The organism is Brevibacillus sp. FIR094 (assembly GCF_050477165.1).
In the GTDB taxonomy this organism is placed as follows: Bacteria; Bacillota; Bacilli; order Brevibacillales; family Brevibacillaceae; genus Brevibacillus.
On record NZ_JBEAES010000006.1, the window covers coordinates 57,672 to 240,902 of the forward strand.

Annotated in this window: 165 protein-coding genes, 4 pseudogenes and 3 riboswitches (1 of these 172 cut by a window edge); of the genes and pseudogenes, 34 read left to right on the plus strand and 135 right to left on the minus strand. The window is 48.2% G+C overall.

From position 1 onward, the window contains the following. The 26 genes and pseudogenes from atpD to ACQ5DJ_RS06515 all read right to left on the minus strand — a co-directional run. On the minus strand, window positions 1-44 hold the start of the coding sequence (atpD, locus tag ACQ5DJ_RS06390) for a F0F1 ATP synthase subunit beta (RefSeq protein ID WP_064200405.1). 1,366 nt of this gene lie to the left of the window's left edge; 44 of the gene's 1,410 nt are visible here — the first part of the coding sequence; it begins with the start codon at window positions 42-44; the stop codon falls past the left edge of the window. Between the two features lie 48 nt (window positions 45-92). Then, window positions 93-956, minus strand: a complete 864-nt coding sequence (gene atpG, locus ACQ5DJ_RS06395) for an ATP synthase F1 subunit gamma (protein ID WP_429841708.1) — start codon at window positions 954-956, stop codon at window positions 93-95. 74 nt (window positions 957-1,030) lie between these two features. After that, window positions 1,031-2,542, minus strand: coding sequence for a F0F1 ATP synthase subunit alpha (atpA, locus tag ACQ5DJ_RS06400; protein WP_429841709.1), 1,512 nt, complete (start codon window positions 2,540-2,542; stop codon window positions 1,031-1,033). Between the two features lie 43 nt (window positions 2,543-2,585). Next, window positions 2,586-3,113, minus strand: a complete 528-nt coding sequence (locus ACQ5DJ_RS06405; RefSeq protein WP_144618773.1) for a F0F1 ATP synthase subunit delta — start codon at window positions 3,111-3,113, stop codon at window positions 2,586-2,588. Further along, a complete protein-coding gene (gene atpF, locus ACQ5DJ_RS06410; RefSeq protein ID WP_429841710.1) occupies window positions 3,110-3,613 on the minus strand; it encodes a F0F1 ATP synthase subunit B in 504 nt (167 codons plus the stop codon). The genes ACQ5DJ_RS06405 and atpF overlap by 4 nt, the downstream gene beginning before the upstream one ends. Window positions 3,614-3,787: 174 nt before the next feature. Next, entirely contained in the window at window positions 3,788-4,018 is a 231-nt protein-coding gene (gene atpE / locus ACQ5DJ_RS06415) for a F0F1 ATP synthase subunit C (RefSeq protein WP_017252354.1), read from the minus strand. 43 nt (window positions 4,019-4,061) lie between these two features. Continuing rightward, the gene (gene atpB / locus ACQ5DJ_RS06420; RefSeq protein WP_017252355.1) at window positions 4,062-4,856 is read right to left on the minus strand and encodes a F0F1 ATP synthase subunit A; all 795 of its coding nucleotides are present in this window, start codon (window positions 4,854-4,856) and stop codon (window positions 4,062-4,064) included. A 113-nt stretch (window positions 4,857-4,969) separates the two neighbouring features. Then, entirely contained in the window at window positions 4,970-5,338 is a 369-nt protein-coding gene (locus ACQ5DJ_RS06425; RefSeq protein WP_429841711.1) for an ATP synthase subunit I, read from the minus strand. Window positions 5,339-5,351: 13 nt separating this feature from the next. Continuing rightward, the gene (locus ACQ5DJ_RS06430) at window positions 5,352-5,525 is read right to left on the minus strand and encodes an AtpZ/AtpI family protein (RefSeq protein ID WP_017252357.1); all 174 of its coding nucleotides are present in this window, start codon (window positions 5,523-5,525) and stop codon (window positions 5,352-5,354) included. 165 nt (window positions 5,526-5,690) lie between these two features. Then, window positions 5,691-6,881, minus strand: a complete 1,191-nt coding sequence (locus ACQ5DJ_RS06435; protein WP_429841712.1) for an acetyl-CoA C-acetyltransferase — start codon at window positions 6,879-6,881, stop codon at window positions 5,691-5,693. A gap of 147 nt (window positions 6,882-7,028) precedes the next feature. Then, the gene (locus ACQ5DJ_RS06440; protein ID WP_429841713.1) at window positions 7,029-9,011 is read right to left on the minus strand and encodes an ABC transporter substrate-binding protein; all 1,983 of its coding nucleotides are present in this window, start codon (window positions 9,009-9,011) and stop codon (window positions 7,029-7,031) included. 101 nt (window positions 9,012-9,112) lie between these two features. Beyond that, window positions 9,113-9,931 carry a malonyl-ACP O-methyltransferase BioC gene (gene bioC / locus ACQ5DJ_RS06445; protein ID WP_429841714.1) on the minus strand — a complete coding sequence of 273 codons (819 nt, stop codon included), beginning with the start codon at window positions 9,929-9,931 and terminating at the stop codon, window positions 9,113-9,115. Then, window positions 9,900-10,637, minus strand: coding sequence for an alpha/beta fold hydrolase (locus ACQ5DJ_RS06450; protein ID WP_429841715.1), 738 nt, complete (start codon window positions 10,635-10,637; stop codon window positions 9,900-9,902). The genes bioC and ACQ5DJ_RS06450 overlap by 32 nt, the downstream gene beginning before the upstream one ends. Window position 10,638: 1 nt before the next feature. Further along, window positions 10,639-11,832, minus strand: coding sequence for an 8-amino-7-oxononanoate synthase (bioF, locus tag ACQ5DJ_RS06455; RefSeq protein WP_429841716.1), 1,194 nt, complete (start codon window positions 11,830-11,832; stop codon window positions 10,639-10,641). Window positions 11,833-11,847: 15 nt separating this feature from the next. Then, window positions 11,848-12,842, minus strand: a pseudogene (gene bioB, locus ACQ5DJ_RS06460) (biotin synthase BioB). Between the two features lie 21 nt (window positions 12,843-12,863). Beyond that, window positions 12,864-13,586 (minus strand): dethiobiotin synthase, encoded by a 723-nt coding sequence (gene bioD, locus ACQ5DJ_RS06465; RefSeq protein WP_429841717.1) that lies wholly within the window; start codon window positions 13,584-13,586, stop codon window positions 12,864-12,866. Window positions 13,587-13,591: 5 nt separating this feature from the next. Further along, window positions 13,592-14,974, minus strand: a complete 1,383-nt coding sequence (gene bioA, locus ACQ5DJ_RS06470; RefSeq protein ID WP_429841846.1) for an adenosylmethionine--8-amino-7-oxononanoate transaminase — start codon at window positions 14,972-14,974, stop codon at window positions 13,592-13,594. A 431-nt stretch (window positions 14,975-15,405) separates the two neighbouring features. Continuing rightward, entirely contained in the window at window positions 15,406-18,570 is a 3,165-nt protein-coding gene (locus ACQ5DJ_RS06475; protein ID WP_429841718.1) for a phosphodiester glycosidase family protein, read from the minus strand. 225 nt (window positions 18,571-18,795) lie between these two features. Then, window positions 18,796-19,944 (minus strand): non-hydrolyzing UDP-N-acetylglucosamine 2-epimerase, encoded by a 1,149-nt coding sequence (wecB, locus tag ACQ5DJ_RS06480; RefSeq protein WP_429841719.1) that lies wholly within the window; start codon window positions 19,942-19,944, stop codon window positions 18,796-18,798. A gap of 18 nt (window positions 19,945-19,962) precedes the next feature. Next, window positions 19,963-20,592 (minus strand): uracil phosphoribosyltransferase, encoded by a 630-nt coding sequence (upp, locus tag ACQ5DJ_RS06485; protein WP_007725492.1) that lies wholly within the window; start codon window positions 20,590-20,592, stop codon window positions 19,963-19,965. A gap of 180 nt (window positions 20,593-20,772) precedes the next feature. After that, entirely contained in the window at window positions 20,773-22,023 is a 1,251-nt protein-coding gene (gene glyA, locus ACQ5DJ_RS06490; protein WP_429841720.1) for a serine hydroxymethyltransferase, read from the minus strand. Window positions 22,024-22,122: 99 nt separating this feature from the next. Continuing rightward, window positions 22,123-22,692: a TIGR01440 family protein gene (locus ACQ5DJ_RS06495; protein ID WP_429841721.1), complete on the minus strand. Its 570-nt coding sequence runs from the start codon at window positions 22,690-22,692 to the stop codon at window positions 22,123-22,125. Then, window positions 22,693-23,148: a ribose 5-phosphate isomerase B gene (gene rpiB / locus ACQ5DJ_RS06500; protein WP_007725502.1), complete on the minus strand. Its 456-nt coding sequence runs from the start codon at window positions 23,146-23,148 to the stop codon at window positions 22,693-22,695. It lies immediately after the preceding gene. A 141-nt stretch (window positions 23,149-23,289) separates the two neighbouring features. Further along, a complete protein-coding gene (locus ACQ5DJ_RS06505; RefSeq protein WP_429841722.1) occupies window positions 23,290-23,760 on the minus strand; it encodes a low molecular weight protein arginine phosphatase in 471 nt (156 codons plus the stop codon). A 32-nt stretch (window positions 23,761-23,792) separates the two neighbouring features. Then, window positions 23,793-24,353 (minus strand): manganese efflux pump MntP family protein, encoded by a 561-nt coding sequence (locus ACQ5DJ_RS06510; protein ID WP_429841723.1) that lies wholly within the window; start codon window positions 24,351-24,353, stop codon window positions 23,793-23,795. A 56-nt stretch (window positions 24,354-24,409) separates the two neighbouring features. Further along, entirely contained in the window at window positions 24,410-25,489 is a 1,080-nt protein-coding gene (locus ACQ5DJ_RS06515) for an L-threonylcarbamoyladenylate synthase (protein ID WP_429841724.1), read from the minus strand. 230 nt (window positions 25,490-25,719) lie between these two features. Between ACQ5DJ_RS06515 and ACQ5DJ_RS06520 the strand changes: the two genes are divergently transcribed. Beyond that, complete coding sequence (locus ACQ5DJ_RS06520; protein WP_429841725.1) at window positions 25,720-26,517, plus strand: DUF3298 and DUF4163 domain-containing protein; 798 nt, start codon at window positions 25,720-25,722, stop codon at window positions 26,515-26,517. A gap of 58 nt (window positions 26,518-26,575) precedes the next feature. Here ACQ5DJ_RS06520 and spoIIR read toward each other — a convergent pair whose 3' ends face one another. The 15 genes from spoIIR to ACQ5DJ_RS06595 form a co-directional block, all read right to left on the minus strand. Then, entirely contained in the window at window positions 26,576-27,343 is a 768-nt protein-coding gene (gene spoIIR, locus ACQ5DJ_RS06525) for a stage II sporulation protein R (protein WP_429841726.1), read from the minus strand. A 111-nt stretch (window positions 27,344-27,454) separates the two neighbouring features. After that, the gene (gene prmC / locus ACQ5DJ_RS06530; RefSeq protein WP_429841727.1) at window positions 27,455-28,345 is read right to left on the minus strand and encodes a peptide chain release factor N(5)-glutamine methyltransferase; all 891 of its coding nucleotides are present in this window, start codon (window positions 28,343-28,345) and stop codon (window positions 27,455-27,457) included. Continuing rightward, window positions 28,329-29,405 carry a peptide chain release factor 1 gene (gene prfA, locus ACQ5DJ_RS06535; RefSeq protein ID WP_017252377.1) on the minus strand — a complete coding sequence of 359 codons (1,077 nt, stop codon included), beginning with the start codon at window positions 29,403-29,405 and terminating at the stop codon, window positions 28,329-28,331. Before prfA ends, prmC begins: the two co-directional genes overlap by 17 nt. 235 nt (window positions 29,406-29,640) lie before the next feature. Continuing rightward, window positions 29,641-30,138, minus strand: coding sequence for a sporulation protein (locus ACQ5DJ_RS06540; protein ID WP_429841728.1), 498 nt, complete (start codon window positions 30,136-30,138; stop codon window positions 29,641-29,643). An 86-nt stretch (window positions 30,139-30,224) separates the two neighbouring features. Then, window positions 30,225-30,800 carry a thymidine kinase gene (locus ACQ5DJ_RS06545; protein WP_429841729.1) on the minus strand — a complete coding sequence of 192 codons (576 nt, stop codon included), beginning with the start codon at window positions 30,798-30,800 and terminating at the stop codon, window positions 30,225-30,227. A 28-nt stretch (window positions 30,801-30,828) separates the two neighbouring features. Further along, the gene (locus ACQ5DJ_RS06550; RefSeq protein WP_429841730.1) at window positions 30,829-32,283 is read right to left on the minus strand and encodes a cryptochrome/photolyase family protein; all 1,455 of its coding nucleotides are present in this window, start codon (window positions 32,281-32,283) and stop codon (window positions 30,829-30,831) included. A gap of 86 nt (window positions 32,284-32,369) precedes the next feature. Continuing rightward, window positions 32,370-32,567, minus strand: a complete 198-nt coding sequence (gene rpmE / locus ACQ5DJ_RS06555; RefSeq protein WP_017252381.1) for a 50S ribosomal protein L31 — start codon at window positions 32,565-32,567, stop codon at window positions 32,370-32,372. Window positions 32,568-32,673: 106 nt separating this feature from the next. Beyond that, window positions 32,674-33,939 (minus strand): radical SAM protein, encoded by a 1,266-nt coding sequence (locus tag ACQ5DJ_RS06560; protein WP_429841731.1) that lies wholly within the window; start codon window positions 33,937-33,939, stop codon window positions 32,674-32,676. A 70-nt stretch (window positions 33,940-34,009) separates the two neighbouring features. After that, window positions 34,010-34,912, minus strand: a complete 903-nt coding sequence (locus ACQ5DJ_RS06565) for a peptidoglycan DD-metalloendopeptidase family protein (RefSeq protein ID WP_429841732.1) — start codon at window positions 34,910-34,912, stop codon at window positions 34,010-34,012. 74 nt (window positions 34,913-34,986) lie between these two features. Then, window positions 34,987-36,267 (minus strand): transcription termination factor Rho, encoded by a 1,281-nt coding sequence (rho, locus tag ACQ5DJ_RS06570; RefSeq protein WP_017252384.1) that lies wholly within the window; start codon window positions 36,265-36,267, stop codon window positions 34,987-34,989. A 66-nt stretch (window positions 36,268-36,333) separates the two neighbouring features. Continuing rightward, window positions 36,334-37,296: a class II fructose-bisphosphatase gene (glpX, locus tag ACQ5DJ_RS06575; protein ID WP_429841733.1), complete on the minus strand. Its 963-nt coding sequence runs from the start codon at window positions 37,294-37,296 to the stop codon at window positions 36,334-36,336. A gap of 28 nt (window positions 37,297-37,324) precedes the next feature. After that, window positions 37,325-38,608, minus strand: a complete 1,284-nt coding sequence (locus ACQ5DJ_RS06580; protein WP_429841734.1) for a UDP-N-acetylglucosamine 1-carboxyvinyltransferase — start codon at window positions 38,606-38,608, stop codon at window positions 37,325-37,327. Window positions 38,609-38,687: 79 nt separating this feature from the next. Then, window positions 38,688-39,332, minus strand: a complete 645-nt coding sequence (gene fsa, locus ACQ5DJ_RS06585) for a fructose-6-phosphate aldolase (RefSeq protein WP_017252387.1) — start codon at window positions 39,330-39,332, stop codon at window positions 38,688-38,690. A gap of 14 nt (window positions 39,333-39,346) precedes the next feature. Next, complete coding sequence (fba, locus tag ACQ5DJ_RS06590) at window positions 39,347-40,201, minus strand: class II fructose-1,6-bisphosphate aldolase (protein WP_429841735.1); 855 nt, start codon at window positions 40,199-40,201, stop codon at window positions 39,347-39,349. A gap of 103 nt (window positions 40,202-40,304) precedes the next feature. Beyond that, the gene (locus tag ACQ5DJ_RS06595) at window positions 40,305-40,679 is read right to left on the minus strand and encodes a response regulator (protein ID WP_007725537.1); all 375 of its coding nucleotides are present in this window, start codon (window positions 40,677-40,679) and stop codon (window positions 40,305-40,307) included. 171 nt (window positions 40,680-40,850) lie between these two features. On the opposite strand from ACQ5DJ_RS06595, the gene ACQ5DJ_RS06600 reads away from it, so the two are divergent. Continuing rightward, window positions 40,851-41,645 (plus strand): lipid II flippase Amj family protein, encoded by a 795-nt coding sequence (locus ACQ5DJ_RS06600; RefSeq protein ID WP_144618743.1) that lies wholly within the window; start codon window positions 40,851-40,853, stop codon window positions 41,643-41,645. 72 nt (window positions 41,646-41,717) lie between these two features. Here the strand turns inward: ACQ5DJ_RS06600 and ACQ5DJ_RS06605 are convergent, their stop codons facing one another. The 18 genes from ACQ5DJ_RS06605 to speE all read right to left on the minus strand — a co-directional run bounded on the left by ACQ5DJ_RS06605 (window position 41,718) and on the right by speE (window position 64,296). Further along, window positions 41,718-43,319, minus strand: coding sequence for a CTP synthase (locus tag ACQ5DJ_RS06605; RefSeq protein WP_429841736.1), 1,602 nt, complete (start codon window positions 43,317-43,319; stop codon window positions 41,718-41,720). Between the two features lie 205 nt (window positions 43,320-43,524). After that, window positions 43,525-44,085: a DNA-directed RNA polymerase subunit delta gene (gene rpoE / locus ACQ5DJ_RS06610; protein ID WP_429841737.1), complete on the minus strand. Its 561-nt coding sequence runs from the start codon at window positions 44,083-44,085 to the stop codon at window positions 43,525-43,527. Window positions 44,086-44,342: 257 nt separating this feature from the next. Next, window positions 44,343-47,594 carry a fused isobutyryl-CoA mutase/GTPase IcmF gene (gene icmF, locus ACQ5DJ_RS06615; protein ID WP_429841738.1) on the minus strand — a complete coding sequence of 1,084 codons (3,252 nt, stop codon included), beginning with the start codon at window positions 47,592-47,594 and terminating at the stop codon, window positions 44,343-44,345. Between the two features lie 123 nt (window positions 47,595-47,717). Beyond that, window positions 47,718-48,350, minus strand: coding sequence for a TetR/AcrR family transcriptional regulator (locus ACQ5DJ_RS06620; protein ID WP_144618736.1), 633 nt, complete (start codon window positions 48,348-48,350; stop codon window positions 47,718-47,720). Between the two features lie 171 nt (window positions 48,351-48,521). Next, complete coding sequence (locus ACQ5DJ_RS06625) at window positions 48,522-49,664, minus strand: acyl-CoA dehydrogenase (RefSeq protein WP_429841739.1); 1,143 nt, start codon at window positions 49,662-49,664, stop codon at window positions 48,522-48,524. 36 nt (window positions 49,665-49,700) lie between these two features. After that, the gene (locus ACQ5DJ_RS06630) at window positions 49,701-50,843 is read right to left on the minus strand and encodes an acyl-CoA dehydrogenase (RefSeq protein ID WP_429841740.1); all 1,143 of its coding nucleotides are present in this window, start codon (window positions 50,841-50,843) and stop codon (window positions 49,701-49,703) included. A 31-nt stretch (window positions 50,844-50,874) separates the two neighbouring features. Then, window positions 50,875-51,726 (minus strand): 3-hydroxybutyryl-CoA dehydrogenase, encoded by an 852-nt coding sequence (locus ACQ5DJ_RS06635; protein WP_429841741.1) that lies wholly within the window; start codon window positions 51,724-51,726, stop codon window positions 50,875-50,877. Window positions 51,727-51,741: 15 nt separating this feature from the next. Continuing rightward, the gene (locus tag ACQ5DJ_RS06640; RefSeq protein ID WP_429841742.1) at window positions 51,742-52,920 is read right to left on the minus strand and encodes an acetyl-CoA C-acetyltransferase; all 1,179 of its coding nucleotides are present in this window, start codon (window positions 52,918-52,920) and stop codon (window positions 51,742-51,744) included. 160 nt (window positions 52,921-53,080) lie between these two features. Then, window positions 53,081-54,196, minus strand: coding sequence for a hypothetical protein (locus ACQ5DJ_RS06645; protein ID WP_429841743.1), 1,116 nt, complete (start codon window positions 54,194-54,196; stop codon window positions 53,081-53,083). Further along, window positions 54,193-54,732 carry a sigma-70 family RNA polymerase sigma factor gene (locus ACQ5DJ_RS06650; protein ID WP_429841744.1) on the minus strand — a complete coding sequence of 180 codons (540 nt, stop codon included), beginning with the start codon at window positions 54,730-54,732 and terminating at the stop codon, window positions 54,193-54,195. The genes ACQ5DJ_RS06645 and ACQ5DJ_RS06650 overlap by 4 nt, the downstream gene beginning before the upstream one ends. A 114-nt stretch (window positions 54,733-54,846) precedes the next feature. Next, on the minus strand, window positions 54,847-56,922 hold the full coding sequence (locus tag ACQ5DJ_RS06655) for a heterodisulfide reductase-related iron-sulfur binding cluster (protein ID WP_429841745.1): 2,076 nt from the start codon (window positions 56,920-56,922) through the stop codon (window positions 54,847-54,849). A gap of 265 nt (window positions 56,923-57,187) precedes the next feature. Next, a complete protein-coding gene (ablA, locus tag ACQ5DJ_RS06660; protein WP_429841746.1) occupies window positions 57,188-58,552 on the minus strand; it encodes a lysine 2,3-aminomutase in 1,365 nt (454 codons plus the stop codon). Window positions 58,553-58,716: 164 nt separating this feature from the next. Then, window positions 58,717-60,135: a sigma-54 interaction domain-containing protein gene (locus ACQ5DJ_RS06665; RefSeq protein ID WP_429841747.1), complete on the minus strand. Its 1,419-nt coding sequence runs from the start codon at window positions 60,133-60,135 to the stop codon at window positions 58,717-58,719. Between the two features lie 77 nt (window positions 60,136-60,212). Continuing rightward, window positions 60,213-60,605, minus strand: coding sequence for a hypothetical protein (locus ACQ5DJ_RS06670; RefSeq protein WP_429841748.1), 393 nt, complete (start codon window positions 60,603-60,605; stop codon window positions 60,213-60,215). Window positions 60,606-60,679: 74 nt separating this feature from the next. Continuing rightward, window positions 60,680-61,093, minus strand: coding sequence for a DUF1934 domain-containing protein (locus tag ACQ5DJ_RS06675; RefSeq protein WP_429841749.1), 414 nt, complete (start codon window positions 61,091-61,093; stop codon window positions 60,680-60,682). Window positions 61,094-61,148: 55 nt separating this feature from the next. Next, window positions 61,149-62,393 (minus strand): MFS transporter, encoded by a 1,245-nt coding sequence (locus tag ACQ5DJ_RS06680; protein WP_429841750.1) that lies wholly within the window; start codon window positions 62,391-62,393, stop codon window positions 61,149-61,151. Window positions 62,394-62,573: 180 nt separating this feature from the next. Further along, the gene (gene speB / locus ACQ5DJ_RS06685) at window positions 62,574-63,443 is read right to left on the minus strand and encodes an agmatinase (protein ID WP_017252411.1); all 870 of its coding nucleotides are present in this window, start codon (window positions 63,441-63,443) and stop codon (window positions 62,574-62,576) included. Window positions 63,444-63,462: 19 nt separating this feature from the next. Beyond that, complete coding sequence (gene speE, locus ACQ5DJ_RS06690) at window positions 63,463-64,296, minus strand: polyamine aminopropyltransferase (protein ID WP_429841847.1); 834 nt, start codon at window positions 64,294-64,296, stop codon at window positions 63,463-63,465. Window positions 64,297-64,492: 196 nt separating this feature from the next. Between speE and ACQ5DJ_RS06695 the strand changes: the two genes are divergently transcribed. Next, on the plus strand, window positions 64,493-66,544 hold the full coding sequence (locus ACQ5DJ_RS06695; RefSeq protein WP_429841751.1) for a transglycosylase domain-containing protein: 2,052 nt from the start codon (window positions 64,493-64,495) through the stop codon (window positions 66,542-66,544). Window positions 66,545-66,594: 50 nt separating this feature from the next. On the opposite strand, the gene ACQ5DJ_RS06700 is transcribed toward ACQ5DJ_RS06695, so the two are convergent. From ACQ5DJ_RS06700 to ACQ5DJ_RS06740, 9 genes are all read right to left on the minus strand, one after another. Further along, entirely contained in the window at window positions 66,595-66,852 is a 258-nt protein-coding gene (locus ACQ5DJ_RS06700) for a hypothetical protein (RefSeq protein WP_017252414.1), read from the minus strand. A gap of 238 nt (window positions 66,853-67,090) precedes the next feature. Beyond that, a complete protein-coding gene (locus ACQ5DJ_RS06705; RefSeq protein ID WP_429841752.1) occupies window positions 67,091-67,588 on the minus strand; it encodes a YwhD family protein in 498 nt (165 codons plus the stop codon). An 83-nt stretch (window positions 67,589-67,671) separates the two neighbouring features. Then, complete coding sequence (locus ACQ5DJ_RS06710) at window positions 67,672-68,004, minus strand: hypothetical protein (protein WP_429841753.1); 333 nt, start codon at window positions 68,002-68,004, stop codon at window positions 67,672-67,674. Window positions 68,005-68,008: 4 nt separating this feature from the next. Next, window positions 68,009-70,783: a lipase/acyltransferase domain-containing protein gene (locus tag ACQ5DJ_RS06715; RefSeq protein WP_429841754.1), complete on the minus strand. Its 2,775-nt coding sequence runs from the start codon at window positions 70,781-70,783 to the stop codon at window positions 68,009-68,011. 66 nt (window positions 70,784-70,849) lie between these two features. Further along, window positions 70,850-74,761 (minus strand): ABC transporter permease, encoded by a 3,912-nt coding sequence (locus tag ACQ5DJ_RS06720; RefSeq protein WP_429841755.1) that lies wholly within the window; start codon window positions 74,759-74,761, stop codon window positions 70,850-70,852. Window positions 74,762-74,853: 92 nt separating this feature from the next. Next, the gene (locus ACQ5DJ_RS06725) at window positions 74,854-75,738 is read right to left on the minus strand and encodes an S-layer homology domain-containing protein (RefSeq protein WP_429841756.1); all 885 of its coding nucleotides are present in this window, start codon (window positions 75,736-75,738) and stop codon (window positions 74,854-74,856) included. 36 nt (window positions 75,739-75,774) lie between these two features. Next, on the minus strand, window positions 75,775-76,164 hold the full coding sequence (locus ACQ5DJ_RS06730) for a thioredoxin family protein (RefSeq protein ID WP_429841757.1): 390 nt from the start codon (window positions 76,162-76,164) through the stop codon (window positions 75,775-75,777). Between the two features lie 187 nt (window positions 76,165-76,351). Next, a complete protein-coding gene (locus ACQ5DJ_RS06735) occupies window positions 76,352-76,879 on the minus strand; it encodes a YwgA family protein (protein ID WP_056486801.1) in 528 nt (175 codons plus the stop codon). Beyond that, entirely contained in the window at window positions 76,872-78,167 is a 1,296-nt protein-coding gene (locus tag ACQ5DJ_RS06740) for an HD domain-containing protein (RefSeq protein WP_015893687.1), read from the minus strand. Before ACQ5DJ_RS06740 ends, ACQ5DJ_RS06735 begins: the two co-directional genes overlap by 8 nt. A 198-nt stretch (window positions 78,168-78,365) precedes the next feature. Between ACQ5DJ_RS06740 and ACQ5DJ_RS06745 the strand changes: the two genes are divergently transcribed. Further along, entirely contained in the window at window positions 78,366-79,217 is an 852-nt protein-coding gene (locus ACQ5DJ_RS06745) for a CPBP family intramembrane glutamic endopeptidase (protein WP_429841758.1), read from the plus strand. 59 nt (window positions 79,218-79,276) lie between these two features. Here ACQ5DJ_RS06745 and ACQ5DJ_RS06750 read toward each other — a convergent pair whose 3' ends face one another. From ACQ5DJ_RS06750 to ACQ5DJ_RS06770, 5 genes are all read right to left on the minus strand, one after another. Further along, window positions 79,277-82,387 (minus strand): efflux RND transporter permease subunit, encoded by a 3,111-nt coding sequence (locus ACQ5DJ_RS06750; protein ID WP_429841759.1) that lies wholly within the window; start codon window positions 82,385-82,387, stop codon window positions 79,277-79,279. Next, entirely contained in the window at window positions 82,384-83,616 is a 1,233-nt protein-coding gene (locus tag ACQ5DJ_RS06755; RefSeq protein ID WP_429841760.1) for an efflux RND transporter periplasmic adaptor subunit, read from the minus strand. The genes ACQ5DJ_RS06750 and ACQ5DJ_RS06755 overlap by 4 nt, the downstream gene beginning before the upstream one ends. A 39-nt stretch (window positions 83,617-83,655) precedes the next feature. Then, the gene (locus ACQ5DJ_RS06760; RefSeq protein WP_429841761.1) at window positions 83,656-84,273 is read right to left on the minus strand and encodes a TetR/AcrR family transcriptional regulator; all 618 of its coding nucleotides are present in this window, start codon (window positions 84,271-84,273) and stop codon (window positions 83,656-83,658) included. Window positions 84,274-84,400: 127 nt separating this feature from the next. Beyond that, window positions 84,401-85,129 carry a cell shape determination protein CcmA gene (locus ACQ5DJ_RS06765; RefSeq protein ID WP_429841762.1) on the minus strand — a complete coding sequence of 243 codons (729 nt, stop codon included), beginning with the start codon at window positions 85,127-85,129 and terminating at the stop codon, window positions 84,401-84,403. A 14-nt stretch (window positions 85,130-85,143) separates the two neighbouring features. Beyond that, window positions 85,144-85,767 carry a YhbD family protein gene (locus ACQ5DJ_RS06770; protein ID WP_429841763.1) on the minus strand — a complete coding sequence of 208 codons (624 nt, stop codon included), beginning with the start codon at window positions 85,765-85,767 and terminating at the stop codon, window positions 85,144-85,146. A 139-nt stretch (window positions 85,768-85,906) separates the two neighbouring features. Here ACQ5DJ_RS06770 and ACQ5DJ_RS06775 point away from each other — a divergent pair, with 139 nt between their 5' ends. Next, window positions 85,907-86,920 carry a hypothetical protein gene (locus tag ACQ5DJ_RS06775; RefSeq protein ID WP_429841764.1) on the plus strand — a complete coding sequence of 338 codons (1,014 nt, stop codon included), beginning with the start codon at window positions 85,907-85,909 and terminating at the stop codon, window positions 86,918-86,920. 93 nt (window positions 86,921-87,013) lie between these two features. Here ACQ5DJ_RS06775 and ACQ5DJ_RS06780 read toward each other — a convergent pair whose 3' ends face one another. Both ACQ5DJ_RS06780 and ACQ5DJ_RS06785 read right to left on the minus strand, forming a co-directional pair. Continuing rightward, a complete protein-coding gene (locus ACQ5DJ_RS06780) occupies window positions 87,014-87,934 on the minus strand; it encodes an RluA family pseudouridine synthase (protein ID WP_429841765.1) in 921 nt (306 codons plus the stop codon). Window positions 87,935-88,463: 529 nt separating this feature from the next. Then, a complete protein-coding gene (locus tag ACQ5DJ_RS06785) occupies window positions 88,464-89,576 on the minus strand; it encodes an aminopeptidase (RefSeq protein WP_429841766.1) in 1,113 nt (370 codons plus the stop codon). 569 nt (window positions 89,577-90,145) lie between these two features. Between ACQ5DJ_RS06785 and ACQ5DJ_RS06790 the strand changes: the two genes are divergently transcribed. After that, window positions 90,146-91,393 carry an MDR family MFS transporter gene (locus ACQ5DJ_RS06790; protein ID WP_429841767.1) on the plus strand — a complete coding sequence of 416 codons (1,248 nt, stop codon included), beginning with the start codon at window positions 90,146-90,148 and terminating at the stop codon, window positions 91,391-91,393. Between the two features lie 78 nt (window positions 91,394-91,471). Beyond that, a complete protein-coding gene (locus tag ACQ5DJ_RS06795; protein WP_429841768.1) occupies window positions 91,472-92,119 on the plus strand; it encodes a hypothetical protein in 648 nt (215 codons plus the stop codon). 54 nt (window positions 92,120-92,173) lie between these two features. Here the strand turns inward: ACQ5DJ_RS06795 and ACQ5DJ_RS06800 are convergent, their stop codons facing one another. Then, the gene (locus ACQ5DJ_RS06800; RefSeq protein WP_429841769.1) at window positions 92,174-94,909 is read right to left on the minus strand and encodes a DUF4855 domain-containing protein; all 2,736 of its coding nucleotides are present in this window, start codon (window positions 94,907-94,909) and stop codon (window positions 92,174-92,176) included. Between the two features lie 36 nt (window positions 94,910-94,945). Further along, the gene (locus ACQ5DJ_RS06805) at window positions 94,946-96,139 is read right to left on the minus strand and encodes a THUMP domain-containing class I SAM-dependent RNA methyltransferase (RefSeq protein WP_429841770.1); all 1,194 of its coding nucleotides are present in this window, start codon (window positions 96,137-96,139) and stop codon (window positions 94,946-94,948) included. 167 nt (window positions 96,140-96,306) lie between these two features. On the opposite strand from ACQ5DJ_RS06805, the gene ACQ5DJ_RS06810 reads away from it, so the two are divergent. Then, window positions 96,307-97,113 (plus strand): Fpg/Nei family DNA glycosylase, encoded by an 807-nt coding sequence (locus ACQ5DJ_RS06810; protein WP_429841771.1) that lies wholly within the window; start codon window positions 96,307-96,309, stop codon window positions 97,111-97,113. 17 nt (window positions 97,114-97,130) lie between these two features. Here ACQ5DJ_RS06810 and ACQ5DJ_RS06815 read toward each other — a convergent pair whose 3' ends face one another. Next, window positions 97,131-98,039, minus strand: a complete 909-nt coding sequence (locus ACQ5DJ_RS06815; RefSeq protein ID WP_429841772.1) for a GNAT family N-acetyltransferase — start codon at window positions 98,037-98,039, stop codon at window positions 97,131-97,133. A 143-nt stretch (window positions 98,040-98,182) separates the two neighbouring features. Between ACQ5DJ_RS06815 and ACQ5DJ_RS06820 the strand changes: the two genes are divergently transcribed. Then, window positions 98,183-98,593 carry a 2Fe-2S iron-sulfur cluster-binding protein gene (locus ACQ5DJ_RS06820; RefSeq protein ID WP_429841773.1) on the plus strand — a complete coding sequence of 137 codons (411 nt, stop codon included), beginning with the start codon at window positions 98,183-98,185 and terminating at the stop codon, window positions 98,591-98,593. 33 nt (window positions 98,594-98,626) lie between these two features. Then, complete coding sequence (locus ACQ5DJ_RS06825) at window positions 98,627-99,268, plus strand: thiamine diphosphokinase (RefSeq protein WP_429841774.1); 642 nt, start codon at window positions 98,627-98,629, stop codon at window positions 99,266-99,268. A gap of 79 nt (window positions 99,269-99,347) precedes the next feature. On the opposite strand, the gene ACQ5DJ_RS06830 is transcribed toward ACQ5DJ_RS06825, so the two are convergent. After that, window positions 99,348-100,037: a uracil-DNA glycosylase gene (locus ACQ5DJ_RS06830; RefSeq protein ID WP_429841775.1), complete on the minus strand. Its 690-nt coding sequence runs from the start codon at window positions 100,035-100,037 to the stop codon at window positions 99,348-99,350. Between the two features lie 223 nt (window positions 100,038-100,260). On the opposite strand from ACQ5DJ_RS06830, the gene ACQ5DJ_RS06835 reads away from it, so the two are divergent. The 4 genes and pseudogenes from ACQ5DJ_RS06835 to ACQ5DJ_RS06850 all read left to right on the plus strand — a co-directional run bounded on the left by ACQ5DJ_RS06835 (window position 100,261) and on the right by ACQ5DJ_RS06850 (window position 102,271). Beyond that, the gene (locus ACQ5DJ_RS06835; protein ID WP_144618696.1) at window positions 100,261-100,776 is read left to right on the plus strand and encodes a stalk domain-containing protein; all 516 of its coding nucleotides are present in this window, start codon (window positions 100,261-100,263) and stop codon (window positions 100,774-100,776) included. A gap of 231 nt (window positions 100,777-101,007) precedes the next feature. After that, a pseudogene (locus tag ACQ5DJ_RS06840) lies at window positions 101,008-101,190 on the plus strand (hypothetical protein); the annotation flags it as partial. 102 nt (window positions 101,191-101,292) lie between these two features. After that, window positions 101,293-101,844 (plus strand): hypothetical protein, encoded by a 552-nt coding sequence (locus ACQ5DJ_RS06845; protein WP_429841776.1) that lies wholly within the window; start codon window positions 101,293-101,295, stop codon window positions 101,842-101,844. A gap of 103 nt (window positions 101,845-101,947) precedes the next feature. After that, on the plus strand, window positions 101,948-102,271 hold the full coding sequence (locus ACQ5DJ_RS06850) for an antibiotic biosynthesis monooxygenase family protein (protein ID WP_017252444.1): 324 nt from the start codon (window positions 101,948-101,950) through the stop codon (window positions 102,269-102,271). Window positions 102,272-102,327: 56 nt separating this feature from the next. Here the strand turns inward: ACQ5DJ_RS06850 and ACQ5DJ_RS06855 are convergent, their stop codons facing one another. The 4 genes from ACQ5DJ_RS06855 to ACQ5DJ_RS06870 all read right to left on the minus strand — a co-directional run bounded on the left by ACQ5DJ_RS06855 (window position 102,328) and on the right by ACQ5DJ_RS06870 (window position 107,735). After that, on the minus strand, window positions 102,328-103,791 hold the full coding sequence (locus tag ACQ5DJ_RS06855) for a sigma-54 interaction domain-containing protein (protein ID WP_429841777.1): 1,464 nt from the start codon (window positions 103,789-103,791) through the stop codon (window positions 102,328-102,330). 26 nt (window positions 103,792-103,817) lie between these two features. Continuing rightward, complete coding sequence (locus ACQ5DJ_RS06860) at window positions 103,818-105,026, minus strand: trans-sulfuration enzyme family protein (RefSeq protein WP_429841778.1); 1,209 nt, start codon at window positions 105,024-105,026, stop codon at window positions 103,818-103,820. 220 nt (window positions 105,027-105,246) lie between these two features. Then, on the minus strand, window positions 105,247-106,968 hold the full coding sequence (locus ACQ5DJ_RS06865; protein ID WP_429841779.1) for a GMC family oxidoreductase: 1,722 nt from the start codon (window positions 106,966-106,968) through the stop codon (window positions 105,247-105,249). Between the two features lie 14 nt (window positions 106,969-106,982). After that, the gene (locus ACQ5DJ_RS06870; protein WP_429841780.1) at window positions 106,983-107,735 is read right to left on the minus strand and encodes a gluconate 2-dehydrogenase subunit 3 family protein; all 753 of its coding nucleotides are present in this window, start codon (window positions 107,733-107,735) and stop codon (window positions 106,983-106,985) included. 147 nt (window positions 107,736-107,882) lie between these two features. Here ACQ5DJ_RS06870 and ACQ5DJ_RS06875 point away from each other — a divergent pair, with 147 nt between their 5' ends. Next, entirely contained in the window at window positions 107,883-108,578 is a 696-nt protein-coding gene (locus ACQ5DJ_RS06875; RefSeq protein WP_429841781.1) for a hypothetical protein, read from the plus strand. A gap of 37 nt (window positions 108,579-108,615) precedes the next feature. Here the strand turns inward: ACQ5DJ_RS06875 and ACQ5DJ_RS06880 are convergent, their stop codons facing one another. The 3 genes from ACQ5DJ_RS06880 to ACQ5DJ_RS06890 all read right to left on the minus strand — a co-directional run bounded on the left by ACQ5DJ_RS06880 (window position 108,616) and on the right by ACQ5DJ_RS06890 (window position 110,353). Next, window positions 108,616-109,464: an alpha/beta fold hydrolase gene (locus ACQ5DJ_RS06880; RefSeq protein WP_429841782.1), complete on the minus strand. Its 849-nt coding sequence runs from the start codon at window positions 109,462-109,464 to the stop codon at window positions 108,616-108,618. A 130-nt stretch (window positions 109,465-109,594) separates the two neighbouring features. After that, complete coding sequence (locus tag ACQ5DJ_RS06885; protein ID WP_429841783.1) at window positions 109,595-109,756, minus strand: hypothetical protein; 162 nt, start codon at window positions 109,754-109,756, stop codon at window positions 109,595-109,597. Window positions 109,757-109,879: 123 nt separating this feature from the next. Continuing rightward, window positions 109,880-110,353 (minus strand): DUF6896 domain-containing protein, encoded by a 474-nt coding sequence (locus tag ACQ5DJ_RS06890; protein WP_429841784.1) that lies wholly within the window; start codon window positions 110,351-110,353, stop codon window positions 109,880-109,882. Between the two features lie 378 nt (window positions 110,354-110,731). On the opposite strand from ACQ5DJ_RS06890, the gene ACQ5DJ_RS06895 reads away from it, so the two are divergent. Continuing rightward, the gene (locus ACQ5DJ_RS06895) at window positions 110,732-111,160 is read left to right on the plus strand and encodes a GNAT family N-acetyltransferase (RefSeq protein WP_429841785.1); all 429 of its coding nucleotides are present in this window, start codon (window positions 110,732-110,734) and stop codon (window positions 111,158-111,160) included. Window positions 111,161-111,229: 69 nt separating this feature from the next. Here ACQ5DJ_RS06895 and ACQ5DJ_RS06900 read toward each other — a convergent pair whose 3' ends face one another. The 3 genes from ACQ5DJ_RS06900 to ACQ5DJ_RS06910 form a co-directional block, all read right to left on the minus strand. Further along, the gene (locus ACQ5DJ_RS06900; protein WP_429841786.1) at window positions 111,230-112,564 is read right to left on the minus strand and encodes an APC family permease; all 1,335 of its coding nucleotides are present in this window, start codon (window positions 112,562-112,564) and stop codon (window positions 111,230-111,232) included. Window positions 112,565-112,685: 121 nt separating this feature from the next. After that, window positions 112,686-114,353 carry a glutamine--tRNA ligase/YqeY domain fusion protein gene (locus tag ACQ5DJ_RS06905; protein ID WP_429841787.1) on the minus strand — a complete coding sequence of 556 codons (1,668 nt, stop codon included), beginning with the start codon at window positions 114,351-114,353 and terminating at the stop codon, window positions 112,686-112,688. Between the two features lie 79 nt (window positions 114,354-114,432). Continuing rightward, complete coding sequence (locus ACQ5DJ_RS06910; RefSeq protein WP_429841788.1) at window positions 114,433-115,050, minus strand: SET domain-containing protein; 618 nt, start codon at window positions 115,048-115,050, stop codon at window positions 114,433-114,435. 247 nt (window positions 115,051-115,297) lie between these two features. Continuing rightward, a riboswitch (cyclic di-GMP riboswitch) is annotated at window positions 115,298-115,386 on the plus strand. A 181-nt stretch (window positions 115,387-115,567) separates the two neighbouring features. Between ACQ5DJ_RS06910 and ggt the strand changes: the two genes are divergently transcribed. Both ggt and ACQ5DJ_RS06920 read left to right on the plus strand, forming a co-directional pair. Continuing rightward, window positions 115,568-117,286 carry a gamma-glutamyltransferase gene (ggt, locus tag ACQ5DJ_RS06915; RefSeq protein WP_429841789.1) on the plus strand — a complete coding sequence of 573 codons (1,719 nt, stop codon included), beginning with the start codon at window positions 115,568-115,570 and terminating at the stop codon, window positions 117,284-117,286. A 119-nt stretch (window positions 117,287-117,405) separates the two neighbouring features. Next, on the plus strand, window positions 117,406-119,394 hold the full coding sequence (locus ACQ5DJ_RS06920; protein ID WP_429841790.1) for a methyl-accepting chemotaxis protein: 1,989 nt from the start codon (window positions 117,406-117,408) through the stop codon (window positions 119,392-119,394). Between the two features lie 58 nt (window positions 119,395-119,452). Here ACQ5DJ_RS06920 and ACQ5DJ_RS06925 read toward each other — a convergent pair whose 3' ends face one another. From ACQ5DJ_RS06925 to ACQ5DJ_RS06955, 7 genes are read right to left on the minus strand one after another with little or no spacing between them, the layout of a single operon-like run. Beyond that, window positions 119,453-120,172, minus strand: coding sequence for a glycerophosphodiester phosphodiesterase (locus ACQ5DJ_RS06925; protein WP_429841791.1), 720 nt, complete (start codon window positions 120,170-120,172; stop codon window positions 119,453-119,455). Between the two features lie 30 nt (window positions 120,173-120,202). Beyond that, window positions 120,203-121,531: an ABC transporter substrate-binding protein gene (locus ACQ5DJ_RS06930; protein ID WP_429841792.1), complete on the minus strand. Its 1,329-nt coding sequence runs from the start codon at window positions 121,529-121,531 to the stop codon at window positions 120,203-120,205. A 46-nt stretch (window positions 121,532-121,577) separates the two neighbouring features. Next, window positions 121,578-122,405, minus strand: a complete 828-nt coding sequence (locus ACQ5DJ_RS06935) for a carbohydrate ABC transporter permease (protein WP_429841793.1) — start codon at window positions 122,403-122,405, stop codon at window positions 121,578-121,580. A gap of 26 nt (window positions 122,406-122,431) precedes the next feature. Then, window positions 122,432-123,388, minus strand: coding sequence for a carbohydrate ABC transporter permease (locus ACQ5DJ_RS06940; RefSeq protein WP_429841794.1), 957 nt, complete (start codon window positions 123,386-123,388; stop codon window positions 122,432-122,434). After that, window positions 123,388-124,455, minus strand: a complete 1,068-nt coding sequence (locus ACQ5DJ_RS06945; protein WP_429841795.1) for an ABC transporter ATP-binding protein — start codon at window positions 124,453-124,455, stop codon at window positions 123,388-123,390. Before ACQ5DJ_RS06945 ends, ACQ5DJ_RS06940 begins: the two co-directional genes overlap by 1 nt. 6 nt (window positions 124,456-124,461) lie before the next feature. Continuing rightward, on the minus strand, window positions 124,462-125,124 hold the full coding sequence (locus tag ACQ5DJ_RS06950; protein ID WP_429841796.1) for an HAD family hydrolase: 663 nt from the start codon (window positions 125,122-125,124) through the stop codon (window positions 124,462-124,464). 7 nt (window positions 125,125-125,131) lie between these two features. Further along, a complete protein-coding gene (locus ACQ5DJ_RS06955) occupies window positions 125,132-125,701 on the minus strand; it encodes a glycerol-3-phosphate responsive antiterminator (RefSeq protein WP_429841797.1) in 570 nt (189 codons plus the stop codon). A 296-nt stretch (window positions 125,702-125,997) separates the two neighbouring features. Here ACQ5DJ_RS06955 and ACQ5DJ_RS06960 point away from each other — a divergent pair, with 296 nt between their 5' ends. Continuing rightward, entirely contained in the window at window positions 125,998-127,722 is a 1,725-nt protein-coding gene (locus ACQ5DJ_RS06960) for a SulP family inorganic anion transporter (RefSeq protein ID WP_429841798.1), read from the plus strand. A 24-nt stretch (window positions 127,723-127,746) separates the two neighbouring features. Next, entirely contained in the window at window positions 127,747-128,091 is a 345-nt protein-coding gene (locus ACQ5DJ_RS06965; protein ID WP_429841799.1) for an ArsR/SmtB family transcription factor, read from the plus strand. Window positions 128,092-128,385: 294 nt separating this feature from the next. Here ACQ5DJ_RS06965 and ACQ5DJ_RS06970 read toward each other — a convergent pair whose 3' ends face one another. From ACQ5DJ_RS06970 to ACQ5DJ_RS07000, 7 genes are all read right to left on the minus strand, one after another. Next, window positions 128,386-129,111, minus strand: a complete 726-nt coding sequence (locus ACQ5DJ_RS06970) for a nucleoside phosphorylase (RefSeq protein WP_429841800.1) — start codon at window positions 129,109-129,111, stop codon at window positions 128,386-128,388. Between the two features lies 1 nt (window position 129,112). After that, window positions 129,113-129,778 (minus strand): sulfite oxidase-like oxidoreductase, encoded by a 666-nt coding sequence (locus ACQ5DJ_RS06975; protein WP_429841801.1) that lies wholly within the window; start codon window positions 129,776-129,778, stop codon window positions 129,113-129,115. A gap of 41 nt (window positions 129,779-129,819) precedes the next feature. Further along, a complete protein-coding gene (locus tag ACQ5DJ_RS06980) occupies window positions 129,820-130,734 on the minus strand; it encodes an ABC transporter permease (RefSeq protein ID WP_429841802.1) in 915 nt (304 codons plus the stop codon). Continuing rightward, window positions 130,721-131,791: an ABC transporter permease gene (locus ACQ5DJ_RS06985; protein WP_144618666.1), complete on the minus strand. Its 1,071-nt coding sequence runs from the start codon at window positions 131,789-131,791 to the stop codon at window positions 130,721-130,723. The genes ACQ5DJ_RS06980 and ACQ5DJ_RS06985 overlap by 14 nt, the downstream gene beginning before the upstream one ends. Further along, window positions 131,766-133,295, minus strand: coding sequence for an ABC transporter ATP-binding protein (locus tag ACQ5DJ_RS06990; RefSeq protein WP_429841803.1), 1,530 nt, complete (start codon window positions 133,293-133,295; stop codon window positions 131,766-131,768). The genes ACQ5DJ_RS06985 and ACQ5DJ_RS06990 overlap by 26 nt, the downstream gene beginning before the upstream one ends. 106 nt (window positions 133,296-133,401) lie before the next feature. Continuing rightward, window positions 133,402-134,430 (minus strand): BMP family lipoprotein, encoded by a 1,029-nt coding sequence (locus tag ACQ5DJ_RS06995; protein ID WP_429841804.1) that lies wholly within the window; start codon window positions 134,428-134,430, stop codon window positions 133,402-133,404. Between the two features lie 200 nt (window positions 134,431-134,630). Then, window positions 134,631-134,760: riboswitch (SAM riboswitch) on the minus strand. 271 nt (window positions 134,761-135,031) lie between these two features. Next, window positions 135,032-136,507, minus strand: coding sequence for a methyl-accepting chemotaxis protein (locus ACQ5DJ_RS07000; RefSeq protein ID WP_429841805.1), 1,476 nt, complete (start codon window positions 136,505-136,507; stop codon window positions 135,032-135,034). A gap of 156 nt (window positions 136,508-136,663) precedes the next feature. On the opposite strand from ACQ5DJ_RS07000, the gene ACQ5DJ_RS07005 reads away from it, so the two are divergent. Continuing rightward, window positions 136,664-137,281, plus strand: a complete 618-nt coding sequence (locus ACQ5DJ_RS07005) for a DUF3298 domain-containing protein (protein ID WP_429841806.1) — start codon at window positions 136,664-136,666, stop codon at window positions 137,279-137,281. A gap of 200 nt (window positions 137,282-137,481) precedes the next feature. Continuing rightward, window positions 137,482-137,895 carry a MarR family winged helix-turn-helix transcriptional regulator gene (locus tag ACQ5DJ_RS07010; protein WP_429841807.1) on the plus strand — a complete coding sequence of 138 codons (414 nt, stop codon included), beginning with the start codon at window positions 137,482-137,484 and terminating at the stop codon, window positions 137,893-137,895. A gap of 63 nt (window positions 137,896-137,958) precedes the next feature. Here ACQ5DJ_RS07010 and ACQ5DJ_RS07015 read toward each other — a convergent pair. Further along, window positions 137,959-139,391: pseudogene (locus tag ACQ5DJ_RS07015) on the minus strand (NAD(P)/FAD-dependent oxidoreductase). Window positions 139,392-139,442: 51 nt separating this feature from the next. Then, window positions 139,443-139,542, minus strand: a riboswitch (purine riboswitch). 273 nt (window positions 139,543-139,815) lie between these two features. Between ACQ5DJ_RS07015 and ACQ5DJ_RS07020 the strand changes: the two are divergent. Together ACQ5DJ_RS07020 and ACQ5DJ_RS07025 are read left to right on the plus strand one after the other, a co-directional pair. Next, window positions 139,816-141,003 (plus strand): amino acid deaminase/aldolase, encoded by a 1,188-nt coding sequence (locus tag ACQ5DJ_RS07020; protein WP_429841808.1) that lies wholly within the window; start codon window positions 139,816-139,818, stop codon window positions 141,001-141,003. Next, window positions 140,991-142,307 (plus strand): D-arabinono-1,4-lactone oxidase, encoded by a 1,317-nt coding sequence (locus tag ACQ5DJ_RS07025; protein ID WP_429841809.1) that lies wholly within the window; start codon window positions 140,991-140,993, stop codon window positions 142,305-142,307. The genes ACQ5DJ_RS07020 and ACQ5DJ_RS07025 overlap by 13 nt, the downstream gene beginning before the upstream one ends. A gap of 75 nt (window positions 142,308-142,382) precedes the next feature. Here the strand turns inward: ACQ5DJ_RS07025 and ACQ5DJ_RS07030 are convergent, their stop codons facing one another. Further along, window positions 142,383-143,792, minus strand: coding sequence for an amino acid permease (locus ACQ5DJ_RS07030; protein WP_429841810.1), 1,410 nt, complete (start codon window positions 143,790-143,792; stop codon window positions 142,383-142,385). 72 nt (window positions 143,793-143,864) lie between these two features. Further along, on the minus strand, window positions 143,865-144,629 hold the full coding sequence (locus ACQ5DJ_RS07035; RefSeq protein WP_429841811.1) for a dimethylarginine dimethylaminohydrolase family protein: 765 nt from the start codon (window positions 144,627-144,629) through the stop codon (window positions 143,865-143,867). A 352-nt stretch (window positions 144,630-144,981) separates the two neighbouring features. Here ACQ5DJ_RS07035 and ACQ5DJ_RS07040 point away from each other — a divergent pair, with 352 nt between their 5' ends. The 6 genes from ACQ5DJ_RS07040 to ACQ5DJ_RS07065 all read left to right on the plus strand — a co-directional run bounded on the left by ACQ5DJ_RS07040 (window position 144,982) and on the right by ACQ5DJ_RS07065 (window position 150,581). Next, entirely contained in the window at window positions 144,982-145,722 is a 741-nt protein-coding gene (locus ACQ5DJ_RS07040) for an IclR family transcriptional regulator (protein WP_429841812.1), read from the plus strand. Window positions 145,723-145,780: 58 nt separating this feature from the next. Next, a complete protein-coding gene (locus ACQ5DJ_RS07045; protein ID WP_429841813.1) occupies window positions 145,781-147,418 on the plus strand; it encodes a M20/M25/M40 family metallo-hydrolase in 1,638 nt (545 codons plus the stop codon). 94 nt (window positions 147,419-147,512) lie between these two features. Then, complete coding sequence (locus tag ACQ5DJ_RS07050; RefSeq protein ID WP_007720051.1) at window positions 147,513-147,896, plus strand: OsmC family protein; 384 nt, start codon at window positions 147,513-147,515, stop codon at window positions 147,894-147,896. A 62-nt stretch (window positions 147,897-147,958) separates the two neighbouring features. Next, a complete protein-coding gene (locus ACQ5DJ_RS07055; protein WP_429841814.1) occupies window positions 147,959-149,539 on the plus strand; it encodes a helix-turn-helix domain-containing protein in 1,581 nt (526 codons plus the stop codon). A gap of 67 nt (window positions 149,540-149,606) precedes the next feature. Continuing rightward, window positions 149,607-149,885 carry a hypothetical protein gene (locus ACQ5DJ_RS07060; protein WP_429841815.1) on the plus strand — a complete coding sequence of 93 codons (279 nt, stop codon included), beginning with the start codon at window positions 149,607-149,609 and terminating at the stop codon, window positions 149,883-149,885. Window positions 149,886-149,909: 24 nt separating this feature from the next. Beyond that, on the plus strand, window positions 149,910-150,581 hold the full coding sequence (locus tag ACQ5DJ_RS07065; protein WP_429841816.1) for an ABC transporter substrate-binding protein: 672 nt from the start codon (window positions 149,910-149,912) through the stop codon (window positions 150,579-150,581). Between the two features lie 331 nt (window positions 150,582-150,912). On the opposite strand, the gene ACQ5DJ_RS07070 is transcribed toward ACQ5DJ_RS07065, so the two are convergent. Further along, on the minus strand, window positions 150,913-152,262 hold the full coding sequence (locus ACQ5DJ_RS07070) for a uracil-xanthine permease family protein (protein WP_429841817.1): 1,350 nt from the start codon (window positions 152,260-152,262) through the stop codon (window positions 150,913-150,915). Window positions 152,263-152,468: 206 nt separating this feature from the next. Here ACQ5DJ_RS07070 and ACQ5DJ_RS07075 point away from each other — a divergent pair, with 206 nt between their 5' ends. Continuing rightward, entirely contained in the window at window positions 152,469-153,449 is a 981-nt protein-coding gene (locus ACQ5DJ_RS07075; protein WP_429841818.1) for a Rieske 2Fe-2S domain-containing protein, read from the plus strand. A gap of 86 nt (window positions 153,450-153,535) precedes the next feature. Here the strand turns inward: ACQ5DJ_RS07075 and cls are convergent, their stop codons facing one another. Continuing rightward, window positions 153,536-154,984, minus strand: coding sequence for a cardiolipin synthase (cls, locus tag ACQ5DJ_RS07080; protein ID WP_429841819.1), 1,449 nt, complete (start codon window positions 154,982-154,984; stop codon window positions 153,536-153,538). 82 nt (window positions 154,985-155,066) lie between these two features. Next, complete coding sequence (locus tag ACQ5DJ_RS07085) at window positions 155,067-156,011, minus strand: aminopeptidase (RefSeq protein ID WP_429841820.1); 945 nt, start codon at window positions 156,009-156,011, stop codon at window positions 155,067-155,069. 292 nt (window positions 156,012-156,303) lie between these two features. Here ACQ5DJ_RS07085 and ACQ5DJ_RS07090 point away from each other — a divergent pair, with 292 nt between their 5' ends. Then, window positions 156,304-157,587 (plus strand): haloacid dehalogenase-like hydrolase, encoded by a 1,284-nt coding sequence (locus tag ACQ5DJ_RS07090; protein ID WP_429841821.1) that lies wholly within the window; start codon window positions 156,304-156,306, stop codon window positions 157,585-157,587. Window positions 157,588-157,626: 39 nt separating this feature from the next. On the opposite strand, the gene ACQ5DJ_RS07095 is transcribed toward ACQ5DJ_RS07090, so the two are convergent. From ACQ5DJ_RS07095 to ACQ5DJ_RS07105, 3 genes are all read right to left on the minus strand, one after another. After that, on the minus strand, window positions 157,627-159,090 hold the full coding sequence (locus ACQ5DJ_RS07095) for a DUF4179 domain-containing protein (RefSeq protein WP_429841822.1): 1,464 nt from the start codon (window positions 159,088-159,090) through the stop codon (window positions 157,627-157,629). After that, on the minus strand, window positions 159,083-159,655 hold the full coding sequence (locus ACQ5DJ_RS07100; RefSeq protein ID WP_429841823.1) for an RNA polymerase sigma factor: 573 nt from the start codon (window positions 159,653-159,655) through the stop codon (window positions 159,083-159,085). The genes ACQ5DJ_RS07095 and ACQ5DJ_RS07100 overlap by 8 nt, the downstream gene beginning before the upstream one ends. Before the next feature lie 466 nt (window positions 159,656-160,121). After that, window positions 160,122-160,853, minus strand: coding sequence for a hypothetical protein (locus tag ACQ5DJ_RS07105; RefSeq protein WP_429841824.1), 732 nt, complete (start codon window positions 160,851-160,853; stop codon window positions 160,122-160,124). Window positions 160,854-161,011: 158 nt separating this feature from the next. On the opposite strand from ACQ5DJ_RS07105, the pseudogene ACQ5DJ_RS07110 reads away from it, so the two are divergent. Beyond that, window positions 161,012-161,964, plus strand: a pseudogene (locus ACQ5DJ_RS07110) (hypothetical protein). A 361-nt stretch (window positions 161,965-162,325) separates the two neighbouring features. On the opposite strand, the gene ACQ5DJ_RS07115 reads toward ACQ5DJ_RS07110, so the two are convergent. The 23 genes from ACQ5DJ_RS07115 to eutL all read right to left on the minus strand — a co-directional run bounded on the left by ACQ5DJ_RS07115 (window position 162,326) and on the right by eutL (window position 181,868). Further along, entirely contained in the window at window positions 162,326-162,829 is a 504-nt protein-coding gene (locus ACQ5DJ_RS07115) for an SMI1/KNR4 family protein (protein ID WP_429841825.1), read from the minus strand. A gap of 98 nt (window positions 162,830-162,927) precedes the next feature. Further along, window positions 162,928-163,479 (minus strand): DUF4309 domain-containing protein, encoded by a 552-nt coding sequence (locus ACQ5DJ_RS07120; protein WP_429841826.1) that lies wholly within the window; start codon window positions 163,477-163,479, stop codon window positions 162,928-162,930. A 189-nt stretch (window positions 163,480-163,668) separates the two neighbouring features. Beyond that, window positions 163,669-164,136, minus strand: a complete 468-nt coding sequence (locus tag ACQ5DJ_RS07125) for a hypothetical protein (RefSeq protein WP_429841827.1) — start codon at window positions 164,134-164,136, stop codon at window positions 163,669-163,671. Between the two features lie 23 nt (window positions 164,137-164,159). Beyond that, window positions 164,160-164,648 carry a hypothetical protein gene (locus ACQ5DJ_RS07130; protein ID WP_429841828.1) on the minus strand — a complete coding sequence of 163 codons (489 nt, stop codon included), beginning with the start codon at window positions 164,646-164,648 and terminating at the stop codon, window positions 164,160-164,162. Between the two features lies 1 nt (window position 164,649). Beyond that, entirely contained in the window at window positions 164,650-164,961 is a 312-nt protein-coding gene (locus ACQ5DJ_RS07135) for a Spo0E family sporulation regulatory protein-aspartic acid phosphatase (protein WP_429841829.1), read from the minus strand. Between the two features lie 260 nt (window positions 164,962-165,221). After that, entirely contained in the window at window positions 165,222-166,562 is a 1,341-nt protein-coding gene (locus ACQ5DJ_RS07140) for a helix-turn-helix domain-containing protein (protein WP_429841830.1), read from the minus strand. A gap of 189 nt (window positions 166,563-166,751) precedes the next feature. Then, window positions 166,752-166,928: a Spo0E family sporulation regulatory protein-aspartic acid phosphatase gene (locus ACQ5DJ_RS07145; RefSeq protein ID WP_429841831.1), complete on the minus strand. Its 177-nt coding sequence runs from the start codon at window positions 166,926-166,928 to the stop codon at window positions 166,752-166,754. A 368-nt stretch (window positions 166,929-167,296) separates the two neighbouring features. Next, window positions 167,297-168,667: a helix-turn-helix domain-containing protein gene (locus tag ACQ5DJ_RS07150; protein ID WP_429841832.1), complete on the minus strand. Its 1,371-nt coding sequence runs from the start codon at window positions 168,665-168,667 to the stop codon at window positions 167,297-167,299. A 469-nt stretch (window positions 168,668-169,136) separates the two neighbouring features. Next, window positions 169,137-170,078, minus strand: a complete 942-nt coding sequence (gene mdh / locus ACQ5DJ_RS07155; RefSeq protein WP_429841833.1) for a malate dehydrogenase — start codon at window positions 170,076-170,078, stop codon at window positions 169,137-169,139. 20 nt (window positions 170,079-170,098) lie between these two features. Beyond that, complete coding sequence (gene eutC / locus ACQ5DJ_RS07160) at window positions 170,099-171,043, minus strand: ethanolamine ammonia-lyase subunit EutC (RefSeq protein WP_429841834.1); 945 nt, start codon at window positions 171,041-171,043, stop codon at window positions 170,099-170,101. 20 nt (window positions 171,044-171,063) lie between these two features. Beyond that, on the minus strand, window positions 171,064-172,425 hold the full coding sequence (locus tag ACQ5DJ_RS07165) for an ethanolamine ammonia-lyase subunit EutB (RefSeq protein ID WP_429841835.1): 1,362 nt from the start codon (window positions 172,423-172,425) through the stop codon (window positions 171,064-171,066). A gap of 20 nt (window positions 172,426-172,445) precedes the next feature. After that, entirely contained in the window at window positions 172,446-173,906 is a 1,461-nt protein-coding gene (locus tag ACQ5DJ_RS07170) for an ethanolamine ammonia-lyase reactivating factor EutA (RefSeq protein WP_429841836.1), read from the minus strand. Between the two features lie 142 nt (window positions 173,907-174,048). Continuing rightward, entirely contained in the window at window positions 174,049-174,645 is a 597-nt protein-coding gene (locus ACQ5DJ_RS07175) for an ANTAR domain-containing response regulator (RefSeq protein ID WP_429841837.1), read from the minus strand. Continuing rightward, window positions 174,611-176,071 (minus strand): sensor histidine kinase, encoded by a 1,461-nt coding sequence (locus ACQ5DJ_RS07180; RefSeq protein ID WP_429841838.1) that lies wholly within the window; start codon window positions 176,069-176,071, stop codon window positions 174,611-174,613. Before ACQ5DJ_RS07180 ends, ACQ5DJ_RS07175 begins: the two co-directional genes overlap by 35 nt. A gap of 93 nt (window positions 176,072-176,164) precedes the next feature. After that, window positions 176,165-176,608 (minus strand): EutP/PduV family microcompartment system protein, encoded by a 444-nt coding sequence (locus ACQ5DJ_RS07185; protein WP_429841839.1) that lies wholly within the window; start codon window positions 176,606-176,608, stop codon window positions 176,165-176,167. Then, on the minus strand, window positions 176,605-176,946 hold the full coding sequence (eutS, locus tag ACQ5DJ_RS07190; RefSeq protein ID WP_007720097.1) for an ethanolamine utilization microcompartment protein EutS: 342 nt from the start codon (window positions 176,944-176,946) through the stop codon (window positions 176,605-176,607). Before eutS ends, ACQ5DJ_RS07185 begins: the two co-directional genes overlap by 4 nt. Before the next feature lie 2 nt (window positions 176,947-176,948). Further along, window positions 176,949-177,236: a EutN/CcmL family microcompartment protein gene (locus ACQ5DJ_RS07195; protein ID WP_007720099.1), complete on the minus strand. Its 288-nt coding sequence runs from the start codon at window positions 177,234-177,236 to the stop codon at window positions 176,949-176,951. Between the two features lie 4 nt (window positions 177,237-177,240). Next, window positions 177,241-178,065, minus strand: coding sequence for a hypothetical protein (locus ACQ5DJ_RS07200; protein WP_144618628.1), 825 nt, complete (start codon window positions 178,063-178,065; stop codon window positions 177,241-177,243). Between the two features lie 15 nt (window positions 178,066-178,080). Further along, entirely contained in the window at window positions 178,081-178,857 is a 777-nt protein-coding gene (pduL, locus tag ACQ5DJ_RS07205; RefSeq protein WP_429841840.1) for a phosphate propanoyltransferase, read from the minus strand. Window positions 178,858-178,866: 9 nt separating this feature from the next. Next, window positions 178,867-179,154, minus strand: coding sequence for an ethanolamine utilization microcompartment protein EutM (gene eutM, locus ACQ5DJ_RS07210; protein WP_007720104.1), 288 nt, complete (start codon window positions 179,152-179,154; stop codon window positions 178,867-178,869). Between the two features lie 49 nt (window positions 179,155-179,203). Further along, window positions 179,204-180,697, minus strand: a complete 1,494-nt coding sequence (locus tag ACQ5DJ_RS07215) for an acetaldehyde dehydrogenase (acetylating) (protein WP_429841841.1) — start codon at window positions 180,695-180,697, stop codon at window positions 179,204-179,206. After that, window positions 180,697-181,182, minus strand: a complete 486-nt coding sequence (locus ACQ5DJ_RS07220; RefSeq protein ID WP_429841842.1) for a BMC domain-containing protein — start codon at window positions 181,180-181,182, stop codon at window positions 180,697-180,699. Before ACQ5DJ_RS07220 ends, ACQ5DJ_RS07215 begins: the two co-directional genes overlap by 1 nt. A gap of 35 nt (window positions 181,183-181,217) precedes the next feature. Further along, window positions 181,218-181,868: an ethanolamine utilization microcompartment protein EutL gene (eutL, locus tag ACQ5DJ_RS07225; protein ID WP_429841843.1), complete on the minus strand. Its 651-nt coding sequence runs from the start codon at window positions 181,866-181,868 to the stop codon at window positions 181,218-181,220. Between the two features lie 330 nt (window positions 181,869-182,198). Here eutL and ACQ5DJ_RS07230 point away from each other — a divergent pair, with 330 nt between their 5' ends. Beyond that, complete coding sequence (locus ACQ5DJ_RS07230) at window positions 182,199-183,062, plus strand: hypothetical protein (protein ID WP_429841844.1); 864 nt, start codon at window positions 182,199-182,201, stop codon at window positions 183,060-183,062. Window positions 183,063-183,231: the final 169 nt, after the last annotated feature.

Genomic DNA, 183,231 nt, shown 5'->3' on the forward strand with positions numbered 1-183,231 from the left:
TCAACAACCGGACCCATTACCTGAACCACGCGTCCATTCGCCATCTTACTTCTTCCCTCCTGTAAAGCTAAATTGGGAGCTATTCGCTGCCACTAAGCCTGTGCGTTTGCACCTGCAACGATCTCGGAAATCTCTTGTGTAATGGCTGCCTGACGAGCACGGTTGTAGCTCAACGTTAAACGGTTGATCATATCCGTAGCATTGTCTGTCGCGCTGCCCATTGCAGTCATACGGGAACCTTCTTCGGAAGCTTTTGCTTCGAGAAGTGCACTGTAAACCAGTGTTTCCGCATATTTCGGCAACAGGTCCGCCAATACTTCTTCCGAGGACGGCTCATACTCGTAATTCATTGCGCGCGCATTGTTGCTCTCGGGAGCTTCCAATGGCAGCAATTGTTTTACGGTAGGTATTTGCGAAATTGCACTTTGGAACTTGTTGTAGCACAGGTACAGTTCGTCAATCTGCTCATTCTCGAACATTTGGACTGCTGCACCGGCAATTTTCTTGATATCAGCAAAGGCTGGGCTGGCTGGCAGACCTGTCACTTCCTCCAAAAGCGGGTAGTTGCGTTTGCTGAAGAAGTCACGACCTTTGCGGCCAATCACAAAAATACCGTACTCATCCTTGGACTTGTGCTTCTCGTTAATGGTATTTACCACTTTACGGAGAATGTTGGCATTGTAACCCCCAGCAAGTCCACGATCGGAAGTGATGACAATATAACCAGTCTTTTTCACCGGACGATTTTGCAACATTGGATGTTTGGAACCAGAGTTCCCACTCGCGATGCTTGCGATCACTTCTTGGATCTTGTCAGCATACGGGCGTGCCGCCTCAGCTTTATCCTGGTTACGGCGAAGCTTTGCAGCCGCCACCATTTTCATCGCTTTCGTGATTTGGCGCATATCTTTTTTACTTTTGATACTGCGTCGAATCTCACGTATTCCTTTAGCCACTCGTTTTCACCACCTTGAGGACGCATGCACAGGCAAATGGCCCGGCATGCATCTGATGTCTATCAGGTTAACGATTAGCGAGTTACCGAAAAGCCTTTTTTGAACTCTTCGATCGCTGCGTTGAATTCTTTTTCATCTGGAAGGTCTTTCGTTGTGCGGATGTGCTCCAACAGTTGCGGTTTGTTGGAATCCAAGAAAGACAACATCTCTTTCTCAAAGCGGCGCACATCTGCTACTGGAATGTCATCCAGGAAACCTCTTGTAGCGCTATAGATAGAAGCAACTTGCTTCTCAACAGACATTGGATCGAACTGACCTTGTTTCATGATTTCCATCAAGCGCTCACCACGGGTCAGACGAGCTTGGGTTGCTTTGTCCAGATCGGAACCGAACTGAGCAAACGCAGCCAACTCACGGTATTGAGCCAACTCAAGCTTGAGTGGACCTGCTACCTTTTTCATCGCCTTAATTTGCGCGGAACCACCTACACGGGATACGGAGAGACCAGTGTTAACCGCTGGACGTTGACCTGCGTTGAACAAGTCTGTCTCGAGGAAGATCTGACCGTCCGTGATGGAGATCACGTTGGTTGGAATGTATGCGGAAATGTCACCCGCTTGGGTTTCGATGAATGGCAGAGCCGTAATGGAACCAGCGCCCAGATCATCAGACAGTTTCGCAGCGCGCTCCAGCAAGCGGGAGTGCAGATAGAATACGTCACCAGGATATGCTTCACGGCCTGGAGGACGACGGAGCAAGAGGGACATTTCGCGGTATGCAGCAGCCTGTTTGGACAGGTCATCGTATACGCACAGAACGTGTCCGCCTTTGTACATGAAGTACTCAGCCATTGTTACACCTGTATATGGAGACAGGTACAACATTGGAGCTGGGTCAGACGCAGTAGCAGAAACGATGATTGTGTAATCCAGAGCACCTGCTTTACGCAGTGTTTCTACGATGTTTGCAACGGTGGATTGCTTTTGACCGATTGCAACGTAGATACAAATCATGTCTTTACCTTTTTGGTTGATGATCGTGTCGAGCGCCACTGCTGTTTTACCAGTTTGGCGGTCACCAATGATCAACTCACGCTGTCCACGACCAACCGGGATCATTGCGTCAATCGCTTTGATACCTGTTTGGAGTGGCTCATGTACGGATTTACGCGCCATAACGCCAGGAGCTGGGCTCTCGATTGGGCGGAAACCGTCATTTGCGATAGGGCCTTGACCATCGATTGGTTGACCCAGTGGGTTTACAACGCGGCCGAGCAGCGCTTCCCCTACTGGAACTTCCATAACGCGGCCGGTACGTTTTACAGTATCGCCTTCCTTAATATCGCGGAAAGGTCCCATAATAACGACACCCACGTTATCTTCTTCCAAGTTGAGTACCATACCCATTACGCCATTTTGGAACTCGAGGAGCTCACCTTGCATGGCTTTTTCCAAACCGTGAACACGAGCAATACCGTCACCTACTTGGATGACTGTGCCTACATCCACAACTTCGATTTCAGATTTAAAGTTAGCGATCCGCTCTTTAATGAGGGAGCTAATCTCTTCTGGTCTGATTGCACTCACTTAATTCACCCCATTCATCCAACTTCTTAAAAGCCATCGAACTTTACGCCTTTTGCGCAAAGGTTTCCAACTTCGTTTTCAGGCTGCCATCGTACAGACGGTCACCAATTTTGATAATAATACCGCCGAGAATCGCTGGATCTACAACTGCTGTCATACGCAGCTTTTTGTTCAGCGTTTGACCGAACTTCTCAGCTAGCTCATTTTGCTCTTCAGTAGAAAGCGGCTTTGCACTAGTCAGAATCGCATCTGCAAATCCACGAGCTTCGTTCGCCAATTGTACAAAAGAACGGTAGATATCAACCAGATCAACTTCGCGTCCGTTTTCAATCAGGACGTTCAGAAAATTAAAGGTTTCTTCCCCTACATGGCTTTTGAACAATTCGTCAGCGAGCTGGCTTTTTGCATCTGCTGCGATGTGCGGGTGCAACATGATCTTTTTCAGATCTTCATTGCTTTCTACCGCTTCTACGATTGCACCCAGGTCTGCTTCTACCTGATCAATCTTGCTACGCTCACTCGCTACTTCAAAGAGAGCGCGAGCATAACGTTTCCCTACTGCGCTACTCATAGGCGATCTCCCACTTGTGCGAGAAATTTGTCAACAGTAGACTTTTGAGCTGCTTCGTCCAGTTCTTTCTCAATGATCTTGGAAGCCAAGAGCACGGAAAGACCAGTCATTTGCTCACGCAGTTCGAGTTTTGCTTTTTCTACTTCACGAGCCAGTTCAGCACTTGCATCTGCTTTCATGCGCTCAGAAGCTGCTTGTGCTTCAGCAACGATTTTGCTTGCTTCATCAGACGCTTGCTTCGCAGCACGGTCGATGATCGCTTTAGATTCAGCGCGAGCTTCATCCAAAAGACGGCGTTGTTCAGCCAAAAGCTTTTCGGATTCCTTGTGGTTGCGTTCCGCAGTAGCAAGCTCATTCTCAACATGAGCACGGCGCTTTTCCAATACGCCCGCAATCGGTCCTGTTGCATATTTGGAAACAACGATCAACAGCAAAATGAAAACAATCACCTGGAGTAATAATGTGCCCCATTCCAGGGATACGGCTCCAAACTCAACCATTTTTAGTTCACTCCTTCCTGACAAACGAAAGATTCTGCAATAAGTTCTATACGCACTTACCAGAATTATTACTAGAAGACTTCATTGCCAAGCTTTGGCCGAAGCCTGATTTTTCCCTACTAAAAGATAGGCGAAGGTGACCCTCCGCCTATTTAATACTGTTCAGCTGTTCGCTTAGCCCAGACGTCCCATCAAGATGAAACCTACAGCTACAGCGATAATTGGAATCGCCTCTACGAGACCCATACCGAGGAACATGATACCCATCAGGTTACCACGAGCTTCAGGTTGACGTGCAACACCTTCAATTGTTTTAGAGATTACGTTACTTGCACCAAAAGCACCACCCAGTGCTGCCAAACCGAAAATAAGACCCATAGCAATAGCTACACCCATAACTTCCATGTTAAAAATACCTCCCTAAATTGTTGTTAACCAAAACTAGATTTTAGTGTTCATCATTCACAAGTTGTGAAATGTAAACCATAGAAAGAGTCAAGAAAATGAACGCCTGAATTGCACCTACGAAGACGGAGTAGCCGAGCCAAATAAATAATGGTGCTGCGGCCAAAACACCCCCACTCAATAGGAAGGCAATCATAATCTCTTTTGCAAAGAGGTTACCGAACAAACGCAGAGGAAGCGTCAACGGTTTAATGATAAACTCCTCAAGAATGTGAATCGGGTTGAGGAATACGTGCTTAAACCAACCACCTGGACTCTTCTTAATACCAAGGTAGTGGGAGTAAAGCAAGACTACCAATGCCAAACCAAATGTTACGCTTGGCGTAGCAGTTGGCGACTTCCACCAGATAACGTGAGCCCCTTTGTCAGCTAGCTCGTGCTCAACGGTTTCGCGCTTTTTCGCTTCGGCTTCTGGTGTAGGAGCAATCGTCAGCATCTTCATAACACTTTCGCTGATTTCACCTTTGTGCACTGTGGTGACGTTGGCGATAACACCTAGCTGGTTCCCAATGAAGATGTAGAGAAACAACGTAATACCAAGCGTCATCATCATCATGACTTTCTTGTGATCCATGTATCCTGCAGTAACATTCTTGACAAAGTCAAAAATCCACTCAACTGCATTTTGCTTAGCACCAGGTACTCCGGTTTCCAGCTTTCGCGTCATTACAAACAGGAAGATAAACACAAGCAGTGCGGTAAGAACCATCATGAGAATCGTAGCGATGTCAAATACCATGCCGCCTAAACTAAACCGTAACGTATAATGATGACCCATCTTTTCACCCCTTTCCATCGATAGATAGAGGTTGTCCGAAACTCTGTCTACACATTGCTATCGAACGCTCTCTGTTAAAATCACTTCATTAAAAGGAAATGCTGGTAACAAATCTATTTTGAATTACGGAATACGAGTAGATAGCTGATCCCTTGGATCAAAAACAATCCAAGTAGAACTCCTGATAATGTGAACATATGAGGGAAAAGAAAGGTAGTATAGGCGGCTAGCCCGGCAATCATGAACCGAAGCATCGTGCCCGTTCCTTTTGGTCTGACATTAGGGTCATCTGCCATTTGCCCAACAACCCAGACCTTGCTTGCGAGAACGCTGGTATTAATGATTCCTGTCACTGTTCCAAGCAACAAACTCTGCAAAAAAACCTTGTGTTCAGGCAATACAACCATCAGTATCACAAACAATGCCATACACCAAAAAGAATAGCGAAAAGTCTTTCGCATCGCTAAAGCAAACGCTTCCATCGTTCGTCACCCCCTACAGATACGGGCGAATGAGTCGATAGACAGTGTATACACCAATAGCAATCCCTGTAATCAAGCCGATAAGCAAGAACCAAGGATCAGTCGCTAGTAGGCGATCCGCGTATCTGCCGATCATAAAACCGGCAACCACACAAATGGCAAAGTCAAGACCAAGTACGCTGACCAAACCAAGTGCTCGCCATGGATTGTCAAGTTTCGCCAGTTTATCCTTCTCCTTTCACATAAGGAGAGGGCACACAATTTCCAAATGCCCTCATCCATATTAACGAAGATTTATTCCCTTTGTCAACGCAAGCGTTTCGGTGTACACAAAGCGTTCACAATTTAAAAATTAAATTTTCTCGACAATTGTGGAGACGCCTTGTCCCCCACCAATGCAAAGAGTCGCTAACCCATATTTTACCCCTTCGCGCTTTTGCAATTCATGGACGAGCGTGACCAAAATTCTCGCGCCACTCGCACCGATTGGATGTCCCAAAGCGATGGCTCCGCCGTTGACATTTAGCTTCTCGCGATCAAAACCTAGTGCTTTGCCAACAGACAGCGATTGGACGGCAAAAGCTTCGTTTGCTTCGATCAAATCGATGTCAGCAATCGACAGTCCCGCTTTTTCCAGTACGCGTTTGGTCGCAGGTACAGGACCGTACCCCATGATGCTCGGATCAACACCTGCACTCGCATTGGCTATGATACGGGCAAGAGGCTTCACTCCCAGCTCTTCTGCCTTCTCGCGTGTCATAATCAAGAGAGCTGCTGCACCATCGTTGATGCCGGATGCATTCCCTGCTGTCACGGTTCCATCCTTTTTAAATGCAGGCTTCAGCTTGCCTAGTGCTTCGGCTGTCACGCCAGCACGAGGGAATTCGTCCACGGCAAACAAAACCGGGTCACCCTTTCGCTGCGGGATCGGAACCGGCACGATTTCTTCTTGAAAACGACCACTTGTGAGCGCTTGCTGAGCCTTTTCCTGGCTCCATGCTGAAAATTCATCCTGCTCTTCGCGTCCAATTTCGTATTTGGTGCAAAGATTCTCTGCTGTGATACCCATGTGGTAGTCGTTGAAAGCACACCAAAGCCCGTCGCGAATCATGGAGTCTACTACTTTCTGATCTCCCATGCGATAACCTGAGCGTGCCCCTTCCATTAAGTATGGTGCCTGGCTCATATTCTCCATCCCACCAGCCAAGACAACTTCTGCCTCACCAGCAAGGATTGACTGAACGGCCAAATGAACGGCTTTTAGACCTGAACCACAAACCTTGTTGATTGTCAGGGAGGGAACTTCATGAGCAAGGCCCGCGTGAATAGAAGCCTGGCGGGCTGGGTTTTGACCCAAGCCTGCTGACAGTACATTCCCCATAACCACTTCATCGACCGCATCCTTGGAAACACCTGCACGCTCTAGCGCTGCTTCCAGTACAATCCCGCCCAGCTTTGTCGCGCTGACACCTGCAAGCATTCCTTGAAAGCTACCTATAGCAGTGCGCACAGCACTCGCAATGACGATTTCTCTTTGACTCATCTTCCACACACCCCTCGAATACACAGGATAGGCAACCTTCTTAAGATTCCATCTTCTCATGATAATTCCTGCCAGGAAATCGCTTTCTTTTCCATTTTATGAAAAACCGTCACTGCCCTTAGAGAAGAGAGTGACGGTCTGAATGATTTATAGAAGTTCTTCTGCAATTTCATCGACGATATTGTTGATGGCAATCGGGCCGTAATAGGCGATCCACACGGTTGTGTTTACCTCGTACACCTTATTTTCCTTGGCTGCTTTTAGCCCTTTCCAAATGGAGCTGTTTTTGTACTCGTCCGTTAATGCTTGATTCGCTTTGTCCGTTACGACAAATAGGTGATCGGCATTTACCTCTGGCAACACTTCCAAAGAAATCATCGTAGCTGTATCTGATTTATCCATCGCTGGCTTGGGAGGAGTCAGTCCCAAATCGGAATACAAGATAGCAGCCGTACGGTGTTCAACTGTGTGCAGTCGAATGGCATTGTCACGAGGACGAATAAGTGCGACGGACTCACCCTTGAGCTTAGTTGCGAGTTCCGCTTTCAATTTGTTCGTTTTCTCTTGGTAGTCTTTTACGATTTGCTCGGCTTGTGGTTCTTTTTCGAGAATTTTTCCGAAGGTAATCAGCGTCTCACGCCAGTCTTCGTTTCGGTCAAACATGATGGTTGGAGCGATTTTGTTCAAATTATCATAGATTTTATCTTGAAACTCCGTGCATATGATCAAGTCAGGCTCCATAGCAACTACCGCTTCTGAATTGGGCTCGTCTTTTGTTCCGAGTACGTGAACATCTTTTAGCTTGTCCATGAGATACTCTGGAAACCTCGAACCGTCCCCCGTTGTAATGACACTACCTGCAGGCAGCTCGCCCAAGGCAATCATTTGATCTGCGTATTGCGTATCCAACACAGCGATTCTGACTGGTTTAAAATCAAGTGTCAGCTCGCCTTTCATGTGCTTGATTGTACGCGTCTCGCTTTTTTTCCCTTCTTGATTCGCGCTAGATTGCGTAGTATTTGACTGCGTCGCCACCTGATTCGAAGCGCCTGTTGCTGCGTTCCCTGAATTGCTAGTATTCGCACTGCCGCCTGAGCAAGCTCCCAGCAGCAAGGTAAGGCTCAGCATCAGGTTCAGCGCCAACATCGCTTTTGTACTCTTATACATCGGTACGGCTCCTCCATCTCTCGGTCGCAAATGATTTTCATTTTCAATGTGATCATTATATTTCCACAGCTTTTGACCAGCAATGGAATATCGCGACAAGAGTAATGGACTTTGGCGACGAATTTCCGATGTCAGCGGATTTTCCTTATACATAGAAGGGGAGAAGCCTGTATATTTTTTAAAGATACGACTGAAATAATAGCTGTCTGTATAACCTACTGATTCCGCTACCTCTTTTAGTCCCAAATTCGTTTGACGAAGCAGTTCCTGCGCTTTTTGAATGCGCACCTGGATCAGATAGTCGATCGGGCCGACCGCTAGCTGGGCTTTAAAGGTGCGTTGCAAAGATCGGGAGCTGCAGTTTAAGAGCGTGGAAAGATCATAGAGTGTGAATGACTCTGCGTAATGTTCCTCGATATACCTGACGGCCTGAACGACCAAATTCGGTACCGTTACTCCGATTCCTTGCGACTGCATCTGTGCCATTAGCTCACATACGAGTTGATAAAGCAGAGCCTTGGCTCGCAGCTTGTCCAGTTTGCCGCTCTGATTCCATGCTTGCTGCATACGTGATATTGCAACAAATACATTTGCCTGATGCATGGGGGTTAATCCGTATTGGATGTGAAAAGGTTGTGTTTGCTCCAGTAAATGTAACAGCTCCTGCCGACAAGGCAACGGTAAATGAGCTTTGTACAAAATCAGATAGTATTCCAGCTCATCCTTTATTTCCTCGATATCCACGTACGTACCTTTGCCAGCATGGGCCATATAGCAATTCTTGATAGCATGCACATTCCCGTCAAGACGAATCAGACCACTGCCTCTCACCGAAAATAGAAAGGCACTAGCCGGCAATTGATAGGATCGCAGCTGCTCTCCGGCTCGCATGACGATATGCCGTACATCATGTAATCGTACACTTGCCTGATTCCATAGAAAAATATGATCATCCACGTTCATTGTCCCACACTCAACTCCTTGATAGCCCTCCCATCGTTCTTCTTTTCATTCTATTTGATAACCATTCTCATTTCTATAGCGAAAATCTAATAGAAAGCACACTACCTCGATGAAACCGCACGAACGTATATAACTTCGTAGGTGACAGGGATGCCCGTTTCTCTTTTATACGTCTGCTCATAGTAACGAATCATTTCTGCAAGGAGTTTTCTGTGTCCCAGACCGCTCCCTTGCTCCATACTTGCACTGGCGCCCACTGCTTTCACAGCATGCAAGAAATCCCGTACACCCGGGTAAGTTAGCCGCTCATATTTCCTTACCACCTCTATATCCGTAAACCCTGCTTGCTCCAATAGCCCGTGCCAATCGCGTGCAGAGTGAAACTCCAAGCCATGGCGTACTCCCTTTTCCCCCAAAATCGCATGAGCATTCGCAAACGAATCATGCAGCTCCCAAAACGTATCGGGTCCAAATGTTGAAAAAACCAAAGGTGCTCCGGGCTTCAAGATTCTTCCCAATCCTTTTAGTGTATGCGCTGGCTTGGCAAACCACTGAAAACACGCTCCTGAAACGATCAAATCCTTTGACCTCGCCTGTTGTTCCCAAACCCATTCTTCGGCATCGGCTTGAGAAAATGAACAAGTCAGGCCATGCTGCTCCAGATTGTTCTTCGCCTGCTCCAGCATACCTGACGCAATCTCTACCGCTTCGTAATGAGCTGCAGAAAAATGGCTGCGAATGACGCGGGTTAATCCCCCTGTCCCACAGCCAATTTCTAGAATGCTTCGCACCTCGTTCTCGTTCGTTATTTCTGTAACCATTTGACTCAAATGATCAGCCATCTTCTTTTGCACAAGTGCGTATTTTTCGTATGAGACAGCCTTCTCACTAAATCGGCTGCTGATTGCTCTCTTCTGCAAGCTGCTCCACCATCCTCTTTAGCGAATCTCCTACAACCTCCGGAACAAATACATGCGGAGCATGACCACAGTCAGGAATTTGCACGAAATTGGCACCTGCAAGGCTAAGCGCCAGTTCTTCTCTGGCTGCAAGCGAACAGATAGCATCCTCCATTCCATGAATAACAATAGTGGGAGTAGTCAACGAAGACAGGAACGGGCGGCAATCCTCTTCTTCTAAATAGGACAAGCCCGCAATCAACGCTGCCGTACTCCACTTCTGGCTATCCAACCCCACGTGCAAGCCTGTTTGCTTACGCTCTTCTGGTGTTAGCATCTGTTCAACAAATGCGCCCATCACCCGCTCGCGTGCTACGGAAAGCTGCCTTTTCATCCTTTGCAAAACAACAGGATGCCACCCTTTACGAAGGTCATGTTGTTCGCAGGTAAAGCGTGCTGTGGTGCCGATCAAAACAAGTCCTGAGACCGGGTACTGGGCAGCAAGACGTATTCCAAGCATCCCTCCCATGGACCACCCCACTACAATCAGCTCCAGGACCGAAAGAGAACGGACTTCCTCTTCTACTCTCTCGTAAAATTGCAAGGAATCAGTGACGTCCGAATAAGTAGGTGAGATGTGCTGATAGGAAGGAAATTGGGAGCGTACTGCATCCCAGCTGCAATCTGGCATTCCCCACCCTGTTAGCCACAGCATTACTTTTCTCACGTTATCGCCCCTCCCTTTGAAGCTCGTCCCTGATTTCGCTCACTTGCTCGCAAGCCCACTCCAGCTCTTCGCGCGTATGGGTAGCCATCACTGTAAAACGGATACGTGCGGCTCCTGCTGGCACGGTAGGCGGTCGAATCGCCACTGCTGCAATCCCACGTTGCCGAAGCCTTTTACTGAATTGCAAAGTCCACTCATTCTCTCCTAACGTGAGCGGGATGATTGGCGTATCTTCTTCGTCTACGGTAAACCCGCGTGAGCGAAGCAACTGGCGAAACACGAGCGCATTCTGCCTCACCGCTTTTCTTCGCCAAGACTCTGTTTGTACCAAAGACAACGCCGCCAGATTCGAGCCATTCACCGCAGGGGGCAGGGCTGTCGAATACACCAGCGAACGCGCTTTTGTCATCAAGTAACGAATGATGATCTCATCTGCGCATACGTATGCCCCATAAACACCAAATGCCTTGCTGAAGGTTCCCATCAAAACGTCGACTTGTCCGGCGATACCCAGCTCGTGGCACAAGCCTTGCCCTTCTTCACCACGCACTCCCCCCGCATGAGCTTCGTCAACCATCAGCATGGCATCGTAACGATCTCGCAGTTGTACCAATTCAAGAAGAGGGGCTTTATCACCGTCCATGGAGAATATGCTGTCCGTGATGATCCACTTCCGTCTTGCATCCTGGTGCCTTTTCAGCAAAAATTCCAGATGCTCCATGTCGTTATGTCTGTACCGAAAATGCTCCGCCCGACTGAGTACGATCCCATCGACGATGCTGGCGTGATTCAATCGATCACTAAAAACAGCGTCGCCTCTTCCGGCAAGTGCTGCAATTACCCCCGTATTTGCCTGATAGCCGTTTGCAAAGACAAGCGCCCCTTCTCTCTCTTTCCACGCCGCCAATTGTTCTTCCAGCTCGTTATATAACGCGTAGTTGCCATGGACGAGACGAGAGGCAGTTCCTCCTGCCCCCCACTCCTCTGCCGCCTTCTTGCCAGCATCCACGATTCGTTGATCATGGGCCAAGCCCAAATAGTTGTTCGATGACAGGTTTAATAATGGTTTCCCGTCGACTTGAATCCACGTGCCTGCGCGATCACTGGCTGACTCTACGGTGTTCCATTCTCTTGTCAGCGATTGTTTGCGCAACGATTCATATTCTTCTTCCAGCCATGTGTAGCGTTTATTCATAACTGACCTACTGCCCTACAGCGCACACAGCTCGATTTCAAACCCGAGGTCTTCAATCATCTGATGGTCTGTGGTGATTTCCTGCCCGGGCGTCGTCAAATAGTCGCCCACGAACAATGAGTTAGCCGCATATAAGGAGAGCGGCTGCAAGGTGCGCAAATTCACTTCGCGACCACCCGCAACACGAATTTCTTTATCTGGGCAAATAAATCGGAACAAGGCGAGAACACGAAGAGCCTTCATTGCTGGAGTACGTCCTTTATCCTCCAACGGAGTTCCGGGAATCGCATTTAAAAAATTGATTGGGATAGAGTCTGCGTCGAGATTGCGCAGGGCAAATGCCATTTCAGCGATCTCTTCATCGCTCTCCCCCATGCCGATGATCACGCCTGCGCAGGGCGACATCCCTGCTCTTTTCACGGTATCGACTGTCTGTACACGCTGATCGTACGTATGCGTTGTTGTAATCGCTTCATAATGATTGCGACTCGTGTTGAGATTATGGTTGTAGCGGTGAACACCTGAATCTTTTAGGCGCGTTGCTTGTTCGTCGCTTAATATCCCTAAGCATGCGCAAATTTTCAGCGGCATCGTCTCGCGGATTTCTTTTACTGCCTCGATGACCTGGCCCATCTCTCTTTCTGTGGGACCACGCCCTGAGGCGACAATACAGTATGTACCTGCTTTTCGATTCATAGCTTCTCGTGCACCTGCGAGCAATGTCTCCTTGTCTAGCATCGTGTACTTGGATACGGGAGCATTCGAAACAATCGACTGCGAGCAGTAACCGCAATCCTCTGGGCATAGGCCGCTCTTGGCGTTGATGATCATGTTCAGTTTGACCTTTTTCCGAAAAAGTGCTTTCTGACACGAAAAGCTTCGTTCATGACCAGCAACAGCTCATCATCAGGCGCTTGCAATACCTTCATTGCCTCTTCCTGTGTAAACTCTTCTTTCTTGATGGCTTTGCTTGCGTAATCTTTCCAATCCAGACAGGTGCTGTTCTCCATTTTCTCGTCTCCCCTTCTTAATTATTTATGTCTCCACTGACACAACTGGCCGATGTCTACACATTCTTGGATCAGCTGCGTCAACTGTTGACGCTCTAACGGTTGGTGGTCTATCCATGGAAGTACGCCCCATACGGGAACTCCACCGTAGCTCTCGATCATGCTCGCGTTTGTTTTGACACTCTCATCGGTGACACCAGCAGAATTGTTTTGATTCAGGATGACACCTACAACCTCGATCCCGAGTTCCCGTGCATACCACACAGACAAGAGCGTATGGTTAATCGTGCCGAGCCCAGACCGCGCCACGATGAGCATAGGTAGGTTCAGTCGAGCAGCGAGATCCGCCATCGTTTCGGTTGGCGTCAATGGCACAATCAGACCACCAGCTCCTTCGACAAGGAGTGACGGATAACGTTCCATCAGGGGGCGCCCGCAAGCGATTATTTCCTCCATGGTCAAGCTTTTCCCCTCTGCTTCCGCAGCCAGAAACGGGGTAAGTGGTGCCTCAAAACAGAGCGGGGCTATCTCCTCACACGCGTCAGGCACTCCGCTCCACGTTCTCAAGTGCATTGCATCACTGCCCTCATCATGTGCTCGTGCTCCTGACTGGACTGGCTTCCAAACCCCTATGTCCACGCCTGTCTCACGCAACACGGATGCAATTCCGGCAGTCACAATTGTTTTTCCCACCCCTGTATCTGTTCCTGTGATGAACAGTCCGGAAAAGGGTCGATCAGTCACATCAATCACTCCTCCTTATCACCTGTCGTTACATCCTGAATCGATTCCGTCAAAATCCGAATCATGTCAGCCAATTCTTCCGTTGTAGATACAAGCGGTGGGATAAAAACGATGACATTGCCCAACGGTCGTGTCAGAAGCCCTTTTTCTCTCGCTACCTGACAGACACGTACACCGATCCGCTCATTCCAGTGATAGGGCTCCTTGGTCTCTTTATCCCGAACCAGCTCGATTCCCGCCATCAATCCTTTTTGCCGGATATCTCCTACATGGGGCAGGTCGCGAAGTGGCTCTAGCAATTGATCCAGATCGGTTGCTTTTTGTGCTACTTGTTGAACAACTCCCCGCTCCTCCATCAGCCGCAGGTTAGCGAGAGCAACTGCACAGCCAAGTGGATTTCCCGTGAAAGAATGTCCGTGGAAAAAGGTTTTCTGTTCCTCATAGTCGGCGAAAAAAGCATCATAAATCTGCTCGGTTACTAAGGTAGCCGCTACTGGCAAATACCCTCCTGTGAGCCCTTTTGCGACCGCCATGATGTCTGGCACGACCCCATCATGCTCACAAGCAAACATTTTGCCCGTGCGTCCAAATCCTGTCGCTACTTCGTCTGCGATCAGCAATACATTGTAGGCGCGTAATAGCTCCGCGATTTTTTTCAAGCAACCGTCCGGCATGATAATCATGCCACTTGCTCCCTGCACGACAGGCTCTACGATCATCGCCGCAATCTCATGAGCTCTTTCCTTCAACAAAGTTTCCAGACTGCTCAATGTGGCCTGAACCGCTGCTTCTTCGCCACCCTGCCGGTATGGATAAGGGTATGGAATGACATGTGGAGAAAAGAGCAGAGGTTTGTAGACCTGATGGTAGAGAGGAATGGCTCCTACACTGGTAGCTCCAATCGTATCCCCGTGATAGGCATTGTTCATCGTGATAAACGAATGTTTGCCAGTATGCCCGTGATTTTGCCAGTATTGGAACGCCATTTTCAGTGAGATTTCAACTGCCGTTGCCCCGTTGTCAGAGTAAAAGACTTTGCTCAATCCTTTTGGTGCGAGGTTGATCAGTTTTTCCGCTAGTAGAATGGATGGGACATTTGCCATGCCGAGCAAGGTTGAGTGGGCAATCTGTTCGAGCTGTTCCGTGATCGCCTGATTCAGCTCGGGAACGTTGTGACCGTGGACGTTCAACCACACGGAGGAAAAACCGTCGTAGTAAGCCTTGCCGTTCACATCGAACAGCTTGATCCCTTCTCCTCTCGCAATAATCAGTGGCTCCTGTGCGACATAGTCTTTCATTTGGGTGAAGGGATGCCACACGTATTGCTTGTTTTTAGCAGAGAGCTCTGCATAATTATTTAACAACCAAATCACAACCTCGGTTAACATATATTTGTTAACCGTTATTTTAAAATGGTTAACCCATTTTAGCAAAGCTTTTTTCTTCGACTTTGAAAAATTAGCAAGATCTAAGAATTTCCTTCTGGTTTGAGTCAACATAGTAGAGAAGAAGAAAAAGCGCAGTTCTTTTCGACTCTGACACACCAGCAAGGGGGATTCACTGTCCGCCTCCACTTCCAAAAGGGGACCGTCGAGCCAAAGCCACCCTACGGGCGGAAGCTTCTCAAGGAAGAAGTGTTCGACAAGCGTGGTCCCCTTTTGGAAGTTCCGACTGGGTAGGCGTTGTCAAGGTCTACGAGCCCTGCGCTTTTTCTTCTCACCAGCTTTGTCAGTTCATCGATACCTTCTAAAACCCAGGAAGGCGACAAAAAAAGGCCAAGCTCCTCTTCGTTAGAGAAGCTTGACCTTTTATATTCGATTTATTTATCTTGATGTAAGATGCGATACAGTGCAACGACACACACCGCTCTCGTCGTTGGTTTATTCGGCTGATAATTTCCTCCAACTGGATCAATCAGACCAAGTCCGACCATGTTGTTGATGGAGGTAGATGCCCAGGATGGCCATGTCCCTTTATCGGAGACCTTTTTCGTCGCTCCCTTTTTATTCACGAGACGATCGAAAATGACTGCGGCCTCTGCGCGAGTCACCGGCTGATCCGGACGGAAAGTATTATCGTTATAGCCCTTCACCAGACCTTTGGAAACAGCAACCTGTACGGCACCTTGCGCATAGGAAGGCACCTTATCCTTGAATTTCAGCTTTGGTGAGGATGGAAGCTCCCATTCAAAAGTGCGCGCGAGCAAGGTGACGAACTGTGCTCTTGTCAAAGAAACCTCTGGGCCGAACGTCGTCTCCGTCAAACCCTTCACATAGCCTTTTTCCGCCATGTAGGTGATTTCTGCCTTGGCTGAATGCTTCGCGATGTCTGTAAATCCAGCGCTGCCCGTTCCTGCATTGTCCAGATAGTACGGAATGTACTTACCGTAGCTATTGACTTCATATACCCACTGACCTTGAGCATTCAGGGTTCCCAGAAGCGGATCCAACGTATTGTTTACTTCGTTTACGTACAAGAGTCCAACGCCTTTTCCAGCGAGCCATTGCTTCGGTGCCAAGGTCAACTGAATCGACGAAGTTGAAATTGCGTCCTCTTGTCCTGCTTTTAGTTCGCCCGGCTTAATCGTAAACGAATAATCAGCAGGCACATATCCTGGCATAGGCTGAGTCACGATCGACTCCACATCAATCAGCGCACTATCCAGGTAAGGTGCAGTGTTTTCAAAGGAATAATGGAGATCGAGCTCCGCCCCGAGGGACATGCTGCCTGGCAGTTCAGGTACAACGGCTACATCGCTCGGTTGTCCTGCCTGGTTGCCCAAGAGGAGCGAGAATTCGTCGAAGTACAGTGTTCCTTTGTCGTGTGTAATGCCATCATTGGCTTGGTCAACGACATACACACTCTTGAGCTGCAATGGGTACGCAACATTGCTCGGGAAATAGCCTTTAACCTGCTTCCAGCCTGTCCAATTGATCTCTTTTGCCAGATCGAGGTAGACCGGCTTGCCGTTTGCATCGACTACTTCTGCACGGAGCCAATGTCCGCTGTTGTCACCATTGACCCACAAGCCCAATCCGAGCGGTTTGCCAGGGATGGTCACAGGTTTTGCCCCCAGAACGCCGTACGAAATCCGCATGTTGTTCGCTGGTGCTCCAGAGAAGTTGTACACCAGCTTCGCTGCCTTTTTCGTACGGAATGTCTGATCGGAAACGAGCGCGAACGAACCAGCGGAACTGATGCTGGATGGATTTGCCGCATGGTACATACCGGCCTGATTATCGAAGGTGAGCCATGGCTGCTCAAATTGTCCGACAGCAAATGGTACGGTTGTCGACACGCCATCATACGTAATCGTCAGGTGTCCGTTGCCCGGCTCATTGCCTGCTACCAGTTGCAGATTGTCGTTAATCGTCGCTACAGAGGAATCGACACTCGCTTTTACGCTAAGTGGCGTCGCTTGTACGGTAGAACCCTTCTTCGTTTTAATTTTGACATCGAGATTAAGGGATTGTCCCGGTGCAATCGTGATCGGATTCGGGGAAACGATGATTTGCTGCACATCGTTGCCGGAAATGACTTGAATGTCTTTATTTTGCGTCACATTGCCCAAGCGCGCTGTCAATGTGATTTTGCCGGAGCGAGCTGGTGTGAATTGCTTGCCATTTACGGTTCCCGCTTCAGACTGACTGCCATCCCAACTCACATCGCCTGCATTGATCGCGTAAGGTTGGTAATGAACGTCATATCCTTTGGATGCGCTAAGCTGGATGGTTTGTCCGATAAGCACATCTGCTGGTACATCGATTTGGAAGCCTCTCAATTCTCCAGCAGGTGCCGTGTTGTATACGGCCAGTCCAGTAGGCACTCGACGCTCAGCACCGCCGCTCGGCTTATTCGACAGATTCGCGTGTGTCTCACCCAGCATACGAGCTGCCATGGTCGTAGATCCACCACCGTCAAAGTTTACAGCCCGATAAGAGCCGAGCTCCGCCATGATTTTTGCCAGTTCATCCAAATAAACGCCTTGGCTTGCATCGATCGTGACCATGTACAAGGTCTTCCCGTCCTGGGAAACACCGACCGCTGTGCGCGCCGTTTTGTTCGTGATGGACTTGTCCGCTGGAAAGGACGACAGTGCTTTCCCTTGATCGACCAAAAGGACATTGCCACCCACCGCATGGTTCAAGTCGAGTGTCTGCGGTGTCGTTTGATACTCAACTGTTGCAGTAGCGCCTACTGGGAAATTTTGTTTGAGAAATGCTCCTGCTGCTCCATGTCCCCAAAGGACATAGCCGTTGTAAGGTATGTATACGCCAGGTTGATTCACACGAACTTCTTTGGCTACGTTGTCTACAAACAGAATCTCGACGACATCTTTATAGCCCGATATCGTACCCAAGCTGGTTTTGCCAAAAGAAGGGGTATAGACGTTCAGTTGGTTCTGGTGACTTTTTCGTCCGTCACTCGGGTTGTACTCTTCCTTGTTGACACCCTGAATCGAATAGGTAGCGCCACTCGGAGCAGTAACCTTGCCACCAAAACCAAACTTATCGACGATGGCCATCTTATCTCCGGTCAAGCCTAGGGCGTACCAGTAAGAGACCAAGCCCATGGAAGAAATGAGCTCATCGTCTTTCATGACAATGCCAAACGGCGCTCCCCGCTTCGACATATTAAAGAAGTCGGCATTGATCGCTGCTACCGCTCCGGTTTCACGCGCCATTTGTGTAACCGTCTGCCTGTCTGTCAGCTTGCCTTTCGTTCCGTATACCGGTTTGACCTCAACGTAAGGATTGTTCAGATCAACCTTGGTCACCATAATCGTGACCACTTGATTGGCAAATGATTTCGTATATTTCTGCAAAGTGGTCCCCTCACCAATTGGGGTTTGCCACATCATATTCAATGCACTGGTTTCCGCTCTGGCGTGTGCGACATTGGTCGCAAACGGCACAAACGGAACAAAAGCTCCCCAGGCCATGGTCGTGGCCGTGAGCAGCGTCACTATCCTTTGCGCTCTCATGTTGGTAACTCCTCTCCGTATTCCAAACTCTATCTTTTTTCCATCTAAGCCAAGCAACTAAATATTAGACGCAAAAGACCATGGATAGTTTCGCCAATTCTCTCGATTCTCTATTAGAAAAACATACCAAATCATCAGTCTTCGAAACCAAAAAAATTCCCGTTACCAACAAGAAACCCGCCTGGTTTTGACGAACGGTACCTGGCGGGTTTTCCTAGCTGTATGTTACTGACCTGGTTGGAAAGGCTCTGGTTGTTCAGCTCGCAAACCAAAATGATAGAGGATTGCTTCTACGATACGGCGGGAAGCCTCGCCATCCCCGTAAGGGTTGACAGCGTGTGCCATTGCATCGTAAGCCGCTTGGTTGGTCAGCAATTCTTTTGCCATTGCATAAACTTGCTCTTCGTCGGTTCCTACGAGCTTCAACGTGCCTGCTTCAATCCCCTCAGGACGTTCTGTCGTATCGCGCAGAACCAGGACTGGTACGCCAAGAGACGGCGCTTCCTCCTGCACCCCGCCAGAATCGGTCAGGATGAGATGGGCACGACGAGCGAAGTTGTGGAAATCAAGGGCATCCAATGGTTCGATCAACGAAATGCGATCGTGGTTTCCGAGAATCTCCTGCGCCACTTCTTGTACGGCAGGATTCAAGTGAACTGGATACACAACAGCAATCTCAGGATGCTCGTCAACCAGTCTTCGAACTGCACGGAAAATACGGCGCATCGGCTCGCCCAAATTTTCGCGGCGGTGTGCCGTCATCAGCACCAGCTTCTGACCAGCTACGCGATCAAGCACCGGATGTGTGTAATCCTCGCGAACTGTTGTTTTCAGCGCGTCAATCGCAGTGTTTCCTGTCACGTAGATGCTTTCTTCCGGCTTTGCTTCGCGACGAAGATTGTCAACCGATCCATCGGTCGGAGAGAAGTGCAGGTCAGCCATTACACCTGTCAACTGACGGTTCATCTCTTCCGGGAACGGCGAGTACTTGTCCCATGTGCGTAGACCCGCTTCCACGTGTCCGATCGCAACTTGATTATAAAAAGCAGCCAGACTCGCCACAAAAGTGGTTGTCGTATCCCCGTGTACGAGGACAATGTCCGGTTTTACTTCCTTCATCGTTTCATCCAGACTCTCCAATGCACGAGTGGTCACACCCACCAGCGTTTGGCGATCCTTCATGATGTTCAAATCAATGTCTGGTTGAATATCAAAAATGTCCAAAACCTGATCGAGCATTTGACGGTGTTGGGCCGTCACGCAAACGACCGATTCGATCTGTTCGCTGTGCTTGTTCAATTCATGGACAAGCGGCGCCATTTTGATCGCTTCCGGACGTGTGCCGAATACCGTCATTACTTTTACAGTTTTCATCCGTTTTTCCCTCTCCGACTACTTCGTGCCGTACAAGCGGTCACCCGCATCGCCCAAGCCTGGCACGATGTATCCATGGTCGTTTAAATATTCATCAACAGCCGCTACGTAAATATCTACATCAGGATGCTCGTCCTGAACCAGCTTGATGCCTTCTGGAGCAGCGATGAGGCACATTAGCTTCAAGTTTTTCGCTCCACGTTTTTTCAAAGCAGTAAGAGCCGCAACAGCAGAACCACCAGTCGCCAGCATTGGGTCAGTTACGATCAACTCACGCTCAGCAACATCGGATGGCAACTTCACATAATACTCAACAGGCTGTAGGGTTTCCGGATCACGGTAAAGACCTACGTGTCCTACTTTGGCAGCAGGGATCAGCCTCATCAGGCCATCCACCATACCAAGACCAGCGCGCAGAATCGGTACCAGCCCTACTTTTTTACCAGCAATTACGTTCGACTGACAGGTAGCCACTGGCGTTTCGATGGTGGTTTGCTCCAACGGCATATCACGGGTAATTTCATAGCCCATCAGAGTAGTCACTTCATCTACCAGTTCGCGAAATTCCTTGGTCCCTGTATTCTTGTCACGAATATACGTAACTTTATGCTGAATCAGCGGATGGTCAAACACATATACACGGCTCATGTCATTTCCTCCGTTTCCCTATCAATACATCCTTTCTATAATAGCTGGTGAGAGTAGCGCCGTCAATTTGCCTAATCTTCGTACTTTTCCGCATCCTCGATCCCAATCTACAGCCTGGAAGTGAAAAAAAGCAGACCCCTATGGGAAAATTTCCACTGGGTCTGCTTCTCGTTGTTTTGCTTAGATATTCAATCCTTCGTACATCGGGAAACGTTGGCACAAAGCTGCCACACGTTGGCGTGCTTCCTCGTGCTTCGCAGCATCCTCTGGGTTTTTCAATGTCAGAGCGATAATCGCTGCTACTTCTTTCATCGCTTCCTCATCAAAACCGCGGCTCGTTACTGCTGGCGTACCCATGCGCACACCGCTTGTAACAAACGGGCTTTGTGTATCGTAAGGAATGGTATTTTTGTTCGTAGTAATGCTTACTTCGTCCAACAGATGCTCAGCTACTTTACCTGTCAGGCCGATTTTGCTTACATCCACCAATACGAGGTGGTTATCCGTTCCGCCGGAAACGAGCGTCAGACCTTCAGCAGTCAGCGCTTCAGCAAATACACGTGCATTCTTGATGATGCGAGCTGCGTAATCCTTGAACTCTGGTTCCAGGTTTTCGCCGAAGGCAACCGCTTTTGCTGCGATGACGTGCATCAACGGACCACCTTGAACGCCTGGGAACACCGATTTGTCGATGCCTTTCGCGAATTCTTCCTTGCACAAAATCAAACCGCCACGTGGTCCACGCAGAGTCTTGTGCGTCGTAGAAGTAACGAAATGCGCGTGCGGTACTGGGTTTGGATGCAGACCTGCCGCAACCAGACCAGCGATGTGCGCCATGTCGACCATGAAGTATGCGCCCACTTCATCCGCAATCTCACGGAACTTAGCAAAATCAATCGTACGCGGATAGGCACTCGCGCCACAAACGATCAGTTTTGGCTTGTGCTCCAATGCTTTTGCACGAACATCTTCATAGTTGATCAGATGAGTTGTTTCGTCTACACCGTAATCCACAAAGTTGTACAGAGCGCCGGAGAAGTTAACTGCACTACCATGCGTCAAGTGACCGCCGTGGGACAGGTTCATCCCCAGTACGGTGTCACCTGGCTGCAAAATGGTGAAGTATACAGCCATGTTCGCTTGCGCACCGGAGTGTGGTTGTACGTTCGCATGCTCAGCGCCAAAAATTTCTTTTACGCGATCGCGCGCGATGTTTTCCACGATATCCACATACTCGCAACCACCGTAATAGCGGCGACCTGGATATCCTTCTGCGTATTTATTCGTCAAAACGGTTCCCATTGCTTCCATAACTGCGCGGCTTACGAAGTTCTCAGAAGCAATCAGCTCAATCTTATCGCGTTGTCTTCCGAGCTCCAGTTGAATAGCTTCCATGACTTGCGGGTCTTGATTACGCAAAAAATCTAGCATAATAGTTTCTCCTCCTTAAAAGTTCGTGATCATAAAGTGGGCTTGTCCCACATTCTTTTTCATGCTTGTTCAAAAAGTCGGCTTTTTGAACTACCCCTTTTACGTGCAGCTTTCATTCGACGGTGTCTTCTCATACACGGCACGCGGTCCACCAATCAGCTTGGGGCGCGTACGCGCTGCCGTAACATGGGCTTGTCCAACGAGACGATGTGTCGGACGCACCGGTACTGCCACATGCTTCAGATGCATGCCGATAAGCGTATGGCCGATATCAATGCCTGCGTGCGCGTGAATTTGCTCCACAACGGCTGCATCCCTGAACTGTGTGAACGCATGCGCAGCCATAGAGCCTCCAGCAGTCGGAACGGGAACAACCGAGACCTCTTCCAGTCCGTATCGCAATGCAACATCGCGCTCGACGACCAGGGCCCTGTTCAAATGTTCACAACATTGAAAGGCAACAGCAAAGCCGCGCTTCCCTACAACAGATTGAATCCCACGATACAGTGCTTTCGCTACATCTTGGCTGCCAGCTTTACCGATATGCTCCCCGAGCACCTCGCTGGTACTGCACCCAATCACCATGAGCTGTCCGGCTTTCAGCTCTGCCATATCGGCTACTTCTTCGACAATGTCACTGATTTGTTTTTCGATAGCGGATAAATCCACTTACTTCACTCCCGCATGCTTCGCTTCAATTTGGGAAATCTTTTCCACACGGCGCTCGTGGCGACCACCTTGAAACTCTGTTTCCAACCAAATTTTCACGATATCAAGCGCAAGACCCGGTCCAATCACTCGCTCACCCATCGCCAACACATTGGTGTTGTTATGCTCACGGGTAGCGCGTGCAGAAAACGTATCATGCACAAGTGCACAACGGATGCCTGGAACCTTGTTGGCTGCGATCGACATGCCGATACCTGTTCCGCAAACGAGAATGCCTCGATCAAACTCCCCCGCTGCCACCTTTTCCGCTACTGGCAAAGCATAATCGGGATAATCAACCGATTCCTCGCAGGTGCAGCCGAAGTCTTCCGTCTGGATGTTCATGGAGGCCAGCAGAGTCTTGATCTCCTCTTTTAGCTTGTATCCACCGTGATCAGCAGCAAGTGCTACTTTCATCTGTCATCCCTCGCTTGTCTCATAATCTTCGTCTAGTATACATCAAAAAACAATAAGTAAAAAGTGAACATTTTTATCAAATCACCAAAAAATCGTTCGTACTCTCATGAAAAAACAAGGCCCTAGCTATACGCCAGCACCCTATTCATCCACTGATTTACGAAGTCCTAGGTCCTTGAGCATCAATGAGAGCCTTTCCAGTGACTCTTCGATTTCTTCTGCACACCTGCGATAATCCATCAGTGATCCCCCATACGGATCAGCAATATCACTAAAGCCTTCTACCCCAACGAACTCCTGCAGAGTATGCACCTTTTCAGCCGCTGAGGGGAAATACGTCAAGATCGCGCGCTTGTGACCGTGCGTCATCGTCAAAATGACATCAGACCATTCAATCAACCCTTCGTCTACCTTGCTGGCCTTATGATCGTGGGCAATTCCTCGTTCTTCTAATACCTGTTTGGCCTGCACGGAGGCATCCTGACCGGCAAATGCCGCCACTCCTGCTGAGCGTATCTCAAGCCCCTGTCCGTCTGTCTTCGAACGGAACATCGCTTCTGCCATGGGGCTTCGGCACGTATTTCCCGTACAGACGAAAAGTATCCGTTTCACGTATCGTTCCTCCTCTCCTATTAATTAGTCGGTTATATCATAAATTTTAACCCAAAACCAAACAAAATAAGTCCACCTACTAATTCGCTATAATCCCCAAGCCACCCTCCCACACTCCTGCCTAACAATAAACCGAAGTAGGACATGGTGGCACCCATTAATCCAAAAAGGGTGATGGCCAAAATTCGATTGACCTCGATCAAGCCGAACGAGAAACCGACGGTGAAAGCATCCAGGCTGACACTGAATGCGAAAAGCATAAGTCCGAACCCTTTTGTCTTCAATACACTTTTTTGATCCCCTTGGACGAAGCCATTCCATAGCATATGCAAGCCGATGATCATCAGGACACCGCCGCCAATAAACACGGCTATATCTCCAACCAAATCGGACAAGTACGCTCCAACAACAATCCCAATGATTGGCATCATAATGTGAAACAGTCCGATGGTGATACTTACTTTGATGATCTCTCGTAACCGAATCCCAACCATTCCTACGCCAATTCCCAACGAAAAGGCATCCATACTTAAGGCGAAAGCAATAATGAGCAACGTCAAAAATTGCCCCCATTGGAATAACACCTGGTCCAAGCAGCTCCCCTCCCGTCTCTTCACCTTATGCGGACAAGGGGGAGTTTAGGACAGGTTTACACGGACAAGACTCGGCCTCCAGCAGCCTTTTCCAAGCGATTCATTACGGCCATACCCAACCCGTTTCGCGGGAAAGTCTCACCGACTATATACTGCACTTCTTGATCGTCGAATTCTCGCAGCACAGCATAAAGCTGTTGGGCAACCACTTCCAGATCCGCTTGTGATCCGACCACAAGAACGACATCTGCCGCCGCGTGACTTTGCCAAAAGGGAGCTGTTTCTTTCGTTACCAGTACACCCGTTTTTTGACCGTGCTGCTTCGCTTGTTGCAGCATGTCTTCCATTTTCGCCCGAACTTTTTCACTCCCTCCTGACACTAGCCACATTTCCCCTTCAGGAGCGTAATGCGCATATTTCATCCCTGGAGAGCGTGGTGCCTCTGCTGCTCCCACTTGAAAAGAAGGGTCGAGTTCCACGTAGCCAATCACTGGTTCCATTTGCTCCCGTGTGATGCCGCCCGGGCGCAGAATCATGGGCGGGTCCTGCGTAACATCAATAACTGTAGATTCTACCCCAACGCCTGTTGCCCCACCATCGACGACACCTGCTACGCGTCCATCCAAGTCAGCCAATACATGCGCTGCTGTCGTTGGACTCGGACGTCCAGAGCGATTGGCGCTTGGAGCTGCAATCGGTACCCCCGCTTCCTTGATCAAAGCCAAGGCAATCGGATGATCAGGCATGCGAACCCCTACTGAATCCAGACCTGCCGTTACCAGCGAAGCTACTTGATCCATTTTTGGCAAAATCACCGTCAATGGTCCAGGCCAAAACGCCTCCATCAGCTTTTTCCCTTTCTCCGGAATCTCACTTGCTACTGTGGACAACTGGTCCCACGCCCCAATATGTACAATCAGCGGATTATCGCTGGGTCTGCCTTTTGCTGTAAATATTTTTTCCACTGCTTCATTTGATAATGCATTCGCTCCCAAGCCGTAAACCGTCTCCGTGGGAAACGCGACAACTGCCCCTTCTCGAAGAAAACGGGCTGCATCCACAATCTGTGCACAACTATGCTGATTTTCCACATCGTTATCCACAGACCAGACTTTTGTCACAAAATTCTTTTCCATCGTTAAAAAATCCTTTCTCTAGCTCGTTTCTTTGTAAGGAGTGCCTTAAGTATAGATGTGCACCAAAAAGTTTTCAACAGGCTGTGGGTAACTTGTGAATAACTTTTCTGAACAGCGTGGAAAAGAGAAATTTGTTACCTTTTTTTAACTTCATCCGTCTTGACCCTGTAGTAGAATGAACACGAAAACAAAACAATAACTTTCCCTTTATCGAAAGGACCGTGAATGATATGTCATCCTTTAAATCCTTAGCTTCCAGCCTGCTTGGTACAGCTGTATTGTTAACAGCTGTCGCTGCTCCAGTATTTGCAGCACCTGCTTCACCTGCCACCTCCACAAAGCCTGCTGTACAAGCGCCAAAGCCACAAGCTAACGGTATCCTGTTCACACCAAAAACCTTTACGGTCGATACGAAAGAATTTCAAGGTAAAGTATCCATCCCAGTGATTAGCGGGATGAAGGATAAAGCTTTTGAAGCAAAACTGAACGCTACTCTGCTAAAAGAAGCGCAAACAGGTCTGGCTGAAGGACAAAAAGCCGGCAAAGAAGATGCGGCAGAAGCGAAAAAACACGGCTGGGAGCCACGCCCTCATGCGCTAGACATCTCCTATGAGGTACACACTGCTGGCAAGCTCGTTTCTTTCTCCGTACAAACCTACATTTATACGGGCGGAGCACATGGCATGACGGATGTTACGTATTACACCATTGATAATCAAGCCAAGGCAAAACAACTGAAGCTGGCTGACCTGTTCCAGCCTGGCTATGATTACCGTACGATTCTCAATCAAATCATTACGCAACAAATCAAAGCACAAACCCAGGCAGACGGATTTAACCCTTACGATGGATTCGAAAGCATCAGAGACGATCAAGGCTTCTCCTTTAAAGACGGCAACCTGGTGATCCATTTTGGCCAATACGAAATTGCCGCTTATGCAGCAGGAATGCCAGAGTTCGAGATCCCTGCTCATCGTTACCAAGGTCTGTTGAAGCCTGAGATTCGTGAGGCTTTGTTCAAAAAGTAATCGCAGCAATTCAAAACGACACCTGCACGCGCGGCGGGTGTCGTTTTTTATGTCCAGCTTAGGAGAGCCAGCCCTCGATTTTTTCCCATAAGTAAAATCTCACTTCTACTTCAGGAGCGGAGGCAGTTACTTCTTCTCCCTCTACTTTTGTTTGCTCAGCGTCCGCTTTATTTAATTCGGAATGTAATCTTACTTCGTTCTCTTCTAGGGGTATGTCCGCTACTTGCTTTCTGTCAAATCGATCGTAGTCTTCTTCTTCCTCGGATACAGCTGCTGTCGTTTGTTTAGATTTTTCTGGCTCTGGAGTTGGCTCTGGAGTTGGCTCTGCTTGTACAGCGTCGCCATTGGACATGTCAATAAAGCAGAGCGGCGGGAACAGGACACACCACCAGTTTTGACCTTTTGCCTCTCCAATTTGTACACGGACTGCTCGGTAATTACCCGCAGGATACACATAGGAGCCATACAGCTTCGTCGGAAAAGGGACTTCGCCAAAATCGACTACAGCTTTGTACGAAAAACCGCGTTCCTTGATCGTCTTGTCTACGACTTGTTGAAGGACAGGCAATTGTGATTGAATCACTTGCTCTGCTTCCTCCAAAGTCTCAATATCGTCCGCCCACGTATTCATTTGAGCGATAATCGCATCTCTGACTTCACGCTTTAACCATTGATCTTGGACAGAATCGCTGTTTGCAATAATGCGCAAGCGAACGGATTCCTGAGGGATCGGCCCATTATCCAACACATTGGCCGAAGTAAGCTGCCCCTCCCAGCTCATCATAAGCATAAACAGGCTAAATGCCATGAACAACATCCGTTTCATCGTTATCCGTCTCCCTCTATACTGATCTTCTCTCTTTAGCAATCAGTATGGACGGATTCACACGATTTCAAACATTCATTCTCTATGTAAAAAAGGCGAGACGAGTCAGCGCTATCGTCTCACTCCGATAACAACCCGCTCGATCCCCGCCAAATCTGGAACAATCTCTACCTCATCCATGACACCAGATGCTTTCATCAATGCTGCTACATCCCCAGCCTGATAAATGCCTACCTCAAACGCTACAACCGCTTCTTCTTTCAATAGATTCGGCAGCGCCTCACACAGTCGACGATAGCAATCCAAACCATCTTCGCCGCCATCCAAAGCCAAGCGAGGTTCATGTACGCGCACTTCATCGTCCAGCTCCTCGACATCGCGACTCGGGATATACGGTGGATTGGACACGAGGATGTCTACCTTTTCGCCTGCTTCCAAAAGCGGCTGCACCAAATCTCCTTGTAGAAAGCGGACATCTGCACCAAGACGACTTGCATTTTCCCGTGCAATTGCCGTTGCCTCAGGCGACAGGTCCACCGTAGTCACGCGCCATTGCGGTTTTTCTAACGCGAGCGTAATGCAGATGGCTCCGCTCCCCGTGCCGATATCCACCACCGCTAGCTCTTCCCGCTCAGGCCAGAGCTTTGCTGCTGCCGTCATAACTCGCTCCACCAGTATTTCTGTTTCCGGTCTTGGGATCAGCACACCTGGTCGCACCGTAAAAGGACGACCATAAAACTCCTGTTCGCCAAACATGTATTGCAATGGCTCGTTATTCGCCCGGCGCACGCACAGTCCGTCCAGCTTCACCAATGTTTCTGCATCGATTGAATCCGTCATCGCCATTAAAAAGCGCGTCCGATCCCAGTCGAGACAATGACGAATCATTAGCTCCGCTTCGAACATAGGATCCTTCGTCCCTTTTTCCCGCAAAAAGGAAGAAGCCCGTAATAGGGCTTCTCGAATCGTCGTGACATCAGACCAATCAAGCTGAGTGTGCATGGCTTTTCAAAAGCTCCGTTTGTTCATGCAGGATCAGGTTGTCGATCACTTCATCCAATTCGCCTTCCAATACCGATTCCAGTCGGTGCAGGGTCAGACCGATGCGGTGGTCGGTCACGCGGCTTTGTGGATAGTTGTAAGTGCGGATGCGCTCGCTTCGGTCACCAGTACCCACCAAGCTTTTGCGCGTAGCATCTGCTTCCGCATTTTGTTGTTGCATGTAGAAATCATACAGACGTGCGCGCAATACACGCAGCGCCTTGTCTTTGTTGGAATGCTGGGATTTCTCGTCCTGACAAGAAACCATGATCCCTGTAGGAATATGCGTTACGCGAACCGCAGACTTGGTCGTGTTAACGCTCTGACCGCCCGCACCACTGGAGCAGAACGTATCGATGCGGATATCTTTTTCGTGTACTTCCACTTCCACGTCTTCTGCTTCTGGCAGAACCAGTACAGTCGCAGTAGAAGTATGGATGCGTCCACCGGACTCAGTAGCCGGGATACGTTGCACACGATGCGCGCCGCTTTCGAATTTCATTTTGCTGTAAGCACCGCGACCAGACAGCGAGAAGACAATTTCCTTATATCCACCGATATCGGTTGGGCTTGCCTCCAGCACTTCAATTTTAAAAGCGTTGCGCTCTGCAAAACGCGTGTACATACGGAAGAGCACCGCTGCAAACAGTGCAGCTTCATCGCCGCCCGCAGCACCGCGGATTTCCACAATGACGTTTTTCTCATCGTTCGGGTCTTTTGGAAGCAACAGGATCTTCAAACGATCTTCCAGTTGTTCCTTGCGTGATGACAATTCATTGAGCTCGAGCTTGACCATTTCACGCATCTCGTCATCCAGTTTCTCTTCCAGCATCGCTTTGGCGTCATCGATTTGACTCACCACTGATTTATATTCACGGTATGTCGTTACCGTCTCTTCCAACGAAGATTGTTCCTTAGACAGTTCACGCAAGCGTTTTGTATCACTAATGACGTCGGGGTCACATAGGAGGTTGGTTACTTCTTCAAAACGCTCTTCGACTGCAGATAAGCGTGTAAACATTTTTATTTCACCCCATCGCAAAGAATAATAGCCTTTTGGCGCAGGCGAAGCCTTGGTAGCATGTATGTTAGATATGAATTGCGATAAAATGCTATCTACCATATAAACGGTTATAACAGATAAATTATAGGAGGAATGTCGCAAGAAGTCAAAGTGCATTATTACTGGAAATGTTTTACCGATGCCAAACAGGCCCGGCTATGCCGAGCCTTGCTACATACGTCCTGCTCCCCTGTCAGCGATGGTAACCGTCATGCGAGGTTAAGTGAAAATCGTAGTTTGGAATTCTTTCTCGAAGAAGTGAAATCACCTGCTGCTCGCTGGTACGCGCTTGATTCGCAGTGATGTTATGAACAAGGTCAAGAGTAACATATGCATTGGCATCGCTGAGTGTGATGCGTGCATTTTCCACACCTTTCACCGACATGGCGAGCCTCTCCATATTCGTCACTTCGACTGGCGTATTGCGCACATTCGTTCGACCAGTAACCATGTTCGGGTTTTGATTGCGTCCCATTAGCGAGTCGCGATCAGCAGCAACAGGGGTCCGGCCTTGCAGCGTATTTCCGCTTTGATCCCCTCTGACCTTCATATTGTGCTGCGTATTCCTCATATCCGTACGATAGCCCTGTTGCTTAGCCGTATTTCCTCCGCAGCCAACGGTGAGGGTAGAAGTCAGTGTCATCACGCCCAATAAAACCAACGCGCTTCGCCAAATAGGCTGTGTCCGCATGAAAAAGCCACCTCCTGTTTTGCTTAGTCTGCGCATCGCCTCTTGGGCTCATGCACGGGACAAACAGGGGGTGGCTTATGCTTTCTTTAATCGACAACTGGAGGCGTATAGTAATGCTTGCGACAGACGCTGCTGTACGTATCATTTCCAGCAATTTCAATCGTCTCCCCAGCGTATACGGGTTGTCCATTTTTGAACTTGAGAATATGCGTCGCCTTTTTATTGCAATAAACACAAACCGTTTTAATCTCTTCCACCTTGTCGGCCTCGCACAACAGGGCGGCGCTACCAGGGAAGAGCTCATTCTTGAAGTTTTTCAACAAGCCATAGACGATTACAGGAATGCCCAGCTTGTCTACGATCCTGACGAGCTGATCCACATGGTGGCGACTGATGAACTGAGCCTCGTCAACCAACACGCAATGCGGCTTGACTGACTCTGCCTCAACAATTTGATACAGATCGGTCTCTTCGCTAATCGGAATCGCTTCTCGGCTAATCCCAACACGCGAAGCCACTTTTCCCACGCCATAGCGATCATCCACTGCTGGAGTAAACACTACTACTTTTTTCCCCGATTGCTCGTAGTTGTGGGCAACGGTCAATAATTGAATGGATTTGGAAGCATTCATCGCTCCATACCGAAAATATAGTTGTGCCACGTCTCTATCTCCCTTTGCCTAAAAGTCGTTACTCAGTCTTTGCATGGCGGTCTTTTGCCTCCTGAAACAAGGCCATGGCCAGCTTTCTTCTTTGTGCATGCTCCACACAAGGAATCGGATAGTCGAAGCCAATCTTACAGCCCGTTTGCTCTTGGATATGCTCCGGCATGTCCCACGGTTTATGAATATATTGTAGAGGTACTTCACGCAGTACGGGAAGATATTTTTTGACAAATAGGCCGTCTGGATCAAACTTTTCCCCTTGTGTGACTGGATTAAAGATCCGAAAGTACGGTTGCGCATCGGTACCAGTCGAAGCACTCCACTGCCAGCCCCCGACATTTGCCGCTTCATCGAAATCGATCAATTGCTGTGCGAAATAGGTCATTCCCCAACGCCAATCCACAAGCAAATCCTTTGTCAAAAAAGAAGCGGCAATCATCCGCAACCGATTGTGCATCCATCCCGTCTCATTCAACTGCTTCATAGCAGCGTCGACAATCGGGTAGCCCGTCTCCCCATGACACCAACGGGTAAATAGGTCCTTCCTGTTTTCCCAAGCGACCGTTTCAGATTGTGGCAGGTAGGCATGGTCAGTCGTGTCCGGATGGAAATAAAGCACCTGATGATAAAATTCTCTCCAAATGAGTTCCGTAAGAAAAGCTTCGATCGAGGTAACCTGCTCACCCCGTGCGGAAGCAAGCACTTCCTGTACGCTATGATACACCGTTCGTATAGACAGCGTACCTGCATTTAGGGCAAAAGACAGCCGGGAGGTCGCATTCTCCCCTGGCATGTCGCGTTGTTCTTTATACGTATAAATGTCTCCATCTAAAAATTGCTGCAATCGTTTACGTGCCGCCAGCTCCCCGAACTGCTCTATTTCCCACTCGGGGCCAATCGGTCGTTTCCGTCCAAACGCTTCCACAGTAGGAACTGGCTCACTCTCCAACTCCTTCAGCCGATCAAATAGATTCCAGCTTGTCGGCTGAGAGAACGGTCTATCTTTGGGAAGCGTCTGCCAAACGCGACGATAAGGTGTAAAAACGGCATACGGTGTCCGCTGCTTCGTCATAATTTCCCCAGGCTCATGCAAAACCAGATCCTTGCATGTATGTACAAACACGCCATGACTGCTCAACACTTCTGACACGAGCTCGTCTCGCTTGCGAGCCTCTGGCGTATAATTCCGATTGAAAAACAACTTATCTGCACCTGTCTCTTGCGCTAATTGACAGAGCACTTGCTGTGGGTTGCCGTGGCGAATCAAGAGGTGTCCTCCCAGTTGAGCCAAAGCATCGCCGAGTGCAGCTATCGCGGCAAAATGCGCATGTAGTCGCTTATCGCCTACAACCGTAGAACGACAAAGCGAATCCTCCACTATATAAACAGGAATAATCGGATCGCCTGTGAGCATAGCTGCGTGCAGAGCAACATGGTCATGCAAGCGTAGATCCCGACGGAACCAGACGATAGCAGTCATCGTTTGTCCTCCCGAAAAAATTAATGCCAGAAAAAGACAAAACCAGGCAGATTGCTCTACCTGGTTGTTCCCATACATTCTGATTATTACAGATTGTATTTGCGTTTGAAACGGTCTACACGGCCGCCTGCATCAACGAATTTTTGTTTTCCTGTGAAGAAAGGATGGCAGTTGGAGCAGATCTCCACTTTCAACGCTTGTTTCACGGAACCGGATTCAAATTCGTTACCGCATGCGCAGCTAACTGTAACTACGTTGTACTTAGGATGAATGTTTTGTTTCATCTCTTCTACACCTCTTTCCGCCCTGAATCGTTTGCCGAAACAGAGTTATATAAACACATATCAGATAGTAGCATGAAACACTCCCGAAATGCAACTGGTTGGCCGATTACGCCATGTTTTTCCTGCGCTGGAGTTGATCTGGAGGAATATGTGTAAACGAACCGATTACGACATCGGGCAGTTCCTGCTGATAAATTTCGATGGCTTGCTTCATGCCAAATACTTCGCCTTGCGCTTTTGGAATCATCGCCAGATAACTCTCTGGATCGATATTCAGATTCCGTAGCTGAATCAGCTTAATGCCTGTTCTGCTGATGAACTCGATCATCGCTTCCATTTCCTCTTCGCGGTCAAACACGCCAGGGAAGCACAAGTAGTTAATGGACGTATACACACCCTTAGATGCAGCATACTCAGCAGAACGCGCTACATTTTCCAACGTGTAGTTGCGCGGGCGGTAGTAAGCATTATAGTGTTCGTCAATCGCACTGATAATACTCACGCGCATCAGATCAAGGCCAGCATCGACAATGCCTTTGATATGATCGGTCAAGCCCGCATTCGTATTGATGTTGATAAAGCCCATATCTGTCGTTTCCCGTACACGACGCATCGCTGGAACGATAATAGAAGCCATCGTAGAAGGCTCACCCTCACAACCCTGTCCAAAGCTGATGATGCTCTCCGGTGTCTTCAGGTGGTGCAGCATGACTTCCACCAGCTCGTCCTCTGTCGGTTTGAAATTCATCCGCGTCTGTGGAGAAGGGAAGCCACTGTCATCTGGTTGCTCGGAAATACAGCCGTAGCAACCGGCATTACAGGTGTAGGAAACAGGCAAGCTGCCTTCCCAGCGGTTGAAAAAGTTATTGGAGGCCGTTAAGCATTCGTATTCCAACGCACAGTGGGACAAATGGTTCAAAATGCGGTTTTGCGGAAACGTCTCCAACGTCTTTGCCACTCGCTGACGCAGTTCATCCATCGGGAAGTTCAACGGGTCCCATTTGTAAATATCGTCACTCGCCCGACCTGTTACCCAGAATCGGTTATCCTTCCAGACGACTGCGGAGTAGCCGAACAATGGCAGCTTGCTATCCTTGTTCGTTTTTACGTAGCCTGGCAGCAAGAGCCTTGTAATTCCTTGTGGCACAAGTGCGCCTACTGCTGTACAGCCATCCAACTTGACCATTTCACCCGTGTCCGGGTCCATTCCAATCGGCTCGGTGTCCGGTAAACTGACCAGCGTCGATCCTTCCGGGAGCGGGATCAGTTCTTCTTCCAGAATTTCTGTCAATATATCTCCGTTACGAGCCACTGCAAAAAGACCTGGGTGGTCGTATACATTGCCTTTTTCATCTGCGTAAACTAAATACATGGGAAAATCGCCTCGCTTCTTTGCTTTGCCCATTGTATCGCATTGAAAAAGCAATGTAAATTGTATAGGGTTACCTGCCAAGATAGGGAAGTGGATTGATCGGCACATCATCCTGTCGCACTTCAAAGTGCAAATGGTAGCCTGTAGAGTTACCCGTTTGCCCCATGTATCCCAATATCTCACCCGCTTCTACGGTTTGACCAGGTGATACCAGCAACAGACGCATATGGGCATAAAAGGTTTGCAAGCCATCACCGTGATCAATTACGACCATCCGCCCGTACCCTGATCGATTGGCGCCTGCCTCCACAACAACTCCTGCCCTCGCTGCCAAGATCGGGGTCTTTGATTCCTCTACGTTCCACAAATCCACACCCTTGTGTGCTTTTCCCCAACGCGCTCCAAATCCGCTTGTAATCGTAGCTTCTCTGACTGGCCAATTTAGACCGCCGCGAATTCTCGTGATGACTTGGCGACTTGCCGCTTGAACGGCACTTCGCTTCTGCTGAGGATCGTTACCCAACATCGGATTGCCTTTAGCGATGGGGACATACACGACCTGTCCTACATACAGGTTGTCCGACAGCCACTTTAGCAGCGGATTTCGTTCGATTAACGATTCCCGACTCACACCGTACCGCCTTGCTATGTAATCCAGCGTTTCTCCGCGTTTCACCATATGTCCGACTTCATCACGCTTGATGATTAGCTTCATGCCCACGCTTAGCAAATGGGGATTCGTAATGCTATTAGCCTCGACCAGATTTTTTAAAGAAAGACCGTAGCGCTGGGCAATACCGGATAGCGTATCTCCTTGCCGAACAGCGTACATCACTGAATTCCCTTTCGTTGCTGGTGCAGGTGAAGCCAGACTGGCATAGGGATTAAACGCTTGAAATAGCGCCTGCTCCACGACTGCTTTTTTCGCTTCCATCTGTGACTCCACCGGAGCGCTAACTTGCACGTACTCCACAAAGCATCTCCTCCTTCTTTTCCAGCTCCCTTCCTAACGGTATGCCAACGCCGCAAAAAAATGACGGTGAGTCATCATGAACTCACCGTCGTGCTAGCTGCTTTCCCTCTGCCCTGTTGCTTAGACTCAAGGGTTTGCAAAAATTCTTCATTTGTTTTTGTATCTGCCAACTTTTTAATAAAGGAGTCGACAAATTCGTTTGTTTCATTCATGTTCTTCCGGATCATCCACAGCTTATCCAGCTCTTCTTTGGTGAGCAGAAGCTCTTCGCGGCGTGTACCCGAACGGCGGATATCGATCGCCGGGAAAATTCTGCGCTCCGCAAGCTTGCGATCCAAATGAAGCTCCATGTTTCCGGTTCCTTTGAACTCCTCATAGATCACATCGTCCATACGAGAGCCGGTCTCAACCAAAGCAGTCGCCAAAATGGTCAAGCTGCCGCCTTCTTCAATGTTCCGCGCTGAACCAAAAAAGCGCTTCGGACGATGGAAGGCTGCCGGATCAATACCACCGGACAATGTTCGACCACTTGGTGGAATAACCAAGTTGTAAGCACGAGCGAGACGTGTAATGGAATCCAGCAGGATCACCACGTCTTTTTTGTGCTCAACCAATCGCTTCGCACGCTCCAAGACAAGCTCAGCAACTTTGATGTGATTCTCAGGCAACTCGTCAAAAGTCGAGGCAACTACCTCTCCTTTGACAGATCGCTGCATATCCGTCACCTCTTCCGGACGCTCATCAATGAGCAAGACAAACAAGTGGATATCCGGGCGGCTTTCGGTAATGCTGTTGGCAATCTCTTTGATCAGCATGGTTTTCCCCGCTTTTGGCGGAGCCACAATCAATCCACGCTGACCCAGTCCAACAGGAGAGAGAAGATCCATCAGGCGAGTGGAAACACGTGCAGGGGCTGTCTCCAGTACAAGCTTGGTTTGAGGATACAACGGTGTCAATGCGGGGAAATGAAGACGCTCTGCAGCTGTCTCAGGGTCTTCTCCGTTCACTGCCTCTACTTGAAGGAGTCCAAAATAACGTTCATTCTCCTTCGGTGGCCTTGCTTTTCCTGATACCACATCCCCCATCCGCAGATCAAAACGGCGAATCTGCGATTGGGAGATGTAGATATCTTCCGAGCTGGGGAGATAGTTAATAGGGCGAAGGAAGCCGTATCCCTCCGGCAATATTTCGAGAACCCCCTCCATAAACATGAGACCATCCCGCTCCGCACGTGCTCGAAGAATCGCGAAAATCAATTCCTTCTTCTTCAACTGGGAGTAGTACGGAATATGGTATTCCTTGGCCAGCTTATAGAGATCGGTCAGCTTCTTTTCTTCTAGTTCAGAAAGTAACATACATCCACCACTCTTTATTTACTCTTAAAAAAACCTAGCTCAACATATAAACGCGAAAACTTTTCCTTACAAACCGTTACTCAGGTTGCGTTCTAAGCGGTGGTTCCCTTCAATGAAACGTACCGTTCCGGTTTTCGCACGCATAACAACGGAATTAGTCGTCGCACGAGTTCCTTGGAAGCGAACCCCTTTGAGCAACTCGCCATCCGTCACACCTGTCGCTGCAAAAATGGCGTCATCACCTTTCACCAAGTCATCCATGAACAGGACTTGATGAGGGTTAGTCAATCCCATTTTGACACAGCGTTTAATCTCTTCTTCATTTTGCGGCAAGAGCTTGCCCTGGATTTCTCCCCCGAGGCATTTCAGAGCAACTGCTGCCAGAACACCTTCAGGAGCTCCTCCAGAACCGAACAAAATGTCTACACCTGTATCAGGGAATGCAGTGTTGATTGCAGCGGCTACGTCTCCATCTGAGATGAGGCGAATACGCGCGCCTGCCTCACGAATTTCGTGGATCACCTTAGAGTGGCGATCACGGTCAAGCACAATAGCAACCAAATCGCTGATATCTTTCCCCTGTGCCTGCGCTACCGCTTTCAGGTTATCACGAACCGGAGCGTTGATATCGACTTTGCCGACTGCTTTAGGCCCTACTGCCATTTTCTCCATATACATGTCAGGAGCATGCAACAAATTTCCTCGGTCTGCAATGGCAATGACCGAAATCGCTCCCCACGTACCTTTTGCAAGGATATTTGTTCCCTCCAAAGGGTCAACCGCCACATCGACTGCTGGAGCCACTCCCTGGCCCAGACGCTCACCGATGTACAGCATTGGCGCTTCGTCCATTTCGCCCTCACCAATAACTACGACGCCATCCATCGGCACTTTCATAAATTCATTGCGCATTGCGGTCGTTGCCGCATCGTCAGCCTCATCTTTTTTTCCGAGACCCATCCAACTGGCAGAAGCCAAAGCAGCGGCTTCAGTCACACGTACCAGTTCAAGTGTTAAACTGCGTTCCATTCTGGAAGACTCCTCTCCTGGTGATTGGTTAACGCTGGTGGTTTTCCATGCTCTGCAGGCCTACCCGAGTAATATCGGCTCCCAAGGATTGTAGCTTGCCCACCAAGTTTTCGTAGCCACGATCTATATGTTCGAGTCCTTCTAATTCTGTCGTGCCGTTCGTCGCCAAGCCGGCAATGAACAGAGCTGCTCCCGCACGCAAATCCGAAGCTACCACTTTGGCACCATTCAGTTTGCTTCCGCCTTCGATGACAGCGGATCTTCCTTCAATCTTCAAGGAAGCTCCCATACGGCGCAGTTCATCTACATGACGAAAACGCGAGCTGTAAATATTGTCCGTCACGATGCTTGAGCCTTTGGCAAGAGTCAGCAAGGTCGTGATCGGCTGCTGGAGATCCGTTGGAAAACCCGGATACGGACTCGTTTTCACGTCAATTGATCGATAAGCATCATGTCCGATGACTTGGATACTGTCATCCTCTTCTACCACTTGCACACCGATTTCGCGCAGTTTGGCCGTTACAGACTCCAAATGCTTTGGAATGACATTCTCCACCATCACATTGCCGTTAGTAGCTGCTGCCGCAATCATGTACGTCCCCGCTTCGATCCGATCGGGGATAATCGTATGACGGCATCCGCGCAAACGTTCTACGCCTTGAATGCGGATCATGTCCGTTCCGGCGCCTTTGATGTTTGCTCCCATATTGTTGAGCAAGGTCGCTACATCGACAATCTCAGGCTCGCGGGCAGCATTCTCAATAATTGTCACACCGTCTGCTTTGGCAGCAGCCAGCATAATGTTGATGGTGGCACCAACACTGACCAGATCGAGATAAATTCGTGCCCCCTGCAAACGTCCATTTTGGGCACGGATGGTCATGACGCCGTTTTTGTTCTCCACCTCGGCGCCCATCGCTTCAAAGCCTTTGATATGCAAATCTACTGGACGCGGGCCCAAATCACAGCCACCTGGCAAGCCAACCTGCGCTTCACCGAACTTGGCGAGCAAGGCTCCCCACAAATAGTACGAGGCGCGAAGCTTTTTGATACGACCATTTGGCATGAGCATCAGCTGCATCATGCGTCCATCAATTTCCATCCAATCTTCTTCGAACAGCACGTCAGCTCCCATTTCCTGCAAGAGCTCGTGATAGATACCTACATCCTGAATACGGGGGAGATTCTCAATAACAACGGGTCCATCTGCCAGCAACGCTGCTGGGATGAGTGCGACTGCGCTGTTTTTTGCTCCGCTGATGGTCACCGTCCCCGCGAGCGGTTTTCCACCGTTGATGATCAGCTTATCCATGCTTTGCTCTCCTCAGGCGTAATCGGGAAAGAAGCACCTTCCCCAATGGAAAAGGTGCTTGGACTTTCAACACGTGTCCTTATTTTTGCATACTTGCCCAGTCAGCGAGGAATTTCTCCAAGCCACTGTCTGTCAGTGGATGGGCAATGAGTTGTTTAAATACTTTCGCTGGAATGGTAGCGAAGTGAGAACCACGGCGTGCTGCCTCCGTTACGTGAACGGGATGGCGTACAGATGCCGCAATGATCTCGGTGTCGATACCGTGAACAGAAAAGATTTCAGCAATATCTTCGATCAATTGCATGCCATCTTGACCAATGTCATCCAGGCGTCCCAAGAACGGAGACACGAAGCTCGCACCTGCGCGCGCAGCCAAAAGTGCCTGGTTCGCAGAGAACACCAGTGTTACGTTTGTTCTGATTTTGCGTTTAGCAAAATACTTGGTTGCCTTCAAACCTTCTGCGGTCATTGGCAGCTTGATGACGATGTTTTTCGAAAGAGCAGCGAGCTTATCTCCCTCTTCGATCATGCCTTTTGCATCTGTACTGATGACTTCGGCACTGATCGGACCGTCAACAATATCGAGAATTTCTTTCAGGGTTTCTACAAAATCGCGTCCTTCTTTGGCAACCAGAGACGGATTTGTCGTTACGCCCGCCAAAACTCCCCATTCGTGAATCTCGCGGATTTCTTCAACGTTTGCTGTATCAATCAAAAAACGCATGATTATCCTCCCAGTTACGCGCGGTTGCTGCTTCCAAACAAGCGCATTTTTCCTTTTACTACTTCCTTGATCGCATCGCGAGCAGGGCTCAGGTATTTGCGTGGGTCGATCTCATTCGGCTTGGCAGCCAGCACTTTGCGAACTGTTTCTGTGCATGCGACTTGGCTTTCTGTATTTACATTGATTTTTCCTACGCCCAAACGGATGGATTCGATAATCGCTTCGTCTGGTACGCCGGAACCACCGTGAAGAACGATTGGCGCTCCAATGTTGTTCGCTACTTTTTCGATAATGTCGTAGCGGATTTTTGGAACTCCTTTGTACATACCGTGTGCTGTACCTACAGCAATCGCTACATAGTCTACTTTTGTTTCTTCCCAGAAGCGGATTGCTTCCTCAGGATTTGCCAGAGTAGCATCTTCCTCGTCAACAGACAGGTCGTCTTCTACCCCACCGATGGTACCGAGTTCACCTTCTACCGATACGCCAACAGCGTGAGCAGCCTCTACAACCTGTTTGGTCAGGCGAAGGTTATCTTCAAACGAATGATGGGAACCATCGAACATAACAGAAGAGAACCCAGCGCGAATGCACTTCATTACCATGTCGAAATTGCTACCATGGTCAAGATGCAAAGCAACAGGGACTCCTGCGCGTTCAGCAGCCACTTTTGCAATCGCTACTGTATAATCGATCCCCATGTATTTCAGTGCACCTTCAGAAACACCAAAGATCACAGGCGATTTTTCTTCCATCGCAGCTTCAGTAATCGCTTGAGTAAACTCCAGATTGTTCAGGTTAAATTGTCCGACGGCGTATTTATGCTTTTTGACGTCTTCGGTAAAAGCGGTCATAGGTACCAGTGGCATTTTGTAAATCCTCCTCTAGCAGACTTCAGTCATGTGGCTTATTATACCACAGACAAGCATTTGTTAACAGGGACGCTTGTACCCTGACCTTAGCAGTCAAGTCCTAACAAGCTAATTGCTGATGTACCGCCATTCGTAGTTCATCGATATCAAATGGCTTTGTAAAATGAGTCAATGCTCCTAGTTGTGTTGCTTCTTTGATCATGTCCAGCTCTCCGTAAGCTGTCATCATGATGACTTTGATTTCCTGATTGATCTTCTTGATGTGTTTCAAGATCTCAATACCATCCATCCCAGGGATCTTCATGTCGAGGATAACCAAATCTGGCGATTCTTTTTCCACGATTTCCAATGCCATTTTCCCGTTTGCTGCCTGAAAGGTCTTGTACCCTTCTTTTCCCAGCACCTCATACAGTAAAATGCGAATCCCATACTGGTCATCCACAACCAGTACCTTTTTATCTTGTTTGTCGAACATTCTGATTCCCCCCTGACGAATGCGTTTTCTTAATTAATATGGGTTCGCCTAAAATCAGGAAACTCCTTCACCTTTTTTGCTGAACATCCGCTTAAAATTTCCCATAAGCCTCATTTCGAGTATAATGGGAAAAACCAATTTCCCCTACACACAAGGAGCCAGATACTTACTATGGATGCTCTGTGGCTAATTTGCTTGTTAACATTTATTATCCATACGACAGAGACACTTACCTACGGAATCCGTTTTGCAGGGGTACAAACGGGCAGGATAGCTGTAGCGATGTCTTTGGTCGGGATCGTATTACTCCTCTCCCGTACTTCCAACCTGATTCAAGGACCATTCACTGGAGGATTGATGGATCAAGCCGCGATTGAGCACTTTGATCCTAGCACACAATTGCACGTGATTATTGCAGCGTCCTCACTCGGAACCTTGGCGGCTATCGTACTGTTTCCCACTTTTGTCCAAATATCGAAGCGAATGATCTCGCACTTGGAATTAGCGGGCTCGATTCCGCAAATGATTCGCACGGCAGTTACTGTTGAAACTATTCGACGTGTTCACCATCATGTCCGGATTCCTAGCTGGCAAGCCATCTCACGGTTTCGAATCAAAGGCGTTCCCAAACGATTACTGTTATTAAATGCATTGGGGACAGCCATCTACACAAGCAGCGTACTGTCCGTGTTGTACGCGACATTACTAGCCCCGGAATACAAAGCAACCGTTTTGATGTCTTCTGGATTAATCAACGGTTTTGCCACGATTTTCATGACGATTCTGGTAGACCCGCAAATTGCCCTTTTGACAGAAAAAGCAATGCAAGGGAAAACCACGCAGCAATCGATTCGTGACATGTACCTGTGGCTGATGATCTCACGTTTTATCGGAACGATTTTGGCTCAATTCCTGCTCATTCCGGCCGCCTACTGGGTAGCCTGGCTATCGCCCTTGTTCCATTGATCTGCTTTTAAAAGCACAAGACGCACCTGCGACTTTACATCGCGGGTGCGTCTTTCTATTTATCGACCTATGTTATTTGTTCAGGTTCAGGGAAGCCTTCACGAAGTCACGGAACAGTGGCTGTGGACGGTTCGGACGGGATGTGAACTCCGGATGGAACTGAGTCGCTACATACCATGGATGTTCAGGAACTTCCACGATTTCAACCAGACGACCATCTGGAGTTGTACCCGCAAAACGCAAGCCCAATTGCGCCAATTGATCACGGTATTCGTTGTTCACTTCATAGCGATGACGATGACGCTCATATACCAGGGTACTTCCGTATGCAGCCTCAGTCAGCGTGCCTTCTTCCACTTTGGTTGGACCGAGACCCAGACGCATGGTACCGCCCTTGTCCTCGATATCTTTTTGCTCTGGCAAGAGGTCAATAACCGGATACGCTGTATTCGGGTTGATCTCGGAGCTGTTTGCGCCGTCCATACCCGCTACGTGGCGAGCGAACTCGATCACAGCGATTTGCATACCCAAGCAAATTCCGAGGAATGGCACTTTATTTTCACGAGCATAGCGTGTAGCGATGATTTTACCTTCGATACCACGATCACCAAAGCCGCCAGGTACGAGGATACCATTTACATCACCGAGCAGTTCGCCAACATTTTCTGGCGTAACTTCTTCCGCGTGTACCCATTTGATTTCTACTTTGGAGTCGCTCGCATAGCCACCATGGTACAGCGCTTCTGCTACGGACAAGTACGCATCATGCAATTCTACATATTTACCAACGATTGCAATGGTAGTCGTTTTGGACAAGTTTTTGATTTTCGATACGAGTGATTTCCACTCTGTCATATCCGCTTCTTGGCAAGTCATACCCAAGTGACGGCATACATAATCGTCCAATCCTTGTGCTTGCAATTGCAGTGGTACATCGTAAAGGCTATCCGCGTCTACACATTCCACTACCGCGTTTTTATCGATATCACAGAACAGAGCCAACTTGTCTTTCATTTCTTGCGTCATCGGTTGCTCGGTACGAGTCACGATCACATTTGGTTGAATACCCAAGCTGCGCAGTTCTTTCACGCTGTGTTGCGTAGGCTTAGTTTTCATTTCACCTGCTGCCTTGATATATGGTACCAGGGTTACGTGAATGTACATGACGTTTTCACGACCGATGTCACTTTTGATCTGGCGGATGGATTCAAGGAATGGCAAGCTCTCGATATCCCCAACAGTTCCACCGATCTCGGTAATCACTACATCTGCCCCGGTTTCACGACCTGCACGGAAAATGCGATCTTTGATTTCGTTCGTGATGTGAGGAATAACTTGAACGGTTCCTCCCAAATAGTCGCCACGGCGTTCTTTGGCGATGACAGTCGAGTAAATTCTACCAGTTGTCATATTGGAGTTAGCGCTCAGGTTGATATCGATAAAGCGCTCATAGTGGCCCAAGTCCAGGTCTGTTTCCGCACCATCGTCCGTTACGAAAACTTCCCCGTGTTGATACGGGCTCATCGTTCCCGGGTCAACGTTGATGTATGGGTCACACTTCTGGATGGTTACCTTCAGACCCCTATTTTTCAAGAGTCGGCCCAGAGAAGCCGCTGTAATTCCTTTTCCCAACGAGGATACAACCCCGCCTGTCACAAAAATATACTTCGTCATCGTTACGTCCCCTCTTTCCCTCACCCTTAAGTAGTTATAAAAATCGAATGAAGACGGCTCCAAAAAAAAAGAAAAACAAAAGCGAGTCCTATCCCGTAAAGAAATGGGGTAGGGGCACTTTTGTTTTATAGTTTCCCATATTTGATCCTTCTTCATGTGAAGCCCAAGGAGTATTTTATCTGTCCCTTAAGCGGAAGTCAAGGACCTATTTCTCTTCTTCTTCGTCGAGCTCGTCGTCAGATTCCTCTTCCGCAAGCTCTTCGTCCTCTTCGAACATTTCATCATCTTCGTCTTCAAGTTCTTCCTCGTCGATTTCTCCATCGATTTCTTCTTCTTCGATTTCAGAATCTTCGTCGACGAATTCCTCTTCGTCCTCAAAGATAACAACATCGTCTTCTTCGTATTCTTCGACACCTTCGTCTTCGGAATCGTAATCGTCGAAGTCGTCTTCCGTGACGATTTTCTTCTTCTTTGTTCCGCCACCCTCTTGGGTTTCTTCCACGGTGTCGGTTGGGTACCAGCGTTTCAATCCCCATACGTTGTCACCGAGGCACACGAAACGGCCATCGATGTTAATTTCTGTGTATACTTGCGCGATGATTGCCATGAGTTGTTCATCTGTCAGCTTGCGCACTGCAACCAGTTCATTCATCAGCTCGCGGAAGTTGTAAGTGCGGTTAGTTTCACGCAAAATTTCATACGCAATGTCAACTAACGCCATCTCACTCAGTTTCTCGGAATCAATATGAGCAAACAATTGACTCACTCAGGGCACGTCCTTTCCATATGAAAACGATTGATTTGAATACTGACCCGGTGCCCTGTTCGGGGGACGCAGGCTTGTATAAGTCATTCATAAATGATATCGATTTCTTTGATTGTACATCGTACAACATAAGAAGGCTATCATACAGTATTCCTTATTTTAGACGAAAATGCAAGGCTTTCAAACAGGGGCTGACTAATTCTTGTCGACACCAAAACCAAAGACATCCCTCGGCAAACGCTACCGAGGGATTTGTCTTACATATTTCTGCGGTATTGGCCGCCCACTTCATACAGAGCAGCACTGATTTGTCCAAGCGACGCTACTTTTACCGTTTCCATCAGCTCGGCAAAGATGTTCTCTCCCGCCATGGCCACTTCCTGTAGGCGCTGCAGCGCAGTCGCTGATGCATCCTTGTGGCGCTCCTGGAATGCACGGAGATTTATGATTTGCTGTTCTTTTTCCTCTTCGGTAGCCCGAGCCAATTCAATCTCGTAATCATCCTCAGATGCATTCGGATTAACGAACGTGTTTACCCCAATAATTGGCAGCTCGCCCGTATGCTTTTTCATTTCGTAATACATGGACTCGTCTTGAATTTTGCCGCGCTGGTATTGAGTCTCCATCGCCCCCAGCACGCCTCCGCGAGAACTGATCCGCTCGAACTCTTGCATAACTGCCTCTTCTACCAGATCAGTCAACTCATCGATGATGAATGCCCCTTGAAGCGGGTTCTCATTTTTGGCGAGTCCCATTTCCTTGTTGATGATCATCTGAATCGCCATTGCCCGTCGCACAGAGTTCTCCGTCGGGGTCGTAATCGCTTCGTCATATGCATTCGTATGGAGAGAATTACAGTTGTCGTAAATGGCAATCAAAGCCTGCAAGGTCGTTCTGATATCGTTGAAATCCATCTCCTGCGCGTGCAAGGAACGACCGGACGTCTGGATGTGGTACTTCAGCTTTTGGCTGCGGTCATTTGCACCATAACGATTCTTCATCACGGTTGCCCAAATCCGGCGAGCCACACGTCCAATCACGTTGTATTCCGGATCGAGACCATTAGAGAAGAAGAAGGACAGGTTCGGCGCAAAATCATCGATGTTCATGCCGCGGCTTAAATAATACTCAACATAGGTAAATCCGTTAGACAGCGTAAACGCAAGCTGCGTAATCGGATTCGCCCCCGCCTCCGCAATATGATAGCCGGAAATGGACACAGAGTAGTAGTTCCGCACTTTCTGGTCGATAAAATACTGCTGGATATCCCCCATCATCCGCAAGGCAAATTCTGTCGAGAAGATACACGTATTTTGCCCCTGATCCTCTTTCAAAATATCTGCCTGAACGGTTCCACGAACAGTCGACAGCGTGTACGCTCTGATTTGCTTCGCTTCGTCCTCGGTAGGCTGACGCCCTTCTTTTTGGACAAAAGCATTCAGCTGCTGCTCAATCGCCGTATTCATGAACATGGCCAAAATCATTGGCGCAGGACCGTTGATGGTCATGGACACGGAAGTGCTAGGTGCACAAAGATCAAAGCCGGCGTACAGCTTTTTCATGTCATCCAGCGTGCAAATGCTGACCCCACTCGTACCGATTTTCCCGTAAATGTCCGGGCGGTAGTCAGGGTCCTCACCATACAGCGTAACCGAGTCAAAAGCCGTACTGAGTCGCTTCGCTTCATCATTTTGAGACAGGAAGTGGAAGCGTCTGTTCGTCCGCTCTGGAGTACCTTCGCCTGCAAATTGTCGTTTGGGGTCTTCTCCCTCGCGTTTAAACGGAAATACTCCTGCTGTATACGGGAATTCACCTGGAACATTTTCTTTTAACGACCACTTTAAAATCTCGCCCCAATCCTCGTAATCAGGGACGGCTACTTTTGAAATACGTGTACCCGACAAAGATTCGCTGAACAGCTTGGTAACCAATTCCTTGTCGCGAATTTTCGTGACGAATTGATCCTTCCGATATGCTTCCTTAAGCTTGGGCCAATTTTCTAGAATACGCCGGCACTCCGGATGCAGTTTTTCTTCAAAGAGAACGATTTGTTTATCGAGTACCGCTGCCAACTCGGGAGCTACAGAATCTCCCGAGGCAAGCACCGTCTCCTTTGCGCCCTGCAACTGGAACAGCTTGCGTGCAATTAACGACTGCTCTTCGGCATAGGCACGGTATTGGCGGACGGTATTGGCAATGTCTTGCAAATAATTGATTCTCTCTGTCGGAATCAACGAAGTTTTATGAATCTTTACGGGAGTCGTATCCAAATACTCTACAGACCAGTCAACGCCAGTCTTTTCTACAATTCGATGCATCAAGGCAGCAAACAACACATTCGTTCCCGGATCGTTAAACTGGCTCGCAATCGTACCATACACAGGAACCTTCTCATCCTGCAGCTCAAAAAGCTGGTGATTGCGTCGATATTGCTTGCGAACCTCGCGAAGAGCGTCCTCTGAGCCTTTGCGCTCAAATTTGTTGATCGCGATCACATCAGCAAAGTCGAGCATATCAATCTTTTCCAGCTGGGACGGTGCCCCAAATTCACTGGTCATGACGTACATGGAGACGTCGCACACTTCTGTGACCTGCGCATCACCCTGACCAATTCCGCTCGTTTCCACAATAATCAGATCAAAATGGGCAGAACGCGTTACTTGAATCGCATCTTTTAAGGCAGCAGACAGCTCCATGCCCGATTTGCGGGTGGCGAGACTGCGCATATAAACCCGCGGTGTCGAATTGGCATTCATGCGGATGCGGTCACCAAGTAACGCTCCGCCTGATTTTTGCTTGGATGGATCGACAGACAAGATCGCAACCGTCTTGTCAGGATAAGTGCGAATAAATCGACGAACAAGCTCATCAGTCAATGAGCTTTTTCCTGCTCCACCCGTACCTGTAATCCCTAATACCGGAATGGCTGAATCGACTTCCACTAAACTTTCACGGAGAGGTTCTGTCCATACGGACTGGTCCACTGCATACTCTGCAACGGAAATCAGTCTAGCAATCGCCTGATGGTTTTGCTCACGCAAGCCTGCTACTTCTTCCCCCAGCTGCTTAACGGTTGGGAAATCGCTACGTCTGATCATGTCATTGATCATGCCCTGCAAGCCCAATCGTCTGCCATCATCTGGCGAATAAATTTTACAGACTCCGTACTCTTCTAATTCCCGAATCTCGCGTGGAACGATAACGCCGCCACCGCCGCCAAAAACACGGATATGCTCTGCTCCCCGCTCGCGTAATAGATCAATTACGTATTTGAAATACTCCACATGACCGCCTTGGTAGGAGCTGATGGCAATCCCTTGCACATCCTCCTGAACAGCGGCTGTTACAATATCATCAACAGAGCGGTTATGTCCGAGATGGATGACCTCTACTCCCGACGATTGTAAAATACGGCGCATGATATTGATCGAGGCGTCGTGACCGTCATACAGACTAGCTGCGGTCACAAAGCGAACCTTGTTTTGCGGACGATACACTTCTGTTTCCATCGTTCCACTCTCCTTTTCATTAAGTTTAAAAAGGAGGAAAAACAGTGCCAAGCAGATCAAGGCGCGGTAGACGCGAGGTATGCTTGGCACTCTATGTTTCCCCAGACTTTTTAAACTCTCCTCTTAATCGGAGACACTGATATCACGAAGCAGAAGCGCGATCTGCTTCTCTGTGTACTCCTCAATGGTATAGTGCTTTTTCAATGCCCAACGGCGGAAGACCCACATTTCGCCCAGTACCATGATATTGTCCGCCATCAGCTTGACGTTCTTCTCGTCAATGCGCAGTGAACCATCGGCAATCCCTTTTTCCAGGATTTCGACGAAAATATGCGAAATGGCTTCTTCACGCCCCAACACGTAGCGGAGTGTTTCTTTTGGCAATGATTTGGCTTCCTGATAAATAAGCAAAACACGGTCGCTCATCTGATCCATCACGCGGATCAGGCTCTTTAGTGCTATCTTTAATGTTTTCAAGCCAGTTCCGTTGAAATTGATCGCTTCACGCAAACGCGTCTCCATCTCCGCATGAATGGCATCACAAACAAGGTAGAGCACGTCTTCTTTTGACTCAATATACTCGTACAACGTACCAATACTAAATCCAGACGCTCGGGCAATCTCCCTTGTCGTCGTTTTATGAAAACCTTTATTAATGAAGAGATGAACGGCAGCCTCAATAATCTGCTCTCGTCTTCTCTCGATCAGTTTTGGGTCCTTTACCAGGGACGGTATCGCTTTTCTCTTATCAGACACTCCAAAATCCACCTTTCCAACCGACTGAGCGTTTGGTCAGACGCCTCATAGAAAAGAAGGCGCAAACACTCTACTTTTGTATCATTCGCAGATCATTATACGCGAGTAAGAGCACAAAGCCAAACTTTTCTTTTCTATGTGTGTAATCGTGTTGGAAGACTGGACAGTTTCCTACTCTTTTAGCAGGAAATTGCTGATCACGACACGTTGGATTTCATTGGTTCCTTCATAGATTTGTGTAATTTTGGCATCACGCATGAAGCGTTCCACAGGATACTCCCGCGTGTAGCCGTAACCCCCGAAAACTTGAACAGCCTCGGTTGTTACTTCCATTGCTGTATCTCCTGCAAAAACTTTGGACATCGCAGATGCTTTTCCATATGGTAGGCCTTGATCCTCCAACCACGCTGCTTGGTAAGTGAGCAAACGGGATGCCTCGATCTTGGTTGCCATGTCTGCCAGCTTGAACTGGATTGCCTGCAAGGAAGAGATAGGCTTGCCGAACTGAATGCGTTCTTTGGCATAGTTCCGCGCCTGCTCATATGCACCTTGTGCAATTCCCAATGCTTGAGCGGCAATACCGTTTCTTCCACCGTCCAACGTCATCATCGCAATTTTGAAGCCTTGGCCTTCTTCGCCCAGCCTGTTTTCTACTGGCACGCGTACATCTTCAAAATTGACCGCAAGTGTTGGCGAGGAACGGATACCCAGCTTCTTCTCCTTTTTCCCCATTGTGAAGCCGTCCATGCCTTTTTCTACGATGAAAGCGGTGATGCCTTTATGGTTCAATTCTGGTTGGGTAACCGCGAATACGATGTAGATTTCTGCTTCGCCCGCATTGGTAATGAAAATTTTGGTGCCATTTAAAATGTAGTGATCACCATCGCGTACGGCTGTCGTGCGCATTCCAGCAGAATCGGAGCCAGATCCCGCCTCGGTCAAACAGTACGCGCCCATCTTCTTACCTTCTGCTAATGGACGCAAAAACTTTTGTTTTTGCTCCTCTGTCCCGAATTTGTAAATCGGCCAACTCGCCAAGGAAACATGTGCGGACAGCGTCACTCCGATGGAAGCATCCACACGGGAGAGTTCTTCCACGGCAATGACGTAGCTCAGGTAATCTGCACCTGCTCCGCCGTATTGTTCCGGCCAAGGAATGCCTGTCAGTCCAAGCTCAGCCATTTGCTCAAATATGGAACGATCAAAGCACTCTTCTTCGTCGCGCTCGGCTGCTGTCGGAGCTACTTGATTCTCTGCAAAGTCGCGAATCATTTTGCGCATCATGTCATGTTCTTCCGTCAGTTGGAAATTCATATGGATCACTCCCCCATGTCTTTTTCATCTGTCTATTTAATCAGCAAGCAAATGCTTGGCGATAACGATTCGTTGAATTTCGTTGGTGCCCTCATAGATTTGCGTTACTTTCGCATCTCGGAATAGACGCTCGACCGGATATTCTCGGGTGTAGCCATAGCCGCCAAAGATTTGTACGGCTTCTGTAGCGAGCTCCATCGCGGAGTCTGTGGCAAAACGCTTTGCCATCGAGGCTTCCATCCCACAAGAAATACCTTGGCTGCGCAACCACGCCGCTCGGTATACCAGCAACCGGGCTACCTCTGCTTTCGTCGCCATGTCAGCCAACTTGAAGGCAATGGCTTGCTGCTTGGCAATCGGTTGTCCGAACTGCTTACGTTCCCGCGCGTACTCTGTCGCATACTCCACTGCCGCCTCGGCAATCCCGAGTGCCTGTGCCGCAATCCCGATTCGACCGGAATCCAGATTCGCCATTGCGATACAGAAGCCTTCCCCTTCTTGACCCAACAGGTTGGCAGCTGGTACACGCGCATTGTCGAATACGAGCTCTGTCGTATAGGAACCGTGAAGTCCCATCTTCTTTTCTTTTTTCCCAACCGTGAAGCCCGGTGTATCCTTGTCTACGATAAAGGCCGATATTCCCTTGGTTCCTTTTGTAGAGTCGGTTACGGCAAATGCGATATACGTATCTGCCTCCCCACCGTTTGTGATGAACACTTTGTTTCCGTTCAGGATGTACTCATCGCCTTTTTTCACGGCTGTGGTTCGAATACTGCTCGCATCAGAACCTGCATGCGGCTCGGTCAAGGCAAAAGCCCCGAGGTATTCCCCACTCGCAAGCTTGGTCACGTATTTGCGTTTTTGCTCCTCGGTACCGAAGTAGAGAATCGGGTTCGTCCCGACGGAGGTATGCACGGACAAAATGACGCCTACTGTCGCACTCACTTTGGAAATCTCGTGAATGGCCAAAATGTAGGAAATAAAGTCCGCCCCTGCTCCTCCCCACTCTTCGGCGATCGGAATGCCCATGAGCCCCATCTCGCCCATCTTTTTTAAGATATGACGCGGGAACTGGTCCGTCTCTTCCATCACAGGGATGAAAGGTGCGATCTCTTTCTGGGCAAAGTCTCGCACCATGCGGCGCATCATCTCTTGCTCTTCGTTCAATCGAAAATCCATGTCCGTCCTACCTTTCTGCAAAGTTCCACTGTTAGTTATACACGTAGAAACCACGACCGGATTTTTTGCCTAGCCATCCTGCTTTGACGTACTTGCGCAGTAATGGGCATGGGCGGTATTTCGAATCACCGAACCCTTCGTGCAGTACCTCCATAATGTAGAGGCAAGTGTCCAGCCCGATGAAATCAGCCAACTGAAGTGGCCCCATCGGATGGTTCATACCTAGCTTCATGACTTCATCAATCGCTTCCGGTGTTGCAACTCCTTCGTACACACAATAAATCGCTTCATTCAGCATTGGCATCAGTACCCGATTGGACACAAACCCAGGGAAATCGTTTACGCTCACAGGCACTTTGCTCATTTGTTTGGACAAATCTTCTGTCAGCTGATAAACCTCATCGGATGTTTGCAGGCCGCGGATGATCTCAACCAGCTTCATCACGGGAACAGGGTTCATGAAGTGCATGCCGATTACTTTTTCCGGGCGCTTCGTAACTGCTGCAATCTCGGTAATCGGCAGCGAAGATGTATTGCTCGCGAGCACCGTATGCGGCGGACATACCTCGTCCAGCTTGGAAAAGATTTGCGTTTTCACCGCCATGTTTTCCGTCACCGCTTCTACCACAAAATCTGCTTCAGACGCATCGGCCAGATCAGTAGACAGCGTCAGACGTCCGAGAATCGCTTCCTTTTCCGCTTCGCTGAGCTTGCCTTTTTCCACGTTGCGCGACAAGTTTTTTGTAATCGTAGCAAGACCGCGTTCCACAAATGCTTGCTGGACGTCGTTCAGAAATACACGAAAGCCAGCTTGAGCCGCTACCTGGGCAATCCCACTGCCCATCTGTCCTGCCCCAATGACCATAATCGTTTGTACGTTCATGTAAAAAGGCCTCCCTTACTCTACTTTAATCAAGATGGCGTCACCCTGTGCGGCACCACTGCAAATTGCCGCGACCCCTAAGCCGCCGCCTCGTCTTTTCAATTCATAAGCAAGGTGCATAATGATCCGAGCACCACTCGCACCAATCGGGTGTCCGAACGCAATCGCTCCCCCGTTTACATTCACTTTCTCTGCGTCCCAGCCAACGATTTTGCCACTGGTCAAAATGACAGCAGCGAAGGCTTCATTTACCTCGAACAAATCGATTTCAGATAGGGAAACTCCCGTCTTTTCCAAGAGCTTGTTAATGGCAAGCCCCGGAGTTGTCGCGATATAAGGTGCATCTGCGCCGACCTCGGCGTGACCAAGAATCGTCGCAAGCGGCTTGATACCCAGTTGCTGCGCTTTTGCATCCGACATCAACACCATCGCTGCCGCTCCGTCGTTGATTCCTGGAGCATTGCCTGCCGTGATCGTTCCGTCCTTTTTGTACACGGGAGGCAGCTTCGCCAATCCTTCCTCGGTGGTATCTGGACGCGGTCCTTCATCCACGATTACTTGCAGCGGCTCCCCTTTTCTTTGCGGAATGGAAACCGATACTAGCTCTTCGGCAAAAAGTCCTTTTTCCATCGCTTGAGCAGCTCTCTGCTGACTGCGCAGTGCCCACGCATCCTGCTCTTCTCGCGTAATCCCGTTCTCTTCCGCCACATTGCTGCCGTGAACAGCCATCGGTACTTGATCAAACGGACATGTGAGACCGTCGTACATCATAAGATCGCGAACCGTCGCATCTCCCATCCGCATTCCGTATCTGGCATCTGGCAATGCATACGGTGCGTTGCTCATGCTCTCCATGCCGCCAGCGATGATGATTTCTCCATCTCCTGCGCGAATGATCTGGTCCCCCAACGTCACTGCACGCATCCCGGACGCACATACCTTGTTAATCGTCTCGCTCGCTACATTCCATGGCAAACCAGCCTTACGAGCCGCCTGGCGTGAGGGCACCTGACCCGCACCTGCCTGCAAGACCATGCCCATAATCACTTCGTCTACCTGTTCGCCAGAAATGCCAGCGCGATCTACGGCTTCCTGGATCACGATGGAGCCGAGCTCTACTGCCGATAGCGCTTTCAAAGATCCACCAAACTTACCAAACGGGGTACGCGCTGCCCCTACAATGACTGTTTTCATCGAATGACCTCCATTCGGATGATTTTCACATCAACAAAAACTAAATTGATCGAGCGTTCGTTCACTTTGCATACTTTTATTTTGCCGTCTTCCGTACGAATAGTCAATCAATAATGAAAAAAAGAACAGCCTGACTTTTGGGAGAGTCAGGCTGTTCTTGCTACTTCTGCGGTCTCCATCTTACTTTCCAGATGCCCTGGTCGTCTTGCCGCATAATATATCCCGTTGTATCGGGGCCTTTATCCTTGTACTCAATCCAGACAATTGTTTCGTCGTCTTTATGTTCAACCCACATTTTGCTCCCCAACTCCATCATTTTTTTATTGCTTCTCCAGAAATTTCGTTCTCTAGCCGGATCTTTCTTCACTTCTTCCAAATATTGCTCGAATGTCGGCTTCTCCACACCTTCATCCACGATACGCAAGGCGTACTGCATTTCGAGCTGTCCATCTTGAACTGCTCTTACATAAAGCTTCACGATGTCACTCGGAGACAGCCCACGTAATAGCTCATCCTTTTTTTCATACATGTAATTGAAATAACGATCCTCTTCCTCCGGCTTTAAATCGAATATGGACGAAGCGACAGGGTTCCCGGTACCGCCTTGGTTCAAATCCACAATATCTTCTTGGATGGTCCCGTTGCTGTTCAATTTGAGTAGATAGACGTCTTTGCCTTGGACATAGCTTACGGTATACCAATGAAGCTTTTTATCCTTCCATCCAACTAACATCTCCAAGCCCACGTCTCTTTTTAACAGACCTTCTGTTTCGATCATCGCCCAGTCTTTTCGTTTATACCCTTCTTTTGCGAAAATCGAATAGCCCCAATACTCATCTGCACCATCGTCCCCGCCGGCTCCGTAATCATCCATGGCTGTGTAAGTCATCGAAACTTTGTCTTTGATTTGATCTTGTGTCATCCCAACACGCAAGACACCGACGATTTCATCCACCGTTTCCATAATCGCCTGATCATCAGAGGCAGGGTGCGCCTTTGGATCGGGCTTTTGATGGGTACCTGGCTCGGCAGACGTTCCGTTCGGCGTATGTGTACTCGTGCTTTCCTTTTGCAGTAGATAAGGAGTAAACCCGATGACAAGCACAACCGCGACAAGCGCAGCGCTTATGGGGTAGGTGAACCGAAACCTTCTCTTGCTTTTCTTCTCCACATTCATGCGAATCCGCTCCTCCAAGCCAGTCGTATCTTCCATTCCATGCAACAACGTTCGGTCAGCCGTTTCCTTGAATTCCGCCAGCCATTTATCCAGGTTCATTCGATTCCCTCCTTTTCCAGCAGCGCTTTGAGCTTTTGACGTGCCCTGTGCATTTTTGTATAAATAGCACCTGAGGTCGTATCCAAAATGACCGCGATCTCCTCAACGGACAACTCCTCGTAGTAGTGAAGGACAATCAATTGACGATAGCTATGCGGCAGCTTCATGACGAGATGGGCAAAACGGGTGCGAAGGTCATTTTGCAAAACGGCCGACTCTGCTCCCTCGACTACCTCTATGTCCACTTCCGGTTTGAAAAACAGGTGACGGAACGACCACGAGCGCAGGTGTTTTTTCGCTTCGTTGACGGCAATTCGGTACACCCATGTTTGCATCGAGCTCTCTTGGCGGAATTTCCCCAAGTTTTTGTAAGCTAACAGGAACACTTCCTGTGTAATATCCTCTGCCAGACTGCGGTCCTTGACCATCAAATATACGAGTCGCAACACCTTTTTCAAATAGTGCCGGATCAATTCATCAAATAATGCCTCTTTTGTTTTGGTTAAGCCTTTCTCTGCAAGCTCCAGCTTCCTCACTCCCTTCCCACTCCTTTAGATTCAGCTGGCTCCTCTATCTTACAGTTTTTTGCAAAAAAATAATGCGCAAGCCTCGACGCTTGATCAGCACCGAGACTTGCGCATGGTATGAATCTATATGGCGTCTGCGAGAATTTCCGCGACGTCACGTGTTTTGACGTGATCTTCCTGCTCTTTGGTCTTGATTCCGTCGTTCATCATCGTCAGGCAGTATGGGCATGCACTGGCGATTTCCGTCGGCTTGACCTCTAGAGCTTGCTCCGTACGTGTGACGTTCACACGCGAGCCCTCATGTTCCTCCATCCACATCAAGCCGCCGCCCGCTCCACAGCACATACTGTCGCAACCGCTCCGCTTCATTTCAACCACTTCTACACCAGGAATGGCTTCGAGAATCACGCGTGGCTTGTCGTAAATTTCGTTGTAGCGGCCCAAGTAGCAGGAATCGTGGTAGGTGATGCGTTCCTTGACTTCCTTGGTTGGCTTCAATTTGCCTTCTTTCACCCATTCCGCCAACAGCTCAGAGTGGTGGTACACCTCTGCATTCAGCCCAAACTCGGGATATTCGTTCTTAAACGTATTGTACGCATGCGGGTCACATGTCACGATTTTTTTGACTTCATATCCTTCAAACAAGGCGATATTTTCTTGGGCCAGCTGCTGGAACAAGAACTCGTTACCAATGCGGCGAGCCGTATCGCCAGAGTTCTTTTCCTCGTTGCCCAGAATGGCGAACTTCACGCCTGCTTCGTGCATGAGCTTTACAAATGCCTGCGAAATTTTTTGGCTACGCAAGTCAAATGATCCCATCGATCCTACCCAGAACAAGTACTCGAATTCCTCGACCTGCTTCACAGTTGGCACCTCGTACTCACCGTTCAGACCTTCAATCCATTTCGTCCGGTCTTTGCGGTTGATTCCCCACGGGTTGCCCTGACGCTCGATATTGTTCAAGGCGCGCTGCGCTTCTGCTGGCATGCTGCCTTCTGTCATGACCAAGTAGCGGCGCATATCGATGATTTTATCTACGTGCTCGTTCATCACCGGGCATTGGTCTTCACAGTTGCGACAGGTCGTACAAGCCCATAGCTCCTGCTCGGTAATGACATCGCCAATCAAGCTTTTTTCATAGACCGCAGTTGCTCCTTCCGCTGTCGCCGCTACTTCAGATGCTTGGATTGCAATCTGGTTGGCAGTCGTCTGCGAAAAAGCGAAGCTCGGCATCCATGGCGTACGCGATGTCACCGACGCACCTTTTTCGGTCAAATGGTCGCGCATTTTCGTAATCAAGTCCATCGGGGAAAGCATTTTTCCCGTTCCAGAGGCCGGGCACATATTCGTGCAGCGACCGCACTCCACACAAGCGTACAAGTCGATGAGCTGCGTTTGTGTAAAATCCTCGATTTTGCCGACACCGAATTCTTCCTGCGTCTCGTCCTCGAAGTTAATACTGGTCAGCTTGCCTGGCGGGTCCAGCTTCTTGAACCAAACATTGACGGGCGCAAACAGCAAATGCGCGTGCTTGGACTGTGGCACATATACCGCAAAGCCGAGCAAAATGATCAGATGCAGCCACCAGAAAACGTAAAAGCCTACCACTGCCCCCGTTGTCCCTACTCCAATCGCAGAAAGTACAATAGCGAAAACAGATGAGATCGGAGCGAACGCCGACGGCTCATGTCCGAGCCAAATTTGTTCAAAAGCGAGCGAGAGCAACACAGTCGCCATCAGGGAGGATATCAGCAAGAGGACGATTCCCGATTTGAAGCCGCGCTTCAGACGCTTGAGCTTTTCGATATAGCGGCGGTAGAAAGCGTAGCCCACCGCAGCCAAGATGAGAAACGTGGTGATCTCCTGCATGACGGAGAAGTATTTGTGTGCGCTACCAAAAGGAAGCTCGTAGCCTTTCGAAAGCCCTTTGATAACCAGCTCAATGGCTCCGAATTGCAGAGTGATAAAGCCGTAAAACATCACGACGTGCATCACGCCGCTCTTTTTGTCCTTCAGCAGCTTCTTGTGGAAAATGACGTTGTCCAGCATCAGATTGATGCGTGCCCCAAAGTCATTTTTCACTTCCGGCTTTTTCCCCAGCTTGATAAACAAGTATCTGCTGTACACGACATGCCCGGCTAAATACAGCCCGTAAGCAAGAACCAGGAAAAAGGCGATCAAATTAATGAGTGCCAGCATGTTTTCTACTCCCCTCTATTGCGAGTTTTCTTTGGACGTGGAAATCGTTTTTTCTATCTTATCAGAATCATGGAAATAAATGAATGAGTATTCAGTCAGTTAGTTTATTTTTTCGAAAATGAAACGATACTGAGCGACCGCTCATAATAGGCACAACTCGATCTTAACATACAAGTTGCGAATCATCCATCCTCTTCGAAGAGTTGGAAATATTCTTACGAAAAAAAGAAACAGCTACCTTATTACGGGTAGCTGTTGATCATGCTTAATTTCCTGAGGCTTCCTTCGTCTCAGCAGTAGTTTGTTCTTTCTTGGACTTTTGCTCCGATCGTACATCTGCGAGTGATTTGACCTTGGTTGCTTTGATGCGCTTGTTGCGCGGCAGATCAGTCGGCTCCAGATTGTCTACCTCGTCTTGCATGAGTGCTGCGATACCAACTGCCTTGCCTTTTGCAGCCATGCAGTATTCGCAGTTTTCTTCGTCGTGCTCGTGGTATTGCTTCGGCTCTGGATAGGACGTGATAACGCCTTCAAAATTACGCAGCACAACTTTATCAGATGCTTGCGAGATGATGTAGTTCGGGCTGACTGGAATTTTGCCTCCGCCGTGTGGAGCGTCTACTACAAAGGTCGGAACTGCATAGCCGGAAGTATGGCCGCGCAGGTGCTCAATGATTTCGATCCCTTTGCTGACAGGTGCGCGGAAGTGTCCGATTCCCTCTGACAGGTCGCATTGATAGATGTAATACGGGCGAACGCGGATTTTCACCAGGTCCTGCACCAGCTTTTTCATCGTATTCGCACAATCGTTGATACCGGCCAAAATAACTGCCTGGTTGCCCAGCGGAACACCAGCGTTGGCGAGCATTTCGCATGCCAGCTTCGCTTCTGACGTAATTTCTTTTGGATGGTTAAAGTGTGTATTGAGCCAAACTGGATGGTATTTTTTCAAGATATTGCACAGGTTTTCGGTAATGCGCTGCGGGAATACAACGGGTGCACGCGTACCGATCCGAATAATTTCAACATGCGGGATGTCGCGCAGGCTGCTGATGATGTACTCCAATACACGGTCATTGATCAACAAACCGTCTCCACCGGAGAGCAGTACATCGCGGACTTCTGGTCTGCTGCGGATGTAATCGATACAGGCATCCAGCTGTTTCTTTGGCACGCCCATGCCGATCTGGCCGGAAAAGCGACGGCGCGTACAGTAACGGCAATACATGGAGCATTGGTTCGTCACCAGGAACAGCACGCGATCTGGATAACGATGTGTCAGACCAGGTACAGGAGAATCGGTATCCTCGTGGAGTGGGTCTTCCATGTCGTATTTGGTACGAACCATCTCAGAGGACAAAGGTACAGACTGCATGCGAACCGGATCGCTTGGATCGTCTGGATCCATCAGATGAGCATAGTACGGTGTGATATTGAGTGGAATGGTTTGCGTAGAAATACGTACGCCCTCTTCCTCTTCCGGTGTCAGGTTGATTACCTGCTTCAAATCATCGACCGTTTTGATGGTGTGCGTAAGCTGCCACATCCAGTCATTCCATTGCTCGTCCGTGACATCCTTCCAAAGTTCTATCGAACGCCAATCGCGTTTTGTCGCTACTGTCATGTGCATCCCGTCTCCCCTCGTCTTATGGTGAACCTCTTCGTTTCACTCAACCAACAAGAGATGCAAGTGCCATGCCAACAAATCGAAAAATTTAGAAAATAAGGAATAGAGCGTTTCGTGAGCGTTTCTTATCCATTTGATCCTTCACGAGTCTGCCGAATTTTCGGCATTCAACAGGGAGGGATCATTCGCTGCGAGAGCTTGTATTGCAGTGTCTGTCTGGGGATGCCCAAGAGCTTGGCAGCACGAAGTACATTGCCGTCCGTTTGCTGCATCGCATCTTTGATCACCTTTTCCTCTACCTCACGCAAAATCTCGGGCAACGTACAGCCTTCCTTTGATAAAAGTTGTGCCGAAATAGGTGCTTCTTTTTTCTCAGACTGCGAGCGTTCGAGCAAATGAGCCGGAAGATGATCCAACAAAATGATGTCCGACTCCACCATGTTCATGGCTGCTTCTATGACATGTTCCAGTTCACGTACGTTCCCCGGCCAATCATACGCAGTAAACAACCTAGCCACTTCACTACTGATTCCACGTACATTCATACCGAAGATCCGGTTGAACTTTTGTAAGAAATGATCGATCAGCATATCCACATCTTCTCTGCGCTCGCGCAATGGCGGCAGTTCAAAAGAAACGACGTTGATCCGGTAGTACAGGTCGGTTCGCATGATTCCTCGCTCCACGAGTGACTGCGGTGCTTCGTTAACTGCAGCGATTACCCGTACGTCCACTTTGGTCGATTGGCTTCCGCCGATTCGTCTGATCTGACCGTCCTGGAGGACTCGCAGCAGCTTTGCTTGCAAATCGAGCGGCATGCTGTTCAGTTCATCCAGAAATAGAGTACCACCGTCCGCCAGCTCGAATAATCCTGGACGATCATCGGCTCCTGTGAAGCTTCCTTTCGTCGTGCCAAACAGCAAGCTTTCGAGCAGCGCGGCCGGCAGCGCGGCACAGTTTTGCGCGATGAATGGCTTACTGCTGCGGACAGACGCGTGGTGAATCGATTGGACAAACAGTTCTTTTCCCGTCCCAGTTTCGCCGTATATCAACACGGGAGAGGTTGTCCGCGCAGCTTTCCGAGCGCGTTCTTTGAGACGTTTCATTTTTTCACTCATCGTCAAAATGTCTTCGAAATGGAAAGTCGTCTCATCTACCGTGCGTTTTGTCCGTTTCGGCTTGCTAATCTTTGCCTGAAGATCGACCAAGCGCTCCGACAGTTCTTTTAGCTTGCCGATATCCTTCGCCACCTCGACTGCTCCGACTAACCTTTTGCCTACTCTCACCGGAAGTGTCGTGTTGATTGTCTCCACACGCATTCCCTTCCAGTTTTTATATGTCTGTGTCTGGTTGTAAATTGATTCGCCACTATCGATGACACGAAGCAGGGTACTCGACTGTCGATCAAGCGAAGGAAAAACCTCCAACAATGGCTTCCCCAACACCTCTTCTGAGGTCAGCCCATCGAGCTTGGCTGCAACGTGATTGTAGAAAATCGTCATGCCATTTGCGTCCACAACGTGAATTCCTTCATCGATAGCACCCAAGATCGCCTGCAACATTTCTACCGTATCTGACAACGGCATCCTGGCTTTCACTCCTTCCTTCCATTCATGCTGCCAAAAAATCATCACTTCGCCGAATATTCGGCACTTTTACAATGCTATCGATTACGCGCTACCTGAATGGCAAGCATTGCGGTATACAATAAATGTCCCAATACCCAGATAAAAAACGCTGTCAAGCTTATCGCGGATTGGCTCATCAGGCTAAATGGGAAAAACGCGATAGAAAAACCGAGCATCCAGTACAGCAAGTATCGTACCGATCGGGCTTTTCGTTCCCGCGGGTAAAAGTGCATGAGAAAAAAGGCTACGATCACACTAATCAGCAGATGAATCACTAGTTCTACAATAGAGGGCAGGTTTTCCATGCCCGGTACATAGCTGACATCAATTAAAACGGGAAAGGTATTGGTATCAAACAAACCATCTCCGAGCGCCAAAAAAGCAGCAAGACCCAGACCGGCTATTAGTCCATTTGTGAGTACAAACATGCTGTATCCCCCTTTCACTTCAGCCGCAAGTAATCCTATTGTACGTGCAAAAAACCGCCCTTGCAAAGGGCGGTTTATTTTCCTAGCTCTATTTTCAGCTCATGCTCACCAGCGTACTGTTCATTCATCCATAGCTGGTACGCGATTTCTACCTGTACAGGAACCTCTGCTTCGTAGCGGATTCGCAGTTTGTTCGTATGCGTCTCCATTGCAAACGGACCATAGGGACTTTGATAGCTAGAATGGGTGCTGGCTCCTTTTTCGAATTGCTGTCTGGTTGAAACTCCGCCCTGACGAACCAGCGTAATGGACGTATCTGTCAGCTTCAGTGTCGTGCTTACTTCGCCTACACCTTCCATCTGCTCTTTGTAGGTCAAGTACCACGCGGATGCTTTTTGTACGCGCTTGCCTTCATAGCTGTGGGTCGTTTCTTCCCAGTTGCCTTCTACATGATGCCGTGCCGTCAATTTCACTTGTATGTCTTGCATGTTGCCTCCACACTCCACTTTCTTTCGCTTCCCATTTATCCCTACATTCTACCCTTCATCGCTCTGGTGTGGCAACCACCGCCTCCGCTTTGGCATCCGCCAGCAGGTATCTCATGGTAGCAGCAACCCCGATTGCCGCAAGCAACAGCAGACCCGCCAACACCAAGTACCCGACTCCTGCCCCCGTGTAATCGATCATAGCCGTAAACAAACCGATAAGGACCAAACGCATCATCATGCCGATTGAATTGAAAAAGCTCATAACCCGACCCATCTGATGCTTCGGCACAACTGTCATATAGAGCGATTGACGAATCAAGCGCACAGAAGCGTTACTCCACCCGTAAAACGTGTACGTCGCAATCAGCGCCCAGCCATACGGCAAAACAACCATAACGACAATGGCAATCGCGAACAACAACGTATTGCCGATCATGGCAGCCAGCTGCCCCATCTTGCGAACGACGATCGCAACGAGTAAACCTGCTGCCACGGCCCCCAGTGCATACGTGACCTCACCTAGCGAATAAACCGAGACACCCTCCTGCAGCGTTTGGCTTATGTAAACAGGCTTCAATAAGTTCGTCGCCATAACAGCAATGAAGGGCATGAGTGCGGATATGCCAAACAGGAGGAATCCTTTCTTTTGCCGAATGTACCGCCAGCTTTCCATCAGCTGCCCCGTCCAAGCGACACCTTGGCTTTGCTTCGCTTCTTTTTCCAGCGTGAAGGTATACGTCATGGTAGACAGCAAGGTAAAGGCGAACAAGTAGGTAATCGCATTGAAAATAATCACCACATGCAGCCCGTAGGAGCTAAGCAAAAGCCCCGCAAACGCACCTGCTAGTACGGATGCAGTCTGTCCTTCGATCTCGAGCAGACTGTTGATGCTGTTGTAATGCTTGGGCTCAAACGTCTCCTGAACCAGTGCGGACTGCGTCGGATAATGAATTTGGTACATAAAAGTCGTCGTCAAATAGATCACAATCAGCATCCACTCGGTGTACTCTCCGAAAAAGCCCCAGATCGCAAGCATGCCAAGTACGCCAAATCCGATCAAGTTTTCTACCAGAAGCATTTTTTTGCGGGAATAGCGATCGATGAGCGTCCCGATATACGGCCCAATGAAAAACATCAGTACCGCAGAAGTAAACATGGTGGAGCCCAAAAGTTGAGCAGAGCCTGTCGTTTCCACGAGGAACCAGGCAATCCCGATCATCGTCATGCCTTGCCCAAAGCCGGAAAACAGATTAGAAAAGAACAGCTTGCGAAATGGTGCGTAGGCAAATACTTCTCTCATGCAGACAACTCCTTTGTAAGAAAACCTCCGTCGACTTTTAAATCATCTCACTATTATGATTGTACTGACAATTCTATACTTTGTAAATCAAAATGTTTATTAATTAGTTTGAACGTTTACCCCAATAAGAAAAACCCCCGGTTCTTTTACAAAAACCGGAGGCTTATTTACGCAGATATCTTATTTTACAAAGCTCAAGAGCAGTTCGCGAACGATTTTGGATGCCGCGATTTGCGTCATTTCACTGTGGTCATACACAGGAGCAACCTCCACCAGGTCACAACCGATGACATTCGCACCGTTGTTTGCCATGAAGTGAATGGTATCGAGCAGCTCACGAGACGTGATACCGCCAGCTTCTGTCGTACCTGTTCCTGGAGCGTGCGCAGGGTCCAATACATCGATGTCAATCGACAGGTAGATTGGACGGTTGCCAATAGTAGGCAGCACTTGCTTCACTGGCTCAAGTACATCGTATTTGTACAGATGCATGTTTTCTTTTGCCCACTCGAACTCATCTTTCATACCGCTGCGGATACCGAAGGAATAAACATTTTTACCGCCGATCAGGTTGCATACCTTTTTGATCGGGGTGGAGTGGGAGTATTCGTATCCCTCGTAGTTGTCGCGCAGGTCTGTATGCGCGTCAAAGTGGAATACGACCATATCCTTGTACTTTTCATAAACCGCTTGGAATACTGGCCAGGAAACCAAGTGTTCTCCGCCCAGACCCAATGGGAATTTACCATCTGCCAATACTTTGGCCACGAATGTACGGATCGCATCCAGGCTACCTTCCACGTTTCCGAAAGGAAGGGGAATATCGCCAGCATCAAAGTATTTGATGTCTTCCAACAGCCTGTCCAAGTACGGGCTGTACTCTTCCAGACCGATTGAAACCTCACGAATACGGGCAGGGCCAAAACGAGAGCCCGGACGGAAGCTCACTGTCCAGTCCATCGGCATGCCGTAAATAACCGCTTGGCTTTCTTCGTAATTCCCGTGACTACGGATAAAGACATTTCCAGAGTATGCTTCGTCAAAACGCATAGGTGTAATTCTCCCCCGATTAGTCGCGGGTCAGCTCAGCCACAAAGTTAGGCAGTTTGAAAGCAGCGTGGTGAACTTCCGCATTGTAGTATTTGGTGCCCAAATCTTTGATTTTCGCTGGATCTACTTCCAACGGATCGTGTTGCTTGGAAGCGATGGTGAAGCTCCACAGTCCGGATGGATAAGTAGGGATGCTGCAAGTGTAGAGACGAGTAACCGGGAAGATCGATTTCAGGTCTTTGAACACGCGCTTGATCAGTTCACGGTTGAACCAAGGAGATTCCGTTTGAGCAACCATGATACCATCTGGTTTCAAAGCATCGTGAATGCCTTGGTAGAAACCTTTTTCGAACAGACCTACAGCTGGGCCAACTGGCTCTGTAGAGTCAACCATGATCACATCGTACTCACCTTTGTGGTCATGAATATGTTTAATACCATCGATGACTTGTACATCTACACGCGGATTGCCTGTCAACGCACTCGCAATCTCAGGGAAATATTTTTTGCAAGACTCAATGACGCCACCGTCGATTTCAGCCAGAACTGCTTTTTCTACAGACGCGTGCTTTACGATTTCACGAATAGCACCGCCATCGCCGCCGCCTACAACCAGAACCTTTTTCGGGTTTGGATGCGTATTCAACGCGATATGAGAAATCATTTCATGGTAGACAAACTCATCGACATCGGTAGTCATAACCATGCCGTCGAGCACTAACATGCGACCAAACTGGTTCGTATTAATTACGTCGATTTGTTGAAACTCGGATTTCTCACTGTATAGGGTTTCTGTAATTTTCGTTGTTATCCCGTGATTTTCCGTCTGTTTTTCGGTGTACCACAATTCCATGTTCATGGCTATGTAACCTCCTTCAATTAACCGCATGAAAATACAATATAACAAGAAAATTATAGTAGTTGTCTTCCAAATTGCAAGATATTTTTCTAGCAAGGAAAGTTTAACCAGCTTGCAAGCGACACATACTACTAGTAACGTAGTATGTCCTATTTTATTGATTCAACCGCAGAAAGGAGGAGAGGCACACATGGAAGTCATTCGCGAAGCCCCATTGCTGCGCTATTTGCGTTGGGCCAAGAAATTTGTAAAATTTACCATTCTTAGCCTATTATGTATCTCTTTTGCCATCTTGCTACTCATTTTGTACTTGCGCTCACAACCACTCCCGGAAACGTTTGTGAAGCAAACCACGACGATTTATGCTTCCAATGGAGAGGTTTTGGATACGATGCACCGTGGCGAGAACCGGATTTCTGTGCCACTTGCAGAGATTTCACCCGCATTGCTTGATGCGACTATCGCGATCGAGGACCGTTCGTTCCGCGAACATTTTGGTTTTGATTGGAAACGTTTGGCCATGGCCGCTTATGTCGATGTCATTAACATGGACAAGCGCCAAGGTGCCAGCACCATCACTCAACAATTGGCAAGAAATCTGTACCTCAGCTTGGACAAGACATGGGAGCGAAAAATCAAAGAAGCTTTGCTTTCGATTCAACTTGAGCTGAATTACAGCAAGGATGAAATATTAGAAATGTACGTGAATCAAATTTATTATGGTCATTCAGCTTATGGCGTACAAGCTGCTGCCCAAACCTATTTCGGCAAGGACGCCAAAGATTTGACAGTTGCAGAAAGCGCCATGCTGGCAGGCATCCCTAAGGGCCCTACTTATTATTCACCATTTATCGATTTGGAACGCGCCAAAGCCAGACAAAAGCTTATTTTGAATGCCATGGAGCGCGACAATCTACTGACATCGAAGGAAGTAGAGCAAGCCTACGCGGAACCAATCAAGCTGAAACAGCGAACAAATGAGAATGTAACCGAGCCAGCTCCTTATTTCCGCGATTACATCGCCAATTTGGTAAAAAACAAATATGGCATTGACGAAGAAAAATTTATTCATGGCGGCCTAAAAATCCATACGACCCTTGATCCAGTCGTACAAAAAAAGGCCGAGGATATTGTCGCCTCTGTCTTACCGAAGAATAATCCGAATTTGCAGGTAGCCCTCGTCGCCATGGACCCAACTACCGGCTATATTAAAGCGATGGTAGGTGGACGTGACTACAAGGTAAGTCAGTTCAATCGCGTGCTTGGCAAGCGGCAGCCCGGTTCCTCCTTTAAGCCGATCATGTATTTGTCAGCCTTGCAAAACGGCTATACACCGCTCACTTTGATGAAAAGCGAACCGACCGTTTTTACCTACGATAACAATAAGCAGTACATTCCCGGCAATTTTGGTGGAAAATATCCAAACGCACTGATCAACATGCGTGAAGCAATCAAAACTTCCGACAACATTTATGCCGTCAAGACCATTGATTTTCTCGGGCCGCAAAAAGTGGCTGATCAGGCAAAGCAATTAGGTATCACCAGCTCGATGCAAGCCGTTCCCTCTCTGGCACTGGGAACTTCACCTGTCTCTCCCTTGGAGTTAAACGCAGCTTATGCAGCAATCGTCAACAAAGGACAAGCAGTGAAGCCCATTGCCATCACCTCCATCGAGGACGGCGAGGGCAACATTTTGGTAGAAGAAAAACAGGAGAAAACACAGGTAGCCGACCCTGTCGCGTCTGCTCTTTTAGTGAATATGATGCAAAGTGTATTTGAACAAGGTGGTACGGGATATCGCGTAGCTGGTGAAATGAACCGACCGGTAGCAGGGAAAACAGGATCTACGGATTATGACGCTTGGCTGAGTGGGTTCACTCCGCAGCTAGTTTCGACCGTATGGGTAGGTTACGACAAAAACCAAAAGGTCGATGATGTAAAGGAAGGCTATCTGTCTAAAAAAATCTGGGCCCAGTTCATGGAAAGTGCGCTTAAAGGTCAGCCCCCAGCCCTCTTTGACATGCCAGCTGGTGTTGTTTCTGTCTATATCGATCCCGCTTCTGGAAAACTGGCGACCGAGCATTGTCCGAATCCACAACTCTTTTATTTTGCCAGCGGAACAGAGCCTCAAGATTACTGCATGGATCACATCCCGACAAATGAGACACCGACACCTTTAAAGCCGCCAGATTCTTCGACCTTCTGGCAGCGCATGGGCAGTTGGTGGAAACCGAATAACTAAAGAAAAAAGGACGTTTCTCTTCATCGAGTACGTCCTTTTTGGTATACCTATTAACCTTGCGTGCTCTGATTGTCCCCGCCGCCCACGACTCCATCTCCATCGGCAAAAACATGGTCGTTGACGATTGTAATCAGACCGGCATTATCAAGCTGTTCCAATACTTCAAACAAGCTTTCCCTTTTTCCAGCAGGGAGCTTACTCACAAAGTTGTTTATCTCGGTCGGAGTCACGTGTGTGTGGAAATGGACGCCACCGTGCTTCACAAAATGATCATGCGATTGTTCATTACCACGGAGATCTTCTCCCAATGGGTACCGCCCCTTCCGTCAAACAGTTTGGTTCAATCCCCATTAGTGTTCCGCGTATCCCAAAAACTATGATCAATAAAAGAAATTATATACACAAACAGGGAAAGAGTGACGGCTCTCTCCCTGTTTGTTGACCTAGTATACATGTTACACAGATATGGAAATAAGTTTACCTGACTTCAATTGTGTGAACAATTGATTTCACGATTTGTTCACAGACCGTTCACGATTTCCAACTTCAGGACAAATTTTGCTTTAATTCCTCGGTGGAATTCTCGAACATAGCCGCGTTATTATCAATCAAAAGCTTTTTCAGAGCGGCTTTTTCCTGCTCAGATAGATCGGACAGCATAATACGTCTCTTCATGGAGTAATCCATGCGATTCACGTGATCTGCCAAAATTTTGTAGCCTCTACGCGCTTCACGATCGATTTCCATATAGCATGCGGTTGCCCCTGCATAATAAGGACCAGCTTCATTGCGATCGACGGTTACCCAAACGAGCCAATAAGGCTTTCCATTTGGTACTTCTTCTTTATTCATCGTCCATTTGATGCCCTTTTCTACAGAACTTTTGGCATGCAAGGCACCCATGTCAATGTACGCTTCGTCCCCATCGATAATGACCGAAGACACAGCATTCAGGTCGAGTACACCTTGACCAAAGCCTCCGTGTACATCGGTTTTTCCACTCATGATGGTAAAGCCACCTTTTTTATTATCAAAAATATCCATTTGAATAACCTCCAGACAATCATTCTCCTTCCTTTTATTCTACTCGAAAGACGTGCAATGACGCAATTTGCCTATGTGCCCAGTTATTTATCCATGGGCTTTTGGGTGTTTCGTTTTTTGTTTATGAGCTGGATGATTTTTTCGATGCCCGACATGATCAGCATCGTTACGACTGCTGTATGGACCGCCATAGCAACCTTCATGAGTAATAGTTCACCTAGCATCGTGTCAGAGGGAACAATAAACAGGTAGTACACAAAGCTGATAAAAAGAACACTTAGAAAGATCAACCAGCCTCGAAAGCCTAGCGTGAAGCGAATGAAAGTGGCGATGAGCAAACCGATCAAAGGCCCCGCAAACATCAATGAGAATACGAAAGGACCGAGTATGAACCAGACAATCCAATTATCATCCATTGTCTTACTCCCCTTGCTTTTCTACCTCTGCCAGTCCACGCTCATCGAGCACGTAATGTCTGCCTGTTTCTTTGTAACGCTCCGAATCATCTGACGAGAAACGTTTGATCAAAAAGCGCGCTGGCTCCTCTCCCTCTACAGCTACTGGCGGCTGGAACTCCAGGTCTTCACCATCTCGAACATGGATGACAACGATGCGATCGTGGTATTCAATAGACAGATCTTCCCGTACTTCTTTTTTATTGGCGTCGAGCGTAAAGGTCTGGCCGGATTTGTGTATCGTCACTTCAGGAAAGCTTTTGTCATCTTGTGCAATGATGTAATACAGATAGTCAGCATTTTGATCCGGAGCATTGCGCAATCCTGGTTGTAATTCCTCATTTCCCTGTAGCAATCGCGTTACTTGGTCGATGACTCCTGGTATGGTCGGCAGCTTGGCGTGTTCGCCTTTCACGTAGTAACGTTTTTTCATATCCTTCTGGGCGTAATTGGCACTCATATACGGAACGGTACCGTCCCCAACGCCAGGATCGAGAATCGGGGACCATTCGTTATAAAAAGAATCATAAAAGTAACCGAGCAGTGTTACTTGACCTGTACCCACGATGGAATACTGTGGAACATTGATCGTTTTGTTATCCCACTTTTCATGCATCTTGCCACCATGTCGGACGAGCGGTGCATAGTCGAGGCGAATATTTTTGTCCTTTAAAAATTCGTCGTAGGTGTAGTACTGAATGTTACTCTTTTTCAGGAAGCCAACCGTTTCAAAATATTTTTTGGAGGGTAACAGCTCGTAGACGGCAGGTGCATAAGAGGAAATCACTTTCCCTGTTTCCTCATCCAGCCAAGGGATCGAAAAATTGTAACCGTGCTTAAGAGCCTGATATGCCCGTGGAGAGCCAAGAAAGGGTGTGCCCATATACACGACACGATTCACTTTGCGCTGGTAGGACACATTGGATAGAAGTGTTTCTTTTACTAAGAGCCCACCCATGCTATGTGCCACCAAATGCACCTGATTTGCTCCACTTGCCTTCAGTGCAGCATCGATTTCTTCTTTTAGAAGTTTGGCATTTTTCGTGCTGCTATATCGCCAATCGTACGGCAGTGCAAATAGGGTGCGATGCTTTTTGTATCCCGCCTTCTCCAGTTCCTTTACCATGCTGTAATACTGTTCGGTAAGTTCTTTTAAAAACGGCGCATAGGAAAGATACTCGATGGCGTAAAAATCATCTTTTTCCGGGTGGATCGTCGCATCACGAACGACTGGCTGTACATCTACACTATTTGGCTTGATCGGCTCCAGAGAGAGTAGCCTACGGTGTTTGGGATCATTAATACCAATGAGACTATCGCTAAGTGCCAACCATATTTCCGATCTCTTTCCATTCTGCTCCACTTCGAGTCGCGATCCACCTACTCCCGGGATTAAGATAACCGGTATCGTTCTGTCTCCTATATAAAGACTGTACGAATTAGCGGTAAATCCCGAGCGTTTGCTGGCCATGACCTTGACTTTATAGGTTCCAGGATAGGCATTGAAAATCATATGTTCATCCAAATTCTTCGCTTTCTCGGATCTAGCGACTACTTTTCCAGCCTCGTCGAGCAGAAATACGTCCATATCCATTCCAGTAGGGATATCCTTGAGGGAGACCTCCACAGTAGAGGAGAGCTTAACGGATAAGCTGTAAAAATCCACATCTGTTTTTGAATGAAGATTACCTACGATATTTCGTTTATAATCATCTAGCTCGTAGGCCTCTTCCATTGTGTCATTCGGCTCGTACCCATCCGCCTTGCCCCCTCCTTGATCCGCGAAAAAATCAGCTCGCAAGCGGTAGAAGTAATCTTTCGAAAACGAGCCCTGCTTTCCAACGACTTTGATGTAGTACCATTTGTCTTTTTCCAGTGCCAGTCCCTCGATGAGCTCAGGCTCATTTCCCTGCTGCTCTGAACGGGCAAGCTCCCGCTCCTCCTCATCGTACACATACAAATCGTAGTCTTCGTTTGCCCGAATATCTGCGAGGGATATATCCATCTGTCCATTTGTTGTTCCTCTGATTTTCCAAAAATCCACATCATCTTTGCTGCTAATCTTTCCATGGCTGTCCTTTCCATCAAAGAGCCAATCCGATTTGCTGCCCAAGGTATCATTCGGTTCTACCTCAAAGCGAGCTTCTCTACTGCGCAATTCCGCTTCTCCTGGCTTATTCTCGCCTGAAAAACGCGCATAAAATTCCTCTGCCAGCCGCGAAAGCTCTTCATCGGTGGTATCCTGCTCCTGTTCTTGTTCTTCCTCTACTAGCGGAGCTTCGTTTGGGTCTTCGATCTCTAGTTCGACCAACGCTAACGGTTCTTCCTGATCGGCAGCCATTTCATCCCAAGGGGCCTGTTTGATTTTTATTTTTTCTACGGTCGGCTCTATATGTTCAGGCAATGACAGCTCCCAGCTACGTAACGGCTCCTCTGAATCATCTATGAACATCGTTATCTGGAGAGGGCTATCATCCATAGGCGGTACAGCGAGGGAAATCTGAGCCTCCTCGTGAAAAGAACGGGTTTTGCTGTCGCTGCCCTGATTGACAGTCAGCTCGACTTTATCCGGAGTACCCGATAATTGTGCCTGAAAACGCACCTCTCCCTCGTCGATCCATGCCCACGCCTCCTCTACGAATATCTCCTGTTCTTTTGCCCAGACCTGTTCCACTGTATTTCCCAAGCATAAAGCGAATAGGAGAAATGCACATAGCAAGCGCCGCGTGATTATTCCCACAAAAATCCCCCTCATCCTTTTTCTAGCTTTACAGTAGAAAAAGACAGAGAGGGGGTGCAAATATTTTTACTGAGTCGTATGGTTGCGGATTCCTTGTCGTTCCCATGCATTTGCAATGATACGGAAGGGTAGTTGATAATCTTTTAGCTCGTGCCCATGCCCGGAGGCTTTATTTTGATAGGAAAAGCCCTTGTTCACGTCAAAACGAAAGGAAACGGAGTAATAGACAGCGTAGCTGGCATCCTTTTGGAAGCCATACTGTTTATCCCCCATCAAAGGCGTATCTACTCCCACTTCACGAGTTCCTAGCTTGGAAGCGGAATAAGAAGGTCCTCTCCAGAGCTCGGGAGTCGCTTGTTGCAAGGCCAATAACGACTGTAACGGTGTTTGGCGTAAGCCAGTTTCTGAAATCCACGCCCGCGCAGATGTCTCGACAGGAAACTGGTTACTCACGGGATGACGGTGTCGATCTTGCAGCTCCACTTGCGTCAAAATGCGCTCCCCCGCATAGTAATCATTTGGCTGGCTGTTTGGATACCGGTCTCTGGCATGATACGCTGCCCATTCAGCTGTATGGCGAATCGAGCCTGTAGCATTCGGCTCAAATACTTCAAAGAAGCGCTCTCCCCCTTTTACCGTAATGGTATAGCGTCCTGTCATTGTTTTGGATATGTTCTGTAGTTCACATACTTCTTCATCTTCGTCATTCGTCGAACAGCTCTCGTAGGACAGTTCAAAATCGACCTGATAATCCATTACGATGACAAAGCCGTTGATTTCTGCTTTGTACTTTTGCGTTTGGAGTACTTGGCGCCAAGTCGTCTGCGTGGGGACAGTGGTTCCTGCGTACACGACCTCTGTGCCTGTAGATGCACTGCTTACCTGCCATTGCATCGGCGTTCCAGGGCCTGTCAGCTTCAGATCAAGCTGCGATGGTGTATACACCGCCATGCTCTTGGCATCTGAAATCCACCCGGGATTCGCAGTGACGGTTACGTTTTTGATATCATCCCCGCTAACTGAACTCTCCAATTGTGCTTTAAATTGCGTGATTTTCTGATTGATCTCCTGCTCTGTTTTTTGGAAGCCTTCGTTTATTTTCGTCTGATCAATGACCACGCGAATCGTAGCAGGCTCACGTTCCCACACGCCATCTACATGTAGCGGCAGTTTTTGTAGCTGTCGACCATCACTGTCATAAATCTCCAAGCCAATTTCACCACCATCAAAATCGTCTCCACCACCAGGCAGCTCAGGAACTTCTCCGCCGACTATTTTCACTGGCCAAGTCGCACGATTGTCCGCCCAGTTCGTCTCATTTTCCGGCATAGATTTCGCAGGGTTGATATGGGCGATGAAATCCTCCGATTTTTGCGGATACTTCGTCGGAACCGTGATCTTCCGCACCTCACCTGGCCTAAATTCATTCACGTCCAAGCTGGTTTCCTTTTCTGAGCTAGCCCAGCGAACAGCCAATTTCGTATCATGCGTTAATTTCCCGGCATTCTTCACGTTGAAGGTAATCGTCGCATCGGTTCCTGCGGCTTGAGGGCTCTTCGGATTTATTTGAAAGCTCGATTTCACAATAAGTAAATTCTCTCCATCCGGTTTGGGAGCGCCTTTGCCGATTTGTACAAAAAAATGACCGTCGCAGCCATCACTCTGGGTTGAATAAAATTGCACCTTGTACAGTCCTTCTAAAAGAAGACCATTATCGTCCTTGGGGAAATACACCCAGTGGCTATTTGTGGAGGTGTTTGAGCTATCGAGTGTTTTTCCGTTTCGCTTTCTTTCCCAGGAGCCTGACGCAGGATCGAACCATCTCATAGAAAAGTGACTATCATCCGACAAAAACATACGAAACCGATACTTGTCTGGCATCTCATCTGCTGCAATTTCAATGGTTTCTCCACGTTGAATGTCCTTGCTCCACTTTTGGTTGTTTCGATCGATTTCTACGGACGCTAGAATATCCCAGCATTTTTGATCAGATTCAATGGTGAATCGCACCTCACCTGTGCAGCCTGTCTCGGACTCGAACAGCAGTACGATTTCATCGCCAACATCTACACTTGCAGGCAACATGAGCCTGAATCGCTCGTCCACCGTAAGCTTGTCTGTTAATGCTATTTTCCCTCCGGGGCTCTTCCAATACCAAGTACCAGATACCTTCGAGGAAAACGATAGATTGGTATCGTATTGATCTCCAGCCTCCGTAAAGTACTTGATGTATATGGGGTCTTTCAGTGTAAAACCTGAGCTGACTGATCCATTCATGCTTTCCCCTTCAGGAGAAAATGGCAGAGGTGGTTCGCTATGCACTAAAAATGAAACCTTTTTTTGATCAGCGATGGTGCAGGAAGCATCCTTTACGACAATCGTTATCTCCCAATTGCATTCTGGTCGCTCCCTCCACTTTGTCCCATCGAAGTTTAGCTTCAGTTTGTACGTTTTTCCGCGCTCGAATGGAAAATAGTACGGGTTATGAACATCTCCGTACGGAAGCTTTAAACTGGAGGAATCATAGGGTCCCCATCTGCCATTGTCATTTTCTTTGACAGGCAAGGTATAGATTTTTCCGTTTGGAAGTGATACATCCCACTTGAGCGATGCCTCCGAGCTATCTCCGTGTTTGGTTGTGTATTTGGCTCGGAACGTAAGCGTATCGAACGGCATCATTTCAATCTTTTCACCGTTCCTCACTGCAGATGCCGACAGCGTAACGATGGGGCATGAGTCTTCGCCGTCTGGCGACTCGACTCTCAAATATTTCTCCCAGCATTCGGTTCCATCATCACTGACGTAGACGACTTTTACCCGTCCAGAGTTACCCACTCTACCCGTCGCGACCTTCCGATTCCCATTCGCTCCAGGCTTCATTTCATAGCCATTCATCGTGTATTTTCCTGGTTTATTGGCAGAGAGAGTGATATCGGCATTTTTTTCGACAGCGATATCTGAGCCGCCGCTTGCAACAGCATTGTGGTCTTTTATATCCTTGTCGCCAACGACTTGAATGTTCAGTCTGGTTTTTGTTGATCCGATCGAACAGACTGGACCTGGGTCAGGCTTTTCGGGATCGGGTTTTTCCGGTGGGGTTACATCCCCTACTGTGAATTGTGCTGTGTAAGGTGTCGAAACGCTTATGCTGCTTGATCCTTGGCGGCTTCTTTGATGCAGGTCAGTGATGGTTAGCGATACTTCATACACGCCTGGCTCGGTAGGTTTATATTCGATATTTTTATAGGCCCACTTGTAGCCTGGGGGACTGCTTGTCTCGTTTACCGTGGGAACGGCGGTACTCGGATCGTTGAATTGTCGATTAGACAAGAGGCTTTTGTATCCACGTCCTGTCGTCTTGTTGATCACGTTTAAAGACCATACAAAAATGCCGCGGTCATAGTAAGAAAAGTCCGTGGCATTTGCATGGATCTCAACTGTTTCGTTGAGGTTGTATTTGGTTTTGGCGGTGGTTATGCTGCCGCTGGGTTGTGGGGTTGTGCGGAAGTGGCCTACAGATTTATATCCACCATTGCCATCCGGGACAAGGTTGTCTCCTTTTGTATAACCTGCACCACCTGATGCAGCAGCCAATTCTGCGAGGTTGTAGGCTTGATATGGATCGCTTTCGTAATTAGTTTCATTAGTTACTTTTTTGCTATACACATTAGCAGAACCACCGAGAATAAAGTTGGGATTTCCTCCAAATCGCTTGATCCAATTAGAAGTCTCGGACTCATCTACGAAGTACCACCCTTTATCTGCTTTCTCGTCTACGTCAGCAAATAATAATACTTGCTGCCCATCAATACTTCTATCAATCTCTATTTGGGCAATTGACGCGCCTAGTCTTCCAGGTATCGTTTGGATGTAAACTGTGTCGTAACCGTTTTTGGGCGCTAGTCGCTTGTAGGAATCAATACTCGCTACCTTGATTCCATGTAAATTGGGTGCAGCCTTAGTTGTCTGTGAATTCATGCCGATTAATCCTATCAAAAGGCAGAAAGAGAGCACAGAAAAAAGAACTTTTCTGTGCTTATCCATAATTCTATTCATATTAACACCCTCAACTAGCGATAGAATTTTTGTGTACGGTTTTCACGGTCAAGTTTAGGGAGTTTGGGATACCAATAACCCCCTGCTATTCCTGAGTCTTTCGAGTTAGTCACTTGGAAAGAAAGAGATTTCACTGAACTAACAGGAACTGAGAACGACTCATTATTTAAAAATCCATTTCTTCCATCACCGATAGTGATAAACATTGCTCTAATCAAAAAGTTACCATCCCCTTTCGGGACTTTTCCGGTAATCTTCCCATTTACTACTTTCAAGCTTTTATGAAATTCATCTGCATATTTTCTACCTTGCTCGAGTTCCCATTTATCCTGCCACATGAATTGCAAAATTTCAGCAGCGTCACTTCGAAGCACTGGTAAGTCCTCGCGGAACTTTGGTTGTCCATTGGGTGCTGGTTTCATCCATCCCCAAGTAACCAACGCACCAGTATTAGTTAGATTCGGGCTTTTTTCACCTCGATATGGCTTCCACGTATTAAATACAAGCAATGCTGTTTCTTCTTTCGTCAGTAAACGGTTTGGATCAATCTTCACATTATCCAAAATCCCCGCTTTCTGCGCCTTCTCATAGCTCATCTTCGCCCAGTGCCCTGCTGGGAGCTGCGGTACGGGTGCCACCTCCTTCAATCCGCGAACGGCTACTAAACTCGCAATAAACTGCCCCTGTGTGATTTGACTATTCGGATAAAAGTTCCCCTTGCTGTCCAGCCATAAGTATTTCTTCTGTACACCGAAATCAATAGCTGCCTTTGCTGTATGTGAAGCGTAATCCTTCTCTGACGCTTTAGCTTGTACGGTAGGACTGTCAACAACTCCAGTAACCCCTGTCATTGCTAGTACAGATGCTAGTAGGCACGACATCATTGCACGTTTGTTCATGGAATGACCCCCTCTTTACCGGATATTTTACCTATATTATCCATTTTTAGAAAGAGTCTGATTTAGGTTCCTTTGCAAAAAGCTTCGCAACGTATTCTCGGGTACAGCTCCTTCCAGCTTATTAACCACCTTCCCTTTTTCGATGACAAATACAGTAGGGGTTGCCTCTGCCCCGAGGCGCGACGCTTCATCCAGCTCTGTCTGCTTATGGATATCCAGTCGTTGAATCATTTCCGGTGGATACGCCTTCACAACTCTCTCGAATGTCGGCCCGAACTCCGTACAATATCCACAGCTATCACTATAGACGTACACCACTCTTACATCCTGTGCCCGGGCTGTACCCCACGCACTTATACCGACGGCAAGCATAACAACACTGAGCGCGATCCACAGCCACCATTGCTTGCTTCTACTCACGTCCATCTCCCTTTCACTAATCAAAATGTTTCATACCTATGCACTTGTCAAAGAACGATGACCGTATTATCCAGTTCCGAACTGAGACAAAAAAAGCCAGCCCCATTGGACTGGCTGACATGTATAAAAAAAAAGACGTACCACAACTCTTGCAAGTTCGTACGCCGTGCTTTTCCTCGTATGGTGTTCCCTATTACATAAGTGCAGTGCCGCCGTCTTCCTTCATCAGCGCACGCAGTTCTTCAATAAAGGCCTGCCCTTTTTGAATCTCTTCTTCGGTGTAGCGTTGCTTGCTCTTAAACGTAAAGATTTTGCCCTTCATTTCCTCATAAGGCAGGTGATTGAAATACAGAATCGTAGAAACCAGCTCGAGAAAACGGGAATTTTCCTCATTCATACGCAAAATTGCGCGTTCTCCACTACCGAAGTCAACCTCATGAAACTTGAGAAAATCATGACCGGTTTCGTTCAAAGAGTATCGATACATATGAATGGCACCTTTACTCTCCATTTGCTCATCCAGAAGCCCCATGTTGCACAGCTCATCTACTCTGAGCGTCAGTTCCTCCGAATATGGACCGTACATGTGAAACTCGTAGCGCTCATCGAAATCCATCTCCAGATGTTTTCCTATGTACACCATCTTTTGCAATTTTTTTCGCCCGCTCACTTCGCCGACTATCTCAATCAGGCGTATGATCTTGGCGTGACGATTAAGCATCCTCCATCACTCCCAGACGTTCTCGAATCTTACGGGAGAGATCCCCCGGCAAAGCCATGACTTTATCCAATGGAAAGTACAGCTTGTAATCAAAGCGCCGCTTTCCGCTAATGGCCTGTACAATTTCTGACTTCTGTGACAGCTCGACCAGTTCGCCTGAAGGCATTTGGAGCATAATCGGAATGCGCTCCTCTTCTTCTCCGGCACGGTAAAAATCATACGGAAGATCGGAGGTCGTGTCTACCTCCAAATAATACATCGGATCAATTCCGGCAGATTGAAATAGTTCTTTCAACTCAGACAACAAGCGGAAATCCCTCGGATTATATTCGACGTATTTAAAGAGATTCCTGTCCAAAAAACGGGCGCACAAATCTTTCAACACAGGGTCTTGCTCTCTGCGCCAGAGCTGCATATAGAAAAGAATAATGGACTCATCAAGCGCCAAATAGTCAGCGAGCTCTACCTTCTCCTGCAAGAAAGGCAGCAGCATGACAGGCTCCTGCATGAACGGATAGCCTTGGGAGAACAAGAGCTTTGCCCGTTGGAAAATTTTGCACAAGATTACTTCAGCACTACGTGTCACAGGATGGAAATAGACCTGCCAATACATTTGATAGCGAGACATGATGTAGTCTTCGACAGCATGCATCCCGCTGAATTTAAAGACAATGCCATCCTCCTGCGGCCGCATGACACGCAAGATTCGCTCAATCTCGAAATTGCCGTAATTGACGCCCGTATAGTAGGCATCACGCAGCAAGTAATCCATCCGATCGGCATCGAGCTGGCTGGAGATGAGGCTTACGATCAGTTTATTGTCATATGTCTTATTGATCACTTCTGCCAATTTCTTCGGGAAGCTATCATCAAACCGACGAAGAATTCGGTTGATTTGCGTATCTCCAAGCAAAATGGCGCGCGTCCAATCCTCGTGGTGATACTTGAACACCTTTTCAAACGAATGGGAAAACGGACCGTGGCCCACATCGTGGAGCAAAGCCGCACATAGACACAGCAGCTTTTCCTCATACGTCAACTGAATACGGCCTTCGAACGTCTCCAAAATTCTGCGCATCAGTTCATACACGCCAAGCGAGTGGTTAAAACGACTATGCTCTCCACCATGAAAGGTAAAAAAACTGGTGCCCAGTTGCCTGACTCGGCGCAAACGCTGGAATTCTGCCGAGTTGATCAAATCCCAAATGAATTTGTCACGCACGTGGACGTAGCGGTGGACAGGGTCTTTGAATACCTTTTCTTCATGAAGAAGCTGTGGCTGTTGCATCCTGGACACTCCCTTCCTGTACTGCGTTCTCTCTATTACTGACAGTGAATGTTGACATTATCATATCATACGTCCGATGCCATTTCTTGCTTAATCAAACTCTTACAAAAATCTGAAGAATGCCATTTCCATCTAGACCGAGTAAAAGGCATGTAGGATCATATAGAAAAAAATGGATTCGATGAAAGGTTTTCACAAATGTTGACCAATACATGTCGATACATAACCAAAAACCCACTTTTACTCACTTTATTGATGATTTTGCTCTTTCTGCCCCTGATTGCCTCCTGGGGACAATTTCTCTCCTCAGGCTTTTTACGGGAAACTGTTTCCGTATCTCTCCTATTCTGGCCGAAAACCGATTGGAAGGTCGCTGTCCCGCTTCCTGGCTGGCTCATTGTTGGTGTTATCTCACTGATTTACGCTTGCGGAATCTTATGGCTTGTCCAAAAGAAAAAATTGGGTCAAGCATTTCTGTTCATCCTTGTCGGTCTCTTATTGGCAAAAGCGGCCGGAGCTGCCTTTCAGGCGATTAGCGGATGGTCTACTACGCAGCCAATCGGCGCCCAGTCACTTGCTGGCAAAGCAAATCTGCTTGTGTTTGCCACCTGGCATAATCCTTTGTGGGAGGAGCTTGTCTTTCGCGGCATCCCGTTTCTCTTGTTAACACTCATCTATCGCAAGAACACAGACCTGCCCACTGGTGCGAGGTGGATCTATCTTCTCATTCCTTCGATGGTTTTCGCTTATTATCACGTACCCGGGCATGGTCTAGGAGCTCTTTTTGAATCGTTCCTTATTGGTGTTTTGTGGGCATGGGCAGCACTTCGCTGGGGACTGCTAGCTCCGATCGTCTTGCACATTTATGCAGACGCGATGATCATCCCTTCTCTCCCCAAAATGAAAAACATGCCTCTGGAGGAGATTCCTTGGCTGGTCAACCACAGCATGCTGCTACAGTCGATCTGGGCTTTATGTGTACTCGTTTTTCTCATACTGGTTCTTGCTCTTTTGATAATCGGCTGGCGAAAAGCAAGAAAAGCTTACTAAAACAACAGCGACAAACTCCCGAACGAAATGAATCGGAGAGTTTGTCGCTGTTGCATGCATTATAATGTCTCTGCCTCAGGCCCATACAAATCCGGGCGCTTCGCGGCTTTTTTCGCCAGCTTTTTGATCTTGTGCTGCGTCAGAACCGTATAGAAGGACGGTACGACAATCAAGGTCAAAAGTGTAGAGAACGCCAAGCCGGAAATAATGGTGACTGCAAGCGGTTTGAACAAAACGTCACCCGAAATAGCTAACGGCATCATACCTGCAATCGCTGTAAGCGAGGTCAAAAGAATAGGCCGCAGTCGTGCCTCACACGCTGAAATAACCGCCTGCTTCAGCTCCATGCCTGTACGACGTGCCTCCTCGATGAACTCGATCAAAACAATCCCGTTACGCACCACGATACCCGCCAAAGCAATAATCCCCATCATCGTCATAAAGCCTAGTGGCGTCTGTGTTACGAACAAGCCGATCAAGCTCCCCGATATAGCAAGGTAAATCGTACTGGTAACCAGTACAGGAATGGTCAAGGAATAGAATTGCATCGCGATCAAAATCAAGATCAGGAAAACGACAAGAATCGAGAGTTTGCCCATGTCGATAAAAATATCTGTCTGCTCAGAAGTCTCGCCACCAATCTCATAGCGGTATCCTTCAGGCAAGGACATGCTATCAAGCATCGGCTTGATCTCTGCCATTACTTCTGTCGCTGTTCTACCTTTCAGATCACTGGTCACTGTCACGCTCCGCGACAAATCGCGATGCGGGATCGTCTGTGTACTGAAAGTCGGTTTTACTTCCGCGAGCTGTGACAACGGAATCAGCTCTCCACGCGCATTGGCGATGCTGAGTCGTTGGAACAGCAATGCAGGGTCTTCCTCGCCTTTTTGCAAGAACAGCTTCATATCTATCAGATCTGAGCCCGTTTCAAACTCACTGACGGTAATGCCTTCGCTCACCAGACGCAATGTCGTGGACAAGTCCGTGTAGTTAACGAGCTTTTGCTCCATCAGCTCTTTATTGACGACAAATTCCAAGGTGTAACGTTCTACCCCGAAATCGTCTTGCACATTGTACGTTCCCTCTAATCCGGCAACCTTTTCTTTTGCTTGTGCAGAAAGAGAGCGCAGCGTTTCAATATCTTCTCCATAAAAACGAATCACGACTGGTTTTCCAACCGGAGGACCTGCCTCCAGCTGCTTCGTCAAAATACTCGCTTCCGGATACAGCCTTTTGAATTCCTCCGTCCAAGGCTCCAGCATGTTCTCGAGATGGGTCTCTTTTTCATTGTAACGAACCACTAGCTGTCCGACCGTAATGCCACTTCCGGCAGCTGTATCTCCGCCGAACATTTTCGGTGCACTGCCTCCCGCGTACGCAGATACTGTCTCGATGCCAGGCTGCTTTAACACCCAGTCTGCCGTCCCACGCACTACTCGGTCTGTTTCTTCCAGACTGTTGCCCACAGGGAGACGGATATCGATGAGAAACTGCGGTCGATCATCGTTCGGGAACAATTCCACCGGAGTGAGCGGTATCAATCCATATGCTGCTGTTCCAATCAATACGCCAATCATTCCGGCCAAAAGCGGTCGTTTCAAAATTTTCGGCATGAACTTGCTCGCATACCACTTGGTCAGCTGCAACAATTGTTTCCCCAACAGTCCAGCGGGCTTACGATACGCTTCTACGCCAGCCTTTCTACGTTGCTCATACCATTGGCGAAAGATCGGGATGATCGTCAGCGACATAACCATTGACGCCAACATCGTCATCGAAATAATGACGGGAACTGGACGAATGAACTGCCCGACGTTGCCGCTCAAAAACATCAAGGGCGCAAATGACGCAATCGTAGCCAGCGTAGCGGTCGTGATCGATATCGATACTTCCTTGGCACCATTAACCGCCGCAGCCATTGGTTTTTCACCCAGGACAGACAGTCTCCGCTCGATATTGTCATTGACCACCACGGCGTCATCGACCAAGATCCCCAGCACAATGATCAAGGAAACGATCGAGATCATGTTGAGTGAAATACCCAGAGAGGGCAGGAACATAAGCCCCACAGCCAAGGAAATCGGAATCGCCATCGCGACTACCAATGATGTGATCAGGTTCAATCCGAGCGCGCACACTACCAAAACAGCGATGATGGCAATCATCATTTCCCGGGTCAGGTCGCTAAAAAGCTCATCCACGCGTTCATTTTGACTGTAAATCGAGTGTCTCTCGGCCCCTACCGGAAGTGTTTTATCCAGAGTTACCATCATCTCGTCTACGCGCTTCTGCAAGGACGGCACATCACTTCCCGTCTCTGCATTGACGCTAATCGTGATCGAAGGCTTCCCATTGAAATACGAAGTCGTTTTCACCGTCTCCGTCGTCATTTTGACCGATCCGATGTCCTTCAGATAGATCGGGAAGCCCTCTTTTGAACGGGAGATAATGACTTTGTTCAGTTCTTCGACATCTGTATTTTCCGCCAGCTTGAGCTGGTAAGTCCGTTTTTCTGTGGTCAGGTCGCCAAGCGGGATTTTTTCATTTTCCTTTTTGACAGCCATCATCACCTGACTCCACGTGATCCCGTACTGGCTCAGCTTTTGCGTATCAACCTCGATGTGGACCTCCTGCTCTGGTAGACCTTCCACCAGTACATCCGCCACGTTCGGAATTGTGCGCAGCTGTTCTTTCCACGATTTCAGCATGGTACGCATGCTGTACAATTCCTCACGCGTGTTAGCAGTGACCGCAAACGATTGGACAAACGTACGATTCAAATCATCATTGATGATCGGTTGTTTCGCATCGGCTGGCAGATCAGCCTCTGCGTCCTTTACCTTCTTCCGCAATTCATCCCATTTTTGCTTCGGGTCTACGTCACTCTTTGCTTCCACCATGATAAAAGAGACTCCGAGGGAAGACGAGGATGATATATAGTTGAGTCCCTGTAATTCATTGATTTTTTCTTCCAGCTTTTTCGTAACAGCCTGCTCGACCTTTTCCGGCGAAGCTCCCGGGTAAACCGTCGTAATTGTCGCCATATTAACGATAATATCCGGCATCTCTTGCTTGGGTAACTGAAAAAAACTCATGGAGCCTACAAGTACAATCATGGTGAAAAACAGGAGCGTGATTTTGCGCTTTTGTACGATGTACTTGATCACGGTTGTGTACCTCCTGCCGCCTCGATTGGATCACCGTCAAACAAACGGTCCACCCCTTTGACGATCAGTTGGTCTCCTTCTTTTAGTCCGTTCTTGATCTCGAGCTTGTCACTTACAATCTGCCCGATGACTACACTTGTTTTGACAGCCTTGCCACCTGCATTGACGAAGACATGCGCGTCATCTTTTCCTCTGCTGATGACTGCTTCCACTGGTACGTAGACACCTTCCTGACCCGTTACCGTTTTGGTCGCTTTCACCACCTGACCAGCAAACCAGTCACGAGCTTGGTTGGCGATTTGGACCTCTACGCCAATCGTTCCGGTATTTTGGTTCGTGGCAGGAAATATTTTGGTCACTTTGCCATCCCGTTTTTGTCCATACAAGTCTAATGAGATCGTCTCGCCTACTTTCCACGCCGAAATCTCACGGTCAGGAACGGGCAATACGACTTTTAATGTGTCGATGTTGCCGACTTGATAAACGGGGGTACCTGAACCGACCAAATTGCCCGCAGACGAGAGCTTGGCGATAATCGTCCCGTTAATCGGCGAACGGAGCTGCGTTTTGGCCAGCGTATTGGCTGCCACTTCTTTGGCAATGACGGACTGATTATAAACAGCTTGACTCAACTGTTTGTCTTCTACTCGAGCCCCTTGGGTAACCAGCGAATAGGACTGTTGTGCGTTTTGCAAATCCTTTTGCGCAATCGTCAGTCCATTTTGTGCACTTTCATACTCGCTTTTGGAGATAGCGTTTTGTTGGTAGAGCTTTTCAATCCGGTTGAAATCATCCTGCATTTTTTGCAGAGCAACTGTTGCCTTCTCCACCAGCAAGCGCGCCTGCGTCACTTCTTGCTCTCTCGCCCCATTAGTTACCTTGCTAAGATTTGCCGCGCTCTGCTGCATAGCAGCGTTTGAAGAGGCGACTTGGAGCGAGTAATCCTGGGCGTTCACACGGGCGAGCACATCTCCCGCTTTGACCGTGTCTCCTTCTTTACGATTCATCTCCACGATACGACCGCCTACTTCAAAAGAGACGAGTGCTTCCTCCAAAGGAGACAGCGTACCAGACAACTCCGTGACGGTAACAGCCTGCTCCTTCTTCACTTGTGCAACGACGACATGCTTCACTTCCTTCTGGGGAGCCGAAGCAGGTTGTTGCTCGCTACAAGCCGTCGTTGCCAATAGTCCGATCATCATTACAGATACAAGCCATCTTCTCTTCATGACTTCCTCCGCCCCTATGTAGCTATGCTGTTTTTTTTATCACTTGATGCCTCGTAGCAAGATTTCAGAAGCATTTTCAAAAAGCTCTTCTTCCACCATTTCGATATCGAGATTGACCCGATACTTCGCCATGAATGCATAGAAGAAAGTGGAGACGAACATGAGAGCTGCTGTGAACGGATCTACCTTTGGCAAATGCCCTTGCTCCTGAAACGCTAGGAGCTTGTTAGACAATACCTCGACTGCGGTCATCGGCAGGCTGCTGAACATCTGCACGACTTCGGGATGGTTATCCGCTTCAATCATGCAGATCATGAAAATTTCTTTGCGCTCGACCAATAAGCCGTAATACGTACGTGCGTATCTGACTAGCATTTGCTTGAGATCAGAAAACTCGCCTTGCAACCCTTGCTCCAGCTGCTCCCGGACATCCATGATTTCTTTCAGGAGTTCTGTCAAGATGCCTACCTTGTTCTTGAAGTGACGAAATACCGTCACCTCATTAACCCCTGCAAGCTCAGAAATCTTGCGTGTAGTCGCTCCCTTGTACCCCTTTTGTGCCATTAGCTGACGTGCGGCTGATAAAATTCGCTCACGGGTTTCCTGTTCCTCTTCGCCTCTCCCCCCCAGCTTCTGTTCTATATCTGGGTGATCCATAACGCACCTCCGTGCCAAGCAAGCAATTACTTGCATTTTCATTTTTTTCCAAGCTCATTATATAAAGGAACTGCATGCATGTAAATACTTGCATACAGTTCCGAATGTTAATTTTTCCTTGTCAGCCTTAACGTTGTGTTTTCGTCTTAATCTGCGAGCTTTGGTCTTGCTTGCATTCTGTGCTGTATTCGACCAGATCGATTTCGCAGTCGGGCCCAATCTCGATCTTGTTGCCGCGAACGACCTTGGCCTTTGTGTTTTCCAGATAGATTTCGTCTCCTTCAATCGTCTCTACGGTCAAGGTATTATTGAGAAAATGCTTCAACAGCTTGCCCAAGGTGCTATTCTTAGTTCGGCGCACCTCGATGTACTCTCCGCCCATTTCTTTTGCTTCACAGCTGCCATGCAGAAGTACCTCGATTCGCCCCGCATTCAGCAGTCCTCCGATACTAAACGCACCGTTTGCCCGGAACACTTCCGCTTCACAATCCCCTGCGGTTTTCAATGACCCGAGAACCTTCACGTCCTCGCCTGCCATATTGCCCTGTACTTTGACATTGCCACCTACTTTTAGACTCGTAAAATTCAAATCGTCCGCAACATCCAGCTGACCATATACGGATAACGTATCCATTTTCACTTTGCCTTTAATCGACGCGTTGCCCTCTACTCTTGCGGAAGATCCAATGAGATCTCCCGTGATACTGACATGTCCCGCACAATGAAGTGCCTCGCACTCTACGTCGCCATTGATCTTACCGTAACCCTGCACATCTACTTTGTTGTATACGCCACCCGAAGCATTTACTGCCCCATGAAAGATCAAATCTGGCTTGTTATTATTCTCGTTCTGCATGGTATGGTCTCCCCCTACATAAATTTCGCTTTTAATTCTTCGATGCAATTGGCTAAAATGAGCCGCGTCACTACCCTTACACCGCTGTCAAAATACATTTCGGTAGAGCCAGACACCAAGACGAACGTGGAAATCCCCATCTTGCGCATAAAGATCAGCTCACAAGGCTTTCCTTCGAATTTAGGATAGTGGCTAGCCAGTACCTGTAGCAATCCGCCGCCTTCTTCTACAGTTAAGTCTCCTGCTGCCAAAAGCTTTTCCAACACATAAGCGTATAGTGCCTGCTGGAAGGTAAAGGTCCTTAGGTTTCCGAGAAAAACGTTGAACACTTCTAAAGAGGTAACAGAAACAATGTTTCGTGCCAATAGTTCATCTGCGGACAACGACGTTTCACTCATATTTGGTGAAAACATGTCCGCCAATTCATCCAACGATAAGTCGTCTTTCATGTTCAGGATCTTGTCGATTCGAGCCAAAATCTGTTCGCGCGGGAAAAAGGTTTCTTGCCCTGTAAAAGTCGCTCGGCGAATGAACCACTCCTCTGGAATCAAGTTCTTTCGTTTCCAACGGTACAATTGTCCGTACGAAATGCCAGTAAGCTCCAGCAGGTCCTTCTTCGAGATATGATTTGTGTCCAAGTGAAGCACCTCCAAAAACAATGTAACATAACACTGTTACGTTATTCAACTACAGACTGTTTGACACTTGGGAGACTGTCACAAAATCCCTTTAGCTGGATCAAATAAGTGATCTGAATGCAGAAAGGGAGCATGACATATGAAAAAACAAACACTAGCGGTGACAAGTATGATTGCCTTGCTGTTATCCGTTGCATCTCCATTTACAAACACACAAGCGCCAGCATATGCAGCTGGTCAGGCACCAGCAGTAGAACCAGAAATGAAAACCCTTGCTCAGTTAAACAAAAATGTCGTAGAAGCGGCGAAACAAGCGATGCAAAAACAGGCTGGCGGCGTGCCGATCGAACTGGACGAGATTATAGGAGAAACGGGAGATTGCTGGGTGATTGCGGCCAAAAACAACAGAGGTGAGGTGCTCGTTACCAAGCAGGAGGGCAAGGTTGTATCCGTATCCGTGAAATTAAAATGGAGCGAAGTGGCAGCTGATTTGCAAAATACAGCTACGAGCACGTTAAAAGAAATGGATAATCAGCATGTCTTTACGATTGATTGGGTAGAACGGATCAATTGGGAAAAAGAAAACATTTGGCTGTTCAAAGGGCAAAATGCATCGGTCAGCATTGATGCTGCCACCGGGAAGGGCAACGCTGCGACATTGAATTATACAAACGAGCAAATGAACCCCAAAGTGGTCGATACAGCGCAAAAGGCGCTGAAGTCTCTTTCCAGCGGTAAAGTATCGGCGCTGCTCCCTGAAGTAACACTGGTGAAAAAATCGCAAGAACGCTTGGATCAAGTATGGATTTTCATGGATACCGCACGAAAATACAGAATCGGCATAGGGGCGAAAACAGGGAAAGTAGTGGCAGCGACCATGATCAGTGAGTTCAGAGATGGGAACTATACCGCGGACGAAGATATTCCCAAGGTGTTTGCCAAACCATTCTTTACAAAAGAAACGGCGATTGCTGCTGCCAACCCGATGATGAAAAAGGTTTTCAACCTCGATTTGACCGGATACAATGTTTCGTCCAAATATAACGTATATACGTTTACGAAAAAGGGGAAACCGACTGTTACCGCATCGATCAACCATAAAGGAGTCTTCTATGATTTCGCTGTTACGCCGGAAGACGGCTTGATCAACTAGGGATGCTCTAAGATATTGGGGGCACAATCCACCTTTACCAAATACACCAATGAAACCACCTATTGAAAGGTGGTTTCAGCGTGTTGGCCGTTCTTATGTAAACTCCGCTTGCATCAAGCGTTTCATATCCGTTGGTATCGGTGCCTCGACTACAATCTCTTTTTCGAGAAGCGGATGCAAAAAGGACAACTTCGAAGCATGCAAAGCCTGTCGGCGTAACAAACCTCTCGCTCCCCCATACATCGTATCGCCAGCAAGTGGGTGTCCGATGTGGGCAAAGTGAACGCGAATCTGATGGGTACGCCCCGTCTCCAGCCAGACGCGCGCGAGCGTCATTCCCTCAGAGGTCTGTTGTACCTCATAATGCGAAATGGCAGGATCGCCACTCTCCACGACACGACGCTTCGTCGGATGACGCGCATCTCGGCCAATTGGCGCATCGATCGTTCCAGCTCCCTCTGACAGCACGCCACTGGCAACCGCAAGATACTCGCGATGAAGGCCCCCTTCGCGCAGCAGCCTGTCAGCCAATTGATGACCATAGCTGCTTTTGGCTACGAGAATAGCTCCTGATGTATCTTTATCCAGCCGATGCACAGGATGTACACCCTGTGCCGCCAGTACGGCAGCAAGTGCATGTACCAATGTGTCGGTCTCTTGTTTAATCGGGTGCACCATCATGCCTGCCGGTTTGTTTGCAATCAAGAGATGATCGTCCTCGTACAAAATATCGATGGACGGCATTGGTGTGATCGGTCCCTCGGACTTCGTATCATGCTGGGGCTCCCTAGGCGCTTGCTCTTGTCTCTCGATGACACGAACAGCGATTGTATCTCCTGCTTTTACTTGTCTTTGCAGGAAGGGCTGCTTGCGATTGAGCAAAATCCCCTTACTTCTCGTCAGCCGCTGCATCATGCGCCCCGACACGTTGAGCTTTTGCCGGACGATTTGTTCCACGTTCATTCCCGTGTCTTGTTCACTGACGATGTATTCGATCCAATCTTTGCGGCTCACGTCTAATCCCTCTGTTCCATGCTTTTTTCTTATTGTAGCAAAAGGATGCCAGAGATGCTCGTCTGTAGTCGTCATCCAACGTTTGTGGTCGGGAGAAGCCCTGCCACATGTCTTCCAGTCGCCTGTATCCTCTCTTCGTTCGGGCGGTCTCCTTCCAGACATGTGACAGTGCTTACGGACAGCTTGTGTTTACTTCGTGCTTTTAGAGCGGTTTGGTTGATATTCAGGGGGCTAGGATAACAAACCAAAAGCCCCGTAAGAAGAAGCGCATTTCCAGTCCAAGCGCCTCTGGAGCCCAACCCAGCGGAGGAATAAATGGCGGGGGTTTTCAGCTTCACTTATGAAAACCTTCCTCGAAACTTCTACGTTTGAAGCGCTCCCGCCATTTATTCCGAAGCGGGCAGTCAATCCCCCTTGCGGGGCGTAGGCCGAAGCGTAGACTGGAAATGCGCTTCTTCCTCCACGACAGCTACATTAAAAGACGACAAAAAAGCCACCATGCTAAGCATGATGGCCCTGTAAATTCGCTTTACCCTTTTAAGTTTTCCGGATTGAGTCCTTGCAGCTCTGGCAAAACGAACAGACCGTCTTTGCGAATCAGCACATCATCAAACCAGATTTCGCCGCCGCCGTACTCGGGACGCTGGATGTTTACCATATCCCAGTGGATTTGGCTGCGGTTGCCGTTATCTGCGTTGTCGTATGCGCGACCTGGCGTGAAGTGGAAGCTGCCGGCAATTTTTTCATCGAACAAGATATCATTCATTGGATGCAGGATATACGGATGCACACCGATTGCGAATTCCCCGATGTAGCGCGCTCCTTCGTCCGTATCAAAAATTTGGTTGAGTCTCTCGGTGTTGTTAGAAGTTGCTTCGACGATTTTTCCGTCTACAAACTTCAAGCATACATTTTCGAATTTCGTGCCCATGTAGCTTGTTGCTGCGTTGTACGTAATCGTTCCATTCACGGAGTTACGCACTGGGGCTGTAAAAATCTCGCCGTCTGGAATGTTGCGAAGCCCAGAGCAAATGATACTAGGGATGTCCTTGATCGAGAATTGAAGATCTGTTCCAGGTCCAACAAGACGCACTTTGTCCGTACGATCCATCAATTGCTGCAAAGGCAAAAAGGCTTCGTGCATCTTTTTATAGTCCACGGAACATACGTCAAAATAAAAATCTTCAAAAGCAACTGTAGACATGTTAGCATTTTGCGCCAAAGCCGTGGTCGGGTAGTTGAGCAGCGTCCATCGTACATTGTTGGTCAGGTAGTCATTCAATTCTTGCATCACACTTTGGTGTGCACGACGACGCTCTACCGGGACATCGGCCATCTCGCTGTCGTTGGACGGACCATTAATGACAATATATGTATCCAAATCTTTGTACATTGGCTCTTCCCATTTTGCCAAATGAGCCGCACGCTCTGCACTTGCACCGAGCATCAGCTCACGTTGGATAGACGGGTCAATAATCCGTACGAACGGATAAGCTCCCAATTCATACGCCTGCTTAACTAATTCTTTTGCTAAAGCGTGACCCTCGCCACGAACTTCAATCAACAAGCTTTCTTTTTCCTTCAGGCGTACAGAATGGCTCAGCAAGTTTGTAGCCAGCTTGACGATGCGTGTATCCAGCATGCGATATCCCCCACATTCCTAACATGATTGGTTATTGTTAAAAAATATTTTACCGAATGAAGGTACCTTTTTCAATTCTCGATGTTCTTGGTACTATTCAAAAAAAACCAAAAAATTATCTTGCATAAAATCGACTCTTTCGAGTATTCTAATCAACAAGAGTTTACCTATGTAAAAAATTTGAAAGACGGGAGTGCTGAGTTCATGGTGTTTTCTGTAGTTATCTTCGCTTAGGTGGGACCTCTGTTAAGGGGCACTGCCTCTTACAACCCTTTCAAAAGCTAGAAGCTGCAGGATGCCTGAACCGCTTCCGTCTTTTTCCCGATATGAATTGCGGGCCATGTTCTCGGGTGAACAGTCGGTTTACTGTACCTAAAATTAAAGGTATATAACCGTCTTTCTTTTGTACCCCGTTGAGCTGGTTATTTCCCGCCACCCTTGTATCGTTTGATAAAGCGCAAGCGGAAGAGCATTGTCTCTACCCCGTTTGCGCTTTTTTACGTGGAATTTTTCCAAGAAAAGAATCGAGGTCAAAGCACCTGTAGAAATAGAATGGAGGAATTCTTGTCATGATTTGGCGTTCGTGGGATCTTAACTTAAAGGTACGTCTCTTTGGTGAATTGATTACGCACACCTTTTTTTGGATGTACTTTCCGTTTATGGCGATTTATTTTAGCGATACGTTCGGGAAGGATGTAGCGGGTCTTCTGTTGATGGTACCGCCGCTGCTCGGGATGCTGTCCAACCTGTTTGGCGGATATTTGGCTGACCGGGTAGGGCGCAGGTTCACCATGCTGCTCTCGCTCTGTACATCGACTGTGATGTTCGCGCTGTTTGCTTTCTCCCCGTCCCCTTGGGTCGACTATCTTGCCTTCATCGGGATCGGAATCGCTGGGGCTCTCTATTGGCCTGCCAGCTCCGCCATGGTGGCTGATTTGACCACAGAAGAAGATCGGAGAATTGTCTTTGCTACCTTTTACACAGCGATGAACGTCGGGGTGGTCGCTGGTCCCGTATTGGGTTCTGTCTTTTTTGTTCATTATCGCCCGCAGCTGTTAATGTTCTGTACCATCGTTGAGTTGCTTTTTGCGATTACCGTCTTTTTCCTCATCAAAGAAACGCTGCCTGAACACGTCCGACATGAGAAGGCAAAGGAGCGTTTTTCCCTGATTCAGCAATTCAAGAGTTACGCCATTATTTTCCGAGATAAAGCATTTGCCCTGTACATTGGCGCGGGGATTTTGATCGCCATTGGATTCATGCAGTTGGATATTTACATGGCGTTGTATGTCAAAGAGCATGTTATGCAGCAATCATTATTTTCGTGGGGCAATTGGACTTATTCTGTCGGCGGAACCAGTGCATTCGGCTGGCTCATGGCTTTAAATGGTTTTTTGGTGGTTCTGTTTACACTGCCAGTCACTCGCTGGTTTGAAAACTGGAGCGATCGCAACAGCCTCGTCATCTCCTCCATCTTATTCGGTCTCGGCCTGTTCTTGATGGCCTTTACGACGAATATTTGGCTCCTGTTCGGCTGTATGGCGATTTTGACATTCGGCGAGCTGATGCGCACACCAGTCGCCCAGAGCTTCATCAGTAAATACTCGCCGGAGGACGCACGCGGTCAGTATATGGGGGCCTCTTCGCTCCAGTTCTCGATTGGTCGCTTCATCGCTCCCCTGACGATCGGTCTATCCCAATGGCTCGCTCCTGTTGGTGTATTCGGTGTCATCCTAGGCTTAACCCTAGCCAGTGCTTATCTGTATGTCATTTTGTTCCGGATGATTGGTGCCAAAGAACTTAGCAAGAGTAGCTAGAGTAGCGCATGTCGTTCTACCAAATCCCCTCCTCTCATATAAATGGGTCAAAGATAGCTTGACCAGGAGGGGATCGTCATGAACCAGCCGAATGCCTTTGCTACATTTAGAGAGCACCAAGGAGTCGTCTACCGAACTTCTACCTATCTTCAATGGGGACCGAGTTCAGAGGGTCATCGTTCTCTTGGGAGCTGTCTCTTACTGAACCCTGGTAGTGCCAAGCCTTTTCGTGAAAGACCTGCTTCCGGTCATAGCATCATAGGTCAAACCACACTCGATCCCACCATGCGACAATTGATCCGGCTGGTGGAGACGATCTACGGAATGCGGTCATTGGTCGGCAGATTTCATATTTACAACCTGTTTTCTGTACAAAATGCTGCTGCCGTGAGTGCCATTTCTCATTTCGAGCAGCTCATTCACGAGAAAGAAACGACGCTTGCGGCTCAGCTCGTATCTACGCAGGAACTGCAAAAGCATCCGTGGCTCCTGCTGGGGTGGGGGCTTTCACATCACCATTCCTGGCAGCATTTTTCTTCGCTCAAGAAACTGTGGAAACAACGGATCGCAGCAGCAGGGGTACCGACTTTTGGCAAACCCTGCCCCAAGGGAATCGATTACTACCATCCCAGTCCGCCTCTACATGCGACGAAAGAAATGATCCTGGAGGAACTGGTGGAGATCTATAGGAAAACGATTGGGCGAAAGTCTGCCCATCCGCTTTAGATAAAAAAAGAGTCTGTCTCCCCACAAAGCGGGAAACAGACTCTTTTCCATTTACTACGGCAACTCGCTGCCCTCGAAAAATTCCGTTCTGTCAAAACGACCGCGCATCCATTTGTACGTATCATCATAGATGGCGCGCTTGACAGGGTCCGTGCTCTTGACAGACTCTAGCAATGTCTTGGAGCCGAAGTAGTAAGCGTGTACGTTGTTTTTATCCATCCCCAGTTTGTGGGTGGCCACTAACTGATTGTAGTACGTCTGATAGAACTTCGGATCATTGTACATCTTCCAGTCGCCTTCGATCTCGATGTCCATGTCGTACTTGTTGACGACGTCCAGTACCCCTTGAATACGGTCAATTCCTACCGGCTTGTCGCTGTAATAGCTCGGCTGCAGGAACGCCTTATCGAAATAAAGAGATTTCCACTCGGACACTCCCGGTGAACCGAAATACGGAATCCAATAGTATCGCAACGCCTCGTCATGCACCATGCTACCCATGTCACGAATCAGCTGGCGTTCTTTCGGTGCACTATCCTCTACCAGCTCATGGAACCAATAGATTCCTTCTAGTTTCAGATAAGCGTAACCTTCCTTGTTCCAGCGCTTCATGAGCTCCTGGAAGTACCATTCCAGTGCAGCTTTGCGATTCTGATACGCTTGCTCTTCCCCAATTCCCGCAGGGTTGAAGGAAAGGGATGGTTTCTTTTCATCCAGCTGGCCAAAATTGGTCTGACTGGCATTCGGATATGGCAGAGCCAACACGACATTTTCCTGCGTCGGTGTTGAATACAGCGTTCCGCGCAGGCGATTGTATTCCCGCATAGCTTGGTTAAGAGCATCCAGCTGCTTGTTCGAGCCGAACAAATCATTCATATACATTGTCCAGCTTTCCTTCGTAGCAGGAATAGTCTGATACGGCAGGAACAGAATCGTGTCAAACATCTGGTCACGCATATAACCATCTACGGTGCGGTAGCCAACCATCGGGAGGAAATCTTCTTTGGTCCATGTCCCGAGTTCGCCATGCTCTCCGGAATAAGCGAGCAGCATATTTTCCACACGACGCCCTGCTTGCTTGGCTTCTTCCAGCTTCGCTGGGTTTGGTGGCGGCAGCAAGACAGCGCCATTATTCCACGCGCTATCCGTTTTTGCCCATACTTCCAGCTGGCGAGCAAACGTAAATACTTTCACCGGGAAAGATACCCGGACATAACGGGTGTTGACGTCAGGCAAGGTTACGCTCAATGTGCGTGTAACCAACTTGTCCTCTTTGGCAGAAACATCGTGAACGGCTCTTCCCGCATACGACCACACTTTCCCGTCGCGAGATACCTCGACTTCCATGTATTCTGGCATCGTGATGCCTGAAGTCTTCTGCTGCTTAAACGTTAGCGCAACTCTCTCCAGTGGCTTCGCCTCGTCGAGCTCAACGGTCACCTTGCGCCCAAACTGACGGTGGTATCCCGTCCAGTCTTCTGAAGGCGTAACAAGTCCGCCTACTGGACCCGGATACTGCTTCTCCAGCTCTTGGAAATACGAGTCTGGCGCTCCAAAAGTAGTAACAGATGTATAACTGCCTGGTGCGATATTGACCAGTTCGTCCTTCTCTGCTGGCTCTTTCGCCTCTTCTTCTGGATCAGCAGGCTTCGTTGTATCCGTTTTTGTTGCTCCTGTGTCTGCTTCTTGCTTTTCTCCCTCTACTACCGTCTTGCTTTCATCAGCTTTCGTTGTCGAGTCATTAGAGGAAGTCACCGGTGCAGTCTTTGGCGTGTCCTCTACCTTTTCGTCAGCTGGCTTACCAGCGTCCTTGATCTCAACCGGAATTGTCGTCGTTTTGTAGCCGACTGTCACCGTGAGATTTCCTTTTCCTGCTGTAGGACCAGCAACAAAGGTTCCGTCAGCTGAAATGGTTCCCAGCTCAGGACGATCAAAAGCGAAAATAGGTGTAAACGGCAGCTCATCTCCACTGATACTGTTTACCTTCAAGCGTTGGCTCGTGCCAGCAGTCAAACTCAGCCGCTCTACATCTACCTTGTATTTCACCTGCTCTGCTTGCTGGTAGCGTGCATCCAAGACGCGCTCAGCGATCACAGCAGCCTCTGCACGCGTGACAGTACCTGTCGGATTAAACTTGCCGCCTGCACCTTGCATCCAGCGCTGATTCGTTACTTCATCCACGGCCGTTTTGGCATAGTCGGCGATTTCCTCTTCATCGCTGTATGCAACAGGAGTCTGACCTGCCACTTTGGTCACCGCGCCCTCTTTCATCAAGCGAGACAGCATGACAGCCAACTCTTGTCGGGTAAGCGGGTCTAGAGCACCCATGGTGTGCTCACTTCTACCGTTCATCACACCCAACTTAGAGAGTCCATATACGTACGGGGCATAAGGACTTTCCAATCGGACATCTTCAAAAGCAGCATCGTCGATTTCTGTTGGTTGAAGACCGATTACTTTTGTCAAAAGCACCGCAATATCTTGTCGAGACATCGTGTTTTGCGGGTTGAAGCGGTTTTCTCCCTGCCCACTGATCATATGAAGGGCTGCGAGTCTGTTTACGGCTTTACTTGCGTAGCTTTTGCCCAAATCCGTAAACTCCGTGTGCGCTTCTTCTTGTTTTTTGAACTGATCTTCCAGCTTCTTGGTCTCTCCTGCTGGTTTCTCGCTCTCCACCACCGGTTTCTCTGGCTCTGTCGCAGCATGAGTCAACGGCGTGCTTTGGACCAGTAATGTAGCTGCTGCCAATAGCGCAGCTAGCATTCTGCTCCCGAATCTACTCTTGCTCATTGCATTTTCTCCTCCAATTATGCCCCACTCTTATGTCTACTCGGTCGGGGTAACCATTGGTCCGCGCGGCGGTCTAGGTCCGAAAAACTGATAGTAATCTACCTTGATATTTCCGTTGTAGAGCTTGCGCTTTTTGCTTGCTGTACGACCAAAATGCTCCTCAAACTGTTCGTCGGACGTAATAACATAGAAAGACCACGTATCCATGGCAGCAAAGGTTTTCCCCATTTCGCCATACATCTTGGCAACCTGCTTCCATTCTCCCAAGCGCTCCCCATAAGGTGGGTTGCAAATCAAGTAGCCGTACTTGCGCTTGGTTCGCACATCCCGCACATCCATGCGCTGAAAATGAATCAGGTCATCTACACCGGCCTCAGTGGCGTTGTGGCGGGCAATTTTCAAGATCTCGTCATCCATATCTGTCCCGATAATCTCTAGCTTTTGATCATAACGAGCCAAATCATGGGTCTCTGCGCGCGCTTCACGCCAAGCTGTTTTCGGAATGATAGGCCACGTCTCGGAAACGAATTCCCGGTTCATCCCCGGAGCGATGTTTTGTCCGATCAGCGCCGCTTCAATCGGAAGTGTACCCGATCCACAGAATGGGTCCATAAATACCCGATCAGGCTTCCAGCGAGACAGCATAATCATCGCCGCAGCCATGGTTTCCTTCAGTGGCGCTTGTCCGATCAATTCCCGGTAGCCGCGCTTGTGCAGGCCCGGTCCTGACGTATCAATCGTCAGCGTCGCCACATCCTTGAGAAGAGCCACCTCGATCTTGTACAGCGGCCCTTGCTCATCGAACCACTCGCGCTTGTAGGTCTTTTTCAGACTTTCTACCACTGCTTTTTTCACGATGGCTTGGCAATCTGGCACACTGAACAAGGTAGATTTGACCGATTTCCCTTCCACAGGAAACGTCCCGTCCTCTGTGATCCAATCAGCCCAAGGTAGTGCTTTTGTCTGTTCAAACAGCTCGTCAAACGTAGTCGCTTTGAACTCCCCTATCTTTAGACGCACGCGGTCGGCAGTTCGTAACCACAAATTTGTGCGGGGAATCGCAGAAATATCTGCCGTGAACGTTACCTTGCCGTTTTCCACCTGTACCGGACCGTATCCGAGTGCCTTTACCTCTTCTGCTACTACTGATTCCAAACCAAAAGTCGCCGTAGCGATCAATTCTACTTTTGCATATGTAATCTCCTGTCCGTCCAATATCCTTCGGGCCATGCCCTCATCCTACTACCTTACATATTATATTACCCCATTTACGAATAGCGTTGGTAATCTTGTCTAAATTCAAAAGACCCATCACCGAAAAACAGTGACGGGTACGGCATGTGGATCATCCATATGGGACATCCTACGAAAAACTTTGCGTACGGGAGGGAGTCAGGGTGCCAGAATTACCTGAGATGGAGACCTATCGCCGACTGCTACAGGATAAAATCGGTGGCGGAACAATTACTGCCACTCACGTACAGCGGGAAAAAACGATTAATCTGCCACCTGCGGAATTTGCTCGTCTCTTGCAAGCCAATCGCCTGACACTTGTCGACCGACGTGGCAAGCATCTTCTCTTCCATTTGGAAAGTGGACATGTCCTGCTGCTTCATCTCATGCTCGGCGGTTTTCTATACCTAGGCTCTGCGGAAGACAAGCTAAAGAGAACCGCCCAAGTGACTCTTACCTTTGGAGAACGCATTTTATATTTTCACAGCCTCCGTTTGGGCTACCTTCACTTGCTCACCAACGTTCAGATCGACGAAAGACTGGCTCCACTCGGTCCGGAGCCATTGGACCCGCTGTTTACCTTTACCCGATTTACGGAGCTGCTCGCTGACAAGCGCAGCGTCCTCAAAACAGCATTAGTCAATCAGCATTGGCTCGCGGGCATCGGCAACTGCTATGCGGACGAAATCTGCTTTCATGCCGCCATCCTACCTACCCGGACGATCCCGACGCTTTCTCTCGAGGAACAAAAACGACTGTATCATTCCATGCAAACCGTGCTTAAAGAAGCGATTCGATTCGGTGGTTACATGCAGCCGCTTTTTTCTGGTGACTCCCTAACAGGTGGTTTCGATGAACGCTGTCAGGTGTACGATCGTGGCGGAGAGCCTTGCCCGCGCTGTGGACAGCCTATCGAAAAGAGCGAGCTCTCCTCCCGCAAAGTATTCGCCTGCACGAACTGCCAGCATTGACAGACGCTATCACATCTCTAGACGACAGGAGTTTTTGCAGCTTCCATCTGCTTGATCATAAAGACCTGCTCCGTCTCGGAAGGACCAAATCCCGCAGCTTGCAGTATTTCGACAAGCAAGGTATCAGCCGCGCGCAAATTAAACGTAGAACGGCGGCAATCGTGTGCAAGGGGCACATACACATGCGCGAGTGCGGTTTTCAAAATGTCTTGGGCATCAGGATGCTCTGGCTGCGCTACACATTGACGTAGCACGATCCCGCTCACTTTGCCTTCTTCGTTTACCGAACACTTATACATCGCGTAGCCGACCACCTGACCCTCACTGTCTTCGACGAGCAAGGCCTGCGCATCTCGCAAGTTCAGCCAATAATTTTGCCAAGGGACATCAGTCACGTAAAACGGCAGCATAGCGACTTCCGGGGCCAAAATACGCCGAACCCGAAAATCAGCCTGTTCATTTGTCTGAAAGGCATTCTCCGCCAGCGGTCCACTCTGCTGTAAAAACAACAGACGATCCACGACGTCATAGCCTTTTTGCTCATATAAGGCAATCGCTTTGGTATTTTGGCTCAATGCCTCCAAGGTAGCTACTTCCACCCCAGCTTCCCGGTACAAATCCAATGCCGCCTCAATCAGTTGCTTCCCTACTCCTTGTCGACGATATTCTGTGGCGACACCCGTTCCACCATTCCACGCGACTTTTCGCCCTGCAATAGTTCTCATCCCGCTGGCAACTACGCCAATCGGCTCTGTGCCGTCAAAAGCAACCACAGACAGGGACAGCACGTATCCCTCGCCCCCCAGTCGCTGAACAAGCATTTCTTCTGTCATCGTAAACTCGATAAAATAGCCTTCAAATCCTCGGTTCCACGCTTTGGTCACTTCTGCAAAGGTACAGTCGCTCATCCGTTTGATGGTAATCATGGTATCACCTTCCTAGTTTTTGATAAAATTATTTTAATCGATAAAGTCTAAAAATTCAATTATTTTGGAACGCTTTTTCCAGCTTTGTCACCCACACGCCTGACATGGTAATATGAAAAAAATCATCTATTCGGGAGGTTCCTATGCGCAAACAGCTTACGGTCGGCTCGCTCATTCCTGGACGATCTGACGTACAGATGTCGAGTCCAGCTCCCGTTCCCGTGCAGACACATACATCGTTGAAAAAAACAGAAATGAGCCCGGCTCGCCCCCAATTAGAGCAGAAGCTCGTACAGGTGAAGCAACGCTCACAAACGATGCCAGTCCGGTACACTCCCTCTCAGACACTATTACAAGCTGCGCTTACGCAAGATCAACCCATCGCACACAAATGCCAACAAGGGCATTGCGGCAAGTGCAGTGTACAGATCGTAGCTGGTGCATCATTACTCGACACCCCAACCGGACAGGAAAAAGCAAAGCTGGGAGAAAAACTCGCTACGGGCTATCGCCTCGCTTGTCAGAGCACGTTTCGCTCTTCGATTCCTACATAGAGGGTATTTTTAATAGAAAAAGGTGGCCGTAGCATGAATCCTACACGCATCCTACTATTCGCTGGGGGTAATCTGGGCAACTGGGCGATCCAAGAGATTCGCGAAAATGATTGGCTCATCGGCGTTGACAGAGGGGCCTTGTTCCTCGTTCGCAACGGTCTTGTGCCAAGATTGTCGATCGGTGACTTTGATTCTGTCAGCACCGAGGAAATGGCAGAAATTGAACGTCACAGTATGCACGTCTCCTCCTGCGATCCCGTCATGAAAGATTTGACCGATACAGAGATGGCCCTTACTTGGGCAATCGAGCAACAGCCCGAGGAGATTGTACTGCTCGGTGTGCTCGGCTCTCGTTTTGACCATATGCTGGCAAATGTACACTTGCTGAACAAAACGTTGCAGACGGGCACCAACTGCCTCATCCTCGATGAGACCAACGAAATCCGTCTGATTGACCGCCATAGTACGATCAAGCAGGATCATTTTGATCATATCTCTCTGCTGCCTTTTACACCGGAAGTCACAGGGATTACCTTAACCGGATTCCTCTATCCGTTGAAGGACGCGACCCTGCGGATCGGCGACACGCTTGGCATCAGCAATCTGCTAACGGAACAGACTGGAACGATCACGATTCAAACGGGCAAGCTGCTCGTTGTCAAAAGCAAAGATTAATCGCTAGAAAAAGAAAGGATCCCCCTGCAAGATGCAGAACAATGGAGATCCTTTTCCTTTTACCTGAAACAAATGCAGGCTACTCTTCCTCTACCTGCATCGGCAACTGCCAATCAATCTCTGGAAGCCCGCGCGAATGCAAAAACTCATTCGTCCGCGAAAAAGGACGACTGCCAAAAAAGCCGCGATTCGCTGAAAACGGGCTCGGATGCGGGGAGGCGATGACGAAATGCTTGTTTCGATCAATGAATGCCGCCTTCTCCTGCGCATGCTTTCCCCACAGGATGAAAACGAGTGGTGTCTCCCGGTCGTTCAACAAATGAATAATTCGATCCGTAAACGTCTCCCACCCAATGTCCTTGTGCGAATTCGGAGTACCACGACGTACCGTCAGAACGGTGTTGAGCATCATGACGCCTTGCTTCGCCCAATGGTTCAGGTAACCATGCTGGGGAATTTCAAAACCGACATCGCTTTTCAGTTCTTTGTAGATGTTGACAAGAGACGGTGGCGGCTTGATTCCCGGCTTAACCGAAAAGCTCAATCCATGTGCTTGTCCCGGCCCGTGATACGGGTCCTGCCCCAAAATCACAACCTTTGCATTCTGATATTCAGTCAAGTGCAGCGCTGTGAATATATGGAACATATCTGGGTAGATTGTCTGCGTCTGGTACTCTTCCTTCAACGTCTGACGAAGCTTTTCATAATAGGGCTTCTCGAATTCATCGGCCAATACGGGGGCCCAGTCATTTTGCAATATGGTTGCCATGTTCCTCACCTTGTCCGCTGTTTTTTTCTACCTTACCACAAACCGTCCAATCACTGAACCACTGATTCAAGAACTAGGACTATTCTAATTTGGTCCTATCTTTCCCATGATTCCTAGTCTTTGTTTCCTAGTACCCTCGTTTGATAGCTTTTCTCCTATGATCTTTGACATAATGATTGCTGGGAAGATTTAGAGAAAAGAGAAAGGGAGAGGGTTTCACATCATGAAATGGGACATCAAGTCATTTTTGGGGGGCATTGTTGTAGGTTCGGTGCTCTTTTCCGGTATTGCCATTGCAGCACCCGCTTTTCCAGACGCGGAAGAAGGAATGAAAACACCGTTCACCTACTACTTTGACGGGTTGCCGAAATCACCAAACAGCGACGTACAAGGCATCATGTACAAAAACTCCGTCTATGTGCCAATCCGCTTCGTAGCAGAGAACCTGAACAAACCGGTCATTTACGATGCGAGAACCAAATCGATTTTCATCGGTAAAATTCCAACAGCAAAAATGTACTCCAAAATGGAAGCAATCGAGCTGGTGAAAAAGAAATTCGCTGGCAAACTCTCGCCAACACATGTAGTCGAGTACGCTCATGACGACGAAAAAGGGCACTATGTCATCCAAGTGTACCAAACGGTCGTGAATAACTTCCAATCTGGCGACAGCTACACCAGTACGTATGGCTGGTTCGTAGTGAACCCGAATACCGGGGAAATTAAGTCGTTGTTATAAATTCTTTTTGCACTTATTTATTCGTACGAAAAAGACAGCGGACTAGGGACCCGCTAGCACCGGAGGATATCTTCCGGTGCCTTTTTTATTTCTTGGAAAAATTTAGATTGATTACCACTTGTCCCATGTGATACGATCTCCCTACAAAACTTAACATACATTTTTATTTACTATTTATTTTATATAAGGAGTGAACTTGTTTATGTCTACCTTACCGAACTGGGCGAGTTTATACCTTCAACGTCTACAGCTAGACCGCAAGTCCCCCAGCTCTCTTATCTCAGTCAGCTCTGTCGCGCGCATCTACAGACCTTTCCTTATGAAAATGTAAGTAAGCTGCTCTTCTTCCGTGACGGAAAACATAAGGTACCGACCCCTGAGGAATATGTACACAATGCGATCCACTATAACTTCGGCGGCACATGCTATACCAATAACCACAGCTTTCTCGCACTGCTTCGCACCCTTGGATTCTTCGGTCAGCTCATCTTGCCAGGTGGTGGGCATGCTGCCATCTTGATCGATGGTCCAAACACAGGAGAAACACCCGTCTATGTGGATACGGGGGCTACCGCTCCTATCTTTGAGCCGATTCATTTTCTGGAAGACGGGAACCATGCCAGGCCATTCGGCGCTGTTTCGATGGATTTGACCAAAAGTCCCGATCATCCTGAACACTATCGCTTTACGCGATATGAAAACGGAAAAGTGGCACTTCCCCCGTGGGATTTTCATCCGGATGAACGAAAAGAACTGTCCGACTTGTCGGAAGTCATCCGCGCCTCTTTTTCACCAGACGCCTTCTTTTTGAATCGACTTCACATACATCGTTTTCAGCTGGAGCAAGATCGCTTCGTGCTCCTCAAAAACAACACTCTCCACATCGGTTATTCAGATGGCACAGGCCAGATAACACCCCTCCACACTGTCTCTGATATAGAAGCTGCCGTAGCCGATGAAATGCAATTGCCACTTCTCCCTGTTCGCGAGGCGGTAGAAATCCTGCTCGACCGTGGAATTGATATTTTCACTGTCACTAAAAAAGAAGAAGTCCCACTTGAGAACTAAACTCTCGATCCTCCTACCATTTGCTAATATCTGGTTGACAATGATAATATTTCTCAATAATATGGAAAAGTAGGGAAATGGGATATAAGGAGTGTCGCACTTCATGATGATGGAGATAAAAACATACGTCGTTCAGGAAGGTCATTCTGACAAAATTGTACAAGGCTTTAGCGAGCCTGGTGCTGTTGAGAAGGCTCCTGGTTTTGTAGATTTGAGCGTGCTGGTTCAAAAGCCACGCAAAGGTGAAGAAGAAGTGGTCGTCATAATCCGCTGGGAATCAAAAGAAGCATGGAAGCAGTGGGAGCTGAGTGATGTTCATCTGGCAGGTCACCGCGAAGCGCGCGAAGAAAAAACACCTGAGTGGTACATTAGCGGCAATACCGGCCATTACGAGCTGAAAGCGAAAAAAGAACCGCAGCCTTCTTAAATACAAACAAACCAGCCCAGACCTTGGAAAAACTCCGATCAATCTAGGCTGGTTTTTTATTTTCCTCTATCCTTTTCCAAACCGTATTTCTCCATCTTCCGGTACAAGGTCGACAAGCTGATTTGCAGTTCATTGGCAATCGCGGCTTTGTCCTGTCCATACTTGCCTGCGTTCAAGTAGCGCTGGAGAATGGAGCGTTCATAATCTGCCACCAGCTTTTCCAATCCCAAATCGCTGCCTACTGTCGTCGATTCATCCTCGAACAGCAAATACTCAGGAAGCTCTTCGTTGCCGATGACTTGCCCCTCTGCCATATTGACCATATACTCGACGGCATTTTCTAGCTGACGAATATTTCCCGGCCATTCGTATGTTTGTAGTCGTTGGACGAGCTGGGCTTCGAGCTCCAGTCTGCCTTTTTGCAGCAACGTCCCGTACCGATACAGAAAATGCTGTAGGTAAAGCGCGATATCCTCCGTGCGTTCGCGCAACGGCTTTAATCGCAGGGGGATAACATTGAGTCGATAATACAAATCCTCGCGAAACGTTCCTTCCCTGACCATGCTCTCCAAATCTCTGTGTGTAGCAGCAATGACACGTACATCCACCCCTAGCGTCTTCACGCCGCCTACCCGATCTACCGTTTTCTCCTGAAGGACGCGCAGCAGCTTGGGCTGTAGAGACAACGGAATATCGCCTACTTCATCCAGAAAAATCGTTCCCTTGTGGGCCAATTCAAATTTCCCCGGCTTCCCTTCGCGTCTGGAGCCTGTGAATGCGCCACCTTCGTACCCGAACAATTCGCTTTCTAACAAGGTTTCGGGAATCGCCGCGCAATTGACTGCAATAAATGGATGTCTACTGCGTCCACTTTCACAATGAATAGCTTTTGCCAACAACTCCTTGCCCGTTCCGCTTTCTCCCCGGATCAAAACAGTGGAAATGCTGTTCGTCACTTTTTTCGCTTTGGCAATCACATCACGCAAGCCTGTTTCTGCCCCAATCAGCTGGGCGAAATACACCGGATGAACCGAGGCCTGCGGCATTTCCTCCTGAATGTTACAGCTCTTCTCCCGCTCCGCATCGAGTTCTAGCAGCTTGTGCTCAATCAAGGAACTCGTATGCTGCAAAAACGGCATCCATTTTTCCGAATGGTGCAGCATTTTTTCTTTTTGTTCGGGGGAAAACCCGATAATTCCGATGACCCCTACCGTCTTCTCCCGTTTGTGCACCGGAAATCCAATCGTCGCTAGCTCTCGGCATTGCTGTAAAAACTTGCAATTGCCACACTCCGACTCGTTCTTTTTCATGTCAAAAATCATTCCCGGCTGTCCGGTTTGCAGGATCATTCGGAAAAACGATCCCTCCGGCGCTGGCAACCCAATCAACTCCTGATAGTAGCCGGTTCCGCTCACACGTATCCCTTGTTCATCCAGGATGGTAACATCGAGTCCCAGTACCTTGGAAATATTGTCGGCGTACGATTGAATGAATTCCTCGATCCGGGAAAACTCTGTCATGCCCAATCCTCCAGTTCCACGTTCCTTTATCCCTTGGACACTGCCACCATTGGCAGACTAGCTAGCGCCTGCTCCATATCCGCGATGATATCCTCCACATCCTCCAAGCCCGTCGATAAGCGAATCAGACCATCTGTAATGTTGAACTTGATCCGCTCAGAGGCAGGGATCGAGGAATGGGTCATCGAGGCAGGATGCTGTACCAGTGTCTCGGGATCTCCTAAACTAAACGATATCATAGCCAAGTGCAGAGCGTTAATGAAAGATTTGGCTGCCTCGTAGCCGCCCTTTACTTCGAAGGAAACGATCCCGCCCATTCCGGCCATTTGCCGTTTGGCCAGCTCATGCTGTGGATGCGAAGGCAGACCAGGGTAGTAGACGTGCGAGATTGCTGGGTGCTGCGCCAAAAACTCTGCCACTGCCTGCGCGTTTTTCCCATGCTGTCTGACACGCAAGCCGAGTGTTTTCAGCCCACGCAAGATCAAGAAAGCATCCCAAGCATTCAAATTCTGTCCCAAGTCTCCCATGACGTTTTTGCGCATGAATTGGATATGTTCCTGCTTCCCGACGATGAAGCCCGCGATGACATCGCCATGTCCGTTCAAATATTTGGTGGCGCTATGCACGACGACATCCGCCCCCAGCTCAAGCGGTCGCTGCAAATACGGCGTTAAGAAGGTGTTGTCGACGATTACCACAATGCCATGAGCGTGCGCCAAACGTGACAACGCTGAGATATCTAAAACAGTCAGGCACGGGTTCGAGGGTGTTTCAATGTACAGGACTTTTGTATTTGGTAAAAAAGCTCTCTCGACTGCCTGCAAATCGGTGCAATCGACGAAGTCCGTCACAATGCCATAGCGCGGGGCCATTGTGGTCAGAAATTTGTAGCTCCCCCCGTACACATCTCGCGTACACACCACATGATCACCCTGCTTCAAAAAGGCGAGCAAAGCCCCTGAAATAGCTGCCATCCCACTGCTTACGCCCAAGGCAGCTTCGCCATTTTCCAATGCGGCGATTTTTTGCTCCAAGGTGGTGATGGTAGGGTTGCCGTATCTTCCGTAGTACGTTCCTTCCCGCTCTCCAGCCACGCATGCCGCTGCGGAGTCTGCATCTGGAAACGCGTAGGCCACGGCAGGCACCACCGCAGATACGACTGCTCCTGTTTTTTGGCAAGGCGTTTGTGCTGTATGAATAATGGAGGTGTCCATCTTCCACTTGTTTGTCGTCATTTCTCGTCTCTCCCTTTGGTTTGTGCTGTTACCAAAGGGTATAGCAAGGAGCGTGCCAACGTGAGAAACCGCATCATTCCAGCGCATTTCCCTTTTTGTGCTCATAGACTTTCGCAAGCATGCAAATGAACTTTTTCAGATCCACGAGAAAAAAGCCGTTAGTTGCCCCAACGACTTTTCGCATAGTTGCAATTGCGTTTTGCATAACTAGAAAAACAGCTTATACGAGCATGCCGCCCGCGCTTTTCCTGTATTTCAAAATGCCTTCTGCTGCTCGATAGGAGAGAGCACCCATCGTTCCCGTCGGATTGTAGCCGCTATTGTGCGCAAAGGCAGAGGCTCCGACGACAAATACGTTTTCCGCATCCCACATCTGCAAGTAGTTGTTAACGGCCGAGGTTTCTGGAGAGGCTCCCATGATGACGCCACCTGTATTGTGGGTCGATTGGTATGGTGTGATATCGTAGGGGCCGAGCTTGCGGTTGATTTCGAGCTTCTCGTTCGCACCCATTTCTTTCACAATTTCCGCACACTTATCTGCACAAAAAGCCGCCAGCTCCCTGTCCTGATCGACGAAATCATACGTAATGCGCATCAACGGATCACCAAATGCGTCCTTGTACGTCGGGTCCAGATCAAGGAAGTGCTGTCGAAATGGCATCGAAGCTCCTTGGGCGCCTACGGATATGAACCGATTCGTGTATTTGATCGATGCAGCCTTGAAATCCTTGCCCCAGCTAGGCGTCCCCGGTGGCACCTTGTTCGTTCCGATTGGTCGGAAGCCAGTTTGTGTGACAGCGATATTCGCCCCATGGATAAATTTCAAATCGGCGTGATCGAAGTTATCACCGTTGTAGTCATCCAAACACATTCCCAACGATCCTGCGCCTGCAAAATTGTTAAACTCCTTGTCGTCGAAGAAGCCGACCGCGCCTCCTCTCATGACCTGGTAGGCGTAGTTTTTACCGATTACGCCTTTTCCCGTTGCTGGATCATACGGTTTCCCCAGCTTGGACATGAGCAGGATTCGCGCGTTGTTGAATACATAACTGGTCATCACCACAATATCGGCGGGCTGTTCGAATTCCTCCCCTGTCGTGACGTCCGTATACAAGACGCCTGTCGCCTTGTTCCCTGTATGTAAAATTCTGCGGACATGGGAATGCGTGCGAATTTCAAACTTCCCTGTCTTCTTCGCTACCGGGATTACCGTCACCACTGGATCGGCTTTTGCTCCGTACTCGCAACCAAACCTTTCACAGAAGCCGCAGTACTGACAAGCTGCCCGAGCCACCCCGTCTGGATTGGTATACGCTTGCGAGAGATTTGCTGATGGAAGGATGTATGGATGCAGGTTTTTCTTTTTCGCCGCATCCGCAAACATTTTCATACTCGGTGTCGTACGCATCGGAGGTATCGGATAAGGACTGGAGCGTTTTCCCCCCAACGGATTCTCCTCGCCTGCGATTCCCGCCATCTTTTCAAACTTATCGAAGTACGGCTCCAGTTGATCGTAGGTAATACCCCAATCCTGGATCATCATTCCCTCTGGAATTTTCTTTGCCCCATATCGTTCAATCGTCTTGGAGCGAATTTCGAAATCATACGGCAGGAAGCGGAAGGTCTGTCCGTTCCAGTGGATACCAGCTCCCCCGAGTCCTGTCCCGATCAAAAAGGAACCGTATGACCGCATGGGAAGCGCGCGAATGTTCATTTGACTGCGGAACGTGATCGTTTCCTTGGACAAATCTTGCATCATCTCGTATCGAAGAGCGTAACGCAATTCATCGTGTACCATGAAGTAGTCTTCGGTTTTGCGCTCCTTGCCTCGCTCTAGGCCCACTACTGTCAAACCTTGCTTGGTTAGCTCGGAAGCGATAATACCTCCTCCCCAGCCCACCCCTACGATTACGACGTCAACCTTGGGCAGCTTTTTGGCCATATGTACAGTCCCCCTTAATGTTGTTGATGATCCCGCAGACTTAAGGGAGCCATCTTCACAAACTCAGGCTTATCGATCAGCTGTGTATACGCCATCTGATTACCTGGGAAATTCTTCATTTTCCAGCCGTCCATATTTTTATTGCCTCCGTACAGAGGGTCTGCATAAACGCCTTCGATCGTACTGGCCCGCAGCATATTGAAAAAAGTACTCGCCGAAATGGTCGTCAATTTTACTTCATCGGTTTCAAAAGCCTTTAAAACAGCGTCCTGCTGATCCGCCGGGAGTTCATAAAACCGTTTTCCGTGGGTACTGTTACTGTAGTTGTTCATCTCTTGAAGGCCGATATCGAATATTTCCCTACGTTTCAACCTGCCCTGATAGCCCTGTGTGATCTCACCTGGAAAAAAGGGCGCTTGCATGTATTCTCGAGCATTAAAGCCCCAATCACCCGCTAGCTGGTGGTCAATGAAATAAGCGGCACCGAGTGCCTTCGCGCCTGGACCCAGCTCATCCTCAGGATAAATGCGCTCACAGGCGGCATCCGCCACCTTAAATTGCTCAGGCGTAAAAAACATGAGTGCCTGATTGTAATCGGCAGCAGGGGGCGGTGCTGCTGGCTGCGCCGGAGGTTCTGGTTTGCGGAGCAAGCTCCCTGCCACGCCACCCACCACCAAGCTTCCGAGCACCAGACCGGAGTTTTTCAAGAAGTTCCTTCGGGATACTGGCTGCTCCTTCACGTTGTTTGAATCTGCCAAATCTACCACCTCCAGTGATTTCCTTCCTTTGGTTTGTGCATTTTTTCCACAAGATACTCGTGATCACCGGAATTTTTTCCAACAAGCTCCACTCATAACTTCATGTCGCGAACAAAGGATAAGTTTATCTAGGTAGGAAAACTTGGAGGGATCGTGATGAAGCACTTCCACACATGGGTAGGAACCGTAGGGGTAGGGGCTGTACTTCTAATGACAGCTTGTATGAATCAGGCTGCTCCGCCTACGAAGCCGCATCCACCAGCACACACACAGTCCACCGTGCAAACGCCCAAAGGCGCAACTGTTATTCCAAGCGTGGATCGTGATAAGAAATTCACGACAAACGCTCACGGCCATACGTATAGCGGAATGGGCAATGCTCTCTACAGCACCATGGGCAGCTCACACTTGCACACGGGCGGTCCTTCTACAAAGCTGGAAGCCCAACTGAAGGCAGCGGGCGTTCACGGTGTTCAGGCATTGATCGTGAACGATGCCATCTACTTAGCCCCTTCTACTGCCAATGCACAATCGATCAATCAAATGGACCCGATGCAGTCCCATCTCATCAGCAATTACTCGGGAAGCTCCAGTCGAGGGCATGATGCTGCCCATACAAAATCAGGTAGCGGAACCGCAGGGACATTGGGTACGAGTGATCATCAGAACACATTCGCACAAGCACGCACCCAAATCGAGCGTATCTATGGAACGGATACACCTGTGAAGTTCGTGAGCTCAACAAAAGGCATCAAAGCGCTAGAAACGGTGAAAAAGCACATGAGAGATCAAAAGGATAAGCAAGCCATGGCAGAACAGCTGAACGTGCTCATGCGCGAAGCGAAGCGGTAAACAAAAAAAGGGACAAGCATACTCGCTTGTCCCTTCCTTATTTCGATAAAAAATCACGGATTTCGTTCACGGTCTCTTGCGGATGCGTCACCATCAGCAAATGTTGAGCTTCCGGTATCATTTTCACCTTGGCCTGCTTCACAATCCGCTGATAATTAGCGGCTGCCTGTCGATGAAACTGCTGCTCTTCCTTTGACAATAAGCTGTCGTCAGCTAGCAGTAATAGTACGGGGCATGTCAGCTGTCGGAACAATTCCGGTTGGCTATGGACAGTGTACTCTTGAAAATAGGCCGAGAACGCCTCCTTCGGCAAACGGTATCCGTAGCTGCCTTCTTCCCTTTTCAAAAGCTCGTCTCGCATCCAGCCCTCTGGCATCACTCTCGTACCATACCGCTCTGCGAACTGCCTTTCCGCTTCCTCTACGGAAGAAAAACGCGTGGTAGCCAGCCGCTCGACAACCTTTTCCCTATTGAATCCGGGCACTTCTCCCAAGGAATAATAGCCTCCATCCAGCAAAACGATCGACGCTACACGCTTGGGTTCGCGAATCGCAAGCATCTGGGCAGGCACAGCAGAAAAGGACGCTGCGACAACCGTCACTTGCTCGAGCTGTTCCGCATCCAAAAGTTGAATCAAATCCGTTACGATCCGCTCAAACGAAAAGGAACCATGGCTCACAGAATTCCCGTGACCACGGATATCTACCGCAATCACCCGATATCGCTCTGCCAATGCTGGCAGGATGGGAGCAAACAGCAGCTTGGTGTTGCGAATGCCATGCAAAAGCAGCAGGGCAGGTGCATCTGGCTTACCTGTTACGCCATACTCCAGTGTGCCCTCTTCTACCTGCAAACGATTGACCTGTGAAAACAATGCTTCGCTCATTTTTCCTGCCTCCTTACTAAATACGCCCCGGAATCAGCACGCCTATATGATCTGGATGTAGCCTGGCGATGTAAAACAGTGCGGCGACGATACATACACATGCCACGAGTGTGGATACTTCCGTTTTTTTTCATCGTTTGCTGCGGTAAAACTGATGCTGACTGTTACGCATGCGAAAGCCTTTGGCATCCAATGCATTAGCAATCAATTGTACACGCTTGAGTGAGTTGAAGATGAGCGGTACGAGCAAATAGCTGATCGAAAACGGAACACCAATCCCGCGAAGTCCCATCGCTATTTCTCTGGGCGAAGTCGAAAACACATAATACATGGACAATAACGCGACATTGCATATTGGATTTTTCGCAATTAATCAACAACCTTCGTCTAACGTCCTATTATTCACGAACCAAGATTATTTTTCATTCTGAAGAATCTTTCTGTATTCAACACCGTGAATATGCATAAGTATTTTTCTCTTTTCTAATACCTCAAAAAAATTCAACATATCACCAAATGGATTTTCAAAATGTTGAGTTAAGTGTTTAAAATTCTCAGTTGATTTCAAGAAGTCATAAAAAAAGCAGGGATCAACATTTCCAATATCGTCTGTATTCCCGAGAGAAACCTCCAATTTTTGTCCGGTGTCTAAATTTTCAAACATGCAGTGTTCTCCATGAACATCAAAGTACCAATTTCCGGTTAAATGTTCTTCATCGTTTAGTAATTCCGCATTTGAAATTAAGTAGTAACTTCCTTTTATTATCTCTGATTTTTCAGGCTGGTTCGTTTCCAATATTAATTTGTCGATGAGTTCTTGCGCAATTACTTTATAAGCGTCCATTGCTGCCAATAATTCATCTACCGTTTCTTTAGTTAGCAAGTTCATACATTACCACCTTCTATGCTATTTATATTTTTCAGATAAAATTGCCAGCGCTTGCAGCCTACTATCTCCATCCATCAAAACAGAGCCAACCAAAATCATAGGAAAGGCTTGCTCTAAAGTCACTCCTTCCAATGTTAACTTTAGCACCTTGCTGTCACACTTATTATGATGTAACCTTCTGGATATGTTCTGCTGCAAACTCAAGACCTCGCACATCTTCTCACTCGCTTTGTACTTCGTAACTTGTAACCCCATAAATTATCTGCCCGTTAGTTGAATAACTGGCGTCAGTCTACAACTTTATTTTACAGTCTACAACTTTATTTTTACGGAACACTAGTAGTCAAATATTTGAGATAACTAAATAAAGGAGTTATCATGGGACAATATTTAGTCAGAGAAAGCACGAGAGATGAAGCTGATTTTATTGAGCAAAGAATCGTTGAATACAATGAATCGAATGTTCCGTTTGAACTGACCATTCCTTTTTCAAAAATCAATAAACACGTTCGTGATGAAGATGGCACTATCATTGCAGGAATAAACTGTGTGTACTATTCTTGGAGATGTTTGTACATTGATGCTTTATGGGTCAGAGATGATATGAGAAAGAACGGATTGGGAAGCAAGCTTCTTCTTGAAATTGAAAACACAGCTAGGGAGTATGGAATTCATTTGATTCATTTAGATACTTTTGATTTTCAAGCAAAGGACTTTTATGTAAAAAACGGGTACGAGATACATGGTGTACTCGATGATTGCCCTCTTTCCCATCAAAGATTTTACCTACAGAAGAGAATTGATTAGCAGTCTAATCTGCCGCAAAAAATAGCCCCACATCCAGTAATGGGTGTAGGGCTATTTGGGTTCCACATGTTACTCCTCAAACTTTACTATTTCCAAATTGGTTTTTTTGACCTTCACCAAGTACAACAAATAGATCAGTCCGACAAAGCTCCATAGCAAGCCTAGCATCATGGACGTTGTTTCGAGGTTGACCCACAGAAAGGCAATAAACATCGCCCCGATAAAGGGCGACAACACGAAGCCCCACCAATCCTTGATATGCTTGTTCTTTTGTTTGCGGAAATAGTACGCCATTACGCTGATGTTCACAAAGCTAAAGGCGATCAGTGCGCCGAAGTTAATAAAGGAAGTTGCCGTTAACAAATCCATATACAAAGCGATCAGCATCAACGCTCCGACCAGTAAGACGTTAAGCAAAGGAGTTCTCAGCTTTGGATGTACATAACCGAACCAGCGTCGCGGCAAAAATCCATCTCGTCCCATTGCGTACAACAAGCGTGTCACGCTTGTGACTGATACAAGCCCGGATGCTAGTGTCGAAGACAACGCTGCCGCCAAAAACACCAATTGAAAGATCGTCCCACCGATAAACAAAGCAATCTCCGCAGAGGCCGCTTCTGGATCAGACAATACCGAAACATCAGGGAATAATGATTGCATGAAATAAGATGCTGTAATAAACAACGCTCCTCCTGCGAGTGCTACGAGCATAATCCCGCGAGGAATCGTCTTTTTCGCATCGACGGTTTCCTCCGTTAGCGTGGTTACTGCATCAAAGCCCAGGAAGGAAAAGCAAAGAATCGACGCACCGGAAAGCAGTGCAATGACAGACATATCCGGTGACAAAAATGGACGCAGGTTGAATACTTGCCCAAGCCCGTCACCTTGCATAAGACCACGGATGGCCAATCCCGCAAATAACAGGACGACCACGACTTGAAACAGTACCAGAATCGAGTTAACGGATGCGGTAACCGTCACGCGAAATACGTTTAGTCCCGTCACCAAAACAATAAAACCAATAATCCACCATGCCGTCGACACGTCAGGAAACACGGACGATAGGTATACCCCCGTCAACAAGGCATTAATCATCGGTAAAAACAAATAATCCAGCAAGGACGCCCATCCTACCAAAAATCCTGCATAGGGATGAATCGTTTGTTGCGTATACGTGTACGCGGTACCTGCTGAAGGGAATAGCCGTACCATCTTTCCGTAGCTTGCCGCCGTAAACAGGATCGCAAGAAGTGTGACTGCATAAGCAGCAGGAACGTGCCCCCCCGTTTCTCCAGAAACAATGCCAAAGGTGTCAAAAACGGCCATCGGGGCCATGTAGCCCAGTCCAATTACGACAATATGTCGCAACTTCAAACTACGTGTTAGTTCTGCTCTCCCGTTCACTGCCTGTCCCCCTTTTTGTAACAGAATAATTATACACGCTGTTTTATAATCACGGAAGAAAAAAGCGCTGCTGCACACGGGTTCTCCATGCACAGCAGCGCTCGATTTATATGAGTATTTCCTATGCTTTTGGCAGTTCAAAGGAACTCTTCAACGATACAATTCGGTTGAATACGAGCTTATTATCTGTCGTATGCTTCGGATCGACATTGAAATAGCCATGACGGAAAAATTGATACTTGTCTTGTAGCTTGGTTTCTTTCATATTTGGCTCCACATAGCCTTGCAGCACTTCCAACGAGTTCGGGTTAACGTTGTCGAGGAATGTGCCCTCTGCGTCTTCATCATCCATAATCAAAGGCTCGTACAAACGGAATTCAGCAGGAAGCGCATTGGTTGCATCCACCCAGTGAATCGTCCCTTTTACCTTGCGACCTGTAAAACCGCTGCCGCTCTTCGTCTCAGGGTCATACGTGCAATGGATCTCGATCACGTTGCCATCTGCATCCTTCACGACGTCATTGCATTTAATAAAGTACGCGTGCTTCAGACGTACTTCATTTCCCGGGAACAAGCGGAAATACTTGCTCGGCGGGTTTTCCATGAAGTCGTCCTGCTCAATGTAGATTTCGCGGGAGAATGGAATTTGACGATTACCCATCTCTAGGTTCTCTGGATTGATCTCCGCTTCGAGCATCTCGACTTGTCCTTCCGGATAGTTCGTGATGACGACCTTCAACGGATTCAAAACAGCCATCGTACGTGGTGCCTTCAGCTTCAGGTCCTCACGGATGAAATACTCCAGCATTTTCTCGTCAACCGTGCTGTTAGCGCGCGCTACCCCTACTTCACGAGCGAATGTACGAATCGCTTCCGGTGTATAGCCGCGACGACGGAAGCCTGCGATGGTTGGCATGCGCGGGTCATCCCAGCCGTCTACTACATTCTCATCAACAAGCTGTTTCAGCTTGCGTTTACTCATAACGGTGTTGGTCAGATTCAAGCGAGCAAATTCGTACTGGCGTGGTACACTATCCATTTCGCACTCGCGGACTACCCAGTCGTACAACGGACGATGATCTTCGAATTCCAGTGAACACAGGGAGTGTGTCACGCCCTCAATGGCATCCTCCAACGGATGAGCGAAGTCGTACATCGGATAGATGCACCATTTGTCGCCCGTGTTGTGATGCGTTGCATGGGAGATTCGATACAGAACCGGATCACGCATGGTGAAGTTCTGAGAAGCCATATCGATTTTCGCACGCAGTACCTTTTCTCCGTCCTTGAATTCGCCTTGGCGCATCCGTGCAAACAGATCCAGGTTTTCCTCCACAGATCGGTTGCGGAACGGACTATCTGTGCCTGGCTCTGTCCATGTTCCACGCATTTTACGCATTTCTTCGGGAGACAGATCGTCTACGTAAGCCAGACCTTTTTTAATCAACAGCACCGCACGGTTGTACATCTCTTCAAAGTAATCAGATGCAAAAAACAGCCCATCCCATTCGAAGCCAAGCCATTGAACGTCCCTTTTGATGGCCTCTACGTATTCGATGTCTTCCTTCACCGGGTTGGTGTCGTCAAAACGCAGGTTGGCCTTGCCAGAAAATTCTCGTGCCAACTCAAAATTGAGGCAGATCGCTTTTGCATGTCCAATATGAAGATACCCGTTCGGTTCTGGGGGAAAGCGGGTAATGATTTCCTTTACTTTGCCCTCTTGCAAGTCATCAATCATGATATTGCGGATAAAATTGGATGCCGCTACCTTGTTTTCCAATGAAATCAACCTTTCACTTCACCTTTACATTCCATAATACTGATTCTCTACCCAGAGTTCAACAAAATCGGGTCGTTGACCGACCCGCTCATGTCTTCCATTGCTGCCCCGTTTGCCATTGTGGCCTGTAATACAGATGAATGACAGAATCAATAGCTAAGCGCTGCTCCGTGATCCCATGAATCGTTTCGAGATGCTTCGAGGAAATCAGATGCAGCAAAGGCTGTTCAACATGATTGAAACGTTGGAATGCTTCTGAAGCAATCCGATCCCACTGTGGGTAATACCGAAGCAAGTCATCGGGCATCACCCTGGAGCGGTCCGTATCGGACTCGGGGAAACAATCAAAAGGTTCATCCAGATTTAACGTTCCATAATCATCAGTCAGCTCTTCACCTGAGGAAATATCCCGTGCAGCCAATTCCATATCATACATGGTCGGCACACAATTCGCATGAAAGCTGTGGTTCACGTACCTCGCCTTATCCCAACAAAGAATGTACTTGCCGAACTGGTTCTTGAATGAATATTTTTGCACGTCCTGTTTTCGTAATGAATCAAGTTTTTCCACAAATGCAGGGTCCAATACCTGGTCCAAATTATCCTGTGCCCATACAATCGTTCCTTTTGGGATAAACCTTGTCGCAAACACACCGTACCCGATCTCATCGTTGATATAGCGCAATTCTGTATCGGGATGCATCATGGTTTTTGTTTCACTCCTTGGCGAATGTGCCTTTTTATCATCATAAGCAGTTCAGCCCCAGGAGGTGTTCGAATGTCTGCGAAAAACACCCTTCCCCATAGCATTCCTGACTATTTTTCTGGATTAAAATATTTTCTTATTTACCACAAATGGTAAATAGTCTATATTATTGGCAAACGGAGTTTTAGGAACTTTTTCCCACAACGATCGAATCAATTTATGTGTCAATTTTCTACTTCATCCATTGATATCGAAACGGCAAACCCGGGGAAATCCGGCGACGCAAAGCTATAGGGGCTAACTCCGCAACAGCGGACACGCCTGCCAGCTACCGAAGTATTGATGTAGGACGAGACCAATGATCCTATATCATTGGTCTTTTTTTGTGCTCATAATGTCTATTTTTGTCTATTTTTGTATGTTTGTGTATTTTTGACTTTTGAAGGAGGTGAGGCAACAGCGGATAGCCGGTTTAATGAATCATTATTTTATTCATCATGAAGGAGGTTTCATAGGAATGTCATTCTGGAAGAAACTCTCGACCGTCGCGCTGACTGCTGTCATCGGGGTATCAACATTCTCTGGGGTACAAGCTGCTAACCGTCCAACAACGATGTCACCGAACGCAATGGTGACGACTCCTCACTATCTGGCTACGGCTGCGGCCCTGAAGACATTGGAAAACGGTGGAAATGCAGTAGATGCTGCTATTACAGCCGCTTCCACATTAGCTGTCGTCTATCCTCACTACACAACCATTGGTGGAGATAACTTCTGGCTCATCTACAATGCCAAAACAAAAGAGCTGAAGGCGCTGAACGGCAGTGGTCGCGCAGGCGAAAAGGCAACCATCGACTATTACAAAAACAAAAGCTACGAAAAAATCCCGTCCCGCGGTTATGAATCGGCCAACACTGTCCCTGGTGTCGTCTCCGGCTGGTGGGAGGCGTACAACTACGCCCATAAAAGCATGGGCAACAGTAAGCTTCAATGGAACAAATTGCTGGAACCTGCCATTGGATACGCCGAGAATGGATATCCAGTCTCCCCCAACCAAGTATATTGGACGAAATACGCGACAGATCCAACTGACAATGACTTGAAGAACCTTCAACGTTTCGATGGATTCCGTAAAACATTCCTGAAGCCCAACGGCGATCCCTATGCAGCAGGTGAAATTCTCAAACAAAAAGATCTTGCCAATACTTTGCGTATCATTGCGAAAAAAGGCGCTGACGGTTTTTATAAAGGAGAAGTTGCTAAAAAAATCGTAGCAGACATGCAAGCAAACGGCGGATTGCTCACGTTGAAAGATTTTGAGAAGCACACCTCCACTTGGGCAGATCCAATTTCGGTAGACTACCGCGGTTATAAAGCGTACAACGTTCCGCCTAACTCCCAAGGCATGGCATCGCTCTCTATTCTTAATGTTTTGAACAACTTTGACCTCAAAAGCATGGGCGAAGGAACACCCGATTACTATCACACGATTGTGGAAGCTACCAAACAGTCTTTTGCTGACCGTGACAAATGGCTGACTGACCCTGCCTTTGTGGATATCCCTGTGGATGAGCTGTTGTCCAAGCAGCACGGGAAAGATTTAGCTGCGCGCATTGATATGAAGCAAGCCGCCAAATCCGTAGAACCGCTTGATCCAAAAGGCGATACAACCTGGTTCGGGATCGTCGACAAAGATGGAAATGCAGTGTCCATCATTCAGAGTCACTATTTTGACTGGGGTTCCGGTATCGTAGCGAAAGATACGGGCATCCTTTTGCAAAACCGCGGAAGCTATTTCTCTTTGGATTCCAAACACATCAATCACTTGGAACCAGGAAAACGCACCTTCCACACCATTAACCCAGCAATGCTCTTTAAAGGGGACAAGCCTTATCTTCTCTACGGAACACAAGGGGGAGAAGGACAACCGCAAACGCAAGCCGCTCTCGTCACACGTATCGTCGACTTTGGTTTCAGCGTGCAAGACGCAATCGAAGCGCCAAGATGGCTACATGGACGCAACTGGGGATCTGCTTCCAACAATCTCAAGGTGGAAAGCCGCATCCCTCAAGAAGTCCTGGACGAGTTAATTAAGCGTGGGCATCCAGTCGAAAAGCTGGAAGCAGCCTATACCGATACGATGGGACAGTCCGGCGCAATCCTGATTGACCCGCAAACCAATGTAAAATTTGGCGGTGCTGACCCTCGCGGTGAAGGCGCAGCAATGGGATATTGATATTTTGTCAGACTGCTGAGTTAATCTCAGCAGTCTACCTTTATTATATTTCCTTGTGGCAGACAGCTTTTCACAAAGAAAGAAATCTCTCAATCACTGATTAGGAGTGGGACAACCCTATGTTTTTGTTCAACAAACTCAGGAACAAAATGATCCTTTGGTTTCTCGTCGTGGCCGTCATTCCACTTACTGCCGTTTCGGTGTTTATCACGAACAGCTTTTCATCCATTCTGATTGATAAACAAAAATCCTCCTATGTTGACCTTACTTCCAGTACAGCCATAGCTATGGATCAATATCTGGACCGGCGTATGACAGAAATTCAGATTTTAGCCCGTACCTCGGATATTCAATCCGATGATGCAGTGGCAAAAAATGAATTTATCCGCAAGTTTACCGAGGAAATGAAACTGTATGACGGAAATACGTTTATCGCAAGCGACGGAAAAGTAACGGCTGATACGTTCCCCAAAAGCGTTGGAATCAATCTTGGCGAGCGCCAATTCTTCAAAGACGGTATGCAGGACAAGCCCAGCTTCTCCGATGTTCTTGTTGCGAAGACAACCGGCAATCGCTCTATCATCGTCGCCTCCCCTGTAAAAGCGAAAAACAATGAAAAGCTTGGTGTCTTGACCGGGCTCGTCAATGTAGATGACTTCACAGCTACCTTTCTCCAGAATTTGAAAGTAGGCAACGATGGGTATCCGATTCTCGTTGATAACAAGGACCAGATTCAGTACCATCCTACCCAGGATCTGATTGGAAAACCGCTTGAGGAATCCGCTCTGCCGCAACCATTAATGGAAATCCTTAAATCAGGAAAAACAGAAAAGGGCTCATACAGCTACTCGGACAATGGCAAGGAATACGTTGTTACCTATTCCCCCATTCCCAAGACCAACTTTGGTCTGTATCTGCATATCCCTGTCGAATCCATAACGTCTGCGGTTTCATCCGTTACCACCATGGTTACGATCATTGTCATCATTGTTGTTGCTGTCGTGATCGCAATCGCATACGCTGTTTCCCGACAAATCTCCCGCCCTATTGCAGCAGTTGCCTCTGTGGCTAACCGCATTTCCGAGGGTGAACTGACTGTACAACCCTTGCAGATTCAAACCAAGGATGAGGTTGGACAGCTATCCCAATCAGTAAACACAATGGTGCTCAACCTGCGAACGATTATTCAACAAGTAAATGATACAGCTTCAGATCTTGCTTCTTCAGCAGAGGAATTGTCGGTCAACTCCGACCATACGAGCAAGGCTACTGAGCAAATCGCAATAACGATTCAGGAAGTAGCTTACGGTGCGGAAAAGCAAGTGAAGAGTGTAGAGGAAAGTGTCACCGCAATTCAAGGGGTATCGACTGGGGCTCAGCGGGTTGCCACGAATGCACAGCAAGCTGCCGAATCAGCTTTGGACGCTTCCCAAATTGCCGTGGAAGGAAATCAGGTCCTTCAGGTCGTGATCAGCCAGATGCAATCGATCGAGAACACTGTTGGCAACATTGCCGATATCGTCAAACGATTAGGAAACAGCTCGCAGGAAATCGGACAAATCGTACAAGTCATCACCGCCATAGCTGAACAAACAAATCTGTTAGCACTTAACGCAGCTATTGAAGCGGCGAGAGCTGGTGAACAGGGGCGCGGATTCGCCGTTGTGGCAGACGAAGTGCGCAAATTAGCTGAGCAGTCCGCGCAATCAGCGCAACAGATCAAACTGTTGATTACAACGATTCAGCTCGAATCAAACCAGGCTGTCCTTTCGATGGAACAGGGCACCAAAGAGGTCGCCACTGGACTTACGGTCGTTAACAATGCAGGCAAGTCCTTCGAACAGATCCAAGATGCTGTCACGCAGGTGGCAAGCCAAATTCAAGAAGTAAAGGCTTACTCTGAGCAAATGTCTTTAGGCACCAAACAAGTGGTAGAATTGGTCACTGTCATTGAAGAAGTAGCGGAGAATTCTGCTGACGGAACACAAAGCGTGTCGGCCGCCACAGAAGAACAGCTGGCAGCTATGGAAGAAGTCAGTTCATCAGCAACTTCTCTGGCAAGAATAGCCGAAGAACTGCAATCTCATGTAAGCAAATTCAAGATATAGACAACGAAAACAAGAAAAGCCGCCTTGCATGTGCCCGGCGGCTCTTTCCTGCTTATGCTTACACAAACTCCCACATCCGGTCAGGATGGTTCGTGCAAATTTGTACCTGAGGATGCCACGAAATGACTTCGCAGATATGCTTTGGATCATCCAGCGTCCACGCGATGACTTGGAAGCCTTTTTCAATCGCGGCTACAGTTAGCTCACGCGTAAGAAACGGATATCCCATGGAGAGGATCGTAGCACCTGCTGCCTCCATCTGTTCCAGCATGAGTACAGGGCGGCCATACACAATCAGGCCTGTCTGCACTTCCTGGTCGAGCGTGCGAACGTGACGAATCAAATCGTGGTCAAAGGAAGTCAGGTGCACCTCTTGCTTCATTCCATGCTTTTCTACAAGCGCGAGCACCTTTTCAGCGATACCCGGGTACATGTCACTTGTTGCTTTCAACTCGATATTTAGCGTGCAGCGACCTTTTACTGCGGCCAGTACTTCTTCTAGTGTAGGGATTTTTTCGCCCGAAAACTTGTCGCCAAACCAGCTCCCTGCATCCAGTTCACGCAGCTCTGCCAACGTATGATCCATGACCAGACCGTGGCCATTGGTCGTGCGCTCCAGTGTGAAGTCGTGAATCAGCACCGGAACACCGTCACGCGTCAGTTGAACATCGATTTCCATTGCTTTGATAGCTGGCTCTGCCAAAGCCAGTCGAATCGCTGTCATTGTATTCTCCGGGGCTTTGCCTGACCACCCGCGATGTGCCATACAAATGTTCATTTCGCCAGCTCCTCTATCGCTTCGTTTCTGTTATTTTTTCAAAAGCTTGCTGCCTTTTTCCGTCGCCGCCTGCACCGCTTCATCTACTGTCGCTTGGCCAAGCATCGCACGTTGCAGTTCTTTTTGAATCACATCCTGCAATTCTTTGTAGCCTGGAGCCATTGGACGAGGATAGCCGTATTGCAGTTGATCTACCGCGACCTTGAAGTTTGGCTCTTTTTCATAGAATGCCTTCATTTCAGCCGAATCAATTGCTTCTGTCGTGACAGGCATATAACCGGAAGCGATTGACCACGGAACCGTTTGCTCAGTGTCGGTCATCCACTTCATGAACTCCCACGCTGCTTTTTTCTCTGCATCGGTCGACTTCGAAAGCATCACGAGATTCGCGCCGCCCGTTGGCGTACCAAACGTTTTATTGGCTGGCAGGAAGGCTGCACCCATGTCAAATTTGGCATTTTTCTTCAATTCCGTCAAGGAACCTGTCGAGGTAAAAATCATACCCACTTTTTGATTCAGGAAGTCTTGCTCCGCTACATCCCACGCATTGTAGTTCTCTCCTGGAGGGTTTTTCATAATGCCTTCCTTCACCATTTTGGACCAGAGCTCAAGCGGTGCTTTTCCTGCTTCGTTGTTGATCGTGAGCTCCTTGCCGTTCTCGCTCAGGATATTGCCCCCACCTTGGAAAACAAGCGCTTCGTAGAACCAGATATCAACAGGCGTCGAGAAGCCGTACCGGGTAATTTTGTCTCCTTCTTTTTTGCTCAGCTTTTGCGAGAAGCTAACGAGCTCATCCCATGATTTCGGGCCGTTTGGATCAAGTCCTGCTTCTTTTAACAAATCGCGGTTGATATACAGCAGTGGAGTGGAGCGGTTAAATGGCACTGCATACAGTTTGTCATTCCAGTAAGAGTTTTTCATGAGGCCTGGAATGTACTTCTTTTCATCCCCTTGCGAGTAAGGCGTCAAATCTTCCAAGACCTTTGCATCCGCAAATGCTGCGATCGAAGCGATCTCAACCATCGTGACATCTGGATTGTTGCCCGCTGCTACAGATGCCAGTACTTTGGAGTGGTTCTCTTGATACGCACCTTGGTAGGCTGGTTTGACGATAATATCTTTATGTGTTTCATTGAATTTTTTGACCATATCCTCAATAGTTTTCCCACGAACGCCACCCAACGCATACCAGAAATCAATTTGGACTGGGCCGCTGGATGCTGTAGACGCTGCTGGCTGAGAGGTGCTACCTGTACTTGCAGACTGTTCTTTACCCGATGATCCACATCCAGCCAAAACTCCTGACAAACCGATAGTCAATGCACATAGAATCGTTCCCGTCTTTTTCATGGAAAACATAGTTTGATTTCCTCCCTATTGTGATCTAATATTTGACTTCCTTTTATTATTTGGATTGGTAGATGAACGCTTTGATAATATGCCGTTGTGCCACGAAGAAAATCACGAGAATCGGTAGAATGAGGATCATGTTGCCCGCCATCATGACGTTCCACAAGGTTCCGCCGTCGGACATGTGCAAGCTGGATATTCCGATCGGCAAGGTGCGCACCTCGTCGCTGTTGGTCATAATCAGCGGCCAGAAATAGTCATTCCAGTGGTAAATAAAGCTGAATAGTCCGAAAGTGACCAGCACAGGCTTCGCCATCGGTACCATGATCGTCCACATGATCTTCCATTCGGACGCGTTGTCCAGACGTGCTGCCTCGATCACTTCATCAGGCACCTGCATGAATGCTTGCCTGAGCAGGAAGATTCCGAAAGCACTGGCTGCGTACGGCAGGATGAGCGACCACAGCGTATTGACGAGTCCCCACCCGCTCAATTGCACGTAGATCGGCAAAAAGATGACTTGTCCGGGAATCATCAAGACAATCAAGACAAGACCAAACAACAGATTGCGACCGGGAAACTTGTAGCGGGCAAAAGCGTAAGCCGCAGGCACCGCCGTCAAAAATTGCAGGATCAAAATCCCTACCGCAACCAGAATGCTGTTCCACGTATACATAAGGAACGGACCTGATTCCCACGCTTGGGCGAAATTGCTCCACTCCCACGTCTCAGGCAAAAGCGTCGGGGGAAATTGCCGGACCTCTGGCATCGTTTTGAAAGCAGTCGATGCCATCCACAGGAACGGAAACACAAACAGAAAAGCCACGATCAAAAGTCCAACCCATTCTACGGTCTTGCGTGAAGCCAAAACCACTCGATACATGCTGCTCCTCCTTTCTCACGAGTTCATCAACGATAATGCACGCGCTTGGACATCACCAGAAAATGCACAGCTGTTAAAATTCCTACCAGTATCAGCAAAATGACAGAGGCAGCCGAAGCAATTCCGCCATTGTAGAAGTCCATGCCCTGCTCGTATATGTAGTAGACAAGCATGTTCGTACTATTGATTGGACCACCCTGCGTCATAATGGCAATCGTGTCAAACGCTTGAAAGGATGAGATCGTATTGATAATGAGCAAAAAGAAAATCGTCGGCGACAGCATCGGTATGGTAATCCGTCTGAGCGTCCGCCACCACGGCGATTGATCGAGCGCTGCTGCCTCGTATATATCGCCCGGAATGCTTTGCAATCCTGCGATGAAAATGAGCGTGTTATAGCCGACACCTTTCCAAATGCTGACGATAATCAGTGACAGCAAGGAACTCTTCGGGTCAGTCAGCCATGTATACGCAGGTAATCCGACCGCTTCCAGTCCTGCGTTCAACAGGCCAAACTGCGGGTCCATCAGCCACATCCACAGCATCGAGACAGATACCAACGAAATGATGTGAGGACTGAAAACAGTCGCCTGAATAATGCCGTACACCCTTGCCTTTTTGTTCAGCCATAGTGCGAGCAGGAAGGATAGCGTCAGGCCAATCCCCACTGTCGCAATGGTAAAGACCGCGGTATTTCCCAAGACTTGATGAAAATCTCCGTCTACCATCAAGTCCTGGTAGTTTTGCAAGCCTACCCATTCCATTTGATCCAAATTGATCAATGACCAATCCTGAAAGCTCAAATATATGATCGAACCAATCGGGTAAAAGAAGAACAGGACAAAGCAAATCAATGCGGGTGCCAGATACAAGTACGGACGCAGTCGGGATGCGAGATCAGACCAGGCAAATGCCGACGGACGCACTTCTGTTTTCGACTGGCTTACACCCGGCAACTCCTGTACAGTTGCCGCTTTTCGCATCAGCTATCCCCTCCTGCACGTGTCGATACAGGCTCTCGTCCACTCATGCGACCCACTCGTTTTCCGCTCCCTTTTTCGAACACATATATGGACTCCCACGGTACAGTGATCGTGACTGAGGAGCCGACCTGCATCGCTACCTCCGAGTCCGCTTTGACGATGACCCTGCCTTTTTCCGTCTCGACATGAAGGAGCGTGTCTGAGCCGAGAATTTCTCTGGATACGACCTGACCTCGTGCGTTCCACATCTCTTCGCTCGTGATGGCAGAGACAGCAGCAGGCAACAACATTGCTTTTTCCGGGCGGAATCCCCATACGTGCTCACTCTTGCCCTCCGCAGAGACAATGTTCATCGCCGGAGAACCGATGAATTGGGCAACAAACAGATTTTCCGGCTCCTGATACAAATCCATCGGGGCGGCTACTTGCATAATGTGTCCGTCATTCATGACAACAATCTGATCGCCCATGGTCATCGCCTCGACCTGATCATGTGTCACGTAGATGAAGGTGCTGCCGAGCTGCTTGTGCAGGCTCGTCAATTCCACACGCATCTGATTCCGCAGCTTCGCATCGAGATTAGAGAGCGGTTCGTCCATCAGGAAGACCTTTGGCTTTTTCACCATAGCCCGAGCGAGTGCAACACGTTGCCTTTGACCCCCGGAGAGCTGAGAAGGCTTGCGCTTGAGGTAATCGGATAGCCCGACGATTTCCGCGATCTCCTCTACTAGCACCTGACATTCCTTTTTCGATGTACCGCGGTTTCTCAAGCCATAGGCGATATTGTCATACACGTTCATTGTTGGGTAGAGAGCGTAATTTTGAAAAACCATCGCAATATCACGCTTGCCAGGTGGCAATTGGTTCACCGTTTGATCACCGATCATGATTTTGCCGTCCGTCACTGTTTCCAAGCCAGCGATCATCCTGAGTGTGGTTGATTTCCCACAGCCGGACGGACCTACCAGAACCGTAAAGGAACCATCTGGAATGACCAAATCCAATCCTTTGACCACGCTTTGATTCTGAAAGGCTTTCGTTACCTGCTCCAACACCACACGTGCCATCTGTTCTTATTTCCCTCCTTGTGCCTTTGCGGCCAGCATTTCCGTAACAAATGCCTCGAAATTAGCATAGCGGTAATCCGGAAAAGCGTAGAGCCAGTTCTCTTGTCCATACCACTCCAAAACGACAGACTGCACACCCGCTCCTACCGCAGCCAGTACATCATAGCGACTGTCACCGATCATCATGGCTTGCTCGGGACGTTTGTCCAGCGCCACCAGTGCTTTTTGTACAGGCTCAGCCGACGGCTTTCCTCGTGATACATCATCGACGGTGACGATTGCCTCAAACAGATGCTCGATTCCCGCCATCTCCAGACCAGCCAATGTAAACTCCCGTTGCTTGTTCGTGACGATCGCCATCGCAAAGCCCGCCGCCTTCAGCTTCTCCAGCCCTTCGCGAACAAACGGAAACAGTTTGACGTGTTCTTCATGATGCTCCCGTACATAGGCGAAGTATCTCTGCAGCACTTCCTTTTTGTCAGGGACGCCTGCTGCTGTAGCAACTGCCGCCATAAAATCATCAAACGATTCGCCAAAACGCGCGAGCAGCTCTTCCCTGCTAAAATGTCCCGGTGCGTACTGCTCAGCCGTAAAAGCAACGGCATCCACGACCGCATCCCTACTGTCTAGCAAAGTCCCGTCCAAATCAAATAACAACGCTTGAATCAAGGTTCACTCACTCCTTCCACAGCAGGGGACTTCCGACTGAAACAGCTGTCGCTCCATGCTTTAATACTTCCTCCATTTGTTCTCGCTTGCGAATCAGCCCGCCAGAAATAATCGGGGTATCAATAACACTTCGAAATTCTTCGATAAACTCCGGCAGCAAAGCAGGCATCAGCTCAACGGCGTCAGGCTGTGTATCCTGCAAGGAGGTTAGGCCCGATTTAATCGAATCGCTATCCACCAAAAACAAACGCTGAATCGTCAGCAGGCCTTGCTTTTTCGCCAGCTTGACCAGGGTGTTGCGCGTAGTGACGATCCCGTCTGGCTTGACATAATGCGCCAGAAATGCGATTCCTTCCCGGTCATGACTGATTCCGCCGATCCGCTCCAAATGAAGAAATACAGGGATATTCTTCGACTTAAAATAATCCACGTAGCCTTTGATCACACCAATGTTGCCAATCGAGAGTACCGCAGCACTCAAATTTGCCTCTGCCGCTTTTTCCAGGTACTTCGCTTCTTTTACGGAAGCGATTAGCTTGTACTGGGCCAGTCTTTCATGAAATTGTTCCTGGTTCACTCGCTTAAGCCTCCTTATGCCCAAGACAAAAAACCCTGCGACATGACAATGCCAAAGAACTCTCGATGAAAGTGCTTGGAAAGGCTGTCGGGGGTTTCTCCATGGCTCCAACCGAAGGGATTGTTCACTTGTTACTTTGAATGGTACTGTACGAGCGTTAAGGAATCTTGAAGCAAATGTTAATAAACGGAAAAGTTCATGTAAGGATGGAATTGACGGAACGGAAGAGCGGATGTATGATCCATCTATATTCAAATAATCAAATATTCGAAAATACGAAAAGAAGGGTTGCAATCATGAAGTGGGCACCAAGATTCGAAGGCTACGATCTCGTTTCCTTTCGAAAAGACTGTGTATCAGGCTTAATCGTCGGCATTATCGCGATACCGTTGGGCATGGCATTTGCTATCGCCTCCGGAGTAAAGCCTGAGTACGGGATTTACACAACCATTATCGCCGGAATATTGATTTCTCTCTTTGGCGGTTCCCGCTATCAAATCGGGGGACCTACGGGTGCTTTTATCCCGATATTATTTGCAATCGTCATGCAATACGGTTATGCAGATTTGCTCCTCGCTGGATTCATGGCAGGGATTCTCCTTGTTCTCATGGGGGTTCTACGGCTGGGAGGGCTGATCAAATTCATTCCGCGCCCCGTTATCATCGGATTCACTTCGGGGATTGCCGTTATCATCTTCTCCGGTCAAATTGCCAACTTTCTCGGCCTGGAGCAGCTGCAAAGACACGAGGATTTTTTGTCCAACATGGGGGAAATCGTCCTTCATCTGGACACGGTTAATCTATACAGCGTAGCCATCGCTATTTTGAGTTTCGCCCTTATTTTGGTGACTCCCCGATTTTTCCGAAGCATACCGGCCTCTCTCGTCGGACTCGTCGTCTCTAGTGTCGTTTCCGTCCTCTTTTTGGAAGGAAAGGTAGCGACGATTGGTTCTACCTTTGGGGAGATACAGAGTACATTACCCGGCTTTCATTTTCCTGAAATCACATGGGAACGTGTCCAAAAGTTACTGAGTCCTGCCCTGATCATTGCTATACTAGGAGCGATAGAGTCTTTATTGTCCGCTGTCGTCGCCGATGGGATGACACGCAGTCGCCACAACAGCAACCGGGAATTAATCGGCCAAGGAATTGCCAACATCGTGACCCCGTTATTTGGGGGAATTCCGGCTACTGGCGCGATTGCGAGAACAGCCACCAACATTCGAACCGGGGCAACCTCCCCCATGTCTGGTATCATTCATGGTCTGGTTGTTTTGCTCATCCTCGTGCTGTTCGCCCCTTACGCCTCGCATATTCCGTTGGCGAGTATGGCGCCGATCTTGATGCTGGTTGCCTGGAATATGAGTGAGCGCAAGGAATTTACCCACATGCTAAAAGCGAAGACGAGCGATTCTCTTGTGCTGGTGCTCACTTTCCTTTTGACCGTTTTCACCAATTTAACCGTTGCTATTGAAGTGGGTTTGGTGCTGTCTATCTTGTTGTTTGTCAAACGAACGCGCGATAGCCTGCGGGTAGCTCAGGTGCTGCCTGACCCTTCTTCCAAGAACGACAAGGTCATGCCGCATATGGTTACCGAGGGGCACGATTGTCCGCAAATCAGTATCTACACGATTGAGGGTCCGCTGTTTTTCGGGGATGCCGACTTGTTTGAAAGCTCCCTCATGCAAACCCTTCAGCGACAACCAAAGGTGTTACTGCTGCGGATGGGAAAAGTCCCCCTGATGGACATGACCGGGGAAGCGAAGTTGTCCCGGATTGTGAAGCAATGTATGGACCAAGGGACAACAGTCCTTATTTCCGGAATCCAATCTGACCCCAAGAAAATCTTGCAGCGTACGGGGCTATATGGCCTCGTAGGCGAAGCTCACTTTTTTTCTCATACTGGAGACGCGATCGCGTATGCCCTCAGTTCACTGGATACTGAGAAGTGTGTCGGATGCAAGCATTTTGCCTTCCGCGAATGCACGCGCCTGTCCTCTCCTACTGAAACTTCCACATGATGTTACGATCGGAGGAACCTATCATTGAATTTGGAACTACAACAATTTAAAGCGAATTTTTTCAAGGCACTGGGTCATCCCCTGCGGATTCGGATTCTGGAGTTGCTGGCGGAAGGAGATAAGAATGTAAACGAGCTTCAGACACTCATCGGGAGTGAAGGCTCCGCTGTTTCCCAGCAGCTCGCCATTTTGCGGAACAACAATATCGTGTACGGAACGAAGGATGGAAACAAAGTCACCTACTCGCTGCGTGATCCGATGATCATCGAGTTGCTGAGTGTAGCTAGACAAATTTTTAACAATCATCTGATTGATACGATCTCTATGCTGGATCGTTTTAACGAGGAGCAGTCGCTTGAGTCAACATAGTGGAGGAAGAAAAAGCACAGTTCTCTTCGACTCTGACACGCCAGCAGGGGGGATTTACTGGCCGTCTCCATTTCAAAAAGGGGACCGTCGAGCCAAAGCCACCCTACGGGCGGAAGTTTCTCAAAGAAGAAGTGTTCGACAAGCGGGTCCCCTTTTTGAAGTTCCGACTGGGTAGGCGTTGTCAAGGTCTACGAGCTCTGTGCTTTTTCTTCTCACCAGCTTCATTGGTTCAGCGACACCTTTTAAAACTACAAAAACGCCCAGGACCTGTAATTGTCCTGGGCGTACCTATTTTTACTGGGAAACCGCAATGACTGCATCCAATGCGATCAACGCTTCTGCTTCAATGGCTTTTGCCATCACATCGGTGTGCGGGTTATACGAGTCGAGCAAGTCTGCATCTGCATACCCGTCAATCGCCAAAATAGAGCCTGCCTTCATACCGCGAAGCGCCGCAATCACGAACAGGGCGGTGTTTTCCATCTCGACTGCCAAAACGCCAGCTTTTTGGTACAGCTTGTGCGGGAATTCCAACACCCCACTGTAAAAGACATCGAGTGTCAACGTGATTCCTTCGAATACCTTCAAGCCTGATGCATTGGCTCCTGCTGCTTGTTCAAGCGCGTCCACGACATGGCGATTGGCAACAGCCGGGAATCCAGCCGGAACCAACTGACTGGTCAAGCCGTCTTGGCGAACCGCTGCGGAGCTGATGACGAGGCTGCCTGTCTCGATTTCTTTTTGGTATGACCCGGCAGTTCCTACACGAATGATGACCTGAACGCCGCCCTTCGCCAGCTCCTCGAAGCATACGGCTGCTCCCGGTGCACCTACCCCATGGCTCACTACCGCTACCTCGACGCCTTTCCACGTACCTGTATAGCTGTGATATTCGCGGTTTTCCCCGATTTGACGCTGATCGTCGAGTTTCGAAGCAATCAAGGCTGCACGTTTTGGATCACCGCACACGATGACGCGCTTTGGCAGTTGTTCTGGATCTACCTTTAGATTCGTCAACATCTCAATCGAACTCCTTTTTCTCCCACTCATCCTCTGGGATCGGCAATGCTTCACCCGAGAACCGCTCTTCACGAAACGGGTCTGCGATCAAGTGAAAACCATTTTGCTCCCAGAAGCCGGGCTTGTTTTCGGTCATAAATTCAATTCCTCTGATCCACTTCACGCTTTTCCAGAAATACAGATGAGGAACAACCAGGCGAAGCGGCCAGCCGTGCTTGTCTGTCAGTCGCTCTCCATCAAAGGAGTGAGCCAACAGCACATCATCACGCTCCAAATCAGCGAGCGGCACATTGGCGGTATAGTCGTGATCACCGTGCAGCATGACGAAGTTCGCCCGCGGATTCACGCCAATCGCCTGTAGAAAATCACGAAAACGCACGCCTGTAAACGCATTGTCAAAACGGGACCAGCGCGTCACGCAGTGAATGTCGCTCGTCACTGTCACCTGTGGCATCGCCATGATCTCTTCGTAGGAGAGCGTCACTTCCCGGTCTACCTCACCGAAAACACGCAGTGTCCATTCGTTCATGTCATACACCGGCACATCTCCCTCATGCAAAATGGGAAAGCGCTCTGTCAGGATTTGTCCTGGCGGAAGTCGTCTGGCGAGTCCCGGTTCCACTGGGGCGGGTACTTGCATTCTTTTGATCCGATCTGCCTTGTTCATATCGCATTTCCCCTTGTCTTCGCTGTCTATATGGCCTGTGTTTAACGGGTGCTCTGCTGATTGTCGCTGCCGATCTGACTCTTGTTCTTCAAGAAGAACATCGCCACAATCGTCAGCACGTATGGCAGCATGGCAGTGAACTGAGTCGGAAGCGAAAAGCCCTGCAACCGAATACTAAGGGCATCCATCAACCCGAACAATAAGCTCGAAGCCAAAATTCCGAGTGGATGCGACTGCCCCATCATCATCGCTACCAATGCGATAAAGCCCCGGCCAGCCGTCATTCCTTCTGTAAACATCGTGACTTGCCCCAGTGAAAGCTGTGCCCCTGCAACCCCGCACAATGCGCCACTCATCACAATCGCCAGCATTTGAAGTCCCGTCACTTTCAGACCGAGACTGCGTGCCGCAACGGGATTCAGACCAACTGCGAGGACGCGGAAGCCCGTAACCGTCCGATAAAAAAACACATACAACAGAATGGCAGCCAAAAACGCAAAATACACGAGCGGCGAATGACCTGAGACAATGCCTCCGATGACCGGAATATCGTGAATGAAAGGAATCTCGACGGTTGGCAAGCCAACCATATCCTTATCGTAAAACGCCCCTTTGACACCGAAGATCGCCCGCAGTGCAAATGTCGTCAACCCTAGCGCGAGAAAGTTAATCGCCACACCGACGACGATTTCATTCGCCCTTAGCTTGATCGTCATGTACGCGAATAAGAGAGAAAAAACAACGCTAGCCAGCGCAGCAATGAAAACGGCCAAAAAGAGATTCCCGGTAAAATGATTGCCGACAATCGCGGAAAAGGCACCGACCAGTACCAATCCCTCCAAGCCAACATTAAAAATCCCGACACGTGCGCAGAGCGCTCCACCCAAAGCCGCCAACAAGATCGGCGTGACCATCCGAATGGTAGAACTGAGGAGGGACCAATCAAAGAGCTCCATGCGATTCCCCTCCTTTTGCCTTCCGCTTTTTCCACCAGTCGTAGCTGAACTTGGCGGAGATGAACAAAATCAATACGGCTTGTATAACACTTGCCAGCTCCAGCGGCACATCCGTATTGCGCTCTACACCCATGGCCCCTGTCTGAAAAGCAGCAAGCAGGATCGAAGTCACAATGATGCCAAGCGGATGAGAGTTCGCAAGGAGAGCTGCCATCAGCCCCGTCCAGGCGAACCCTGGTACAGTCAGGGCACCGTCAACAAAACGATAGTGCGCCCCCATTACCTCGACGGTTCCTGCCAAGCCAGCTAGTCCACCACTGGCAAACATCCCGGTCAGCATCACCCGAATGCGATTAATTCCTCCGTATTGAGCAAACAGCGAGTTTTGACCCAGCATCTTTACTTCATAGCCAAAAGGCGTAAAACGAAGTACCCAGAACAACAGCAGCGCTGCAACGATCGCAAACAAAAACCCTGCATGTACACTCATTCCGGCAAACAGCTTCGGAAGCCAAGCGCTTTTCTCCAGCATGACGGTCTGTGCCAGAGCCGCAGAACCTGAGCGATCCCGGAATGGCTCTGTCACGAGATAGCTCGCAAACAATACTGCGATGTAGTTGAAAAGCAACGTAGAGATGAGCAACGGAATGCGAAAGCGGGCTTCCATAAAGCCTGGCAACAACGCCCAGAACCCTCCGACTGCCATTCCTGCGAAAATACCCGCCACAATTTTGATCATTCCCGGTGCTGGCAAGTAGATCGCGACTAACGCAGCACTGACAGCACCCAGCACCATTTGCCCTTCCGCCCCAAGGTTGAATACCCCTGCCCGAAATGCGAGGGAAAGTCCCAAGGCAATCAGCATGATAGGCGTGGCTCTCGCTAATGTAGACGTAAAGAAATAAAAACTGCCAAATGCCCCTTTCCACATTTCCTGATAGGTGCCCAAGATCGATTCGCCAACCGCAGCAATGACCAGCGCCCCGGTCAACAAACCGATGACGACAGCCAAGAGTGGCTGAACCAATGACTTAGATAGCTCTTTGATTGCTGCCATGAATGCTTCCCCCCGCCATGATCACGCTGATTTTTTCTTCGGTTGCTTCTAGGCGTGAAAGCTCTCCAGCAATTCGCCCTTTATACATGACCAAAACCCTGTCAGACAAGGCGAGAATTTCGGACAACTCGGAGGAGACGAGCAAGATCCCATCTCCCTGATTGCGCTTTTCGATTAGCGCCTGATGGATGTACTCCATGGCACCGATATCCACCCCTCGCGTAGGCTCAGCCGCAATCAAAAACGGGGTTTCATGTCCCAGCTCCCTTGCTACGATCAGCTTTTGCAAATTTCCACCTGACAGATTCCCTGCCAGCTCCTGCAATTGTCGGGAGCCTGTCTTGATGGCAAACTGCTCAACCCAGCCTTTTACGACCTGGCGGAATTTCTCCCGCAAAACAACGCCGCGGCGGTTGTAAGCAGGCTTTCGCTGATAGCCCATCAACGCATTTTCCTCAACGCTTGAGAGTTTGGCCGCTCCCCACAGGTAGCGATCCTCCGGAATATGCGCCAAGCCGGCATCCCGAATGGTGGCTACTGATTTGTTCGTCACGTCCTTGCCGCCTAACTGCACCGTGCCCTCCTGTGCCGCTCGCAAACCACTGATCGCTTGCAGCAGCTCAGATTGACCATTCCCGGAAACACCTGCAATTCCTACGATTTCCCCGTGATGCACGGTAAAGCTGACTTGATCGAGCAGTGTCTGCTTTTCTCGAACCGTGAGATTCTCCACCTGCAACAAGGGGCCTTTATCCAGAGGAACTCGCTCAGCTAGCTCCTGCAATTCACGTCCGACCATCAGTCTGGCTAAATCGTCCGCATTGGTTTCTGTACGAGAAACTGTTCCGGTCACCTTGCCTCCGCGCAGTACCGTAATACGATCGGCTACCTCCATGACTTCCTGCAACTTATGTGTAATCAAAATGACGCTCTTGCCGCTCTCCGCCAGGTTTCGAATCGTTTGTAGCAGGTCGCGTACCTCCAGCGGGGTAAGGACAGCGGTCGGCTCGTCCAGCACGATAATATCCGCTCCCTGATACAGAACCTTAAGAATTTCGACCCGTTGCTGTTCCCCAATCGAACAATTCGCTACCTTGGCCTGCGGATGAATCGGAATGCGATACTGCTCACTAAGTGCACGCACCTTGTCCTCCGCGTCATTTCTTTTGAAAAAACCCGCTTGCTTCGGCTCGTAGCCGATCACGATATTTTCAGTCACACTGAATTCTCCGAAGAGCATAAAGTGCTGGTGAACCATCCCGATTCCATTTCGAATCGCGTCCTCTGGGCCGCGAAAAACAACTGGCTTGCCGTTTAACACGATCTCTCCCGACGTCGGCTGCTCCATCCCGTACAACATCCGCATCAATGTCGTTTTGCCCGCTCCGTTTTCCCCGACAATCGCGTGGACTTCTCCTGCTGCCAGTGAGAACGACACCTTGTCGTTGGCGGTAAAATCTCCGTACTTCTTGGTCATGGCCCTCATTTCCAAGCGATCGGTCATTCCCACTCCCTCATTTCTGTACGTCCTTTTTTGAAAATGGAAGACCGACTACACAGCCGTAGTCGGTCACATCCATCACTGTGCACAAGCTTTTTTACGTGCGTGTTTAGAATTTATCTGGTACTTTGCGAGTGCCAGCTACAATTTCATCGCTGATCGCTTTCACTTTATCCACCACTTCTTGTCCAATAAAAGCGTTCAGAGGCGTTTTGCTTTCGTGCGTGACATAGGTTACGCCAACACCTTTTTCTTTCAAGCCGTACGCAACAACACCTGGTTTGAACGTTCCTTCTACAAAGCTCTTCACGGTTTCATAAGCTGCCGCGTCGGTCCCTTTCAATTGGGACAGAACGATATGCTCTGGATCAATCGTTGTACGGTCAACGTCCTGACCTGCTGTGAAGAAGCCTTTTTCCTTCGCTGCTTCGAAAACGCCGAGGTCGCCTACTGCTGCTGCACCGTTAATGAAGTCAGCGCCTTTGGAAGCCTGGAGCAAAGCCAATTCCTTCGCTTTTGCCGGGTCAGTGAAGCTTCCTACATAGTTGACCATCAGTTCTGCTTTTGGATTCGTCGCTTTCAAGCCCTCTTCGAAGCCAACTGTCCATTTTTTCAACTGCGGAATATCAAGAGCGACAACCATACCTACTTTGTTCGTTTTCGTTGCCAGACCTGCTGCTGCTCCCACCAGGTAAGCCGCTTCCTGCTCGTGGAAGGTAACACTGCGTACGTTTGGCAAATCCACTACGGTATCAATAATCGCAAAATTACGGTCAGGATTTTCGGTTGCTACTTTTTTCAATGCATCCTCTGATGTAAAGGAAGAAGTGATGATCAAATCATAATTTTCTGCAACAGCCACGCGCAGATTCTCTTCAATCGCTCCATGGTCCGTAGATTCAATCGTTTTCACTTCTGCTCCAAGCTCTTGTGCGGCTTTCTTTGCACCCTCATCCATTTGTTGGAAGAACGGATTCACACCGATTTTCTCAGGCAAAATCAAGGCAATTCGCTTTTTGTCCCCGCCCTCTTGTCCTGCTGCTTGTCCTCCTGGCTGATCTGCAGGTGCGCTTGTGCCAGTCGAGCACCCTGTTGCCAATACTGCGAATGTCGTTAATGCCAGCAATAACTTCTTCATGATGTATCTCTCCCTATCCGAACTTTACGTTTTTCTTTATCCTATTAGGTAATGTACGGCTTTTTACCCATTTTTTCAATACTATTTACGAATATTATTATATAAAATTAATTTATCGTTCGTTTATTACCTCCTTCTATTTACAAATACAACAAAAAAACTCTTCCCGGAGGAAGAGTTTGCGTACGTAGCCGTTCTCTTCCTCATCTGTCAAAACCATCGTACATCGTACAGGTTTTGCAGGAATTGGCACCTTTCTGTTCATGCATAGACATGATCAGTGGTTGCCGGGCATCATCGGGCCAGTCCCTCCGCCGCTCTTGATAAGGTAGGTGAATATATTTAGTTACAATGGAATTCATTCTAGCAGAACGGTTCAAAAATGCAATTCTTTTTTCTCAATTCCAAACACTTCTAAAAGTGAATAAAAGTTTAAAAAGTCGTCTTTTCAGCACCGAGAAATTGGCGAGAACCTGAAGAAGGAGGAGCGGAGTGTAGGGGACCTACATGAGCACCGGACTTCGAAGGTGAACGTCGATTTCGATGCCGAATAAGCTTTCAGAACTACGTCGTGATCAAAAGACGACTTTTTAAACAACCTCTAATTGACGTGAAAGGTTTGCTGGAGACGATGAGACAACGTATTCAGCTCGCCCAGCTCTTCCGTAATCTCTCGCACTTTTTGATGCTGGTTTTCTGCTGTCGCAAACAGCTCTTCTAAGTTGGCTACCGATTCCTCGGTTACAGCTGTAATGGTCGACATCTCGATAGCAACTTCTCCGGAACGCACTTTTACCCGGTCCATGCTGGAGCTTACTTGATCAGCTGCTTGCAGGAAGGCCATCATCCCGGCACGTACTGCTTCGATAGAGGCCACTGTTTTCACGGCCAGCTCTTGGCCTTTTGCAACAGACGTTTCCCCATTGCTCATATGCTGCACCGCATTCTCACTTTCCTGGTGGAGAGATTTCAGAATGTCGGTAATTTCTTGCGTAGCTGTCGCGCTTTGTTCTGCCAGCTTGCGTACCTCATCCGCTACAACAGCAAATCCCCGTCCATGCTCGCCTGCACGCGCCGATTCAATCGCCGCATTCAGTGCCAAGAGATTCGTTTGTGTCGCGATCTGATTAATAGCGCCGACAATTTCCTCTACGCGATTCGCCTGCCGATTGAGCTGGTGAATCGTAGAGGCGGCTACATTGACTGCCTGCACAATTTGCTCCATCTGCGAGGACAGCTCATTCATCATCTGAACGCTTTCTGTCAGACGACGGTTGTTTTGTTGCGATTCCGTTTTCATTGCGTTGGTCTGTGTTGTGACTGCCTCGATTTCCTGGTCGATGGATTGAACCTCTTCTTCGATCTTCACCGTAGAATTCGCCTGCGACTCCATACCTGTGGCGACTTCCTTAAAGGCAACCATCATTTCATCTGTATTGCGCTTCGTACCTTCCGCATGCTCATGCACATGATCGCTTGTAAGATCCAGCTGCTCCGTCATTTGCTGGATGTTCAAAAGCATTTCTCCCAGACGGCGCTCCTTCTCTTCCGCTTCCTGCCTTGCATCATGAGCTTTTCGCAAGGAGGCTTGTCCGGCGAGACACAGATACGTAACGGCTCCCATCATCATGAGAATCGTGACAATACGCATAAGCAAATTGAGCTCTGAAAAATCACCATCGAAAATCTCGTAGGTTCCCGTATAAAACCCGACAATCGTAACGATGATTTGGGCAATTCCCGCTGTTACGACCAGCTTCCAATCCAAATAGGCCGCCAAAAAGCCCATGACGATAAAGGCGAGGAAGGTAACCTCCTGGTAATCGGTAAAGTGATCAAAGGAAATAGCATAAAACATAAGTCCGATTGCTACCAGATAACGAATCACAAGACTATCTTTGCGAATGAAATAATACGGTGAAACAATTAAAGTGACCAGCAATCCCAAGGACGTCACTTTCCAGAAGTTCACATCCACTTGGTAGGCAATGAGTCCCGCCATCCACAAATGATTCCATAGGATGAAAATCATAAAGCCTTCTTTGTCAGTCAAGGTATTGCGAATCAATTGAATCATAATTGCCCCCCTTTTCCTTAATTACTTATGTATCGGATTCTTTCCCCATTATATAGCCAAACCTTTGCCAAATTTGTGAAAAAAGTGAGAACAGCCAAAAACAATTTCGAATAGGCTATTACACAACTCACACGTACAGGAGGCAAACGTAGAAAAGTGGAACTCAATCAATTGCCAGCTACCGTGCTGACACGGACGATTAGCCGTCCGAACACCACGATTTACTACCCGCAATTGGCAGGTCTAGCCAATCAACAAGCGGAAAAAGATATCAACCGGGCGATTTATCAAACGGTTCAAGGCTTAATTCACGAGCAGCACCGCGTCCAGGTACCGGGAAATACAGAAATGCAAGGAAGCTACGAAATCAAGACAAACGAACGCGGTATTTTCAGCGTCGTGTTGAGCAACTACGCCTACACACCACAAATGGCTCACGGCATGACCTTCCTCGGGTCGATAACCGCAGATATCCAAACAGGCAAATTGTATACGCTGCGAGAATTATTCAAGCCAGAAAGCGATTACGTCAAGGTGATTTCCGAAAACATCAAGCGTCAAATCAAAGAAAGAAGCATCCCCACACTTAATGGCTTTACTTCGATTAAGCCCGATCAGGATTATTACCTCGCCGACAAAGCAATAGTCATCTATTTTCAGCTGTATGAAATTACGCCTTACTACGTCGGTTTCCCCATGTTCCCCATTTCCGTCTATGAACTGGAGCCGCTCATCAATGAAAAAGGACCACTGAGTATCTTGTCCGCAGATTAATGTATCAACGTATTTTTCAGCCAGGTGAGTGTCTTCTTCCATGACACTCGCCTGATTTTATTTGTGTCAGAAAATCCATTATTTCGCCATCGAATAAACGTTTACTTATATGTCCAGAACTGCTAGTATGTTATTGTACATATTTACTTAAGCAATAAGTGTACGATATATCGGACCAGCTTTCCTGGAGGTATATATTTATGCAATATTATGGTCATCGAATTAGCCAAACAGCAAGAATATTCAGTAAATCGTTAAATGGGACTATGTCTCCCATGGGATTATACAGTTCGCAATGGGGTATTATCCTTTGCTTGCATTATCGTGAATCACTCACCCAGGTTCAATTGAGTAACTACCTGAATGTTGAAGCGCCAACGATTACCCGGACACTTACCCGCTTGGAAGAGATGGGCTGGATTATTCGCTCAGAGGGTGATGACAAGCGTGAGCGCTATGTGTCCTTGTCTCCGCAAGCAGTCAAACGGTTCCCGGAATGGCTGGAGGCTGCCAAAGAGCAAGAGGAACTGGCACTCCGCGGCCTTGATGAAGCAGAACTCGCTATCTTTAACCGCGTATTGAAGAAAATGAATGATAATTTGCAGACATCGTAGCAAGTAAAAAATGACTTCGCCCAAAAGTACTTTGGTGAAGTCATTTTTTGTTGTAGGCTTGTGTTATTGCATGCGCTTCACGATATTGCGAGCCATCCAGACTCCAGCAGCTCCGGCCTGTGCCAGACCACGTGTAATTCCGGCACCATCCCCGCCACAGAACAATCCCTTGATTTCTGTTTCGAATTCCTCAGTCAATTTCGGACGTGCCGAGTAGAATTTTGCTTCCACTCCGTAGAACAACGTGTGCTCGGAAGCAATTCCCGGCGTTACTTTGTCCAGTGCTTCCACCATCTCGATCAAACTTTTCATCGTGTTGTAAGGCAACACGAGTCCCAAGTCACCTGGTACCGCTTCCTTCAGAGTAGGCTCCAGGAAGCCTTCCTTAATACGCGACTCTGTAGAACGGCGACCGCGCAAAATATCGCCGTACTTTTGCACGATGACTCCACCGTTTGACAGATCATTCGCTCTCTTGCAAATTTCTCTCGCGTACTCATTCGGCTTGTCAAACGGCTCTGTAAACGTATGAGATACCAAGAGCGCAAAGTTCGTATTCATCGAGCCCAGCGCTGGTCTTTATAAGAGTGCCCGTTTGCAGCCATAACGCCACTGTGGTTTTCCACGACTACGTGACCGGATGGATTGCTACAAAACGTTCGTACACGGGTTCCTACAGATGTATTGAAAATGAATTTTCCTTCGTACAAGTGCTCATTGATTTCGCGCATGACGACATCGGATGTCTCCACACGTACGCCTACGTCGACTTGATTGTTGTACATTTTCAGGCGGCGCTTCTTCAGGATATCTGTCAACCATGCGGAGCCATCGCGGCCTGGTCCGATTACCACGTAATCAGCTTCATACTCTTGACCGTTTTTCAAGACGACACCTTTTATCTGATGCCCCTCTGCTTCTTTCACCGTAAGGATGTCCTCCACTTCTGTCTTGAACATCATGTCGATGTGCTTCTTCAAATGCTCGAAGATCGACTGGAGAATCTCCAGGTTTTGCTCCGTTCCCAAGTGACGCACCTGCGCTCGCAACAGCTTGAGTCCAGCTGCATAGCCGCGCTGCTCGATGCTCTTGATCGTCTCTGTGGTCGGGTCCGTAATCGATTGGGTAGCCCCATGCTCCAAATTGATTTCATCTACGTATTTGATCAGCCCAAGTACAGTGGAAGGGCTGAGATAGTCTGTCATCCAACCGCCAAATTCGGTGGTGATGTTAAATTTGCCATCGCTATAGGCGCCTGCTCCACCAAAACCACTGGTAATCGAACAGGCCGGCAAACAGCCTGCGAATTCTTTTTTTCCTGCTGGCGGCGGGCAGAGCTTGATCTTTTCCTCCAAGATCGGACAGCGTCTGCTATAGATGTCATGCCCTTTATCAATCAACAGCACCTTGGCATTCGGTGCTTTTCGCATTACCTCGTAGCATGTAAAAATCCCTGCTGGTCCTGCCCCTACAACGATCACGTCATACTTATTCATTTCGTTCCCTCCCCAAAAAATGCAAAAAATTCCCGGCCGACGAATAGGGTATACCAAACCTGCCCTATTCGTAGCCGGGAATTTACGGTTCCCTGTAGAGACCCTCAAACCATATTTCTGAGGATATACGAATACAATTCACTATTTCATTCGTCAAACCTGTGTTGTTCTTCACAACAATATGTATAGTAGCTTATAAGGTGAATCAAGTCAACCGAGAACAACCTATTTATTCGTCTTTTAAAGTTATTTTTATTGTAAACGTGCCTTTACAATCCACGATCACGACAAAACACGAACATTCAAAAACGAATATTCGCTTTTTCTGTACATGACGCTCATCTGATCGGGAAGGAATCCGTCACAAACAAATAGAATAGAGAGAATTTTATGAAATATTCTTTATAAAGGATGAGGCCTGTACATGCGGGATTATCGCTATTATCAGTCTGCCTTTGCCGGTGTTCCCAAGCCGTTTGCTTTCGTCGACCTAGATCTGCTGGAGGAAAATGCGGAGCAAATCAGTTTGCAAAGCAATGGAAAACCCGTTCGAATCGCGAGCAAGTCGATCCGAAGCGTTGCCATTCTCAAACATGTATTGCAGTTGGACGATTGCTTTCGTGGTCTCATGTGCTATTCCGCTCCTGAGGTGCTTCACCTGTGCGAGGCAGGCTTCGATGACCTGCTACTTGGCTATCCGCTCTGGGAAAAAAGCTGGCTTTTGGCCATCGCCGCTGAGATTAAGAACGGACGCTCCATTACTTTGATGATCGACTCTCTCCCACATGTCGAACAGCTCGAACAAATCGCTCGGGAAACAGGAACTAGACTGCCGGTCTGTCTCGATATCGACATGTCGTCTGATGTGTTGGGACTGCATTTCGGCGTCTGGCGCTCCCCTCTTCGCTCTCTCGAGGCGTCCCTCTCCCTTGCCAAGCGCGCTGCTTCCTCCGATCATCTCTATCTCGATGGTATCATGGGGTACGAAGCTCAAATTGCTGGCGTAGGGGATCGATACCCTCGTCAATTCCTAAAAAACAGCATCATTCGCCTCCTCAAGCAATATTCCGTGAAGGAGGTGGCTGCTCGACGTGCCACACTGGTGCATGCCATTCGCGAGCTAGGCATTTCTCTCCGCTTCGTAAACGGTGGAGGAACGGGCAGCTTGCACTTGACCGGGAAAGAAGACGCCGTTACTGAGGTGACAGCAGGATCTGGATTTTTTTCGCCTGGGCTCTTTGACTACTTTCAAGATTTTCGGTTTCATCCTGCTGCCGGATTTGCTCTGGAGATTATCCGCAAGCCCACAGCGCATATCTACACTTGTGCCGGCGGAGGCTACATCGCCTCTGGTTCTGCTGGGCGTGACAGGCTCCCCAAGCCTTACTTACCAGCGGGAGCAAAGCTGTTCCCCAACGAAGGAGCAGGTGAAGTACAGACACCGATCCACTATCAAGGCATGGAAACGCTGGAGCTGGGAGACCCGATCTTTTTTCGCCATGCCAAAGCAGGAGAGCTCTGCGAACGTTTTACCCGGCTGTATTGCATCTCTGGCGGGAAAATCATCGAGGAAGTGACCACCTATCGGGGGGATGGATTATGCTCACTGTAAAGAAGCACGCGAATCACTGGGCCAATTGGACAGGAAATGTACAAAGCCAGCCAAAGCAAATCGCGATGCCAGCGTCCGTGGATGAGGTCGTGCAGCTTGTCCTTGCTTGCAAAAAGGCAGGTACACGGATTCGAGTCGTCGGCTCTGGTCATTCCTTCACGCGGCTCGTCCAGACAGAAGATTGCTTGCTATCCCTGGATCAGCTCCAAGGAATCGTCCGTGTAGACCCTGCCTCTGATACCGTTGAAGTCTGGGCAGGTACCAAGCTAAAGACACTCGGACACCTCCTGCATCAAGCGGGCTACTCCCAAGAAAACCTCGGGGACATTAACGCCCAGTCCATTGCAGGGGCCATCAGCACCGGGACACATGGCACAGGCATTCATTTTGGCAGCATCTCCACACAAGTCGTCGGGCTGACAGTCGTGACCGCATCCGGGGAGGTTTTAGAAGTATCCGAGCAGGCCCGGCCGGAGCTGTTCAAAGCCATGCAAGTCTCTCTTGGTCTCTTGGGCATCATCGTACGCGTCAAGCTACGTGTCCTCCCAGCCTATCGCCTGCGCTACCAGAGCCGTCGCATGCAGCTAGAGGAGTGCCTGTCCTCTCTGGAGACGTTTAAAACCGAGCATCGGCATTTCGAATTTTTTATCTTCCCGTATTCGGATACCGTTCAGGTGAAATTTATGAACGAGACCAACGATCCCCCCAGCGGCAATCAACGATGGAGCTATTTGAAAAAAATGGTGGTGGAAAATGGGCTGTTCTGGCTCTTGTCCGAGAGCTGCCGCTTGCGCCCTTCTCTAACCAAAAGCGTCAGCAGACTGTCCGCCCAAAGCGTTCCCTCTGTCCATGAGAGCGGCTACAGTCATCAGCTTTTTGCCACCCCTCGCCTGGTTCGTTTTTACGAAATGGAATACTGCCTACCCGCTGAACATATGGGCGAAGCCATACTGGAGCTACGTCAGGCGATTGAGCAGGAACGCTTTGCCGTTCATTTTCCGCTGGAATGCCGGTACGTCAAAAAGGACGACATCTGGCTCAGTCCCGCTTACGAAAGGGATAGTGCCTTCATTGCCGTCCACATGTACAAGGGCATGCCGTACGAAGCATACTTTGCCCGGATGGAGAAGATTTTCGCCCGATATGGAGGACGTCCACACTGGGGAAAAATGCACAGCATGACCGCCAAGCAACTCCATCAGGTCTATCCGCGCTTGCCCGATTTCCTCGCCATTCGCTCTGAGCTCGACCCTGACGGCTTGTTCGTGAACCCGTATTTAGCCGAGCTGTTCGACATCTCCTGAAGACAAACCTTACGCCACAAAAATGCCCCGACCATATCATCATGGCAGGGGCATTTTTCTATGGAGCAGAACGGCTTAGCCTTGCGTTGGGAGATTTGGTTTATGCGCCTTTTTGCGTCCATAGTGCACATAATAGAAGGTATAGAACAGCACGAGTGCACCAATTCCATAGAAGAGTCCAATTCGCTGTGTCGGGTCAAACGCCGGGAAGATCAGAATGAATGTGCAAAGAGCGAGACACAGGAGCGGCATCACCGGGTAAAACGGTGCGACGAACTGTAAATCTTCTATTTTTCCACCTTCACGCAAGTATTGACGGCGGAAATTGAATTGAGAGAGAGCAATCCCCATCCACGTGAAGGTAACCGCAATACCGGATACAGACATGAGCAGCACGTATACCGTATCCGCTGCAACCACGCTGGTTAATAGAGACAGAAGCGAGAACGCCAGCGTCGCCAAGAGTGCGTTCAATGGTACTTTACGCTTGGTCAACTTCCCAAAAACAGGATGTGCCATATTGCTATGGGAAAGTGACCACAACAAGCGAGTGGCTGCGTACAAGCAAGAGTTGCCGACAGACAACAGAGCCGTCAAGATAACGAAGTTCATGATATCTGCTGCAAATGGAATCCCCACTGCATCAAATACCGTCACAAACGGGCTCTCCAAGAGTCCCAGCTCACTCGATGGAAAGAGTGCGGACAAGATCGTGACTGACGCCACATAGAACACGAGAATGCGAAACACAACGTTGCGAACCGCCCGCGGAATGGTCTTCTGCGGGTCTTCTGCTTCCCCGGCTGCAATTCCGATCAGTTCTGAGCCTTGATAAGAGAACACGACGTTCATCATCGTCACAAAGACGATCGAAATGCCAAACGGGAATAGTCCCCCATCTGCCGAGAAGTTGGAGAGAAACGGAGCGGGTCTTCCTTCCATACTGACAATACCGAATATAGCACCTAGTCCGACAATAATAAACATAAGTACAGCGAATACTTTAATTCCGGCAAACCAGTATTCGGTTTCCGCAAATCCTTTTGTCGTTAGCGCATTGAAGGCAAAGAGCAAAACGATAAAGAGCGCGCACCAAATCCAGATCGGCGTATCCGGGAACCACCTTTGCATGACCATCCCCGCGGCAGTGAACTCTACCCCGGCCGTTGTAGCTGATCCTAGCCAATACATCCATCCCAGTGTAAACCCACTCGCTGGACCAATATACTTGCTGGCATAGGCTTGGAAAGAGCCTGTTACTGGCATTTTTACAGAAAGCTCACCTAGGCACGTCATGACCAGATACAGCAGAACCCCGCCGACAATATAGGCGAGAAGCGCCCCACCAGGTCCAGCCTGATTGATCGTGAAGCCAGCATTGAGGAAGAGTCCTGTCCCGATCACGCCACCTAACGACAGCATAAACAAATGGCGACTTTTCATGGAGCGTTGTAGCTGTGTGTCTCTTTCATTCCCAGTGTTCATATGATTCCTCTCTTTCACCAGCTTATTAAGAGGTCTATCAGGGGTCTATAAAAGAAGAGAGAACTGCCTGCGCTAGAAACGCAGGGACAGGCAGCTCAATCCTCCGTCTTGTTTACGGAATTCAGACATATCCAGCTCAATCACGTTGTAGCCAGCGTCAGTGATTTGCTTTTTCGTGCTCTCAAAGCCTTTTGGAATGATGACGTAGTCGTTAATATGGATGCAGTTCGCAGAGTACTCGACTTCTTTTTCCACGATCAGATGCTTGTATTGGCTAAACACTTCAGAATCGATGAACTCCCCAGCCAGAACCAGCAAGTCATTGCCGAGGTAGGCAATACCTGTTTTCAGGTGGAAAAACTCTTTCAACGGGACAATAGTAACTTCATATCCGTATTTGATGAGAATCTCGCGGAACTGGATCGCTCCTTCTTCATTGGTGCGTGTCGACAGACCGACATAAAAATGGTTGTCTACCTGCATCACGTCTCCACCATCGAGGAAGCCAGGGGCCTGAATATATTCAATCGTGTCATAAAAACGAGGAATCACCAGTTTCATATCCTCAATTTCACCATTGCGGCTTTCTGCACCGGGATTAGTGATGACGGCGCATTTTTCTGTGAGGACTGCTGAATCTTCCACAAACGTAGAATCTGGGAAACGCTCGTCCGCTTCCAGAACGGTTACATCCAGACCTGTCTGTTTCAGCGCTTCTACATAAGCGGCATGCTGTTTAAGAGCAAGTTCAAAATCAGGTGTACCTAAATCAGAAGTCGTCAAACCATTTACATAGCTATTTCCCGGTTTTCTTACAATCGCACGTGAAAATTTCATGATGATAGATCTCCCTTCTGTTTTCGAATCTTGCTTTTGTCTAACAGTGGGCGACGGAGAAACGAGCATGTAAACGCTTCCGTACCTGCTGCTTTTGCTTGTTCATCGCCACCATGTTGCAGTCATTCTCCTCTGAGCAATCACTCAGAAATATTCCGCATTGTGGAATTGCTTCTGCAATACAAAATTACACTCTTAATGTAAAATAGTTTCAAATTTTTTGTCAACGAATTTTTATCTAGTCTAAATTATATTGATTCGGCTGAAAAATTCTGATAGATTGAGGTCATATTAAGCTGGCGTGACATTCAACGAGCAGTCACTATGCAACAAAGCCAGGAGGTAACGCACGTTGGTACAATCGATTGACCGGGCGATGAGCATCATCTCCGTCCTAGTATCAGATCCAAACAAACAGCATTGGTCCATCTCGGAAATTGCTGAACAAACAAACCTGCCACTGAGTACCGTACACCGTTTAATAAGTAGCCTCATCAAGCATGGACTCATCCTCCAGGTTCCTGAGAGCAAGCAGTACAAGGTCGGCTATACGTGGATGGAAATCGGGCTGCGCATCCTGGACAAGATGGATATGCGCGCTGTCGCCCGAACTGTCATGGAGCGATTGGCAGCAGATGTACGAGAAACCGTCTATCTGAACATTCCACAGGGCTCTCATGCCATCGTACTCGAACGAGTGGAAGGTCCCATGTCTGTCAGAAGCATGGATAATCTGGGCGAGCGTATTCCGCTCCATATCGGTGCGGCAAACAAAACGATTCTCGCCAGCATGAATCCGACTGAAGCAGAGCAAATCGTGACCGGTTTAATCCCGGATACAGAAAAACGTCGAGAGCTGTTAGAACGACTGCCAGAAATCAGACAAAACGGCTATGCAGTCAGCTACGGTGAGAAAACCGAGGGTACCGCATCCATTGCCGCTCCTATCTTCGGTGTCAACCAAAAGGTCGTGGGTGCTTTGAGTATCGGCGTTCCGAGCTATCGGATCAACGAGCAACTCTTGTCCTCACTCATTGAACAAACCCAACAAAGTGCCAAAGAAATTTCCCACAAGATCGGTGCCTTACCTTAATTTTTTTGCCCACTAATCGGAAACAGTTTTCACTATACGGAAAACGGAGGCGTTTTTTATGCAGAAATGGCAAACAAAAGAGCAACTCGTTGATCTCTTGTGCAATTTGGTAAGCATCCCAAGCATTACAGGATCATCTGCCGAGAAGGACTTGCCTGGCTACGTCGTCGATCAGCTGCGTACCCTGCCTTATTATCAAGCCAATCCCGATCATGTGCGTGCGAATCCGACTGAAGACGGGCGGCATTTTGTCACTGCTCTGGTTAAAAAAGAAGGTGTACGGGACACCGTCATTCTCGTCAGCCATTTTGATGTGGTCGATGTCGAGGATTACGGCGCCTGGATGAAGCATGCTTTTGATCCGAAGACCCTCACTCCTCTCTTCCAACAAAACCAAGCGGATATGCCAGCAGACGTTCAACAGGATATCCGTACCGGCAACTGGCTGTTTGGCCGTGGCACCATGGATATGAAATGCGGGCTGACACTGCATATGTCGATGATTGAGCAAGCGATTGCTGGAGAGTTCGACGGCAACATTTTGCTTCTGACCGTCCCTGACGAAGAGGTGAATTCTGTCGGGATGCGTGCAGCAGTCCCAGCACTGTTGAAAATCGCCGAAGAGTTCGACCTTAGCTACACCACCGTGCTCAACTCCGAGCCGATGTTTACCCGCTATCCAGGGGATACGAATACGTACTTGTACACAGGCTCCATCGGAAAAGTGCTGCCAGGCTTCCTCTGCTACGGCAAAGAAACACATGTCGGCGAGCCTTTCGCTGGGTTAAACGGCAATTACATGGCCTCTCAAATTACATGTGAGCTGGAGCTGAACACATCCTTCTGCGAGGTCGTAGAAGGGGAAGCATCTCCTCCGCCGACGAACCTGATTCAAAAGGACTTGAAAAAAGAGTACTCTGTGCAAATTCCGCACCGTGCCGTGACACTGTTCAACCTGTTCCTGCTGGAAAAGCAGATGGAGGATGTCGTAGAACCGCTGCTGGAATCCGCAAGAAATGTCGCAGAACGCATGAAGCAAAACTACCTCAAGCACGCGAGCCAGTTTGCCAACTTCGCGCCTTTTAGCCCGCGTGATCTGTCCATTTCCGTCATGACTTACGAAGAACTGTATGCCTATGCGAAGAAAACGTACGGGGAAGAAAAACTGCGCCAGCTGGAAGCAGATGTGATCGCCAACCGCGGCGACAAGGACGATCGCGACACCACGATTGAGCTGGTGGATCAATTAGCAATTCTGTGCAAAGAACTGTCGCCGATGATGATCTTGTTCTTCGCACCACCATTTTACCCGGCAGTTAGCTCGCGCAATCATCCTCTGATTCAGCAAACGATGGAAGAGATGAAGGCATACGCGCGAGATCAGCACCAGGTCAATTTGGTCAAACAAAACTACTTTGGCGGTATCTCTGACCTAAGCTACGTCGGACTCCAATATCCAGCGGCATCCATGAAGCCATTGGTAGCAAACATGCCTTTATGGGACAACGGCTACTCCATTCCGCTTCAGGAGCTCGAAGTTTTTGATGTACCTGTCATGAACCTCGGCCCAGTCGGACGTGACGCCCATCAGTGGACAGAGCGTCTGGACATCGACTATGCATTTGATACGTTAAAAGACATGCTTCCTCGTTGCATCCAGTCTCTCTTGCAAAATGGGAAAGCATTGAAGGAATAGCAAATAGGAAAAGGTTCCTGTACCGATAGATTACTGTCGCACGGGAACCTTTTTCCTTATAATGAAGAAAAACCATTTCAGAGGAGGGTTACGCATGGAATTTCAAGCGAAAGAAAATGGCTTTGTCACGCAACTATCCTATGGTGAGCTGCACGTATCAGGTGATGAACAGTATGGCTTTCGCCCCTACCAGCTCTTGGTCTCTTCGATCGCTGTTTGCAGTGGCGGTGTTTTACGAAAAGTATTGGACAAGATGAGAATGCCGTGCACGGACATGAAAGTAACAGCGGATGTGCAGCGAAATGAGGCAGAGGCAAATCGGGTTGAAAAAATTCACCTCCACTTCATCATTACGGGTGAAAATATGAAAGAAGAAAAAGTGCAAAAAGCCATTGAAGCCGCGAGCAAAAACTGCCCGATGGTCCAATCTGTCAAGGGAAGCATCGTCGTAACCGAGTCCTTCGAATTGGTATCATGATAGGAAATACAGTGCTACCGCCCACTCCTCTGTTTCGACTTCAAGACATACAGCAGGTCACCTTGTCACCGACAGAAGCATGGACGTTTTCCGGAGGCTCTACCCATGCCGTGCTCATCGTGACAAAAGGATCGGGCCGGATACTGAACGAGTCGGATCAAGCCACTCTACTAGATGGAAGTGTGCTGGTTCTTTCTCGAGAATCTGCGAGGCAAGTGCGCGCTGATACAGAAGATCCACTCCGTTTCCTCGTATTCGATTTTGACGCCCTGCAACAGCAAGATCAGGTCACCAACGCTTACAGCCCGAGTCTTTCCTGGCATCTGGACCGCAGCTCATGTTTATTTCACCAGGTCGATCACGGCACGGAGCTTGCCCTCACGCTGTTTGCTCATCGACAAACCAATAATCCGTTGGAAGCTTTTCAAAATCAAATTCGCTTTCAGCAATTGCTGCATCTGATTTGGAGCCATGCTGAACAGCAGGCTACCGTAGAAACATCAAGCGTTGTCGATCAGACTCTTTCTTACATTCATACGAATTATGCGGAGCCAATCACCTTAGATGATTTAGCGAATCGAGCTGGCCTTACCCCTCGGTACTACTCCGAAGTCTTCAAGAAAAAGGTCGGAAAAAGCCCGATCGAATATTTGACGAGCTGCCGGATGGAGTATGCAAAGACGCTACTTCGCGAATCGAATAAACGATTGCGCGAGGTAGCTCGCTTGGTCGGGTATGCCGATGAGTTTTACTTCAGCAGACGCTTCAAACAGCAGATAGGCGTGTCGCCGACTGTCTTTGTCCGCATGAATCAGAAGCAAATGGCACCCGTCACCTTTCACTATGCCGAGTATTTATTAGCACTCGGAATCAGACCGGTTGGCGCTCCAGAAGAGCAGGTCACTTATTTACGCGAGCAATTGCGGATGAAAGAGGCAGATGAGATAGTCAGCCTGCCCGAGAACACGCCAGACTTGATCGAGCCATTGCAACCGACGTTTATTTTGACCGAATCGACAGGAGATTGCGCCACTTTCTCCAAGATTGCACCTACTCTTGCATTTCCGTGGATGGAACACGATGTATTTGGTCATTTGAACATACTGGCCGATGTGCTTGGCATGAAAGATCAGGCACACATGTGGCTCAGGCAGCATGAACAGAAGGTTTTGAAGGCGAAGCGATGCATCGACGCTCATATCCAAAAGGAAGACACATTCTTGATCCTCAATGTGCGCCCACAGAGCCTATTTGCATACGGTGCTAGAAATATCGGGCATGTACTGTACAAATCCTTGAAGCTGACGCCACCCAAAATCATTCAAGGAGAATTAACACGCAACCCCAATTTTTGGGCGACCAAAATCAACGAGGATCAATTAAGCCAGTACGCAGCAGATTGGCTGTTTGTCCACATTTTTGATGATGACCTCTCACGGGCACACTTCACAGAGTTAATGAAACAGGATGTGTGGCAACGAATTCCTGCTGTACAAAAAGGGCAAGTCGTCATTCTCAACCCGATTTGGTTTTCGTATGATCCCCTCTCCCTCGACATCCAGCTGGAAGAGGCCGTCCAAATCCTGACCCATTCAAATACAGCCACATTGTCCAAAGAAAAACGGAAGATTCTCCATGGATGAAAAGAGTGCGTTCAGGGTAAGATGAACCTTGTTAATGAGAATCATTTTCATTCATGGAGGATATACGATGAAACGATTACGCATACAAGCTTGGCTGCCCGGATTCATGATTCTTTCCTTGTTCTTACTCACGGCATGCGGTCAGACAGCCAGCCCCAATCCAGCTACGCCTGCACAAGAGAATAAAAGCAGCGAGACCCGCGTCCTGAAGCACGCAAAAGGCGAATCTACCATTCCTGTGAAACCTCAGCGCGTCGTGGCCCTGCAATATTTAGGCCCCATGCTTGCCCTTGGTGTGAAGCCAATCGGTGCATTGAAGGGACATATGGAAGGTCCGGACATGTAACCACTGGTCGGTGGAATCGAAGTCGTGGGAGATTATGATGCCTATAATCTGGAGAAAATCCTCGAGTTGCAGCCTGACTTGATCCTGACTAGTGCCGAAGACGAGCAACAGGTTTATGAAAAGCTGACGAAGATTGCGCCTGTCGTGGCAATCGACTTTGATCAATACGATGTCTATGGGCATGTACAAAAGGTGGCGGAAGCACTAGGTATCGAAGAAGAAGGAAAGGCTTGGGAGCAGAGGTACAAAGCAAAGGTTGAGGAAGCACGCAAGCTAGTAAATGCTAAGGTCGGGAAGAACGAGACCGTAGCAGCATTAAACGTCCGTGCGAAAACGATCAAAATGTACGGCTCTCGCAACATGGGCCATGTTTTGTACAATGATCTTCAGCTGACGCCACCTCCACTCATCAAGAGCGAGATCGAGAAAGACCCGCTGTTCTGGTCAAAAGACGTGTCCATGGAGCTTCTACCGGAATATGCAGCCGACCATATTTTCCTGATGCTGTTCCCTGGGGAAGACGCCGCTCAGTATTTGAAAGAAATCGAGCAAAGCAGCCTGTGGAAGAACTTGCCCGCTGTTAAAAACAACCATGTTTACGTAGTGGATGTGGATAGATGGCTTGGCTACGACCCTGTTCTGATTGAAAAGCAACTGGATGAAGCCGTGCAGTATTTGACTGGAACGAAGAAGTAATAAGAAAGACCTATGGGTCAACATAGTGGAGGAGAAGAAAAAGCACAGTTCTCTTCGACTCTGACACGCCCGCAAGGGGTGATTGAATGCTCGTCTCCATTTCAAAAAGGGGACCGTCGAGCCAAAGCCACCCTACGGGCGGACGTTTCTCAAGGAAGAAGTGTTCGACAAGCGGGTCCCCTTTTTGAAGTTCCGACTGGGTAGGCGTTGTCAAGGTCTACGAGCTCTGTGCTTTTTCTTCTCACCAGCTTTATTGGCTCATCGATGCCCCTTAACTAAAATATAGGCCCACAAAACAGCCCGGCAGCTTGGTGCGCCGGGCTGTTTTTATTTAGCTGCTAACAGGCTGTTGCTGTGGAACCTTTACTCTGTTCTTTTTTCCCTCTGGAATGAGCAGATTCAAAAGTACCGTTGCCAACGCCCCTACTGTAATGCCTGAAGATAAAATGTAGTTCACGAAATCAGGTACTCCTGCGAGTGCGTCTTTCGGCAGGACTGTTACCGCCATCGTCAGCAGGATCGGCAGTCCAATGACCATCATCGTGCGGTCATCAATCGTAATGTTTTGAATGACTTTGATCCCATTCGCCACAATCGCTACACACACGATCCCAAAAATCCCGTTGATGACTGGCTCCGGTATACAAGTAATCGCCGCCGACAGCTTCGGCACCAGCCCAAGGGCAATCAAGATGAATCCTCCGGCCATAATCGCCATCCGGCTTCCTACTCCTGTCACCGCAATCAACCCTGCATTGGAGGAATAGCCAGTCGTAGGTGTACCTCCGAATAATGCCCCGACAAAGCACCCCAAGCCTTCACCGACGGCACCGCGATTCAGTCGCTCCTCCGTCAATTCACTGTTCGTTACCGTAGAGACGACGAACCAAGTCCCTGTTGTTTCAATCATGATAATCATATAAACAAAAAGCATCGTCAAAACAGCACTGAGATCAAATACAGGAGCCCCATATGGAAACAGCTTCGGCATGGACAGCCATGGTGCTTGTCCAACCGGACTAAAATCTACCGTTCCAAAAAAAGCAGCGGTTATCGTTCCCACGAAAATCGCAATCAGGACAGATACAAGTCTAAAAAACGCCCCCGCAACCTTTGCTCTTGTGCCAAGCAGCATACAGATGACAAGCACACCAGCAGAAACGGCCGCAATCAAAATGTTGGTCCAAATATTTCCCGGGGAGTGATAAATGTTTCCCATCCCTGTTGGCATCAAAGCAATGCCTACGATAATGATCACCGTCCCGCCGACGAGCGGTGGAATAAATTTGCGCACCGCTTTGGCAAACCACTTCAATGGATAACCCATCAGGGCTACAAACAGCGCTCCAGGAATCATGCTACCAATCATCGCACCCATCCCCAGCTTACTGCCGATCGCAGCCAGCGCACCGATGGGCACATAGGAAGGGCCTTGCACGACAGGCAAACGCAATCCAAATCCAGTCTGGATCAACGTCCCGATACCCGTCGCAAGAAAACACATTTGAATAAAGAAAGAAGTGCTTGAAGCGTCCATGGTCAGCAGCCCAGCAATAATAATAGGGGCAATGTACAAGTCCATAGCTAACACATGCTGCAAACCAAGTAAAAACGCCTTGCCCACACTGATTTTGTCATCGACGCCCACAACAAGCTGATTGCTTTCTCGATGTTGTTCCACTTTCAAAAGGCCTCCCTAGTGGTATTTTAGCTAATCACGAACGATATAAGTGGGATTATACCGGATAAATCCGTTTTTAGGCAACTATTCACGTAATAAATAGGTATTATCGCTTTATAATGTTCGTGTTTTCTGTTGACTCCCCTTCGACTCTCCCGCTACAATGGGTGAATAACCGAAGTATCGACAAAGGGAGTGTCTCATCAATGATCGTGCAAGATACCGTGCTGCGTAATGAGTGGATCGTCGCCTGTCGTTCGGCGGATGTGCAAGACCGCCCGATCCAGGTCACCATTATGGGCGAGCGGGTCGTCCTCTTCCGCAACGAAGAAGGAATCCATGCGTTTAAAGACCTCTGTATTCACAGAGGCGCTGCCCTGTCTCTGGGCTGCGTCCGAGAAGGAAAGCTGGTCTGTCCGTATCACGGATGGGAATATGAAGCATCCGGCGCCTGTGTAAAAATCCCTCAGCTACCTGCCGAGCAAGCCATTCCCGGCAAGGCTCGCGCTATTTTATACGGCTGTGCAGAGCGTTATGGATTCGTGTGGGTGAATCTCAACAACCAATCTCCTGAGTTTTTTGCCCTGCCGGAATTTGAGGATGAACGTTTTCGAAATGTCATTTGGGGGCCACAAACCGTGATGGCCAAGCCTCCACGCGTCGTAGAGAACTTTTTGGATGTAGGCCACCTGGCTGTCGTTCACGAGGGTTATTTAGGTGTCGAAACGCATATGGAAATCGGGGATTACCGCGTTCACCGCGACGAGAACGGTGTCATTCGCACGGATGAGATCAAGATTTTTCAGCCTGACCCGGACGGTACTGGTCAAGCGAAGCACGTCTATTACACGTACGAAATCCTCCGCCCCCTCACGGTAAAATTCACGAAACGCGATGCGGAAAACGGCAATCTGATGTCCATTTTGCTTACTGTGATGCCGCAGGATGAAGCGCGAAGCGTAGCTTATGGCGTACTGTCTTTTAATTATGAAACGAACCTTTCCGATGAGGAAATCATTAGCTTCCAAAACCTCATCTTCGCTCAAGATAAACCGATCGTGGAAAATCAAAAGCCTGAGGACCTGCCACTCGATCTGCAAGTAGAGCTGTCCTTAAAATGCGACCGCGCGAGCATCGCTTACCGTCAATACTTAACGGAGATGGGTGTTACATTCGGTACGGCATAAGCTTCTTAACGAAAATAAAAGGACCTGCCACCCCCGTGATTGCACACGTAGGTTGACAGGTCCTCTTGTACTTTCCCGTACCGCTTTTATAAAAGTGGAGACAACAGCCGCGTCAACGATTCTAGCAAGCGCAAACGCAGTGGTCGGTTCACATACTCTCTCAGTGTCATCTCCCGGCAATCAGCCAGATCGGAGACAAACAGTTCCTCCAGCTCCTCTGCCATCTTCGAGTCGTACATAAACGCATTCGTCTCGAAATTCAGCTTGAAGCTACGAATATCAACATTGGCTGTTCCCACAGACGACAACTGGGTATCCACCACGATTGTTTTGGCGTGCATGAAGCCTTTCTCGTAGAGGTAACAGCGCACACCGCTCTTTAACAAATCACCGAGATAAGAGTGAGTCGCCCAGAATACCAACAAATGATCTGGCTTTCCCGGGACCATCACCCGTACATCTACCCCAGACATTGCCGCCATCTTCAGTGCGGTTAGTACACCTTCATCAGGAACGAAATACGGCGTCTGCAAGTAAATCTTCTTCCGTGCCTTGTAAATCATCTTCAAAAAAGCATGCTTAATTTGCTCTTTTTCCGAGTTTGGCCCACTCGATACGATCTGAACCCCAATCGTGCCCTCGGCCTCATGAAGCTCCGGAAAATATGCGAATGACTCATGCATTCTTTTCGGGGCAGACAAATTCCAGTCCAGGAAAAAGCGTGCTTGCAGCATATACACCGCTCTTCCCTCTATCAGCAAATGGGTGTCACGCCAATACCCCAGCTTCTTGTCCTTACCCAAGTATTCATCCCCGATGTTGAAGCCTCCGATATAGCCAACCTTGCCATCAATAATCGTCAGCTTGCGATGATTCCTGAAGTTGACCCGAAAATTAAGGAACGGAATCTTCGCCGGGAAAAAGGAGGCGACTTCACCCCCTGCTTCTACCAGTGGGCGTAGGAAACGGGATGAGATACCAGAGGAGCCTACCGCATCATAGAGCAATCGAACCTCGACGCCCTCCTTAGCCTTCTTCGTCAGCAGTTGAATGAGCTGTTTCCCTAAATCATCGTCATTCAAAATATAGTAGAGCAAATGTATATGCTCGCGTGCTTCCTCCATCTGTTTGAACATAAGGTTGAACAGACTATGGCCTTCCTTAAAAACCTGAATGGTATTATCCTGCGTATAGTACGCTCCATCACTTACCACGTTCATGAAAATCATGTCGCGGTGTCTCTCCATCTCAGGGTCGTTCACCTGTAGTTCACCTTGGGCAAGCAACTGCTTTTGTCTATCGACCGCAGCTCGAAAATGAGAAAATTCTCCTTCCTTGAGCCGATACAGCTTTTTCTTGCTTAGCTTATGTCCAAAAATCAAGTAAACGATAAACCCGATACCCGGCAAAAACAGCAAAACCATCAGCCAGGCCCAGGTCGCCGCAATGTTTCGCCTCTCCATGAAAATAAGAACAGCAGCCAAGATCAGGTTACCTATTGTTATAATCGCAAATACTTTTTCAGACATTGCCATCACACCACATCCACCTCTAGGATTTCCCCCATATTACACCATTACCTATCGGGATTCATCCTTCCTATCCATCTAGTTTGTCCTATGTTGCCAATAGTTTTCCACTCTTCATGATACATTTGTCGTCCAAATACACATCCGGCTCTTTGACAACCAGATCAATATGCACCCCTGCGACAATCGTCCCGCCAAACGTGTTGTTGCTACCAAAGGCTACGTGAATCGTTCCGTACACCTTCTCGTCCTCTAACACAACTCCCGTGATACGCGCCTTATCATTCGTTCCGATTCCGAATTCACCCAGCATCCGCCCATCTTGGTCCCCCAGCATTTGCAGGAGGCGTTCAGCCGCCGTTCCTTCTGCCTTTGTGATCCGACCCTCTTGGACCGTCAGCAGCAGGGGTGAATCGATTTTTCCGATACCGGCGATGGAGCCATCGACGAGGATTTGTCCCTCTGCGGTCCCTTCCAATGGGGCGATATACGCTTCCCCGGAAGGCAAGTTGCCCGATTCACCAGGATTGACGTACATACCTGTACTCGGCACCCCATTGCGATCTGCGATGGAAAACGTCAGGGACTTACCCGCTTTTTCGATTCGCACGGTACTTGCCCGCGTCAGCATTTCGGTCACGCGCTCGGTGAGTGCCTTTACTTGTGTATAGTCAGCGGAAATTGCTCCCGCTAGGAACATATCTTCCGTAATAGCTGGCATGGTAGCCAGTCTTGTACCATTTGCTGCTGCTTCTTTTCGTGCTTTTGTATGCGTCAAAGAGTGCTGCGTCACACATACCACCACATCTGCGCTCTTCATCGCCGCTGCAACAGCCGCAGGAGGTTCTTGACCGGACTTTTCCCGTTCCTTCATGACCATCAGCATTGCTTCTGCCCCGAGCTGTTTCCCTGCTTCCCAAAGCGCCTCACCGATGTCCCGCTTCCGCTCGTCGGCCACCACCAAAAATGTCTCATTCGCCTGTAATGCCAAGCAATTCATCAAAATGCCTTTGCTGGATTCTATCAAGGTCACGTAAACATCATCCTTCTCATCTATCTTATGGTTAGATTATATCCACTTTTTTCTTGCAAACTCTTCTGTCTTCGCTAGATTGGATCGTTAGTCCTGCCCTTATTATGTTTATCGGAATCTTCTTGCTTTTACTGTTAAATTTAGTATGATTAGAATACAAATGAAAACGCTTAAGACAATGAGGTCTTCTACCTGCGCTTTATCAATAGGCGTGGGGAAGGCCTTTTTCTTTTGAAAAAATGATAACGTTTTCATTTGGGGGATCAAGAAAAAGAAAAAGGGGATGACAACCATGTCACACAGAAAAGCACAACCCAAAACGTGGTGGCTAACCATGCTGATGATCGTCGCTCTGCTCGCGATGCAGATGCCAGCCTTGGCCAAGGACACCAACGTGCAGATGCTCGACAAGGGGAAATGGGCACCTGCGACTTATCAAGCTGTCCATGAATTGATTGAGAAACACGGCATCAAGAGTGCCTCCTACAATGCCAAAAAGAAGCCGTATGCCATTTTTGACTGGGACAATACGAGCATCATGCATGACACAGAGGAAGCGTTGCTTGTCTATCAGATCAACCATTTGGCTTACAAGCTCACACCAGAAGAATTCGGGAAGGTCATCCGCACGAATGTACCAGAAGGACCGTTTTCCGATTCGTATAAAAATGTCGATGGCAAGCCTGTCACACTCGATGCCATCGCGACTGATCTCGTAGCCGACTACACGTACTTATATCAAAATTATCAAGGTCTTAAAGGAACAAAATCACTGGAAGAAGTAACAGCAACAGAGCAATTCGCAGATTTCAAAGCCAAGCTGTTTTTCTTGTATGAAGCGATCAATGATACGCACAGCACCTCAATTGGCTATCCGTGGATCCTCTACCTCTTCACGAACATGACCGTAGAAGAAGTACAACAATTAGCGGAAGCATCCAATGATCACAGCCTGGGCATGGCGATTGAAAAAGTAACCTGGACGAGTCCGAAATCGTTGGCAGGCAAAGCAGGCGTAGTGAAAGCCTCTCATACAACTGGTCTGCGCCTCACCTCAGAAGTCGCAAACCTGATGAACACGCTGCGTGCCAATGGCATCGACGTGTATGTTGTGAGTGCCTCCTTGGAGGATGTCGTTCGTGTCTTTGCCACTCTTCCGAAATATGGCTACAATCTCCCAGCGGAGAACATCATCGGCATGCGTCTGAAAACAGAAAACGGACTGATCACGAATGTGTACCAGCCTAACTACCCGATCACGGTAGGCCATGGCAAGACGGAAGTGATCCAGGATGTATTGGTGAAAAAGTATGGTCATGGTCCTATCTTCATCGCTGGCGATAGCAACGGTGATTTCGAGATGATGACAGAGCTGGATAGCGTGCAGCTCGCGCTCGTCGTGAACCGCGTCAAGGGCGGCAAAATTGGGCAGCAAATTACCAAAGGTGCCGAACAGATGGGCAAAGCAAAACCTACGGTTGTCCTGCAAGGACGTGACGAGAACACAGGCATGTGGATTCCGAATGAAGCAACGATCCGACTCGGGCAGAAGGAGCCACAGTTGGTCGCGAAATAAACATGAAAAACCGCCCTTTGTACGGGGCGGTTTTCTTCTTTATGGATTGGTAACTGGAATTCTCCACTCTAGTGGATATTTTTTCTGAACAGCATCTAGTCGTAGTGTGAGCTTCTCCGGGAGCTTGGTTATTTCTCCTCCTTCCCAATGACTGCTGTCCTCCAGCCGAATTTTGTACGTTGCTCGCTCGCGTCCTGACGGATCAACGGGTCCCCCGGATTGATGACCCATATTAGCCTGGTAGGTTGTCCCTTGCCCATCTTGAAGTACCCACCAAGACAAATAAATATCCGAAATATCTTTGGATAGTACCTCTACCTCCATTACCATTTGCTGCTTTTCCGAAGCCCTATCTTTTTCCAGCTTGATGCCTTTCACTGTGAAGATATCTTCTCCCACTTGTTTGATTACGGGCTTCTTGTTCAACTCATCGGGACGAAAGGTGACACTCATATCGTACGGTATTGCCTTGTGAAAGCTGTTTATGACAAGCGTCGCTGCTTTGCCTTTTGGTAACGGATCGTCGTCCATGATCCACCGGAAATGCCCATAGCGATCAATGGAATAAGAATTATTTATGATTCTTTCCTTCCCCTTGCTGCCATCTGCCTCCTCGTAGTAATATCCCAGCCTATATTGCTGATACGGAAGAAATGGAGCATAATCAGGGTTCGTCGTCTTTCCAGTTAACTTTATCGCTTCTTGTTCCAATTGTTTTTTGGCCGCCTCTGTCCATTGTGTTTCCAACTCAATTCGGGTGGTCGTTGGCGTGTTGATGATCTGATGTAAGGTCATCTTCAATCCATGCCTCGTCACCCGCGTCTGATTAACAGGCAGCACAGTCGTTGCGGCCGTTGTTTTTGCCATCGTGATCGGCACTTGCAGCTTCCAGTTTCCTTTTCTATCACCGATTTCATCAAAATGTATCGACAACGTCTTCGGAAGGGGCTCTTGTTCTTTTTCCCCGAGGATAAACCGGACGAATCCCACATTTTCTTCAAAGGTAGTTCCCCACTTGTCAGTCATGACCTCCCCTTTGGCATCCAGCAATTCAACTGCATTGGATTCTGCGTTTGTCGCTGACGGATATGTAGGGAGCGACGGCTTGCCATCCGACTGCTTAATCATTAAAGCAACCTTTACCTGCGCCGGATCAGCAATGATTTCCTTTACCTCCAAGGTAATCCCCTGATCGGTAACAGAAAGATTCGATGTTTCGGAGAAGCCTTGTCTCGCCGCCTGTTGCACTCCTTCGTCAAACCCGTCTTGAGCAAAGATCGATTTGACATAGGCCGCAAATGTTGGGGACACCTGTATGCTTGTGAGCAGAGCGACTACGACTGCGGAAGCGATGCCGATGGAAGCCCATCTTTTGCTACGGTAAAATGGACGCCTTCTCACTTGCAGTCCGTCATTCTTGCTTGGCATTTGAAAACTCGGTATCTCGACAGCTTCCGCTACTTTCCTAAGCGTCTCTTGGATTTGCCGCTCCTCGTTAGTCATGAGTCATTGCCCCTTCCCGCAAAAAATCAGATGGAATGCATTCCTTGTCCAATTGCTGCGCAATCAGCTTCCTCGCCTTATGCATACGCGATTTAACCGTCCCCTCAAAGGAGCCCGTAATTTTGGCGATCTCCGACACACTGAAGCCCTCATAATAGTAAAGAATAATAACCGCGCGATGCTCCGCCTTCATGCTGCGAATCGCCTGCCATATTTGCCGCTGCTCCTCCAGCTTGATCACGTTGTCCAGCGGCGTCATCGCTTCTTCTGGAATCATCTCCTCATACTCCACTACAGGCTTCTGCTTGCGTACCAGATTCAGAGCCCGAAACGTAATGATCCGGTATAGCCAATTACGAAAGGCCACTCCCCGTTTTGGATCGAGTCGGTCTATGTGCTGATACGCTTCGATGAGCCCTTCCTGAACGGCGTCCTGCGCCAGATGCTTGTCATGAATGATCAAATACGCTGTCCGGTATGCCATCGCCAGATAAGGCTTGACCAATTGTTCAAAAGCTTCCGGCTCGTCCTTTTGGCATTTGGCAATCAACTCCCACTCGTCCACAGCGTTTCCTCCCTTCGTTTTTGCTCTACTGTATATTCACGAGAACGAGGAGTTTGGTTCACGTTACATAGGTGAAAAATATTGAACATAGAAAAACCCGTCCTCTGAACAGAAACGGGTGAATACTCTGTGTAAGGAACTAAAATAAGAAATACAAAATCAATGCGACCACATACAATTTCCATACTTTTATTTTGAACTTGATACAAAACTTTTCCAATACGCCCGATAAGTATTCACAACATTTAAGTAATAGCCAAAAAACTCCCATACCAATGACTATGGCGAAATCGAGCGAGCTGAGTCTGCTCTCGATGAAGTTATACACTTTCGTGATATAAAGGAAAAGCACAAAGACAAGGAATGAATAGTATTGCATTGAAAAAACCTCCCCCATGTAATTACAGTTATCTTCTCTTCCTGTCCACTTCGTAATGATCTTGTGGTTGAGATAGACCTTGGGGAGCTATTTGGGAGAAGAAGCAATGAGTTGTTCAACTTCGTTTCTAAGCTCAGAGATATCTTCCCCTGAATAATTTTCTTGCAGGAAAAAAAGATTATTATGTTTATTACCATGTTCTATTACTTCCAATGAAACTTGGGATACAAGTGTGTTCTCGTCATTAATCTTTATTTTTCCTTGAACTGACCCTACTATGTTATAAACGTCATCTTTATCTTCTGTTAAGAAAACAAAATATTTATTTCCTTCTTTCATAGGAATACTTCCTTCAATCCCTACCGATGTTATTCTGGGTTCACCAAGATCATCATTCACTAATTTAGATCCTGACTTTCCTGCGAAATATTTGGCCGTCTCTCTTTCATCGAATTCCCCTCCAGTTTCCAGTACAGATACTGTATCATCTATCTCTACATCACCTTTATAGACTTTCGTTAATCTTAATTCAGAGACTGTATATACATCTAGTCTTTCATAATTAGGGTTATTTTCTTGAGAAATAACTTCAGCTTCGGCTATGATATCTGCATTTTCAGCTAGATCCTCCACGGTAGTGAATGTTTCGGTAAACATTGCTTCACCAGAAACGATTCTATAATCTGAATCACTGGAATAAAGGAAATTCTGTTTTTTCAAGTCACCTATATAGTAAACAGCAAGTCCTGCAATTGTTATAAAACCAATAGTAGCTAGTGCTCTTTTTTTTGTGGATTTTAAATTCTTAATGCTAATCATTAGTATTCTCCTTCCTACAAAATGATAGATAGAATAGTTCGATATGAACCGAACCTTTTTCCGCTAAAGAGGCAATATAGTGTGTAAGCTGCTTATTCAGAGAACAAATAGAACAATCGTATTCACATTATTTACAACAAAAAAGGAGCGAAGTAATTATGAAAAAACGATTAATTGGTGGAATGGTTGCTACTGCGATTTTGATTCCAGCTGCAGCATTTGCGGCTTCTGCCGTGATTGACATGCCTACTAGAACACCGATGACTACTGAACAAGTCAAGGTGGATGAGGTTGGCAAATCAACGCTTGAGAAGCTGTATCTCGCATTTCCTGAAACAAAATCGTTTGAGATTATCAATGCAAGCAACGTTCAAGGTGATGTATCCAAAGGGGAAAATGTAATCAACGTGAACCAAACAAGCATCGTACTACAGGAAAAAGGAGGAACCGGCAAGAAGATTACCCTCCATACAAACGGTAGTACGGGTGAGATTGAACACGTGATTCAAGAGAATTGGGAGCCTAAGGAGAAGTCACTCATTACTTTAACCGATCAGGAAATCAAGGCGAAGGTGAATGATCTTATTAATAAAATGTATGGCAACGTCGAAACGTACGAGGTTGCTATAGAGCAAATGGAGAATCCAAATCAAAAAACATGGATGTTGAATTACACCAATGAGATGTTCGATAAACCGGTCTTCCAGGTTTTTGTTCAGGACAATACCATTAGTCTTACTAAGATCGTAGGTATTCCTACAGCTTCTGATACACCTTCAAACATTAAAGTAGAAGGTCTATTCTCTTTAATGGTAAGCCTGATTATACCGCTGATGCCTTTTTAAACGATGAAAAACTGTTTGCTTTACTAAAAATGAGCGCGACAGAATTAAAGCAAGAATTAGCAAAAGGTAAAACTGTTGTGGAGATTGCAGCATCTAAAAATGTCTCGAAACAACAAGTGATTGATGTGATTGCAGAAACACAGGCTAGAGGACAACTTCAAGGTGATGGAGGACCGATCACCGAGCATTCACTGAAACAAATGATGAAAGCAATTGAACCAAAATTATTGCCAATCATTGAACACAAAACGGAAACGAAATGGTAGAAAAATAGAGTCAACTGGGTTACACAAGTAAAAGAGAAGAGGCGGGAGAACCGTCTCTTTTTTTATGGACTAATTTTTCAGACAGGTCGGTAACGCCATTTTTCCGAACATTCCAGTCAAATGTCAAAAGGTAGACTTTATGACAAACAAGAAATTCGACTGCGATTTTTTGGAATGATCAGGGTTAAATTGCTGATCCCTGGCCAAATCAAACCTTATTCCCCTTAATTTTTACAGCTGTTTGATTCCAAAATGATGTCGTAGATACAAAACGATTATAACCATCCTATCAAGGTTCGTATTCTACGGAAAACATTGGGACGTTCATCATAAAAACAGGCGCGATTTCTCGCGTCTGTGGCTATTCTTCGTAAGGTGGAATCCAGAATTCCTTCCCCTCATGCTCGATGAGCTTATCCAGCCATTCTGTAAATGTCAGGTCAATGTCAATCGGGTTGTCGGGGTCCATTGATTCAATCCATGTGAGGTAGCCGTTTCCGCTGTCTATTCTGTCTTGATCCACGCATATACAGCCTAAAGAGTGACTGCTCCATGCGATAGGATAGTAAGGGTGATCTATGCTGTATCCTTTCCAATACTGAATGACGAGTTGGGGGCTCAATATACTGCAACCACCGCCCTGTCTCAAAGTTCGAAATAAGACGGCACTATCGAACTCATGCAAAAATTTTACATAGTCTTCAGGAAGATCAAACGATTTCAGATTCGCCTCTATACTGGTATAAGGATCGTTTGCTTTGTAAAAAATGGAGTCATGTTTTTCATTTATTATTTGCAAGTTCCCATCCCTATCTGTTCGACTTCCTCGGATCATACCGATACTGCCGTCAAACGAATTCCTCATGACTACACACCCTTTCAATAAAAGCATGGACTGCCACCTAGATGACAGTCTGTTTTTACGTTTATTTTCGGTAGTGAGGGACATTATCGTAGTCTGGCTCATTGGACTCGAAGGGTAACATACTTTACTGAACTTTCTTTTGAATCAAACGTAAACCTTAATAGGTTTCCATTATTTTCATATTCCAATATAAACGTATTATCTCCTGAGTCATCCATAAACTCTCTGGAAGGCTCCCCTAATGTTTTTTTGATTTCCTCAGGTTTTCCAGTCATTCCAACAGTCTTTGGTTCGGCATTCATTAGGACGACTTTACTACTATCCTTTACTTCATCAATTGAATTAGCATAGTCTTCGAATTGTAAATTAAAACCATCATAATATACTTTGAATCCATACTCAGAATTTCCACTCTTGATGGGGGTTCCGATTTTATCTAGAACCTCTTTCTTTGTTGCTCCAATGCCAATTAATACACCTTCTAATTGCCCGTTTTTTACTTTCTCCAAAGTGTCCGATTGAGCAGAAATAACAGAAATATCTTCAGTTTTTTCAGAAACATTGGAGCAGCCAAGTAAGGTTATTGAGCTAAGAACTACAACGAGTAAAGTATTACGACATATTTTAGGCAGATCAGCCACACTCCTCATAAATTGATTGGTCAGTGGTAGGAGTAGATCGTAGGCTAGTGATTTAATTGGTAATTATATAACCGCACTTTAATATGGATGCCGCAAGAAAAACGAAAATGTGGGTTTACTAGGTTAAGGAATGCTAGACACAAAAAATAGCCGGTTATGCTGCTAATGTTAACCGGCTATCTGGAAGCAATTTCGAAATTATTCTTCCTTTTGGTAATCCCATGTTCCATTGTTTTGATTATATTTGAGTTTGAATACCAGAACCTCTCCATCTTCTCTGTTAAACGAGAAGGAGCCTTCTTTTAACTCTTCATCCAGAAGAATAACCGGAATGGTATCCCCTACTTCGGCATATTTCTGCATAATTTTGTCATGTACTTGAATGAATGCACCCCCTATATCCTCAGTATATTTATTATCCATTTTTTCTATAAGTGTCCCTCTGTCGATAAAATCAGTGTAAATCCATTCCTTTCCATTTTCGTCTGTCAAAGTATTCATTCTTTCTATATCTTTAGGTTTTGCTTCGATTCCCAATGCATGAAGGGTTTTCTGGTGATTCGATATTTCATATTGTTCTATATCTTCACTTGCGTATAGATTGCTACCAGCGAAAACAGCACCAGCGAAAACAAGACCGAAAATAAATACACTTCTTTTCTTCATACTATCTTACCTCCTACACATTTTTAATTTTGATACTCTGCCTTGGAAGTTCTTTCTGTTACATCGCCTATCTTATTGTAAGCGTAATGGGAGGAGGTAATTTTTGCCTTCATCAATGCTGTAACGTTAGCCGTGTAATCGATAGATGCATAAGATGTGCCATTATCGTAGTCTTTTTTCTTGAGATTTCCATTCACGTAAAAATAAGAATAGACTCTTACTTTAGCGAGGTCTCTTCCTTCTCCGTCAGTATAAGCCCATAAATAAGCAGAAGTATCGGTCACATCATGAATATTGGATTTATACATAGCGATGTCGAAATCCTGCCCATCACTTAATGGACCCATACTGTTTTCTTCCGCTGCAAGACCAATTGAAGTCGATAAAGCTAAAGCAAAAAGGGCTGTAGAAAGAGCGGTAATAAGCGAGATTACCACATAGTAATAATATACCAATTTTTCATATATTGGGAATATATAAAATTTGTAGATTCCCTCCTGTAACAAAAACACCTTATAATCTATCTTTTTTCATCATTTTTGATTGAATAACCAGAATGTACTGATCCAATTGCTGGCTTAATGCCACGACGTCATCATCCAAAAAATCATTCTTCTCTAAATACAATTGCACCAGTTGTCCGCGCAATTCTTCCACAATGTTTTTCAAATGATCAATATCGTGATAGGTTACTCCTTCTCGATCTAGAGGTAGCGTGATACATTTACTTATAGGAGCTGTAACTGCTCCTCCTGCGGGCGTTCCTTTAACCTGGCGAAGGGGTGGAACGCCCTTTTTAAATGCAATTGCTGCTATAAGTCTCACCCTACTTCCTTTACCACCGGATTATTCACTTGCTTTCAGTGGCACCTGCGGCTCCTTTTTTAGAGATGTTCTTAGATTTCTATTGCTTCATGGAAGATTGCCTCCCCTCCTTATTTTGTGATTTATTACATAATTAACCATAAGTTGTTATGCAGATTTTTACCGACTGCAAAAAATGGAATAAAAAAACATCCTGATAGAGGATGTTTCATCAATCTACGATATATTTACTATGACCTAAAAGGATGCTAGCCACCTAACTAGTTTTGGTTATCTATCCGCTTATTCAAATTCCCTAACCATCCAAACAGGGCTATGTATGTAAGAGCCTCGTCATGTCGATTTAACAAATCCGCTAGAGAAAGACAATATATCGTTTCTTCAATTCCTCTCTCTATCCGCCCTTTTCCAAACTCATAAATAGCCATCTGATATCGAAACCGAAGATGTCGATCCAATCCAATTGCTTCTGTAAATTGATCGAAACTAGCAATGTGGGAGACAAAACGCTCTAAAATCTCATCCACGCAAAAATGGTAGGTGTTAGCGGATCTCATAATGGCATTTAAACCAGCAAGAACTTCATTGGTGGGAAGGCTCTCGAGATAGTCTGCATACTCTTCAATGATGCTTGTATTGCCAGACAACACCTCTAATGTGTAGGAGTTCGCCTTTGCCCATACTTTGAATCTTTCTACCTCTTTACGTCCGTCTTCATCAAGTAATTCAAACCATCCTAAATCAGCGTAAACTTGCACATACTGCTTCGCCTCTTCATACAGTCCTTGCATTTCCAGTGCTGCGCCTTTATATAAATGTCCCATTCCGTAATAATAGACAAGATGGCGCTCTGTTTTCAGGGGTTCCCCTTTTTTGTTTCTTTTCAACCTGTCCAATTCATACATGTGAACAGTTTCTGCAAGAAGCCGTAACTCGTCACCGTACTCCCCTGATTTGTTCCACTTTTGCATAGCAAAACAAACCCGTGCTAATTGGAATAAAGCATCGAGTTGGTAGTTCTCTGGAAGCCTATTGCGATACGGAGAAAACCGAATTACATTCTCCCAATTTTCTTCTGTATTTGTCCCAAGTACAACTCGAAATAACCGATACTGACTCATCACAAAGTGGTCAGAATAGCTATCTTTCTCATTCTCAATCACATATTCATAAAAGGGCACTGACTCTTTCAGTTGCCCTTTCTCATATAGCTGCTCTGCAAGTGCAAACAGAATCAAGATGTTTTTCGGATTCTCCATCATTTGGGGGACAGTAGCTTCTATGCAATCTTTTCGCCCAACCTCAACACATCTAATCAAGTATGGTATTAATCGGGGGCGCGATATTCTCCCCTCTGATATACATTCTTCCGGGTATAATTCATACAACCAACCCGGATCGTAATCAAACACATTGGCTAGCGCGTCTAGCTGACCAATGGTGATAGCACGCGGCGGATTTCCATTGAGAATCTCGCTCAAACTCCCGGGGTTAATGCCCGTTAATTCACCCAGTTTGCTTAATGTATAACCGTGCTTTCTCCGGCAATTTTCAATTTCTGACCGCAGTGACTGATACAATGTCCCTTGCAGCCCCACCATAAAGGTTCATCCCTTCGTGATTTTACTTTATTTTACGATTCTTTTTTTTTTGAAATACACTACTTAACATTCCTAGCATTTCGTCATCCAGTTCATAACTTTTTGACCTAGGAGTCAGCGAATACCCAGATAATGGGTTGATGGAAGGGTTTTGGGGGCCTAGCGGTGTAAGAAGGACTAACCTAATCCTTACTTTTCCGTTTTCAATCTGTTTTGAGCAATGACAATATATTTATCCAATTGTTCGCTTACAGCCAAAACCTTATCATGTGAGAGACCGTACTTCCCTGCCAATTCTATCATTTCCAGTCGTAGCTGTTCGATTCTATTATCCAACTCAAAATGGCAACTAATTTCCTTTACCATGCCCCGGATTGTACACCTACTATTAGGGGCTGATGCTACTCCTCTTTTGGGGGAGTTTCCTGGGTACAATGAAAGGTCCCTATCTAAAACATTTGCGATAGCAGTAATATCCAACGCCCCCTCTCTTTTACAATTTATTACATATAATTACTATACAAGGATGTGCAGAAATTCACCGATTAAGAAAAATTGAATAGAAAAAAAACATCCCTCCGATGGGATGTTTTTTGGGGTACGATCTATTCAACCACCTATTCCATGACCATAATTAGCGACTGCTACATCGTTTCCTATCTTTGCTGGTTCACTTACAACATTGACACCCAAACCCAAAATGAGAGCAAGTGAAAGTAAAATCCCCTTCATCACTATACAGCTCCTTTCGTAAGGATAGTTTGATACTTGCCTTTCTGTTGATCAGACGCATATTGCAGATGCGTCCAAAACAGCGCTGTACATTTTTTGAAGTTATCGTAATCTTTCATGGTATCAGACAAGCTAAGGCATCGAAGTGTTTCATTAAGCCCCTCTGCATACTTCCCTCTTTTAAACAAGTAAATCGCCATTTCATTCCGAAACTGAATATGTTCGCTCATGCCGATAGCGTCCTGACGATCCTCAAAACGATCAATATGTTCTGCAAACTGCTCAAATGTCGAATCGATCGAAAAACCGTATTGATTAGCTGCACTGACGATCGTTACTAAACCTGAAAGGACCTCTTTCGGATGATCGAAAAGGAAATGAATATAATCTGGGATGACATCACTATTCCCCATAAGGATGTTCAGCGTATACAAATTAGCTGTCGCCCATGATCGAAATTTCTGCACTTCGATTTGACCAATTTCGTCCAGGAGTTCAAACCAGTTTAAATCAGCGTATCCATCAACATATCGCTTCGCTTCTTCGTACATCTCCTGTTTCTCTAATGCTATACTTTTAATGAGAAATGCTTGTCCATAGTACACAACCAAATGACGTTCAGTTGAAAGCATTTCACTGGCCTTGTTGCTTCTTCGTCTACGCAACTCATCCTCATAGATAATAGTAGCCAATTCCCTTAATTCGTCGGCATATTTATCCATTTCTCTCCATTTGTGGATAGTATAACAAACATTTGCTAATTGTAGTAGTGCATCTAACTGGTTATTTTCCGGTAGGCGCCTTCGATACGGATCAAATCGAATGACAGCCTTCCAATTTTCTTCAGAATTCGTACCTTGCACTACTACTCGAAAAAGTCTGTACTGACTCATCACAAATTGGTTAGAGTAACTATCTTTTTCGTTTTCAATCACGTATTCATAGAAAGGTACTGACTGTTTCTGTTTCCCTTCCTCATATAGCTGCTCTGCTACGACAAATAGGATCGAGATATTCTTCGGATTCTCCAACAATTTAGGAACAACCTCGTCTATACAATCCTGTCGCCCAACCTCTGCACATCGAATCAAATATGGAATCAACCGAGGGCGCGATATTCTCCCCTCTGATATACATTCTTCCGTATACAATTCGTACAACCAACCCGGTTCGCGACCAAATACCGCAGCAAGCGCATCTAATTGACCAATGGTCATAGCCCGCGGTGGATTTCCGTTCAGAATCTCGCTTAAACTCCCATGGTTGATGCCCGTTAGTTCACCTAATTTACTCAAGGTATAGCCGCACTCTCTACGGTGTCTTTCAATCTCTGACCGCAGCGACCAGTGCAATGTCCCTTGCAGCCCCCCCATAAAGAATCATCTCCTAATTTTTTCCTTTATTTTACAATAAAATATATTTTTATGGAAGATTTTTCTTTACATTTCTTCATATTTTATTAAACTAGTTCGTCACTTTTCGCACAATTCCTCCAATGTCTTACAGGTGTTTGCACGTCGTGACAATTACACCCAACTATGGAGGAATACAGCCGCGTAGGAAGAAGTGGATTTCCAGTCCTAGCGCCTCTGGAGCCCTACCCAGCTTCGAAATAAATAGCGGGGGTTTTCAGCTTCAACCTCTGCAAATACATCCTCGAAACTCTACTTTTGAAGCGCTCCCGCTATTTATTTCGGAGCGAACAGTACCCGCCCTCAGCAGGGCGTAGGCCGAAGCGTAGACTGGAAATCCACTTCTTCCCTCCACTACGGCTACTCAATCCACATTGTAAAAAAAGCTCCGCCAAAACATCTGGCGAAGCTTTCATTTTAAATCCGTGCCTTATGGCATAGCTACTTTCATAACAGCACGAACGGAATCTGCGGATTTATCCAATGCTACTTTCTCAGCAGCAGTCAGATCCAGCTCGATGACTTGCTCGATACCGTTTCTACCCAAAAGTGTTGGTACACCCAGGTAGATATCGTTGTAGCCATACTCGCCTTGGAGCAAAGCGATAGATGGCAAGATACGCTTCTGGTCTTTCAAGATCGCTTCTGCCATTTCTACCAGAGCTGCCGCAGGTGCATAGTAAGCAGAACCGTTACCCAAGAGAGCTACGATCTCGCCGCCGCCTTTGCGTGTACGCTCTACGATAGCATCCAGACGATCTTGTGGGATCAATTTTTCGAGTGGGATGCCACCTGCGTAGGAGTAACGCAAGAGTGGTACCATGTCGTCACCGTGACCGCCCAATACGAAGCCGGTTACGTCATTAACGGATACATTCAGTTCCATTGCTACGAATGTACGGAAGCGAGCTGTATCCAGTACGCCGGATTGACCGATAACGCGGTGTTTCGGGAAGCCGGACGTTTTGTAGAATGTATACGTCATCGCATCTACCGGGTTGGACAGGATGAGTACGATGGAGTTTGGTGCATATGTTTTCACTTGCTCAGCAACAGAGCGCATGATGGCTGCATTCGTTGCTACCAAGTCGTCGCGGGACATACCTGGCTTGCGGGCAATCCCTGCTGTAATGATTACGATATCGGAGCCTTCGATGTCTTTGTAGTCAGAAGTACCTGTAATGCTAGCATCGAAGCCGAGAACTGGAGAAGCTTCCATCATGTCGAGTGCTTTACCCTTCGTTGGGTTTTCCAATTGAGGGATATCGACCAAAACGATGTCAGCCAGCTCTTTTTGCGCCATGATGAACGCAGTTGTCGCTCCTGTAAAACCACTACCGATGACGGCTACTTTTTTTCTACGAAATGTCATGCTGAATCCTCCTCGTCATGTTACAAGACTAGTTTCACACCACTTGCTTTTTGCTCCAGCATTTTGGAGAGAATGGTCCCAATGTGGGCACCCGCCTCAACCGGAGAAGTACCTTGACGATGAATATTCGAGATCACTGTACGCTCTGATTCTACCATACCTTTGCGTGGACGGTAGCACATGTATGCACTCATGGAATGCGCCGTAACCAATCCTGGACGCTCTCCGATCAGGAGCACCAATACTTCTGGCTCCAAAATCTCGCCGACATGATCCATGCTGGCTACGCGTCCGCCTTTGATAAAAAACGGAGTGCCGCAGGTCAGTCCATAGCTTTTCAGAGAGTCCATCAGAGATGGAAGCACGTCTTTCAGGTTTGCGTCAACCGCAGCAGCACTCAAGCCGTCTGAAACGACGATTTGTACCTGAGGCTTCTTTTGGCCGCGCTCTTGCAGCAAGCGCACGCCTTCCTCAGTGAGGACGCGCCCCATATCCGGACGCTTTAGATAGTTTTCGGTGTTGTCGTACTGTGTTTCCACTGTGAACAAGGAGTACTGATCGAGCACCGCTTGACTGACTTCACCGTATACAGCATCTACAGCCGCAGCATGGTCGCGACGCAATTCAAGCATCGTTTTGGTCAAAGGTCTCACACCTGTACGCCAAACTCCGATGCGCGCTGGCGTGCTGGACAGCAGTTCATCCAAGCCTTCCTTGTACTTCGGATTCGGTACATGTGATGTTCTCTCAGGTTCTGCTGATGAAGCAAGTTGCTCATTCACCGCTGGAGCTTGCGTTGGAGCCGTCGTCGCATTCGCTACCGGCTCTGCCTTAGATTCCGATCTCAGTTGAATCAAGCCGCCTGTCTCTGCTTTTGGTGACGGAGCTTGTTCTGTGTTCTCACCCAGCTTCTTTTGCAGCTCTGCTACTACTTTATCTACCAAGAAATCTAATTGTTGTTCCATCCGTCTTTCACCTCCTGATCTTACATGAAGATTGTCGGATCGCCTGCTTTTGCAGTCAGCCTACCGTTTTCCATGATGCCCATTTTCTCCAACCATTTTTCAAAATCAGGTGCCGGGCGCAGTCCCATCACTTCACGGAACGCGGCAATATCATGGAAGCTCGTCGATTGATAGTTGAGCATGACATCGTCTGCCATAGCTACCCCGATGACAAAGTTAACTCCTGCCGACGAGAGCAAGATACCGAGATTGTCCATATCGTTCTGATCGACCTTCATGTGGTTCGTGTAGCATACGTCACAGCCCATTGGCAAACCGTGCATTTTGCCCATGTAATGGTCTTCCAAGCCTGCGCGGATTACTTGACGGCTGTCGTACAAATACTCAGGTCCGATGAATCCAACTACCGTGTTCACGATAAACGGATTGTATTTGCGTGCCAAACCGTAGCAGCGCGCTTCCATCGTTACCTGGTCCATGCCGTGATGCGCCTCGGAAGACAGCTCAGAGCCTTGGCCTGTCTCGAAGTACCAGAAGTTCGGTCCATAGGAAGTACCCTCTTTGCGCATCAGCTCGTCTGCTTCATCCAACAGCGCTACATCAATACCAAATGCATTGTTTCCTTTTTCACTACCCGCCAAACTTTGGAAAATCAAGTCTGCTGGTGCCCCATTACGGATGGCACGCATTTGAGTAGATACGTGAGCCAATACGCAGTTTTGGGTCGGGATATCGAACTTGGTCATCACGTCTTTGGTCATGTTCAAAATGTCTTTGACGCTGTCCGCTGTATCGATAACCGGGTTGATCCCGATAACCGCATCGCCGATTCCGTAGCTCAATCCTTCGTACAGAGACGCCTTGATGCCTTGTACGTTATCGGATGGATGGTTCGGCTGTACACGAGAAGCCAATATGCCCTTTTGACCGATTGCGGTGTTGGCATGCGTCACAACTTTAATCTTGGAAGCAGCCGTAATCAAGTCCAGGTTGCTCATGAGCTTGGCAGTCGCTGCAATCATCTCACTGGACAAGCCGCGGCTGATGCGCTTTAGTTCATTATCGCCTGCTTGATGGCTCAAAATGTACTCGCGGAGTTCTGCTACACTCCAGTTTTTGATTTCACTGTAAATTTTTTCGTTGATGCCTTCTTCGATCACACGGGATACTTCGTCTTCTTCTGCTGGAACCATCGGATTGTTGCGGATATCCGCCAGCGTCAGATCAGCCAAAACTTGCTTGGCAGCTACACGTTCCCGGGAATCAGCAGCGGCGAGACCAGCCAGCTGGTCGCCTGATTTATCTTCATTAGCCTTCGCGAAAACTTCTTTCAAATCGCGAAATTGATAGGTATGTCCAAGCACAGTCGTTTTCGTGTTCATCACGTCCACCCCTTCTTACGTTACGGCCTTTCATCAAACGCGAGTGTTTTGACAACGACGGGAATAATCGTTCCCGAGATCGGCTCACCGAGATCGATGTAATCCCCGTATTCCACACGCACCTGATCGATGCAAATGATTTCCGGTGCCCCTTTGCAACGTAGCGCCAAGGCCTGCCCGAGCGCTTTCGCCATATCTGTTTCACAGATCACGACCATGGTTTGACTCTCGGGGAAGCTTGCCCGGTATTGCTCCGACAGCTCCTGGGACAGCGTCTGTAGCAAAGCGTACGAGCAGTACCCGATGCCGGAGATCGCGAGTGCGAAAGGAATCCCTGTCGTTTTTTCAAACAGACGCTCACCCAGTTGGTAGATCGAAGCCACTTCCTGTCGCAGTCGTGTGGCATCTGCCAATTGTTCCTCGGTAAGCTCCAGCTTGAGAATCGGAATATTTTTAATCGGCAACAGCTCCGGCTTGATATGCACGGTTGAACCGCTGATCTCCGTACTTTGCATCCCCGCGCCAATTACCGTTGCCCGTACCGTTTGATCCGGGTCTAGCCACTGTACCGGATACGTTCCTTTTTCGCGCTCCTGCTGGAGTACATATCCGAGCAGCGGGCCAAAATCGCCATATCGGCTCGCATCCGAAATATTTTGGACGGGAGGTCCGCTCATGAGCAGGCCTACACCGCCTGAGACAGTCAATTCAGCAACAGGGATGGAATCGCGTAAATGCGGTCCCAATACAAGCAAGCCTGATACTTGGCGCTCTTTGCCCGTCAAATAATCGAGCATGCTGCGTGCCAGCTGTTCGGCAACCTCTGTGAGCTGCGCGAATCCGATTTCCTGTCCGACTTGAATTCGCAATCCTTTTGCCGACAGCCATTGTTGAATGTTCGGCGACACGTATTGAACGACACCTTGCGGACTGAGACGGATCAGTCTTCCTCCGACGTGAAACGTAACCGTTGCAATCGCTCGACCACGTTGGAAGTAGGCTGCATTCGCTGTTCCTCCGCCAATATCGACATTGACGATCACACCTTGTATGGCTTGCGAGCGTTTTTCTGCGCCAGCGCCCTTGCCCGCCAGCACGCCTTCGAGGTCAGCACCTGCTGTCGCTACCACGAAATCCCCGGAGCGTTCAGCCAGCAGATGAACGATATGCTGTGCATTCTTTTTGCTGGCTGTTTCTCCGGTAATGATAACCGCCCCGGACTTGATTTGAGACAAGCTGATTTGTGCCTTGTCGTACTCGGCTGCAAGAATCGATCCGATTCCGTCAGCGTCGATTTCATCAAATCCGATGAGCGGTGTGGAATGTACTTCACTCGCATACAGCAATTGTCGCTCCACGATCTGATAACGCGGCAGCGAAAACGTGCTGGACATGCGACCCAATCGCAATCGGCTTACGATCATTTTGGTTGTGCTTGTTCCCACATCGATCCCGACGCTTTGGATCCATTGTTCGTCCATATGAACCTCCTTGAACCATTGGCGTGCCAGACGGGCCTTACGAAAAAACGCTTGAACAGCCGGTTCCTTGCTCCCGGTCTGATTCAAGCGCCTTTGCTCTCTTCGTATCTACTTGTCACTGCTTTTTATGATAACGTCAGTACTAGCCTTGTGCTAAAATGGCCTGCTCGCCTGACAAAATCTCTTCTGCCAGCTTCACAAGCGGCATGCGCCGTTGCATGCTTACTTGCTGCATCCATTTGTAAGCCGCATCCTCTTCCAAGGATAGGGCACTCATCAGCTTTCCTTTTGCCTTTTCCACTGCTTTGCGATCCTCGATCTTTTGCTTCAGATCATTGATATCCTTCTTCAGTGAAACGACTTTTTCCTTTTGACTAAGGGCGATTTCTACTGCGGGAATCAAGTCATCCTCCGACACCGGCTTCACCAAGTAAGCCGTCACACCCGCTTTTCTGGCATCCTGGACGAGTTCCTTTTGGCTATAAGCCGTCAAAAGAAGAATAGAACTGTCTGAAAAGGAACGAATGATACCGCTTGCCTTGATTCCATTCAAGACAGGCATTTTCACATCCATGATGATCAGATCGGGCTTGTGACGATGGGCCTGTTCGACTGCCTCTTCTCCGTTTTTCGCCTCGGCAACCACTAAATACCCTTCATTTTCGAGCATCTCGCGCAAATCCATGCGAATAATCGGCTCGTCATCAACCACCATAATCTTCGGCTGTGTCATCTTCATCCTCCTTTTGGATCGGATAGAGGATGGTAACCTCTGTTCCGTTCCCAGTGTTGCGGAAATGCATCGTGCCTTCGAGGTCTTCCCTGACCAGCGTATCGACAATTTTCAGGCCGAGATGGCCCTTTTTGTGGATTTGCTCCATGTCCTCGATGCCTACTCCGTCGTCTGTCACAGACAAACTAACGAAGTCCTCCTTGGCGACGAGTGCAATAGAGATTTTCCCTTCTTGCAGGTCATGAAAACCATGAATCATGCAATTTTGAATCAGCTCGGTGACGATCAAGGCAAACGATGTTGCTTTGTTGGACGGCAGATACACCGATTCGCCCGTCACCACGACGTGTATAGCTTGCTCAGAACGTCTCATCGAAGAGACGATTATTTTCGATATTTTGGTTAAAATCTCTTTGAAGTCAATCTGCTCCAGACCATCCTGTGCCAAGTATTCGTGAATAATGGCGATGCTGTTGATGCGATTGATGCTCTCCCGGTATACCTTTTCAATCTCGTTGGACTGCGAACGCCGCATTTGCAGGCGCAACAGACTAGAGATGGTTTGCAAATTGTTTTTGACCCGGTGGTGAATCTCTTTGATCACCGCGGATTTGATCATTAATTGCTTTTCTTTTTCCCGAATGTCCGATATGTCTCGCAGGAGAATGAATCCTCCGATGATGTCTTGTTTGCGGACGGACGAAACCGCTTTCATCATGATAAAATGCTTGCCTTTTGACAGCTCCTCCTGAATATAACCCCCGTTGCGTACAAAATTCTCCGGGGAAACTCTCCAGGAAAAAATACGTTCAATGCTCTCTCCCTTTTCCGGCCGTTCAAAGCCAATCAAGGAGAGCAGCTTGTGGGCACGGCCATTGGCGTACGTGATAACCCCACTCTGATCAAACAAAATCATGCCCTCGTGCAAAAGTGACGAAATGGGCAGATCAGGCACAGCGAACTGGATGAGTGTCTCACTTAACTGCTCCGTTGTTTCCTTGAGCATTTCGACGTTCTTTTCCTGTTCCACCTGTTTGGATATATCTTGTTCAGTTATCAAGGTCCCGATTGTTTTTCCAGCCGCATTCGTGATGGGTACGACGCTTTGTCGCATCACGACTTGCTCCTGTGAAACCCCACGTGAACCGATGACGGGCTTGCCTGTCGTCAGACAATACATAACAGCCGGCTCATTAATCGCCGTCGCCAAATGCCCTACGACCGATCCACTGTACATAGAGCGTGCCGTACTCGGTGCAGCTTGTGCGACTACCATCGCAGCGCTCCGATCTACCGTCGGACAATCGATAAACATATCCGCCTGAGACAGATCAGCAAAAATCTGGAGCTTGGAAGCCAGATCCTCCACAATCCGAATGTCCTCATCACTCAATGTCGTGGACGCTTTGCACACTTCTCGTATTGATTGCATGTGAACCTCTTTTCACCTGCTAGGAGTTGATATGACCTCATTTTCTCACAGACGCGCTACGGCGGAAAGGGGTTTAATACTGGTTAATCAAGCTTACTCGTTGACAATTTCTTGCAAATACGCTCGCAATTCTGGCACTCCCTCACTCGTGAGTGAGGAGGTCTGGAAGATTCTCGCATTGCCAAGCGATTGACGCAGGAATTGTTCTGCCCTCTCCACATTTGCATCAGGATGATCCATTTTGGTAATGACCCCGATGCACGATTGCGGGAACCCTTGTGCAAAACCAGGAGGGAAATAATTGCGCTCCCTCGTAGCATCCTGCACCATGACAATGATCTTCGCCTCAAGAGAGGTAGCCATGAGCGTGCGGTAAAACATCGGGTTTTCGCTGTACTCACCCGGAGTGTCAATCGCCCAGTCCCGATATTCGAGCGCTTGTGTCTTCCTGGCAGGCTGTTCGTCATTGAACAGCGCCCGCACCAGAGAAGACTTTCCTGCTTCGATTGCACCGATTAGCATTACACGGCCGGTCATGATTTCGTCACCAATGCCGGTGTAAACCGCAGTTTTTCGCTCAGTACCTGATTGACCGCTTCGACTGCCATTTCAACAGCAGATACATCTCCTACGACAATCAGTGAACCTGTAAAACGATCGAGAAACCCAAGCTCGACGCCAGCAGCCTTTGTCGCAATATCCGCGGCAATAATGGCTGTTTCGGTAGGCGTCAAAGTCAAAATGCCGATCGCACCGGCCTCATTGATTCCTAGCTTGGTATAGAGCATTGGGTCAGGGTTTGCGATAACATGAGCCAACGTGACCTGTTTCCCTGGTACGAATTCCTGGATGACTCGTGAACGTTCCTGTTCCATTCCTATTCCTCTCTTCCTGCGGCACCCGGCACCTCAAACGAATCCACAATGCCTACGATAATCGCATCGATCGGCACACTGGTGCCGGAGAAAAGGATTCGGGCAGGCGTCCCACGAGAGACGATAACCTGCTCCCCGATTCCCGCACCGATCCTGTCCGCTGCGATAACGGTTTGTCCGCCTTCTTCGCCACGCCAATCAATCGGCTGAACCACCATGAGCTTGAGATTTTCCATGCCTGCTTCTTTTTGCGTGGCCCAGACGCTGCCGATCACTTTTCCCAAAAACATGCGATCACCCTTTTCCTAAATAGCTGACCGTAATGCCGCGTTCTCTCATGCTGTCATAAGCAAGCGGAGAAACAATTGCACCTTTTTTCACGATCAAAGTCGTATCGCGAAGCTCAGGCTGAGATCTGATCCAATCCGCTGTCAACAGCTTCCCGGAAAAGACGGCTTCCTGCTCATCCAAAGGAGTCAATGTCGGTTGTTCTGTCTTGGTAGTAGTCTCCACTTTTTGCAGCTGAGACTTCAGCTTCGAAACTACGCGATCAGCCAGACGGCGTTGCTCTACAAACTCCACACCCAGTTCTTTCATGCCCTCAACGTGACGGTTGAACAGCTTTTCATAAGCAGGTGTCAGTGTCAATGTTTGCAGGGTACGACGGTCTGCGCGCTTGATTCCTGGCACATCGGAACCAGCGATGACGAATTTACCCGTCACCAATGCGGAAAAGACGATTTCCGCTTTGATCGTTCCTTTTAGACCAGAAGCAATTCTCGCTGCATTATCCAAATCGATTTCAGGAATCACGATACCGACATAATCTTTCGGCACTTCCAACGGGGCAGGAGCGTACTCATCTGCTGTAAGGATTCTACCTGCTCCCCCACATTCGATCTTGTGCATTCCCAACCAAGAAGAGGTTTCTCCGTCCAGGAAGAGAATGTCATGGCAGATTCCGTGGTTTTTCAGTTGGATAAAATGATCCTGATAAGCCTCATGAGCCTGGCTGTCACAAAAGACGTACAGGATACGAGGCGCATCGTTTTTCTTTTCTGTATTCATCGATTGCAAAATTTCTTTTGTAATCGACGCCACCATTTCTCTGATGTCCATCAAGCTCTACCTCCGTTAGGCGGAGTAAAATTGCCCGTTCTTGCCGATCACTTTTACCCGGTCTCCCGTTTTCAAATTAGCGGCATTACCTTCATCCGTATCAACGTGGAAATCAAGTGCGAATTGCGGATGCACACGAACGACTACATCTGGATAGATGATTGGACGATCGCTTTGCGTCGCCAGGATCAGCGTATCGCCATCCTTCACTTGATATTGCTCGGCATCTGCAGGAGACATATGAACGTGGCTCTTCGCTACGATTACGCCTTTGTCCATCACGACTGTCCCTTTTGCCGTAACGAGTACCATACCTGGTGTTCCTTCAATATCTCCAGACATACGCACAGGTGCTTGAACACCTACTGCAAAGCCGTCTGTCCGGGAAATTTCCACTTGTGTCGCGCCACGAGCTGGTCCTAAAACGCGAACCCCGTGGATGCTGCCTTTTGGTCCCACGATGGTGACTGTTTCTTGGCAAGCAAACTGGCCCGGTTGCGACAAATCACGCATTGGCGTCAATTGATGTCCGGCTCCGAAAAGCTTCTCGACATCTGCTTGCGACAAATGAATGTGACGGTTAGATACGCCCAAAGGAATTTCTCGCACTGCCTCGGCAGCTTGATTGGTGGAAGGCTGCTGGTTTTGATCAACTTGTTTCACTTGAATCCCTCTTCCTTTCAAGAAATCTGCCGCTGCTGGTGTTATTTTATCCCCTTTCTCAACGAGAAAGGGGTTTGGAATGCCTGATTTATGCATCGCTCTCAAGGATGCTTCTGTAATCACTGCCATAGGGATTTATTATCCTTCGAGTTTAGGCAGAATCAGTTCAATGTCTCCATGAGGGCGTGGAATTACGTGAATAGATACGAGCTCTCCTACTTTTTCAGCAGCAGCGGCACCTGCGTCTGTGGAAGCTTTTACTGCACCTACGTCACCACGTACCATAACAGTCACGAGACCGCCACCTACGTGTACTTTACCAATCAGTTTTACGTTAGCTGCTTTTACCATTGCGTCAGCAGCTTCAACTGCTCCTACCAAACCTTTTGTTTCTACCATTCCCAATGCGGACATTTCTCCAGCCATTTTCATTTCCTCCTTAATTATATCTCCAAAATTTTAGTGTTTTACGACTCTAAGTCGTCATTTCTGTTAACACCGATTTGATGATGTTTTTGATCTCATCGCGGCTCAAGCCGACATTCATGGAAGAGACAGCTTGTAGAACAGCTTCTTCCGCTTGTGTCGCTGGAGCTGCGGATACTGGCGTTGATTGCGGCATTTCTTTGATGCCAAATGCAACACGCTTGATGTTGAACATGTGCTTCGCACCGATGTTATCGGACGTGATGTTGCCCCCATAGGAACCGCATCCAAGCGTGAACGCTGGTTGTACACCAGTCGTTGCGCCAATTCCTCCGAAGGTCGTACCCGTATTTACCGGAATTCTGGATGCTGGCATTGCTTGACCATATGCTGCGATGACATTGTCATCCTGGGCGTGAATACCCGCTGTATGTCCAAGTCCGCCGTGATCCAGCAATTCGCGGCAACGAGCAAACGCTTCGTTGTCACCTTGAACCGTGTAGAGAGCGAGAATCGGCGCCAGTTTTTCAACGGACATCGGGTACGCTTTACCTACGTTGTTCTCCTCCGCAACCAGGACACGCGTATCAGCAGGGATGGTAATACCCGCCATTTGAGCGATCACATGTGGAGAGCGGCCAACGATCTTCGCGTTCAGCGAGCCGTTTATCGTGACGATGGCAGCTACCTTTTCCTTCTCTTGCTCGTTCAGGAAGTAGGCGCCTTCACGCTTCAGGGCAGCAATCAATTGGTGTTTGGTGGATTCCTCCACTACCAATGCCTGCTCAGAAGCGCAGATCGTACCATAGTCAAAAGTCTTGCTCTGCACGATGCGTCTGGCAGCAGCAGCAAAGTCAGCAGTGTGGTGGATGTAAACTGGTACGTTACCAGGTCCAACACCGTATGCCGGCTTACCGGAGCTGTATGCTGCGCGTACCATCGGAGTTCCGCCAGTCGCGAGAATCAGATTGGTAAGCTTGTGCTTCATCAGCTCATTTGTTCCAGGCAGCGTAGGCTTCGTAACGCAATGGATCAAGCCTTCTGGTGCTCCAGCCGCTACTGCCGCCTGTGCCATCAGTCGCGCTGCTTCCAGCGTGCATTTGGCTGCCGACGGATGCGGGCTGAAGACAATCGCATTTCTCGCCTTGAGGGAGACCATCGATTTATAAATAACCGTGGACGTCGGATTCGTGGAAGGTACAACCCCTGCGACGATACCAAATGGCTGCGCCACTTCCCACACCTTGTTCTCTTCGTCCTTACGGATGATGCCAACCGTTTTTACATCTTTTACAGATGCGTACACATCTTGTGCAGCAAACAGGTTTTTCATCCGCTTGTCAGCGACGTTACCAAAGCCTGTTTCCTCTACAGCCATTGCTGCCAGTCGATCAGCATTTTCTACGCCCACTTTGGACATAGCTTCGATGATCCGGTCAACTTGCTCTTGGCTGTAGGTAGCGAATTTGGCCTGTGCTTCCTTCGCTTGTGCGAGGTAGGTACGCACTTCCTGTATGGAATACAGATCAGCGTCGAGTGTCATTAGGCTTTGTCACCTCCGCCTTGTTTCTCTTCCAACAGACGAATGAGATCTTCTTTCTTCGCCATGTTGATTTCGTTCGTTGTCAGCGGGAAGTCCGCATACGAACGCGCCATTTTACGCAGGTCATTGATGGATTGATCTTGCAATCCGGACACTGGCGCTTTAGCCGGCTCTGCCTTAACCTCTTCTTTTACTTCCGGTTTTAGCAGGTTTTTAATCATTCTTGGAACATTTTCATCAGGACGTGGAATTACGTGTGAGTGCAGCAATCTTCCGACACGTCTCGCAGCTTCAGCACCAGCATCTACTGCTGCCTGTACGGAGGAGACATCTCCGATTACATACAAGGTAACGATTCCGGCGTCCGCTCCTTCATAGGAGACGACTTTAACATCTGCCGCTTTGGCAGCAGCGTCTGCGGCAGCGATGAGAGCAGGCAAGCCCAGCGTCTCGATCATGCCGAGTGAATATGTTGTAGCGCGCATTTACATTACCTCCCCTTCAAGAGGGAAAATCCCTATTATCGTTTGACAGGCTGTTTGGCGACACTTCTTACGGCCTCAGCAAAAGCATCGGCGGCTGCCGTGCATGCCGATTGGCTGCCAGTGAGTAGTGCTCCCCCAAAGTTCGTTTCTGTCGGTGGACCAAAAAATTGAACCATTTGTACATCTGCAGCCTTGAGGGCGGCATCAATACCATACATGGCCTCCAGCGGCGGAGCGATCAAGTAAGCAAGCGGCTCACCTTCGCGGATTCCGGCGGTTTGAGACAAGTAGCTGCCCGTCCGCGACACAACATGGGCGTAATACGCATGCGTCCCTTCATCATTCAAAGAGTAAAAGCATGCTCCGCTTTCCATAAATGCAACGGCTGCATCCAGTCCGCTCTGCACCTCCGATGGCGTCGCTCCTCCGATCATCCCGATGAACTCGCCGGACAACGGTCCAGACGCATGGCCTGATCCTGCATAAAACGACTTGGCATACACAACTTCTACCGCTGCCTTTTTGGTCGCTTCATCAATGGCCGTATACCCCACATCGTCAATCGTAGAGGTCAATAGCCCCAGACTTCGGATATGAGAAGGCAGGTTCAGCTTCTCCGCAAATTGTGGATCGACATTGGGAATCAGTCGGATCGCAAGCGGCGTCGCTCGAATTGGTTTTTCCATGCGTGTCACTCCTTTCAAGACAACATCCCTGATCAAAAGTAAAAAAAGGTGCCTAAACACGAAAAAATAAGCCGTGTTCAAGGGCACCTTTGCCTTTTGATTATTCACTTGTGAGTAGAAGATTACACGCGATTTACGTGGTCTTTTACCTGTCTCTAATGTAGAACAAGGTACAGAAAAATGCAAGCGTTTTCGGCATTCCGTCACTTTTCCATATTCCGGTCATATTACGGACACACGCCCCCGTTAAATTTGTGTTGTAGCCGAGACGGGCAAGCCCACAAACAAGGCTCACCACAATCTAAAGACCCCCCAAGGAGGAATTTTACAATGAAAAAGAAAATGGCAATGACAGTTATGGCTTTGGCAGTATCCGCAATGGCAGGTTCCGCGTTTGCGGCAAATGAACCAGCGAAAACGACCGGTTCTTCTGCTCCACTGAAAATGGTGACCAAAGATGGTACAGATGCTCTTAACAAACCGATTTTTAACCTGGAGCAAATGGCAAAGGAAAAGGGCATCACTGTGGAAGAGTTGATCAAGCAGCTTGAAAAAGAAGGAAAACTGACGAAAGGAGCAGCTACTATCACGAAAGACGGCGATCTGACAACTAGCTTTTCCTTCATGAAATTCGATGCCAACAGCAATAACAGTAAGCCGATCGACCTGAACGAAATGGCGAAAGAAAAAGGCATCTCTGTAGAAGAGTTGATCGAGCAGCTGAAAAAAGAAGGCAAGGTGACGACAGGAGTTGCTACCAGCTCCCCAGACGGTACCAATCCGGGCCTCACAGTCATTTCTCTCGATCCTGAAAACAAGGACGGCGGAGCATTCATCGCTCTGGACCCTGCTATGAATCTGGAAGAAATGGCGAAAGAAAAAGGCATCTCCGTAGAAGAGTTGATCGAGCAGCTTAAAGAAGATGGCAAGCTGGCAATGTATGCTTACACTACAACTATCAATTTGGAAGAAGTAGCAAAAGAAAAAGGCATCTCTGTGGAAGAGTTGATCAAGCAGCTTGAAAAAGAAGGCACGATCGCCACTGGTGAAGCAGCTTCCTTTACTAAACCAGCAATCAGTTTGGAGCAAATGGCAAAAGAAAAGGGCATCTCCGTGGAAGAGTTGATCAAGCAGCTTGAAAAAGAAGGCAAAATCACACGGGGCGAAACAGTAGCACCTGCCTCCCAAAAATAAACCGTAATAACGAAAACAAATACCTCTGACGAGATGCTGTCAGAGGTATTTCTGCATTCGTGTGCAACTCGTTTGGGCGAAGCGAGGAAGGCGGCCGCCATGTAACGCAAAATACAAGCGTTTTCGGCATTCCGTCACTTTTCCATATTCCGGTCATATTACGGACACA

Bases quoted from the DNA above. Each gene is read 5' to 3' on its own strand.
- ACQ5DJ_RS06405 (WP_144618773.1), bottom strand. From the start codon at position 3,113: ATGAGTAGCGCAGTAGGGAAACGTTATGCTCGCGCTCTCTTTGAAGTA.
- atpF (WP_429841710.1), bottom strand. From the start codon at position 3,613: ATGGTTGAGTTTGGAGCCGTATCCCTGGAATGGGGCACATTATTACTC.
- atpE (WP_017252354.1), bottom strand. From the start codon at position 4,018: ATGGAAGTTATGGGTGTAGCTATTGCTATGGGTCTTATTTTCGGTTTG.
- atpB (WP_017252355.1), bottom strand. From the start codon at position 4,856: ATGGGTCATCATTATACGTTACGGTTTAGTTTAGGCGGCATGGTATTT.
- ACQ5DJ_RS06425 (WP_429841711.1), bottom strand. From the start codon at position 5,338: ATGGAAGCGTTTGCTTTAGCGATGCGAAAGACTTTTCGCTATTCTTTT.
- ACQ5DJ_RS06435 (WP_429841712.1), bottom strand. From the start codon at position 6,881: ATGAGTCAAAGAGAAATCGTCATTGCGAGTGCTGTGCGCACTGCTATA.
- ACQ5DJ_RS06440 (WP_429841713.1), bottom strand. From the start codon at position 9,011: ATGAACGTGGATGATCATATTTTTCTATGGAATCAGGCAAGTGTACGA.
- bioF (WP_429841716.1), bottom strand. From the start codon at position 11,832: ATGAATAAACGCTACACATGGCTGGAAGAAGAATATGAATCGTTGCGC.
- bioA (WP_429841846.1), bottom strand. From the start codon at position 14,974: ATGTTAACCGAGGTTGTGATTTGGTTGTTAAATAATTATGCAGAGCTC.
- ACQ5DJ_RS06475 (WP_429841718.1), bottom strand. From the start codon at position 18,570: ATGAGAGCGCAAAGGATAGTGACGCTGCTCACGGCCACGACCATGGCC.
- wecB (WP_429841719.1), bottom strand. From the start codon at position 19,944: ATGAAAACTGTAAAAGTAATGACGGTATTCGGCACACGTCCGGAAGCG.
- upp (WP_007725492.1), bottom strand. From the start codon at position 20,592: ATGAGCCGTGTATATGTGTTTGACCATCCGCTGATTCAGCATAAAGTT.
- glyA (WP_429841720.1), bottom strand. From the start codon at position 22,023: ATGCTAGATTTTTTGCGTAATCAAGACCCGCAAGTCATGGAAGCTATT.
- rpiB (WP_007725502.1), bottom strand. From the start codon at position 23,148: ATGAAAGTAGCACTTGCTGCTGATCACGGTGGATACAAGCTAAAAGAG.
- ACQ5DJ_RS06515 (WP_429841724.1), bottom strand. From the start codon at position 25,489: ATGGAAAAGAATTTTGTGACAAAAGTCTGGTCTGTGGATAACGATGTG.
- ACQ5DJ_RS06520 (WP_429841725.1), top strand. From the start codon at position 25,720: ATGTCATCCTTTAAATCCTTAGCTTCCAGCCTGCTTGGTACAGCTGTA.
- spoIIR (WP_429841726.1), bottom strand. From the start codon at position 27,343: ATGAAACGGATGTTGTTCATGGCATTTAGCCTGTTTATGCTTATGATG.
- prmC (WP_429841727.1), bottom strand. From the start codon at position 28,345: ATGCACACTCAGCTTGATTGGTCTGATGTCACGACGATTCGAGAAGCC.
- prfA (WP_017252377.1), bottom strand. From the start codon at position 29,405: ATGTTTACACGCTTATCTGCAGTCGAAGAGCGTTTTGAAGAAGTAACC.
- ACQ5DJ_RS06540 (WP_429841728.1), bottom strand. From the start codon at position 30,138: ATGCGGACACAGCCTATTTGGCGAAGCGCGTTGGTTTTATTGGGCGTG.
- ACQ5DJ_RS06550 (WP_429841730.1), bottom strand. From the start codon at position 32,283: ATGACTGCTATCGTCTGGTTCCGTCGGGATCTACGCTTGCATGACCAT.
- rpmE (WP_017252381.1), bottom strand. From the start codon at position 32,567: ATGAAACAAAACATTCATCCTAAGTACAACGTAGTTACAGTTAGCTGC.
- ACQ5DJ_RS06560 (WP_429841731.1), bottom strand. From the start codon at position 33,939: ATGTATTTAGTTTACGCAGATGAAAAAGGCAATGTATACGACCACCCA.
- rho (WP_017252384.1), bottom strand. From the start codon at position 36,267: ATGTTACTTTCTGAACTAGAAGAAAAGAAGCTGACCGATCTCTATAAG.
- glpX (WP_429841733.1), bottom strand. From the start codon at position 37,296: ATGGAACGCAGTTTAACACTTGAACTGGTACGTGTGACTGAAGCCGCT.
- ACQ5DJ_RS06580 (WP_429841734.1), bottom strand. From the start codon at position 38,608: ATGGATAAGCTGATCATCAACGGTGGAAAACCGCTCGCGGGGACGGTG.
- fsa (WP_017252387.1), bottom strand. From the start codon at position 39,332: ATGCGTTTTTTGATTGATACAGCAAACGTTGAAGAAATCCGCGAGATT.
- fba (WP_429841735.1), bottom strand. From the start codon at position 40,201: ATGCCACTGGTACCTATGACCGCTTTTACCGAAGACGTCAAAAAGCAT.
- ACQ5DJ_RS06595 (WP_007725537.1), bottom strand. From the start codon at position 40,679: ATGTTCGACAAACAAGATAAAAAGGTACTGGTTGTGGATGACCAGTAT.
- ACQ5DJ_RS06600 (WP_144618743.1), top strand. From the start codon at position 40,851: ATGGATGCTCTGTGGCTAATTTGCTTGTTAACATTTATTATCCATACG.
- ACQ5DJ_RS06605 (WP_429841736.1), bottom strand. From the start codon at position 43,319: ATGACGAAGTATATTTTTGTGACAGGCGGGGTTGTATCCTCGTTGGGA.
- icmF (WP_429841738.1), bottom strand. From the start codon at position 47,594: ATGGAAACAGAAGTGTATCGTCCGCAAAACAAGGTTCGCTTTGTGACC.
- ACQ5DJ_RS06625 (WP_429841739.1), bottom strand. From the start codon at position 49,664: ATGAATTTCCAACTGACGGAAGAACATGACATGATGCGCAAAATGATT.
- ACQ5DJ_RS06630 (WP_429841740.1), bottom strand. From the start codon at position 50,843: ATGGATTTTCGATTGAACGAAGAGCAAGAGATGATGCGCCGCATGGTG.
- ACQ5DJ_RS06635 (WP_429841741.1), bottom strand. From the start codon at position 51,726: ATGAACGTACAAACGATTATGGTCATTGGGGCAGGACAGATGGGCAGT.
- ACQ5DJ_RS06640 (WP_429841742.1), bottom strand. From the start codon at position 52,920: ATGAAAACAGTCATTGTAGGGGCAGCGCGTACCCCGTTTGGTAAGTTT.
- ACQ5DJ_RS06645 (WP_429841743.1), bottom strand. From the start codon at position 54,196: ATGAACCTGGATAAATGGCTGGCGGAATTCAAGGAAACGGCTGACCGA.
- ACQ5DJ_RS06655 (WP_429841745.1), bottom strand. From the start codon at position 56,922: ATGCTGGCACTCATTAATTTGATCGCCTTTTTCCTGGTTCTTGCTTAC.
- ablA (WP_429841746.1), bottom strand. From the start codon at position 58,552: ATGCACATGACAGTAGCGACAAAACGCGATTGGCGTTCGATAGAACTT.
- ACQ5DJ_RS06665 (WP_429841747.1), bottom strand. From the start codon at position 60,135: ATGCCGTTGTCAGATACGGTAGAAATGTTGCAGGCGATCTTGGGTGCT.
- ACQ5DJ_RS06670 (WP_429841748.1), bottom strand. From the start codon at position 60,605: ATGTTTGTACTCACAAATGGACTAATAGCCGGTCTGGGTCTTGCTGCT.
- ACQ5DJ_RS06675 (WP_429841749.1), bottom strand. From the start codon at position 61,093: ATGCAAGACATACAAGTGAAATTGACGGCACGGCATCATGTAGAAGGC.
- ACQ5DJ_RS06680 (WP_429841750.1), bottom strand. From the start codon at position 62,393: ATGAGAGAAGTATTTGCCTACGCACCATTTCGCAAGCTGTTCTTTTCT.
- speB (WP_017252411.1), bottom strand. From the start codon at position 63,443: ATGCGTTTTGACGAAGCATACTCTGGAAATGTCTTTATCCGTAGTCAC.
- speE (WP_429841847.1), bottom strand. From the start codon at position 64,296: ATGGAATTGTGGTACACCGAAAAACAGACGGAAAATCACGGGATAACA.
- ACQ5DJ_RS06695 (WP_429841751.1), top strand. From the start codon at position 64,493: ATGGAAGTCATTCGCGAAGCCCCATTGCTGCGCTATTTGCGTTGGGCC.
- ACQ5DJ_RS06705 (WP_429841752.1), bottom strand. From the start codon at position 67,588: ATGGATATTTTTGATAATAAAAAAGGTGGCTTTACCATCATGAGTGGA.
- ACQ5DJ_RS06710 (WP_429841753.1), bottom strand. From the start codon at position 68,004: ATGGATGATAATTGGATTGTCTGGTTCATACTCGGTCCTTTCGTATTC.
- ACQ5DJ_RS06720 (WP_429841755.1), bottom strand. From the start codon at position 74,761: ATGAATTCACAGACAACTAAGGCTGCACCCAATTTACATGGAATCAAG.
- ACQ5DJ_RS06725 (WP_429841756.1), bottom strand. From the start codon at position 75,738: ATGAACAAACGTGCAATGATGTCGTGCCTACTAGCATCTGTACTAGCA.
- ACQ5DJ_RS06730 (WP_429841757.1), bottom strand. From the start codon at position 76,164: ATGGACGTGAGTAGAAGCAAGCAATGGTGGCTGTGGATCGCGCTCAGT.
- ACQ5DJ_RS06735 (WP_056486801.1), bottom strand. From the start codon at position 76,879: ATGCTTAATCGTCACGCCAAGATCATACGCCTGATTGAGATAGTCGGC.
- ACQ5DJ_RS06740 (WP_015893687.1), bottom strand. From the start codon at position 78,167: ATGCAACAGCCACAGCTTCTTCATGAAGAAAAGGTATTCAAAGACCCT.
- ACQ5DJ_RS06745 (WP_429841758.1), top strand. From the start codon at position 78,366: ATGTTGACCAATACATGTCGATACATAACCAAAAACCCACTTTTACTC.
- ACQ5DJ_RS06755 (WP_429841760.1), bottom strand. From the start codon at position 83,616: ATGAAGAGAAGATGGCTTGTATCTGTAATGATGATCGGACTATTGGCA.
- ACQ5DJ_RS06760 (WP_429841761.1), bottom strand. From the start codon at position 84,273: ATGGATCACCCAGATATAGAACAGAAGCTGGGGGGGAGAGGCGAAGAG.
- ACQ5DJ_RS06765 (WP_429841762.1), bottom strand. From the start codon at position 85,129: ATGCAGAACGAGAATAATAACAAGCCAGATTTGATCTTTCATGGGGCA.
- ACQ5DJ_RS06775 (WP_429841764.1), top strand. From the start codon at position 85,907: ATGAAAAAACAAACACTAGCGGTGACAAGTATGATTGCCTTGCTGTTA.
- ACQ5DJ_RS06785 (WP_429841766.1), bottom strand. From the start codon at position 89,576: ATGCTGGATACACGCATCGTCAAGCTGGCTACAAACTTGCTGAGCCAT.
- ACQ5DJ_RS06790 (WP_429841767.1), top strand. From the start codon at position 90,146: ATGATTTGGCGTTCGTGGGATCTTAACTTAAAGGTACGTCTCTTTGGT.
- ACQ5DJ_RS06795 (WP_429841768.1), top strand. From the start codon at position 91,472: ATGAACCAGCCGAATGCCTTTGCTACATTTAGAGAGCACCAAGGAGTC.
- ACQ5DJ_RS06800 (WP_429841769.1), bottom strand. From the start codon at position 94,909: ATGAGCAAGAGTAGATTCGGGAGCAGAATGCTAGCTGCGCTATTGGCA.
- ACQ5DJ_RS06805 (WP_429841770.1), bottom strand. From the start codon at position 96,139: ATGGCCCGAAGGATATTGGACGGACAGGAGATTACATATGCAAAAGTA.
- ACQ5DJ_RS06815 (WP_429841772.1), bottom strand. From the start codon at position 98,039: ATGATTACCATCAAACGGATGAGCGACTGTACCTTTGCAGAAGTGACC.
- ACQ5DJ_RS06820 (WP_429841773.1), top strand. From the start codon at position 98,183: ATGCGCAAACAGCTTACGGTCGGCTCGCTCATTCCTGGACGATCTGAC.
- ACQ5DJ_RS06825 (WP_429841774.1), top strand. From the start codon at position 98,627: ATGAATCCTACACGCATCCTACTATTCGCTGGGGGTAATCTGGGCAAC.
- ACQ5DJ_RS06830 (WP_429841775.1), bottom strand. From the start codon at position 100,037: ATGGCAACCATATTGCAAAATGACTGGGCCCCCGTATTGGCCGATGAA.
- ACQ5DJ_RS06835 (WP_144618696.1), top strand. From the start codon at position 100,261: ATGAAATGGGACATCAAGTCATTTTTGGGGGGCATTGTTGTAGGTTCG.
- ACQ5DJ_RS06850 (WP_017252444.1), top strand. From the start codon at position 101,948: ATGATGATGGAGATAAAAACATACGTCGTTCAGGAAGGTCATTCTGAC.
- ACQ5DJ_RS06855 (WP_429841777.1), bottom strand. From the start codon at position 103,791: ATGACAGAGTTTTCCCGGATCGAGGAATTCATTCAATCGTACGCCGAC.
- ACQ5DJ_RS06860 (WP_429841778.1), bottom strand. From the start codon at position 105,026: ATGACGACAAACAAGTGGAAGATGGACACCTCCATTATTCATACAGCA.
- ACQ5DJ_RS06865 (WP_429841779.1), bottom strand. From the start codon at position 106,968: ATGGCCAAAAAGCTGCCCAAGGTTGACGTCGTAATCGTAGGGGTGGGC.
- ACQ5DJ_RS06875 (WP_429841781.1), top strand. From the start codon at position 107,883: ATGAAGCACTTCCACACATGGGTAGGAACCGTAGGGGTAGGGGCTGTA.
- ACQ5DJ_RS06880 (WP_429841782.1), bottom strand. From the start codon at position 109,464: ATGAGCGAAGCATTGTTTTCACAGGTCAATCGTTTGCAGGTAGAAGAG.
- ACQ5DJ_RS06885 (WP_429841783.1), bottom strand. From the start codon at position 109,756: ATGGGACTTCGCGGGATTGGTGTTCCGTTTTCGATCAGCTATTTGCTC.
- ACQ5DJ_RS06890 (WP_429841784.1), bottom strand. From the start codon at position 110,353: ATGAACTTGCTAACTAAAGAAACGGTAGATGAATTATTGGCAGCAATG.
- ACQ5DJ_RS06895 (WP_429841785.1), top strand. From the start codon at position 110,732: ATGGGACAATATTTAGTCAGAGAAAGCACGAGAGATGAAGCTGATTTT.
- ACQ5DJ_RS06910 (WP_429841788.1), bottom strand. From the start codon at position 115,050: ATGATGCATCCCGATACAGAATTGCGCTATATCAACGATGAGATCGGG.
- ggt (WP_429841789.1), top strand. From the start codon at position 115,568: ATGTCATTCTGGAAGAAACTCTCGACCGTCGCGCTGACTGCTGTCATC.
- ACQ5DJ_RS06920 (WP_429841790.1), top strand. From the start codon at position 117,406: ATGTTTTTGTTCAACAAACTCAGGAACAAAATGATCCTTTGGTTTCTC.
- ACQ5DJ_RS06925 (WP_429841791.1), bottom strand. From the start codon at position 120,172: ATGAACATTTGTATGGCACATCGCGGGTGGTCAGGCAAAGCCCCGGAG.
- ACQ5DJ_RS06930 (WP_429841792.1), bottom strand. From the start codon at position 121,531: ATGTTTTCCATGAAAAAGACGGGAACGATTCTATGTGCATTGACTATC.
- ACQ5DJ_RS06935 (WP_429841793.1), bottom strand. From the start codon at position 122,405: ATGTATCGAGTGGTTTTGGCTTCACGCAAGACCGTAGAATGGGTTGGA.
- ACQ5DJ_RS06940 (WP_429841794.1), bottom strand. From the start codon at position 123,388: ATGCGAAAAGCGGCAACTGTACAGGAGTTGCCGGGTGTAAGCCAGTCG.
- ACQ5DJ_RS06945 (WP_429841795.1), bottom strand. From the start codon at position 124,455: ATGGCACGTGTGGTGTTGGAGCAGGTAACGAAAGCCTTTCAGAATCAA.
- ACQ5DJ_RS06960 (WP_429841798.1), top strand. From the start codon at position 125,998: ATGAAGTGGGCACCAAGATTCGAAGGCTACGATCTCGTTTCCTTTCGA.
- ACQ5DJ_RS06970 (WP_429841800.1), bottom strand. From the start codon at position 129,111: ATGTTGACGAATCTAAAGGTAGATCCAGAACAACTGCCAAAGCGCGTC.
- ACQ5DJ_RS06975 (WP_429841801.1), bottom strand. From the start codon at position 129,778: ATGAACAAGGCAGATCGGATCAAAAGAATGCAAGTACCCGCCCCAGTG.
- ACQ5DJ_RS06980 (WP_429841802.1), bottom strand. From the start codon at position 130,734: ATGGAGCTCTTTGATTGGTCCCTCCTCAGTTCTACCATTCGGATGGTC.
- ACQ5DJ_RS06985 (WP_144618666.1), bottom strand. From the start codon at position 131,791: ATGGCAGCAATCAAAGAGCTATCTAAGTCATTGGTTCAGCCACTCTTG.
- ACQ5DJ_RS06990 (WP_429841803.1), bottom strand. From the start codon at position 133,295: ATGACCGATCGCTTGGAAATGAGGGCCATGACCAAGAAGTACGGAGAT.
- ACQ5DJ_RS06995 (WP_429841804.1), bottom strand. From the start codon at position 134,430: ATGAAGAAGTTATTGCTGGCATTAACGACATTCGCAGTATTGGCAACA.
- ACQ5DJ_RS07000 (WP_429841805.1), bottom strand. From the start codon at position 136,507: ATGATTCAATTGATTCGCAATACCTTGACTGACAAAGAAGGCTTTATG.
- ACQ5DJ_RS07010 (WP_429841807.1), top strand. From the start codon at position 137,482: ATGCAATATTATGGTCATCGAATTAGCCAAACAGCAAGAATATTCAGT.
- ACQ5DJ_RS07020 (WP_429841808.1), top strand. From the start codon at position 139,816: ATGCGGGATTATCGCTATTATCAGTCTGCCTTTGCCGGTGTTCCCAAG.
- ACQ5DJ_RS07025 (WP_429841809.1), top strand. From the start codon at position 140,991: ATGCTCACTGTAAAGAAGCACGCGAATCACTGGGCCAATTGGACAGGA.
- ACQ5DJ_RS07030 (WP_429841810.1), bottom strand. From the start codon at position 143,792: ATGAACACTGGGAATGAAAGAGACACACAGCTACAACGCTCCATGAAA.
- ACQ5DJ_RS07035 (WP_429841811.1), bottom strand. From the start codon at position 144,629: ATGAAATTTTCACGTGCGATTGTAAGAAAACCGGGAAATAGCTATGTA.
- ACQ5DJ_RS07045 (WP_429841813.1), top strand. From the start codon at position 145,781: ATGCAGAAATGGCAAACAAAAGAGCAACTCGTTGATCTCTTGTGCAAT.
- ACQ5DJ_RS07050 (WP_007720051.1), top strand. From the start codon at position 147,513: ATGGAATTTCAAGCGAAAGAAAATGGCTTTGTCACGCAACTATCCTAT.
- ACQ5DJ_RS07060 (WP_429841815.1), top strand. From the start codon at position 149,607: ATGAAACGATTACGCATACAAGCTTGGCTGCCCGGATTCATGATTCTT.
- ACQ5DJ_RS07075 (WP_429841818.1), top strand. From the start codon at position 152,469: ATGATCGTGCAAGATACCGTGCTGCGTAATGAGTGGATCGTCGCCTGT.
- cls (WP_429841819.1), bottom strand. From the start codon at position 154,984: ATGGCAATGTCTGAAAAAGTATTTGCGATTATAACAATAGGTAACCTG.
- ACQ5DJ_RS07090 (WP_429841821.1), top strand. From the start codon at position 156,304: ATGTCACACAGAAAAGCACAACCCAAAACGTGGTGGCTAACCATGCTG.
- ACQ5DJ_RS07095 (WP_429841822.1), bottom strand. From the start codon at position 159,090: ATGACTAACGAGGAGCGGCAAATCCAAGAGACGCTTAGGAAAGTAGCG.
- ACQ5DJ_RS07105 (WP_429841824.1), bottom strand. From the start codon at position 160,853: ATGATTAGCATTAAGAATTTAAAATCCACAAAAAAAAGAGCACTAGCT.
- ACQ5DJ_RS07115 (WP_429841825.1), bottom strand. From the start codon at position 162,829: ATGAGGAATTCGTTTGACGGCAGTATCGGTATGATCCGAGGAAGTCGA.
- ACQ5DJ_RS07120 (WP_429841826.1), bottom strand. From the start codon at position 163,479: ATGAGGAGTGTGGCTGATCTGCCTAAAATATGTCGTAATACTTTACTC.
- ACQ5DJ_RS07125 (WP_429841827.1), bottom strand. From the start codon at position 164,136: ATGAAGAAAAGAAGTGTATTTATTTTCGGTCTTGTTTTCGCTGGTGCT.
- ACQ5DJ_RS07140 (WP_429841830.1), bottom strand. From the start codon at position 166,562: ATGGTGGGGCTGCAAGGGACATTGTATCAGTCACTGCGGTCAGAAATT.
- ACQ5DJ_RS07145 (WP_429841831.1), bottom strand. From the start codon at position 166,928: ATGGTAAAGGAAATTAGTTGCCATTTTGAGTTGGATAATAGAATCGAA.
- ACQ5DJ_RS07150 (WP_429841832.1), bottom strand. From the start codon at position 168,667: ATGGGGGGGCTGCAAGGGACATTGCACTGGTCGCTGCGGTCAGAGATT.
- mdh (WP_429841833.1), bottom strand. From the start codon at position 170,078: ATGACATTTCGTAGAAAAAAAGTAGCCGTCATCGGTAGTGGTTTTACA.
- eutC (WP_429841834.1), bottom strand. From the start codon at position 171,043: ATGGAACAACAATTAGATTTCTTGGTAGATAAAGTAGTAGCAGAGCTG.
- ACQ5DJ_RS07165 (WP_429841835.1), bottom strand. From the start codon at position 172,425: ATGAACACGAAAACGACTGTGCTTGGACATACCTATCAATTTCGCGAT.
- ACQ5DJ_RS07170 (WP_429841836.1), bottom strand. From the start codon at position 173,906: ATGGACGAACAATGGATCCAAAGCGTCGGGATCGATGTGGGAACAAGC.
- ACQ5DJ_RS07175 (WP_429841837.1), bottom strand. From the start codon at position 174,645: ATGAAGATGACACAGCCGAAGATTATGGTGGTTGATGACGAGCCGATT.
- ACQ5DJ_RS07180 (WP_429841838.1), bottom strand. From the start codon at position 176,071: ATGCAATCAATACGAGAAGTGTGCAAAGCGTCCACGACATTGAGTGAT.
- ACQ5DJ_RS07185 (WP_429841839.1), bottom strand. From the start codon at position 176,608: ATGACCGGCCGTGTAATGCTAATCGGTGCAATCGAAGCAGGAAAGTCT.
- eutS (WP_007720097.1), bottom strand. From the start codon at position 176,946: ATGGAACAGGAACGTTCACGAGTCATCCAGGAATTCGTACCAGGGAAA.
- ACQ5DJ_RS07195 (WP_007720099.1), bottom strand. From the start codon at position 177,236: ATGTTTTTGGGAAAAGTGATCGGCAGCGTCTGGGCCACGCAAAAAGAA.
- ACQ5DJ_RS07200 (WP_144618628.1), bottom strand. From the start codon at position 178,065: ATGGACATCAGAGAAATGGTGGCGTCGATTACAAAAGAAATTTTGCAA.
- pduL (WP_429841840.1), bottom strand. From the start codon at position 178,857: ATGGCAGTGATTACAGAAGCATCCTTGAGAGCGATGCATAAATCAGGC.
- eutM (WP_007720104.1), bottom strand. From the start codon at position 179,154: ATGGCTGGAGAAATGTCCGCATTGGGAATGGTAGAAACAAAAGGTTTG.
- ACQ5DJ_RS07215 (WP_429841841.1), bottom strand. From the start codon at position 180,697: ATGACACTCGACGCTGATCTGTATTCCATACAGGAAGTGCGTACCTAC.
- ACQ5DJ_RS07220 (WP_429841842.1), bottom strand. From the start codon at position 181,182: ATGCGCGCTACAACATATTCACTCGGCATGATCGAGACGCTGGGCTTG.
- eutL (WP_429841843.1), bottom strand. From the start codon at position 181,868: ATGGAAAAACCAATTCGAGCGACGCCGCTTGCGATCCGACTGATTCCC.
- ACQ5DJ_RS07230 (WP_429841844.1), top strand. From the start codon at position 182,199: ATGAAAAAGAAAATGGCAATGACAGTTATGGCTTTGGCAGTATCCGCA.